228 protein-coding genes, 5 tRNA genes and 2 pseudogenes (1 of these 235 cut by a window edge) are annotated in these 230686 nt (G+C 44.8%); 47 read left to right on the forward strand and 188 right to left on the reverse strand.

All coding sequences use genetic code 11. From position 1 onward, the window contains the following. The 52 genes and pseudogenes from ACJ28U_RS10440 to ACJ28U_RS10695 form a co-directional block, all read right to left on the reverse strand. A pseudogene (locus ACJ28U_RS10440) lies at positions 1-300 on the reverse strand (bifunctional acetaldehyde-CoA/alcohol dehydrogenase); the annotation flags it as partial. Between the two features lie 608 nt (positions 301-908). Continuing rightward, positions 909-2804, reverse strand: a complete 1896-nt coding sequence (locus ACJ28U_RS10445; protein WP_407619226.1) for a M13 family metallopeptidase — start codon at positions 2802-2804, stop codon at positions 909-911. A 74-nt stretch (positions 2805-2878) separates the two neighbouring features. Continuing rightward, complete coding sequence (locus ACJ28U_RS10450) at positions 2879-3175, reverse strand: hypothetical protein (protein ID WP_407619227.1); 297 nt, start codon at positions 3173-3175, stop codon at positions 2879-2881. Then, positions 3172-3456: a hypothetical protein gene (locus tag ACJ28U_RS10455; RefSeq protein ID WP_407619228.1), complete on the reverse strand. Its 285-nt coding sequence runs from the start codon at positions 3454-3456 to the stop codon at positions 3172-3174. The genes ACJ28U_RS10450 and ACJ28U_RS10455 overlap by 4 nt, the downstream gene beginning before the upstream one ends. 126 nt (positions 3457-3582) lie before the next feature. Then, the gene (locus ACJ28U_RS10460) at positions 3583-4464 is read right to left on the reverse strand and encodes a class C sortase (protein WP_407619229.1); all 882 of its coding nucleotides are present in this window, start codon (positions 4462-4464) and stop codon (positions 3583-3585) included. Between the two features lie 17 nt (positions 4465-4481). Beyond that, positions 4482-6524, reverse strand: coding sequence for a SpaA isopeptide-forming pilin-related protein (locus ACJ28U_RS10465; protein ID WP_407619230.1), 2043 nt, complete (start codon positions 6522-6524; stop codon positions 4482-4484). A 117-nt stretch (positions 6525-6641) separates the two neighbouring features. Then, positions 6642-7049: a DUF697 domain-containing protein gene (locus ACJ28U_RS10470; RefSeq protein WP_407619231.1), complete on the reverse strand. Its 408-nt coding sequence runs from the start codon at positions 7047-7049 to the stop codon at positions 6642-6644. A 51-nt stretch (positions 7050-7100) separates the two neighbouring features. Beyond that, positions 7101-9635 carry a SpaA isopeptide-forming pilin-related protein gene (locus tag ACJ28U_RS10475; RefSeq protein WP_407619232.1) on the reverse strand — a complete coding sequence of 845 codons (2535 nt, stop codon included), beginning with the start codon at positions 9633-9635 and terminating at the stop codon, positions 7101-7103. 99 nt (positions 9636-9734) lie between these two features. After that, on the reverse strand, positions 9735-10457 hold the full coding sequence (locus ACJ28U_RS10480; RefSeq protein WP_407619233.1) for a DUF4811 domain-containing protein: 723 nt from the start codon (positions 10455-10457) through the stop codon (positions 9735-9737). 50 nt (positions 10458-10507) lie between these two features. Then, complete coding sequence (locus ACJ28U_RS10485) at positions 10508-11902, reverse strand: lipopolysaccharide biosynthesis protein (RefSeq protein WP_407619234.1); 1395 nt, start codon at positions 11900-11902, stop codon at positions 10508-10510. Between the two features lie 2 nt (positions 11903-11904). Further along, positions 11905-12957 carry a polysaccharide pyruvyl transferase family protein gene (locus tag ACJ28U_RS10490; RefSeq protein ID WP_407619235.1) on the reverse strand — a complete coding sequence of 351 codons (1053 nt, stop codon included), beginning with the start codon at positions 12955-12957 and terminating at the stop codon, positions 11905-11907. Between the two features lie 185 nt (positions 12958-13142). After that, positions 13143-16316 carry a SpaA isopeptide-forming pilin-related protein gene (locus ACJ28U_RS10495; protein ID WP_407619236.1) on the reverse strand — a complete coding sequence of 1058 codons (3174 nt, stop codon included), beginning with the start codon at positions 16314-16316 and terminating at the stop codon, positions 13143-13145. A 157-nt stretch (positions 16317-16473) separates the two neighbouring features. Beyond that, the gene (locus ACJ28U_RS10500; RefSeq protein WP_407619237.1) at positions 16474-17421 is read right to left on the reverse strand and encodes a glycosyltransferase family 2 protein; all 948 of its coding nucleotides are present in this window, start codon (positions 17419-17421) and stop codon (positions 16474-16476) included. A 160-nt stretch (positions 17422-17581) separates the two neighbouring features. Next, a complete protein-coding gene (locus ACJ28U_RS10505) occupies positions 17582-18268 on the reverse strand; it encodes a YveK family protein (RefSeq protein WP_407619238.1) in 687 nt (228 codons plus the stop codon). Further along, positions 18255-19661 carry a hypothetical protein gene (locus ACJ28U_RS10510; protein WP_407619239.1) on the reverse strand — a complete coding sequence of 469 codons (1407 nt, stop codon included), beginning with the start codon at positions 19659-19661 and terminating at the stop codon, positions 18255-18257. The genes ACJ28U_RS10505 and ACJ28U_RS10510 overlap by 14 nt, the downstream gene beginning before the upstream one ends. Before the next feature lie 428 nt (positions 19662-20089). Next, the gene (locus ACJ28U_RS10515; protein WP_407619240.1) at positions 20090-20401 is read right to left on the reverse strand and encodes a glycosyltransferase family 32 protein; all 312 of its coding nucleotides are present in this window, start codon (positions 20399-20401) and stop codon (positions 20090-20092) included. Then, on the reverse strand, positions 20398-20880 hold the full coding sequence (locus ACJ28U_RS10520; RefSeq protein WP_407619241.1) for a glycosyltransferase: 483 nt from the start codon (positions 20878-20880) through the stop codon (positions 20398-20400). Before ACJ28U_RS10520 ends, ACJ28U_RS10515 begins: the two co-directional genes overlap by 4 nt. After that, positions 20880-21332 carry a PssD/Cps14F family polysaccharide biosynthesis glycosyltransferase gene (pssD, locus tag ACJ28U_RS10525; protein WP_407619242.1) on the reverse strand — a complete coding sequence of 151 codons (453 nt, stop codon included), beginning with the start codon at positions 21330-21332 and terminating at the stop codon, positions 20880-20882. The genes ACJ28U_RS10520 and pssD overlap by 1 nt, the downstream gene beginning before the upstream one ends. Beyond that, entirely contained in the window at positions 21290-22312 is a 1023-nt protein-coding gene (locus ACJ28U_RS10530; protein ID WP_407619243.1) for a glycosyltransferase family 2 protein, read from the reverse strand. Before ACJ28U_RS10530 ends, pssD begins: the two co-directional genes overlap by 43 nt. Before the next feature lie 136 nt (positions 22313-22448). Next, complete coding sequence (locus ACJ28U_RS10535) at positions 22449-23504, reverse strand: polysaccharide pyruvyl transferase family protein (protein ID WP_407619244.1); 1056 nt, start codon at positions 23502-23504, stop codon at positions 22449-22451. A gap of 52 nt (positions 23505-23556) precedes the next feature. Beyond that, positions 23557-24471 carry a UDP-N-acetylmuramate dehydrogenase gene (gene murB, locus ACJ28U_RS10540; protein WP_407619245.1) on the reverse strand — a complete coding sequence of 305 codons (915 nt, stop codon included), beginning with the start codon at positions 24469-24471 and terminating at the stop codon, positions 23557-23559. Between the two features lie 24 nt (positions 24472-24495). After that, complete coding sequence (locus ACJ28U_RS10545; protein WP_407619246.1) at positions 24496-26010, reverse strand: lipopolysaccharide biosynthesis protein; 1515 nt, start codon at positions 26008-26010, stop codon at positions 24496-24498. Between the two features lie 257 nt (positions 26011-26267). After that, positions 26268-28727: a phosphoketolase gene (locus ACJ28U_RS10550; RefSeq protein WP_010374936.1), complete on the reverse strand. Its 2460-nt coding sequence runs from the start codon at positions 28725-28727 to the stop codon at positions 26268-26270. 209 nt (positions 28728-28936) lie between these two features. Continuing rightward, positions 28937-29668: a GntR family transcriptional regulator gene (locus tag ACJ28U_RS10555; protein WP_010374938.1), complete on the reverse strand. Its 732-nt coding sequence runs from the start codon at positions 29666-29668 to the stop codon at positions 28937-28939. Positions 29669-29753: 85 nt separating this feature from the next. Next, the gene (locus ACJ28U_RS10560; protein ID WP_407619247.1) at positions 29754-30368 is read right to left on the reverse strand and encodes a sugar transferase; all 615 of its coding nucleotides are present in this window, start codon (positions 30366-30368) and stop codon (positions 29754-29756) included. Continuing rightward, positions 30349-31179 carry a hypothetical protein gene (locus tag ACJ28U_RS10565; protein ID WP_407619248.1) on the reverse strand — a complete coding sequence of 277 codons (831 nt, stop codon included), beginning with the start codon at positions 31177-31179 and terminating at the stop codon, positions 30349-30351. The genes ACJ28U_RS10560 and ACJ28U_RS10565 overlap by 20 nt, the downstream gene beginning before the upstream one ends. Positions 31180-31367: 188 nt before the next feature. Further along, on the reverse strand, positions 31368-32753 hold the full coding sequence (locus ACJ28U_RS10570) for an MDR family MFS transporter (protein ID WP_407619249.1): 1386 nt from the start codon (positions 32751-32753) through the stop codon (positions 31368-31370). Between the two features lie 9 nt (positions 32754-32762). Then, positions 32763-33437 (reverse strand): HD domain-containing protein, encoded by a 675-nt coding sequence (locus ACJ28U_RS10575; protein WP_407619250.1) that lies wholly within the window; start codon positions 33435-33437, stop codon positions 32763-32765. A 20-nt stretch (positions 33438-33457) separates the two neighbouring features. After that, the gene (locus tag ACJ28U_RS10580; RefSeq protein WP_407619251.1) at positions 33458-34177 is read right to left on the reverse strand and encodes a hypothetical protein; all 720 of its coding nucleotides are present in this window, start codon (positions 34175-34177) and stop codon (positions 33458-33460) included. Positions 34178-34179: 2 nt separating this feature from the next. Further along, entirely contained in the window at positions 34180-34674 is a 495-nt protein-coding gene (locus ACJ28U_RS10585) for an aminoacyl-tRNA deacylase (RefSeq protein ID WP_407619252.1), read from the reverse strand. A gap of 122 nt (positions 34675-34796) precedes the next feature. Next, complete coding sequence (gene wecB, locus ACJ28U_RS10590) at positions 34797-35900, reverse strand: non-hydrolyzing UDP-N-acetylglucosamine 2-epimerase (RefSeq protein ID WP_407619253.1); 1104 nt, start codon at positions 35898-35900, stop codon at positions 34797-34799. After that, on the reverse strand, positions 35893-37020 hold the full coding sequence (locus ACJ28U_RS10595) for a glycosyl hydrolase family 8 (RefSeq protein WP_407619254.1): 1128 nt from the start codon (positions 37018-37020) through the stop codon (positions 35893-35895). Before ACJ28U_RS10595 ends, wecB begins: the two co-directional genes overlap by 8 nt. Positions 37021-37030: 10 nt before the next feature. Continuing rightward, positions 37031-38341, reverse strand: a complete 1311-nt coding sequence (locus ACJ28U_RS10600; protein WP_407619255.1) for a glycosyltransferase — start codon at positions 38339-38341, stop codon at positions 37031-37033. Next, a complete protein-coding gene (locus tag ACJ28U_RS10605; protein ID WP_010374951.1) occupies positions 38341-38487 on the reverse strand; it encodes a hypothetical protein in 147 nt (48 codons plus the stop codon). The genes ACJ28U_RS10600 and ACJ28U_RS10605 overlap by 1 nt, the downstream gene beginning before the upstream one ends. Beyond that, complete coding sequence (locus tag ACJ28U_RS10610) at positions 38480-39355, reverse strand: hypothetical protein (protein WP_407619256.1); 876 nt, start codon at positions 39353-39355, stop codon at positions 38480-38482. Before ACJ28U_RS10610 ends, ACJ28U_RS10605 begins: the two co-directional genes overlap by 8 nt. Before the next feature lie 186 nt (positions 39356-39541). Continuing rightward, the gene (locus ACJ28U_RS10615) at positions 39542-41050 is read right to left on the reverse strand and encodes a helix-turn-helix domain-containing protein (RefSeq protein ID WP_407619257.1); all 1509 of its coding nucleotides are present in this window, start codon (positions 41048-41050) and stop codon (positions 39542-39544) included. Positions 41051-41417: 367 nt separating this feature from the next. After that, the gene (locus ACJ28U_RS10620) at positions 41418-41558 is read right to left on the reverse strand and encodes a hypothetical protein (RefSeq protein WP_010374955.1); all 141 of its coding nucleotides are present in this window, start codon (positions 41556-41558) and stop codon (positions 41418-41420) included. 24 nt (positions 41559-41582) lie between these two features. Beyond that, positions 41583-42500 carry a hypothetical protein gene (locus tag ACJ28U_RS10625; protein WP_407619258.1) on the reverse strand — a complete coding sequence of 306 codons (918 nt, stop codon included), beginning with the start codon at positions 42498-42500 and terminating at the stop codon, positions 41583-41585. Between the two features lie 208 nt (positions 42501-42708). Further along, on the reverse strand, positions 42709-43689 hold the full coding sequence (locus ACJ28U_RS10630; RefSeq protein WP_407619259.1) for a GNAT family N-acetyltransferase: 981 nt from the start codon (positions 43687-43689) through the stop codon (positions 42709-42711). Between the two features lie 53 nt (positions 43690-43742). Next, positions 43743-44594: a metallophosphoesterase family protein gene (locus ACJ28U_RS10635; RefSeq protein ID WP_407619260.1), complete on the reverse strand. Its 852-nt coding sequence runs from the start codon at positions 44592-44594 to the stop codon at positions 43743-43745. Positions 44595-44703: 109 nt separating this feature from the next. Continuing rightward, positions 44704-45108, reverse strand: coding sequence for a type II toxin-antitoxin system HicB family antitoxin (locus ACJ28U_RS10640; RefSeq protein WP_099088934.1), 405 nt, complete (start codon positions 45106-45108; stop codon positions 44704-44706). A 133-nt stretch (positions 45109-45241) separates the two neighbouring features. Continuing rightward, positions 45242-45469, reverse strand: coding sequence for a type II toxin-antitoxin system HicA family toxin (locus ACJ28U_RS10645; protein WP_118122907.1), 228 nt, complete (start codon positions 45467-45469; stop codon positions 45242-45244). Positions 45470-45759: 290 nt separating this feature from the next. Continuing rightward, a complete protein-coding gene (locus tag ACJ28U_RS10650) occupies positions 45760-47223 on the reverse strand; it encodes an ABC transporter substrate-binding protein/permease (RefSeq protein WP_407619261.1) in 1464 nt (487 codons plus the stop codon). A gap of 17 nt (positions 47224-47240) precedes the next feature. Beyond that, positions 47241-47972 carry an amino acid ABC transporter ATP-binding protein gene (locus tag ACJ28U_RS10655; protein WP_043707795.1) on the reverse strand — a complete coding sequence of 244 codons (732 nt, stop codon included), beginning with the start codon at positions 47970-47972 and terminating at the stop codon, positions 47241-47243. Positions 47973-48186: 214 nt separating this feature from the next. Beyond that, entirely contained in the window at positions 48187-49590 is a 1404-nt protein-coding gene (locus ACJ28U_RS10660; RefSeq protein WP_407619262.1) for a sugar porter family MFS transporter, read from the reverse strand. Positions 49591-49771: 181 nt separating this feature from the next. Then, positions 49772-49999: a DUF2922 family protein gene (locus ACJ28U_RS10665; protein ID WP_063083922.1), complete on the reverse strand. Its 228-nt coding sequence runs from the start codon at positions 49997-49999 to the stop codon at positions 49772-49774. 23 nt (positions 50000-50022) lie between these two features. After that, the gene (locus tag ACJ28U_RS10670) at positions 50023-50238 is read right to left on the reverse strand and encodes a hypothetical protein (RefSeq protein WP_043940926.1); all 216 of its coding nucleotides are present in this window, start codon (positions 50236-50238) and stop codon (positions 50023-50025) included. Positions 50239-50724: 486 nt separating this feature from the next. Next, entirely contained in the window at positions 50725-51135 is a 411-nt protein-coding gene (locus ACJ28U_RS10675) for a serine O-acetyltransferase (RefSeq protein WP_407619263.1), read from the reverse strand. 310 nt (positions 51136-51445) lie between these two features. Continuing rightward, a complete protein-coding gene (locus ACJ28U_RS10680) occupies positions 51446-52294 on the reverse strand; it encodes an aldo/keto reductase (RefSeq protein WP_259711245.1) in 849 nt (282 codons plus the stop codon). Between the two features lie 419 nt (positions 52295-52713). Continuing rightward, a complete protein-coding gene (gene araA, locus ACJ28U_RS10685; protein WP_407619264.1) occupies positions 52714-54141 on the reverse strand; it encodes an L-arabinose isomerase in 1428 nt (475 codons plus the stop codon). A gap of 33 nt (positions 54142-54174) precedes the next feature. Further along, entirely contained in the window at positions 54175-54888 is a 714-nt protein-coding gene (locus ACJ28U_RS10690) for an L-ribulose-5-phosphate 4-epimerase (RefSeq protein WP_407619265.1), read from the reverse strand. Further along, positions 54857-56524, reverse strand: a complete 1668-nt coding sequence (locus ACJ28U_RS10695) for a xylulokinase (RefSeq protein ID WP_043940930.1) — start codon at positions 56522-56524, stop codon at positions 54857-54859. The genes ACJ28U_RS10690 and ACJ28U_RS10695 overlap by 32 nt, the downstream gene beginning before the upstream one ends. A gap of 699 nt (positions 56525-57223) precedes the next feature. Here ACJ28U_RS10695 and ACJ28U_RS10700 point away from each other — a divergent pair. Further along, positions 57224-59140, forward strand: coding sequence for a metallophosphoesterase family protein (locus ACJ28U_RS10700; protein ID WP_407619266.1), 1917 nt, complete (start codon positions 57224-57226; stop codon positions 59138-59140). Between the two features lie 357 nt (positions 59141-59497). On the opposite strand, the gene ACJ28U_RS10705 is transcribed toward ACJ28U_RS10700, so the two are convergent. Both ACJ28U_RS10705 and ACJ28U_RS10710 read right to left on the reverse strand, forming a co-directional pair. Beyond that, positions 59498-60778, reverse strand: coding sequence for an oligosaccharide MFS transporter (locus ACJ28U_RS10705; RefSeq protein ID WP_407619267.1), 1281 nt, complete (start codon positions 60776-60778; stop codon positions 59498-59500). Positions 60779-60804: 26 nt separating this feature from the next. After that, a complete protein-coding gene (locus ACJ28U_RS10710) occupies positions 60805-61779 on the reverse strand; it encodes a glycoside hydrolase family 43 protein (protein ID WP_099088926.1) in 975 nt (324 codons plus the stop codon). 410 nt (positions 61780-62189) lie between these two features. Here ACJ28U_RS10710 and ACJ28U_RS10715 point away from each other — a divergent pair, with 410 nt between their 5' ends. Then, complete coding sequence (locus ACJ28U_RS10715) at positions 62190-63275, forward strand: GntR family transcriptional regulator (protein ID WP_145528712.1); 1086 nt, start codon at positions 62190-62192, stop codon at positions 63273-63275. A gap of 146 nt (positions 63276-63421) precedes the next feature. Further along, a complete protein-coding gene (locus tag ACJ28U_RS10720) occupies positions 63422-63937 on the forward strand; it encodes a hypothetical protein (protein WP_407619268.1) in 516 nt (171 codons plus the stop codon). 308 nt (positions 63938-64245) lie between these two features. Here ACJ28U_RS10720 and ACJ28U_RS10725 read toward each other — a convergent pair whose 3' ends face one another. Together ACJ28U_RS10725 and ACJ28U_RS10730 are read right to left on the reverse strand one after the other, a co-directional pair. Then, positions 64246-65619 carry an MATE family efflux transporter gene (locus ACJ28U_RS10725; RefSeq protein WP_407619400.1) on the reverse strand — a complete coding sequence of 458 codons (1374 nt, stop codon included), beginning with the start codon at positions 65617-65619 and terminating at the stop codon, positions 64246-64248. 148 nt (positions 65620-65767) lie between these two features. Further along, entirely contained in the window at positions 65768-67399 is a 1632-nt protein-coding gene (locus ACJ28U_RS10730; protein ID WP_010374977.1) for an ABC-F family ATP-binding cassette domain-containing protein, read from the reverse strand. 238 nt (positions 67400-67637) lie between these two features. Between ACJ28U_RS10730 and ACJ28U_RS10735 the strand changes: the two genes are divergently transcribed. Beyond that, complete coding sequence (locus ACJ28U_RS10735) at positions 67638-67853, forward strand: ATP-binding protein (RefSeq protein ID WP_407619269.1); 216 nt, start codon at positions 67638-67640, stop codon at positions 67851-67853. Positions 67854-68024: 171 nt separating this feature from the next. Here the strand turns inward: ACJ28U_RS10735 and ACJ28U_RS10740 are convergent, their stop codons facing one another. The 16 genes from ACJ28U_RS10740 to ACJ28U_RS10815 all read right to left on the reverse strand — a co-directional run bounded on the left by ACJ28U_RS10740 (position 68025) and on the right by ACJ28U_RS10815 (position 81731). After that, positions 68025-68807, reverse strand: coding sequence for a metal ABC transporter permease (locus ACJ28U_RS10740; protein WP_407619270.1), 783 nt, complete (start codon positions 68805-68807; stop codon positions 68025-68027). Beyond that, entirely contained in the window at positions 68800-69495 is a 696-nt protein-coding gene (locus tag ACJ28U_RS10745; RefSeq protein ID WP_407619271.1) for a metal ABC transporter ATP-binding protein, read from the reverse strand. The genes ACJ28U_RS10740 and ACJ28U_RS10745 overlap by 8 nt, the downstream gene beginning before the upstream one ends. Continuing rightward, positions 69495-70442 carry a metal ABC transporter solute-binding protein, Zn/Mn family gene (locus ACJ28U_RS10750; RefSeq protein ID WP_407619272.1) on the reverse strand — a complete coding sequence of 316 codons (948 nt, stop codon included), beginning with the start codon at positions 70440-70442 and terminating at the stop codon, positions 69495-69497. Before ACJ28U_RS10750 ends, ACJ28U_RS10745 begins: the two co-directional genes overlap by 1 nt. A gap of 126 nt (positions 70443-70568) precedes the next feature. Beyond that, entirely contained in the window at positions 70569-71033 is a 465-nt protein-coding gene (locus ACJ28U_RS10755; protein ID WP_407619273.1) for a MarR family transcriptional regulator, read from the reverse strand. Between the two features lie 104 nt (positions 71034-71137). Continuing rightward, positions 71138-73021 (reverse strand): acyltransferase family protein, encoded by a 1884-nt coding sequence (locus tag ACJ28U_RS10760; RefSeq protein ID WP_407619274.1) that lies wholly within the window; start codon positions 73019-73021, stop codon positions 71138-71140. A 129-nt stretch (positions 73022-73150) separates the two neighbouring features. Further along, positions 73151-73624 (reverse strand): SprT family protein, encoded by a 474-nt coding sequence (locus ACJ28U_RS10765; protein ID WP_099088916.1) that lies wholly within the window; start codon positions 73622-73624, stop codon positions 73151-73153. Further along, the gene (locus ACJ28U_RS10770) at positions 73621-74502 is read right to left on the reverse strand and encodes a hypothetical protein (protein WP_407619275.1); all 882 of its coding nucleotides are present in this window, start codon (positions 74500-74502) and stop codon (positions 73621-73623) included. Before ACJ28U_RS10770 ends, ACJ28U_RS10765 begins: the two co-directional genes overlap by 4 nt. Before the next feature lie 14 nt (positions 74503-74516). After that, on the reverse strand, positions 74517-75179 hold the full coding sequence (locus tag ACJ28U_RS10775; RefSeq protein WP_407619276.1) for an endonuclease III domain-containing protein: 663 nt from the start codon (positions 75177-75179) through the stop codon (positions 74517-74519). A gap of 68 nt (positions 75180-75247) precedes the next feature. After that, the gene (locus tag ACJ28U_RS10780) at positions 75248-75994 is read right to left on the reverse strand and encodes a DUF975 family protein (RefSeq protein WP_407619277.1); all 747 of its coding nucleotides are present in this window, start codon (positions 75992-75994) and stop codon (positions 75248-75250) included. Between the two features lie 115 nt (positions 75995-76109). Next, positions 76110-76181 (reverse strand) — tRNA-Gln (locus ACJ28U_RS10785). 119 nt (positions 76182-76300) lie between these two features. Further along, a tRNA-Gln gene (locus ACJ28U_RS10790) sits at positions 76301-76372 on the reverse strand. Positions 76373-76381: 9 nt separating this feature from the next. Further along, positions 76382-76464, reverse strand: a tRNA-Tyr gene (locus tag ACJ28U_RS10795). Between the two features lie 135 nt (positions 76465-76599). Beyond that, complete coding sequence (locus ACJ28U_RS10800) at positions 76600-77478, reverse strand: ROK family protein (RefSeq protein WP_407619278.1); 879 nt, start codon at positions 77476-77478, stop codon at positions 76600-76602. A gap of 12 nt (positions 77479-77490) precedes the next feature. Next, positions 77491-78444 (reverse strand): GRP family sugar transporter, encoded by a 954-nt coding sequence (locus ACJ28U_RS10805; RefSeq protein ID WP_010374993.1) that lies wholly within the window; start codon positions 78442-78444, stop codon positions 77491-77493. A gap of 177 nt (positions 78445-78621) precedes the next feature. After that, a complete protein-coding gene (locus tag ACJ28U_RS10810) occupies positions 78622-80169 on the reverse strand; it encodes a DHA2 family efflux MFS transporter permease subunit (RefSeq protein WP_407619279.1) in 1548 nt (515 codons plus the stop codon). A gap of 116 nt (positions 80170-80285) precedes the next feature. Then, positions 80286-81731 (reverse strand): peptide MFS transporter, encoded by a 1446-nt coding sequence (locus tag ACJ28U_RS10815; protein WP_261720873.1) that lies wholly within the window; start codon positions 81729-81731, stop codon positions 80286-80288. 189 nt (positions 81732-81920) lie between these two features. On the opposite strand from ACJ28U_RS10815, the gene ACJ28U_RS10820 reads away from it, so the two are divergent. The 3 genes from ACJ28U_RS10820 to ACJ28U_RS10830 all read left to right on the forward strand — a co-directional run bounded on the left by ACJ28U_RS10820 (position 81921) and on the right by ACJ28U_RS10830 (position 82970). Beyond that, on the forward strand, positions 81921-82748 hold the full coding sequence (locus ACJ28U_RS10820) for a metallophosphoesterase (protein WP_407619280.1): 828 nt from the start codon (positions 81921-81923) through the stop codon (positions 82746-82748). Between the two features lie 59 nt (positions 82749-82807). Next, a tRNA-Tyr gene (locus tag ACJ28U_RS10825) sits at positions 82808-82890 on the forward strand. 8 nt (positions 82891-82898) lie between these two features. After that, a tRNA-Gln gene (locus tag ACJ28U_RS10830) sits at positions 82899-82970 on the forward strand. A gap of 381 nt (positions 82971-83351) precedes the next feature. Here the strand turns inward: ACJ28U_RS10830 and cas5 are convergent. Beyond that, a complete protein-coding gene (cas5, locus tag ACJ28U_RS10835) occupies positions 83352-83489 on the reverse strand; it encodes a CRISPR-associated protein Cas5 (protein ID WP_099088909.1) in 138 nt (45 codons plus the stop codon). On the opposite strand from cas5, the gene ACJ28U_RS10840 reads away from it, so the two are divergent. Beyond that, the gene (locus tag ACJ28U_RS10840) at positions 83480-83791 is read left to right on the forward strand and encodes a hypothetical protein (protein WP_407619281.1); all 312 of its coding nucleotides are present in this window, start codon (positions 83480-83482) and stop codon (positions 83789-83791) included. The two genes, cas5 and ACJ28U_RS10840, sit on opposite strands and share 10 nt — an antisense overlap. A gap of 65 nt (positions 83792-83856) precedes the next feature. Here ACJ28U_RS10840 and ACJ28U_RS10845 read toward each other — a convergent pair whose 3' ends face one another. The 4 genes from ACJ28U_RS10845 to ACJ28U_RS10860 form a co-directional block, all read right to left on the reverse strand. Continuing rightward, on the reverse strand, positions 83857-85077 hold the full coding sequence (locus tag ACJ28U_RS10845; RefSeq protein ID WP_085637232.1) for an MFS transporter: 1221 nt from the start codon (positions 85075-85077) through the stop codon (positions 83857-83859). Between the two features lie 102 nt (positions 85078-85179). Beyond that, a complete protein-coding gene (locus ACJ28U_RS10850) occupies positions 85180-85998 on the reverse strand; it encodes an RsiV family protein (protein ID WP_407619282.1) in 819 nt (272 codons plus the stop codon). Between the two features lies 1 nt (position 85999). Next, positions 86000-86479: an RNA polymerase sigma factor gene (locus tag ACJ28U_RS10855; RefSeq protein ID WP_099088906.1), complete on the reverse strand. Its 480-nt coding sequence runs from the start codon at positions 86477-86479 to the stop codon at positions 86000-86002. Positions 86480-86573: 94 nt separating this feature from the next. Then, a complete protein-coding gene (locus ACJ28U_RS10860; RefSeq protein WP_099088905.1) occupies positions 86574-86942 on the reverse strand; it encodes a hypothetical protein in 369 nt (122 codons plus the stop codon). A 74-nt stretch (positions 86943-87016) separates the two neighbouring features. Between ACJ28U_RS10860 and ACJ28U_RS10865 the strand changes: the two genes are divergently transcribed. Continuing rightward, entirely contained in the window at positions 87017-87535 is a 519-nt protein-coding gene (locus tag ACJ28U_RS10865; RefSeq protein ID WP_099088904.1) for a DUF1836 domain-containing protein, read from the forward strand. A gap of 426 nt (positions 87536-87961) precedes the next feature. Here ACJ28U_RS10865 and ACJ28U_RS10870 read toward each other — a convergent pair whose 3' ends face one another. The 11 genes from ACJ28U_RS10870 to mutY form a co-directional block, all read right to left on the reverse strand. Beyond that, on the reverse strand, positions 87962-89227 hold the full coding sequence (locus ACJ28U_RS10870; RefSeq protein ID WP_407619283.1) for a serine hydrolase: 1266 nt from the start codon (positions 89225-89227) through the stop codon (positions 87962-87964). A 5-nt stretch (positions 89228-89232) separates the two neighbouring features. Further along, a complete protein-coding gene (locus ACJ28U_RS10875; RefSeq protein ID WP_010375005.1) occupies positions 89233-90354 on the reverse strand; it encodes a cell wall metabolism sensor histidine kinase WalK in 1122 nt (373 codons plus the stop codon). Between the two features lie 42 nt (positions 90355-90396). Further along, positions 90397-91086, reverse strand: coding sequence for a response regulator transcription factor (locus ACJ28U_RS10880; protein WP_010375006.1), 690 nt, complete (start codon positions 91084-91086; stop codon positions 90397-90399). 26 nt (positions 91087-91112) lie between these two features. Beyond that, positions 91113-91838, reverse strand: a complete 726-nt coding sequence (locus ACJ28U_RS10885; RefSeq protein WP_407619284.1) for a DUF1129 family protein — start codon at positions 91836-91838, stop codon at positions 91113-91115. A 12-nt stretch (positions 91839-91850) separates the two neighbouring features. Then, the gene (gene ychF, locus ACJ28U_RS10890) at positions 91851-92954 is read right to left on the reverse strand and encodes a redox-regulated ATPase YchF (protein ID WP_407619285.1); all 1104 of its coding nucleotides are present in this window, start codon (positions 92952-92954) and stop codon (positions 91851-91853) included. A 24-nt stretch (positions 92955-92978) separates the two neighbouring features. After that, positions 92979-93173 (reverse strand): DUF951 domain-containing protein, encoded by a 195-nt coding sequence (locus ACJ28U_RS10895; RefSeq protein ID WP_010375013.1) that lies wholly within the window; start codon positions 93171-93173, stop codon positions 92979-92981. A gap of 15 nt (positions 93174-93188) precedes the next feature. Further along, positions 93189-94097, reverse strand: a complete 909-nt coding sequence (locus ACJ28U_RS10900) for a ParB/RepB/Spo0J family partition protein (protein WP_407619286.1) — start codon at positions 94095-94097, stop codon at positions 93189-93191. After that, complete coding sequence (locus ACJ28U_RS10905; protein WP_010375015.1) at positions 94084-94854, reverse strand: ParA family protein; 771 nt, start codon at positions 94852-94854, stop codon at positions 94084-94086. The genes ACJ28U_RS10900 and ACJ28U_RS10905 overlap by 14 nt, the downstream gene beginning before the upstream one ends. Before the next feature lie 13 nt (positions 94855-94867). Further along, positions 94868-95587: a 16S rRNA (guanine(527)-N(7))-methyltransferase RsmG gene (rsmG, locus tag ACJ28U_RS10910; RefSeq protein ID WP_010375016.1), complete on the reverse strand. Its 720-nt coding sequence runs from the start codon at positions 95585-95587 to the stop codon at positions 94868-94870. A gap of 147 nt (positions 95588-95734) precedes the next feature. Further along, positions 95735-96652, reverse strand: a complete 918-nt coding sequence (rihC, locus tag ACJ28U_RS10915) for a ribonucleoside hydrolase RihC (RefSeq protein ID WP_099088898.1) — start codon at positions 96650-96652, stop codon at positions 95735-95737. Between the two features lie 101 nt (positions 96653-96753). Continuing rightward, a complete protein-coding gene (mutY, locus tag ACJ28U_RS10920; RefSeq protein ID WP_407619287.1) occupies positions 96754-97851 on the reverse strand; it encodes an A/G-specific adenine glycosylase in 1098 nt (365 codons plus the stop codon). Between the two features lie 142 nt (positions 97852-97993). Here mutY and rpiA point away from each other — a divergent pair, with 142 nt between their 5' ends. Further along, the gene (rpiA, locus tag ACJ28U_RS10925) at positions 97994-98692 is read left to right on the forward strand and encodes a ribose-5-phosphate isomerase RpiA (protein ID WP_010375019.1); all 699 of its coding nucleotides are present in this window, start codon (positions 97994-97996) and stop codon (positions 98690-98692) included. A gap of 95 nt (positions 98693-98787) precedes the next feature. Beyond that, positions 98788-99357 carry a DUF805 domain-containing protein gene (locus tag ACJ28U_RS10930; RefSeq protein WP_407619288.1) on the forward strand — a complete coding sequence of 190 codons (570 nt, stop codon included), beginning with the start codon at positions 98788-98790 and terminating at the stop codon, positions 99355-99357. A 46-nt stretch (positions 99358-99403) separates the two neighbouring features. Here ACJ28U_RS10930 and ACJ28U_RS10935 read toward each other — a convergent pair whose 3' ends face one another. Together ACJ28U_RS10935 and ACJ28U_RS10940 are read right to left on the reverse strand one after the other, a co-directional pair. Beyond that, complete coding sequence (locus ACJ28U_RS10935; RefSeq protein WP_407619401.1) at positions 99404-100519, reverse strand: sensor histidine kinase; 1116 nt, start codon at positions 100517-100519, stop codon at positions 99404-99406. A 125-nt stretch (positions 100520-100644) separates the two neighbouring features. Then, positions 100645-101340: a response regulator transcription factor gene (locus ACJ28U_RS10940; RefSeq protein ID WP_043707842.1), complete on the reverse strand. Its 696-nt coding sequence runs from the start codon at positions 101338-101340 to the stop codon at positions 100645-100647. 184 nt (positions 101341-101524) lie between these two features. Between ACJ28U_RS10940 and ACJ28U_RS10945 the strand changes: the two genes are divergently transcribed. Continuing rightward, a complete protein-coding gene (locus tag ACJ28U_RS10945; protein ID WP_043707844.1) occupies positions 101525-101905 on the forward strand; it encodes a VOC family protein in 381 nt (126 codons plus the stop codon). A 249-nt stretch (positions 101906-102154) separates the two neighbouring features. Here the strand turns inward: ACJ28U_RS10945 and ACJ28U_RS10950 are convergent, their stop codons facing one another. The 3 genes from ACJ28U_RS10950 to menB form a co-directional block, all read right to left on the reverse strand. Next, positions 102155-104389 carry a MucBP domain-containing protein gene (locus tag ACJ28U_RS10950; protein WP_407619289.1) on the reverse strand — a complete coding sequence of 745 codons (2235 nt, stop codon included), beginning with the start codon at positions 104387-104389 and terminating at the stop codon, positions 102155-102157. Positions 104390-104519: 130 nt separating this feature from the next. Next, positions 104520-105971, reverse strand: a complete 1452-nt coding sequence (locus ACJ28U_RS10955) for an o-succinylbenzoate--CoA ligase (protein WP_407619290.1) — start codon at positions 105969-105971, stop codon at positions 104520-104522. 83 nt (positions 105972-106054) lie between these two features. Next, entirely contained in the window at positions 106055-106873 is an 819-nt protein-coding gene (menB, locus tag ACJ28U_RS10960) for a 1,4-dihydroxy-2-naphthoyl-CoA synthase (protein ID WP_010375035.1), read from the reverse strand. 211 nt (positions 106874-107084) lie between these two features. On the opposite strand from menB, the gene ACJ28U_RS10965 reads away from it, so the two are divergent. The 3 genes from ACJ28U_RS10965 to ACJ28U_RS10975 all read left to right on the forward strand — a co-directional run bounded on the left by ACJ28U_RS10965 (position 107085) and on the right by ACJ28U_RS10975 (position 108746). Beyond that, positions 107085-107462, forward strand: a complete 378-nt coding sequence (locus ACJ28U_RS10965; protein ID WP_407619291.1) for a PaaI family thioesterase — start codon at positions 107085-107087, stop codon at positions 107460-107462. A gap of 75 nt (positions 107463-107537) precedes the next feature. Then, positions 107538-108107, forward strand: a complete 570-nt coding sequence (locus tag ACJ28U_RS10970; RefSeq protein WP_407619292.1) for a cysteine hydrolase family protein — start codon at positions 107538-107540, stop codon at positions 108105-108107. Positions 108108-108203: 96 nt separating this feature from the next. Next, the gene (locus ACJ28U_RS10975) at positions 108204-108746 is read left to right on the forward strand and encodes an NADAR family protein (RefSeq protein ID WP_407619293.1); all 543 of its coding nucleotides are present in this window, start codon (positions 108204-108206) and stop codon (positions 108744-108746) included. 64 nt (positions 108747-108810) lie between these two features. Here the strand turns inward: ACJ28U_RS10975 and ACJ28U_RS10980 are convergent, their stop codons facing one another. From ACJ28U_RS10980 to ACJ28U_RS11000, 5 genes are all read right to left on the reverse strand, one after another. Further along, a complete protein-coding gene (locus tag ACJ28U_RS10980) occupies positions 108811-109512 on the reverse strand; it encodes a demethylmenaquinone methyltransferase (protein WP_407619294.1) in 702 nt (233 codons plus the stop codon). Between the two features lie 115 nt (positions 109513-109627). Further along, a complete protein-coding gene (locus ACJ28U_RS10985) occupies positions 109628-110320 on the reverse strand; it encodes a hypothetical protein (protein ID WP_407619295.1) in 693 nt (230 codons plus the stop codon). A 228-nt stretch (positions 110321-110548) separates the two neighbouring features. Then, complete coding sequence (locus tag ACJ28U_RS10990; protein ID WP_407619296.1) at positions 110549-110974, reverse strand: YdbC family protein; 426 nt, start codon at positions 110972-110974, stop codon at positions 110549-110551. Between the two features lie 59 nt (positions 110975-111033). Beyond that, positions 111034-112023, reverse strand: a complete 990-nt coding sequence (locus tag ACJ28U_RS10995; RefSeq protein ID WP_407619297.1) for an asparaginase — start codon at positions 112021-112023, stop codon at positions 111034-111036. 143 nt (positions 112024-112166) lie between these two features. Beyond that, positions 112167-113585 carry an APC family permease gene (locus tag ACJ28U_RS11000; RefSeq protein WP_407619298.1) on the reverse strand — a complete coding sequence of 473 codons (1419 nt, stop codon included), beginning with the start codon at positions 113583-113585 and terminating at the stop codon, positions 112167-112169. A 478-nt stretch (positions 113586-114063) separates the two neighbouring features. Between ACJ28U_RS11000 and ACJ28U_RS11005 the strand changes: the two genes are divergently transcribed. Further along, the gene (locus tag ACJ28U_RS11005; protein ID WP_099088887.1) at positions 114064-115452 is read left to right on the forward strand and encodes an amino acid permease; all 1389 of its coding nucleotides are present in this window, start codon (positions 114064-114066) and stop codon (positions 115450-115452) included. Between the two features lie 47 nt (positions 115453-115499). On the opposite strand, the gene ACJ28U_RS11010 is transcribed toward ACJ28U_RS11005, so the two are convergent. From ACJ28U_RS11010 to ACJ28U_RS11030, 5 genes are all read right to left on the reverse strand, one after another. Beyond that, the gene (locus ACJ28U_RS11010) at positions 115500-116825 is read right to left on the reverse strand and encodes an APC family permease (protein ID WP_407619299.1); all 1326 of its coding nucleotides are present in this window, start codon (positions 116823-116825) and stop codon (positions 115500-115502) included. 276 nt (positions 116826-117101) lie between these two features. Next, positions 117102-117539, reverse strand: a complete 438-nt coding sequence (locus tag ACJ28U_RS11015) for a hypothetical protein (RefSeq protein ID WP_407619300.1) — start codon at positions 117537-117539, stop codon at positions 117102-117104. Positions 117540-117661: 122 nt separating this feature from the next. Then, on the reverse strand, positions 117662-118576 hold the full coding sequence (locus ACJ28U_RS11020; protein ID WP_407619301.1) for a GRP family sugar transporter: 915 nt from the start codon (positions 118574-118576) through the stop codon (positions 117662-117664). A 144-nt stretch (positions 118577-118720) separates the two neighbouring features. Beyond that, entirely contained in the window at positions 118721-120085 is a 1365-nt protein-coding gene (locus ACJ28U_RS11025) for an MFS transporter (RefSeq protein ID WP_099088883.1), read from the reverse strand. A 125-nt stretch (positions 120086-120210) separates the two neighbouring features. After that, positions 120211-120375: a hypothetical protein gene (locus ACJ28U_RS11030; RefSeq protein WP_407619302.1), complete on the reverse strand. Its 165-nt coding sequence runs from the start codon at positions 120373-120375 to the stop codon at positions 120211-120213. Between the two features lie 214 nt (positions 120376-120589). On the opposite strand from ACJ28U_RS11030, the gene ACJ28U_RS11035 reads away from it, so the two are divergent. Next, positions 120590-121501 carry an NADP-dependent oxidoreductase gene (locus tag ACJ28U_RS11035; RefSeq protein ID WP_407619303.1) on the forward strand — a complete coding sequence of 304 codons (912 nt, stop codon included), beginning with the start codon at positions 120590-120592 and terminating at the stop codon, positions 121499-121501. Positions 121502-121601: 100 nt separating this feature from the next. Further along, the gene (locus tag ACJ28U_RS11040) at positions 121602-122087 is read left to right on the forward strand and encodes a phosphatidylglycerophosphatase A (RefSeq protein WP_010375052.1); all 486 of its coding nucleotides are present in this window, start codon (positions 121602-121604) and stop codon (positions 122085-122087) included. Positions 122088-122148: 61 nt separating this feature from the next. Here ACJ28U_RS11040 and ACJ28U_RS11045 read toward each other — a convergent pair whose 3' ends face one another. From ACJ28U_RS11045 to ACJ28U_RS11070, 6 genes and pseudogenes are all read right to left on the reverse strand, one after another. After that, positions 122149-122289 carry a hypothetical protein gene (locus ACJ28U_RS11045; RefSeq protein WP_004560182.1) on the reverse strand — a complete coding sequence of 47 codons (141 nt, stop codon included), beginning with the start codon at positions 122287-122289 and terminating at the stop codon, positions 122149-122151. A gap of 131 nt (positions 122290-122420) precedes the next feature. Next, positions 122421-122639 (reverse strand): annotated as a pseudogene (locus tag ACJ28U_RS11050) (prolyl aminopeptidase); the annotation flags it as partial. Positions 122640-122651: 12 nt separating this feature from the next. Continuing rightward, positions 122652-124271, reverse strand: coding sequence for a peptide ABC transporter substrate-binding protein (locus tag ACJ28U_RS11055; protein ID WP_407619304.1), 1620 nt, complete (start codon positions 124269-124271; stop codon positions 122652-122654). A 184-nt stretch (positions 124272-124455) separates the two neighbouring features. Beyond that, on the reverse strand, positions 124456-124584 hold the full coding sequence (locus ACJ28U_RS11060; protein WP_407619305.1) for a hypothetical protein: 129 nt from the start codon (positions 124582-124584) through the stop codon (positions 124456-124458). 116 nt (positions 124585-124700) lie between these two features. After that, a complete protein-coding gene (locus ACJ28U_RS11065; RefSeq protein WP_010375056.1) occupies positions 124701-125405 on the reverse strand; it encodes an MIP/aquaporin family protein in 705 nt (234 codons plus the stop codon). Positions 125406-125530: 125 nt separating this feature from the next. Continuing rightward, positions 125531-125869, reverse strand: a complete 339-nt coding sequence (locus ACJ28U_RS11070; protein WP_010375057.1) for a hypothetical protein — start codon at positions 125867-125869, stop codon at positions 125531-125533. A 250-nt stretch (positions 125870-126119) separates the two neighbouring features. On the opposite strand from ACJ28U_RS11070, the gene ACJ28U_RS11075 reads away from it, so the two are divergent. The 4 genes from ACJ28U_RS11075 to ACJ28U_RS11090 all read left to right on the forward strand — a co-directional run bounded on the left by ACJ28U_RS11075 (position 126120) and on the right by ACJ28U_RS11090 (position 130488). Continuing rightward, positions 126120-126785 (forward strand): NAD(P)H-hydrate epimerase, encoded by a 666-nt coding sequence (locus ACJ28U_RS11075; protein ID WP_010375058.1) that lies wholly within the window; start codon positions 126120-126122, stop codon positions 126783-126785. Next, positions 126785-128638 carry an FAD/NAD(P)-binding protein gene (locus tag ACJ28U_RS11080; RefSeq protein ID WP_407619306.1) on the forward strand — a complete coding sequence of 618 codons (1854 nt, stop codon included), beginning with the start codon at positions 126785-126787 and terminating at the stop codon, positions 128636-128638. Before ACJ28U_RS11075 ends, ACJ28U_RS11080 begins: the two co-directional genes overlap by 1 nt. A 169-nt stretch (positions 128639-128807) precedes the next feature. Further along, complete coding sequence (locus ACJ28U_RS11085; RefSeq protein ID WP_099088874.1) at positions 128808-130124, forward strand: Y-family DNA polymerase; 1317 nt, start codon at positions 128808-128810, stop codon at positions 130122-130124. After that, positions 130117-130488 carry a hypothetical protein gene (locus ACJ28U_RS11090; RefSeq protein WP_407619307.1) on the forward strand — a complete coding sequence of 124 codons (372 nt, stop codon included), beginning with the start codon at positions 130117-130119 and terminating at the stop codon, positions 130486-130488. The genes ACJ28U_RS11085 and ACJ28U_RS11090 overlap by 8 nt, the downstream gene beginning before the upstream one ends. A gap of 83 nt (positions 130489-130571) precedes the next feature. Here the strand turns inward: ACJ28U_RS11090 and ACJ28U_RS11095 are convergent, their stop codons facing one another. The 3 genes from ACJ28U_RS11095 to ACJ28U_RS11105 form a co-directional block, all read right to left on the reverse strand. Further along, positions 130572-131033: a phosphate-starvation-inducible PsiE family protein gene (locus ACJ28U_RS11095; RefSeq protein WP_099088873.1), complete on the reverse strand. Its 462-nt coding sequence runs from the start codon at positions 131031-131033 to the stop codon at positions 130572-130574. A 76-nt stretch (positions 131034-131109) separates the two neighbouring features. Beyond that, a complete protein-coding gene (locus ACJ28U_RS11100; protein WP_407619308.1) occupies positions 131110-131712 on the reverse strand; it encodes a cation transporter in 603 nt (200 codons plus the stop codon). A gap of 132 nt (positions 131713-131844) precedes the next feature. Next, complete coding sequence (locus tag ACJ28U_RS11105; protein WP_407619309.1) at positions 131845-133242, reverse strand: APC family permease; 1398 nt, start codon at positions 133240-133242, stop codon at positions 131845-131847. Between the two features lie 442 nt (positions 133243-133684). On the opposite strand from ACJ28U_RS11105, the gene ACJ28U_RS11110 reads away from it, so the two are divergent. Further along, positions 133685-134923, forward strand: a complete 1239-nt coding sequence (locus ACJ28U_RS11110; protein WP_010373131.1) for an amidohydrolase family protein — start codon at positions 133685-133687, stop codon at positions 134921-134923. Positions 134924-134982: 59 nt separating this feature from the next. On the opposite strand, the gene ACJ28U_RS11115 is transcribed toward ACJ28U_RS11110, so the two are convergent. Continuing rightward, entirely contained in the window at positions 134983-135534 is a 552-nt protein-coding gene (locus ACJ28U_RS11115) for a PolC-type DNA polymerase III (protein ID WP_407619310.1), read from the reverse strand. A gap of 126 nt (positions 135535-135660) precedes the next feature. Between ACJ28U_RS11115 and ACJ28U_RS11120 the strand changes: the two genes are divergently transcribed. After that, positions 135661-136023 carry a hypothetical protein gene (locus ACJ28U_RS11120; protein ID WP_099088868.1) on the forward strand — a complete coding sequence of 121 codons (363 nt, stop codon included), beginning with the start codon at positions 135661-135663 and terminating at the stop codon, positions 136021-136023. Positions 136024-136099: 76 nt separating this feature from the next. Here ACJ28U_RS11120 and ACJ28U_RS11125 read toward each other — a convergent pair whose 3' ends face one another. From ACJ28U_RS11125 to ACJ28U_RS11150, 6 genes are all read right to left on the reverse strand, one after another. Beyond that, entirely contained in the window at positions 136100-137035 is a 936-nt protein-coding gene (locus ACJ28U_RS11125; RefSeq protein ID WP_407619311.1) for a nitronate monooxygenase, read from the reverse strand. A 110-nt stretch (positions 137036-137145) separates the two neighbouring features. Further along, positions 137146-138156: a YeiH family protein gene (locus ACJ28U_RS11130; RefSeq protein WP_407619312.1), complete on the reverse strand. Its 1011-nt coding sequence runs from the start codon at positions 138154-138156 to the stop codon at positions 137146-137148. 152 nt (positions 138157-138308) lie between these two features. Continuing rightward, positions 138309-138803, reverse strand: a complete 495-nt coding sequence (locus tag ACJ28U_RS11135) for a hypothetical protein (RefSeq protein ID WP_010373153.1) — start codon at positions 138801-138803, stop codon at positions 138309-138311. Positions 138804-138984: 181 nt separating this feature from the next. Continuing rightward, on the reverse strand, positions 138985-139980 hold the full coding sequence (locus ACJ28U_RS11140) for a YeiH family protein (protein ID WP_099088864.1): 996 nt from the start codon (positions 139978-139980) through the stop codon (positions 138985-138987). Positions 139981-140032: 52 nt separating this feature from the next. Beyond that, entirely contained in the window at positions 140033-140212 is a 180-nt protein-coding gene (locus ACJ28U_RS11145) for a hypothetical protein (RefSeq protein ID WP_010373161.1), read from the reverse strand. 24 nt (positions 140213-140236) lie between these two features. Then, entirely contained in the window at positions 140237-140809 is a 573-nt protein-coding gene (locus ACJ28U_RS11150) for a GNAT family N-acetyltransferase (protein WP_407619313.1), read from the reverse strand. 182 nt (positions 140810-140991) lie between these two features. Between ACJ28U_RS11150 and ACJ28U_RS11155 the strand changes: the two genes are divergently transcribed. Together ACJ28U_RS11155 and ACJ28U_RS11160 are read left to right on the forward strand one after the other, a co-directional pair. After that, complete coding sequence (locus ACJ28U_RS11155) at positions 140992-142053, forward strand: tRNA-dihydrouridine synthase (RefSeq protein WP_172437078.1); 1062 nt, start codon at positions 140992-140994, stop codon at positions 142051-142053. A 62-nt stretch (positions 142054-142115) separates the two neighbouring features. After that, a complete protein-coding gene (locus ACJ28U_RS11160) occupies positions 142116-142688 on the forward strand; it encodes a YiiX/YebB-like N1pC/P60 family cysteine hydrolase (RefSeq protein ID WP_407619314.1) in 573 nt (190 codons plus the stop codon). On the opposite strand, the gene ACJ28U_RS11165 is transcribed toward ACJ28U_RS11160, so the two are convergent. The 6 genes from ACJ28U_RS11165 to ACJ28U_RS11190 form a co-directional block, all read right to left on the reverse strand. Further along, a complete protein-coding gene (locus tag ACJ28U_RS11165; RefSeq protein WP_407619315.1) occupies positions 142657-143598 on the reverse strand; it encodes a YihY/virulence factor BrkB family protein in 942 nt (313 codons plus the stop codon). The two genes, ACJ28U_RS11160 and ACJ28U_RS11165, sit on opposite strands and share 32 nt — an antisense overlap. 139 nt (positions 143599-143737) lie before the next feature. Further along, positions 143738-143944: a hypothetical protein gene (locus ACJ28U_RS11170; RefSeq protein ID WP_010373175.1), complete on the reverse strand. Its 207-nt coding sequence runs from the start codon at positions 143942-143944 to the stop codon at positions 143738-143740. 13 nt (positions 143945-143957) lie between these two features. After that, positions 143958-144851, reverse strand: coding sequence for an alpha/beta hydrolase fold domain-containing protein (locus tag ACJ28U_RS11175; RefSeq protein ID WP_407619316.1), 894 nt, complete (start codon positions 144849-144851; stop codon positions 143958-143960). A gap of 76 nt (positions 144852-144927) precedes the next feature. Continuing rightward, a complete protein-coding gene (locus ACJ28U_RS11180) occupies positions 144928-146271 on the reverse strand; it encodes an amino acid permease (protein WP_099088860.1) in 1344 nt (447 codons plus the stop codon). A gap of 396 nt (positions 146272-146667) precedes the next feature. Beyond that, a complete protein-coding gene (locus ACJ28U_RS11185; protein ID WP_043940459.1) occupies positions 146668-147078 on the reverse strand; it encodes a DUF6508 domain-containing protein in 411 nt (136 codons plus the stop codon). Between the two features lie 104 nt (positions 147079-147182). After that, a complete protein-coding gene (locus ACJ28U_RS11190) occupies positions 147183-148643 on the reverse strand; it encodes a glutamate--cysteine ligase (RefSeq protein WP_407619317.1) in 1461 nt (486 codons plus the stop codon). 151 nt (positions 148644-148794) lie between these two features. Between ACJ28U_RS11190 and ACJ28U_RS11195 the strand changes: the two genes are divergently transcribed. After that, positions 148795-149436, forward strand: a complete 642-nt coding sequence (locus tag ACJ28U_RS11195) for an NAD(P)-dependent oxidoreductase (RefSeq protein WP_145530306.1) — start codon at positions 148795-148797, stop codon at positions 149434-149436. 110 nt (positions 149437-149546) lie between these two features. Here the strand turns inward: ACJ28U_RS11195 and ACJ28U_RS11200 are convergent, their stop codons facing one another. Beyond that, positions 149547-150317: a nuclear transport factor 2 family protein gene (locus ACJ28U_RS11200; RefSeq protein ID WP_407619318.1), complete on the reverse strand. Its 771-nt coding sequence runs from the start codon at positions 150315-150317 to the stop codon at positions 149547-149549. A gap of 168 nt (positions 150318-150485) precedes the next feature. On the opposite strand from ACJ28U_RS11200, the gene ACJ28U_RS11205 reads away from it, so the two are divergent. Further along, positions 150486-150821 carry a helix-turn-helix domain-containing protein gene (locus ACJ28U_RS11205; RefSeq protein WP_010373196.1) on the forward strand — a complete coding sequence of 112 codons (336 nt, stop codon included), beginning with the start codon at positions 150486-150488 and terminating at the stop codon, positions 150819-150821. 225 nt (positions 150822-151046) lie between these two features. Here ACJ28U_RS11205 and ACJ28U_RS11210 read toward each other — a convergent pair whose 3' ends face one another. Then, positions 151047-152168, reverse strand: coding sequence for an AI-2E family transporter (locus tag ACJ28U_RS11210; RefSeq protein ID WP_099088856.1), 1122 nt, complete (start codon positions 152166-152168; stop codon positions 151047-151049). Between the two features lie 209 nt (positions 152169-152377). On the opposite strand from ACJ28U_RS11210, the gene ACJ28U_RS11215 reads away from it, so the two are divergent. Together ACJ28U_RS11215 and mprF are read left to right on the forward strand one after the other, a co-directional pair. Beyond that, positions 152378-153094, forward strand: coding sequence for an alpha/beta fold hydrolase (locus tag ACJ28U_RS11215; protein WP_010373203.1), 717 nt, complete (start codon positions 152378-152380; stop codon positions 153092-153094). Then, complete coding sequence (gene mprF, locus ACJ28U_RS11220) at positions 153091-155601, forward strand: bifunctional lysylphosphatidylglycerol flippase/synthetase MprF (protein WP_407619319.1); 2511 nt, start codon at positions 153091-153093, stop codon at positions 155599-155601. Before ACJ28U_RS11215 ends, mprF begins: the two co-directional genes overlap by 4 nt. A 53-nt stretch (positions 155602-155654) precedes the next feature. Here the strand turns inward: mprF and ACJ28U_RS11225 are convergent, their stop codons facing one another. From ACJ28U_RS11225 to ACJ28U_RS11240, 4 genes are all read right to left on the reverse strand, one after another. Next, entirely contained in the window at positions 155655-156548 is an 894-nt protein-coding gene (locus tag ACJ28U_RS11225) for a prenyltransferase (RefSeq protein ID WP_407619320.1), read from the reverse strand. Positions 156549-157166: 618 nt separating this feature from the next. After that, entirely contained in the window at positions 157167-157439 is a 273-nt protein-coding gene (locus tag ACJ28U_RS11230) for an acylphosphatase (RefSeq protein ID WP_043707900.1), read from the reverse strand. Positions 157440-157519: 80 nt separating this feature from the next. Further along, positions 157520-158317: a transporter substrate-binding domain-containing protein gene (locus ACJ28U_RS11235; protein ID WP_407619321.1), complete on the reverse strand. Its 798-nt coding sequence runs from the start codon at positions 158315-158317 to the stop codon at positions 157520-157522. A gap of 305 nt (positions 158318-158622) precedes the next feature. After that, positions 158623-159297: a transporter substrate-binding domain-containing protein gene (locus tag ACJ28U_RS11240; RefSeq protein WP_010373225.1), complete on the reverse strand. Its 675-nt coding sequence runs from the start codon at positions 159295-159297 to the stop codon at positions 158623-158625. A gap of 517 nt (positions 159298-159814) precedes the next feature. On the opposite strand from ACJ28U_RS11240, the gene ACJ28U_RS11245 reads away from it, so the two are divergent. Beyond that, positions 159815-160516, forward strand: coding sequence for an amino acid ABC transporter permease (locus ACJ28U_RS11245; protein WP_010373230.1), 702 nt, complete (start codon positions 159815-159817; stop codon positions 160514-160516). 6 nt (positions 160517-160522) lie between these two features. Then, on the forward strand, positions 160523-161263 hold the full coding sequence (locus tag ACJ28U_RS11250; protein ID WP_010373233.1) for an amino acid ABC transporter ATP-binding protein: 741 nt from the start codon (positions 160523-160525) through the stop codon (positions 161261-161263). 70 nt (positions 161264-161333) lie between these two features. Here the strand turns inward: ACJ28U_RS11250 and ACJ28U_RS11255 are convergent, their stop codons facing one another. The 6 genes from ACJ28U_RS11255 to ACJ28U_RS11280 form a co-directional block, all read right to left on the reverse strand. Next, entirely contained in the window at positions 161334-162092 is a 759-nt protein-coding gene (locus ACJ28U_RS11255; protein ID WP_407619322.1) for a hypothetical protein, read from the reverse strand. Next, a complete protein-coding gene (locus ACJ28U_RS11260) occupies positions 162089-162799 on the reverse strand; it encodes an ATP-binding cassette domain-containing protein (protein WP_407619323.1) in 711 nt (236 codons plus the stop codon). The genes ACJ28U_RS11255 and ACJ28U_RS11260 overlap by 4 nt, the downstream gene beginning before the upstream one ends. A 5-nt stretch (positions 162800-162804) precedes the next feature. Beyond that, positions 162805-163173, reverse strand: coding sequence for a GntR family transcriptional regulator (locus ACJ28U_RS11265; RefSeq protein ID WP_242440095.1), 369 nt, complete (start codon positions 163171-163173; stop codon positions 162805-162807). 95 nt (positions 163174-163268) lie between these two features. Next, the gene (locus ACJ28U_RS11270) at positions 163269-164042 is read right to left on the reverse strand and encodes an ABC transporter permease (RefSeq protein WP_407619324.1); all 774 of its coding nucleotides are present in this window, start codon (positions 164040-164042) and stop codon (positions 163269-163271) included. Continuing rightward, the gene (locus tag ACJ28U_RS11275) at positions 164026-164685 is read right to left on the reverse strand and encodes an ATP-binding cassette domain-containing protein (protein WP_099088847.1); all 660 of its coding nucleotides are present in this window, start codon (positions 164683-164685) and stop codon (positions 164026-164028) included. Before ACJ28U_RS11275 ends, ACJ28U_RS11270 begins: the two co-directional genes overlap by 17 nt. Positions 164686-164741: 56 nt before the next feature. Then, positions 164742-165323, reverse strand: coding sequence for a TetR/AcrR family transcriptional regulator (locus ACJ28U_RS11280; RefSeq protein WP_099088846.1), 582 nt, complete (start codon positions 165321-165323; stop codon positions 164742-164744). A 210-nt stretch (positions 165324-165533) separates the two neighbouring features. Between ACJ28U_RS11280 and ACJ28U_RS11285 the strand changes: the two genes are divergently transcribed. Next, positions 165534-166391 carry an aldo/keto reductase gene (locus tag ACJ28U_RS11285; protein WP_407619325.1) on the forward strand — a complete coding sequence of 286 codons (858 nt, stop codon included), beginning with the start codon at positions 165534-165536 and terminating at the stop codon, positions 166389-166391. A 131-nt stretch (positions 166392-166522) separates the two neighbouring features. Here the strand turns inward: ACJ28U_RS11285 and ACJ28U_RS11290 are convergent, their stop codons facing one another. From ACJ28U_RS11290 to rlmD, 10 genes are all read right to left on the reverse strand, one after another. Continuing rightward, entirely contained in the window at positions 166523-166717 is a 195-nt protein-coding gene (locus ACJ28U_RS11290; protein ID WP_242440105.1) for a hypothetical protein, read from the reverse strand. 197 nt (positions 166718-166914) lie between these two features. After that, positions 166915-168681 (reverse strand): ABC transporter ATP-binding protein, encoded by a 1767-nt coding sequence (locus ACJ28U_RS11295; RefSeq protein WP_407619326.1) that lies wholly within the window; start codon positions 168679-168681, stop codon positions 166915-166917. Positions 168682-168683: 2 nt separating this feature from the next. Next, positions 168684-169346, reverse strand: coding sequence for a MarR family winged helix-turn-helix transcriptional regulator (locus ACJ28U_RS11300; protein ID WP_099088843.1), 663 nt, complete (start codon positions 169344-169346; stop codon positions 168684-168686). 163 nt (positions 169347-169509) lie between these two features. Then, positions 169510-170001, reverse strand: coding sequence for an NUDIX domain-containing protein (locus ACJ28U_RS11305; RefSeq protein WP_407619327.1), 492 nt, complete (start codon positions 169999-170001; stop codon positions 169510-169512). Between the two features lie 59 nt (positions 170002-170060). Then, positions 170061-170681, reverse strand: a complete 621-nt coding sequence (locus tag ACJ28U_RS11310) for a DedA family protein (protein WP_407619328.1) — start codon at positions 170679-170681, stop codon at positions 170061-170063. After that, positions 170674-171810, reverse strand: a complete 1137-nt coding sequence (locus ACJ28U_RS11315; RefSeq protein ID WP_407619329.1) for a lipase family protein — start codon at positions 171808-171810, stop codon at positions 170674-170676. Before ACJ28U_RS11315 ends, ACJ28U_RS11310 begins: the two co-directional genes overlap by 8 nt. Positions 171811-171967: 157 nt before the next feature. Beyond that, a complete protein-coding gene (locus ACJ28U_RS11320) occupies positions 171968-173050 on the reverse strand; it encodes a BMP family protein (RefSeq protein ID WP_407619402.1) in 1083 nt (360 codons plus the stop codon). A gap of 314 nt (positions 173051-173364) precedes the next feature. Continuing rightward, a complete protein-coding gene (locus ACJ28U_RS11325; protein ID WP_407619330.1) occupies positions 173365-174249 on the reverse strand; it encodes a DMT family transporter in 885 nt (294 codons plus the stop codon). Positions 174250-174357: 108 nt separating this feature from the next. Next, a complete protein-coding gene (locus ACJ28U_RS11330; RefSeq protein WP_407619331.1) occupies positions 174358-176067 on the reverse strand; it encodes a hypothetical protein in 1710 nt (569 codons plus the stop codon). 365 nt (positions 176068-176432) lie between these two features. After that, the gene (gene rlmD, locus ACJ28U_RS11335; protein WP_010373270.1) at positions 176433-177923 is read right to left on the reverse strand and encodes a 23S rRNA (uracil(1939)-C(5))-methyltransferase RlmD; all 1491 of its coding nucleotides are present in this window, start codon (positions 177921-177923) and stop codon (positions 176433-176435) included. A 148-nt stretch (positions 177924-178071) separates the two neighbouring features. On the opposite strand from rlmD, the gene ACJ28U_RS11340 reads away from it, so the two are divergent. Then, entirely contained in the window at positions 178072-178611 is a 540-nt protein-coding gene (locus ACJ28U_RS11340) for an NADPH-dependent FMN reductase (RefSeq protein WP_407619332.1), read from the forward strand. Positions 178612-178665: 54 nt separating this feature from the next. On the opposite strand, the gene ACJ28U_RS11345 is transcribed toward ACJ28U_RS11340, so the two are convergent. The 7 genes from ACJ28U_RS11345 to ACJ28U_RS11375 form a co-directional block, all read right to left on the reverse strand. Beyond that, positions 178666-179385 carry an SDR family NAD(P)-dependent oxidoreductase gene (locus tag ACJ28U_RS11345; protein WP_407619333.1) on the reverse strand — a complete coding sequence of 240 codons (720 nt, stop codon included), beginning with the start codon at positions 179383-179385 and terminating at the stop codon, positions 178666-178668. Continuing rightward, complete coding sequence (locus ACJ28U_RS11350; RefSeq protein ID WP_099088833.1) at positions 179378-179767, reverse strand: MerR family transcriptional regulator; 390 nt, start codon at positions 179765-179767, stop codon at positions 179378-179380. Before ACJ28U_RS11350 ends, ACJ28U_RS11345 begins: the two co-directional genes overlap by 8 nt. 312 nt (positions 179768-180079) lie before the next feature. Further along, complete coding sequence (locus ACJ28U_RS11355; RefSeq protein WP_407619334.1) at positions 180080-180253, reverse strand: hypothetical protein; 174 nt, start codon at positions 180251-180253, stop codon at positions 180080-180082. Further along, entirely contained in the window at positions 180219-180671 is a 453-nt protein-coding gene (locus tag ACJ28U_RS11360; protein ID WP_407619335.1) for a type II TA system antitoxin MqsA family protein, read from the reverse strand. The genes ACJ28U_RS11355 and ACJ28U_RS11360 overlap by 35 nt, the downstream gene beginning before the upstream one ends. Positions 180672-180886: 215 nt before the next feature. Further along, positions 180887-182494 carry an ABC transporter permease gene (locus tag ACJ28U_RS11365; protein WP_407619336.1) on the reverse strand — a complete coding sequence of 536 codons (1608 nt, stop codon included), beginning with the start codon at positions 182492-182494 and terminating at the stop codon, positions 180887-180889. Next, complete coding sequence (locus ACJ28U_RS11370) at positions 182484-183377, reverse strand: ABC transporter ATP-binding protein (protein ID WP_407619337.1); 894 nt, start codon at positions 183375-183377, stop codon at positions 182484-182486. Before ACJ28U_RS11370 ends, ACJ28U_RS11365 begins: the two co-directional genes overlap by 11 nt. A 96-nt stretch (positions 183378-183473) precedes the next feature. After that, positions 183474-184751: an APC family permease gene (locus tag ACJ28U_RS11375; RefSeq protein ID WP_407619338.1), complete on the reverse strand. Its 1278-nt coding sequence runs from the start codon at positions 184749-184751 to the stop codon at positions 183474-183476. A 112-nt stretch (positions 184752-184863) separates the two neighbouring features. On the opposite strand from ACJ28U_RS11375, the gene ACJ28U_RS11380 reads away from it, so the two are divergent. Further along, the gene (locus tag ACJ28U_RS11380) at positions 184864-185247 is read left to right on the forward strand and encodes a hypothetical protein (RefSeq protein ID WP_099088828.1); all 384 of its coding nucleotides are present in this window, start codon (positions 184864-184866) and stop codon (positions 185245-185247) included. A 65-nt stretch (positions 185248-185312) separates the two neighbouring features. Further along, positions 185313-186083 carry a transglycosylase domain-containing protein gene (locus ACJ28U_RS11385; RefSeq protein WP_407619339.1) on the forward strand — a complete coding sequence of 257 codons (771 nt, stop codon included), beginning with the start codon at positions 185313-185315 and terminating at the stop codon, positions 186081-186083. A gap of 45 nt (positions 186084-186128) precedes the next feature. On the opposite strand, the gene carB is transcribed toward ACJ28U_RS11385, so the two are convergent. The 10 genes from carB to ACJ28U_RS11435 form a co-directional block, all read right to left on the reverse strand. Beyond that, positions 186129-189206, reverse strand: a complete 3078-nt coding sequence (gene carB / locus ACJ28U_RS11390; protein ID WP_407619340.1) for a carbamoyl-phosphate synthase large subunit — start codon at positions 189204-189206, stop codon at positions 186129-186131. Continuing rightward, positions 189203-190273, reverse strand: coding sequence for a carbamoyl phosphate synthase small subunit (locus tag ACJ28U_RS11395; RefSeq protein WP_407619341.1), 1071 nt, complete (start codon positions 190271-190273; stop codon positions 189203-189205). The genes carB and ACJ28U_RS11395 overlap by 4 nt, the downstream gene beginning before the upstream one ends. A 146-nt stretch (positions 190274-190419) precedes the next feature. After that, a complete protein-coding gene (gene argF / locus ACJ28U_RS11400) occupies positions 190420-191445 on the reverse strand; it encodes an ornithine carbamoyltransferase (RefSeq protein ID WP_407619342.1) in 1026 nt (341 codons plus the stop codon). Then, a complete protein-coding gene (locus tag ACJ28U_RS11405) occupies positions 191446-192576 on the reverse strand; it encodes an aminotransferase class III-fold pyridoxal phosphate-dependent enzyme (RefSeq protein WP_407619343.1) in 1131 nt (376 codons plus the stop codon). Beyond that, positions 192573-193286: an acetylglutamate kinase gene (gene argB, locus ACJ28U_RS11410; RefSeq protein ID WP_407619344.1), complete on the reverse strand. Its 714-nt coding sequence runs from the start codon at positions 193284-193286 to the stop codon at positions 192573-192575. Before argB ends, ACJ28U_RS11405 begins: the two co-directional genes overlap by 4 nt. Before the next feature lie 3 nt (positions 193287-193289). Then, the gene (gene argJ, locus ACJ28U_RS11415; protein WP_407619345.1) at positions 193290-194456 is read right to left on the reverse strand and encodes a bifunctional glutamate N-acetyltransferase/amino-acid acetyltransferase ArgJ; all 1167 of its coding nucleotides are present in this window, start codon (positions 194454-194456) and stop codon (positions 193290-193292) included. Between the two features lie 9 nt (positions 194457-194465). Next, positions 194466-195497: an N-acetyl-gamma-glutamyl-phosphate reductase gene (gene argC, locus ACJ28U_RS11420; protein ID WP_407619346.1), complete on the reverse strand. Its 1032-nt coding sequence runs from the start codon at positions 195495-195497 to the stop codon at positions 194466-194468. A 3-nt stretch (positions 195498-195500) separates the two neighbouring features. Then, complete coding sequence (gene argH, locus ACJ28U_RS11425) at positions 195501-196880, reverse strand: argininosuccinate lyase (protein ID WP_407619347.1); 1380 nt, start codon at positions 196878-196880, stop codon at positions 195501-195503. Further along, complete coding sequence (locus ACJ28U_RS11430; protein ID WP_407619348.1) at positions 196873-198096, reverse strand: argininosuccinate synthase; 1224 nt, start codon at positions 198094-198096, stop codon at positions 196873-196875. Before ACJ28U_RS11430 ends, argH begins: the two co-directional genes overlap by 8 nt. A 356-nt stretch (positions 198097-198452) precedes the next feature. Next, the gene (locus tag ACJ28U_RS11435; protein WP_407619349.1) at positions 198453-199532 is read right to left on the reverse strand and encodes a BMP family protein; all 1080 of its coding nucleotides are present in this window, start codon (positions 199530-199532) and stop codon (positions 198453-198455) included. A 362-nt stretch (positions 199533-199894) separates the two neighbouring features. Here ACJ28U_RS11435 and guaA point away from each other — a divergent pair, with 362 nt between their 5' ends. The 3 genes from guaA (at position 199895) to ACJ28U_RS11450 (ending at position 203133) form a co-directional block, all read left to right on the forward strand. Continuing rightward, the gene (gene guaA, locus ACJ28U_RS11440) at positions 199895-201448 is read left to right on the forward strand and encodes a glutamine-hydrolyzing GMP synthase (protein ID WP_407619350.1); all 1554 of its coding nucleotides are present in this window, start codon (positions 199895-199897) and stop codon (positions 201446-201448) included. 180 nt (positions 201449-201628) lie between these two features. Continuing rightward, positions 201629-202177, forward strand: a complete 549-nt coding sequence (locus ACJ28U_RS11445; protein ID WP_407619351.1) for a helix-turn-helix domain-containing protein — start codon at positions 201629-201631, stop codon at positions 202175-202177. Positions 202178-202185: 8 nt separating this feature from the next. After that, on the forward strand, positions 202186-203133 hold the full coding sequence (locus ACJ28U_RS11450; RefSeq protein ID WP_407619352.1) for a multidrug resistance efflux transporter family protein: 948 nt from the start codon (positions 202186-202188) through the stop codon (positions 203131-203133). 45 nt (positions 203134-203178) lie between these two features. Here ACJ28U_RS11450 and ACJ28U_RS11455 read toward each other — a convergent pair whose 3' ends face one another. Further along, complete coding sequence (locus ACJ28U_RS11455) at positions 203179-204309, reverse strand: YhgE/Pip domain-containing protein (RefSeq protein WP_407619353.1); 1131 nt, start codon at positions 204307-204309, stop codon at positions 203179-203181. A 174-nt stretch (positions 204310-204483) separates the two neighbouring features. Here ACJ28U_RS11455 and ACJ28U_RS11460 point away from each other — a divergent pair, with 174 nt between their 5' ends. Then, a complete protein-coding gene (locus ACJ28U_RS11460; protein WP_407619354.1) occupies positions 204484-205083 on the forward strand; it encodes a TetR/AcrR family transcriptional regulator in 600 nt (199 codons plus the stop codon). Between the two features lie 217 nt (positions 205084-205300). Here the strand turns inward: ACJ28U_RS11460 and ACJ28U_RS11465 are convergent, their stop codons facing one another. From ACJ28U_RS11465 to ACJ28U_RS11485, 5 genes are all read right to left on the reverse strand, one after another. Next, positions 205301-206203 (reverse strand): ROK family protein, encoded by a 903-nt coding sequence (locus ACJ28U_RS11465; protein WP_062358871.1) that lies wholly within the window; start codon positions 206201-206203, stop codon positions 205301-205303. Between the two features lie 11 nt (positions 206204-206214). Continuing rightward, the gene (locus ACJ28U_RS11470; RefSeq protein ID WP_407619355.1) at positions 206215-207408 is read right to left on the reverse strand and encodes an MFS transporter; all 1194 of its coding nucleotides are present in this window, start codon (positions 207406-207408) and stop codon (positions 206215-206217) included. Positions 207409-207439: 31 nt separating this feature from the next. Next, positions 207440-208219, reverse strand: coding sequence for a sulfite exporter TauE/SafE family protein (locus ACJ28U_RS11475; RefSeq protein ID WP_099087622.1), 780 nt, complete (start codon positions 208217-208219; stop codon positions 207440-207442). Positions 208220-208226: 7 nt separating this feature from the next. Next, on the reverse strand, positions 208227-209636 hold the full coding sequence (locus ACJ28U_RS11480) for a glycoside hydrolase family 1 protein (RefSeq protein ID WP_407619356.1): 1410 nt from the start codon (positions 209634-209636) through the stop codon (positions 208227-208229). Positions 209637-209838: 202 nt separating this feature from the next. Beyond that, a complete protein-coding gene (locus ACJ28U_RS11485) occupies positions 209839-210720 on the reverse strand; it encodes a MurR/RpiR family transcriptional regulator (RefSeq protein ID WP_407619357.1) in 882 nt (293 codons plus the stop codon). Between the two features lie 184 nt (positions 210721-210904). Between ACJ28U_RS11485 and ACJ28U_RS11490 the strand changes: the two genes are divergently transcribed. Continuing rightward, the gene (locus ACJ28U_RS11490; RefSeq protein ID WP_259713494.1) at positions 210905-211177 is read left to right on the forward strand and encodes a hypothetical protein; all 273 of its coding nucleotides are present in this window, start codon (positions 210905-210907) and stop codon (positions 211175-211177) included. Positions 211178-211300: 123 nt separating this feature from the next. Here ACJ28U_RS11490 and ACJ28U_RS11495 read toward each other — a convergent pair whose 3' ends face one another. Then, on the reverse strand, positions 211301-212080 hold the full coding sequence (locus ACJ28U_RS11495; RefSeq protein ID WP_407619358.1) for an ABC transporter permease: 780 nt from the start codon (positions 212078-212080) through the stop codon (positions 211301-211303). A gap of 17 nt (positions 212081-212097) precedes the next feature. Further along, positions 212098-213033, reverse strand: a complete 936-nt coding sequence (locus ACJ28U_RS11500) for an ATP-binding cassette domain-containing protein (RefSeq protein WP_407619359.1) — start codon at positions 213031-213033, stop codon at positions 212098-212100. Positions 213034-213208: 175 nt separating this feature from the next. Here ACJ28U_RS11500 and ACJ28U_RS11505 point away from each other — a divergent pair, with 175 nt between their 5' ends. From ACJ28U_RS11505 to ACJ28U_RS11515, 3 genes are all read left to right on the forward strand, one after another. After that, positions 213209-213718: a MarR family winged helix-turn-helix transcriptional regulator gene (locus ACJ28U_RS11505; RefSeq protein WP_407619360.1), complete on the forward strand. Its 510-nt coding sequence runs from the start codon at positions 213209-213211 to the stop codon at positions 213716-213718. Between the two features lie 161 nt (positions 213719-213879). Beyond that, positions 213880-214092 carry a helix-turn-helix transcriptional regulator gene (locus ACJ28U_RS11510; RefSeq protein WP_099087616.1) on the forward strand — a complete coding sequence of 71 codons (213 nt, stop codon included), beginning with the start codon at positions 213880-213882 and terminating at the stop codon, positions 214090-214092. Beyond that, positions 214076-214504: a hypothetical protein gene (locus ACJ28U_RS11515; protein ID WP_099087615.1), complete on the forward strand. Its 429-nt coding sequence runs from the start codon at positions 214076-214078 to the stop codon at positions 214502-214504. Before ACJ28U_RS11510 ends, ACJ28U_RS11515 begins: the two co-directional genes overlap by 17 nt. Before the next feature lie 83 nt (positions 214505-214587). Here ACJ28U_RS11515 and ACJ28U_RS11520 read toward each other — a convergent pair whose 3' ends face one another. From ACJ28U_RS11520 to ACJ28U_RS11545, 6 genes are all read right to left on the reverse strand, one after another. Next, entirely contained in the window at positions 214588-215178 is a 591-nt protein-coding gene (locus ACJ28U_RS11520) for an isochorismatase family protein (RefSeq protein WP_099087614.1), read from the reverse strand. A 95-nt stretch (positions 215179-215273) separates the two neighbouring features. After that, positions 215274-215690, reverse strand: a complete 417-nt coding sequence (locus ACJ28U_RS11525; RefSeq protein ID WP_407619361.1) for a hypothetical protein — start codon at positions 215688-215690, stop codon at positions 215274-215276. Between the two features lie 59 nt (positions 215691-215749). Continuing rightward, the gene (locus tag ACJ28U_RS11530; RefSeq protein ID WP_407619362.1) at positions 215750-216013 is read right to left on the reverse strand and encodes a hypothetical protein; all 264 of its coding nucleotides are present in this window, start codon (positions 216011-216013) and stop codon (positions 215750-215752) included. Between the two features lie 11 nt (positions 216014-216024). Continuing rightward, positions 216025-216294, reverse strand: coding sequence for a type II toxin-antitoxin system YoeB family toxin (locus ACJ28U_RS11535; RefSeq protein WP_010371114.1), 270 nt, complete (start codon positions 216292-216294; stop codon positions 216025-216027). Positions 216295-216303: 9 nt separating this feature from the next. Further along, positions 216304-216573 carry a hypothetical protein gene (locus tag ACJ28U_RS11540; RefSeq protein WP_407619363.1) on the reverse strand — a complete coding sequence of 90 codons (270 nt, stop codon included), beginning with the start codon at positions 216571-216573 and terminating at the stop codon, positions 216304-216306. 187 nt (positions 216574-216760) lie between these two features. Beyond that, a complete protein-coding gene (locus tag ACJ28U_RS11545) occupies positions 216761-218890 on the reverse strand; it encodes a hypothetical protein (protein ID WP_407619364.1) in 2130 nt (709 codons plus the stop codon). Positions 218891-219065: 175 nt separating this feature from the next. Between ACJ28U_RS11545 and ACJ28U_RS11550 the strand changes: the two genes are divergently transcribed. Continuing rightward, on the forward strand, positions 219066-220034 hold the full coding sequence (locus ACJ28U_RS11550; protein ID WP_407619365.1) for a helix-turn-helix transcriptional regulator: 969 nt from the start codon (positions 219066-219068) through the stop codon (positions 220032-220034). Between the two features lie 49 nt (positions 220035-220083). Here ACJ28U_RS11550 and ACJ28U_RS11555 read toward each other — a convergent pair whose 3' ends face one another. The 3 genes from ACJ28U_RS11555 to ACJ28U_RS11565 all read right to left on the reverse strand — a co-directional run bounded on the left by ACJ28U_RS11555 (position 220084) and on the right by ACJ28U_RS11565 (position 221552). Then, positions 220084-220500 carry a hypothetical protein gene (locus ACJ28U_RS11555; protein WP_407619366.1) on the reverse strand — a complete coding sequence of 139 codons (417 nt, stop codon included), beginning with the start codon at positions 220498-220500 and terminating at the stop codon, positions 220084-220086. Between the two features lie 64 nt (positions 220501-220564). Then, positions 220565-221035, reverse strand: a complete 471-nt coding sequence (locus ACJ28U_RS11560) for a hypothetical protein (RefSeq protein WP_407619367.1) — start codon at positions 221033-221035, stop codon at positions 220565-220567. A 154-nt stretch (positions 221036-221189) separates the two neighbouring features. Further along, entirely contained in the window at positions 221190-221552 is a 363-nt protein-coding gene (locus tag ACJ28U_RS11565) for a hypothetical protein (RefSeq protein ID WP_407619368.1), read from the reverse strand. Between the two features lie 272 nt (positions 221553-221824). Between ACJ28U_RS11565 and ACJ28U_RS11570 the strand changes: the two genes are divergently transcribed. Continuing rightward, positions 221825-222328 carry a YbhB/YbcL family Raf kinase inhibitor-like protein gene (locus tag ACJ28U_RS11570; RefSeq protein ID WP_106444500.1) on the forward strand — a complete coding sequence of 168 codons (504 nt, stop codon included), beginning with the start codon at positions 221825-221827 and terminating at the stop codon, positions 222326-222328. Between the two features lie 51 nt (positions 222329-222379). Here ACJ28U_RS11570 and ACJ28U_RS11575 read toward each other — a convergent pair whose 3' ends face one another. From ACJ28U_RS11575 to ACJ28U_RS11595, 5 genes are all read right to left on the reverse strand, one after another. Beyond that, positions 222380-223783, reverse strand: a complete 1404-nt coding sequence (locus tag ACJ28U_RS11575) for an MDR family MFS transporter (RefSeq protein ID WP_407619369.1) — start codon at positions 223781-223783, stop codon at positions 222380-222382. Positions 223784-223929: 146 nt separating this feature from the next. Further along, positions 223930-224391 carry a MarR family winged helix-turn-helix transcriptional regulator gene (locus ACJ28U_RS11580; RefSeq protein WP_407619370.1) on the reverse strand — a complete coding sequence of 154 codons (462 nt, stop codon included), beginning with the start codon at positions 224389-224391 and terminating at the stop codon, positions 223930-223932. Between the two features lie 92 nt (positions 224392-224483). Then, entirely contained in the window at positions 224484-225581 is a 1098-nt protein-coding gene (locus tag ACJ28U_RS11585) for an SLC13 family permease (RefSeq protein ID WP_010371141.1), read from the reverse strand. Next, entirely contained in the window at positions 225574-225756 is a 183-nt protein-coding gene (locus tag ACJ28U_RS11590) for a hypothetical protein (RefSeq protein ID WP_010371143.1), read from the reverse strand. Before ACJ28U_RS11590 ends, ACJ28U_RS11585 begins: the two co-directional genes overlap by 8 nt. Before the next feature lie 251 nt (positions 225757-226007). After that, positions 226008-226604, reverse strand: coding sequence for a TVP38/TMEM64 family protein (locus tag ACJ28U_RS11595; RefSeq protein ID WP_099087609.1), 597 nt, complete (start codon positions 226602-226604; stop codon positions 226008-226010). A 170-nt stretch (positions 226605-226774) separates the two neighbouring features. Here ACJ28U_RS11595 and ACJ28U_RS11600 point away from each other — a divergent pair, with 170 nt between their 5' ends. Then, positions 226775-227467: a triose-phosphate isomerase gene (locus ACJ28U_RS11600; RefSeq protein WP_407619371.1), complete on the forward strand. Its 693-nt coding sequence runs from the start codon at positions 226775-226777 to the stop codon at positions 227465-227467. Positions 227468-228085: 618 nt separating this feature from the next. Here ACJ28U_RS11600 and ACJ28U_RS11605 read toward each other — a convergent pair. Together ACJ28U_RS11605 and ACJ28U_RS11610 are read right to left on the reverse strand one after the other, a co-directional pair. Continuing rightward, complete coding sequence (locus ACJ28U_RS11605; protein WP_407619372.1) at positions 228086-229603, reverse strand: helix-turn-helix domain-containing protein; 1518 nt, start codon at positions 229601-229603, stop codon at positions 228086-228088. A 240-nt stretch (positions 229604-229843) separates the two neighbouring features. Next, a protein-coding gene (locus tag ACJ28U_RS11610; RefSeq protein WP_010371156.1) for an NCS2 family permease crosses the window boundary here: on the reverse strand, positions 229844-230686 show its 3' portion. 465 nt of this gene lie beyond the right edge of the window; the window shows 843 of its 1308 coding nt (coding positions 466-1308); its start codon lies off the right edge, out of view; it ends in the stop codon at positions 229844-229846.

Consider the following 230686-nt stretch of genomic DNA (forward strand, 5'->3'; position numbering starts at 1 on the left):
GTCGTTCTTGATGGCGTTGTAAACAGATTCTGAGGCGAAGCGATTCTTCGTGTCCTTGTCTTCGACAACCCCACGACCAGTTTCATCGTGCGCTTCGTGGGCCAACAACAATGAGTTTTCTGAACCAGCCAAAGCCATTGCGGCCACGATCTTATCAACTTGTGCTTGTGTGTACGTTGAGAATTCCTTCAAAGCGATTTCAGACTTGTCGACCAACTCTGACGTCATCTTCTTAGCAGCTTCGAAACGTGCTGCCTTTTCTTCTGCCGTTAAAACTTTCTTCTTAGGTGCATCAGCCATGATTTTTACCTTTAAATAATCTTTCAAATTTTCGTTTGCTCATTTATTAACATAATTAGTATATCATTTCACAAAGAGTTGTCAACACCATTTGCCAAAATTCATTATCTTTACCAAACATGCGTTAATACCAACCTTTCGAACTGATTTTTTCTACACGTGAATAATATCACATAAAACAAATTAAGCGCAACCCTTTTATGTAAATTCGTGAAAAAATGGGCAAACAATCTATTCCTTGAACGCGTTTTCATATTTTTAAGTAAGGAAAATCCGGTTTTGTGAACAATTCAACTAATCACTTTCTAAAAAACTACACTGTAATGTATAAAGAAAAACCGAATGCGATCTGCCTGGTGGCAAACACATTCGGTCTGTTATATACTAGATTTGTGGCGGAGCACCGCGAAGTCGCACTTTAATTGAACATTAAAGATTGACCACGGTTACTTTGCAGAGTGTACGTGGTTTTTCTTTTGGCCTTTTGTCATTGGTCGGCGCCTACATCGCTGTCGCCTCCCATCGACCGCTTCGAAAAAGAAAAATTCATAAAAAATAAGGTCTGCGTCGGAAAATTCCAATGCAGACCTTAATTTATTAGCCATTGATTACCAAATCATCACGCGATCTTCAGGCGCGCGGTACATCTTATCAGATGGTTGCACATCGAATGTCGTGTAGAAATCATCAAAATTAGATACCGTCACATTCACACGGAACTTTGCTGGTCCGTGTACATCTGAAGCGGCCAACAATTGCATAATCTCAGGGCGTGCCTTTTGACGCCAGATGGTTGCCCAGCTCTCAAAGAAGTCCGTTGCTGAGAAATCAGCATCGCGCTTCGCTGCTGCCAAAGCCGCAGCGACACCACCAAGATCGGCCACGTTTTCTGAGACCGTCAGCTTACCATTCACCTTAGCCCCATATGAATCCAAACCATCGAACTCATCAATCACCTTTTGAGTACGTGACTTGAAGGCGGCGTAGTCCTCTTCTGTCCACCAGTCGTTCAAACTACCATTTTCATCGAATGATGCCCCATTCGTATCAAAGGCGTGTGAAATCTCGTGAGCAATAACGGCCCCAATACCACCGTAGTTCGCAGATGATGATTGATCCAAGCTATAGAATGGCGCTTGCAAAATCGCCGCTGGGAACACAATTTGGTTTTGTTGTGGATCGTAGTAGGCATTCACCATGTGTGCTGGCATGTGCCACTCATCACGGTCAACCGGTTGATTCCACTTTGACCATTGGTAGGCCACCCCTTGGGCGCGGAACTTTTCCGCCGTCTCAAACAACGTCGCCCCATCATCAACAATCTTGTCCTTGTAGCGATCAGGCAACTTTTCGGGGTAGCCGATGTGTGGCACAATGGCGTCCAATTTAGCAATCGCCTTTTCACGCGTAGCTGGTTGCAACCAGTCAGCGGTTTGCAAGCGCTCCTTGTACACATCGATCATCGTGGCAACCTTTTGCTCCACATCGGTCTTGGCCGCTTCGGGGAACTTTTCACCGGCATACCACAAACCAAGCGCTTGTGTATATGGACCAGCTGCCAAGTAATAAGCGGCCTTACGTTGGTTCATCGCTTCCGGCGTTCCTGACAAGGCCCGGCCATAAGCCCCACCTAGCACTCGGACCTCATCTGACAAGTAACTCGTAAAGGCGTTTGCAATACCCACAATCAACGTTGCTTGCAACAAAGGCCATGCTTCTTCAGAGAAGAATTGATCAGACGCTGCCCAGAAACGTTCTTCCGGTACGACGACCATCTCGGGTGTGGTACCCGTCATGGCTGTCAAAATCTCATCCAATGGCAAAGCTGGCGTCAAAGCTGTGAAGTCAGACCACTTGTAAGGGTGGTACAACTTGGCGTATTCAGCTGATTCTTCTTGACTCAACACAACCTTAGCTATGCGGGCATCGAAAGCCAAGTACTTATCCAACAAATCCTTGATTTCATCAGCACTGAAGCCAAACTTAGGCAACAAATCTTCTTGTGCGGCCCGCCATTTCGCCAACAGTTCCTTGCCTTGCTCGTGATCAGGCGCATAGTAGGTTGTATCGGGCAAAATAATGCCTAGTGCATCGGCCCACAACACATTCGTGCGCGCATCCTTAAAGTCTGGCGCTACCCCAATTGGCAAAGCATTGGGCAAGCCCGCCTTTTCCAATTCAATGATGTGTGCCGCAAAATCAGCAAATGACGTAAATGCTTGGTAGCGCGCAATCAATGGCTTCACTGGGTCAGTACCCAACGCATCACGGGTTGCAAAATCCGCTGCCAACTTGTGGTACTTCACAAAATTAGCCAAAATGTCATCGGTTGGCACGTTTTCACCTGCTTGCCAGGCATCCGTCGTATCCAACATCAATTCTTCGATGTCATCCGCCAAGTCACTGAAACCACCCGTTCGTGATTTATCAGCTGGAATGACCGCATCTGCTTCCCACGCTTCGTTAATCGCATCATAAAAATCATCTTGCATTCGTGTTGCCATGCGTTGTACCTCGTTCTGTTTATTTCTCATCATTTTATCACTTTTGTTTGAAATAAGCCCGAACATGGTGAGTTTTAATGGCCAACGTAAACCGAAAATACAAACGATAGGATAGCAATAATCGTCCCCGTGATGACCGCAATCATCACACCTAAACTAATTGCGGTCCCCCGTGCTTCTTTGAACGCTTCGTGAATCAACACCTTCACGTCACTAGTCGTTGGTAAAACCGCCACTTCTGCTGACAACGTATTCAACTTATCATCTAAATTATCAACTTTTACTGTCAGTACGGTTAAGTCCTGCCGTACTTGCGCAAAATCCTCTGCCTTGAACTTTTCAAATGCCTCCTTGGTTACATATTCTGTCATCGTAAACCACCGCCCACGTAAACGGATAACACAAACGATAGAATCGCGATGATTGTCCCTGTGATGACCGCGATCATCACGCCGAGACTAATTGCCGTTCCCCGGGCTTCTTTGAACGCTTCGTGAATCAGCGCGTTCACGTCACTAGTCGTCGGCAGGGCAGCCACTTCTGCTGTTAAGGTGTCAACTTTCACCGTTAGCACCGTTAAGTCCTGCCGTATTTGCGCAAAGTCCTCCGCCTTAAACTTTTCAAACGCTTCCTTCGTGACATATTCCGTCATCCCCGTCACCCCTTCTTTGCTAACCCTGTTAATCATCCCCTATAAACCACAAAAGGAGCGCCAGTTACCTGGCACTCCAATCAGTAAATCAACTATAACACAATCATTTTTTCGTCACAACAAACATCACTTCTTAACCACAGCCATCATCGCGTTCTTCAACATGATACGCTTACGCAACAAGAACCCACCGAGTGATGACACCGCCACAATCAACGCGCCCAGCCACATGAACTCAGCCCGCACAACATTGGTCGGTACAGCTTCACTTGGAATCTGGCGCCCCCGGACTAGCAAACGGTGCGAGTTAATCCCTGTCGGCGTACAAGTCAGCAACGTGACGTAGTTCTTGGTTTGATCCAACTTGAAGTAGGTCTCCAGTTTTTCCGGTTTAATCACATCAATCTTATCAACTTGATACGTCAACGTCTTCCCGCCCGCAATTTCAATGTAGAACTTGTCCTTCAGCTCTAGCTTTTTCAAATCGGTAAACAACTTCGCGTTCGGCAAACCTGAGTGACTCGTGATAACTGAGTGTAAGCCTTCCTTCTTCGCCTGTGGAATTGAAGTCCCCGGAATCAAGCCGGCCCCGTTACTAATCGCCTTATCCTTGATGCTATTGAAAATTGGCAGACGTAACCCGCCCAGCCTTGGAATCGAAATGACCCCAATTGGCTTACCAACCAACTTTTTGAGCGTGTTGTTATCCCCATTTTCATAACTATCTTTCTGGTTCAGCTCCGTCATCGCAGCAATGACGTCCGCATCATTGCCAGTGTCTTTCGCCTTTTCCTTGATTTTGGCATTTTCAGCATCAATCGCCTGCTGGACCGCATTCTTTTCCTTCTTTGGCATCACCGTCGTTTCGCGCTCATAGTTCTGCACAATCCCACTCTGATGCATTGCTTCATAAGCTTGTGCCACAATCGGATACGAAAAAATTGCCAAACCAGCAATGAACAACACAGCGGTCGTTAAACTGATTTTCTTTCGTGGTTTTTTCGCCATTTCTCTTCCCTCGTTAATTAATCTTCAGCCCGTCGCTTCTTCAACAAGTGTGCCAAACCAAGCAAGCCTAGAATAGTTAAGCCAATGCCCATCACACCGGCCGTGTATGGCAAGACACCACCACCCTTAGTTGGCGTATCGTGAATCGTTGGCGTACCCGATCCCTTCACGAATGTCTTAGCCGTATCAGAGTCAGTATCTTGGTCAAACGCAGTCTTGTAGTTCAAATCGACCTTGTTGACCATCTCACCTGGTTGCGTTCCTTGGTTTGCCACCACATCTAGGTTCCATGACAACTGCCACGTCCCATCCTTGGCTGCCCCGCTGGCTAACAACTCAGCCATCTTAGTGGCCAACTGCTTACGACCAGTTTCCGTCACTGACAACATAATCGTGCCATCGGCGACTGATTGACTGGCATCCAGCTTGCCATCTTTAATCGCATAACGACTGCCAGATCCTGACAGTTCAATGCCGTCAGCCGTCATCGCATCCCCAATCGCCGCGACAGTTGGGGCCGTGGCTGCGTTATAGGTAATGCCATTCACCCCATTAGGATTCGTGGTGTAGGTTGTCCCCGCACCTGTGTTCATCCCATTCGCCGTCATTTGCAGTAGGGATGTCGTCTTCAATGCACCACTCGCATCCTGATACGTCAGGTTCAGCGTCATCGTACGCCAATCATTTTGGTACGGTAATGTATCCACCAATTCATACTGACTATACGTATCGACGTTTTGGTTCAACTCACTATTGATGTGCCACTGGAAAGTCGTCCCCTTGGCGACACCTTGTTCCGTGTCCCCGCCATCTTCAGCGCCGGCACCATACGTCTTGTCGCCAATCGTTACTGACTTATCAACCTGCAATTCATCGTAATCAATGAAATCAGCTTTTCCTTGTCCTTGAATCAAACTCTTATCAGCAGGGTTCTTTTCCATCGACAATTCGACGTCTTGAATTTGCGGTTCAACAATGTAACCAGTTGGTGCTGCCAATTCCACCACGGCATACGTATGCCCTGGCGTCATAAACCGTTCGCCAGCATTGTCACTTGAGAACGTGGCTTCGCCAGACTTGTTCGTCTTACGGATTGCATAATTACCTGCCTTTAATTCTGGTACATACTGCTCAACCAACTTGGCCGCATCTTTCGGTTGCTTCTTAATGGCTGCCAACAATTCTGGCAAGACTTTCTTCAGTTGTTCTTCATGGCTGTTATCCGTTACCAAGACTTGGGCCCCAGCCAAGGCCTTACCCGTTTCTTTATCCGTCTTCTTCACCTTCAACGTCGTGGGATCATATTGCTTGGCATACAAGTTCAAGGCGTCTTCCTGTGTGTTGTCATACCAGAAATCATCGCCACCTTGCTTGGCATCTGGCTTAATCATCGGAATATCGATAAACATGGGCACCGATGCCGTCGACTTCATGTTGGCTTCAAGATCTTCGGCAATCACCCATTGTCCCTTAGCCAATGACATTTCCGTTAGGCCCTGCGCATCAGTATTCTTGAAGGCCTTCGGATGTGGCGTACGTGGATCCAAATCCGTTAGGGCGTAGACAGCCTCACGCACGTCCATGCCACCCGCAATTTCGATGGTCCAAGGTGAAATATTACCATCCTCTTTAATCAGGTTCGTCGTAGCAGCCCCCAACTCATCAGCCCGAACCGGCTTCAGAATGTCCGTCCAGCGCCACACCTTGCCATCCACTGTGGCATGGAACGTATCGTTGATGATTGGTTTCATATCTTCACCTTCATACGTCACCGTTCCAGTTGGTAAGGCGAAGGCTTCATATGTCGCCCCAACCGTGGGCTCCCAGCTTGAGTTGTCTTCAACGATCTTATTCAAGTCCTGAATGCCACCATTGCCCCAGTAATCGTGTTGATCACGACGGTCAACCGGCGTAGCGTTCATGTCCGTCACCGCATGGATGCGAACCAGCGTCTCCTTGGGCGGATTTGCTTCGGCTGACTTGGCAGCCACACCCGACGTGCCGAGCATCATTGGTGCAATTAAGGTACTAATCAAAAGCAATGATTGTGTTTTTTTCATTTTGTTTGGCTCCTTATTCATTTCCCCGACCACAACTCCCCACGTGGTCCTCACCCTGAAATTTTCGCAAAAAAAAACGGCGTTTCCGCCGTCATTTTTTGTCTATTCTGTTAACCATTAACGCTTTTTTACCGCATTCATAATGATGCCAAAAATATCGCCCGGTTGGACTTTGTTACCTGTCTCTAGTTCATTCACAATTGCCCAGCCGATTACTTCGGTTAAGCCAACCGCCGTGGTGGCCGAAATTGTTGCCCCAGCGGCCGTCCCTAAACCAGGCACGAACTTAAAGGCATTTCCGACAACACCGCGACCAAACGAGGTTGCGGCGACTGCCCACACGGCACCACGAATGGCCCCCTGCATCATTTTTTGATCATACGCCTTAAATAACGACGTAATCATCCCCACCTGAATCGGTACTAACAAGGCCGCATCCGTAAAGGGAATTGGTGATAACGCCACACTACCCGCAGCGGCCGAAGCGCTGTGAATGATGTTCTTCGCTTTATCCTTTGGTGTCATACACGTCACCTCCTTGTCCCCATTATACAAGAAAGTCACCGTGCCATTTGGCTAATCGTTTCGTCGGTCAAATCGACGCTTGAGGTAGGCACTGGTCATCAGCACCCCACCCAGGGCAAAGACAACCAATGCCCCGATGCCACCACTGACTGGCCACATGCCCTTGGCGTAGTTCTTAATGTGCACGTAATGCCCATCCAAGTTCTCAACCAAACCGGTAATCTGTGAGTCCGTCCCCAATGACACGCCCTTGGCATCCTTCAAATCTGGGAATTCAGCCGTTGGTTGGTAAACCGAATCGGGCCCACTCGACAACGTAAACTTCACGTCCGCCATTTGCTTATACCCATCAGGCGCAATTGACTCACGAAATAAGTAACGACCATCCGCCACACCACAGTATTGGAGGTAGCCATCACGACCTGACTTGTGTGTTGTAGCCAAGGCATTATTCGTCACCCAGTAGATATCACCCATTTCCATACTTGAGGTCATGTCAGTCACAATTGGTTGCTTCGCTCCGTGAGCGGCATTGTCCAAGTGAATAAACCAAACGTAGACTTCGTACTTTGACTTCTCACTATCTGGTTGGGCATCGTATTCCGCCACGCGCTTACGCAAATCAGCCGCTTGGCCGTCCAAGTATTCCTTAATCGCGGCAATTTTAGCAGCGTCCGTCGTGTAATCAGACTTGCTGAACTCATCCACATATTCAGGACTATCCTTCAAATGCTCGAACATCTCTAAGTAGCTCGTGTCGTTAATTGGATTACCATTATTATCTTCACTCAACAACTGCGAAATCACGTTTTCGATATTCTGCGGCGTTACCAAACGTCCCATATCGAAACCAGCCCCACGCAATGGGTTGCCATACTTGTCCGTCTTGTGGAATTCCCAACCCACGGCCGTCGTGTATGACGAATCACGCAAGGCAGCTTGATTAGCAGCCGTATCTTGGTTCGTTGCGCCATTATCAAACAACATTTGGACCTTATTATCGATCTTGTTGTCGCCCGTGTTCGCTTGCGCCGCTGAATTGGTTTGCGTGTTCAACTTAAAGACGATTGAGGTGTGACCCGTCGTATCATCTTGCAACGGTGCCCAAGCAGCCAACTTATCACGGAACAATTCCTTGGTTGTAATCTGCATTTCACCTGTGTCCGCATCGATAATGGCACGGTTCGCCCCATACTGACCAGCATCTGTTGTGACGTCACCGTTGAATTGGTACGTCGCCGTGTATCCTTGCATACGCAACAAGTGCGTGGCAATATAGGCGGTTTGTTCAGCAATCGCCGTCTTGCTCTTACCTAACTCACCGGTATAACCAAACATCGTGGCAGCCGTTTTACCATTGTCACCACGGACTTCCGCAAACTTAAAGTTCACGTCGGCTTCCTTACCGTCAGGTGTCACGATTCGTTCTGAATCATAATCACCCTTAGGTTGTGACAAACCGTCACTTGAACTCTTGCTGTCGTTTCCATTCGGGTCAACGGCCTGTAGTAATGCCGTCAATTGCCCATCAATTTGGGCATACATGGTCCATGAGTTAACCGTTACTTCATATGGAATCGTGTCAACAAACCCGTATGATGAAAACTTGTCGATTGATTTTGGCAGTTGCATATCCAAGGTGTAGTTGTATGACTTACCACGCGACACCCCATACATGTTGTCATTTTCTAGGAACGTCACCGCGCTCTTCACTGCTGCGCCGTCATCAGACACCACATTACCACCATAAACTGGGTGGCCCTTGGCGTCATCCCACTTAGCCGTCAACTCATCCACACCAACATTTTGCAGTGTGTTGATCATCTTATCGATGGTTGGTTCTTCGGTACTTGGCATGAAGTCTTTAGGATACAAGTTCACATTGTAATCGCCACTGCCATCGAACCACGTGCCTTGCGCCGTATCGGCAGCCGCATTCTTCATTGGCAAGTTTAAAATCATCGGTTGCGCTAACGTTGAAACCGCGTCTGGTGCACCGGTTTCAAACACAATCCACTGGCCATTAGCCAAATCATCAAACGTGGCATCACCATCATTATTGGTCGTCACTGTTTGGCGATCACTGGATGTCTTGGCCAAGTATTGTTGCAAGTCGGCCACTTGTTGCTCCGTAACCCCACTCTTTAATTCAACAATATTGTCGCTCACATCAGTCGATGGATTCGTCGCTTCCTTATAAGCGGCTGTTTCACCAGAGCGCACCGTCAGCAAGTCTGACCATGCCAAGCCCAATTCCGGCACCCGCTCAGTAGAAATCGTCACGGTCCCATCGGTTGCCAATTTGATTACGCCATTCGCTAACTTGTAGGCGGTAAATTCATACCCCTTACCGGCCTTTGACCACTCTGAATTTTCAGCGGTAAACGGGTTGTTCAACCCCGTTGTCCCGTTACCCCAATAATAATCATTACCCGATAAAACTGTGTTTGTTGTGATGTATTTATGCAACGTGACATCCGTTTCAGCCACATCACTATTATGCTCAGCCGCGTGTGCTGTGCCACTGCCCATTACCAATGGCATTGCGATTGTACAAATCAACGCCATATTGCGCCATTTCGCCATAGTCTGCGTCCCCCTATAGTTTTATTCACTATAAAGTGTCGCAAAAAAAAGTTCCCAAACTGTCGCGGGGACGTTTAGGAACTTCTAGTATTTTATGTCTTAATTGTGCCAGCTTTGAATTTTCTCTAGCATGGCTTGATCAAGGGTTTGGTTCGCCTTGTTCGTCACGTCCGTTACAATTTGAGCTTGTAACTTGGCTTGGGCGTCCTTGTTCTTGATGAAGTTTTTATCATCCTTGGCCTTATCCGCAAATTGTTGCTTGACTTCAGCTGCCACTTCCTTAGCAATACCCGCCTTTGAATCCTTGACCATATTTTGCAAAGTCTTGGCTTGGCTCGTCGTCACAAAGTACCAATCCTTTGGCACTGACAACGTATACGTTGCAGCACCCTTTTCAAAAGTTTCTTGACCTAGCAACATGAAGCGACGCCAACCAGATGTTGCTTGGTACGTCATCACTTCTGTCTTCAACGTTGCTTGCTTGTCCGCCGTCTTAACGATTGTCTTCGCATTTTGAGTGACCGTTTGGTAGCTCTTCTTACCCAACGTGTAGGTATAACGAAGCTCACCATCACTCGCCTTTTGCGTCGTAATCAACTTAATGCCGTTAATTGTCAACGCTGGGGCAATCTTTTGCGTCTTTTCAACCGGCACCTTGGCCATCAAAAAGTGACGTTCTTGGGCGCGTTGTAAACCAAGCCCCATCAAAACAGTCAAAATTAACCCCACTACCAAAGCTGGCCAACGCACTTCATGGCGCGTGACCCCTTTAATGGCAGCGTAAGCTAATAACACAATTCCCAAAACAAATAAGACAATCATACGGCTTCTCCTTCAAATTAACGCGTTAATTCAAGTATAACAAACCGTCCCTATCTTTTGTTAGTTAGGGTGACGAATAAGCGTTGATAATACGGCCAATCGGACCAAATTAAGCCCACCATCAGTAAACTTAAGCAGGCGCCCTGCAACCAGCCAGCCGGTAGCAGACACATCAGGCCAATTTGTAGACCGATTACCAGGTGATATTTCAACATCGCCGACCAAGTCACGCGAATGCCGACGAAGCGCCGGGTTTCATACAAGCGAATCCCTAGCACCGCTGCGAAACCAACCCAACTGGCTAAACTTGCGCCGACAATCCCCAAGAACGGCACGGTGACCACGCTCAGGCCAATACTGATTACGGCACCATACACCGTCGTTAAGAATAAGCCGCGTGTTCGTTTAGCGGCTAAGTAAGTTGCCCCGACCATTGCCGACATATTGGTGTAGACGACCGTTAATAATAACCCCGGCACTGCCTGCCAGGCTTGCCAATACGTCGGCGCAATCCAGGTTGCAAAGACAAACTGCGTAACACACAGCAACGCCATGACCATCAACAACTGCAAGCGCGCGACGATATCAAACGTCTTCGTGTAATAATCACCAGCATCCTGATCGTCATACGACTTTACCGCGGCCATTTGCCAAGATTGCAAAAAGGCCCCGTACACCAAATTGATTAACGATGGTAGCTTATTGGCCACCGCGTATAATCCATTGGCCGCAACGCCTGCAAAGGTCAGCAAGACGACCCGGTTCGCACTCGCAACGCCCCACCATGACAACGCATTCGGTACCAACGGTAAGCTGTAGACCAATAATTGTTGCATGCAGGCCGGTTGTACAACGGTAGCTTGCCAGTATTGCCAAATCCGTGCTCCCAGTGCAACAACCAGTAAACTTATCGCTGCTGAGATGGCGCTCGCCAACAAATACCCGGTTAACCCCAGTTCTAATTGCAGTAAGAACACCAAATTCAACGTCATAAACACAACACTGCTAACAATGCCAGCGACCGTGAATAGTTTGACGTACCCTAAGCCACGAACTAGGCTGCTACAAATCGCACCCAGGCTCCCCAATACCACCATAAACCAAAAGTAGCCAATATGCGCCACACCCAGGGCTGCCAGGCCAACGCAGACACTTGAGAAAATCAGCATGCTACTTGCCCATACAACTAACGCATTGGAAAACGCAGTGCTGGCATCGTTTGCGTCATCTAACGCCCAGCGAAAGACCGCGTCGTAGACACTCAACGTTACCAACGGGGCTAACAGGCCGGTAAATGTGCCAATCACATCGACAGTACCATAATCAGCGGTTGATAACACCGTCGTGTACAACGGCACCATCAATAAACTCAACAGTTTCGTCGATAATGAGCCAATCGCAAAGACCCCCGTGTTACGGATTAATTCACGTGCACGTTCAGCCATCACTACTCTCCCTTACGAAAGTTCGCCAAGTAGAAATTAAGCGGCCGGAACTGGCGTGAAAAATCGACTGGTGCGACCGGTGCGCGCATCACATCCACAATCGCCACTTCGATTGGTCCATCCGTTGGTGCCCAGACTTTAATCCATGGCACAGACTGTAACCACGTTTCAAACGTCGAAATAATTTTGCCGTTGTTATTCAATAACGCGACAGTTGGTGTTTGCGTAATTAGGCCAAAAATCATGCCGTGTAGGCGGTCCGTCACGACCAATTCGTGCTTCGCCATCTGACGCCAGAAGCGAATCAAGACGTCATCGCGTTGGTCCAATGGCACACCGGTTGGCAACACGGTATCCGTCACCGTCACCCGGTCAAACAAATCACCGAGTTGCTCAATCACACCATCGCGGACATTGTCGTTATACAGCTTTTCCACATCGTGACGGAAAAGCACCATCACCCCTTCACGTTGAATTGGCAACTCTTTTAATCGGCCGCTCAACGTAAACACCATGTCTGGCACAAGCATCGACGGGCACGTAAAGGCTTGTTGCATCGCACTGTGGGCTTGTTCCTCACGAGCGACTAGTACCAAGCGGTCTGCGTCATCATAGCACTTCTTCGATAACGTATGTTCTTGCTTATCAATAAAGAATACCGATTGTGGTAGCTGAATAATTGGCCATTTTTTCAAGCGTTTCACTACTGCACGGCGGACACTTTCGGCGCCTGGCCACAAATCGCCGAGATTGCCACCACCGTGCATCACAATTAAGTGATTTGGTTGCATAATCCGCTTCAACAAGGGAACACATGGTAGCACGGCGTCATTCGGAATCCGTACAACTTGGTGCTGTGGTAACTGTTCTTGTAGATAAATTTCAGTGGCTTTGGCAATCGCCTGATCCCCTAAGTTACCGTGTTCCGGTAACCCGAGATAAAACACCGTTGGCTTAGCTGTGTTTAATTGTTCCAGTTGCACGCGCAATGTTGGGCGAATCGCCCAGCGCCATAACGTGTGACTTTTTAACCAGTCTTTTAGTTTTTCGATCATCAGTCTCTCCCTACCTAAAATGCACTTACTTTAGTGTGCCAAGTAAGCGCACCTAAACTGTGGACGAATTATGAACAAAAAGCGAGCAGTCCTGTTTCCAGAACCGCTCGCTAAGCATAAGATTATCAAATTTTAGATATGTTTATACCAGTTCCACGACCGGTATGGTTAATGTATTAATCTTATTAGTGACGACGGTGGTTGAAGATTGCTGATCCCATGACCGTCAAACCAGCGGCCAAAGCACCCAAGATACCAACACCACCCGTGATTGGGAAGATTGACTTTGATTGCTTTTGGTTTTCAACTTCCAAGTACTCACCTGACATTGACCCATCTTCGTTCGTACCCGTAATCTTGTTGTCAGAAGCATCACCATTCATCAATGGGTACTCCAACAACTTTGACGTATCTTGCAAGTACCATGAACCTTCATCACCAGCCAACGTGAACTTTTGGTCGTCCATCTTGTTGTAACCATCTGGCACGATTGACTCAGTCAACACGTAACGGCTGTCGGCCAAACCACAGTATTGGAGGTAACCATCGTCACCTGACATGTGGGTCGTCGCCAATGCTTGCTCAGTCGTCCAGTAGATGTCACCCATTTGCATGTCTGATGGCATCACATCAAAGATTGGTTGCAAGTTACCGTGTTGCGTTTCAGCAGTTGGTGCCTCCAAGTGGACGAACCAAACGAATGGTTCTTGACCAGCCGCTACGGCATCACGCAATTGTTGTGCTTGACCGTTGAAGTAAGTTGTTGCAGCAGCAACCTTATCTGCAGGCGTGCCATCTTGGGCAAGCTTCAACTTATCCGCGGCCTTAATCAATGACGTCTCATTCATCACGTTACCATTGTTGTCAGTCGTCAACAATTGTGAAATCACGTTTTCAACGTTGTTCTTGTTGACACGACGACCAAGGTCGAAGCCGGCACCAGCCAATGGGTTACCGTTTTCATCAACCTTTTGGATATCCCAACCAGCAGCGTGTGTCTTGGCCTCATCAGTCAATGGTGTTGGGTCAGGCATACGTGTTGGGTTTGGATAAGGGTTGTAGTTCAACGTCACCTTGTTGTTGATTGACTTATCCGTACCATCCAAGTCAGTATCAGCTTGCGCAGCTGAGTTTGTTTGAGCATTAATCTTGAAGACAACTGATGTGTGACCAGTTGTGTCATCCTTGATCAATTCGCCCAAGCCCTTCAACAAGTCCGTCTTGAAATCCAGGTTCATCGTACCATTCTCACCTGACTGCACTGAACGGTAATCTGAATCGAATTGGTAATTACCTGATTGCCCGTACATGTGCAACAAGTTGGCAGCAACGAATTCTGTTTGGGCTTTAAGGGCAGCTGCATCCTTACCAAAGGCGCCCGTGTAACCAAGTGACTTGGCGAAGTCTTCGGCACCTTCAGCAAACTTGTAACTCACACCTTCACCGTTATCTGAGTCGTACGAAACAGACTCGTTTGAGATACCGTCATCAGTACTGTGCTCGTTAGCGTTACCTTGCGTATCAACGGCTTGCAACAACGGTGTCACAACGCCATCAATTTGCACGTACATCGTCCATGAGTTGGCGTTCACTTGGTATGGCACTGAGTCCACCAAGTTGAACTTGCTGTATGAACCAATGTTCTTGTTCAATTCAGCATCGACCGTGTATGAGAAGGCCTTACCACGTGAAACACCCCAAAGCGTGTCATCATCGTAGTATGGGTTATTCGTCGCCTTGTCAATGTAGTTAGGGTTACCATCTTCGTCGTAACCATTTACACCCAAGTTATCAACCGTCACCGGGTTCTGCACGTTGATGTCCTTATCTAAGGCAATGCTATCATCGTTGCGAACCGTGTACGTTCCACCTTGTGCTTGCACAGTCGTATCGTCACCACCAACCGTTGGATCAACTTGCGTGTCGTTTACGCTGTTAAGAGAAACCTTTTGCAACGTTGGGTTAACCATGTAACCAGTTGGTGTTGAGATTTCCAAAGCGTAGTACGTCTTACCTGGCGTCAAGTTGCTGAACTTAACCGTTCCCTTGTTACCAGTTGTACCATAGAACAACGTCTCATCTTCAGTGCCCAACGTCTTCAAGTAAGCCTTGATGTCCGTCACTGACTTTGACAACAAACCAGCATCGATTTGCTCTTGCAAGGCCGTCAATTGTTCGTCCGTCAATTCCAGCATCGCGAATTGCACACCAGACAATGCCTTACCGGTGTCATCATCCAACTTTTCAATCGTCAAATCACCGTGAGCCGCATAGTTCTTGGCGTAGATGTGCATGGCATTCGCATCAGAGTTGTCGAACCATGTCTTATCGCCCTTGTTTGTACCATTGCCGTCAGTATCAACTTCGGCATTTGGTTGCAAGTATGGTGTGGCCAAGAAAATTGGTGCTGCGTGTTGCGTCACCATCTCAGCCAAACCTGGTGTTGAATCTTGCAAATCTTCCATGAACAACCAGTTACCGTTGGTGATGTTGTTGAATGACAACACACCATTCTCATCAGTCACGGCCTCACCCTTACCGCCAAAGACAGGATCTGTTTCATCCGTGTCCGTGTAGTTAGCGACCAACGCTTGACGGATTTGCGCTTCTGTCAAATCCTTAGCAGCCCCAAGTTGTTGGAACTCCACTTCAAAGTCAGAAGCACTGTGGTTAACTTCGTGCTTCATACCGTACTTGTCAGTACCAGTCTTTGAGTTGAAGTTGTGCTTTGGCGTCTCGTGTGATGGATTAGCTGCATCAGAGTGTTGTACGCCCAATTGCGCCTTCAGGATGTCTTGCCAGTAAATAGTCTCACCAGTCGCAGTTGTAAAGGCAACACCTGCGTTATCCTTTGCATCCTTAGCAATGATTTGTGGCTCACCGTCATCGTCGATTGTCATCACATTATCTGGCAATTGAATACCAATAAAGTGAACGCCTGGTAGGTCTGACCAAAGATCTTTCCATGTAATCTTGCTTTGTCCTGCAAAATCATCTGTCGGTGTGTAATCGACAGTGTATTCGTCCTTACCACTGGCCTTAGTATAATTAGTCCAATCAAATGGGTTATTTGAAGAAACTGTTTTACCATCACTAGTAAGTGTGTCCTTATTCGCTTCAGTACCATCACCCCAGAAGTAGTGTTGTCCATCCTCATCTGATCCGTGATTCCAAGCAAAATACTTCTCATCATCCGCCAAACCACTAATCGTGTCATCATAACGAATTTGCTTGTGAATCTTGATGGTTGTCTCGTCAGGACGAGCTTGAGATGCCATTGCGACACCCTCTCCACCAGCTGAAACCGCCAACGGCAACACAAGTGTCGTGATCAGCGCTGCGCTTTTCCATTTTGCCATAGAAAATTTCCTCCATAATGTCTAGTACCACCTACTCCTTAGGGGTACAGTTGTTACGGAGTTTATTATGCCTTGTAAAAGTGTTTGAATTTCCAACAAAGTTAGCACTGTTATGTAACTAGTTGTGATTATTAATCGTTGACATTTCTACAATCAATTACACAAATGCTTTACAGATTCGTTTTACAATTAAAAGTTCATTATTCAAAAAGCTAATAATCGTAAAAATAGACTTATATTTAACAACGTCCATATAGCGCTTTATAAATGAGTTTTTTTGATTTGAACGATAACTTTCCAAAAACTTAACGTATAATTTGGCTACGTATTGGGCTTCATCATTAAAGTGTACTAATAATCCTCTAAACTGAAAACGCCAACAGTCATAAATGTATTGATCTATAAGATTCAAATTTTCTTTATCCGTAACAACTCCTAAAAATTCACACTTAAGTTTCTCTAAATTATGTAGAACTTCTAATCTATCTCTGGGACTTGCAGACGCATGGGACGCACTATCAAAACGAACACTATAGTTGTACAATGCATCACCATCTATATATCCATTACTATCTGATAACATCAAAGCCCTCAAAGAGTATCCAACATCCTCAAATTTCGAGTTTTCCGGAAATTTTAATCCATTTTCAAGAATAAATGACCGTTTATAACATTTATTCCACACAGCTATGGTTTTCTTAGCATCAATTCCGTTGACTAGCGATACAACATCACCCTTTAATTTCTTCCAATTGAAGTACACAACGTCATGTCCATTTAAATTATTAGAAAGCCTATAAAAAATACTATTATTTAGCGTATCATCCCCGTCTAAAAACAATATGTATTCTCCATAAGCCAAATCTATCCCAGCATTTCTAGAATACCCAAGCCCATGATGTGACTGTTTAATCACACGAATTTGGTCACTGTACTGATATTTCCTACAAATTTGCAACGTCCTGTCAGTTGATCCATCATCAATGATAATCATTTCTGAATGTCTAAATCCGCAACTAATAAAGGATTGAATAGTTCTTTCTATAAAATATTCAGCATTATACACTGCCAAAATTATTGAAAATTTTAAATCATCATTTCTCATAACTCTTTCTCTCCCATTTGATAGACGCAGGAACGCATTCTTAATTTTAGACAATATCTTTGAACATCTTATGATGTAGTCATGCGCTTATTTTTAATGCAAAATAAAATCGTGCTTCCAAATGACTTGAAAACACGATTCCTTAAAACTCAATAATCAACTATTCTTTCGTTCGTAACTTACTATCCCTCATAAACACTCCGGCAATCGTTAAAATTAATCCCGCTACAAACGGAATCACAAGTGCCATCAATGTTGACATTCTTTCAGGTGCATTACCCGGTACTGCTCTAGATATAACCTTAAGCGTATCCACTCCCCAATATTGCTCTGACTTTGCAATCAATGCTTTGGACACAGTATTTGCAAGTTCCGCTGCATCTTCTCCCGTTGAACCAACGCCGGTTATCGTAAACATATACGATTCCTTTTCTTGATTAAATTTAACCTTGCTCATCAAAGATGGAACAATATTATTTCTAGTGTTTTTAGAATTCTGTTCTACCTTATAGATACTCTGGGCAACATTCGAAAGCAAAACATCACTAGTTGTTAAATCTTTCAATGTTTCTGATAATTCGACAAGAAACATTTGCTGTTCCGCTCGATCCGCTCGTATTGTTCCTGTTGGATTCGTGACATCAGACGCCTTGCTATTTAGCTTTGTCTCTTTTGACGTAATCAGCATCTGAGCTTGTGACTTATAGGTCACATTCGTATTTTCGAATTGCTTGATACAAAAAAATCCCACAATCATTACAATAATTGGAACCAAAATTAAAATTAACCAATTCTTTGTAATAACTTTAAACAAGTCTAATATTGAATATTCATTATTTTTCATCATTCTCCCCTAAATCTTTACCATATAACGCTGTTGCTAGTAAAAACAATGGCACACACCCCTGAGGGGTTAACGTATTTAATTGAAATATCGACACTCCCAGAATAGCTACTGGTATGAAGCAAGACATCATCACATATCTTTTTCCAACCAAAAGAGATCTTGACAATAATTTCATCGACATAGTTATAAATACCAAAGCAAAAGAAATCACTCCTTGCACGCCAATTTGGTACCCTACCGCCATAAGCGCTGACTCTCCACCACTCTCGGTGTACGTGTGACTATTTCCACCATTGAATCCACCCACACCCAATCCATATCCCATCGGGTTCAGTGCAATGGTCTCTGTTGTCTCGCGAATCGTGTCAAAATGTGCCTTTGCAGGTCCCGCATAATTAATACTATAAAATTCTGAAAACAAAGTAACGCCCGCCATCATTGCAGCGACGGATATCCAAAATCCCAGCTTAAAATTAATTCCTGGTAAAAAATTTAATATTAAGCACAGAATAAACGCCACAATCATGATACCCAACGTTAGCATGCCTCCTTTCCCTCCTGACAAAAGAAGCCCTATAACTAAAATTATTGTTACACTTGCACGTAAAATCCGTGAATTTGTCCATTTCACAAAAACTGCACACAGAATACATGCTGCAAAAAAATAACTAACTGTTACTGGCTCATAGTACAAAGACCCCATTCTCGTGATTGGAATATTAAATACTTCAGTTGTAAATCTAGGGGGTAATTCATACACCCCCTCATTCAATGTTCCCTTAGCAAAATAAACATTTTCAATACCGAACACCTTGTACAATGGGAATTTTCCAATTAAAAACGTTATGCCTGACACAAACATAATTAAGCCCATTGCAACCATATTTTTTGCAAAAGTGATTAACTGGCTTCTTTCTTTCAAACATGTTCTTCCAACCTCAAAAGCCAAGTATGCCGTAATCATATTTCTAGTTTGATATATCATCTCAGATAGCGTGGATCCTCGCAGGGATGACATTAATATACAGATAACTAGTAAGAGCACCATGAAAGTAACGATTGAAAATCTTATCTCCCCAATCACTAAGAACAAGCAAAACAGTAGAAACAAATATACAAACGGTATTTGCGTCAATAATGTTAATTGATCAAATTGCCCACTCATATGACCAAAAAAACCAATAATCAGGTTCTGTACCATCAACAGCAGAACTACACTAACTGGTATCCAACTCCTGTCGATATCACTAAAAACCATTAAATATGCAAAAACAGCCGTAACTATCATTGCTAATAACGGTACACCTATAAGAGCTGATAGGCAAAATGCACATAACATCAACACAAGCGATTTAATATATTCTACTGGCCATTTCATGTCTTGTATCGTCATCGCTCATACTCTCTTTCTTCACTCTTTCTTCACCCTCTATTCTCCAGCAACCGCTTAGCATATCTTTTTAAGATCAGAATCGGTTCTTCACCGAAGATCAAACTTAATCTTGTAACCAATTTATCCTTCATTAAACTTTTGTTACTCTTCCATGTCCCTGAAAAGTGATGAATTGCATATGTATCTTTTTGTATATTGCTTTTTCGAGTATTAAAATTAATGGGTGAAAAGTAATGTTCCGGTAGCACGGTAACTTCACTTGATGTATGAAAAAGATTGAAAAGTATCGTAGAATTAGGTGTCATATCCACCATGCCAGATTCTTGTTTAAATACACGACCATTATATGTATCTATCGCACTGGCACTCCATTCCAATCCTGGTTCACTACCAATGACTGCCGTACATACTGTATCTGCGGACTCTTCTCAAACAAAAGCTTTTTCTTTGAGAAGATTATCAAGTGGCCTAATAACCTCAACATCAGTATCTAAATACACACCACCGTATTTATGTAGTGCATATAACCGAACGTAATCTGATGCAAAAGCCCAAGCCCCATGGGCCAACGCTTGAATCATAAACTCAGACGATATACCTTCTTCTTTAATACGTTGATCATTCCATTCAATAAATTTCCAACCAGGCATTCTACTTTGCCATTCTGCTACTGTACGCACTACTTTCTCAGACTTATCACTCGGTCCAAGCCATACGTAGTGGATAATATTTGGAATCATACTATACCCTCAAACATCTTAGAAAATTTTGAAATGAATACAGAATTATTAGAATTTTCGCCAGTTTTTCCATTGTCAACTTCTCGTATTCCATCAATCAAATCACTGATATCATCCACTACTATAAGGTCACTTCTAACCTTCGATAACCTCGTAATAAAATCACTTTGATGATTATTCACGTGTTCACCAAACTCTACCTTACGTGGAACAATAACTGGTTGCTTCCCAAGGCGGAATGCATTCAAAAACGTAGCAGGCCCGCCATGAGTTATTACCACATCAGCTTCTGTCATCAATCTATTCATTTCGTGGTAATCCATAAAATGCCGTTCAACACAATATGTTGTCCTGAAATTTGAATACCCACTTTGGATGATTACCTCTTGCTTGATTTCTTCATTTTCTAACAGTCTTTCAATTTCTTTAATCAGACGGTTAAATGGTTGCTCATGCGTACCAACGGTCACAAATATCATTAAAAAACTCCTCCGTAGCATTCGGCTTTCGGATAAATCTCTTTCATTTCCTCCCACTGGACTATAAACCGATCAGTTACTGGGTATACAGTCTTACCCGTTATAGTTGGTTTGTCAAATCGATCATACACCTCAATATAAATAGTCTTTTTCCCTAACAATTTTCCTAGATAAAAAAAAGGAATAGCTAGGGCAGCACCTGATGAAATAATGACGTCTGGCTTTTCTTTAATGAGCACTTTAAATGCTAAAAACGTGTTTTTAATAAGGTTAGCAACATTTCTGTTTGTAGGAAAATACGCCCCAATCCAATGCTCATTTTCAAGCAAGCCTTGTGCGTCCGGTTTATCAAATGTAACCCAAACCCTCTCGTGTTTTTCCCAAAAACCTTTTAACATCCAGAGATGTGTTAGATGTCCACCACTTGAACCAACCAATGCGATTTTAGCCATTTTGTTACCTCCCCATTTTTCAAAAATACCAATCCGTTACGGATAATCATCGCCAAAGTTAAAAGCTTTAATTCACAAATCTTCCAAACTAATCGATCAAACATATGCATATCATCGAAGCCGTCATCTTCAGACTTCAATAACTCCAAAATATTTAATAAATATGTTTTTTCATTATGTATCTCGGAAATTGTCATAGAGCTGAGCATTTTCATATACGTCCTGCGTAGTCTATACATCACGCAGTTGCCTAGATATGACTCCCCAATATATCGCCCCATTAAATGTTCAACCAATTGATATGCATACTTTTTCTTTTCAATCGGCATCTCCGAGTGAACTGTTGAATTCTTTCTTTGTAAATAGTAGTAAAGAGGTTCTTCTACAACCGCAACAGAATTGACATTATCTATAAACCTATCAATAGTCCATACATCTTCTAAATAGTTAAATTTTGGAGTTTCGGACATTTTTAATAAAGGCATCATCAATGCTTTTTTGATAAACTTTGTACACAAATAGCCATTTATGTCTCTCTCTAGCACCCATTCACACAACACATCACTGCCACGTAAAATTTTGGATTTTTTATCTTGAATTTCCTTTGGCATTTCATATCCGTAAACATACTCTATCCCTACATTTACCATGTCAACATCATTTAATTCTCTAACACCTATTTCCAGCCACTTTGGACTTACCCAGTCATCAGCATCTAAAAATGTTATAAAATCTGCCGAAGCTAATCTCAATCCCGTTAATCTTGCAGCATGCTGTCCTGAATTTTCTTGAAAAACATATTGAATACGACTGTCTTGCTGAATAAATTGTTGAACTATTGGCAATGTATCATCTGTTGACCCATCATCAATAATGATCAATTCCCAATCAGTTAACGTTTGCTTTAATACCGATTTAATTGCTGTTTCAATATAATCTGAAACATTATAAGCTGGCATAATGATGGTAACATTACTCATAAATTCTCCTCGCAATTCTTCATATTCTCTTCTATTAACAAGAATAGCTAATATTGTCGCTTATATTACGAGCAATATATGAGTATTTTTTGACCAAGCAAAAAAGGGCGTGAAATTACAACGCCCTTTTCGATTTTTATACTGAAGCCATTGATAAATTACTTCGTAAAAATTCCAAAGACTTATTTTTCTTATCTTTAAGGTTTGTTTCCACGTGTGAGAAATCAACATTAAAAACAGCATCTTGATTTTCGATTTCAGAGAACCTTCTCGCCGAAATCCCTGCAGAATCCAATAACGTATCAATTCTAGATGACATTTTAATCGAATCAATCCGATCAGCAATGACAAAAGGCACCCCAAAAATAATAGAAAATACCGCCGCATGAAACGAATCGGTAACAACCACAGATGCCGACGCAATATCTTCTACAAACTGGATTGGATTATTTGAATAAATTCCGATACTGTCTTTATCCAAACTATGATACTCCAAGATTTCAAGTCCTTTTGCAGTGGCTAATTCATCAATAAAATCATCTAAGTTTTGAGAATTTTGTCCTAAAACATATTTGAAAACAGTTTGTTTGTGTTTTATATCCAAGTCCAATAAGTTTTTCCACTCTTCACTCGTCAATAACATTGTTGGATCTAAAACAACTTGTGGTTTAATCCCTACTATTTGATCAACTAATTCTGATGCCGAGTTTTCTCGAACAGAAACAGCCTTAAAATTTGGTAACTCCTGTCTCAAAATTTTTTCGTAACCTTCTGGCATGCTATTTATACCGATGCTTGCCGCATACGAAATCTTTTTTACATTTTGAAAATTTTTCAACATAAAATATTGAAATTGTTTAAGGCTCAGCCACGTTGGATTCCACACCTGATCAGAACCAACAATTACACCCTCTAAATCACTTATTTTCTTCTGCTCATTTAAATAGATCGATGAAAACTTTTTAAAGTTTCTAGTTCGTTCGCTTTTTGCAATAAATTCTGATCTATTTTTAATGAATAATATTATTTTTTTCAAACGTTGTTTATAATTCCGCTCTTCACTATGTTGCCAATGCTTAACGGTGACACACTCACATCCGAACTTTGTCTCCAAAACATGTTTTAAAGCTAGATTTTGTAATCGATTCCCGTAATTCCAGTAACCACCTAAGGTAACTATTCCTAATTTCATATGCTTTTCCCCACTCTACAGAACTAACTACATGAATGTAGCATTTCAACAATCAGTCTCTATCAAAACCAAGAAGGCGCACTTCTGGAATCAGATTCAATTCATATGCCTTTTCAACCTCACGTTGAATATGAAGCACAAGATTGCGATAATCTTCCCCAGTCATATCAGCCACACCAACAATAAATCCTGGAGACTTCGTAGAAATTTGCGCCCCACCTATGGTTAATCCAACCATATTTAGTTCTCTCATTAAACCGCCAACGTGCCATGGCGTTGGCGGAACAAAAGTTGTTCCAGCCGATGGCAATTCTAACGGTTGATTTTTTGCACGCCGCTTGTGATATTTCCTCAAGAGAGCACCTTGTTTAAAATACTGTGCCATACCTTTTATAGAGTTTGACATAGGTTTAACTAAAAATCGTCCTTCTAAAACTACTATATTCATATCCTGAAGAGCGGAATATCGATACCTAAACTTCAAATCAGTATTTTTATAAATCTCCACTTCCATAGTTTCCAGATTCAGCACTGTAACTTCAATTAAACATGCCTGTATATCCTGGTTTGCCAAAAAACCTGCATTCATAAAGATTCCTGCACCAACAGTACCCGGAATTCCTTCCATCCAAGAGAGGCCCGAGTACCTCTTACCGTGTGCCCAATATGCAAGATTTTTCATCTTATATCCAGCACCAACAACTACCTCTCTGCCGTTCTCCACGGTCGGTTCAGATATGCCAAATTCCGACATATTCACAACATCGAAATTTAAATTCCCGCCGGCAATTGCTACATTTGTCATATCTCCTAAAACTTCAAAATCTATTTTTTTATCTTTTAAATCAGCTATCAAACTTTTCAATTGATCTAAATCTTTAGGATAGTACATATTGTTAACCCACCCTCCAGTTTTAGTATTTGTATACTTTGACAAGTTAACATTTTCACGAAATTTAATCGTCATTATATTTTCTCCACTCATTACTTATTAGCCAATAAGTCTTTTTCTAAACTTCATTTTACTTATAAAGCGGCTAATCATTTCTCTTTCTTGTTCATTTGCTGCTTTTTTAACCCACAAAACCCCAAAAATGGCCGAATATAAAATTCCTACACCAACAAATGAAAGAATTTTACCCGTATCAAAAATCCTTGATGCCACAACTCCCGCCAATACAGGAATAACCGGAACCAATACTAATGGTATAACACGACACCAATATACCTTCATATTCAATCTAACAACTTTGTGATTATATACATTCATAATAATTCCATTTCCGACAACAATACTAAATATGTAACCCATCACTGAACCAAACACACCAAAATACCTAACACACAGCACTGTTATCAATATATTCATAACAGCAAGAATACCCAACGAAAAAGATCGAACTTTATGTAAATTCATAGCCCGTTGAATCTCAATACCAATATTTTGTGAAAGGGGCACAAGAACTGGAATAACCATCACAATTATCATCCAGTACGAAATGTTAAATCCTGATCCCGCCCACATAGTTATGAACGATTGTCCCAATACTATAAATCCGCCCAATACAAATAATAGAATGGATAACTGTATCCTCCCCACCGAAGCCATTAAGGATGTTAATTCATCCTCGTCTCTATTCAGAACCATTTTATTCACTTGAGGTACAAATATATTTGACATAGCTAAGGATAATTGAAAAAATAAACTTCTAATTTGAATAACAACTGCATAAATTGCTACATCAGTTGCTGTCAGATATTTCCCAACAATCATCCCAGGCACATTATTATTCACAAGATCTACAATTTGGTTAATCAAAATAAAACTAGCAAACGAGAATATTCCTTTAGCAAGTACAAACTGTTTCTTCCCAAATGAAAATCTCATCTCAATTCGCCAAATAGCATAATGAATACTCATAACAAGCAATACTATCGTTAAGAACAGTTGTATCAACGCTATAGATAATATTCCAAACTTTAAATTTAAAAGAATAAACGCCAATATTGGTTGTAATAAAGTTGCTAACAACACCCTGATTTGTTGGAAAATAAACTTCTCATTAGCTATGATATATGAATTAAACACGGACGAAATAAATCCGATCGCGACATTAACAGTCATTACAAGTATGAGCTTTTTCGCTATCATAATATCATCGCTTGTAAAACTACTACTAAACAGTGATTCCGCATTATTAGACATCAATGCGCCGATACATAGTGTAACAATACTAATCACCCCAAAAAATAATATGTACACCCCATTTAATAGGTTCACGTCATAGTTAGACTTGTTTTTTTGCAACCAATAAAACCTGACGTATGCACTGGCGAATCCCATCGAAAGAATAGTCAACGTATTTACAGCTTGACTGGTTAACTGAAACAATCCGTATGCTGACTCACCTAAAAAACGAAGAAGCAATGGTGTATACAACAGATATACACCATTTTGAACAAATACATTTATATAGGCTAACAATGCCCCTATTTTTTTTTGCATTTCTCTCTCCTTCTCTGAACCTTTCAAATATATAACAAGCATATCAAGCTCGTTTTTATTTTATTTGTGAATTATTCGAACGAACCGTGAAATTTAACTTTTCATAAAATAGGATTTAAGCACTATCGAACCTATCTTTTGAACAAAAAAGACCGCTACTAACTCTATACAGAATTAGTAGCGGTCTTTAATTACCGCAGCCGATCGAAATCAGCCTTAGTATTATTTACTTTTAGAATTAATCGTACGGCAGTAGATTACTTCTTCAAAGCAGTCCACTTCCAGTCAGTGAACTCTTCGATGTCGCGACCTTCGTTACGAGTAACTTCGAAGTGCTTTGCCAAGATGTCATCCATCTTCTTGTCAAATGCATCAGCTTCAGCAGCTTCAACAACACCGTTAGCCTTCAATACGGCAACAGCATCCTTAGCTTGGTTGAAGCGATCCAACTTTGAGTATACACGCATGTCGTAAGTCGTAGTGATGTCACCATCTTCACGGTAACCGTGTACGTGCAATCCCAAGTGTTGACGCTCGTAGAAGATTGACTCGATCAAGTCTTCGTATCCGTGGAATCCGAAGACAACTGGCGTTCCTGACTCACCGAACAAAGCGTTGAACTTGTCATCTGACAAAGCACGCTCGTGGTTCATCTCACCGCTCTTGTTTTGCAAACGGTGCAATTCAACAACGTTTACATAACGCATCTTAACGGCTGGGAATGCAGCGTTAACCAAGTTCAAAGCTGCCAAAGTTTCGATCGTTGGCTCAACACCAGCAGATGCGAAGACGATATCAGCTTCTTCACCTTCAGCAACAGTTGAAGCCCAGTCAATAGCCTTCAAACCTTCCGTTGCCAATTCTTCAGCTTCAGCAACTGAGAACCATTGTTGACGTGGTTGCTTTGATGCAACAACGTGGTTAACCTTGTGACGCTCAGTAAATGCACGACCGAATACAGCCAACAATGAGTTAGCATCGGCTGGCAAGTATTGGCGAACGAAGTCAGACTTCTTTTCAGCCAAGTGCGTCAACATACCAGGATCTTGGTGAGTGTAACCGTTGTGGTCTTGTTGGAATACAGTTGAAGTTGAGATCAAGTTCAATGATGGGTAATCGTTACGCCATGATTGCTCTGAGGCGTGACGCAACCACTTGAAGTGTTGAGTAATCATTGAATCAACTACACGTAGGAATGACTCGTATGATGCGAATACACCAACACGACCAGTCAACGTGTAAGCTTCCAACCAACCTTCAGCTTGGTGCTCTGACAATTGAGCGTCCAAGATACGTCCCTCGTGGGCTTCGTATTGGTCGTTTGGCTCCTTAACTTCTTCCATCCATTGACGGTTTGTTACTTCGAACATGTCCCATAGACGGTTTGACATCGTCTCGTCAGGTCCGAAGATACGGAATGACGTTGGGTTCATCTTTGAGATTTCAGCGAAGAATCCTGACAACACGTTCATGTCCATGTTGCGCTTTGAGTCAGCCAATTCAGTTCCACGGTTTGACTCGTTGATGTCGTTAGCGTATGACTTCCAGTCTGGCAATGCCAAATCTTCAGCCTTTTCGCCACGAGCACGTCCACCGTTAGCAAGAGGGTTTGAAGCCATACGCTTGTCACCCTTAGGTGCCATTTCAGCCAATTCAGCCTTCAATGAACCATCAGCGTTAAACAACTCTTCTGGCTTGTATGAGTTCATCCACTCTTCGAATTGTGGCAACGTAGCCAACTTCTTTTGTGCCAAAGGAAGTGGCACTTGGTGGGCACGGAATGAATCTTCGATTGGCATTCCTGATTGGTCGTGAGTAGGACCACCCCAACCCTTTGGCAAGCGAGCGATGATTACAGGCCATGCTGCGATCTCGCCGTCTGCGTAACGACCGTTCTCACGGGCGTCCTTTTGGATTGCTTGGATGTCTTCGATTGCTTGGTCCATAACCTTAGCAGTAAGCTCGTGGTATGCCATGTAATCGTGGATGTCATCGTTTTCGATGAAACGTGGTGACCATCCCAAACCTTCGAAGAACTTCGTGATCTCTTCATCGCTCATACGTGAGAAGATCGTTGGGTTTGAAATCTTAAATCCGTTCAAGTCCAAGATTGGCAAAACAGCACCGTCGTTCTTAGGGTTCAAGAACTTGATTGAGTGCCATGCAGTCATTGAAGGACCAGTTTCAACTTCACCGTCACCGATAACAGTAAATGCGATTTGGTTTGGGTTATCCAAAACGGCACCAGTTGCGTGTGACAATGAGTATCCAAGCTCTCCACCTTCGTGCAATGAACCTGGCGTTTGTGCAGTCATGTGTGATCCGATTCCACCAGGGAATGAGAAACGCTTGAACAAACGTGACATACCTTCAACATCTTGAGTGATCTCAGGGTAGTTTTCAGTGTATGAACCGTCCAAGTATGAGTTCGTAACCATAACTTGTCCACCGTGACCAGGACCACCGATGTAGAACATGTCCAAATCGTACTTGTTGATCAAACGGTTTGCGTGAGCGTAAAGGAAAGTTTGTCCTGAGATAGTACCCCAGTGACCGATAGGCTTAACCTTAACGTCGTCCGCCGTAATTGGCGTGTTAGTTACTGAGAACAATGGGTTGCTCTTCAAAAAGATCATACCTGCTGAAAGGTAGTTGGTAGCACGCCACCAAGCATCAACCTTAGCAAGGTATTCCTTTGAATCAAAATCTACTGCCATTTTGATTAAATCTCCTTATAATTTTGAGAAAGGTTCAATCGCAGAAGTTATCTTCTGGATTACAAGTACTATAATAACAGATTTCAAAATTACGTACAATAAAAAGCACAAAATTGGTGCGGTCCAATTTTGCGCTTTTCTTATTTTTCACCCACAAATGCCGGTTTCATCGCATTTGCGTCATTTTTGAACAAATTGTGAATTTCGAGCTATTCGCCGTCCAAACTGACGAAACTGTTATAACGCATGTACTTATAGTGAACACGCATTGACCCAACTTCAAACGGCGTACCGTCATCCAAGAAGTATATACCGGCCATGACACCAACTGGTTCAACCTCCGACAAGGCTAAATGGTCACGATCATCTTCACTAGATGGTTCAACGGTCACGGTCATAAATGATTTCGTAACTGCTTTTTTGGTTGTCTCTTCAGCGTAGTGGAACATTGAGTGACCTAAATCTTCCGCCGTCAACGCTGGCAACAACTTGACTGGTACCAACGCGTTCTCAATCATAAATGCTTGATCTTGCAACTTACGGAGACGCTTAATTCGGTAAACTTCTTCCCCATCTTCTAGGAATAATGCCAAGCGCGTTTCTTCGTCAGCTTGTTCCGTTTCAAACGACAACAATTCAATAGCCGGTGACTCACCGTTAAAACGATAAGAATCAGAAACACCTAGATTGTTACCAATCGAGTGAAACATCGATTGGTTCTTTAAATACAGCGGATTTACAAACGTACCTGATCCACGCTTTTTAAAAATAATACCTTGTTGGGCTAAAACGTTGAGTGCACGCTTAATTGAGCTACGCGACACTTCGTATGATGATGCCAACGATCGCTCATCTGGCAGCTTTAAATTGGGGAATTCACCGCTATAAATGCGGTCCTTCAAATCACCCAACACCTTCATATAAAGGACTTCCTCCGGCATCAATCTGCCCTCCTACTTTATTTCGGACTTTATCTTAACATAAAAAGTGGTCCAACCAAAACTTTTGGTCGGACCACTATCATTTTTAATATGCGCCTGAAGCCCCTTCATCAAGCATTACCCAAACCGTATTAAACATGATTTTGACGTCAGTTAGTAGCGACTGATTTGCAATGTATTTTTTGTCTAACTCAATCATCTCTTTAAAAGATAAATCACTTCGTCCACTGACCTGCCATAGCCCCGTTATCCCAGGCAATGTAAACAACCGGGATGCCTCTTCATGGCAATATTCAGCATATTCAACAGGTAAGGCTGGCCTTGGGCCAACTAGACTCATGTTCCCCACAATTACGTTAAAAAACTGAGGGATTTCATCAATAGAATGCTTTCGGATGAAGCGTCCAACTTTAGTCACTCTCGGATCATCCTTCATTTTAAACATTGGACCATCAAAATCGTTTTGATGAAGCAATCTCTCTCTAATTTCATCCGCATCAACTCGCATAGACCGAAATTTCCACATTCGAAAACGTTCGCCATGTAATCCGATACGCTCCTGTGAATAAAAAATAGGGCCGCCATCCTTTTTAATCAGTAACGCTAAAATCACTAATAACGGGCTCAGTAATATCAGCGCACATAAACTAGCGGTAACATCAATAACTCGTTTGATCAGTTTATACACCAGTCGATTCATGCAACTTTTCCTTTCCAGCCACAATATTTTCAATCGTCCTAAACGACATTTCACGCCAATTGCTAATCACACCACTAACGTTTGTAAAATCATATTCTAGCGCTTGATTTACTTCAGTCACATCGCCGAAACAACGATTTTTCAAACTCAAATCTTCAATCAAGGTATTTAGTTCATCACATTCACTGACAAACCGATCGTCTATCACAAAAGGCACATTAAACACCATAGCCGTAGCAACAACTGCTGCAGAATCAGTTATAACTATATCCGCCCCTGCCAATTCTTTAACAAAATCATCAAGACCACGGTTGAAGTGCTTTTTTTGACTGGCATCGTTCGAATGAAATTCAATAATTTTATCTTCCGTAACCGTTGCAATACGGTTAATAAATTCACGAACGTCATCAGATTTCTTATTTAGGAAATACGTAAAAACAACGCCATCTTTCCCTTTAGGAATCTCAACGTATTTTTGCCAATCATATTCATTCATACCACAAAGAACTTTGAGTCCATTGCAAAATTCATGCTTATTCGAAGGCAGTAACACGTCAACTTTTCCCCCGGTTGCACTTGCAAAGTGACGTTCACAGAAAGCTTCTAACCTATTCAATCGATTTCTTGCTTTTAGTCGTTGGAATTGTTCCTGTACAAATTGCCAAAACCCCAATTTATTTTCTGTACTCCTTACCACTTGAACAACTTCTGAAACTGATTCGTGCCTACGCATAGCACTATGCATTGCTGTTCTTTTTAAGTAATCACCGTAATCCAATGATTGATTATCAACAATCAGACCTGCTTTCATTCCCCTCTCCTTTACTTTTCTACTTGTTTGGTTAATCCACTTCTCACGTGTGATTATGACAAGCAACTTTGTCAATAGTACTTTTATAATCAGTACCATTTCTAGGAAAGATATCGAACAAAATAAGACTGATAAAATGCACGTATATAAAAAAAGCGACCGAAATCGGTCGCTTTTAGAAAATCCAGTTAGATGTCACGCTTTTTGAAGAGTTGTGTCAAGCCCAACGCCAACACAACTAACCCGGTCGCAATCCAGAACGCCATGTGAATACCCATCAGGTCAGCCGTAGCTTGTGCTGTCTTGGCAGGTGCTGACACGGATGTCAAGCTGTACACCGTAATCAAAGCGGCTGTTCCAAACGAAGCCGCTACCTGACGAATCGTCGTATACATTGCGGATCCATCTGGCACAATTTCCAATGGCAATGAATTAAAGGCCTCGGTTTGAATTGGCATCGTAACCATGACCAACCCAAGCTGACGCACAAATTGACCGACCGCTGGTAACCAGATTGGTGAATCTAATTGCAACGTTGCTAGGATGATGGTTCCAATCACCACAAATCCTAGACCAATTGGCGCCAAACGCTTCACACCGAATTCGTCGTACCACTTACCTGACGTTGGTGACAGGAACGCCGTAATCAACGCCCCTGGTAACAAAACCAGCCCAGAAATAAAGGCCGATTGACCACGCACCGTTTGCATGTAAAGCGGCAACATCAATGCCCCACCATACAAAGCGGCCATCAAAACCACGTTAATCAACGTTGCCATCGTAAAGTTGTGGTACTTAAACACATCAAAGTTCAACAATGGGATCTTTGAGTGGGTTTGTTGGTAAACGAACACCGTCGTTACCACAATACCAATCAACAAGAACGCCCACACATCCGGACTCAACCAGTTACCGGTTCCGGCATTTGAGAACCCGTACAGCAAACTACCTAGTCCGATACTCGAGAGTACCATCCCCAAGAAGTTAAACTTCAAGAACTTTTGCTCCCCGATATTCTTCAAGAAAATCGACGCCAAAATCAAATCCAAAATAATCAATGGGGCAATCCCCAAGAACAACCAACGCCATGAGTGGCTTGATACCACAAATCCAGATAACGTTGGTCCAATCGTTGGCGCAAAGTTCAACGCCAACCCAATAATACCCATTGCTTCACCACGACGGTCAGCCGCAAATAAGTTCATCACCACCACGTTCATCAGTGGTCCAAACACTCCGGCACCAGCCGCCTGCACCATACGACCCAAAATCAAGATTGGGTATGTTGGCGCAAGTCCCGCAATAATCGTCCCCGCTGCAAAGACTGCAACGGCACTTAAATATAACGTTCGCGTCTTTAATCGTTGAATTAAGTACGCCGTCAGTGGCACCATCACCCCGTTTACCAACATATAACCATTAGTCATCCATTGACCTAAGGCCGTTGAAATGTGGAAGTCTGCCATGACTTGTGGCAAGGCCGTGTTCATTAACGTTTGATTCAAGAAGCCCAAGAAGACCCCTGCAATCAAGATAATCAACACACCGCGCTCTTTCTTAGAAATTCCGCTCATGTATGCCTCCTAGTCTAGATAATCTGTTCCAGCCCATTCAGCCTCGAATTGGGCAACGAAATCATGCATCGCACGATCACGAATCGTCCCAATTCGCTTTCCCTCTCGTGTATTCAAATAATCTTTTAGTAAGAACAACTTCTCATAAAAATGATTCATCGTCGTTTCGTCATTTGCCGCCCGGTAATCAGCCTTGGATGTAAAAATCTGTGGCTTAATCGCTGGGTCGTACAAGGTCCGGCGCTTTACCGAACCATATTGGATGGCACGGGCTGTCGCCACTGCCCCAATTGCATCTAAGCGATCGGCATCCTGAACGATTTGTCCGGCTAATGACAACGGATCTGGCTTGCCAAAACGTTGCTTACTCCACGACATATTATCAATAATTTGGAAAATTTCAGCCTGCTGCGCCTCATTAACCCCATTATCCGCTAACATTGCGCCAACCGCTCGCTTGGCGCTTGTGACATCTTTAAATAATTTGTCATCATACGTATCATGTAGCGTTGCCGCTGCAATCGCAATAAACGCATCAGCGGTTGGTTCTGTCGCCAAAATATGCTTTGTTAACGCAACGACGCGATCGATATGGCTCGTGTCATGACCGGTGTCATCCCCACCTAACACGGCCTGCATGAACGACGTCATTGCCACTAACTGTTGTTCTTCTACTACTGTCAAAATATTACTCCCCCGCTTGGTTAACGACGACCAATTAACGCCGTTAGCAAATACAACACAAAACTACCACCCAATAGGCCACCGAAGAAGTAGGCGACTGGGCGACCAACCGTCTCCCAAATCATAAAGGCGTCTGACATCGTTAGCCCCGTAATCACCCCGACGATGGTCAAAAAAATCAAATACCAAATCACACCACTCTTGGTGTTTTGCCAGTCTGCCCCACTTAAATTCAAAGCGAGACTCAAATTCAAAATCAAATATGCCCAAACCGCAACTTGCCACCAGGCAGTATTCGTCATCACACTTTCACCCGTGTGGTAACTCAACAATAACTGGGGCCACACCAATTTGGTAACACCCCAACTCGCTGCTGCGATACCAAAGATTGGTGCAATGCCGATAAAAAAGTTACCGGCTTGCTGGTATTTATTATTAGGACTCCAGGCATGTGACACATACCCCATCCGATTTTCATTACCGTCTTTAAACGGATTCTGAAGTAACTGAATCTTATCCACATGATGGCCAAAAATTAACGCCACCACTGCGTGCGATATTTCATGCACCATGACGCCAAGCCAGCCAAAAATCAGGGGTGCATTCAGCCCAAATGCCCGCATTAGATGTTGGTTGGTTCGGGTGGTAATCACTGAAATCAATGCACTACCCACAAGTGGTAAGACAAAAAAGATGCCGACAATGAACACCCACGACTGCCAGATAATGGTCCAACTCATACTTAAGCGTCCGTGCGGATATCCGCAAATTTGGCGTGCACAAATTCTGCCAATTGCTCAGCATCAACACGAATTGAACGGCCAACTTCACCAGCTGACAAGGTAATCGTGCCAGCTTCCTTGGCGATATTATCAAAGTAAATGGGGAACTTCTTGTTTTGCCAAATCCCCACTGGGTTATTGGCACCGTGAATGTAGCCTGTCGTCTTTTGCAAATCCTTGGTTGGAATCATCGTAACTTTCTTATTACCAGATACCACCGCAAACTTCTTTTCATCTAAGTGAGCATCCATTGGCACAATCCCGATGACAGGTCCGGTGACATTACCCGTCAACGCTAACGTCTTATAAATATCATGATCCGTGAGGTCATATTTATCTAATTCCGCTTGGTCGCGATTCATACCGCCCGCAAAAACAATACTTTCATATGGAATCTTAGCTTTATCCAAGATTTGTTCGACTAAAATCTTCTTAATGCGTTCTTTCTTTGCCATTTTCAGCTCTCCAATCTATAACCGATAACTATATAATATACGCTTTATTCGCGCACACTAACAGCCTCAGCCACCAAACATACAGAAAAACCGTCCGTTCGCTGAATGGGCGGCTTTTCTGGTCATTGAATGAAGTCTTTAATAATCCGGGTGATGCGGTCAGCCGTGTGACCATCCCCATACGGATTCAAATTATCAGCCATCTCTTGATAGGCCGCTTCGTTATGTAACAGTTCTTCGACGGTCGTCTTGACAGTGCCATAATCAGTCCCCGTCAAACGCAACGTCCCAGCGTCGACCCCTTCAGGCCGTTCAGTCGTATCACGCAAGACCAACACAGGCACATTCAATGACGGCGCTTCTTCTTGCACGCCACCCGAATCCGTCATGATAAGGTAACTACGGGCAGCCAGGTTATGGAAGTCCACCACGTCAAGCGGATCAATCAAGTGTACCCGGTCAACGTCGGCCAAAATTTCACGCGCTGTTTTTTGCACCGCTGGACTCAAGTGCACCGGATACACCACTTCAACATCGGGGTTCTCCGCCACAATATCACGAACCGCGCGGAAAACATTTGCCATCGGCACGCCTTGGTTTTCACGGCGGTGCATCGTCAACAAAATCATCTTGTGATCGGGGTCAACCTGTTGCAATACCTCGTGATGATAGTCTTGTTGCAAGGTATACTGCAATGCATCAATCGCCGTATTACCCGTTGTATAGATACGGTCGGCATCGCCGCCTTCACGTGCCAAGTTATTCGCGCTCAGTGGCGTTGGCGCAAAGTAGACATCCGCAATCCGATCCGTCAGCTGGCGGTTCATTTCTTCTGGGAATGGTGAGTACTTTTGCCACGTCCGCAACCCCGCTTCAACGTGACCAACTGGAATTTGGTGGAAGAAGGCACTCATACTTGTGGCCAACGTGGTACTCGTATCACCATGGACCAACACAATATCTGGTTGCTCCGTGGTCAAAATATCATCCATCCCCATCAGCACTTTACTCGTAATCTTCGCTAAGCTCTGGTTCGGTTCCATGATAGCCAAGTCATAGTCAGGGGTCACATCGAAAATATCTAGCACCTGCTGTAGCATTTCACGGTGTTGACCTGTCACCACCGTTACCGGGGTCACCTGTTCGTCAGCTTCTAAAGCCTTCACCACGGGGGCCATCTTGATTCCCTCTGGTCGCGTCCCAAAGACAGTCATTACTTTAATCATTTTTGAATCCTCCTACAGCAACTAATGCTGTGAGCGTTGCGTCATAGTAAGGCTGTTGCGCAACTGAGCGGTTATAAATTGTCGCGCCAGTTTTATAGAGTGTGCCATAGCGGTCAGAATCTGATTTTGCCACGTAAAAAATTGGAGCGCTAAAGACATTTGATTCATACTTATGCAACGCCTTACCCGTTACGGTATAGCCTGCTAATAGTTGCGTTTGTTGCGCAAAGAAGTGCATCAGCCGGCGGTTAATTTGCACGGCACGTTGATCAGAACTATCGGCCAACATCATCGGTACGCGTGCCGCATTATAGCTATACTGACCATCTTGCTTGGTGGCAACTTCCTTGGGGTTAGCCGCCCGAACACCTTGCTTGGTGACAACCGCAAAGTCAGGGACTAAGCCCGTTTTATGTTGCTTACTTAGCGTTGCCAACTTAGTCAACATGCTGTCAGAAACTTGTCCCCACCGTTGATCATTCGTTAACTTGGCCAACGATGCGAACACACTTGGCATCACGTCCGACGTCCGCATCACCCGGTAAGCTGCCGTATCGGCTGTTGCCCAATCACCAACGGTTAACAGTTGTTGCTGGTCATTGTACTCGTAACGCAGAATATCCGCTGCGATTGCTTTGGCCAATGTGTTATAAGTTGTTGCCTGCTTTGGCCAAACTGATGCGGCCACCTGTAAGGCATACGCGATATACAAATCTCCGTCCGTGGCACTATGGGCGTCGGTTCGCCACGCATCCTTAACCTCGCGCTGACGCCAATTCATTAAGTGTGTTTGCTGATTAGCCACAACCAACCGATTTTGTTGGTAGTAGGCCAACAAATGATCGAAGTCTGTCTGACTCGCCCACCCTTTGCGACCGGCTTGCGCTGTAATCAGCATGCCCAAACCTTGGGCTTCTGACATTGCCATCTTTTTTCCGTCAACGCCTGCATTTACATACGTCGCTTGGGCTGATTGCCGCGTCACGAACGTCTTTTGCCACGTTTGATACGTATTGGCGGCGACTGATTGTTCATTATGTAAACGGGCGTACATCAAGATTGATGCGAAAGCCACAATAATAAAGCCAACGGCCACCCAAATTTTTTTATTTAAAACCATGGTCTCCTCGCTAATCGTTAAAGCGCTTTGTTTTCACCCAAACATTACCGTTACGGTGGAACAACGCATCACCCATTACCTGCAACACCGCGTGAACAGACACGGCCATAAACAGTTGGGTATAAGTGAAATACGACAGGAACGACAGCCAGATTTGTTTCGTCGTTGCCTGACCAAACTGCGTGGCCATGGCAATGTTAATCTGGAGCATATACAGCAAAATCATTAATACCCAGTTCACCAACAACACTTGCGCTAGGAGCACATTATTCGTGCCGAATGTAAAGGGAATCGTAATGGCTGGGTTAAACAGACCGGCAATATAGAACGCAACGTTTACCACAAAGAGAATATCTGATAACAAAATCGCGGCATTGAACCAGAAGAAGGTTGCGGCGTAGTAAAACGTTTCAATTTTGACGCGCCAGTTACTCCGATCAAACAAATGTTTGATGTTATTGATTACGACCTGATAGTTACCTTTTGCCCAACGCAGGCGCTGGTAATAGTAGTCCTTAATGTGTTCGGGTTCTTGTTGGAACGCCTCTGAATTGTAGGCCAAGGCAATCAACTTGCCACTTTGCATAATTTTGAATGAGATATCGGTATCTTCGGTTAACGCACCATCACGCCACCCTCCGATTTCGGTGACGTAATCTTTGCGAATGATAAAATTCGTACCTGGAATTCGCCCAATCTTGAATAGATGCCAGATCGCAATGTGTTGCACCCGTTGCGTCACGACAATTTCCTGATTAATAAAGCGGGTTAACAAGTTTTGTTCCGCATTACGGGTCTTGTTGCGACCAAAGACTGCCACGTGGCGTTCCGGATCTTCAAGGGCTTTGCGCACCAAGAAATACAAAGCATTCCGCTCGGGCATCGCATCCGCGTCATACACGGCGATATATTCACCCGTCGCAATTTCTAATGAATCATTGAGGACACCCGCCTTACCACCTTTACCCGTTCGTTCCACAATCACAATATTGCGATCACGGTACTCCGGCAATTGCTGAACACGTCGCATTTCGTCAGCGGTATGATCCTCGGAGTTATCTGAATAAAGCAGTAACTCCACTTTGTCAGCCGGGTAATTTAAGTTCAATAAGGCTGCCATCGTCTGAGCAATGACAACATCTTCGTTGTGGGCTGGCACCACAATTGAAATCGTCGGATACCGGGGCAATGGGGTAATTGCCACCTCTTTGGTACTATTCTTCAACCAAAAATGGACGGCACCGAACAACGTGACCATCGCCATTGTGAGAGATAGCCAAATTGATAACAACGTGATGATTAATAACACTTGATGCACCATTAGTTGGTACCCCGCTGCTCCCACAACTTGCACATGGTTGCTTCAACGCGTGAATAAATCGTCCACTGCATCACAAATAACACCAAAGCTAATACTAAGAAGGCGCCACTAACAAACATGGCTAACCAGTAAAATACATTAATCATCTAACGTCCCTTTCTTCATATACTCTGTCACTAAATCTGTTTCCATATCACGACGGATATGCTTAATGGCGTCATCTAGTGTTTGATAGTCCTGCATATTCTCAGTCGTTATAAATTTGTGGCCCCACTGGAACTGCGGGCGGAAATCGCCGACTCGAATCGAGGCTAAATCAATCTTCGTCACAGCCGTCAAATAGTCATACGTTTCACGCGGTAATCTAAACGACACAATCAGCAACATGTCATCATCTAAAATGTAGAGGAATTCTGATGGCAAACGGCGCTCTTTCAGGACATTGGCGGCTTGTGCTAACACATCGTTGTATTGTTCTGGATTAAACTGCTGGTACTGTTCGCTATGCGCCCATTGAATGCCGGTTACATCAAGTGACATATCGGCTAAGCCAGGTTCGCCGTTGAAGCGAGTCACGGCCTTTTCAAAAATTTTGCGCGCATTATACGAGCGTTGCAGATTTAAGCCCGGGTGGTAATTTTTCGTAAACGCGGCAATATTGTGCTGATTTTCCGTTAACCATCCAAAGCTCCCGACGATGGCCCGTAAGCTACTCGTCAAGAAAATGGCCCCCGGAAACGCGACAATCAGAAAAAGCTTGGCGGTCACATCCATCACGAAAGTGCCTAATAGCAATACCATGACGCTAATCACTAAAAAGAGCATGGCTAACCAAGTTGTGAGGAGGCTCGGCAACAGTAACCCCGTCGCAATGCCTAAAATCACGAGTAGCACAGTTGCAATTTGGACAACACCGGAGGTTAGCCCTGCCAACCAAATGAATAAAATAAGTGCGGTGGTGAAGCCAAAAATTGCCAAGCGGCTACGTGTGATTAAATTTTTTCTCGAAGTCATTCGGGAACCTCCTTTTTCGTAAACCAAAAGTAAACGAGTTCTATCCTGCCACGTTTAGATAACTTGGTTAATAAAATGCCTTTTAAAAAAACAACGAAAAAATATAAAGTCGTCCGTTTTATCAGACTGTACATGTACCAAAAAAGCCTCATGACAACATTTGCAAGCGTTGTCATGAGGCTTTTCTCATTCAGTTAGATTCACTTGTTTTCGGCGCCACGCATTGAACTTTTCCATGCCAATGCGATTAATTTCATCCAAAAGCTGGTCAATATAAGCCCGTGACTCAATACCACGCCAAATATAAACAGCCTCATGCCCCTGGCTATCACGGGGCACATCAGTCAGCAAAATATCAGTGTCCGCCGTGCGCCGATTCGAAATTTGAATGGTCGTTCGTGTGACCGCCCCAAATTGATCAAGGAGCAACCGCTCGACATTCACATGATTACCAAAATCAAGTGCAACATGCACTTTCGGCACATCGATGAAGAACGTGCTCGTTGTCGCAATGCCGGCTACCAAGTCCGTTAACAGAACCGTCTTCAATTTTTCAGCACTCACCTGTTGCTGGACCGCAAACCGCTGCACAATTTCCGTACCTAATTCGGTCGATAACGGATAGCGGTTCGAAAACTCAGCGAAATGTTGCATATCATACGTGCCATCGCCAACCCCATACGGGTACATCAAGAAGCGCATTAACCCATCGCCAACTGTGTACGTGAGCCGTCGTGACTCTATGCCATGTAGCGGCCGATAAAAGATGCACTGATAACTCGCTTGCACACTATCATCGAAATCTTGCCACCATTGCATCACATGGTCAGTCACGTCTTGATGGGTCTGCGTCGTGGCGAAAAGTCCCAAGCTGTGTAAAATTAGGACAATAACCCGGGCTTCGTTGTCTAAAGCTTCCGCTGACAGCAAACCACTGCGCCCCATCAATTGTTTAACCGCCTGGATGACACGTTGACTTTGAGGTGACATCTCAGGCGTCGGTACTAAATATTGGTCGGTATACGCTGCGGTAACAAAATGTTGGTGTGTAAATCGAACCGTCCAAATCGCCGCCATATGCCAAATGATACAACGTTGCGATTCACGCAAATCACCAAATTCGGGTGTAATAAAGCTATCAATATAATAATTTGCAACCCGTTTCACGCGGTCAGGAATTTCTTCCGTCCGTTGCCCGTTGTAAATAGTTAATAATGTAAACCGTAGAAAACGGATATTTTCTTCCTGTCCAACCAATTGATAGGTTTTATTCAAGGTAATGCCTTGTTCAGTCAGGTGTTCAACAACGATAGCACGCTCTTTATAAACGGTTGGCGTTGATACGTTCAACTCAAATGCCAGGTCTTCCCAAGAGTCAAAATCTTCAGCGACTAGGTGCATAATAATCTGCGCCCGTGTCGATTGTGAGAGGTAATAATGTTTCAATTCATCAACTGGCAAGACATTTAGTGGCGCATCAAAGATAATGACGTTACCTTTCTCAATCACTAGGATATCTGTCTCGCCCGTCAAGACGGCAATATCTTCATTCAGCTGTTCGATGATCGAAATCACCATGTAGCGTGAAAACTGAAATTCAGCCATCAAGTCCGTTAGCCTGGTGAAGCGATTGCGCACCATATATCGAAAGACTGAGATGCGATTCTGTTCCTGCGTTGTCCAGATCCATTCCATATGTATTCCCCATTTAAACCCCAAATTTTAAGACGATTATATCACCACTAACAATAATTTTGATGTCCGGTGTCGTCGCGTTGCGACGAGGCATGGCGGGTGGGGGTGTGCCTTCGACAAAGATTATAAAGGGTAAACTCCGCCGGCGCGAGCACCGGCTAGCTCCCAACTAATTGGGCTAAGGGTTAGGGTCCGTTCGCCTTATCTAACCGGCGGTCGGCCGAACTTGTGAGTTCACCCTTTATAATCGCTACGTCACACCCCACCCACCATGCCGGCAGCCGAGATATTCTCTATTTTTAGCAAAAAACAGCAATGACTCGGGCCATTGCTGTTTTAGGACTTAATATATCGATTATGTTTTCGCTTAATGCAACCAATATAACACTGCCGCAACAGCCACGAGGACACCGGCAATCGTTAGAATTGGTCGCCGAATGTCCTTACCAACCACAATTAACGATGCAGCCACAAATAGACCGACTAGACTCACAATAGTTTGCACCATGGCAAGGACTCGCTTTTCCTTAGATTAAGCTTGTACGTGTAATTCTCGAATGCCTCGTAGGATCATACGGTACTGCTCACGCTCTAGCATACCATGATTTAGCTTATCTGACGCCTTGTCCAGTTTTTCGTCCGCTTCTGCGCCGAATGACATACCCTCTTGGCGGGCTTGTTGCACACCAGCAATCACGTTGATCGTGAACTGGTGCAATGTTTCAAGTGGCGCCAATTCAACCACGCGCGACGTAATCGTTGGCTCAAAATCATTCAACATTTCAGTGATGGCCATGAATTCATCAGGGCGAATCGCACCCGCCACCACGATATCGAGTTGTTGGAAGAACGTCACGATTTCTGGGTCATTACTGAAACCAAACACTTCAGCTTCACGGTGCATTGATTGAATCAATTGTCCCAACATCATCACGTTCGACTCACGGAACTTTGGCACAAAGCGAATGAATGACTTAATCATCTTTTCATAGTCTTCAGCCGTTGGTTCTTCACTCGTTTGTTCGCGCAAGCCTTGCAAAGCCGTTTCAATCACCGGATCCTCTGACGCAACATCATATGAATCAACAATGTTTTCGGCGACCAACTTCAACATCTCACGATTGCCTTCATAGAACTTCAACGGTGCAAACATCAAGCGCATACGAAATTCCGTCAAACGCGCTGACAATTCAGCAACCGTGTCACCCAATTCTAGGCTCGTTGCTAATGCCAAGATACGGGCGCGGTCGGCTTCGTACAAGTCATTGTCACGGACATCAATTAATGCAGCCAACTCATCCATTCGCTCCAGCACTGACACCGTTTCATCAACAATTGCTTGGCGGTTAACGACGCCACAGTCCCAACCATACTTCTTGCTGACTGTTTCCTTAGGCGCGGCCATCATATCTTTTTCAAGGGCTAATCCTGTTAATAGTGGTTCCATCATGTTCACCTCAACTTAGTCTTTATTCATCGTACTGTTATCGTACCGAATAAATATTGTCCAATTGTCTTGAAAACTTGTGGATTATGCGAAAAAAGAGACCAACATCACTGTCAGCCTCTCATCTAAAACTATTCTTGATCGTATTGCCATTCATCAGGGAAACGAAGAATACCATTCGTCCGTAACAAAGCAGATGGATAAAGTTCCTTCACCATGAAGAATTCAGGCGTAATTTCAAACGCTGGCGTAACCCCAAACTCTGATGATCGGATATAGCCGAATTGGTTCCAGTAGCCCGGCAGCCAATTGCCGCCAAGACACCGTAACCGTCGTAACGCGCAGCGATTTCGGCGTTCTGCGTCAAACGCCAACCAATCCCACGGCCCCGGTACAACGGGTCGCCGACAACTGGGCCGACAACACCAATCGATGAACCCGTGCGATTATCAGACACAGTCGCACCCGAAACCATCACGTAACCCAAGACTTCATCCCCACGCTTCGCCACGATTTCAATTGGTCGCTTACCGAATGGTTGGCCTGCACGCAACCGTCGGACCAACTTTTCTTCCTCGCCGGTACTGTAATTCGCATCATCGAACGCTTTGCGAATCACCTGATCAACCTTATCAAAGTCCTTGTCCGTCAGGAACTCAAAATGCACGTCAATCAATGGGTGCGTTGCATTCATCTGGCGCATTGGGAAACGGTCAAAAATGTAACCCAATTGCTTCATGAAACGCAACTTTTGTGCATCACCATGACGTAGTTTCTCACTACGATCCGGATCACCAATCAAATGACCAAATAAATTATATAGGTCATAAGTCGTCAACACGCGGAACTCTGGTTCAGTGTGTGTAAAGATAAATTGGCCTGGTAATTTGTGGCCAATCAACGGTTCTACTGCACTTTGAGGCATATAAGCCACTGATAACGTATTATCAAAATTGCTGTACACCAATTCAGGCACATCAAGCCGTTCAAATTTGGCCGCACTCATGATGGAATCAATTAATGGTTCATCATCCAAAAAGTCATCTTCAATAATTAATGGGGCAATCTTACTATCTAAGTCGTACCCCGACAAAATTTCGAGAGCAAAGCCACCCGACACGATTGGCACGATTTCCGCGTCATTTAACATGCGGACTAATTGTTCAAAATCTGTATAGCGCGTCACATCCATTTGGCACGCCCTCCTATCGTCAATATTCAGTACTTCAATTATACCGCAGATGCCTAGTGATATACCTGTCGTAACTCGCTAAGTAAGTCTTTGGTTTCTTGCACATAACCAAAGCGACGGTTCACGTCCCCAACAGTCCCAGCATCGTGGACGTAACCCAAGCCTTCATAAACCAAGTTTTGGTACAACTCCAGATAAGGGAGGTTACGTTCCGTCGCCAATTGCATTTCAGTCGCTTGATTATACGGAATCGAACGGAAATCTGAGGCGAAGTGGGTGCCATCGACCGTCAACATCAGGTAACGGGCATCGCGGTTCTGCCGCATCTTGCGTTTCAATGAGAACGGACTACCGACTGAACCCGGGTTCAAAATGGCGCGTCCATCTGATGCCGTGCGGTAAATCATTTGGTGTGTGTGTCCATAAATCGCCACATCCGCATCACGTCCCATGAATAAGGCATCAAAATAATATTGATCGCTCATTGGTAACAATTCATGACCAGAATTCTTCTGCGGTAAATTGTGCGATAGCGTAAAGGTTAAGTCCTCTACGTTGTGGGTATCCGCAACCGGCAACGCCATGATGAAGTCATAGTCCTCACGCGGCATGTTTTGCATCACGTAAGCTGCCAAGCGTGCCGTGTAAACACGCGTTGGCTTGTTATAGTCAACCGTCCGTTCCAATGCTGCAAATAGGAAATCATCCCAATTACCACGTAGCCAGACTGTAACATTAATCTGACGCAACAGCTCGACAATATCGTGTGCGCCTGGCCCTGGCATGAACAGGTCCCCTAAGAACCAGTATTCATCTGCCCCCGCCGCTTGCGCATCTGCAATGGCTGCCTCAAGCGCCGTCACATTACCATGCACATCCGACAAAACCGCTACTTTCTTCATCATTTGTCACCTCCCGTTAATTAAGTTTCATTGTAAATCGAAAAACACCACAATTCCCTGAAAAAGGAACTGTGGTGTTTTAAGTTTTCAAGAATTGAAGAATCTAGATTTTTTAAATCAATCTATATTTTTGTTCCAATGCGTGCGCCAAAATTTCCGAAAGACTATCACCATTCTCTTTAGCTATTTCCACTAAATACCCCGGTACTGTCACATTTTTTCTAACGGCTTTAGAATTTCTTTTTTTAAATTTGGCCATATCGAATACAATCGTTGCTAAATGTTCATTCGGACCCAAGTTTCTTTCCAATTCTTCTCTTTCAACATTTTCATTAATAGACACTTCATCTGAAGTTTGTAAATAATTTTCTACAGCTTCTTGCACACTGGCTACTGCACCATAGAATCCTTCTCCTTGTGCATAAAGCCCTTGCATTGCTGGCACTTCCGCCCAAGTACCATCTTCATCCATATGAACAATTACATCGTACACACGCTCACTATTAGTACTCATCATTATCTCCTCCCATAATTACTTAATTGTATAGTTTGCAATTTTAAAACTTTAAAAAAGGTGTTGGCGTTTCTCATGGGTTCCCAGTCATTTTCACCCATTGACTGTTTAACTATGTATCACTGTATCCTTAAATTTAATATTCTACGTACTTACCGTTTACCTCCTTTAAACGAGCATCCTTCAAAATGCGAGTCAACAATCCACGTGGCACATTACCTGAATGATTTTGCAAATTAATTTTGTTTGCGAAATCATCATTCACATACATGGTATGTGATCCTTTTCCCGTACCATTCGGATCAGGATACCAGCCATGCTTCTCTAGCAATCGCTTTAGTTCTTTATGTGTGAGAACTTTCATGCAAACAACCCTTCTCAACAGCCACAAACTCTTTGTTTGATTTACGGCTAATGTTTTTATTGCGACCTATACTAAGTCCTCTCCATTGTATCACTTAATGTGTATTTTGTGTGTATATAAATTTTAAAAACCGCAGAGAAATGCCACGATGGAAACTTTAACCCGTGAACATTGTGACTAACTTCTATAGTTCAGTTTTCTTAGTACAAAGGCCATTGTGGAGCTTCGCTACATGTTAAGTATACAAAAGCACCACGCCTTCAAATCAGAAAGCTCGGTGCTTATTATTGCTAGATTAACTTACGATCTGATTGTTGCATCTTCTTCTCGAAGCGACCCAACAAACGACTAATACCAAATGTCAAAATGAAGTAAATTGCTGCTGAAATAATCAACGGAATGAATGGCTTGAATGACGCACCTTGGACGACGGACGTCTGGAATGTCAATTCACCAACACCGATAACGGAAACCACTGAACCTTCCTTGATAACCGTCACAAATTCATTACCCAAGGCTGGCAAGATATTCTTGATCGCTTGTGGTAACACCATGTAACGCATGGTTTGCAGCTTCGTGAAGCCTAGCGAACGTGCCGCTTCTGTTTGCCCAGCGGGTACAGCTTGAATTCCTGAACGAATAATTTCGGCAACATATGCGGCGGAGTTCAAGAACATTGCAATGGCACCGGCCATGAAACTTGAAACGTTCAAGCCAATAACTTGCGTACCGAAGTACACAATGAATACTTGAATCAACAATGGCACACCACGAACAGCTTCGATGTATGCGACTGCGAACCACTTTAACGGCTTAACACTTGAAAGCTTCATCAACGCCAACAAAATACCCAAAACAATTCCGAAGAACACGCCGATCACAGCCAAGCCAACCGTGTTAATCGTTCCCTTAACAAAGTAAGGGTAGTACTTTTCAAAGAATGATTCCTTGTGGTTCATCAATGCAACCGCTTCATCACGCCATTTGTCCAATGGGGCACCAATAACATGCTTTTCCAAGATGTTATTAACCTTACTTTGCAGCACCGTCGCATTCTTAGCCATCACGACTGAAGAACCATTCGTTTCACCTGGCAAAGCGGCCTTTGCAACGGCGAATTGCGTACTGTCACCCATGTAGCTAGCAGCCGTCGTGTCCGGTACAACAACACCGTCAACCTTACCTTGTGTCAATTGCGTCACGGCATCGTTAACCTTCTTTAATGACACAACCTTCTTCGCGTCCACTTGCTTAGCAGCATCTTCTTGAATTGATGACAATTGCGCAGCCAACGTGGCCTTCTTCAAGTCGTTTAAATTCTTCAACTTGTTGGCGTCCTTCTTCAGCGTCATCACCACGTTCTTATCAACGAAGTATGGTTCTGAAAACGCTGCTTCTTGCTCACGTTCAGGCGTTGCCGTCATCCCGGCCACAACCATATCAACCTTACCTGTCTTTACGGCTCCCAACAACGCATCGAAACTCATTTCTTGAATCACCAACTTCACGCCCAAACGCTTGGCGATTTCATTGGCAACCGAAATGTCGAACCCGACAATCTTATCCTTACCATTAACGGTCGTGTGGAACTCGTATGGCGCATAATCAGCTGACGTACCAACAACCAGCTTGCCACTTTTTTCAATTTTCGATAGGACAGGATCGGTTTGCGCCGCACTCGCTGGTGCGACCATGCCAACCAACATCATCATTGTCATGACCGCGGCCATGATTTTCGTTACCCATTTTTGCATATAATAACCCTCATTTTTTACAACATCTTCGCTAAGAAGCTTTGCGCCCGTTCTGAATCTGGGTGCTCAAAGAACGCCTCTGGGTCATCATATTGGGCCATGTCACCATCGGCCATAAACCAAATCTTTGATGCCACTTCACGTGCAAAGCCCATTTCGTGCGTAACGACCAACATCGTCATGCCTTCCTGTGCTAATTCACGCATCGTCTTCAATACTTCGCCAACCATTTCTGGATCCAACGCTGAGGTTGGTTCGTCAAACAACATAATCTTTGGGTTCATCGCCAACGCACGGGCAATCGCCACACGCTGTTGTTGCCCACCAGACAAGGATGCTGGATATGCTGTCGCTTTGTCAGCTAAGCCAACCTTCGCCAAAAACTTTTCAGCCGTCTGTGTTGCTTCAGCATCAGCCACACCCTTGACCTTAACCAAAGCGATTTTGACATTCTCAATTACCGACATATTTGGGAACAGATTAAAGCTCTGGAATACCATCCCCATATCCTGGCGAATCTTATCCAATTCACTTTCTGAGGCTTGCGTAATATCTTGCCCTTCAAAAATAACTTCACCAGACGTTGGTCGGTCTAACATGTTCAACCCACGTAGCAAGGTTGACTTACCTGTTCCAGAAGGTCCGAGCAAGGCAATCACATCACCTTCTTCAACCGTTGCGTTGATACTGCGCAAGATGGTTTTATCCCCATACGCTTTGTGTAAATTCTTAATCGTCATAATCGCCATCTTGCTACTCCTTTGTTTCGTACTCGATGAATAGATATTACCAAGTCGTGTAATTTTATGCAATAACTTTCTTTGTTTTTGTATATTTATCACAGACGAAAACAGGCGCAAATGCCGGTATTACAACGATTACAGGTTTCAAAAAAGTTTGTTGTATACAGAAAAAGACCCGCTAATTGAATAGCGGGCCTTAAGCTCTCTCTTTGCACAACACTTAGCGTGCAATGTGTTCTGTAATGTTTGCTTCGTCTTCACGCCACCCCTTTGCGTGGGCACGTGAACGCAAGTCAGCTTCGATTTGCTCCAACGTTTGGTTACGCGTCTCAATCGTGAAGTGCTTGACGAACCAGATGGCTGCGATACATAGCACGGCATAACCGATGAACAATGAACCCGTACCGAAGTAGTTCAACAATGGTGGGAACGTCAATGAAACAATGGCGTTGGCACCCCAGTTAACAACGGCTCCGAATGAGTTACCCAAACCACGAATGTTCAATGGGAATGACTCACCGATCACCACCCACATAACAGGTCCCCAAGTTGCTGAGAAGAACGCAATGTAAATCGTCAACGCAATTGCGCAGATGTAGGCTGCGGCTTGTGATTGACCTGAGAAGTGCATTGAGAATGACATGATGAAGAGTGAAATACCCATTCCCCAGGCACCCCAGATTAACATCTTCTTGCGGTCAACCTTGTCCATCATCTTCATGGCAACCCATGTCACGATAACGTTAAAGACACCAATTCCAATGTGGGCAATCAAAGCGGCACTGACACCAAATCCAACATCAGTAAAGATGGTTGGGGCATAGTACAAAACCGTGTTACATCCCATGACTTGTTGGAAGATTGCCAATCCCATGGCCATGACCAAGACAGGACGAGCCATCAAACCAAACAATTCCTTGAAACCACCGTTAGCCATTGAGGCTTGCAACTTAATGTCAGCCAATTCATCCTTAGCGGCTTCTGAGTTGTCTTGCAACTTTGTCAAAACAGCCAAAGCTTCGTCTTCTTGACCCTTACGAACCAAGTAACGTGGTGACTCTGGCAATGTGATACCACCAAAGAACATCAAAATTGATGGTACAGCGGCCAATCCCAACATCCAACGCCAACCAAGGTCAAAGCCTGACAATGCGTAGTTAGAAATGTAGGCCAACAAGATACCTGTCATAATCATCAATTGGAACATGGTTCCGATTCCACCACGCTTGTCAGCGGGTGCCAATTCTGACAGATAAGTTGGGATCAACGCTGATGCACCACCGACGGCGATTCCCAAAACGATACGTGAGGCAACCAACAACTCAAAGTTATGAGCGACGGCTGATCCCAACGCACCAACGATAAAGATAAGTGATGAGACCATCAACAACTTACGACGACCGTACTTATCTGATGAAGGTCCAATAATTGCTGCTCCAATGATAGCTCCCAGCAAAACCGCTGACACTACCCATCCTTGTTGCCATGAACCCAAATGCAATTGCTTCTCGATGAAAAGAATAGCTCCTGAAATAACACCTGTGTCATAACCGAAAAGCAATCCACCCAAGGCACCAAAGAAATAAATCAGACTTGTTGAAAGTGACTTTTTCTCATTTGTCATGTTTCCGTTCTCCTGAACTAATATAAAATAAATAAGTTAATTTATCGATACAACCAACCTCTACATCAACTATAATACTCATTTTGAAAGCGCTTGCAAGCGAATTCACTTATTCTGCTATATTTAGTCGCAAATGCTCAAAAAACAGTCATCCATTTCTGGATGACCGTTTGAAATTCGTCTAGAATAGCGGATTCTTAGTGGTTACGACATAGGCTGCCCCGATTGGGTCACCAAAGCGTTGCACACCCTTAGCGTCGACTAGGAAGTCAAAACTGGCCAAGTCACGCATGGCTTGCTCAACCGCGGCCGGTGCCAAATTCTCATCAACGTCCTTCAACTTCCAGTGCGCCTTAGCCCCTGGCTTGTCCGTGTTCTTAGCTGCAAATACCAAATCTAATGTCTTCATGTTAAATTCCTCCTCGTTTTGAATTACGCAACAACCGGCACGTTCTTGGCGGCGACGACCTTGATTTCCGTTACAGCTGGTTCCACACCCAAGACCTCGACAACCTTGGCGAGTTGACGCAGTTGCGCCTCCGCCGTCCCTGGCTTGACGTAGAACGTTCGAGTGATCATCTTGTCGTTGGCGGGGTGATTTCCCGTGAAACGTACCTTAACAACTTCCATTACTTGGTTTTCTGACATTTTTGCTGTCCTCCGCATTTTGATTTTGAGTACCTGTGGCCACTTCGACTCGTTCTGAGTTATCAGCGTTATTTGCTGACACCTATACTAACGAAACGAGGGGCGCAAAATGTCGCAAAGTCGTTGGATTTGTTTTTGGCGGGTCGGTTTATTGTCCATTGCAAGTCGCCGCTTCGCGCCGAGGCATGGTGGGTGGGGCGTGACTTCGCCAAAGATTATAAGGGGCAAACTCCGCCGGCACGAGCACCGGCTAGCTCCCAACCAATTGTGCTAAGGGTTAGGGTCCGCTCGCCTTATCTAACCGGCGGTCGGCCGAACTTGTGAGTTCACCCCTTATAATCACTACGTCACACCCCACCCACCACGCCGGCAGCCGAGATGTTCTCTATTTGCTTCGTTTAACTTGAAATTGAGCACGAAAAAGGCAGACCCTCAGAGAGTCTGCCTAAACCAGTTATATTTTGATTTAATCCGCAATAGATAATTTTATGACCAAACATTATTAATGTATCGACCTGGATTATTGTAATTCAAAACTTTTGCATAATTACCCGCTGCCGTCGCATTCTCTTCTAAATCTTTAACCACAACACTTCCGGCACCAACAGTGACATTATTTCCGATTGTCACGCCCTCAACCACCGACACATTCGGTCCGATGTACACATTGTCACCAATTGTTGCATAAGCATCAGAATTAGAACCAATCGATGTATATTGAGACAAATTTACGTTACTACCAATCGTTGTACCTGGATTAATAATAATTGGGCCCGCGTGACCAATATACAATCCGTGTCCAATATTTGTTTTCAATCCCAAATGAATTCCCGTCTGTCGTTGCTTGATATACGAAACAACTTTAGCAACAAAGCCAATTGGGCCTTTAACAGACATTAGCCTAAACCAAACCTGAACGTTAAAAGATCTGTTAAAGATATACTCTCTTATAAATTTACCGGCAGATACACGGCCTGTGTACCTATACAAATCGCTTTTAATGTACTCTAAAACGCTCATTATTCTTCTCCAAGTCCCACTATTTAACTTCATTTGATAATCAGATTATCAACATATGATTTTAAAAGAATGACTATTTTTTGAATAATATTCTGCAACTACTACACCATGATTCGCTCCTCCGTCTCCAATGAATCAGAAAAATCCCGTAACCATCAGGCTCGGGATTCCATCTGTCTTCAAAACTTTAGTGTGGATACTGCGCCCCACGCTCGTAGACTTGTTCTGGTTCTTGGCTGATACGCTCGAACTTGTTCAAGCCAGTAATCAGTGCCATTTCTTCGTCAGTTAGTGCGAAGTCATAAACATTACCGTTTTCAACTACACGTTCAGGACGTGATGACTTTGGAATAATACTTGTGCCACGTTGGACGTGCCAGCGCAAAACGATTTGCGCGGGTGACTTTTGGTACTTCGCTGCAATTTCAACAATCACAGGTTCTGCCAAAACCGATCCGCGGCCCAATGGCGCCCATGCTTGCGTCACAATGTGATTATCTTGGTGATACTGCAACAAGGCGTCCTGCGTCAAATGAGGGTGGTTCTCGACCTGGTTAACCACTGGCTGCTCATTGGCCTTAGTTGCCAAATATTGCAAGTGGACCATGCCGTAATTTGACGTGCCGATTGACTTCACTAACCCTTCATCCTTCAACCGTTCAAAAGCACGCCACGTCTCAAAGAAGTGTTGGTGCAATGGCCAGTGAACCAATAGCAAGTCAACGTAGTCCATATCTAGTTCGCGCAATGAGGCTTCCACAGAGGCCAACGTTGCATCGTAACCTTGATTAGCTTCTGCGACCTTTGTCGTCACAAACATCTCGTCACGTGGCAATGAGAGCTCTTTAATTGCAGCCCCCAACATCCCCTCGTTCTTGTACATCTGTGCCGTATCAAATAAACGGTAGCCGCTCTCCCAAGCTGACTGTACGACACCCGTTAGCTCCGCTTGGCTTGTGACCTTATATAATCCAAGCCCTTGCAACGGCATCTCATGGCCATCAGCAAGGGTTACCTTTGTTGTTAAATCAGACATGTTAAATCCCTCCGCTATTCATTTTACCCGATTTTGTCCGCACAAATATAACTTTTCTATGACTTATACATGGCCGCTAAACACATCTTGGCTGCCACAACTGACCGGGGTTGTAGCCGGAGCGCTCAAAACTCGGCAACATGCCGCATGGCCGGCGTCATTCAGTAAAGTCCACACAGGCCTTGAGGACTTAGGGGGAATTATTTGCCCCGCTGAATGGCGTCCGCGCCATTCGGTTGCCGATTTTGAGCTTTGCCGGAGGCTACGACCCCGGTCAGTTGGTTCCCACCTACACACAAAAGCGACGCCTTTGGGGACGTCGCTTTTGCTTTTGAGATTTTTAAGTTATTTTCGAGATGTATTTTGAGAGTGTTCGTTAATTTGTTAAGTTAAAACGTTTTAGGTTTGTGTTTAATTCATTAGTCCTTGATGTCAACGTAAGTCAACTTGAACATGTTTGACAAGTCTTGCAATTGCTCGGCTGTAATCTTGAATGACAAGACCGTGTGGTGACCACCACCAACTGACATCCAACCAACAGCACCCTTGTTCAAGCCTTGCTTAGGCGTCCACAATTGATTGGCCACTGGCAAGTGAGGCATTTCAGCTTCTGGCTTGTTACCAGTAACATCGTATGACATCAACTTGAACTCGTTACCGTAGTCAGCCATCGTGGCGTCAATACCGTCACCTTCCATACCAGTGAAGACCAAACGGGCAGGATCGTCCTTACCACCGATTCCCAATGGGTGAACTTCAACACGTGGCTTGTCTGAGGCAATCGTTGGGTCAACTTCCAACATGTGTGAACCCAAGATAGCTTCGTGACCCTTACGGAAGTCCAATGTGTAGTCTTCCATGAAGACCGTTGACTCGTTGTGAGCCATGATCTTCATCAAACGTACCAAGGCAGCCGTCTTCCAGTCACCTTCACCAGCAAATCCGTAACCTTCAGCCATCAACAATTGTGCTGCCAAACCTGGCAATTGCTCCAAACCGAATAAGTCTTCGAAGTTGGTCGTGAAGGCCGTGTAGCCGTTCTTGTCCATGAAGTGCTTGATACCGAAGTACTCACGCAATTGGTACTTCACGTTGTGCTCAAACTTTTCTGGTGTGTTGTCGCCGATAACGAAGTCGTATTCCTTTTCCAATTCAGCGTACTTAGCATCAATGTCATCAGGGTTAACGGCATTAACCGCCTCAACCAAATCACCAACAGCCCAGTAATCAACCGTCCAACCGAACTTGATTTGTGCTTCAACCTTGTCACCGTCAGTAACGGCCACGTTGCGCATCTTATCACCGAATGTCACAACCTTAATCTTGAATGATTCGTTGTAGGCAACTGCTACGTCCATCCAGTTGGCAACGGCTTCTTGCACTTCTTGGTCAGCCCAGTGACCTGAGATGATCTTGTTGTTGATACCCAAACGAGCATTGATGAAGGCATATTCGCGGTCACCGTGGGCTGATTGGTTCGTGTTCATGTAGTCGAAGTCAATCGTGTCGTAAGGCAGGTTGTTCAAGAATTGCGTTGCCAAGTGCAACAATGGCTTTTGCAACAATTGCGTACCACGGATCCAGTTCTTAGCTGGTGAGAACGTGTGCATCCACGTAATGACACCGGCAACTGAATCGTCGAAGTTAGCTTCCTTCATGGCAGCTGCAATGTTTTCTGATGTCGTTGCCACCAACTTGAATTCAACTGGGTATGGCAAGACACCTGATTCATTCAAGCCATCGACAATCTTCTTCGCGTTTGATTCAACTTCTTGCAACGTCTCAGGTCCGTACAAGAATTGTGAACCCGTGATAAACCAGAACTTGTAGTTGTTAGTGTTAAACATAATCATTATTCCCCTTAAGTAATTTCCCGAATGTTAGTTAGTAACTTCTGTCTTCTTTTGACCGTAGTAAGCGTTGGCACCGTGCTTACGCAAGTAGTGCTTGTCCAACAACGTTTGTGACATGTGCACGTTGTGTGGGTTCAACATCATGGTGTGGTAGGCCATTTGTGCAACTTCCTCCAACACAACTGAGTTATAAACCGCCTTCTCGGCATTTGGTCCCCAAACAAATGGGCCGTGATCTTGTACCAGAACCGCTGGCACTTCGTTAGGGTCGATGAAACGGTCTTCAAATGTCTTCACAATGACATTTCCCGTCTCCAACTCGTAAGCCCCATTGATTTCAGCTTCCGTCATTAATGACGTGGCTGGAATATCACCGTAGAACGTATCCGCGTGTGTTGTACCAGCTGCTGGAATATCCACGCCAGCTTGCGCAAATGAAACAGCCCATGGTGAATGCGTGTGCACAATGCCGCCGATGTCAGGGAATTCCTTATACAAGACACGGTGTGTGTCCGTATCGCTTGAAGGGTTCAACTCTCCTTCAACGACATTCCCGTCCAAATCAACGACAACCATGTCATCTGGCGTCAAATCATCATAATCAACCCCAGAAGGCTTAATCACGAACAAACCACTTTCGCGATCAATTTCTGAAACATTTCCCCAAGTAAACTTAATCAAATCGTGCTTTGGCAAAGCCATGTTTGCCTCATACACGCGCTGCTTCAAGTTCTCCAACATGAATTTCATCCTCCTCTACTGTTGCAACTACCGGTTCGTCTGAGATGGCATCAATGGCGGCCTTTTCGATCGCGATGCCGTCCTTGTAGCGGACCATAAATTCTTCAAAACCAGCGACGTCAACTGGATCAGGAGCCATCGTTGTGCTGTCTTGGTTCGCGAAGACGCGGTTTTCCAAGAAGTCCGCCAATGACTCACCAGCTTCACGCATCGTCACATATTGTGACAAGATTGCCATTCCCCAAGGGCCACCTTCACCAGCGTTCGTCATCAACGTCACCGGGGCGTCCATGACTGCGGCCAAAATCTTTTGACCAACGACTGGTGTGTTGAAAATACCACCTTGGGCAACAACTGAGTCCATCACAACGTCTTCTTGCTTCAAGATGTCCAACCCGATCTTTACGGCACCGAATGCTGAATATAGGTGCATGCGCATCAAGTTAGGCAGGTTGAATTCCGCATTTGGCGTGCGGACAAACAATGGACGACCTTCGTTAACCCCCGTGATGTTTTCACCTGAGTGGTAACCGTAGCTTAGCAAGCCACCCGCGTCTGGGCGGGCATCCAAAACGGAACGGAACAAGGCACCGTACAAGTCATTGGCGCTGAGTTCAACGCCAATAGCTTGCGCGAATTGCTTAAACATCCGAGCCCAAGCATTAATTTCTGATGAGCTGTTATTGGCGTGAACCATGGCAACTGCTGAACCATCAGGCGTCGTCACCATATCGATGTCTTCGTGGGCTTGTGACAAAGCCTTTTCCAAGACGATCATCGCAAAGGCTGATGTACCAGCTGACACGTTAGCCGTACGTTGCTTAACTGAGTTCGTGGCAACCATGCCTGTACCAGCGTCTCCTTCAGGCGCTGCGGCAACCGCACCACCAACCAGCAAACCGCTTGGATCCAGCAACTTAGCACCCTCATCCGTTAAGCGACCAGCTTCTTCACCAGCTGACTTAACCGTTGGCAAGATGTCACGTAACGTCCAGTGATATTGTTGGACTGACTTCAACTCGTTGAACTTGTTCAACATACCCTCGTCGTAATCGACCGTGTTTGAATCGATTGGGAAGACCCCTGAGGCATCCCCGACACCCAATACCTTTTCACCAGTTACTTGCCAGTGCACGTAACCAGCCAACGTGGTCATGAAGTCGATATCCTTCACGTGCGCCTCTTGGTTCAAGATGGCTTGGAACAAGTGAGCGATGCTCCAACGCTGTGGAATGTTAAAGTCGAACAACTCTGTCAATTGGCTAGCGGCCTGACCCGTGATGGCGTTACGCCAAGTTCGGAAAGGCACCAACAAGTTACCGCCCTTATCAAAGGCCATGTAACCGTGCATCATCGCTGCAAAACCAATTGATGACAAGTTACGGATAACCGTGCCATATTCGATGTTGACTTGATCCGCCATATCACGGTAAGCATCTTGGACACCTGACCAGATATCTTCTAGTGAGTAAGTCCACACGCCATTTTCAAGCTTGTTTTCCCATTCATGACTTCCAACAGCGATTGTTGAGAAGTCTGTCGCAACCAAGACAGCCTTGATACGAGTTGAGCCGAACTCAATTCCCAAAGCGGCTTGACCGTTCATAATTTCGTTTTGAATTTGTTCTTTATTCATTATTCCGTTTCCCCTCAAACGAGAATCATTTTGCGTTTTGTAATCGTTTACATGAATTATATTAAATCACTTGTCCGTACAAATCAAGAACAAATTCGAACAATTCACAATTGGGACATATAAATCACAGTTAATTCACGTTAGTTGTCCGGATAAAGTCGGTTAAAACGCCTATTCGCGGGCGTTTCTTTAATTCCGGACAAATGTAGCGGTTGTTTTAATTTTGCGTACAAATGTTGGTTGTTGGTAGTTTAAACGGTGTGTGGTTACGTTTATAGCGTGTCGTCGCGTTGCGACGAGGCATAGGGGTGCGGGATTAGCTTCGACAAAGATTGCATCTAGGCAACTCCGCCGGCGCGAGCACCGGCTAGCTCCCAAATAATTGGGTTAAGGGTCTGGTTCCGTTTCGCCTTGTCTAACCGGCGGTCGGCCGAACTTGTGAGTTACCTACCTGCAATCGCTACGCTAACCCCGCACCCCTATGCCAGCAGCCAAGTTATTCTCTGTTTGTTTGATTGTCATGGATATAATCAAACACGGCAGAGAACATCCTGATACTACACAAAATCCCCATTTCACTTAATCGTGATCTGGGGATTTTTCTTCTACGTATATATTTAAATATAGATATGTCTGCAAAACCATCTATGCACTGCTACACCTGGAAGTGGTACACTGTTTCGCAGAGAGGCTAGTGATATGACTAACGAAAACAACAACTTGCCCCGATTGATTGAGGAGCAAATAAAACAATACCCACAGAACAGACACCGACCTGTAAATAAGGTGGTATATGCGAATCGATACTTCGCATTGGAGAACAACATTAAAGAGAACACATTCAGCATCGTTGCCAATGATTTGGTGTTCTCTGCGATTCCCTATGACACGGCCCGATACTATATCGAGCGCGCCGCGCGTTACTCAATGTTGAACCCAGAGAAAACTCGACGATATTTAGAAAGCCACGAAGATAACATCAAAACATACATTGGCAAAGCTTTAATGCAGCAAGCCGGCGTTATGTATCCTTATGGACCTGACGTCGATGAGTTCGTTGCTAAACACGAAGCACACATAACTACTGAGTACCATAAAATATTCGAACATCCATTATTTGAAATTCAAGTCCTTGGGCGCCTGATGCAACATGACTCAACCGGTCCATTATCTGCTAATCTTGCTGGTAAGTTCCTGTACGACAGCAATCGGTTCACAGGTATTATGGGCTACATCTCGGAATACATGAAGTTTATCGCCCAGGTTACTGATGATCTTCAGATTTCTACCGATGGTTCGGATGTAATGTCGTTGTCTGAAGGGAGAAATCTTGAGAATTTATATGTATCTGCAGATACAGGCCTGACCCGCGTGTCAGAATTATTGCCTGCAGGAACAGCAGCTGGGTTTAACTCGCGCGCTGTATCTAATATAAACGAAGGTCAATACGACGATCCCGACACGCAAATTTTGTTAAAGTCTGTTGTTGGCGCAGAATTGTCTAAAGCACGTCAAAACTATACGGCACACTCAGTAAACCCTAAACTTATTGATCCGTACTACAAAATTGTGTTGCCAACGTCAAATAACAATAAAATCAACGTTGTATCCGACATCCACGCCGGTGTAGTAAATAAGAATCTGACTTCGTTACCATTCAGCAATGATAACTTCAACATCATTGCCGGCGACGCGTCTGATGGTCGCGTATCTGACAAAAATATCAAAGGGATATACGTTATTGGAAATCACGATATGACCGATGTGTTAGCTGGCACGATTGTGTCGAAAGACGACACGTTGGCAAAGTATCGTGACTATCAATGGTTCCAATTGTTGGTTGCGAATCTTGGAAATGACGCATGGCCACTACTTCCCGCTGGCGAAAACGACATCTATGCCTATATTGCCGATGACGTTCAGTCTAGATTTCCACAGTTAAAGGTGTTGAACAATGAAAGCATAACGTACGCCGGCGTACGTTATGCCGGTTTGACGGTCCCAATTCGTTTTTCAAATCAGGCGACTGAGCAGCAATGGATTGCAGATGAATTGATTCGTATCCTGGGAGATGACGCCACCACACCAACAGTTGTAGTTAGTCACGCCCCCATCTTCAATGAATTGAGCATGCTGTCAAAAAAGAGCAAATCGTTCAGTGATAAGTATGCTTTGTCCAACAATCAACTGGCCAAGATATTCACGAAGTACAACATCGTTGGCGTGGTCCACGGACACCATCATATTCCAGCTGCTCAAGCGAACTGGCATAAGATTGTTAAACAGTTCGGACGACCTATGTTTGTTATCGACTCAATTTATGCCAATAACAATACAGGCCAAGAATTAGAAAAAGAGTTCACTCGTCAGCGCCGCGCTGCAGAGTCAGAAAAACGGAACAACCCAAATCAACTAGCTGCACGTAAAGCCCGTATCGAAGCTAAGACCCGCGAATACACTGTAGATGATGATATTAAACAAGTCGTTGGCCTGACCTACGAGAAGCCACGCAATCGTTATACTGTTGATAAAACTATCGATGGCAAGCATATACGTAAACGCTTCTTAAATAAGGCTGAAGCAATTTCTTATCTGAACCAATTGAACGGACATTAATCAAAGCCACCGCATTGTACTAGTTTGCGGCGGCTTTTTACATACGGTCAATCCGCAACTATTTCCGTGGTTTAGTAACCACTCCTCAGAACGTGAATAAGACAACTAGGAAGAAGATTTTGAAACAAATTGACTTCACCAAAAATAACAAGTTGCTGTAGTTGCACTTTAAATTTTTGGTTTCCAAAGGCACTTTATGAGCGTTTACTATTACAAATAGGTATGTATTTCGCCATTTGGCGTAGATCCAAAATTCCGCTCAAACAAAAAATCCCAGCAAGCCTCGCGGGACTTACTGGGATAATTTTGGAATTATTAGCCTAAAAATCTCTCACAATTTTTAAGGGTTAATCGGCGTTACGCCTGGGATTCAGTTACCTGCTCCACTGGGCCACCCGCTGCCTCTTCGACTGGGTTAACCTTCTTCTCGCGTTCCAAGAAGAATACGGCTACCAACGTGATGACCATAACCACGGCTGACATCATCAAGTACGTTGATTGGTAACCAACCTTGTCGTACATTGATCCGGCAACTGTTGAGAAGATAAAGACTGAGATTTGCTTAGCAAAGTTAGATGCCAAGGCGTAAACCGTTGCGTACAAACGGATGTCGAAGGCACCTGAGATGTACTTCATGATTGAAACCAACAACAATGGCATTTCGAAACCAGCTAGCAAACGGAAGAAGACAATCCACTCCCATGATGGTGCCATAGCTGATCCGAAGATACGTACGAACGTCAAGAATCCGTAAATCAACAAACCGTTACGGGCACCAATCTTGTTGATGATGAACGGCATTGGAATCATCAAGCACAATTCAATGACTGTTTGCGCTGAGTTCATGTATGAGTACATGATTGTTCCTTGTGAGTCAGTCTCAAAGAACGTCTTGAAGAAGACGATAAATTGTTGGTCGAACACGTCGAACAAAGCTGAGGCTCCCATGTAGAACAAAGCCAAAATCCAGAAGTTACGCAACTTAAAGATTGAGAAGATATCCTTCTTCGTCAACTTTTCGTTTGAGCTACCCATTGCAGCAGCGGCATTTGAGAAGTTAATCTTCGTTGAGAACAACAACAACAACATCGTCAACAAAACCGCTGACGCCGAGCAGGCCCACCAGATAGCGTTTGGTTGCCACAAGAACAAACGACCGGCTACCAAAGCTGATACGGCTCCGGCAACTGATCCACCCATACGTGAGTGACCAAACTCGAACTTGTTCGCCAATGAGGCACGTTGTACGTACTGCTCAATAACTGACACACCACCGTTCAAGATGAAAGCCAATACAATACCCGTTACAATTGAAGCTAAAACTGGGCTAATGGCCAAAATTGGCATGAAGGCCCATTGGAAGTAAGGTCCAATGAAGATTCCGGCAACCGCAATCGTAATCAACAGTGTCTTTTTAAAGACCAACTTGTCGGAAATGATACCGAACAACGGCTGGAACAGCAAAGACATACCCGCCATCAATGAGAAGACCACCCCGGATTGTGCGCCTGATAGACCAGCTTGTTGGCCCAACCAAAGCGTCAAGAATCCATATGTAATTGCCCAAATAAAGAAGTAACTAAAGTGCGAAGCCGCAAATCCCCAGAAATGCTTGCTTTCCTTAACAACTTGACTCATGATAATCCCCCTGAGTTTTTCATTCGTTAGTTAAAAGTAAATGGTTGTGGCTTGCCAAATACCGGGAAGCCGTTATCGTCCCACTCAAATGGCTGTACCATCGTGTGGCGGTTCGGATCGTACAAAGGATCACCCTTGATATCCAAGTAGTTGCGGACGTGGTAAACCAACAAATCAGTTTCACCATCTTCAGCAACCGTAAATGAGTTGTGACCTGGACCGTACAAACCATTTTCCATATCTGATTGGAAAACAGGGTGGTCCAACTTGTGCCAGTTTGCAGCATCCAAGACATCCTTGTCATCTTCGATCCACAACATCCCCATAGCGTAGTTTTCATCAGTGGCCGAACCAGAGAACGTCAAGAATACCTTGCCGTTACGCTTCAAGATGGCTGGTCCTTCATTCACCCAGAAAATCTTAGTTTCCCAATCAAATTCTGGCTTTGACAACATAACCGGCGCCGTCTTCAACGTCCATGGGTTTTCCATTTCAGCGATGTACAAGTTTGAGTTACCCTTAATTTCAGGGTCCTTTTGCGCCCAAACGTAGTACAACTTGTCGTTTAATTCAAATGACGTTGCATCCAGGGCAAATGAATCAAGGTGCGTTTCAATTTGTCCCTTTTCAACCCAGTTGTCTTCTGTTTCCATTGGGTCTTCTGCGTCGCACTCGATGGCAAACATGCGGTGTTGGAACATGCCGTTTTCATCAAATGCCGTTGTGTGTGAAGCAGCATAGTACACATACCACTTACCATCCGTGTAGTGTAACTCTGGTGCCCAAATCAATTCGCTTTGTGCGCCGGTACCTGAATCGTGCTTACGCCAGATTGTGCGTGGCATCGCGTGAGCCAAACCATCAATCGTCTTCGCACGGCGCAACTCAATTAAGTTGTAAGCCGGAACCGAAGCAACAAAGTAGTAATAACCATCCGTGTGCTTGTAGATATATGGATCAGCACGTTGGATGATCACTGGGTTTTCGTAGCGAACTGTCATATCTGTTAAACTCCTAAAATTTCTTGAAAGCGTTTTCTTTCTTTTACGAGTATTATTAAAACACTTGTACGGACAACCTACAACCCCAAAAGCATTCAGTTCACGTTCAATTCACATTTTCTTAAACTTTGATACATTTATCACAAATTAAAAATACGGTTTTTTAGTTAGGGAAACGCCTATTTATAGGCGTTGCGTATAATTTAAGGCCTATTTTGTACCAGAATAAACCATACGCTAGTGATTGTTGTCCACTATTTCGGATACGTTTACATTTGTACGGACAATAATTGATTATTGCTTATTTATGTCTGTTTTTCATAACAATTCACGGTTTTGTCTAACACAACCGGACAATTACTTGTATAATGAATATCATAAATAAACACGACAGAGAGATTGGGTCTAATATGGATACGAAATACGATATCGTTAAGAAAGGGCTTCGAGATGATATACTTTCTGGTAAATACGCCATTGGCGACAAATTACCAACCGAAGCTAACTTAACCGAACAATATGGCGTCAGTCGTTATACCGTCCGTCGTGCAACCAGTGATTTAGAACAAGAACATTTCCTCTACCGCGTTCAAGGTGGTGGTATGTATGTTGATGATTGGAATAAAGCGCCGGCAACAACTTCTGACAATAAGGTCATCGGGGTGATTACAACCCACCTAGCCGACTATATCTTCCCTGAGATTATCAGCGGCATCGACCGCGTGATTTCAGATGAAGGCTACTCGCTCTTCATTAGTAATACGCACAATACGTATGAACGTGAGCGCCAAAGCCTGATGCGCATGATTGAAACAGGCGTAAACGGGTTGATTATCGAACCAACCATGTCCGCTTTGCCAAACGCCAATAAAGATTTATATGATCAAATTCGCGAACTTGGCATTCCGACCGTCTTTATCAATTCTACTTATGAACATTTCGACTTCCCCTACTTGGAGGTGGACGATACCAATTCAGAAGCTGATTTGATTAATCACTTAATCGCACAAGGCCACGAACGCATTTTGGGCGTGTTCAAGGTTGATGACGTCCAGGGCGCGCACCGTATGCAAGGTTTCTACAAGGCGTACCAGCAACACCCTGCGATTGCGTTGCACAGTAACATCATCATGTATCAATCAAACGACGAGGCTAGCAATGCGCAAATCTTGAATAAGATTGAAACGCACCTGGAAGCTGCTGATCGACCAACCGCCTTGGCTTTGTACAACGATGCCTTGGCCATTCAAACGATTGATTTGGTGAAATCACTTGGTTTGCGGGTACCGGAGGATATTGCGATTGTTGGATTTGACGATTATGCGATGTCTCACTACATGACGCCAAGTCTAACAACCGCGCGTCACCCACAAGGTAAGATGGGGCGTGATGCCGGGCGGATGCTCCTTGAGTTAATCAAGGGCCATCCCGTGGAAAACGTCCGCTATGATAGTGACATTATCATTCGCGATTCATCTAACTATCACGTGAATTAACACAAAAAGAGCTACTATCGGTAGCTCTTTTTGTTTCCGCTGTCAAAGCAAACGCCTTATGAGCAGATTATTTGAAACAATTCTGTAACAATAGGATAATTGATGTACATTAACGTGAGTCATTCTTATATAGGAGGGTTTCGGTTATGTACTATCTGGTTAATAAACAAGCAACAACGTTAACATTCTATTTTGAAGACGGCACACAAGACTTCGGTCTCGAACAATTATTTAACCTGAGTCGCACGGCATTTGCTGAAACGATTGCCCCCTATGGAATTGGCGATCACATCGAAGAAGCAATGGCCTTCGAACAAACCTTTTCAGCTTACGAGCGCAAGGATTTGGAAATCGCAACTAAGGATGAATTAATTGACCTGGTCATTGCGGGTCAAGAGGAACCCGTTGCCATTCGCAAGTCTAGGGAAGACACCCTAGCCATGACCCTAAGCTTAGTTGTCGCAGGGCCATTTATCTTTCTGTTGGTTTTGCTGGTTCTTGAAAGTATTGGGATGCCCAAGATGGCGGCTGAGATTTGTTCCTTGGTCTTAACCATTGGCTTAATTATCGCCTGGTTTATTCTAGTTTGGAGCAAATGGGGGCGTCGTTTAGAGACACGGTTGGAGGATTCGTTGGCCGATCATTTTAAGCGGCCTTCTTAATCATTTTGTGGAGTCGTCGCTTTGCGACGAAGCATGGTGGTGGGGAATTAACTTCGACAAAGATTCCATCTGGGCAACTCCGCCGGCGCGAGCACCGGCTAGCTCCCAAATAATTGGGATAAGGGTCGGGTTCCTGGCGCCTTATCTAACCGGCGGTCGGCCGAACTTGTGAGTTACCCAGCTGAAATCGCTACGTTAATCCCCCACCACCATGCTGGCAGCCAAGATATTCTTTGTTAGTTTGATTTTCATACGCATGAAAAAGAGGTCAGAACCGTGTAAGTTCTGACCTCTTTAATTTAGTTTGCTTAATCTAATTCTGGTATCGCTTCAGGTGCAACTTGTTCTGTTGCGATTTTTTGCTTTAATTGGCGAACAACCTTAATCCAGGCTGGGACCAAGAAAACCAGTGATCCAATCCAAGCTAACGGGTTGGCTAGGCTGGCCCCGAAGAAACCAAACCAAACGACCAATGAAAAGGCGGCGACTGAACGGACGACCATTTCACCGACACCGGCAAGGGTTGGTGTCTTAACGTCACCCAAACCTTGCAATGTGTAACGGAGGACAAATAGCGTTGCCAAGATAGCGTAGAGCGGTCCGTTTGCCCAGAAGTACAATTGCGCCAAATCCATCACTTCATGTTGGCCCTGGCCAACGAACAACGTGACCAAATCGCGACCGAAGGCGATTTCTAAGACTCCCAGAATCGTCCCGACAATCATCCCCATGGCCAACGCCACCTTCACGCCCTGCAGAATACGGCTATATTGACCAGCACCAAAGTTTTGCGCGGTATACGTGGCCATCGTCACACCAAATGACATCACCACCATGATGATGATTTGATCGACCTTAGAAGCCGCTGTATTGGCAGCAACGGCATCCGTTCCCAATGTATTCACAGCAGCTGCTAACGTGACTGACCCGATAGCAATAATTGATTGTTGGAAGCCCATTGGCACGCCGGCCAACATATGCTGACGCAATTCACCCTTTGGCAACTTGAAATCCGCCCAAGTCAGGTGCAACGTGTCAGTATAACGACTAATGTGCCAGTGCGAAGCAGCAATTGACACAAATTGCGCCATCACCGTCGCAAAGGCTGCTCCTTCGACGCCCCAGCCGAACTTCAGAATCAAAATCAATTCAACTGTGATATTGAAAATCATCCCGACAATCAAATAGTACAATGGCGCCTTACTATCACCAACCGCACGCATCGCGTTTGAGATAATATTATAGCCCATCGTCCCAATCGTACCAGCCAAGATGATTGCAATAAACACGCGCGCTTCGACAAAAATGTCGGCAGGTGTTTGCATTAAGCGCAACAACGGATTAATAAACGCCAAGCTCAAGGCCGTCAAAATAACTGACATGATAATCCCGGCAATAATACTTGTTGCATACGATTGGCGGACACCATTCATATTGTGGGCCCCAAAACGTTGGGCGGTGATAATCGACATCCCCGAACTAAACCCTTGCACAAATCCCATTACCAAAAACTGAATACTACCCGTCGCACCCACGGCGGCCAGTGACTTTACCCCCAGCGTTTGTCCAACAACCAATGTGTCGGAGATGTTGTATAACTGTTGTACCAAATACCCAATCACCAACGGAATGGTAAACATCATAATCAACTTTGCTGGGTTCCCCTTCGTCAAATCTTGCATGACTACAGACATCCCCCTCGTTCTTTTAACCTTATTAATTCATAGTATAGAGACTTTTTGTGTAAAGTGTGAAAATTCATGAAATTAGTGCAAGTTTGTAATGAAAAAGAGACGTACCGCCATAGCAGTCCGTCTCTTTTATCATCAATTACAATGTAATGTTCTTTTCGGCAAGTTGCTTTTGCACTTCTGGGTGCGCCATAAACTCGTCGTAAGTCGTCTCGGCACGATCGATGGCACCTTGATCTGAAACCACGATAATGTGATCCGCAATCGTTTGCGCAAACGTGTGGTCGTGAGACGTGAAGATGATACCACCCTTGAAGTTGATCAAACCATCGTTCAATGACGTGATTGACTCCAAGTCCAAGTGGTTCGTTGGGTCGTCCAAAACCAATACGTTTGGCTTCGTCAACATCAACTTAGACAACATAACGCGGACCTTTTCTCCTCCAGACAAAACATCCAACGTCTTTTCAGCGTCTTCACCCTTAAACAACATACGTCCCAACAATCCACGCAAGAACGTGTTGTCACTTTCTTCCTTAGAAGCAAAGTCACGCAAGTAGTCCAAGATTGGCATTTCTGGCTTAGGGAAGTTAACGTTCATGTCCTTAGCCAAGTAATCGTGAGACGTCGTGACACCCCAAGTAACCGTACCTTCATCAGGTTCGTCGTTACCGGCGATGATGTCCAACAATGCCGTTGCGGCAACGTCGTTTTCAGCCATCACAAGGGCCTTTTCGTTAGGACGCACCGTGAATGACACGTTGTCCAACAACTTCACCCCATCAACTGTCTTTGACAAGTTTTCAACGCGCAACATATCGTTTCCGATTTCACGTTGAATTTCAAAGTTGATGTATGGGTACTTACGCGTTGAAGGTTGGATATCATCAAGCGTGATCTTCTCCAATTGCTTCTTACGTGAAGTGGCTTGCTTTGACTTTGAGGCGTTTGCTGAGAAACGGGCGATAAAGTCTTGCAATTCCTTGATTTGCTCTTCCTTCTTGGCATTTGCTTGTGATTGCAAACGTTGCGCCAATTCTGAAGATTCCTTCCAGAAGTCGTAGTTACCAACGAACAACTTGATCTTACCGAAGTCAACGTCCAAAATCATCGTTGAAACGGCGTTCAAGAAGTGACGGTCGTGGGAAACCACGATCACGATGTTTTGGTAGTCAGCCAAGAAGTCTTCCAACCAAGCAATCGTCTTCGTGTCCAAACCGTTGGTAGGCTCGTCGAGGATCAAGATGTCTGGGTTACCAAACAACGCTTGGGCCAACAAGACCTTAACCTTCGTTACTTCGGGCAAGTCAGACATCATCATGTAGTGTTGATCTTCTGAAATTCCCAAGCCTTGCAACAATTGCGCCGCTTCAGTTTCGGCTGACCAACCGTCCAATTCTTCGAAACGAGCTGACAACTCACCAACCTTGATACCGTCTTCATCGGTAAATGGGTCGTGCGTGTAGATTTCGTCCATTTGGTTCTTCACGTCATACAATTCCTTGTGTCCTTGCATAACAGTGTCCAAGACCGTGAATGCGTCATAGGCAAAGTGGTCTTGCACCAATGATGACATACGTTCGTTAGCCTCCATTGAGACCGTTCCAGTCGTTGGTTGCAACTTGCCTTCCAAGACCTTCAAGAACGTTGACTTACCTGCTCCGTTGGCACCAATAACACCGTATGTGTTACCAGGCGTGAACTTCAAGTTAACGTCATCGTATAGCTTCTTACCAGTAAATGATACTGATACATTTGAAACAGTTAGCATATTTGTTTACGTTTCCTTTTCTTCAATTTAATGTCATTTTCCATTATACAGAAAATGTGAACATTTTTGGTGGTGGGTTTTCCGGATTAGAATTTTTATTGGCACATTGCAAAAAATCGATAATCTAAAGTATGTTTTAGATTATCGAGATTTTGCCCTTAATCTAAAATATACTTTAGATTACAGAAGTTTTCGCGTTAAGTTAAAGTATATTTTAGTTCACAGGAGGCCCCCAGGATTGAACGTCCAAAACGCTAGACGAAACGGTCAAGTCACATACATTCAGGTAACTTATCAAATTCCGGAAAACTCAACCTGCGAAACCGACAATCTCCTTCACATTCGAGATAATTATGAGAAACTGTTGATTACACAAAATTATTTTGGCAATCCTGATATCGACGGCATCCCCGTCATCAATATCATCGACTGGTTGGTTAACGAAAACGACTAAAAATAAAAGGGTTCAGGACAAAAAGTCTCTGTCTCAGACACAAAAGCCACCAATCTACCGATTTAAAATCGGCGGATTGGTGGCTTTTAAACGGTCTCCGACAGGCCGAATCCTTACTATAACGTCATCATGGGATTCGCCCGTCGGCTCACTATCTTTAGATATTCCGGCTTATTTCTTACCAATCAAGCTGACAAAATAAATGCCGGCTTCAATAATGGCAATGAAAAATGAGACGGGTAGGTTAAACGTGTATGACAATACCAGCGCCGCCCAGACCCCAACCACGGCAAACAAAATGGCGAGGCCAATAATTTGCCAAACGGTCCGACCCCAGCGCATTGCTGAGCTGGCCGGTAAAATCATCAAGATGAAAATCAATAATGACCCAACCACTTGGGCCGAAACCGCCACCGTTGTTGCCATCAAGGCCAAAAATGCCACTTCAATAAAGCGGATGTGCTTCAAACTAAACAGTGCCGTGCTGTAGTCGAAGGCAAAGTGGCGCAGCGGCCGAAACATTGCTAACCCGATTAACAAAACCAAGATAGCTAGCACGACCACTTCAACCACATCCGTACGGCTGATGCTGAAAATCGAACCAAACAGAATCCCCGTCGCAGCGGTGGCGTTCTTCTTTGATAAGGCCAGGAAGGCAATTCCTAGTCCAATCGCAATCGCACTCACCGCTGAAATTAGCGATTCAGAGCGACTTTCTTTGACGCCCATTTCACCAACGGTCATCGAGGCCCCAACTGAAAACAGGAGCATCCCCACTAACGGCGACCAGCTCATATAGAGCGCGAATGACGCCCCAGCAAACCCAATTTCACTCAACGTGTGGGTTAAAAATGACATCCGGCGCGCAACCACAAACGACCCAACAAAGCCACTGACAATGGCAATCAACGTCCCCGCCACAAAGGCGTTTTGCATAAATGGATAATTAAGCATGATCTTGATTACCTACTTTCAATTTTGTCATATCCAGTTGGTCAATCGGACCAAACTCACTTCCATTTGGCGTCAACAACAGATAGTCATCCGCATATTTACTGATAATATCCAAGTCGTGACTGACCATGATGGTCGTCAAATCGTGATGGTCACGATAATCACGCACCACATTCATCAATTCATACTTCGCCACATTATCCAAATTGGCCGTGGCTTCGTCCAAGATGAGCACATTTGGGTTTTGTACCAACGCTTGTGCTAAATACGCACGTTGGCGTTCGCCACCCGATGCCGTGTCAATCCGCGCATTCGCGATTTTTGTTAAGTGCGTATCGGCTAGCACATGCTGGAGACGTTCTTTTTCAGTTGTCTTCAACCAGGGCAAAATCCCTTTGTCGAAACTCAACGACACAAAATCAGTTACTTTTAGCGGAAACGCCTGCATATCTGGGCGATACTGCGGTACGTAGCTAATCATGCGGGTTTTGGCGTCAATTTGCCAGTCTAATTCACCGGCGGTTAGCTCTAACTGGCCTAAGATGGCACGTAGTAACGTCGTTTTACCCACACCATTATCCCCAATCAGTGCGAGCACGCGACCTTTTTCAAGTTTAAATGCGACATCTTGGTATAACCACCGCTCCCCAAACTGAATGCCTACACCCAAACCAGTTAAAATTGTCATTACTTTAATGCCTCGTACAATGCTTTCAATTGCTTATATTGCCACTCTGCATACGTATCACCCTTTGGTCGTGTTTCAGTCGCTTGCACAACCGGCACGTCATGATCCTTAGCATACTGCATAGCTTGTTTGGCTAACTTGCCCGTTGATTGTGGATTGTAAATCACCACCGCCACCTTGCCATCATCAATCGCACTATTCCAAGCGCGAATGTCTGCTGGCGTCGGATCTTGGTGCTCATCAACCGCCTTTGAGAATGATTGGTTCAAGACCGTGGCCCCCAAATCAATCAACGTATTATCAAACACTGGCTCAGTTGCCATCACGGCCTTGCCTTTTAAATCAGCCTTTACTTGCTTTTGCATGGCTTGCAAGTCAGTTAAGCTGGCCATGTATTTATCCGCGTTGGCTTGGAAGTAAGCTTTTTTACTTGGCTCCAACTGCGCGTATGTCTTAACCAACTGCTTTGACAGCCGCTCAGCCGCATCCGTCTTATACCAGAAGTGTTCGTTACCAATTGCGTCGTCATCATGTTCGTGATCCGTTTCATAGTCATGACCACCATCGGTATAGTGATACAACTTAGCTAATGACACAGCTTTGGCATCTTTATTTTGCTTAGCAAAGTTCAGACTCCAATTATCAAAGCCACCACCATTCGAGATGATGACGTTGGCTTGTTGATAGAGCTTAGTATCTGATGTTGTCGGCTCAAATTCGTGTGGATCCATATCTGGATCATCCATCACACTGGTCACAGAACCTTGGTTACCTAAAACCGCTTTTGCGATTTCACCATAACTATCTAAACTTGCGACAACTTTGATTTTGCCGGACTGACGATCAGTGGCATTCTTCGTAGCGGCTTGATAAATCACGCCACCAATCATCGCAACAACGGCAACGGCCGGGATTGCCAATACCCAGCGACGGTTCTGTTTCTTCATGTCTATTTCCTCCGTGAAGTCGGTTATCCATCAACCAACTCACTTCCTCTCAAGTCAATTAACTCGCCATTTCACCATAATGACGTAAGCTTGAAGTTACCTTAACGGCCTCCATCCCAGTAATTATTAGTTGTCTGTGTCCCCATGCAACCGATCAGCGACCAGCGTCAAAAAATGGCTAATCGCAGTTTGATCAGATTCAGTAAAGACCGCAAAGACATTTTGATATTCTGCTAATGTCTCACGGTGGCGTTGTGCGTGGGCCGAAGCCATCGAGATGCCGAGTCCCGTTAATGACCAGCGACTCACACGCCCATCATCGGGGTCCGGGATTGCATTCACCATTGGTTCTTCTTCACCAATCAGGCCTTTCATCGCCTTCGTAATCGCTGCGCCAGATACACCCAACGCACGGGCTAACTCTGAATTCGTTTGTGGGCCATTCTGAGCAAGCAGCATCAAGACGTGACCTTGCGTTGTTGTAATTGCCGAATTTGACTCACCCAACAAGATTTCACGTTGGTTTTCTGCCATTACTCGGACATCATTTAAAAACTGATCTAACTGTTCTGCATATTCCTCTGTTGCCATGTCACCACATTCCTTTACCGGTTAATTAACCAGTTAAGAATAACATGGACTTACTTTTTTGACAACAGCAAAAAACGCCTGTATCGCTACAGACGTTTTCTTGATTATTTCTTACTATCAGCCATTGCCTTAGCAATCTCAGCTGCGTATTGTACCGAACCATTTGGATTTGGGTGGACATGATCGTCGCCCAGCCAATCGCCGTGGTCCTTAACAGCATCATACCAATCCACAATGTGCAGATTTGGATACTGACTTGCTTGGCTAGTTAGGAATTGGTTGTTTGTCGCAATCCATGAACGATCTGCATAACCGTTAACCCAGTAAACTTGGCGGTCACCGACTGTATTCATGATTTGCTTAAAGACATCTTCACCAATCGTACCGTTCGTACCAATCGAAATGACGACGTTCGGCGCCAAGACCCCACGACCAGCATATGATTGCAAGATACCCGGTACCGAGTAGGCCTGACGACCAACTGCGGCATCTGCGACCGTGTTCGGCATTAATTCTTGCAAGTCTGGCGCGACGTCAACCATGACTGAGTCACCAACTGCCGTGACCGCGTTACCGCTAATCTTGCCAAGTTGATCCTTAGTTAGACCGTACTTACTTAACAAGGCCGGGTCAACCGCCTTAGCTGCCGCTGAACTCTTCTTAGCTGACTTCTTCTTCGCATTTGATGCCTTTGCAGCCTCAAGTGCACGCTTATTTTTCGCACTAATCTCCGATGCATTGGCGTGGAGACGCTTTTGCAATTGCGTTTCAGGGCGTGGCTTGGCTGATTGCTTGGCAGCCACTGCATTAACCGTTCCCAATAAGAACACTGCTGCGACAGTCGCCATAATTTTGGCTTGGCGACTCGCAAAGAAACGCGCCTTCAGCGTTACGCCTGGTTGCATAGCTGGCTTCTTGAAACGACGGAAAACATTTTCGACGTAGCGATAACTCAATTCCGCAATTCCCAAGACGACCGCAATCTTCAATAAGTTCACGATGAATGAATCATTATGATGCGTAAACTTGTCGAAGAATACAAAGACTGGTAACTGATACAAATAGATACTATATGAACGCGTTCCTAGATAATTCAGCACCTTGTTATCCAAGGCGTGGCTCAGGAAGGATGCCGGGTGCGACGTAATCGCAATCAAGCCCGCAATGACTGCCGTAAAGACAAACATCAAGCCCATGTAAGTTGCTGACCACTGACCATTAAGCCAAAAGAACCCAATAATCGTTAGTACCAAACTACCAATCCCCAACATATCCAAGTTGCGTTTTACACGTGGTGACAACGTCATTTTCATCCGATTTGAGGGCCACGTAAACGCTAAGGCCGTTCCAAACAGTACCGCGAAAATACGCGTGTCCGTCCCGTAATAAGCGCGATTAATATTAGCAGGGTCATACATAATCCCCATCCAAATCGCTGATAGCGTTGCAACAACCAAAATTGCAATCGATACCTTCGTTCGCTTAATACGCAATGCCAACACGATAAAGACGATAATTGGCCAAATGAAGTAGAATTGCCCTTCAATTGATAATGACCATAAGTGGGTAAATGGCGAAGCACCACCCCATGAGTCAAAATATGACTCACCGTGCTTCGTCGCCCAAATATTATATATGTACAGCATATTGCTGCTAATAATTGCGCGTAAATTATAAAGTAAATCGCGTGCGAATAGCCCAATCATCGTTGCCGTGGCAAATAACATTACCACCAATGCTGGGTATAGTCGTTTGATTCGGCGTCGATAAAACCCAATCAAGTCAATTCGCCCGTTGCGATCATATTCTTGGATTAACAAATCCGTAATTAGATATCCGGATAACACAAAAAACAACGGCACCCCTAACCAACCGCCCGTTAGGCGGTTCGGCCAAAGGTGAAATACGATAACCCCGATTACAGCGATGGCGCGTAAGCCGTCAAAACCTGTAATATACCGTCGCTTTCCTGCAGAATTTTGCCCCATTTTTCTTCTCTTCCTACATTCAGTTCACTTATTAAAACTAAATTCTATAATAACGTTACTATCTAGCTACAAGCAAGCGATATTGCTGGCTTTTAGGGTTTCCTTTAGGCTTGAAACTTTTTGCAGCAGTTAGACGTCACGTTTTAGTTCACCAGTGAGTCGAATTGGGGCGCCGCAAATCCCGCAGACATACCGAAATTCGTTAATCCGGCGTTGGCGGTAAATTTCATGACCATTTTTGCAGGTATACACCCATAAATGTTTCGGTTGTTGGCGTACTTTGGCTTTCGACGTAGCCGGCGCATATTTCAAACCAGCAATCCGTTGTAACTCACTTTGAAAATAACGATCCTTATGTTGATAAGGTAGCCCTTGGATGTGGTTATGGTAGTGCACTAACTCATGCTTAATGACACCAATCAACGTTGCTTCGTTAAACTCTTCAATCATCAAGGGGTTAATTTCCAAATTGTGCGTTTGTAGCACATAGCGACCACCGGTTGTCCGCAGACGCCGGTTAAAGGTCGCTTGGTGTTGGAACGGCCGGCCAAAATCAGCCAACGACAATTTTTCAACGAGTTGTTGTAGTTCAGCGTTTGTCATCCCCAACGATCCCCACGATAATCTTTCGGTATGCGATTCGGAATCTTCACCGCCTGACGCTTTTTCACCTTGGCAGTACTAAACTGTCCTAAAGTGTCCGCTGAGGCTGACTCAAGCAGCGTACCAGCTTGCCAAACGCTATCAGCGCCGTACGCCTTCGCAAACTGCGCTTCATAGTAACGGGCAAAGTAATTCATCACCGCAATCCCCGTGTCGCTAACAACCATTTGTGCGCCACGTGGTACTAATAGCGCACCGTGCTGTAACTGCAACGCGACATTAACTTGTTCAGCCGATACACCGTCGTGCTGATCCCCCTTGGCAACAAGCCAATGCTTACCGTGTTTTTCGAGGGTTTGTGTCAGACCAGGTTGCGACCACCAACGTAACCAAGTGTACATTTCAAACGTAAACGGCACGAATGATTGACCCGCCACCACTTTGCGTACCCAATCACCAACTTCAGTCGCTTGTTGCAAGAATCGTGTTTGAATAACGGGCAGTTTTTGCCAATTTGGCCCTAAATGGTGCGCAATACGGAGGGTCTGGTAGGCTGGCTTTTCATGTTGCACAAAACTCACATACACACTCCCCGACTGTCGGGCAGATTGCACGCTCACCAAATCAACATCCGGTTCCGTTACCCGGGCCGCATTTTGCTGGATAAATTGTTGCCAAATCCGCCGACTGGCCACTTCTTGATGGTCGAGAAAGTCGATTTGAACCTTTTGATCCGCTTTCGGGTGAGTGTAAGGCTGATAAATGTCTGCCCGTGTATCCGTCACATCGACCCGAATGGCATAACCAGCATCATTATTACGACCAACCCGCACACGCGGTGGTCGGATTTTCTTATAGGCAGCGACTTTCTTAGCCATCAAGAGCTCCTTTACTAAAATTGATTCAAAATATGTTCATTAAAATTGGCATCCCGAAGCCAACTCGTTAAGAATTGGTCGCGATTACGCAGGTATAACTTACCGAATTCGTCAATCAACGCATGAAACTCACGCGCTTCATCTGGTGTGAAATCAGAATTATTCATCACGACTTTTTGGACCTTTTCATAAGTCAACTTCTCAGGGCCACCCAAGAAATTCATTAATCGGCGTGAATAGGAATCCGCAATAAATTGGGCTCGACCAAATATGTATACCAACCACACATCCGCTGTCTCATTACCAATCCCATTCACAGCACGAATGCGTTTGCGTAGTTCAGCAGTTTCCAACGCTTGCAATGGCGCCAAGTCAAAATCATATTGACCAAAGAATTCTAATGACGCTCGCAAATACTTTGCCTTGCTACGATAAAGGCCCGCTTCAAAAATGAGTTGTTCCAGCCCTTCTTGCGATAAGCCAATCAGGACTTGTGGATCAAAGCCCGTTTCACGTCCAACCTTCTCAATGACTGGATCGACAGTCTTGGCTGACGCATTTTGAATTAAAATACTGCCGACAATTGTTTCCATCCAGCGTTCAGCCGGCCACCAGCGTTGGGGCCCCATTTGATTATAGAGTTGCTCATACAACCCTCGTACATCTAACGTCTTCATTGTCTCAATCTCGCTTTAATCTCAATAATAAAAGGCTAGAGTAAACCCTAACCTTTCGTTGCTATCTATTATAGTTCATCATTCTCGTCAGCTGGCATTTCGGTGTCACCGGCTGGGCGACGCGCACCATAACGACGTTCGCGAACCACCTCTATGTAGAATTCCGCCATCGTTGCATTGTAATACGGAATTACGTAGATTGCGGCAATCCCAAAGGTCAGCGCAACCAAAATCCACCAACCGATAAAGCTCAATTGTAGCCAGAAAAAGCGTCCCTTGTAGCCTTGCATCAAGTCTTGTGAGCGTGTCAAATATTCTGACAAGCTCGTGATTTTAGCACCATTTTTAACGTCTTCTGCGAAAATCAAGCCCGCTTGCGAGTATGCAAATGACTTAATAATTCCCGGCACAATCAACAAGAAGGTCCACAATACTGTGAACAAGAAACGTAGGCCATACAATACAACGACGTCAACCAACGTCTCACGGCCCCAGAACTTCAAACTCGCTTGTACGGGGTTCGCTGGCGCTTCTTGCGACCGACGCCATTCAACAAAGGCCCACACCGTGCCTAGCCCAAAGACACCAAAGATAATTTCACTCACCATGCTTGTTGTGAACATCCCGAACAAATACTGAACCGACTCACCAAAGCCCAAAGAACTTGGATTTGGTGTTCGTTGGCCGTCCCAGAACGTTGAGACAATTTGCCATAAAATCAAAATCAATGATATTTTCAGCGAAATGCCAAAGGCCGGTCCTTTAACACGCGACCGTGCGCGCATCTTCAAATCATAATTGCTTAGCATACCCATATCCTTATCTATATCCCTTTACTCTAGCTATTAGTTTAACATACTCGACTTAGCGGGGATTTACGGTTATTTAACAAAAAAGGCGGCGTGCATTGCTGCACACCGCCCTCAGTAGCTGGGATAGCTGGATTCGAACCAGCGATACACGGTACCAAAAACCGATGCCTTACCACTTGGCCATATCCCAATCATTTTTCAACGAATATTATAATAACGCTGCTTACTTTTTGTGTCAACAATTTTTGACAGTCGTTTTAAAAGCAACAAAAAAGCCGGCAAGCGTATTCGCTCACCGACTTTCATCAGCTGGGATAGCTGGATTCGAACCAGCGATACACGGTACCAAAAACCGATGCCTTACCACTTGGCCATATCCCAATGATGCGATGGGGGCTATAGGATTCGAACCTATGAACCCGAAGGAATGGATTTACAGTCCACCGCGTTTGACCAGACTTCGCTAAACCCCCGCAACAACAAGATATATATTACCAAGTATCCCACAAGTTGGCAACCCCTTTTTTGAAATTAAATCATTATTATTGCAAAATATATGATGCAAATAGAAAAAGACCAGGTTACCCTAGTCTTTTTTCTGCTATTTATTATGCTGCTAGCAAACTCTTAGCCAAGTAGAAGCAACCAAGAACTCCCGCATTGTCACCGTTTCCCACGGTAACAATGTACTTATCCAAATCATCAACTGGCAAGTAATCAGCTAATTGTTCTGCAAACGCCTTGCGCACCATTGGCAACAAGACTTCACGGTGTGGCACACCACCACCGAAAACAATGCGGTCTGGGCGCAACGTGACGGTGTATGTCACAGCCGCTTGGGCCAAGTAGTAGGCCTCGATTTCCCAGGCCAAGTGATCATCTGGCAATGACTTAGCTGATTCGTGCCAACGATCTTCAATCGCTGGGCCGGCAGCCAAACCTTCTAAGCACGCATCCCCGTGGAATGGGCAATGCCCTGCATAGTTATCTTGTGGGTGCTTGCGCATCATAATGTGCCCAGCTTCAGGGTGTGAGTTACCACTCAACAAGTGACCGTGTTGGATAATACCAGCACCTACCCCAGTTCCAACTGTCAGATATACCACGTTTTCAACATCTGAAGCCGCCCCAGAAACGTATTCTGACCAGCCTGCACCGTTCACATCTGTCGTCCAGAAGTAAGGGATGTCACGCCAAGCCTTCATAGCACCCAAGAAATCATAACCTGACCAACCACGCTTAGGCGTATCCAACACATAACCATAAGTACGACTGTCTGGGTTAATATCAATTGGTCCAAAGGCCGCAATCCCGATTGCCGCAATATCCTCGTATTGATCAAAGAATGCGATGACTTGTGCAAGCGTTCCCGCACCATCTAAGGTTGGAAAACTCTCACGTGCAATGACCGTATCCGGGTCATTAACGTCCGCAACCGCAACAACAAACTTCGTACCACCTGCTTCAATAGCCCCCAAAAGTGACATGATTTATTCCTCCTATAACACTGACAACTTTGAAATCAAAATTGCACCAACAATTACCAACACCGTTCCAAGCAAAATGTACCCCATTTGACGCTTTGTCTTATGCTCACCAAGAATAAAGATGGCGCCAAAGGTTCCAACAATAATACCGGTTTGTGACAATGTCGTCGCCGTTGCTTGCCCAACGTCTGGATTTCCAGTTGAGATGAACATAAAGACATTTCCCAATGCCCATACCAAACCAGTAATGACTTGACGTGCCGTTCCAGACTTCATGATGTTGTTCGTTTCCTTAAAGTAGAACGCTACAATCAACAAAGCACCTAGAATTTGACCAACTGATTGTGGTGCCACAATCGCTGTCATATAGTCCAATCCATTATTTTGGTTGTGAACGGCATCTGAGATGTAGCCCCACTTGTTAAGCAAGTTAGGCAACACAAAGTACATCATAAAGGCTAGTGTTGACACGATAACCGCTGAAACACCACCCTTGAAGTCACGCTCTGGGTTCGTTTCCGCTGGCGCGTTCTTATCGCGAACGGTCGTCAACAAAGCACCACCTGTTACCAGCGCAATTGACAAGACCCCGAAGAACCACATCCGACCCGTGTGCCATTCACCAAGCACTGCCGCGGCCATCAAAGCGTTCCCAACGATTTGCCCGGATGTCGAAAGCGGATTTCCAATCGACACCCCTAGTTTCTTAAAGCCAATCAGTTGGCCAACCTGGCCAACCGCCCAAATCAAACCTGAAATAAATCCAACAATCCAAATCCGTGAATTAAATGCATAATCCATCCCGGCATTCGGAATAACGAAGAAGGCCAAGGTACCAAAACCAAGTATGATGGCCCCAATGGTCATCCCCATAATTCCTTGCGCCGCAGTTCCACCGGCTTTAGTCGTAACGATTCCAACAGAACCCCACGCTAATGCCGGCACTAATGCGATTAAAATTGACATAATAGCTCCCCTAATCAAAAAATTTGCCACTCAACACCTACTACGCTACCCGTTTGAAACCGCTTACACAATTAACATTTTTTAATTTCCCGTCATTTTTTAGATAATTTAGTCAAAAAACACCCGATTTCTGTAAGCAAACAGACAATCGGGTGTTTAAAAATTAATTGTATTTAATTAAGCATTTTTACGGTCACGCATAAAGAGCGCGGCACCAATTGCACCAATAAAGACCGTAATTGCAGCGGTAATCCCCACTGCAATCATGCCCTTATCATAACCATGTAGTACGACTTGTTGGAAGTCATACGCGAACGGTGCCTTAGTCAGGCGATCGCTAAAGGCAACCGCGTGGCCAGAAAATGGCCCAGCTTCAACCAAGGCCTTGTGCAAGCCAGTCGCTGCCGCTTCAGGCATCTTGACCGTTCCAAGGTGCGCATTCAAGTAGTCTTCATAGTGATTCGTCTGGGTCAAACCAAGCATCACGACACCGAACGATACACCGAATTGGCGGAAAACATTAAGCAACCCAGCTGCCATCCCCATTTCATATGGGGCAACACCTTCAAGCCCAGCCGTATTCAACATCGGGTTAACGATCGCATTCGTCAATCCCATCAAGACCATTGCTGGTACCAATTGGCTAAACGTTAGCTTCGTCGTCATGGCGTTGGCCAGCAACAAGAAGCCAATTCCACCAAGCAACAAAGCGCCTGAAATCATCCACTTCTTTGAGAACTTGTTACCCAAGATACCGGTTACCGGTCCCAAAATCAGTGACCAAATTGAAATCACTAGCTGACGCAAACCAGTTTGGAATGCCGTGTAGCCCATGTAATTTTGCATCAACCCCGTTAGATAGGCGTTGATGGCATACACACCAGCTCCCAACGTAAAGGCAACGATTACAGCACCCACAAAGTTAACGCTCTTAAACATCTTCAAGTTCATCATTGGCGTCTTCACACGCAACTCAACCAACACGAAGATAACTGCCAAGACGATACCTGCAATCAACCAACCGGCGATACGGGCGTCAGTCCACGCCCAGTGCACGTGGCTTTCCTTTTGAATCAAACCATACACAGCTGAGAACAAGGCTGCCGCTGACAAGAGCATACCTACGAAATCAATCTTTTGACCCTTACCATAGCTTGGCGTTTCTTTAACGTTAATCCACGTCATGATAACCGCGATGATACCGACGGGCACATTAATATAGAAGATTGATGGCCAACCAAAGGCTTCAACTAGGTAACCACCCACCAAGGGGCCTGACGCCGTCGACAAACCAATGACAGAACCTAGGATTCCTAGCGCTGTACCGCGCTCGCGACCTTCAAAGTTTGAAGCAACCAATGCCATTGCCAATGACATCAAGCCTGAGCCTCCAATCGCTTGGACCCCGCGCCCAATGTCGAGCACTGTTAGTGACGTTGCCATCCCGTTAACCGCTGAGGCAATGACGAAAACGAACATGCTGGCGATAAATATCTTCTTACGACCAAACATATCACCAAGCTTCGACACAATCAGCAACATGACCGCAAACACGATTGTGTACGCATTTAGGACCCATTGCAGATTATTAAACGTTGTCTTAAAATCAACCGCCATCGTTGGCAATGCCACATTCACAACCGTAACGTCCAACAAGGCCATAAAGACGCCCAAAGACATGGCTGCCAAGGCTAACCACTTCTTGTATGACTTCTCTTCTGTCATTCTCTTCCACCTAATTCTTATTTTTTTCGACAAGAATTGATTATAGGCGCTTTTACTTACTTTTCCAACAGAAAAAGAGCAGCTGATGGAAAATCATCAACTGCTCTTTTCATTTACTATTTAACACCGGCCATCAAGCGCTTGATGCGTGGTACCAAGAATACCAAGACTACACCAAGTACAACTGAGGCGATTCCGAACCAAGCGAAGTAAGCTACTTCGTTCTTAGGGTTGTACAACGTTACCAACTGGGCGTTCAACGCTGAACCAGCTGATGAAGCCAAGAACCACATTGACATCATTTGTGACATGAATGCCTTAGGCGCTAGCTTCGTTGTAACTGACAAACCAACTGGTGAAATCAACATTTCACCGATGATAACCAAGGCCCATGAGCCAACCAACCAAAGTGGTGACACCTTACCAGCCGTACCAAACATTGCACCAGGCAAGGCCATCAACAAGAATGACGCACCGGCGAACATCAAACCAATCGCAAACTTCATTGGTGAAGATGGTTGGTTCTTTTGCCACTTAACCCACAACCAGGCAAAGAATGGCGTGTATAGCATGATGAACAATGGGTTCAATGATTGGAACCATGACGCTGGGAACCATGACGTATCAACACGTTCGGCAGCAAAAGTTGCCAAAACGATTGATCCTTGTTCTTCAATGGCCCAGAACAACACAGCCGCCAAGAACAATGGAATGTATGAGACAACGCGTGAACGCTCTTCCTTGTTAACCTTAGCTGACGTAATCATCAACGTGAAGTAACCGATTGGCAACAAAATAGCGACAATCGTCAACAGGTTAACGAAGTTCTGCAAGCTCGTCCAGCCCATCAAAACCATCAACAAGACAACCAACGCAAAGGCGATGACACCAAGGACAATCTTCGTGACCAAAGGCTTCACTTCTTGCGGTTGCAATGGATCTGGGGCGTACATTGAATCTTCGTGCAAGTGCTTGCCACCAAAGTGGAATTGCAACAATCCGAAGAACATACCAATAGCAGCCAATGAGAAGGCGATGTGGAAGCCGGCTTGCTCTTGCGTCCAACCAACTAGCAATGGGGCGATAAATGAACCCAAGTTGATTCCGAAGACGAAGATTGAGAACCCAGCATCACGGGCTGAATCACCATCTTTATAAAGTGACCCAACCAATGATGAAACGTTAGGCTTCAACAAACCAGTTCCCAACACAATCAAAATCATTGATGCGAACATGGCTGGGGCGCCGAATGGCAATGACAAGGCGATGTGACCAAACATGATCAACACACCACCCCAGAAGACCGTGCGACGTTGCCCTAGCAAACGGTCAGCGATGAAACCACCGACAACACCTGATAGGTAAACCATTGACGCATAGATGGCCATGATTGAAGCTGCCGTTGCCTTTGTGACGTTCAAATCACCTGTCGCAATCAAATGCCACATGTAGTAAAGCAAGATGGCCTTCATACCATAGTAACTGAAACGCTCCCACATTTCGGTCATAAACAATGTTTGTAGACCACGTGGTTGTCCCAGGAATTTCTTTTCTGATTCCATAGAAAAGCTCCTTACGAATTTATATTTATTTGTTTTAACATAACTAATTCATTAGAAAATACTTATTAAGTTTACTTGAATTTCTTCATTTCCACAAGAAGGTATCAGAAATTGATTTTACTTTTTCCTACAAGGATAGTTTCGCGTTTGGTACAATGAATTGATATATCAGGAAAGAAAGGCGATATCATGGTTAAAATCGCTGTTACAAGTGACAATCACTTGGACATAAATAAGCAAGAGCCCGCCGAAATTTTAGCGAAACAAACACAAAAAATTCTAGAAATGAACGTTAATTATTACCTAATTGCTGGTGACCTATTTAACGATTTTAAGAAATCAATGGCATATGTGAGTGATTTACAAGAAAACCTGGGCGACCAGACCAAAGTCTTGTTTATTGCTGGTAATCACGACATGGGTCGCGGCACGGATTTTGCCGAGCTCGAATCACCCGTTAATGATTTTTACCTTCATAATAAGTACGTCGACATCCCTGGCACGGATTGGCGGATTATCGGCCACAATGGTTGGTATGATTACTTATTTGCTCGAGGCATTGACCCGGCAGATGTTGCTGCCTTCCGCCGTGGTTTTTACTACGACCGGATTATTGAACAACCAATGACTGATCCGGAGCGCATGGATTTAGGGTTAGCCCAAATGAAGGTACTCCTCGATGACGCGCAGGCCGCCGGTAAGCAAGTCATTTTCATGACCCACTTTGCACCAATTGGTGATGAATTAATTTTCCCAATCGGCGATCGACGCTGGGCAACTGTGAACGGCGTCTTAGGGTCTCCACGCACTGGCGAACTACTCGAAAGTTATGACAATGTGCGTCATGTCTTTTACGGTCACATTCACGTCACCGTGCCACCACGTGAAAAAAATGGGGTTATTTACTACAACCCCAGCGTTGGTTATAACCGCCGACGCTTGCAAGAATGGACCGCTGATAACTTCTTTGATGCTTGGCAAAACAAAGTTCAAGAAATAGTGTTGACATCTAAATAAATATTCTGTATAGTATATATTCGTTGAGGCGATACATATCGCTAAAGCGTTTATATGATGGGGGTTTAGCGAAGTCTGGTCAAACGCGGTGGACTGTAAATCCATTCCTTCGGGTTCATAGGTTCGAATCCTATAGCCCCCATTTATTATTGGGATATGGCCAAGTGGTAAGGCATCGGTTTTTGGTACCGTGTATCGCTGGTTCGAATCCAGCTATCCCAGCTAACGAAGTCGATGAGCATTTGCTTGTCGGCTTTTTTGTTATATTTTTTAGTTTACAGCCTGATTAATGCGGTTAATTTCATGTTTGTCCTGTTTTTCGCACTATTTTTCCTGTACAATGGTAAGCGTTCTATCTTTAAGGAGGTCACATGAAACTTAAGTGGACTGTCATCACCCTAATCGCCCTCGCTGCAACTGCAGCCGGGATCTACTGGGGTGTTGATGCATTCAATGAAAACAAAAGCTATCAAGGCAATATGCGTAATGCGCGTAATGCCGTCGCGGCCCACAACTGGTCAGATGCTGCTATCTACTATTCTGCAGCGCGCAGTGTTCGCGTTTCCGTCGAAAACCGCACCGCCCTTGAGCAACTTAACTACCTTAAGCGAGCGGACAAAGAAATTCGCCACAACAATTGGCAATCAGCTTTAAACCTGTATAGCCTGGTATTGGCAACGAACGGCGGCGTTGATCTGTTAAACAAAGCCGCCAAAAGTGGCGAAGATTACGTGACGGCACTTAAGAACGCCGATGAGTCAGCGGACAAAGCCTCTTCGCTACAAGTTGCGCTTGATAAGAAGTCTTCCGAACTCACCAAGGCACGTTCTTCTGCAGAAGCTGCTGTTAAAACAGCAAATGATGCAGCCAAGGCCGCACAAGACTCTGCTAAGAGCGCCGTAGATGCAGCGAATGATAACGCAACCGATCTGTCGAAGGCCCTATCCTCACAACAGGCTGCGGACAAAGCTGAAGCTAAAAGTGAAGCTGCCGATACTAAGACATCAAAAGTCGATAATCATAAGAAAGACAAAGCCAACTAACAAATTAAATAGCCGCAGGATCATGTAACATCATGATCCTGCGGCTATTCTCATATAATCAACTATTAAAATGACGCTTTCATTTTGGCAGCAGTGGCAACTGAATAAATCGCAATTAGCACCCCAACCATCAACATGACAGCAGCACCGATATTGCCAACAAAGTGTGAGGCTGACACCATCACACCGGCGACAATATTTCCCAGCGGCCGCGTCGCAGCAAAGGCGCCTGAGTAAGCCCCGAGCTTCTCAGGGTTCATCATATCCGCACGCAACGTCTGACTTGATGGCACATTAATCATTTCACCAACTGTGAAGACAACCGCCGTAAAGGCCAGTGGCCAAAAGTCACGGAGCAAGAAGGCCATGGCAAACCCGAGGCCTTGCAAGAATGTTCCAATCATATAACCACGGATTAGCGGCCAGCGATTTGTCATATGATTAAATGCTGACATCGTTAAGACGATTAAGACCGTATTAATCACCAGCATAAACGACAGCATCCGTTGACCATAGAAATGAATGCCAAACAGCGTGTAGTCGCGGAACGATTCTGCCAAGTGCGCTGCCAAATAGAAATCTGGTTGTGAATAAACCACGACCGAGAAAATCGTTCCGAACATGAATAGCAAGTAACGCTTATCCGTCAGCACATGCCCGTATGACTTGATAGCACTCCAGACTGACGAATTCGTCTTAACGGTGGTCATATCCAGCGTTTCCGACATCCCCCACTTGATAATCGCTGCATTAATAATGCCGACAATCATTGATCCCATTAACAATTCAAAGAGGTAATCGCGGAAGAACCAACCCCCAACGGCTGCCCCAATCATCACACCAATGTTAATGATCCAATAAATCAACGCAAAGACAAACTTACGATTTTTCAATGTTGACGAGTCAATCATCATCGCTTGCTCAGCCGGGTCAGCGAACGACGCCCCAACCGAAGCAGTCAGGAACCCAACAAAGGTGATGTACGGATTGGTATACCACGGCGAATTCATCAGCATAGCTAGCGCATAGCCACCAATAATCATGGCCGAGCCAATCAAGATGGTCTTTTTTCGCCCCAAAACGTCGGCTAAGTGACCGCCGTACAGCCCGGCAATAAAACCAGCTACCGAAACAGCAATCAGCAAAAAACCGGTAATGAAGGCCCCAAAATATTCAACGTAATAAACCGTTACGTTTGGCCCAATTGAGCTACCCAGTAAGACTGTTAGAAAAACAGTTAATGATCGCAGCTTCAAATTACGATCCAACTGCATGAAATCTTGCAACTTTCCGCCCTCCTTTTTCTGTCATAATCTAATTAGCATAACACAAAGAAACCGCTGTTCATACACAAAACAGCGGTTATATTATAATTCAATTAGATTTAATTACTTCACGTAAGCATGTGATATCAATTGGCTATCAATCTCATCAGTTGGAATGGTCATCGCAACTGCACCAACATACATCGGCGCAATTTCACCACGCTGGAAAACCAACACGAGTTCACCCTTGTTATTAATATAGAACGTCTGCTTAGGTCCAATCGCTGCGACCGGTGTGTCATACTGCTTCGACGCTGCGATTTGTTCATTGACATAATTTTTCAAAATTGCCTGATAGGCGTTCGCCTTAAATAGCATCGGCAGTGTTACGACCAGCCCATTTTGCTTATCAATTGTTGTGTAACGCAGCTTCGTAGCGGTATCGGCCGACGAGATATCCTGACGACGTTCCAGCACAAGCAGCTGCTCATTGTTCACCTTTTCAGCATAGGTTTGTGTCATCGACTTGGGCGTATCATTGGTCTTATTCATGAACGACTCGTATAATGCGCGACCCTCTTCTGCATAGGCCGTATTTAACTTATCAGATAATTGCCGGTCACGTAGGTTCGTCAACAAGGGTACCTTAATATCCGCATACGACGTCTTGTCGACATGCTTGTACTCGCGGAACAATAAAACTTTCACGGCATCACGCACAACTGGCACCCGTTCTGATGCATTCGCGAATGAATACGATGTGTTAAGCGCCAGCGTAAAAACTGCTGCTACAGCACCGACACCAATCACTGATGATTGCCACCAGTTCAAGCGCTTGCGCTTTGGTTCAGTTGCTACAATCGCTTGGTTGATAACAGCCGTCAACTTTTCAGTTGGAATGTCCTGTTGTGTATACTGCATCTTCAAATCTGCTAAAGTCATGTTAAATTCCCCCGTCCATCAAGGCTTCCAATTTCTTCAGACTGCGATAATACGTTGTTTTGACCGTATTTTCAGACAACTGCAATGTCAGCGCAATTTCCCCAAAGGTTTGATCTTCAAAAAAATGCAACCGAATAATCGCCTGTTCTTTATCAGACAAATCACTCACCGCTTGTTCAAGTGCTAAGCGGGTTTCTGGTGCAACTCCCGCCAAAGCTGGCATAAACGTTAAGACCTCGTCACCAATTTCATGACGGCGAGCTTGTTTACGTTGTGCATCGATGGCTGTATTAATCAAAATTCGAAACAGCCAGGTCTTGAGATATTGTTTCTCCTTCACCTGTCTAACTTGACGTAACGCTTTTTCAGCACTGATTTGCACGATATCCAGCGCCTCTGCTTCCGTGTGAACGTAGCCTAACGCAACGCGGTACAACGCCGTTTGATTTTCTTTCAGCGTTGCGATTAATTCTTCACGCATGTTACGTTCCCCCTAACTTTCAACACTTATTAGACGCTGTGATGCATGGAATAGTTTCAAAATTAAAAAAACACGCCGTTAAGCGTGTTTTTTATTACTCGGCGTCGCTGTTAGCTTCTTCTTCCGCAACAGCTGCTTCGTATGCCAAGACGCGTGCTGACACGTCCATGACGATATTATCTTCATCACGGATTGAGACAATCAATCCTTTGCCCAACCATGAGTGGTCACCAGAGTAAGGCATTTCCATCTCTTGTTGGAAATCACCATCGTGTTGGACGAACATCACACCCACGATACTATCTGTGTAGTCATCCGCAAACCAAATCTCAACTTCAGGGAACATGATGGCCTTGTAGTTCATCATCGTATCAAACATTCCCCAAACTGCAGTCTGCGCTTCCTCAGGTAGTCGCTTAGCAAGTTCTTCAGTAACAACGCGTGACTTAGTAGATTCAAACATTATATATAGTTCCTCACTCTAGATGTGGTAAAATTAATTCATATAAAGTATACCACGGAAGGACAATCTGCCAAATGAACGAATATCTATCATGGCGCGAAGGCCTAAAGGAAGTCGAATTCCCACACTGGGAGGACTTGCCAACATTTGACTTGTACATGGATCAGGTCGTTGAATATGTAAATGAAGTCTTGGCACCTTTAAACATGCCGGCTGTCACGTCAACGATGATTAACAATTATGTTAAGCAAAAGGTCATCTTGGCACCCGTTAAAAAGAAGTACCAAACGATGCAAATTGCGGATATCTTGATTATTTCATTGATGAAGCCCGTCTTCTCACTGGAAGAAATCCGTGCAGCCATCGATCAAGTGACGATTGGTGATTACCCTAAGAAGGCGTACAACGCGTTCGTTGATGCGTTGATGGCGCGTTTACAAGGGCCTGTGCCAGTTGAATTTGATCCTGACAACATTGATCTTCAGCTAATGCGCGACGCTGCCAACGTCGTCTTCCACAAAATGGAAGCTGAGAAGTTACTGGCCCTCATGCGTGAACGCAACCCAATCAAGGAAGTGCCTACTAAGAAGTAGTCTTCTGGTTTTGCGAGTTGGGTTGTGGGGTCGTCGCGTTGCGACGAGGCATGGGGGTGGGGAAGCGCCTCCGACAAAGATTGCATCCGGGCAACTCCGCCGGCGCGAGCACCGGCTAGCACCCAAATAATTATGCTAAGGGTCAGGGGCCGTATCGCCTTATCTAACCGGCGGTCGGCCGAACTTGTGAGTTACCCTGCTACAATCGCTACGTCACTTCCCCACCCCCATGCCAGCAGCCAAGATAGTCTCTATTTGTTTGATTATCATTGAATAGGGTTACACGTCCATTCATGTTTCCCCTTCTCAGCACTTTGATAGGCAAAACCAACAGAGAACAACCTGTTGCTCGTGCAGCAGCACGACATATGTTAACCAAATTCAAAAAGCACAACACCTGCATTAGGCGTTGTGCTTTTTTGGTATTTATTCAAATAGGCTCATAATGACGCGCTTCGCATCGCGGTACCATTGTACAACTTGTGATGCTTGTGCAACATCACGGGTCATGATCAAATCTACCTTAGGCGGACTTGCTAAATAGTCATTCGCTGCGTTACGTTCGGCTGTTGTGCCCCCATCAACGAAAACCGTTTCTTGGTGATCAACAACATGCCCCTTCGCAATTGGCGCAATCATATCGTTATTTGACCGAATCGTCATGTTGAGTTTGCCGTCACGTAATGCGGTTGGCACGAACATTGAGACTGCCGTCTTCGTAACGATTGGGAAACGCTCTTCCCCATCGCGAGCTTCTTCAACTTGCACACGTTGAATAACCGTTCCCTTAGCCAAGGTCTTAACTGTCATCGCTGACTTCACCGCATTCAACATCGCCACCGTTTGTGAGAATGTGTGGTCACTACCAAGCACTACCGTCACCACTTGGCGACCTTCCAAGGTTGTTAACCCAATAAACGTGCTGTGAACCGACAAGGCATAGCCTGTTTTAAGACCGGTAAACTTATATCCTTGGCCATCAGCTAACAATTTATCTGAGTTTTCAATTGTTTCAGTTCCGGTATCCCCACTTGGAACCTCCGCCGTTTGCATACTCGTAATCTGTTGGATTTCAGGGTAATCAGTCACCAAATGACGACCAACAATCGCCAATTCACGGGCCGACAGTTCGTTCTCAACATCTGCCCCCAGCTTAGGATTCGTTAACGCACCCATATCACCATTCGTCAAACCGGCACCAGATACAATGGTTGTATCCTTGATGCCCCATCTGGTTAGCAAATCTTGAATTTGTTGGTTAACACCCGTATCCGTACCAGACACGGCATAGCCCAACGCTAACGCCGCTGCATTCGCTGATTTAATCAACGCCATTTCCATCAACTCTTGAATCGTATAGGTACGGTCCGTGCTAAGAGGCACATTAGCCAAAGCTGGCTCGTTACTAATAGCGACAATCGAAGCTGGCACTTTAATTTGTGACTGCATCGACAGACGCCCCTCTTTAATGGCTTGTTCAACCAAATAAACCGTCAATAATTTTGAAATTGAGGCAATCGGCATCCGCTCATTACCATTTTTATCTGCTAACACCTGGCCAGTCTGCACATCGGCCACCACTGCACTTTGCGCGTCCACTTTGGGCGTCACCGTTGCAGCTGATGCCGACGTAGCAATCCCTGTCACTAATAGAATTCCCGCCAGCAAGCCTGCCCACACACGCTTTGTCATATCTCTTAGGCCTCGTTTCCTAGTTCTGGTTGTAAAGGCAATTGGACAATGAAACTTGTCAAATCATCATCTGACTCAACTCGCACCGTCCCCCCATGTGCCTCGACAACGCCATTCACGATTGCTAACCCAAGGCCGGTCCCACCCGTCTTGGTATTCCGTGAACTTTCCACCCGATAAAAGCGATCAAACAACCGCTTGATTGAATCGGCTGGAATTTTTTCACCGTTATTTTGCACGCGAACTTCTACATAATTTTCGCTTTTGTTAGTCTTGGCTGTCAACCGCACAAATGTTGCGCCATCGCCATACTTCAAAGCGTTATTAATCAAATTCATAAAGACACGTGCCAAACGGTCAGGATCCCCAACCATTTCAATCGTATCCGGATTGGTAACCGCTGAGACAACAACGTGCTTATTCTTAGCTTCTAACTCGTAGTTAACTGCCAATTGTTGCAACATGGCCGCTAAATCCAACGGCGCCCAACGCAACTTGAAATCAACCTGGTGGACCTGTGTGTAATCAAACAGATCTTCAACCAAAGACTTCATTTGGCCCGCCTTCGAAAAGGCCGTGTTAGCATATTTCACCAAATCCTTGCGTGCTAACTTTTCATCTTCATCATTAATAATCAGGCCTAAGTACCCCAAAATTGATGTTAATGGTGTCCGCAAATCGTGCGACACATTCGTAATCATTTCGTCCTTTGAACGCTCAATCTCACGTTCTTCAGCCATTGCAGCTTGTGCGGCATCAAAAACGCCATTCACATTCGTTACGAGGGGCCGCAACCGACGTCCCCAACGCTTTTCCGGCAATCCTTCACTTTCTGTATCACGAACACGTGGTGCCAAATCACTCACCGCTTCGATTAAGCGGTTAAGCAATACTGCTTCGTAGAAATGGCGAATCAACAACAGCCACAACACAACGACCACTAAGCCAACGATAATGACAAGTGGTTGTTGCTGTGCCCAAGCCGCTTGTAATTCAAGCAACCAGTTGGCACTTGTCCAGGCTGAACGGGTGACTAAGATGCCCCCAATGCCCATAAATACAAAAAGCAGGGCCGAAACGACTGCCTTGACCACCCACAGGAGCCAATCCAGTACACTAAGTTTCATCCCTACTTCTCACTTTCTATTGCATAGATGCAAATCTATACCTTACAAAACTTCAATCTTGTAACCAACACCCCAAACGGTTTGAACCACTTGGTTACCACCAGTTGCCGCTTCCAACTTATCGCGCAAGTGTGAAACGTGCACCATAACTGTCTTAGCAGACACAACTGATTCTTGTTGCCAAACACGTTCGAAAATGTCGTCAGCGCTGAACACACGATTTGGGTGTGAGGCCAACAAATACAAGATACCGAACTCCAACGCCGTCAAGTTAACCTCAACACCGTCAGCCGTCTTAACTTCATGGCTATCCTTGTTAATCGTCAAAGGTCCAATGTCCAAGACTTCTGGCGTTGCTTGTGCCATACCGTTTTGGGCACGACGCAACAATGCACGAACACGGGCCATTACTTCAAGTGGGTTGAATGGCTTCGTTACGTAGTCATCCGCTCCCGTAATCAACCCTTGAATCTTGTCCATCGCACCTGACTTAGCAGACAACATCAAGATTGGCACGGGGTTGTCCTTACGAACTTCCTTCAACACTTCCGTACCGTTCATATCAGGCATCATGATATCCAAAATAATCAAACCAATATCAGGGTTCGTGCGAATCTTTGTCATCGCTTCCCTACCATCACTGGCAATCACTGGCTCGTAACCTTCGTTCTTCACGTAGATTTCAAGCAATTCAGCAATTTCGTGATCATCGTCAACAATCAAAATCTTCATGGCTAATCCCTCACTGATTTCTGTGCTTACTTCGTGTCTTGACGTGGACGTGTTGCACTACCCAAGAACCCACCTTGAATACCCGTCTTAACGCGCCAGAAGCGGAAGCCGATAAAGGCTAATACCGCAAGGATCAAGTAGACCCAACCTGGCAACAATGGGTTGATGATTGATGGCAAGTAGGCGAAGCCCATGTATGCCAAGAACCAAAGGACAAACGCACCAACAGAAACCACAATCTTCTTCCAAAGTGGTGTCTGTACGCCATCCTTGCTTGGTGCAAGGGTCATCGTTACGGCAGCGAAGAAGACACCACCCAACAATGACGTCAAAACAAGTGATGTGATACCTGCTGCCCCAGCGCTACCGGCTTGGTTAGCCTTGCTGAACATCAACGTCAAGCCAAACATAAAGCTAAACATCATAAAGAAGGCAATGGCATTGTCAACCATCAATGGCCAGAAGCCGTACGTGGCATAACCACGGGCTGGCGTCTCGGCCGCTTGCTTCGCCTTGAAGCCCAATGATTCAGCTGGCGTGTTAAACAATTGCTTCGCTGTGGCACCCGTCTTTTGACCGTCCAACAACTTTGCCCCAACTTCGGCAATCAAACCGGCCTTTGATGCATCCCCATCAACGAGTTGCACCATTTGCCAAATAAATTCTTGATTACGCTTCGTCAAACCAGATGTTGCCAAATCGGCACGCGTTGGCAACGCTGGTTGAGCTTGCGTTTCTTGTGATTCTGTCATGTAGTCCCCCAATTAAACGTTGAACAAGAATTCGATGATATCACCGTCTTGTACAACGTATTCCTTACCTTCTGAACGGCGACGGCCAGCTTCCTTAACAGCCTTCATTGAACCATATTCGTCCAAATCAGCAAAAGCGACCGTTTCAGCACGGATAAAGCCACGCTCGAAGTCAGAGTGAATAACTCCGGCAACTTGTGGTGCCTTCATACCGGCACGGAACGTCCAAGCACGCGTCTCCTTACCACCAGCGGTAAAGAACGTCCGCAAGTCCAACAAGTGGTAGGCTGAACGAATCAAACGGTTCAAACCTGGTTCCGTAATGCCTTGCAATTCCATCAATTCGGCCTTGTCTTCATCATCCATACCGGCCAACTCTTCTTCAGCACGGGCTGAAATACCGATGACATCAGCATTTTCAGCAGCCGCAAATTCCTTGATTTGTTGGAAGTACTTTGATGCTTCTGGATCAGCCATATCGTCTTCCGCCACGTTTGCCACGTACAAGACGGGCTTTGACGTCAACAAGAACAACCCACGCACAATCTTTTGCTCGTCTTCGTTCCAGTCAATTGAACGGGCTGGCTTACCCTCTTCCAAAACAGGCTTCAACTTAGCCAAGACCTCAAATTCTGCCGCAGCGTCCTTATCCTTAGCTTGCTTGGCCTTCTTTTCAACCGTCGCATAACGCTTATCAACAGATTCCAAATCGGCCAAAATCAATTCCAAATTAATGGTGTTGATATCGTCGATTGGGTCAACCTTACCGCTAACGTGAGTAATGTCATCATCATCGAACGCACGAACCACGTGAACAATGGCGTTCACTTGACGGATGTTCTCCAAGAACTTGTTACCCAAACCTTCACCCTTTGAGGCACCCTTAACGATTCCGGCAATGTCAGTAAATTCAAAGGTCGTTGGTACGATCTTGTCAGCTGGCACCAATTCTTGAATACGAGCCAAACGATCATCAGGCACTTCGACCATTCCCACGTTTGGTTCAATCGTGGCGAATGGGTAGTTAGCCATTTCGGCACCTGCCTTGGTGATTGCGTTAAACAAAGTTGACTTACCAACGTTTGGCAAACCAACGATTCCTGCTGTAAGAGCCATTTTTTATATACCTATCTCTCTAAATTAATCTTGTTGTTCTGACGCCTTGCGCAAAATACGCTTCAAGCGCTTATCAAAATCGTGGCGTGTCATCATGACTTGGTGACCGCAACCTTGGCACGTCAACTTAATGTCCGCACCAACGCGCATAATTTCCCACTCATTTGCGCCACACGCGTGTGGCTTCTTCATTTCAACGATATCATGCAAGTTGTACATTTATCCAACCCCCACTTAGTCCTCATCGAATGAAATGCCCAATACATCAAAGATGCGGTTCAAATCATCATCTGACAAGTATGCAATTTCAATTTTACCAGCGCCCTTGCGATTACGCGTCACATTGACCTTGGTACCAAACTTATCTTCCAGAGCAGCGGTCGTCGCCTTCAAGTATGCTGATGGTTCCTCAGCGCCCTTGCTGGTTGGATCTGACTGTTCATTCAACTTATTAACCAGTTGCTCCAATTGACGCACGGTCATGCCTTCAGCGATGGCGCGCTTGGCCACTGGCACAATGCGACGCTTGTTACGCAAACCAAGTAGCGTCCGAGCTTGCCCCATTGAAAGCTCGCCTGCATTCAGGAGGTCCTTCACTTCATCAGGCAAGTTCAACAAGCGTAGGAAATTAGCCACGGCTGACCGGGCCTTTCCCAAGCGCTTGGCCACTTGTTCTTGCGTTAACTTCAACGCATCCATCATATCGCGGTACGCTTGGGCCTCTTCAAGGGGCGTCAAGTCTTCACGTTGCAAGTTTTCCAAAATGGCCGCTTGCAACATCTGATCGTCATCTAACTTACGTACAATCGCTGGTACTTCAGTCATACCGGCCAATTGTGACGCACGCCAACGACGCTCACCCGCCAACAATTCATATTGCGCATTGTCTTTTGGATTGTGGCGGACAATTACCGGTTGCAACACACCATTTTCCTTGATTGAAGCCGCTAAATCTTGCAAAGCGTCTTGATCAAAAACATGTCGCGGTTGGAACGGATTTGCCACAATCTTATCGATAGCTAGGTCACGAACAGAGTCGTTCGTGGCGATGGTTGTATCAAGACCTTGTGAATCAAACAGGGCGCCTAGACCGCCACCGTTACCACCAAGGCCTCCCAAACCTGACTTCTTAGCGTTCGCCATGAGCAGCCAAGACCTCCTTTGCCAAGTCCATGTATACTTCAGAACCCTTTGACTTAGGGTCGTAATCAATAATAGCCAACCCGCGTGATGGCGCCTCTGACAGACGGACATTACGTGGAATCACGGTATCGTACACATCACTGCCAAAGTACTCACGCACATTCGCAATAACGTCGGCCGACAAATTCGTTCGTGGGTCAACCATGGTCATCAGCACCCCTTCAACTTCCAAATCCGGGTTGAAGTGTTGCTTGACCAACTTCATATTGTTCATCAACTGGCCAAGTCCTTCGAGCGCATAATACTCAGCTTGCACAGGAATCAAAATTGAATCCGCTGCTGAGAATGTGTTGATTGTTACCAATCCAAGTGAAGGTGGATTATCAATCAGCACGTAGTCATACTTTTCACGAACACCTGACAGTGCGTTTTTCAAACGTAATTCACGAGCCATCGCCGGAGCCAATTCTAGTTCGGCACCAGCCAAACGAATCGTTGCTGGCACGATGTCCATGCCTTCGTGCGAAGTTGACAAAATAACATCAGCCAATGGCACATCGTGAACCAAGACATCATAGACATCTTGCTCAATGCTTGACTTTTGGACGCCTGATCCAGACGTTGCGTTTCCTTGGGCATCCGTGTCGATAATCAGCACCGATTTACCCAAACTCGCCAAGGCCGCTCCCAAATTGACCGTGGTCGTTGTTTTACCAACACCACCTTTTTGGTTAGCTAATGCAATAACGTGTCCCATTGATTTCCCCTTCCTACAACGGCTTACGCACCGGATCACCCGGCTTGCGTGGATACTTCTTTGGTGTATTTTTCACCTTTTCAATCACAATAACTGAACGTGGGTCGCCGTTTGGCAAGCTCACATCGATTTGATCACCAATTTTGGCACCCAATGTCGTGATGGCCTTCTTAGCCTCTTGCAACTCTTCATCAGCGGCACTACCCTTCATGGCCAGCAGAACCCCACCAACTTTAACGAATGGCAATGTCAATTCGCCCAAAATATTTAGGCGCGCCAACGCACGGGCCGTCGCCACATCATATTGCTCACGAGCTGGTGCGTTCTTGTTACCAAACTCTTCTGCACGGGCGTGTTCTACCGTGACACCTTCCAAGCCCAATTCCTTAACCAAATCACGCAAGAAATTAATCCGCTTGTTCAACGCATCAATAATCGTGATTTGCAATTGTGGAAACGCAATCTTCAATGGCAATGATGGGAAGCCCGCACCAGCACCAACGTCAATCATGTGCAATTCTTCAGTTTGCAAGGCTGGGTATGCCCAGGCCAGTGTTAATGAGTCATAAAAGTGCTTCATGTAGACTTCATCGCGTTCCGTGATAGCCGTCAAGTTCATGTGCTCATTCACCGCAACTAAACGCTCGTAGTATTGCTGATATTGCGCTAGTTGTTGTGCATTCAGTTCAACATTGTGCTCGCGTAATGCCGCCGCAAATTCTTCGGGATTCATTATCATTCTCCAAACTGATTCCAATAATAAAAGAATACCGCAAAATGCCCGTCTATTCAATAGTTGCACGGGTTTTAACGGTGTAATTGTTTCACGTGAAACAGGATGTTAAAAAGGTCACCGCACGGTTAGCGATGACCTTTTGGATTACTTCATAAACGTTGCGACCTCTGACATAAACCAGGCGTTAAAGGCTGGTACATCAATATCCGTCGCTACCGCCACATTGGTTGTGTCATGGTGTGACCCCAACACATCGGCAACCGTTGCGCCCAAGGCCGGACCCTCAGTGATGACATCAACCCAATAGTCCGTTAGCGTAAAGGCTTCTGGGTGAGCTAGATAGAACAACGTATTCACGTCGTGCATTGGCTTACCAGTAGCTTCGTTGTCTGCATAATGTTGCAACAACGCTTGCAGCATCGCCCCGGATTCATTCACGTCTGACAGCTTGGCGATGTTGTCATATGACAGCAACGCCTTCATCGTCACATCAAGGCCAATCATCACAATTGGCAAGCCAGCCTCAAAGACAATTTTCGCAGCGTGCGGATCTGTATAAATATTAAATTCTGCCACGCTGGACATATTGCCACCAGTGAGCGAACCACCCATCACAACTAAGCGATCAATCTTCGCTTTAACCTCTGGGTACATGCGGAATAACAAGGCAACGTTCGTGAAAGCCCCTGTGATAACCAACGTCAACTGGTCGGTGCTTTGCATCAAGGTTTCGCGCATCGCCTCAACGGCATGTTGGGCTACCGGTTGGGTCGTCACCGCTGGGAAATCCCAACCAGGCATGCCCGATTCACCGTGCACATATGATGCGTCCTCGTACGGCTTCAGCAGTGGCATTTTCGCACCAGCCGCCACTGGCACCTGCTTTTGCACACCGAAAAATTCAACAAGTTTCAACGCATTTAATGCTGTCTTCTCTACGCCGACGTTACCGGCCACTGTCGACAACAATTGAACATCAAACTGCGGATCAGTTAAAGCGATCGCAATCGCAGCTGCATCATCAATTCCTGGATCCATATCAAGCATAATTTTTTGTGCCATGGTTATTTCCTTTCAAACGTCAGGTTATTCCTCACGCGCCCCGTCTAAATTGTATAACCATATTACCACATTTTGCTTGTGTATATTTTTGCAATATTTACTTATATTTTTGCCCAAATCTTCTCTTGGATTTTTGGTTGTGGATCAGCAGCTAAGACTGTCTTTGGACGCCAAGTTCCCCGCGTCAAATCTTGTTCAGTTACTTCCGCCGTCAGCACAGTGACCGTCCATTTTTGGTGGGTATACACGTGCGTTACTGGTCGGCCAGCCAACTTCGTGAGCGTTGCTTTAACGCCGTAATCCGTCAACAAACGTTGTTCAGTAGCCGCAATCATTTCTTCGATGGTCCAGTCAGCATCTGGATCGTTAACGAAATCGGTCAACGCATAGAGGGGCATCGTCCAGAAATTCGCCAGCAACCCATCGGCTGGTCGTTGTTCCCACAAATAGCCAGCTGGCGACTTAACTGCCAGCGCAAAATACGTAATCGGCTTAGGCTTGGGCGCCTTTGTTTTGACCGGATAAAACTCTTCCGTCCCATCAGCATATGCGGCGTTAAATTTCTTGACTGGCGAATGTTCCGAATCAAAATTTTTCGCACTCATATATGATGACCCCAAATCCATAATTGCTTGATTAAAATCACCTGGCCGTGCCGGATCAATCAGTTGCAATCCTAGTTCAAAGAACACTTTGCGCGTCTTAGGTTGGGCGATGTCCGCATCAATTTTGAATAAACGCGCAAACACACGGAACGCATTCCCATCAATAGCGGGCACCGCTTCATTAAACGCGATACTAGCAATCGCTGCCGCTGTGTACGGCCCAATCCCTGTCAGTTTTTCCAAAGTGGCCATATTATCTGGCCACACGCCTTGGTAATCATCACGCACTTGGATAGCGGCTTTTTGCATATTGCGTACGCGTGAGTAATACCCCAACCCTTCCCAAGCCTTTAGCAATGCCTGTTCCGGTGCGCTAGCTAAGTCGTTAAGTGTCGGGAACATTGACATAAAGCGATTGAAATATGGAATAACCGTCTGCACTTGCGTTTGTTGCAGCATAATTTCTGACACCCACACCCGGTATGGATCATGGTTTTCACGCCATGGCAAATCTGCCCGGCCCGCTTCATCGTACCAATTCAAGAGTGTCATTCTAAAATCATGAATTTTATCTTCGTCCCACATGTCAATCATGATGTATCCCACTTTCTTTTTTCATCGTCATTCCAGTTTACCAGATTGCACTTACCATTTTTCAACGAGAACTCATTTGCCTTCTGCCGCCTAAATAAGCGATAATAGAAGTAACAATTCTAATGAAATGGAAGTTGGCCCCATGAAAGACACAAACGAACTTAAGAAAATGGCTGGTTACCGGGCGGCAGAATTTGTCGAGGATGGCATGGTCGTCGGTATCGGATCTGGTTCAACCATTGCATACGTCATCGAAGCACTTGGCAAGCGCGTTTCAGAAGAAGGTTTGAACATCATCGGTGTCCCAACTTCTGACAAGACACGTCGTACTGCCGCAAAGCTTGGTATCTCGATGCACAACATCGATGACGTTGACCACATTGATTTAACAATCGACGGGGCTGACGAAATCGACCCTGATTTTGCTGCCATTAAGGGTGGCGGAGCGGCCCTGCTGTGGGAAAAAATTGTCGCCGTTAATTCAACGCGTAACATTTGGGTCGTCGACGAAGGTAAGTTAGCCCCAAAACTAACCCACTACCTACCTGTCGAAGTCATCCCATACGGATCAGACCAACTATTCAAGCGTTTGGATGCTAAGGGCTACAAGCCTTCATGGCGTTTGGATCAAAATGGCAATCCCGTCCGGACTGACTCAGCTAACTTCTTGATTGATTTACACCCCGCTGACATTACGGACCCCTTCACATTAGGGCGCGAATTAACAAGCATGGTTGGTGTCGTGGAACACGGTTTGTTCCTAAACATTGTTGACACCGTCGTTGTTGGTCGCCAAGATGACGTTGAAATTTTCGACGCCCACCCACAACCACTTATCTAAAATCATTAAGGCACCGTTAAATCGGTGCTTTTTTATATGAATTGTTTCATTTTTATGACAAAATGAACCTACAAAGTATGAGGAGGTATTTTGAGATGGTGACAATGTGGCAAGCATTTAAAAATTTCTGGCGTGGGTACGTCAACTTTACGGGGCAATCAACCCGCGCTGAATACTGGTGGATGGCGCTCTGGCAATTCATCATTTGGACGGTTTGGGTAATCTTGTTGGTCGCTTCCCTAGTGGCTGATGCATCTTTGCACGACATTGATGACAAGGTGATCGATCATGCTAATTTTGGTGACGCGGTGCACTTCATGTTCACCAGCACACCCATTTTGACAGCCGTTCTAATTCTTGGCGTTATCTTGTATTTGGCCATGATTTTGCCAAATATCGCGCTATTAATCCGCCGTTACCGTGACGCCGGTACGGCCACTTGGTTGGCCTGGGTCATTTGGATTTTGAGTGCTGTGGGTGGCGTTGTGTCTAACGTCAACTCAGATCAACATTTTGCAATCGCCTTTAGTTTCACTGGCCTATTCGGGATCATCAGTTTCATCTTGACCGTTTTGCCAACTGATTCACTAGCTGGTATCACTGGGATTGGGCGTCCACAAACTGAGACACCCTCATCATTCAACGATGATGATAATGAACTTTAATCACTAAAAAACACGCGTCAGACTAAAGCCTGATGCGTGTTTTTGGTTACTTCACTTTTTGGTTTTTCGGCATCGTCATACTAAAGATTGTCCCATGCGGTTGATTATCAAGCACTTCAATCGAACCACGGTGTCCCTGCACGACCCATTTGGCAATCGCTAGACCAAGACCGTGCCCACCCGTTGAGCGGGAACGCGCTTTATCAACACGATAAAAACGATCAAACAAATGTTGCTTATCGGCATCCGGCACACCTTTACCAGTATCGGAAACTTGCAATTTAATATTATTACCAGCCGCACTCGCGCTGATTACAACATTGGCGCCTTCACCAGCATACTTTTGCGCATTATCAGTCAAAATCACCAATAATTGGCGCAACCGTTGGGCATCCCCGACCATCGGCAACGTGTCTGGCACATCAACCGACAACTTTTGCCCCTTTTCTTCTGCATTAAATTCATAAATATCGCCGACCTCACGCGCAATAGCGGCTAAATCAACATCGGCAAACGCAAACAACGGCACATCAGCGTCAGCTTGTGACAGTGTCAGCAAGTCACCGGTCAAATTATTCAAATGCCGGACCTCAGTTAACGCATTCGCGACGTTTTCCACTTGATCCATCACCGTGTCATTTGGCCGTTCAAGCATCCGTTCCAAGTTATTCTGAATAACCGTCATCGGCGTTTTAAATTCGTGGGCGGCATCAGCCACGAACGTCCGTTGTTGCGACCACGAGCGCATAATTGGTCGCATATTGGCCCGAGTTAACGCAATCGCCATCAATAACAACGCAATTTCAGACAGTGCGAAAATCCATACCAGTCGGTTCTGGAACGAATCAACCATCTCATGTTCGGTATTAACATTGACATAGGCCATTTGATCGCCAACTCTGTAGAAGAAGAACCATTGTCCTCGATAAGCTTTCAAATAAACCTTGTTTTCTTTCAAAGCCAACGCATCTTTAAACATATCAGCATAGTCTACAATTTGCGCATTCTGCATAATTTGACCAGATCGCGTCATTTGGGGGGTAAACGCCTTTTCGACACGGTCCTGCGCATTGCCGTACATCACGACCCGGAACTGGCTAATGGTAAACGTCCCAATTAACGAGAACACCATCGTAAAACCAACAACCATCAAAATAGTCATCTTCACCTGTTGTGGTAGCGAAGCGCGGATTCTTTGCAACCACTTGGGTAGTTTTATTTTCGCGAAAAACGCCCTGATTTTTTCAAGCATCACGGCGATTTTCGACTGTTTTTCAGTTGGCACCATTAAGCTTCCGTCGCTGCATTTAGGGTGTAACCCACGTTACGCAACGTCTTAATGTTTACTTGGGCATCCGCGTTGCGCAAGTTCTTACGAAGGTTTGACATGTAAACTTCAACAACCGTCAATGACGTATCTGAGTCAAAGCCCCACAAACGATCAAAAATTTGATCCTTTGTCACAATCTGGCCAACGTGTTGCATGAGGTAAACCAGCAGACCAAATTCACGACCTTGCAGACTAATTTCTTCATTATTAACTAGGACACGGTGTTGATCGATGAAGACTTGCACATTCCCAACTTCCAAAGCACCGTCTTGACCCAAAACACCCGCGTGACGCAATAACGTCTTCAAACGCGCCAATAATTCTTCCTTATAGAAAGGCTTCGTAATGTATTCGTCGGCACCTAAGTTAAACCCTTGCATCTTATCAGACAATTCGCCCTTTGCCGTCAACATCAAAATCGGCAACGTTGGGTAAAGATCCTTGGCTTTCTTCAAAATGGTAAAGCCGTCTTGACCTGGTAACATGACATCTAAGACAACGGCATCATAAACACCAGATTCAATCTCGTACCAGCCTTCATCACCATCATGCACTTGCGTCACTTCACCAAGATCTGAAATCGTTTCACGAACCGTATCGTTCAATGCATAATCGTCTTCAACTACCAATAATTTAATCGTATTTCCTGCCATCTCAATAACCTCGCTACACCCAAAGATTTTTTCATTTCGTATTTAATGACTTAAATATAGTGGCTGAACCTTAAAATCGGCATAGTGGCAACTTTGCCGAACCTTAAATATTTAAGGTTTCTCCTTCATTATAATCATTTCCATTCCGTAAGTCTTGGTAGAATAATTAACAGGAGGAACAACTATGTTATTTGATACCATTCACCACATTGCCATCAACGCATCAAACTACGATGCCACTAAAAACTTCTATGTTAATAAACTTGGCTTTCAAGTGATCCGCGAAAACGCGCGACCAGAGAAAAACGATATCAAGTTGGATCTGCGCCTTGGCACACAAGAACTCGAGATTTTTATCAGTGATAAATTTCCAACTCGACCATCATTCCCAGAGGCACGCGGTTTGCGTCACTTGGCTTTTAAAGTTGCCAGTGTCCCTGACACGGTCGCCTATTTAGCTACCCAAGGCATTCAAAGCGAGCCCATTCGTACCGACGATTACACTGGTGAAAAAATGACCTTCTTTTTTGATCCTGACGGGTTACCACTTGAAATTCATGAATAGGTTTTGAAACCAAAGGAAAAAGGCACCAGGTTCGCCACCTGGTGCCTTTCCGACCATACTTCTTAAATTGCAATCCGCATGGCCGTCCGGTAGTTGCCTACCGGGCTAAATACAATTACGTATCGCCCTTGTTTCCTATACAAGGGCGATACGAATCGTTTGATTGCTATAATCTGACAAAACGTATCACCCCCTTTCCTAGATTGACTATAATTATAGACCCTAATTTTGGAAATTCAAGTATGAAAGTCATTCTTTTTTCTGTCGAATAACCCCCACGGTAGCTACCGTGGTTAACAGCCCCAAACCAGCCAAAGTTAGCCATGGCGTCGCCGTAAAATCTGTTGCTGGCAGCTCTGGTGTTGGCGCCTGCGCTACCATTTCCGGCAGAGGTGCTTCAGACTTTGGCGACGAGTTTGGCTGCTGATTGACTAGGTTGTTGGGACGATGCGCATCCTGCACCACTAGTTTCGCAGGTCGTGATATTACTTCACGCGGGATTGACTTGGCAGGCACGGCTAATCGTGATACTGGTTGAGATTTCTTCACTAACTGGCGTTTCCCCACCTCTTGTTTTGGTGGCGTTACACGAACGGACGGCGGTGTCACTTGTCGACGTGGCACCTGTTCGACTGGCATATCTGACATCGGCGTTTCAACCGGACCAATTATTTTCGGTTGTTTATCCTCATTGTCAATTTCAACTGCAGGTGTCATCGTGACATCATCATCAAGCGGAATGCCGTGTTCTGTGCGATCACCGTCACCATCGTCATCCCCCGCAATTATTTCAGCAGGCGTTTCTTCGACGTGCGAATCGTACACATACACAACCGCGATAGTTTCATTCGCTTTGCCGTAATGTCCGTGGGCATTATCTGTCACCCGAACCATCTGATAAGCCGGCAAGGATTTAGCGGTCGTCGCATAGGCCGTTCCTGGATTAGCAATGGTTGTTTCCGTCGGCGCGACTTCATGGCCAAATTCATCAACGTGAAACACCTTCAAACGAGCTTGGCCATTAATATCAACCACATCTGGCGTGGTTTGGGCATACACCGGCGCTGCGACCGCCAACAAGTCACCATTACCATCATACGTTTTTAGGATACTAACAGCCGCATTAACTGTCGTATTATCAGCAAACCGGAGATAGAACTGGTGTCCGTGTGAACCCGTCCCCTCTGATGGATGGTCACCACCAGCCCGGCTAATATTCGCATCAAGCTGCTGGAGGTCGGCTAACGTCAACGCTCCCGTTGCCTGATGTTGCTGTAAAAATGTCGAGAATGAACCATCATGAAAATTCTCAATGCCCCACTCGGTGTATGGATTCCCCATATTATAAGCCAAGGTATACGAGCCATCATCGTTTAGTCGCGTCGTATATGCCCCGCGACCATTTCGCGCCAACTCACGCGCAATCATTGCGTCTGGCGCGGCCGCATCAACGGCCACAAACGTTTGCGCGTAAGTCGGTTCGGTATTCATTTGACGGGTGGTCGCTGAAATGACCGTTGCTTGGTAGTGGCCATTTTTATTTTTATCGACCACATAGTACGTCGAGTAACCCGATGACGAATTTACTGACAACACCGTACCTGATGCAATTTTCACCTGTTGAATTTGCACCAAATCGCTTGTCGCAAACTGGCCATTTTCGCGAATTTGGGCCGCCTTGGTGGCATCCCCACGTAATAAGGCATTCATATATCCATCATCTTGGTAATAACTACCGACCCCCATCTGGTCACTTTTGGTAAAAATATGTTGCGTTGCGACGCCTGGTGCGTCGGTCTGAAACCGTGATGTAAACGCAAAATGCCCCACAGCTTCAGTCTGGCCAAAAACGATGCGAGCGGACCCGGTTTTCGCTGCCCAAATCGGTGCTTCCGGTAGCGGTGCCGCGGTCGATCCTGCAATCGTTAAATGTGACGCTACCCGCCCAATCGGGGTTGTTTGTAATGTCAGCCGTAACGCTTGACCCACAACTTCATACGTCCCGATTATCTGTTGATCATGTTGCAACTCACCACGCGCGCGCACCAAATCATACCGCTGACGATTAACTGCATTATCCGAAATCATCTCACCGTACAACGGTATCGTAATCGTGTCCCCGGCCTGATATTGACCATTGGCATTGTCAATCGTTAGTCCCACCGCAAATCCATTCGTAATTCGCGCATCAGCCTCTTGCACAAAACTTGTGCCAGCTGGCAAAACCGCCCCAGCAGCATTAACGGCACCGCTAACCGTAGTCACCACAGTTTGCGCTACTAGATTTTCAGTAGACCAATCCCAATTTTTAGGATCACGAGTTGCCACATCAGGCGACGATATCATTGTGATCTTGTCTTGTTCTGCCGCTCGAACCACCGGCATCATCCCCAATACCACCATCGTCACACCCAACATCACTACCGGCTCTTTACGCCTTAATTTAGGCATTTGTCCCATCGGCCATTCATTCATCAACTTCATTCGCACTCCCATACCCCCTGTTTGTCGGACGAAAATCAACTTCGGTCATTATACGTAAGTCCGTTACGAACAGTCTAGCGAACAAAAAAGAAGCGACATAGACCAATTCGCTACATCGCTTCTGCTTTAGTTATTTAATTTCACGCGCTGTGGTTAATTGATCACGCAATTTATGGCGTTGAATCTTGCCACTAGCCGTTCGGGGGAAAGTTTCCGTCGCAAAGAATCGCACCGGCACTTTATAGTGAGCCAATCGATCACGACCAAAGTTACGCAACGTCTCAAAATCCATCGTTTGTTCGTCTTTAAACATCACAAAAGCGACTGGGACAGCGCCCCAACGATCATCTGGAATGCCGACGACCGATATCTGGGCAATCGCGTCAGCTTCGCCATAGACCGATTCAATTTCATCAGGGAACACATTTTCACCCCCCGACGAAATCATATCGCCTTCACGCCCTTCAACGTACAAAAATCCGTCGTCATCCAACCAGCCCATGTCACCGGTATCAAACCAGCCATCAACAAATGCCTCGGCATACTTATCGGGGCGATTAAGATATCCCACTGCCAAGGTTGGCGACTTGATTTGAATACGACCAACTTTGTCAGCATCGTTAACCTTTTGGATACGAACTTCAACTGGGAACAGCGGTTTCCCTGCTGATCCCAGCTTGCGCGTTGCACTGCTTGCATCCAGCGCAATCACTTGCGACGCCGTTTCAGTCATCCCATATGATTGCACAATCTCAATGCCGGCAGCTGTCGCTTTTTCCAAAGTCGTTAAATCAGTCGGTCCGCCCCCCAGCAACATTGTCCGGAAGCGTTCATGGTAAACAGATCCTGCCGGTAACTGGGCCAGTAACTGTTTCAACATGACTGGTACCACTGAGATGGTCGTTACTTGACCCGTTAACAATTCATGGTTAATCCGTTCGACATCAAAGCGTTCATATAGCACAACACCCATCCCATAAATCAATGAGCGCATCATAATTGACAGCCCACTAATATGGAAGATTGGGACCGCTGCAAGCCAGACATCATTTGGCGTCAGCCCCAAATTGAGCGCTGAACCAACTGCTGAATAGAAGTGATTGCCAAACGTTTGCATGACACCCTTAGGATTACCGGTGGTACCAGAGGTATACATAATTGACGTTACTTTATCTAAGTCGAACGTCGCAACCGGCACGGTAGGTTCCGCTTCAGTTGCTAAAATTTCTGAAAAGTTAAGCTGGTGAACATTCGCCAACTCGCCAACAAAGGCATCATCTTGCAAAACCGTTGTGATCGCAGCATCAGCTAGTTGAAAGGCCATTTCGCGGGGTGACAAACGCCGATTCAACAGCACAACCGTCTTATCAAGTTGTTGAATCGCTAAAATCATGAGGTAACCCGTTAAATTATTGGGCGTAATTAAGGCAATTCGCTCATTATCATCCACATGTTTCGCGATTTGTCCTGCAATCTGCAACACCCGCTTGCGCATTTCAGCAAAGGTGAGCGTTGCATCACCAAACCGAATCGCCATCCGGTCAGGCGTTAAATTCGCGCGCTTGGTTAGCCAATTTTCCATTGTGCTTCCTTTCAATAGAAAGCCCCACATCACAAAGTCATTGATGCGGGGCGTCTGTTCTTTTGTCTTTATAAAAATGCCGCTTATGGGAACTTAGGGAACTGCGTAAAGTCTGGCTCACGCTTCTCAAGGAAGGCATTCTTACCTTCCTTACCTTCATCCGTCGTGTAGTACAACATCGTGGCATCACCCGCGAATTGTTGCAAACCAGCCAAGCCATCCGTATCAGCATTCATCGCTGCCTTAATGAAACGAATAGCAGTTGGTGACTTCTTCAAAATTTCGTTTGCCCATTCCATCGTCGCATCTTCAACTTCAGCCAAAGGCACAACGCGGTTAATCCAGTTCATGCTGTATGCTTCATCAGCTGTGTAGAACTTCGTCAAGAACCATACTTCCTTCGCACGCTTGTGACCGATAACACGGGCCAAGTAACCTGAACCATAACCCGCGTCAAACGAGCCAACCTTTGGCCCAGTTTGACCAAACATGGCATTGTCAGCTGCAATCGTTAGGTCGGCAACCAATTGCAAGATGTTTCCACCACCAACGGCCCAACCCTTAACCATCGCAATGACTGGCTTTGGAATAATACGAATCAAGTGTTGCAAATCCAACACGTTCAAACGGGCAATGTGGTCTGGTCCCACGTAACCACCGTTGCCACGTACTGATTGATCACCACCAGATGAAAATGCCTTATCACCGGCTCCCGTCAAAATGATGACACCAATTGACGCGTCATCACGTGCCATTGAAAATGCATCGATCATCTCTTGCACCATTACCGGTGTAAAGGCGTTGTGACGGGCTGGATTGTTCATCGTAACCTTCGCCACCGCATCTGAACGCTCAAACAAAATTTCTGAGTATTCTTTGATGGTTGTCCATTCTACAGTCATTTATATATCTCACTTTCTGAATTTCGAGTTTCAATTCCCTTGGTCTCAAAATACGCTTCTTAAATTATAGCTTTTTTCTACCCATTTTTCCAAAAACTCGTTAAACTTATATTTACCACTTTAACCATTTGTGTGACTTTTTGTTCGTGTTCGCTTTATTTTGGTACACATACAAAATGCATACATTTAAATTGAAAGGTTGATTATCACAATGAATGCAATTGAATATTTAAACATTTCTACTGAAAAACTAACAGCGGAAGAAGTCATTTTGACCATGCCAATCCGCGATGAAGTTAAGCAACCATATGGCATTGTTCATGGCGGTATCAATGCGCTGCTTGCCGAAACAGCTGGTAGCTTCGGCGCCAACTACGGCCTTGATAACACCAAGCAAGTACCTGTCGGCTTGGACATTCACACGCACCACATCGCACAAGCGACAGAAGGCACATCGCGCGCCATCGCCAAGCCAATTCACGCTGGTCGTCAAATCCAAACTTGGCAAATCGATACATTCGTTGTCGAAACCGGTAAGCACACTTCCTCATCAACTTTAACGGCGATGATTATTCCCGTTCGACGCTAGGTGATTTGCTAATTGCGACGTATAATAGTCAACAAACAGAAACGTCATTTTTCAGTTCAACTAGAGGAGATTGCCATGAAGGCTTTGTTGATTATTGATTACACAAATGATTTCGTCGCACCAGAGGGACCATTAACTGCCGGGGAGACAGCTCAAGCACTCGCACCACGTTTGGTCGAGCTTGCTGATGAATTTTTAGCTAACGGTGATGCTGTCATTTTGCCAACTGATTTACACGTGCCAAATGACCCCTATCACCCTGAGACAAAATTGTATCCTGCTCACAACGTCGCTAACACACCAGGTCGCGACTATTATGGCGTCCTGGCCGATTGGGTCGCTACGCACAAGGACGATGCTAACGTGTGGATTTATCCTAAGAATCGTTACAGCAGTTTCGCCAATTCTGATTTGGATAATTATTTGCGATCACGCGATATTAAGGATATTCATTTGACGGGTGTTGACACCGATATTTGCATTTTGCACACAGCGGTCGACGCCTACAACTTGAACTATGACATTACCGTCCATGCCGATGGTGTCGCTAGCTTCACCCAAGAAGGTCACCGTTGGGCACTTTGGCACTTCAAGAACGTGCTCGGTGCAACCGTGACGCCAGATATTAATTACAATCTAGACTAAATCCAAAAGGGCGCAATCAACACAAGATTGCGTCCCTTATTTTATACTGATAATAATTCAAGACAGTCTTAACCATCACCCTCGGAGGGAACAGCCATGTCATTTTCATTCGCTGACTATCAAAACTTACGCAACAACCCAACCACACAAAACGGAATCACTACCTTTTGGCACGAAACAGATCCCGACACAGGAATCTTTTCGAACTGGGCGGCAACACCCTTATATTTCGATAATCGTCGTTTTTCAAGTTCAGAACATTTGTTCATGTACACAAAAGCAAAGTTATTTAATGATCAGAACATCATACACAAGTTACAATCTCCTGGATTATCACAGTTAGAAATCAAGCAACTCGGTCGCCAAGTTCAAAATTTTAAACAAGACACATGGGATAGGCACAAATATCACTTTATGTACGTCGCCACGCTTGCCAAAGCACATCAGAATCCGCTTTTCAGATCATCCCTATCAGGAACAAACAACACCTTAATAATCGAAGCATCCCCACGCGATAATATTTGGGGCGCCGGCATAAAAGCTTCCGACCCACGCATTAGCAATCCTAGCGATTGGCCCGGCGAAAATGCGCTCGGCACAATCCTCATGATGGTTCGATCTGAAATCAACGCAGAATAACTAATCCACCGCACATTAGAAAAGCCACTTTGGACAAATTTTCCAAAGTGGCTTTTTCTCATTGTTATTTAATCCCAAAATGCGCTGCAGCCGCTCCAAAATTAAAGCGTTGGTAGGCAACCGTCTTGAAGCCAGTCTCACGCATCAAGTCAGCCAAAGCTGTAAATGACATGAATTCTTCCGTCGTCTTTTCCAAGTAGTCATATGAATCCTTATCATGAGCAAACACCTTACCCATCATCGGCATCACACCCTTGAAGTACATCTTCCAGAATGGCTTGATAACCGGATTGTCAGGTTGTGATGTTTCCAAGACAACCAACTGACCTCCCGGCTTCAACACGCGATACAATTCTTGCATCCCCTTTTCAGTATCTGGCAAGTTACGCAAACCAAATCCAATCGTTACCAAATCGAAGGTGTCATCTTCATATGGTAGTTCCATGGCATTTCCTTGCGTTAGGGTTACCCAAAAACTCACGCCAGCTTCGCGAACTTTTTCGCGGGCGACAGCCAACATTTCTGGACTCAAATCAAACCCAGTCACATGACCCTTATCACCTAATTCTTTAGCCAATGCAATCGTCCAGTCACCCGTTCCAGCAGCAACATCTAAAATTTGGCCATTCTTTGGAATATCGATTGACGCCATCGTCTTGGCACGCCAACTGCGGTGTGTCCCCAAACTGATAATATCGTTCATCTTGTCATAGTCTTTTGCCAAACCATCAAAGATGCCTTGGACACGTTGTGGCGCTTTGTTCATGTCATATCCCTCAATCATTTTTAGTGTACTTACATTATACAACGATTACCCAGGCGACGCATTGCGACATCTCAAATCCATTGTCACGTTATTTGTATATAGCAATAAGCGTTAATTAAGCAATTGAAACAAACACCCCAGCATTATTTGTATCACCTGATAGGCGCCAACGCTTTAACATCAATACATCACAGTCATAATCAATGACGATTGGTCGTAACTCAGCTACATCCGCTTCTTTTTGTTGCGCAAGTACGTCGCATCCCACCCAACCGCGTAATCGCAATCGCGGCATCCACTCTAACGGCGGCAACATCATCATCGGTTTAATTTGACCATGGAGATAATCTTGTAGTTGCTTCACCTCTTCTTGCACCTGCGGTTTACGTGTCTGTGACACATGCGGAATCACTAGCACCGTCGCACCTAAATCAAAAATGTGCGCTTCACTCCCCTCCCCCACTGCACGATGCCAAACTGCATCAATTTTCCCTAAATGTATGATGCCAACACCTCTTTCAACATCACGCAATCGCGTCGTCGCTGACCAAGACCATACTGGTCGCTCCCCAAATTCACGAAATGCCGCCTCTAAACTCACTAGCGGATTGTCTGCGCGCAATTGCGATACGCCATCACGCGGTAAAATACCGTCGCCAATTTGCTGTGGCAAGCCGGCCGACACATGCTGACTAGCATCTGGCATCACAACCATTGTCACACCCTGCGATAACATTCCCGCCACCATGCGCCCCCAATCCACACTATCTACGGCTAAACGATCCATTTCCAACACTACTAAACGCATATTTCCATCCCCCGAAGTCGCTAATATAGCCCAGTCTAGCGGACTACAAGCCCCGGAACAAGGGCATTTTTGCACAACTATCATGCAAAAAATGTACCGTCACCATTAACAATAAACGGGTTAAACAAAAACGTGATTAGCCAGCAACACCGGTCTAATCACGTTTCATTTTTTATACTTTGATGATTAATCTGCATAATAGTCAGCATAATCAACAAAAATTTAATTTCATAAATCGCCTAAGCGTCCCCACTTAGGTCGTGCGTCGGCTTCCGCCTCTGCTTCGGATTCAGCCGCTACTTTATCGGCATAATACATATCCGCTAGATAATCATGTGCAGCCGGTTGTGACGTTGGAGCCCGTTTAGGAGTCGGCGTGGCAACCGCTGGTTCTGAGTCAACTGCCTCAGGCATCTCAAATTGTCCATCACTTGTCGCAAGTGCTTGTCCCAATAATTCATGCAACTTTTCAATCTCTTCGCGGGTTAGCGTTAGTCCCTTCCCCATCTTGTCATGATCCGGTGACCACGTGCGCAAATCATACTTTGGCTTATTGGCGCCCCACTGCACAACATTTAATTGCATTTCCCAACCAGACTTACTCGTTGAGAGCGTCCCCAATTCTTCTAAAATTTCATACTTCAAATCAGCCATTTCAACCTCATTTCTGCTTGTAACGCCTGTAACAGGCAAATTTTGTCTCACTAATTGTATTATACAAAATCTAAGTCGTGCGCGATCGGTGTTTGCATAAGCGTTCGAACTGTCTCAAGCTGTCGCGTCTGACCTAGCACCCACATTAGTTTTGCCACAATTGCTTCAGTGTTCATATCACCAGCTGTAATACCACCAGCATCCGCAACTCGTTTGCCCACCTCATAGAGATAAATATCTTGTCCCTCTTCTAAAATCTGGGTCGTAATAATAACTGGAATACCAGCTGCCGTCAATTTTTCAACACCCGGTATAAGATTACGACGTTCGAATGGTAGGCCACCATTGCCAAAACTTTCAATAATGACACCATGCATATTAGCGGTCAGATAATCAAAAATATCGACCGTTAGCCCTGGAAATGCCTTAAGCACAAATACCTTCGTATCCAAATTAATGCTAGGTGTCAGGACTGGCGTTTCAGGTTCGGGTTGATACAATGGCACCATGTTACCTTCGGATACGCTAGCAATGTACGGGTAATTAATACTTTCGAACGCATCATAACTCTTTGATTTCGTCTTCACCGCCCGTGTCCCTGCCATAACAAGACCATTAAAGACTAAATACACACCTTGCAGGTCCGTTTGGCTTGCAAACGTTAACGAATCATGCAGATTACGCACCGCGTCTGTTTCGGCCATACCAAGCGGCACTTGCGATCCCGTCAAAACAACCGGCTTATCAAAGCCATACAGCAAATATGACAGAGCAGCAGCCGAGTAGCCCATGGTATCCGTACCATGCGTCACAATGAAGGCGTCGTACGCCTGGTGATGCGCTTGAATTCGTTCCGCAATTTCAACCCAGTCTTCCGGTTGCATATTGGTTGAATCCTTACTCATCACGTTTTCAACGGACAAATTCACCCCTGGTCGACGTTCAAAATAACTGACTAACACTTCTGCCGCCAAACCAGGCGCCAACCCGTTCTCCGTCTTTGTTGAGGCAATCGTGCCTCCCGTTGTCAGTACTAGCACTTCTTTCACGCTACTACCCTCCCCTACACTTCTTTCTAGATATCCTTACATTATCGCACAGACCGCATTGTCTATTGCGATTAATTTCAGCATACCCGCAAATAAAAACGGGTTTAACAACCAACGTTGCTAAACCCGTTTACTTCATAACATTAATCTTTGGTACTGTGCTTTGCGCCATAGGCCACGTATACCAACGCACCTACAACGACCCAAACAAGGGTCAAAATCAAGGCATCCTTGTTCAAAGAAACGAACAAACCGATTGAAGCCAATGCTGAAATAATTGGCAACACTGGGTACCATGGCATCTTGTAACCTGAGTGGTCAATATCTTGACGCTTACGCAACTTCAAAACACCCACTGAGGCGACGATAAAGGCGATCAACGTTCCGGCTGAAACCAAGTTTGCCAACATCCCAACTGGGAAAACGGCACCCAGCACGACGGCCAAAATCGTCAAAACCAATGTACCATTCTTTGGCAAACCATTCTTATCCAACTTGGCAAAAGCCTTTGGCATCAAACCGTCACGTCCAAATGAGTAAACCAAACGTGAACCACCAATCATCAAGGCAATCAAACCAGAGAACATACCAACCAATGCCACAACTGACAACAAGTTCGCTGTAAACAAGTGACCTGATTGACGCAATGCCCAAGCAGCTGGCTCAGCATTACCCGCAAACTTCGTGTAGTGGAACATACCCGTCAAGACGGCTGCAACACCAACGAACAAAACCGTTGCAATCAACAACGTGCCAACGATTGCACGTGGCATCGTCTTTTGTGCATTTTTAACTTCGGCTGAGTTGGCAGCAATTGTGTCGAAACCAATGTATGCGAAGAAGACTTGCGCAGCTCCCATCATGACACCATGCATCCCACCGAAGTTTGTTCCAGGCACGTGCTTCGGTACAAATGGCACCCAATTTTGCAATTGGATGGCAGTGGCTCCCACTACGATGAACAAAACGATAACCGCAATCTTACCAATAACCAACCAGTTTTCAACCTTGGCGGCACCCTTCACACCACGTGAAACCAGGTGACCAACAACTAACAAAGCTAAGGCGCCAAACAAGTCGAACCACGTCCCGTTACCTAGCGAAAACGATGTCGTCAACGCCTTTGGCAACGCAATACCAAAGCTTGATAGGAAACCTTGGAAGTACGATGACCACGATGCTGAAATCAATGCCAAGGCAATCAAGTACTCTGCTAGGACCGCCCAACCGGCCAGCCAACCAACAAATTCACCATAGATGACGTTAGCCCATGAATAAATTGATCCCGCATATGGCATCGCTGATGCAAACTCTGAATAAGCCAAGGCTGATAAACCAGCAATAATTGCTGCAATAATAAATGAAATAACAACCGCTGGTCCTGCGTAATCAGCCGCCACGATACCTGGCATCGTAAAGATACCAGCACCCACAACCGTTCCGACTCCCATTGCGATCATTTCACGCAATCCGAGCACAGGCTTCAGATGGCCGTCCTTATCCGCATAATTTTGCGGATCTTCTTTGCGCGCCATGCGCGCGAACAAACCCTTTTGTTCCATAAACGTTTCCTCGTTTCAACTACTCATCTAGCTACTAGATTTACTCATTCAATCATTAGAAAATAATGTGATAATTCTACATTCAAAACCGGTTACTGTCAACTGAATTTACCACCACAAATGCCCAGTTTTCGGAACTTAACGCATTATTATTAAATACTTTTCATAAATGATTATCGACTATGCAAAATATAATGAATGCCTTTTTAACTTGCGTACCTTTCCTAATAATGATAAACTTCTAATCATTAAGTACTAACAAGAAAGAAATGGAGGTCATCATTATGATTAAGCAATACCGTCACAACAGCATTATTGACATCACGACGACCACCACCTCAACCACCATTTTGGCTGGTTGGGCTCTTTAAAGTACTGTTAAATAAAGATTGTTAACAGGCCGTCCAATCAGTTCTACACCCCATTGCGGTGCATGGCTAGTTGGACGGTCTTTTTGTATGCTTAGGAGAAAAAGAATATGGCAAAGAACAAAGATAAATTACCTGACGGCCAGTTACAACGGTCGCTAACGTCAAATCAAATGCAGATGATTGCCTTGGGCGGTACCATCGGGGTTGGCCTATTTATGGGTTCAACTTCAACAATTAAATGGACCGGCCCTTCCGTCCTATTAGCCTACGCTTTCGTCGGCTTGCTCCTGTACTTAGTGATGCGAGCTTTGGGTGAGATGATTTTCATCAATCCCACAACCGGATCATTTGCTGATTATGCAACCAATTACATTCACCCGCTCGCTGGGTACCTTACAAAATGGAGTAACGTTTTCCAATATATTGTCGTTGGTATCAGTGAAGTTATCGCGGTTAGCCAATATCTCAATTACTGGTGGCCGAACTTACCTGGTTGGATTTCCGGCGTGGTCGTTATCGCGACTTTGACACTAGCGAACCTCGCTTCAGCCAAGGCATACGGCACGATGGAATTCTACTTTGCTATGATTAAAGTTGTCACGATCATTTTGATGATTGTCTTGGGTGTGATGGTCATCTTCTTAGGATTAGGTAATCACTGGCACGCACTAGGCCTATCAAACCTGTGGTCACATGGCGGCTTCTTCACTGGTGGTGTGAAGGGATTCATCTTCTCACTATCAATTATTGTTGGGTCATACCAAGGAATCGAAGTGTTGGGTATCACAGCTGGTGAAGCTGCTAACCCACGTCACGCTATCGTCTCATCAGTTAAGTCAGTTGTTTGGCGTATTTTGATTTTCTACATCGGGGCTATTTTCGTTATCGTAACGATTTACCCTTGGAACCAACTGGCAGCCGTTGGCTCACCATTCGTTGAAACGTTCTCAAAGGTCGGAATTGCCGGCGCCGCTGGAATCATTAATTTCGTGGTCTTGACGGCCGCCATGTCAGGCGCCAACTCAGGCATTTACAGTTCAAGTCGTATGCTATTCAAGTTGTCACGCGACAAGGAGACGTCTGGTGTTTTCCAAAAGTTATCTTCACACCACGTCCCATACGTTTCAATTTTGGCCATTTCAGGTGGTATCTTACTTGGTTTGATTTTGAACACGTTACTATCACTTTATAGTAAGTCAACGGCAAACATCTTTGTCCTGGTTTATAGTTCAAGTGTGTTACCTGGTATGGTACCTTGGTTCGTTATTCTTTGGTCAGAACTTAGCTTCCGCCGTTCAAACAAGGAATTACTTAAGGATCACCCTTTCAAAATGCCACTCTACCCATTGACGAACTATTTCGCAATCTTCGCTTTGGTCTTGATTGTCATCTTTATGTTCATCAATCCTGAAACACGTATTTCAGTTTCAATCGGTGCCGGCTTCCTCGTGTTGCTGTCACTATTCTTCTTCGCAACGAACAAGCACAAGCAATAAATCAAAAAAAGCGTCCTCGCAGCAGATGCGGGGACGCTTTTTTTGATTTATTGCTTATTTTTATAGTATAGATAAACCGGAATACCAACAGCCACAAACACAAACGAAATGAGGACCATTGTAAAACTAGAAATCAACGTATTAATCAAGATGAACAACGCACCTAAGATAGCCACCAAAGGCACAAACGGGAATAGCGGTACGCTAAACACTTCCGGATCACGTGCCAAACCGGCCCGTTTGTTACGAATACGTAAGATGAAAATACCAAAGAATGTTGCCGTATAGAACAGCCAAATGACGAACACAGCCATATCTGATAGCCAATCTGCCTTTGACGTAAACATCAACGCACCGGCCAAAACAGCTGTGGTCCACAAAGCACCAACCGGGGCCTGCGCTTTATTCAAACGGGCTAAGAACTTTGGCAACATGCCATCTTCAGCCATCGCATACACCATACGTGGGAAAGCTAACATCTTACCATTCAAAGTCCCCGCCATTGAAATCAAAATACCAATCGATAGTAGACGACCGCCTAGCTCACCGAAGGCCGACTTTGCCACTTCATAGGTCACATTATTGCCAAGTTTAACAATTTGATCGGCAGGCATCGCACGGTACACACCATATGAAACACCAACATACGCCAACATAACAATCAAGATTCCCCAAATAATTGAACGGGGAATATTACGCCGTGGGTTCTTTAATTCACCCCCCAAGTTTGTCAACGTTGCCCACCCATCGTAAGCAAACAACGTTGCCAAAACAGCCATACCAAAGTTCCCCGTTGCTGTTGATGACAGTTGAGTAACCGTCTGGCCCAACGCGTCAGCCTTACCGAAAAACAAACCAAATACCATCAAGACTGCAATGGGAATCAACTTAATACTGGTCGTAGCGACTTGGAACATCGAAGCAATCCGATTGTCTAACGAATTCATCAACGTGATAAGGACTAACGTTCCCAAACCAACCCAAATCACAGCGCTATCTGGTAAGCCAAAAAAATTAGCAAACAGATACGCAAAATATGCAGCAATAGAGGCCACAATTGCCGGCGCATAAACCACAACTTGCGTCCAGCCGGTCAAAAATCCCCAAAACTTGCCGTACAACTTATCCATATAAATATAGATACCACCGGTCTGGGGAATGTGTGCGCCAATTTCTGAAATCGTCAACCCGGCCGCCAAAGTGATGACCCCACCAGCAACCCAAGCGAGTAACCCAAGCGTTGTGCTACCAGCCGTTTCTAACACTTGACCCTGTTTGAAAAAAATTCCCGATCCGATAACGGTTCCGATTACAATCGAGATACCCGTCCAAACACCCATCGTCCGTTTCAAATGATGTTCTTGCCCTGCCATATCCTATACCCTCTACTTTCAAAATAACCCAATCTCACACAAAAACACGCAATCGTCACGACGAAAATTTCGTCAGTTAACGATTGCGTGTTCGATTAAGCGCTTAATAATTTTTGTACGCTAAAATCCTCAACCGTTAAACTGGACGGTTGAGTCAGAGGACGTCGTCATGATGATAGCTGTGCTAATTCGATTATTCATAAGTCTGCCCTCCTTTTGGCGTTTTTGTATGATTAGAACTTTATCATCATCTCATCGTTTATGCAATAGATTTTCTCATTCTATTTTTAATATCTTTAATGCATCACCAGACTGATTTAGGATGCGAATCTCTAATCCTGGTTGCGTTACCCCACCAGCCCGCATGGCGCCCAGCACCTTATCCGTTAACTTCTGAACCTTTGCTTGCTCATGCTTCAAGCCAAAATTAATGAGTTCCGTCGACACATTAGTTGTCCGGATGGTGTATATAATGCGATTCTGATCATCGGTTGCATTAGCCGACGTAACCATCCCCTGCGACAGTTTTAATACGCGACGTTGGTAGGTATTTAATTGTGACGCAACCGCATGCGCGGATCCTGGTTGCAAGTTAACCTGCAAATCCGCTTTTGATGCCACCGGTAACTTAGGTTGCGTCTGCGACCAAACCACCAATCCAATCATGACACTTAAAAAGAGGAGACCACTGATTATCCACGCTAATTTTTTCATGATTAACCTCGTCTAATATGTACTAGCAACCATTATACCGCAGTCAGCATTGCTAATAATAAAGAGCGTAAAAAAGCCTTAACCACATTTCTGACAGTTGAGGCTTTTACCATTAATTCAATTTAACCAGCAAGCGTTACTAGAATACCACCCAACATAACGAAGAGGGCGCCAATTGCAATGCCAATGATTTGCGACTTTGTTTTACGTTCCTTCAAGATCAAAATCGCACCCAACGTTGAGACGATAATGCCCATCTGTGACAACGTTGAGGCCTTCGCTTGACCAACTGCAGGGTTCAAGACAGCAAGACGAATCATCACCTCACCAGTTCCCCACATAATACCAGCCAAACCATTCTTTGCCGTTTCCTTCGTCAATAATGGCAACTTGAAGTTTCCACCATTGAAGATGAAAATACCAAAAATCAAAGCCCCGATTGTTTGACCGATGGCGATGGGCAATGACAAGGCCATCGTGTTGTGCAACGTACCTGTATCAACGTGGACCAAGTGCAACAAGGCAACCGTCTTTGGAATCATGAAATAAATCATGTAAGCAAAAACAGAAATGATTGTTAATCGTACCCCATCCCTATTCAAGTGTGATGGCTTACCTGAAATCAAGAAAACACCAATAATGACGGAAACAATGGCTAACAATCCAATTGTCCACTGGTGAGCACCTTGCCACTCACTAAAGACTGCTGCACCAACCAACGCGTTCACAGCAATTTGGCCGGCAGTATTCAAACCAGACGCTTGCGAAACGCCCATCTTCTTAAAGGCCGCTAATTGGAAACTCGTTCCGGCAGACCAAGCAATTCCTGATAAGACGTACGTCAAACCAGCCATACTGAAGACAACGGGCCAAGTTGGTCCCTCAAACAAGGCGTACACGCCAACTACAATCGAGAAGACCAGCGAACCAAGTGCGCCACCCAAAATTTGGTTTGCGACACGACCACCAGCCCATCCATTTACAATTCCCATTGCTCCCCACAATACAGCGGGAATCAAAGCATACATAATTGACATGTACCATTTCTCTCTTTCAACTCTTTTTTATCAACGTTAATCACTATAGCACCAGGTTTTATGCCGTTAAATTAAAAAGGGAATAAAATAGACCAATCCAAGAATTGGCGTATACCATTTCTCAAATTGGTCTAGTTATGACACTTAATTAATTGCCGCTTCACCAGCATTTTTAGGCAGCAACATCACTTCAATCATTGGTACAATGGCAAAAATCCCCAGCACGACAAAGCCCCATGCATAGGCGCCTTGCAGTGTCATACCATGACGGAAGATGTGGATAATCACCGTAATCAATGAAATCCCCAAACCTTGGCCAAGACTCTGCGTCACAGCCGTTAAGGTATTAGCCCCATTTCGATGAATTGGGGCAACATCCGTGAATTGGAGCCCATTATATGACGTAAAGGCCAACGACCGCCCCACACCCGAAACAAGCGCCAGGAACATAATCGCAATCGCCGTCGTATGTGGCCGAACCAGCGCCAATCCAAATGAACTCAATATCAACATCAAAAATGACGCAATTAACGCCCCACGGAAGCCAAGGCGACGAATAATTGGATTCGTAAATGGCTTAATGCCAATGTTACCAATGAAAATAAAGATGACATACCATCCTGCGCGGGCCGCTGACCAACCAAAGACCGTTTGCAACAGCACCGTTAAGACGTATGGCAAACTAGCAATAGTCACTTGGAATAGCGTCCCACCAGTTTGCGACACCCGGAATGTCGGTACCTTCATCGTTGCTACCGAGAATAATGGGTGTTCAGCTCGGCGCAAGTGCTGGTAAACATTTACGCCCAACACAATACCGACAATCACCATAATCAAACCGTACCAAACAACGACACCCGTGCGTGCTAACATTTCAGCGCCGGTCAGCAAAGCCATTGATGCCAACGCTAATTCAACAAACCCGCGCACGTCAAATGGCCGTGGTTGTTGCTGATCATCGTGTGGCAATAACCGTACGCCGATCAAGAAAGCGAGCAAGCCAATTGGCAGATTAATCAAGAAAATCCAGTGCCAAGTAAAGTATGTCACGAACATACCACCAATAACTGGCGCTACAGCTGGCGCCATCAATGACGGCCAGACCAAATAACTAATCATCTTTAATAGTTGATCTGCCGGCGTCTTTTCCAACACCATTAGCCGGGCCGTTGGTGTCATCATGGCTCCCGCAATTCCTTGCACGATTCGCATCATCAATAACACAGTAAAGTTGGGCGCTACTGCACTACCAAAGGAACTTAGCGTAAAGAGCACAACCGCCCACAACCAAATGTTCTTTTTACCATAGCGTTGCGCCAACCAACCACTCAATGGAATGAAAACGGCCACGGCAATCATATATGTACTAACCAACAAACTCGCCGTCGCCGCACTAACATTAAACGTTTGGGCCATTTTCGGCAGAGCCGTAGTTACAATCGTGCCATCCATGACATCCATAAACAAACTTGCTGCCATCAATAACGCGATTTTAATTTCTTTCGACACGCTACTTACCTTCCTTTTCTAAAACTCACGAAGAATAAGTGTATGCCTTTTTAAAAACCGTTGCAAATCAAAACGCGACACCACAACCGATCTTATGACCGTCTTGTGATATCGCGTCTCATTAACTAATGTTGTACTGCCACCTTGGTAGCTACGGTTGAATCAACTTGTTCAATGTCAGAGTCCAAATCTTCCTTATCCTCTAAACGTAAACGGAACGTGATGATGTAAGCAATACCTGCAGCGACTGCAGCTCCCAAACTCATTGCGCTCATAAATAATGTCATCATCGTTTCCCCCTTTACGTTCCTTTTGTATGTATTAATAATAAGGCCTGCGCATAGCCATTGTAAACGATTTCAGCTGTATTAATTTTGTCAGAACGTCAAAAAAATTAATGGTCTATACCAGCAAATTCATCACCTTATTTTGTACATCCCCAACAAAACAAGCTACAATGAAGTCATTAAATCAAGATTGGTCAAACGAGGAGGTATTCGTATCATGAAGGCAGTTCAAATTAAAGAGTTTGGTGACGTTGATGTACTTGAAGAAATTGACGCCCCAACACCAAAGATTTTGAAGAAGCAGGTGCTAGTTAAGAACCACGCGGTTGCAATTGATCCTTACGATGTAAAGTTTATCCAAGGACTCGCTGGGGAAGCTGATAAACTCCCATTGATTCCCGGATCAAGCGTGGTCGGCGAAGTTATCGCTGTCGGCGAAGAAGTCACGGATTTCCAAGTCGGTGACCGTGTCGCTGCAACGCGCCACCACCAAACCTACGCCGAAGAAGTTCCCGTTGGCCAATCTGCAGTTGCTAAGGTACCAGCCGAATTAGATGACGAGCACGCGGTCGCTGCTGTACTCGGGGCCGCCACCGGCTACCAAATGGTTACTGATGATTTGGATGTTCAAGCTGGCCAAAAGGTTTTGATTCAAGGAGGCGCCGGTTCCGTTGGTTCCGTTGCCATTCAAGCAGCTTTAAACCGTGGTGCGGTTGTTTATGCAACGGCTAAGCCTGCCGATTTCGACTACTTGAAGTCACTAGGTGATGTGACACCCGTTGATTACCACACGGCTTATGAAAACGAATTATCAGATTTCGACGCCGTTTTGGACACAATTGGCGGGGCCGTTGCCATTCAATCTGCTAAGATTTTGAAGCAAGGTGGTAAGTTGCGCAACCTAACAAGTTACGATGACGAAGCTATGAGCGCATTCGATATTGATGCTGAGCACACCTACCTTAAGGGTAAGCGTCCTAACTTGGTAGCTTTATTTGCCGATATGGCCGCTGGTAAGATTGATGTTAAAGTTGGTGAAGTGATGCCATTTACCTTGGATAACTTGCGTGACGCACACGCTGCCGCTCGTCAAGGCTCAGCCGCTGGTAAGGTTGTCTTAACCTTTTAATTAAACGTAAAATTTAAGCGAACGAATGTTTCATGTGAAACACCGTTCGCTTTTGTTATTAACTATAATGGAACTATCACTTTTTCCGGGAGAAATTACTATGCTATTCACAGAACGTGACTATTACGAAGACGTCGTGGCAATGCTAAATGCACGCGGGGTAAACTTAGAAGATATCGGCGAATTGGTTTTGTTCGGTCAAAAAGCCATCATTCCTAACCTCACAATGGCAGATGCCGTTGACTCAGTGCAACACGTCCTACACAAAACTGAAGTACAAGATGCAGTGATGACTGGTCTGGCAATTGACGACTTGGCGGAAGCCCGGCAATTGCCACAACCATTGCAAGGCCGCATCGACCGTGATCATGGTACGTATGGCATTGATGAGCAATTGGTGATGTCAATCCTTGGCGTTTACGGCACCATTTCATGGACAAACTTCGGCTACCTCGATCGATTGAAGCCTGGTATCGTTGGTCGTTTAAACGATGAACAACACGCCGGTGGCCGCGTGAATACCTTTATTGACGATATCGTATCAGCGATTGCCGCAGCCGCTCAAGCTCGAATTGCGCACGATTAAAAATGAACAAAAATAAAGCCAGGCACATGTGTGTCTGGCTTTATTTTTGTTCAATTATCAATTACATAATGCCGTTTGCCTTGGCAGCTTCGATCAAATCGAGCTCCTTAGCACTTTGAACAGGTGTTGGTGTTCCGTCAACGTTAATTGACTCAATCCCCTTCTTTTCCAACAACTTCTTCAACTTATTCTTCTGTGACATAAATCCATACCTCCAGCACATTTTTAATTTGCGCGTCAGGTGATTGGCCCGGCGTGTATGTCTACTCTTATAGTGTAGTCCTTTTTTACCGGTTTGTTAAATCAAGTTCACGAACAAGCTAGCTGTCATTAATCTGGTTGATCTGAATACCACGCCCCCAGCTGATCATATTGTGTAACTTCAACACCATCAGGATTTAAAAATTCTGGAAAACGCTCATATGGTTCATGCCCAGCACCTGGTCCACCGTGCAACGTCAATAATTTAATTGGCTTGCCCGTACCATCTGTACGCGACCATAAATGATAGCCATTCTCAAGCGATAAAATGTGCGTGCCATCTTTTGTCATCCAATCATCCCCCTATTTCTTTTCAGCGTGCTTCCAATCAAAGGTTCCCCCGACTGGATTGACATAAACACCCTTAACATCCGGATTCTGTAACGCCGTGATCTTTGAGTATGTCAGTGGCGCAACCGCACCCTGCTTTTCAGCATATTGTTCGGCAGCAACCAAATCCTTGTAACGTGCCGCCTTATCATTAGCATCCGTGACCGTTGCCTTGCGATATAGCTCGTCATACTTGGGATCAGACCAACCCGTCAAATTCCATGAAGCCCCCGTAACCAATGTTTGTAGCATGTCGACTGGGTCCGTGTAATCCGCGTTCCAAGTCGAGAGGCCCAAATCGAATTTCCCTGCCTTAGTCAACGCACTAGTCTGCTTTGCTGGCACTGACTTCACACTCACTTGCAAGCCCTTCAAATTTGTTTCCAATTGTGACTGTAGATATTGGCCTGTTTGCTTAGCCGCATCCGTATCACCTGTTAACAAGGTCAACTTCACGGTCTTCTTACCCGTTTCCTTCAAACCCGCAGCCCATAACTTAGCTGCTTCCGCTTTATTATAGCTAACGTACTTCGTGTGGGCCGTGTCGACAAAATCCTTACCCGTATTTGGATCCTTGGTTAATCCCTTTGCCACAAAGGTTTTGGCTGGTTCAGCAGCCCCCGTCAGCACGTTTTTCGCCAACTTTTCACGATTTACTGCATAAGACATCGCTTGACGCAACTTCACATTTTTCAACACTGGATTCTTTTGGTTCATCGTCATATAAGTTGTCGCTGCGGTATGAACCGTTGTAAACCCATGCTTGTGCTTAGAGTTACGCGCTTGGGTAGCATTTAACTGCGCAAAATCAGCTTTACCGGCATTATACAAATTGAAACTTGTCGTCGCATCTGCCGTTGTGGTGACATTTACTGCTGGCGTCTTAACAGCATCGGCATCCCAGTAATAAGGATTTTTAACATATTGGTATGTTGAACTTGAGCCATCCCACTTCTTCAAGACATATGGACCACTTGCTAATGAATCCTTCGCCGTCGTTCCGAACGCCTTACCAGTCGCTGTGACAAAACTTTCCTTTTCTGGGAAGAAGTACATCATCGCCAACTCAGCTTTCAATTGTGGCAACGGCCGATCCAACGTGACTTGCAACATTGTGTCATCAAGAGCCTTCACGCCCAATTGGTTCATATCAGTAACTTTCCCTGATTGGATAGCATCCGCATTCTTGATACCACTAAAGAACATCGACCCGATTGCCGCCGTCTTAGGATTGTTTGTGCGTTGCCAACTATAAACAAAATCATGCGCCGTTAATTGCGATCCATCGGACCACTTCAAATTATCACGTAACTTAAACGTCCACGTTAACCCGTCATCTGAGACATCTACTGACTGCGCGGCCGCCAATTCTGGTTGTCCGCTTGTACCAACACGATACAATCCTTCACCAGTGACTTGCACCGCATTTTGTGATGGGATATCCGCTACGTTTGAAGGATCTGTTGTCTTCAAGTCCCCCGTCAACGTCCAATTCAATTCCTTACCGGCCGCATGTGCCACTTGTGTGCTAGCACCTGCAACCGCAACCAAAGCAACTGACATCAATACTGAATTCTTAACAAACTTATTCATAACCTACACGCTCCTATAATTTGGGTGGGACGAGTAATAGTTTGAGCTCAAAAATATATAAAAAAACGGCTAGTATTCTGCGCAAAATACTAGCCGTTACTCGTTTACAAAGTAATTAAATTTGGCTAGCCATGTTAACTGTGTAGCAGTTTCATGGCTAGCAAGCATCTCAAAAAGCCAACCATCACTGCGAAATAATAATAATAATCGCAATAATAATTGGGGCAACCAACGTCATAACATTCAATTTTTCAACAGACACGTTCTTCATGACGTCGTCCTCCCTTTTCTTGATGTTTCTAAGTATACGCATTTTATGATAAGTGTCAACACTTATTTCTAATCTTTTTCTAATTAAATTAAGCGCCACCGTATACAAAAACCGCCCATGACCAGTTCACGTGTCATGGGCGGTTTATTATTTAACAATTAGTCTTCTTCTGAACCAAGACCAAACTTAGCAATTACGGCTGCAACCGCACCACCAAGCAAAGGACCTACGATGTAGGCACCGATGTGAGTCAATGCAGTTGATGAACCGAACATTGCAAAGAATGCGGCTGGGGCCAATGAACGAGCTGGGTTCAATGAACCACCCGTTGCTTGCAAACCAAGCATGATCAATGCACCCAACGTCAAACCAATGATCATTGGTGCCAAGGCTGAGTTCTCAGCGTTCTTCTTTGACGTAACCATCAAGATTACCAAAACAAAGACAAACGTCAAGAATGCTTCAATCAACGTCGCTGACAAGAATGAAACTGGTGTGTTGTAGTCTGTTTGACCAAAACCAACTTGCTTGATTGTTGCAGCAGTTGCACCAAAGGCCTTCATGAAGCCAAAGATAACAGCTGAACCAGCAAAAGCACCAATGATTTGGGCAACGACGTAACCAATAAATTCAACCCATGAGATACGACCGTTGATGGCTTGTGCCAAAGAAACGGCTGGGTTAAAGTGACCACCTGAGATTGGGCCGAAAGCGTATGCTCCGGCAGCAACAGCGATGGCGAATGCCAAAGCAACTGGCAATGGACCAGCTTGAGTACCGACGAAGATAACAACTCCAGTACCCATGGCAACCAACATCAAAGTTCCGAAGAACTCGGCAAGATACTTGCGCATGTTTTCCATGATTAAAAACTCCTTCGAGATATACTTTGTACGACTGTACAAAATTAAAAATTTCTGACCCTACTATATAACAAAAACCGGCTTAAATTCAGCTTTAAAGTTCCGCCGTTAACGTAATTTTAATATTAACGACCAATAATCTTGCTGGCTGCACGATCCAACGCTAACCAAGCATTCATTGAATTTGCCTTAAATTGTTCAATAAACGATGGCTTGCCTTCTTCTGGCTTTGCCTCACCTTCGAATGAATTTTCAATACCAAAGACTTGCAAGGCATTAAATTCCTCATCCCAACGAACTGTATAGTAGTTACCTTCCATGCGTTCATCAACAATATCTTGGAAACCAAGCTTCAAGGCTTCCTTAATGACATCATCCTCGCTGACTGGAAAGCCACGTGCGGCCATCAACGCGACACGATCCGCAACCTGTGTCATATCCTCAGGAATTGAATGCTCGTTCATACTCTTTACTCCTTCTTTCAGTGACTTACTTTGTGTTCAGAATTAAACACGTTACTAAACACATTTTAGCAGTGAGTTGCGATATAATAAAGCAGACTGGTCATGTTAGAGATTTTAGACCCCTGACCAGGCCCAGTCGCCGTTATCTGGCAGTGTTAGCAGCCTATATGCTAACACTGCCAGATAACCCGATAATGTCCAAAACAGCGTTATCGATAACATTTAATCTACTATAAGGAGGTTACTTTTCATGGTTGAAGCAGTAACCGCACAAGAGATGCAACGATTTGACCGTTACACAATGGAAGAAATCGGTGTACCCGCCTTGGTTTTAATGGAGCGCGCCGCAATGGCCACCATTGAAGTTTTGGCAGCTGGTACCTTTGATTTAGCTAACGTGCTTGTTATCGCCGGACTTGGTAATAACGGTGGTGACGGTGTCGCCATTGCACGCATGTTGATTCAAAAAGGCGTTAACGTCGACCTATTGATTCTTGGTGATGAAAATCGTGCGACCGCTAACACAGCTACGCAACTTAAGATTGCCCGTGGCTATGGCATTCACACCCAAAACCGTGTCCGTGATTTTCGCAATTACACGGTCATCGTGGATGCGCTATTTGGAATAGGCCTTTCTAAGCCCGTTCCAAGCAAACTTGGTGATATTATTAAACGAGTAAATGCCGCTAATATTCCGGTTGTCTCTGTTGATGTCCCATCTGGTTTGCACGCAACTACTGGAGAAATCCTTGGCTCTGCTATTCGTGCCACCGCAACTGTTACTTTCGCCTATCCTAAGCAAGGGTTGTTACAAAACGAAGGCCTAAAACGCGCCGGCAATATTTATGTAAAAGACATTGGCATTTATTCACCGGAAGAATTAGCAGAATTTAAACAGGAAGAGAGCGAGAACTAATGAATATCGTATTAGTCGGGGCTGGTCCACGTAACTTGTCTTTGGTTGAGCGTCTAATGGCGCACGCCAAGTCAACGACCGAGCCTGTTGACATCACCCTATACGACCCATTTCCTATCGGTGGTCGTGTTTGGAACCCAGATCAAGACCCAACTTTCTTGATGAACACTGTTACACAACAATTGACGTTGTTCACTGACCCTTCAGTACCTAACCACGCTTCTACCGCGTTGTACGGTCCTAACTTTTATGAATGGTCAGTCACGTTCGGTAAGGAGTACGTGAAGATTCACGACTTCAAGAACGAAGCGTACTTCTTGGACGAGTTGACGCGTATCAACCCTAACCGCTTCACGTCACGTGCCTTGTTCGGTGTATATGCCCAATGGTTCTTTGAACACCTCGGTGCACACGTTCCTGCAAACGTGACGTTGTCATATGAGCGTCGCAGTGTCACAGATGTTGTCAAGCAAGACGACCAATATACGGTCACGATTGACGGCACTGATACCATCATTGCTGATCAAGTGGTGATGGCATTGGGGCACGTAGACAACAGCTTGAACGATGAAGAGCAAGCCTTCGCCGATGCTGCCGCGGGCAATGACAACATGTTGTACGTTGCCCCAACGCACCCTTCAGAAGCCGACCTCGATGCCGTTCCAGCCCGTGAAAAAGTTGTTTTGCGTGGCTTGGGATTGAGCTTCTTCGACTACATCGCTAAGTTAACGATTAGCCGTGGTGGTCGCTTCGCTCGCGATAACAACGGTGTGATGTACTACCTACCATCTGGTAAGGAACCTCACATGATTGCGGGTTCTCGCAAGGGCTTGCCTATGCACGCGCGTGGTGTTAACCAAAAGGTCGCAGCTGAAGGTTATCAACCACTATTCTTTACGTCAGAGAATTTGGATAAGTTGGCTGAAAAGTCAAACGGTCAAGTTACCTATGACGAATTCTTTACGTTGTTGCGTAAGGAATTGGAATACAAGCACTATCAAAACACAATTAACGACTTTGGTGTCACATGGCCATTCAACGCTGCCGAATTCATGGATGCTTTGGCAGCCAGCGATGATTTGAATGAAACTGCTCGTAAGTACGGCATTTCTGAAGAATACATCATGGATTGGGATCGTATCTTGAACCCCGTTGATGATGTGCCAGCTGAAGTTGAATACAGCGACTTCATGATGAACTACCTAACTTGGGACATTAACGATGCTAACCAAGGTAACAACGACGCACCATATGCTGGTGCCTTCGATATGTTGCGTGACGTTCGTGGTATCATTCGTCACTACTTGGATGCTGGTTACTTGTCATCTGACGAATATGCCAAGTTCCTATCAAAGTTCAACCCATTTAACTCATTGATTTCCGTTGGACCTCCTGTCCTACGTGTTGAGCAAATGCGCGCTTTGATTGAAGCTGGCGTCTTGGAAGTTGCTGGCCCTGGCTTGGCAGTTTCTGTTCGTGATGACCACTACGTTGCAACGGATAACCGTGGCAACACTTGGACGGTCAACAAATTGGTAGAAGCTCGTTTGTTCCCCGTATCATTAGCTGCATCAACTAATCCTTTGGTTGCCAACTTGCGCGATCGTGGTTTGTTGAGTGCCGCTGAGTACACAAAGGCTGACGGTTCAACTTATGTTGTTGGTGGTACTCGCATGAACAAGGACGATTTGACTGTTATCGATGCTAACGATAACGAAGTTGATGGTTTGTTCATTTGGGGTGTCCCAACGGAAGGTTGGTCATGGTTCACGACGTTTGCTCCTCGTTCAGGTGTTAACGACAAGAACTTGCGCGATGCTGAAAACATTGCCCGCCGTATCTTTGGTAAGTAATTAAGAATCTTTAAAACGCCCGTTATGGCTAAGACAGTAATGTCAGTCATAACGGGCGTTTTTGTTGTCATACAGGCACTCTTACAATTGCAAAGATTTTCTAAAGGGTGTATATTAGGTTTATCCTAACGTTAGGATAAACCTAATATATCGTTTTGAGGCCTTGCTTATGAGTCATAATGTATATGCTAACGAACCACGGCGCGCTGTCATGGTCATCGATTCCAAAAGTTTTTACGCCAGTGTGGAAAGTGTTGATTTAGGATTAAATCCCCTCAAATCCTTGTTAGTCGTCATGAGCCAACAAGAAAACACGAATGGTGGCCTTGTCCTGGCTGCGTCACCACAGGCTAAAAAAATCCTTGGCGTATCCAATGTAATGCGTCAGCGCGACGTCCCTCGTGATCCACGTCTGGCCATCGTCCAACCACGCATGAATTATTACATTCAAAAAAATAAACAAATCAACGACATCTATCGGCAATTTGTCGCTGATGAAGATTTACATATCTATTCAATTGATGAATCCATTCTCGATTTAACGGACAGTTGGCGCTATATCGAATCAAAATTTGGGCGCAAGTTAACACTTCGCAACATGGCCCGCCTCATTCAGCAAACCGTTCACGATGCAACCGGCATTTATTTGACAGTTGGTATTGGTGATAATCCCGCGATGGCTAAGATGGCCCTCGATATTTCAGCTAAACATAACAAGGATTTAATTGGGGAATGGCACTATGAAACAATTCCCGAGCATTTATGGCCGATTACCAAGCTCGATGACGTTTGGAGTATTGGTAGCCGTACTGCCAAAACCTTACGCCGCTTAGGTATTTTATCGATGCGTGATTTAGCTGCTTTTAATCCTTATCGACTACAGGAATTGCTCGGGGTCAAAGGGGTTGAACTATATGCGCTAGCTTGGGGTGTCGATCGTAGCCGTCTCAGCAATAAATATCACGTCAAAGAAAGTTCCTTTAGCAACGGCCAAGTTTTGCCCCGTGACTACGATAACCCCGCTGAAATCGAAGTTGTCATTCGCGAAATTGGTGAACAAGTAGCCAGTCGGTTGCGTGCAAAACATGTCGTGGCTAGCCAAATCAGTTTAGGAATCGGCTTTGGCTATCGTACGACCGGCCCGAATCACGGTTTTAGTGGCCAGGTAACGATTGATGCCACCAATCTAAGCTTGCCAATCACTAACGCCCTGCGCGAAATTTTTCGCACGCACTATGATGGTGAGGTTGTTCGTAACATTTACGTCAGCGCTGGTCGTTTAGCTCCTGACGGCGTTGAGCAAATCGACCTCTTCACCCCTGTGACGATTAACATGAAACAACGCCAAATTGACAACGTCATCGACACAATTCGACAAAAATTTGGTGTCGGAGCCGTCTTTAAAAGTTCTAGCGTTGCTGGCGGAACAATGCTAAATCGCATCGGGTTAGTTGGTGGCCACAATGGTGGTAACGCTTATGGATGATGATATCGATATTTTTGCCCAAGCTGCCCGCTTCTTCGCGCATGACTATCATGAAAGAGGCATGGTGAAATGGCAAGGCTACTACCTATCTGACCACACTGAAGATGTTCATAAAAACCAATTGGCCGCGGCGCAGGCGGCCACCCGACAACGAATGCCAGAAATGGATTTAGCGGCCATTGCCACGTTACTTTTTGATGCGTACGGCCGGCATGAAATTGTCCATGTGCAACAAAATTACAGCGCTACCGATGGTGTGGTGCCTGAAATCATTACCGGCTTAGTCACAGGTTACACTGAGGAAGCCGTGATTATCGGCAACACCCACATTCCACTCGACCAACTATGGTGGGCTAGCAAATGACGATTTTGTGGGCCTTCAAGCTTGATGAGCGCAAAAAAATCCCAGTTCGTGTAAAAAAACGAACCGGGATTTTTTCATATTATTTAACCTTCCAATTGATCAGGATGATTCTCAGCAAATTCCACTTCTTTACGTTCTTCTTCATGCGCCAAATCAGCTAAATGACGGCGTGACCAACGATAGGCAATCAACACAACAATCAATAACGCGATGGCCGCGGCTTGAATCAAAACGCCAATCGTATCGGCATGATATACCAATAAATTACGTAATAAAGCCGTAATTCCGATATACATAAAATTCTGTAATGAAATACGATCTTGCACGAAATACTCTTTTGTTAAGACCACGAACTCGAAAAACAAAAACGTTTCCAAAATCGTTTCAGTCACTGCGTAAAAATCAACTTCTAAATCGGTGTGCAACACCATCGTACCTAAATTCCAAAGATCCTTAAAAAAGAATCCGACCATGGTAATCCCCAAAATAAGCATCGCCACGTCTAGTACAATGCCATAACCCTTCTCGATAAATTTTCGATTCATATGGCTGCCCTCCAGGAGTTCTTACTTCTAATCATAACAAACCCCACCTGAAAAGTACCGCATAACTTGTCTCAAACTATTTTTCAAACAATTCTAAGCCTTCACGACCAATGTAAATTGCAAAGATAATGGCCGCAACCGCATCAGCCCACCACAAACCAAACAATGCCGTTAACAACATGCCCATCAAAACCAAGGCCGCTAACACGGCACACGCCACGTTACACATCGCATCTTCGCGCAGAGCCTCCGAGCCAATTTGAGCACCTAATCGTCGCTTCATCGTTGTCATCACCGGCATCAAAACCACTGACGCAATCGCCACAATCAAACCAACACCACTTTCACCTGGCACTTCATGCTGCACTAAATTGATAACTGATGTGACGATGACGTAGGTTGCCAATAATAATAAAATTGCCTTCACGATCTTTGAAGCACGTCGTTCAACAACCAATACCCGCTCATTATCAGCGCCATCATATTCTGCCCGCAGTCGCCAAATCAACACGCCCCCCGCGATGACTTCCAAAAGCGCATCCAAGCCAAAAGCAATCAATAGAATCGAACCAGCTTGCAAACCGGCTGAAACACCCAATACAAATTCAAGGGCCATCCAAGCGATTGAAATCACTTCCAATTGAATGCCTTTCGCTAATAATTTTTGTTTCGCTATCATTTCCCAATCCCCCAAAAACAATATATGTTATTTTCTTCATATATTATAGCATAACTTTGAGAAAACATGCACAAACAAAAAGTAAGCGTGGTAAATAAAAACGGTTGTTCCACGTGGAACAACCGCATTCTATTAATTCATCCGTGAGTGTTTAATACCATATGTTACGTACAAAATCAGTCCTAACACAAACCAAATAGCCGCTGCAATTAATGTTTCAACGTGTAATTGCGTAATCAAGAAGAACGTAAATACGGCTGACAAAATGGGTAACACTGGATAACCAGGCATCTTGTAACCATCTTGTTTCACATCAGCGCGCTTACGTAATGGCAAAATACCTAGCGACACAACCATAAAGGCCAGTAACGTTCCCATATTAACCAAATCAACCAATTTATCCAGCGGTACCATACCACCAAAGAATGCTACCACAATCGTTGCAATCCCCAACGCTCGGTTTGGTTCACCCTTTTGGTTTAACTTCCCTAAATTACCGGGCAATAGTCCATCACGGCCAACAGCATAGATCAATCGTGATGATGCATAAAGCATTGTTGTCATCATAGTGAACATCCCAATCAGTGCGCCGATTGTAATAATTAAGGCAGCCCAATTTTGCCCCACTTGTTGTAACGCAAACGCGGCCGGATCAGCCACATTTAGTTTGGTGTAGTGCACCATTCCCGTCAGCACGAACGCGACTAACCCATACAATACGGCCGCAATAATTAACGTGCCAATAATTCCGATTGGCATGTCGCGCTTCGGATTTTTCACTTCAGCTGCTGAAGCCGATAAGGCATCAAATCCAAGAAAGGCAAAGAAGACCATCGACGTGCCGGCCAAGACACCTTGTACACCAAATGCGCCATGCATCCGCGCTGGAATCATCGGCATCAAATTACTGCTCTTAATAAAGAAGAACCCCACCACAAGAAAAATGATGATAATCGCGACTTTCAACAAAACCATGGCATTTTGAATCCGCTTTGATTCCTTCATACCGCCACGCAACATTAACCCAATCAACAATACAATGATTACCGCGACTAGATTCACGTACGTACCTTGCGCTGGATTGTAGGCTCCCGACAAGGCCGTTGGTAATTTGAAGACCGGCGCCATCAAATTGGCAAAATAGGCTGACCAACCGGTTGAAACTGCCGCGACCCCTAATGCATATTCCAAAATCAGTGCCCATCCCAGCACCCATCCAACAACTTCACCAAAAATAACGTTACCATACGAATATGCTGAGCCGGCAACTGGCATCGCTGAAGCAGTTTCCGAATAGGCCATGGCTACTAGGCCCGAAACAATTGCAGCAATAATAAAACTAAAGACAACGCCTGGGCCCGCAGTTGTCGCAGCAACCGTTCCTGGCAAAATAAAGATTCCGGTACCAATAACGGCACCAATTCCCAAGCCAATCAAATCTTTCGCGGTCAGCGTTTTGGCAAAGTGTTCATCACTTTTTAAATACGCCGTCAACGATTCCTTCTTAAACATCCGTTGCCACAACTGCATCCTACTACCTCCTATGAAACCAATAAAAAAACACGTATCGGATAACACCAAAGTATCCGATACGTGTTTAAATGAGTTTCATGGTCTGCCCGCAGCAGTTAGCATGTCTCACACACTCGGATACTTTACCGTCATCCGAGTGTCCAACGCAAAATAACTTTACGATTGTTTCGGATGACTAACCGAAGAAAAACGTAAAGTTGAAAAACGCTTGCGTTGTTGACAGGTGCATTTGCATGAATTTCATTTCCTTTTCTAATTGTTTAGGTTTTAACTCCCTAATCATAAGTGAGGAATTAAATTTCGTCAACCATTTCTCAGCAAATACTCATACTGACTATTTGTAACCGCCTCGGAACACCTTAGAAATCGGATAATGGCGCGAACAGTTGGAAAAAGCATATAATATTAAGTAAGTATTCTAAATAACTGAGGTGGTTTCATGTCGATCCGCACATATCATAATGCGCAAGTCTACGATGTTGCGCAAGCGAAATTCATTCCTAATTCATGGTTCTCAGTTGATTTAACAACCGGACGTATTACAGCTACCGGTACTGGCGCTACGCCTGCCGATGCTCAAGAACTTGTCGATTTAAATAACAAGTTCATTACCCCCGGTATGATCAACACCCATGTTCACATCATTAATAAAGTCTTCCCATACGGTCCAAAAGCTTCACGCGAGCCCTTCGAAATTGCGATGCAAGCCCAAGCTAACTTAAATGAAATGTTGGCGTCAGGTGTGACATACACTCGTGTTCTGGCAACCGCGCAAAGCTTCGACATCGGGATGCAAAAAATGACGCTGAACGGTCAATGGCGCGGTACCGGGGTTGTCGCATCTGGTCGTGCTTTCTCAACCATTGGTGGCCACGCTTCAAAGATTGGTGAAGCCTTGTCTGGTCCAGAAGAATTCCGAGCCGGTGTCCGCCGTCGCATTGAACAAGGCGCCCATGCGATCAAGTACATGGCGTCGGGTGGTATTGCGTTCGATCAATTCGAGCAACCTGATATGCCACAAATGACGGAAGCTGAAATGGCTGCTGGTGTTGACGTGGCACACCGTCGCGGCATCAAGGTTGCGGCGCACGCGGAAGCTTTGCAAACCGTTAAAGAAGCCTTGCGCGCCGGCGTTGATTCGGTTGAGCACGCTTTTGTTATTGACGATGAGGCACTCGAATTATTCCAATCAACGGGTACATATTTAACGCCAACATTAGTGGCTCCTTATGTCATCATCAAGCGCGGTGATGGGTTGTTGCCACAATGGATGGTCGACAAAGCTTACAAGTGGGTTGATTCACACTTTGCAGCCTTTGGTAAAGCAGCAAAGAATGGCGTTAATTTGGCACTGGGTACTGATGCTGGCTCACCATTGAACGGTTATGCTGACACTGCCCTTGAAGCCGAGCTTTGGTCAATTGCCGGCGCAACTAACGCCCAAATCTTGCAGGCACTCTTCACGAATGCGGCTGATTTATTGCAAATTAGTGCCGATTACGGTGAATTGGTTCCTGGCAAAATGGCTGATTTCGTCGTCTTTGATGCTAGCCCACTGGCTGACATTAAAGTACTCCAAGAGCCAAAGCGTGTGGCTAAGTTTGGTGAGTTTGTTGACACAACCGGCTTCCAAAATCCTTATATCTTGCCTTTAGATAAAGGGCATTTAGCTTATTAATAGTAGATTCTAAAAGGTCCCAAATCCTCCGCGTTTGTTCGGAAGATTTGGGACCTTTTTTATCGCCATGTTCGTTGCATTGCTGAGAAGACAGCTAAAGTGGCCTTGGCATCCGCCAAAGCACGATGCTTCTGTTTGCCAATCTCGACATCATACGTCTCAGCCAAACCCGATAGTGAAATATCGTTAGGATTACCATTTAAAGCCCCGTGCAGCTGTTGCGTATCAAAAATCTTACCACTCGTGCGCCACTTGCCTAAATCATGATAGCGGAGCCCCTCTTTGACTAATTGCACATCCCCATCAACAATTGCGTGACCAACAACCGGATATTCGCCAACAAACTTCATAAACCGACTCAATGCCCGTTCTTCCGACAAGCCGTTATGAATCATATCCAACGTAATCCAGCCGTGTTCACCACCCATTGATTGTGTAATAAATTTAAATGACGCCATCCCACTACCCTTGGGCGGGTTATTAACAATCACGGAAAATTTTTCAATATCTTTGCCAGTGGTAATTTTCAAAGCCCCAATTTCAATAATTTGATTACTACCGTTCATCTCTAAATCGAAAACGACATAATCCTTCAATTCTGTAAATAGCATTAACAATACTCCCCGCTCGTTTGTTTCTCTCAAGTATACGCTTCACTGACGAACTCTTCACTTGCATTTACTTCAAGTCAGCGTAAAGTTAAGGTTGTCAATTATACAGAACAGGAGATTTTCCCCATGAAATCACTCGCAAAGTACAATAAGTTGCGTCGAAACTTCAACATGGAAAGCCACCGTGGTCTACAGCTCGACGAACACGGTAACACCGATGTTTTTGAGGGTGTCCAAGTCACGGTTTTAGTTAAGGATGATCAAGCAACGATGATTTTCATCGATTCAGAAGATGCTGATAGCGACGAAGCTGGTCGTGCATTCGTTGCCTTTGAGCACGGCATGAGCTGGTCATCGCAGGATTTCTTCAACGCCTACATGGCCGTTCACGAAAACCCCGACGAACCAGCTGTTGCAACAGCAAACGGTATCCAAGTGACCCACAAAATCGATGCAAACGGGTTGCACATCAAAATTGTGCCAGCTTAATTTGCGCAAATAAAATGACCGCCAGGCTTAAATTCCTGGCGGTCATTTTTATTTATCACAACAACTAGTAGTCTTATTAATACGTAATCTTCAAATTCTTCACAACGGCTTCGGCTTCATTGAACAAACCTTCAATGATGTCCTTAACAGGACGCTTGCTGTTAACCATACCAGCAATTTCGCCGGCCATGACTGAACCGTTTTCAACATCACCATCAAAGACAGCCTTTGAAAGTGATGCCATCGTCAACGATTCTAATTCCGCAAATGAAGCACCGGCGTTTTCAAGTTCAATATACTTGGCAATCATGGCATTCTTAATTGTTCGCACCGGTGCGCCGATACGTTGTCCGGTTACCGCTGTTGCCGTGTCATCCGCAGCCAAAATTGCTTGTTTGAACGCATCCGCTACCGGCGTTTCATCAGCTGCCAAGAAGATTGTCCCTGCTTGAATACCTTGCGCACCTAACGCGTATGCAGCAACCACACCACGTCCGTCACCGATACCACCAGCTGCAATCACCGGAATATCTATTGCGCTGGCTACTTGTGGTACCAACGCCATTGTCGTCGTCCCACCGATATGACCACCTGATTCCATCCCCTCAGCAACAACTGCAACGGCCCCTAAATCAGCCATTTTCTTTGCTACCTTGACAGACGGAATGACTGGAATCACTTTAACGCCAGCTGCCTTGAAAGCTGGCATATAAGGTTTTGGCGTGCCAGCCCCAGTCGTCACTACTGGCACCTGTTCCTCAATAATGACATCAACCAAATCTGGAATATTATCCATCATTAACATCAAGTTAACGGCAAACGGTTTATCCGTGCCGGCCTTAACGCGCCTAATTTCCGCGCGCAATTCTTCCTTATCAAAACCGGCAGATGTTAACACGCCTAATCCGCCAGCATTTGAAACAGCAATAACCAACTCATGCCGTGAAATACGTGCCATCGATCCCTGAATCAACGGATACTTCGTTCCTAGAATTTCTGCAACAGTTGCCATCTTATATGCCCCTTTTTAAGTGATTATTGTTTAATGTATCACATAAATTAAAACAACCCCAAATTATCTGAATAACAATCAGATAATCTGAGGCTTCATCTTACTACTTTTTACATCATTAACAGGTGAATCAAGCCAAGCGCTAGCAACACCTGAATCACACCAATGACCAAACCAAAACTCAGGAAGCGAATACCCGAATTCTTGATAATTGACCATTTCAAACTCAACCCAATGCCGGCCAAATTAATGACCCCGAAGAAACTTGCCAATTCCTTGGCGACAGCAACTACCGGCGCTGGTAAGCCAAGCATCGTATTCACCAACATAAAGATGACAAAGGCCGTAACGAACCATGGCATCATGCGCCAAAACGGCTTCGCTGGTGCCGTCGCAGCAACATCTTGTCGCGCCTGTCCAGGTCGACTCATCTTCGTAAAGGCCATGACCACAAAGGCCAATAACACCACGCGTAGCATCTTAAACAATGTTGCGTACGTGCCAGTTGCATCATTGACCATCAAACCAGCGCCAACCGCTTGACCAACCGATTGCAACGTGCCACCGATCAAAGCACCCGATAATAAATCATTGTGCCCTAGAATAGCCGGTCCGATGGTTGGCAAGACCAGCAACAATGCCACACCAGTCAACGACACTGTCGCAGCAGCAGTCCGGCGTTGCGTATCATTAGCGCCAATTACCGGCGAAACGGCAGCAATCGCACTCGTGCCACACACTGCATTCCCTGCACCCATCAACATCGCTGACTCAGGTGATACCTTAAAGAAGCGCCCACCGAGCCACATCACAATTAAAATTGTGGCCGTCATCTGTAACACAATAAACAAAATCCCTTGCCAGCCTAACTGCTCAACCGTCCTAAGCGTGACCGTTAAACCGAGAAAAGCAATGCCAAACTGAATAAAGTACTTTTCTGACCAATCAACCCCGGGGTTCCAGATTTGCTGACGAAAGGCAGTGTTCCCAATTACAATTCCTAACAACATGGCGATGCCTTCCGCACCCAAAAACGGTAGTAATGGGGTTAACCACTTTGCAACGACTGCGAGGGCAACCGTCAGGCCAATACCTGGCAACATCTCTCTAGTAATTCGCATCGCAATTACCTCCTTTATTTACAACCAGTTGTTAACCTAGTTCCTTTTTCCACGTATATTTTATCACAGCAGCTATTGGTCTACTTTATCAAAATAAAAAAATACGGTCCAACCAAACATTTTGATTGGACCGTACCAATTAGTTACGCTGATTAATATAATGAAACACCATTATGCTCCGAATCAATGGGTGCCACATTATCCATTAGATAATGTTCTACGGCGCGCTTATATGATTGATGACTGCGCATCGCAATGCCCGTCAACTTGCTAAACTCAGTCGCATTTAGCGCCCAGACTTGCGCCACCGACTGCTTCAACAAGTGATCATGGAGCGTTTGCGTCAAACTGATAAATCGTTGGAATTCAGCATGACCGATGCCGTAGATACGCTTTAAATTGCCTGTTCGCTTTTCGATGTTTGCTAGCATTACTAACCCTTGCGCAAACGTTGCCGCCGTTTGCCCACCAAAGTTATACATCGTTGGTGTTGGGTATGGGTGACCATTTGGATAGGCCCCTGATTCAGCCTCGTAAGCATGCAACTTGGCTACCACTTGGCCTGCCACATCAGGTCGAATCCCTGACTTCACCAAAATATTACCAAATTCCAGCATGAACGCCTGCGTATGAACTGTCATCGTCATTATCTAAATCCCTCTCTTTGTACTCTTCTCTTAGTCGCCGAATACTAGTGTATGGCGAACCCAATTAGTGTACGCAAAAAGTTCACAGAATAGTACAAAAAAGTGTTGTTTTTGTGGTTAACTCATCTTTAGTTAGCGACAAAAAACGCCTAGCAACTGCCTGCTAGACGTTCTTAATTGCTTATTTCATCAATACTGTAATGAGGACAATAGCCAACACAACCTGGAAAATAATTGTTACTAAACCATAACCCAAGAACTTCATGCCTGACTGCTTAATGGTCTGCCACTTCAAATTCAAGCCAATCCCCGCCAAGTTGACAATACCGAAGAAGCTTGTAATTTCATGGGCCGTGCCGGTCAGGACGTGAGGCAAACTGATAAATGAATTCACCAGCATCAAAACCACGAACACCATCACAAACCATGGAATTTTGACACTTGTTTTGGGCGCAGTCGCTTCAAGCGGCGTCAACTTCGAGGCATGTCGCGCCATCAAGATCACGACAACTGACAACATAATGACACGCAACATTTTAAAAATTGGCGCATATGTCACCACGTCGCCACCAACCAACGAGGCCGTTCCCGATACCTGACCAACCGATTGCACAGTCCCACCAATTAAAGCACTCACTAGCAAGTCATTATGCGGAAAGACCGCTGGACCAATAATTGGCAAAACGAATAAGAGCACCACGCCGGCTAGCGAAACTGTCGCAACAGACGTACGCCGTTGATCATCAGTTGCGCCGACTGCTGGTGCAACTGATGCGATCGCACTTGAACCGCACACCGCATTTCCCGCACCCATTAACATCGCTGTTTGTGGTGCGACCTTAAAGACGCGACCACCCAGCCACATCACCACTAAAATCGTAGCCAACATTTGCAACAAAATAAAGATGATGCCAGTCCAGCCTAATGATTCAATGTTCTGTAACGTGACATTTAGCCCCAAGGCAGCGATACCAATTTCAATGGGATATTTTTCAGCCCACTTCACACCGGCACCCCACCGTTGCTGGGCAAACACAGTATTTCCTAATATAATCCCTAGCACCATCGCCAAGGCTTCAGCGCCCAACGTTGGTAACCAAGGTGAAACGAATTTTGCAACAAGCGCGACAGCTAGTGTCAACAAGATACCAGCAATCATTTGTCGTTTTATAGCCATAATCAATGACGTCTCCCACTAAATAAACTCTGCTATCCAGTGTACGCTTCTTTTATCGTTTGTGCTGATAGATTTTCTTCACAACGAATCGAATAATAGCTGTTAATACCGCTGCCACAATTAGTGACTTAATAGCGCCTGGCCAAAATGAATCCGTGCGAAACACAATCGCATCCGACACAGCATAAATCAGCATGAATAATAAGCTGACCCAATCTACATATTTTGTCATACCTTTCACCCCTAAAGCGTTAACTTAGTTCAAGTCACGCTGCATATGTGTGTAGTGGTGCGCACCAATCATTAGTTCGCCCACTGCGACAAACCCTTCACGTTCATACAACGCGCGCGCTTTTGGATTACCATCATCAACATTTAAGCCAATGACCGTTTCACCTTGTGCTGCCACCACTTCTGGCAAAGCCGCCAGTAATTGCGTGCCGACACCTTTACCGCGTGCTGATTCAGCGACTGAAATTGAGTCGAGATACCACTCATCGGGCAACGTCTCAACATCTGGGAACAGTTCTGCCAACTCACCAAACCGTTCCGCTAGCAATCGTTGCATCGTTAAATCCAAATGTGGCTCGCTAGCTGACGGATAGCCAAATGCCACCCCAACAATCGCCCCACCTAATTCAGCGACCGTTGCGTGCGTATGCGAATAGCGGGCCGTGTCATCAGCCAAGGCACTATCATGCAATAATTGTTCAATATTATCGCGTCCTAACTTGGCTACCATCGGAATTTCCATTTGGTCAATAATCGTCATTTCTAAGTGCACAATGGTTGCTGTATCAGCCACTGTTGCTGGTCTAATTGTAATCATGCTTAAATCCTCCCCCATCTTTGTTACTAGTCTACTGGCTTTAAGGGGGAATTACCACTTTCATTTGGTAAACAGCTTGAAAGGCAACTCAAAACCCTTTAATATGTTATTGTCCCAGTTTGGATTTGCGGAAGATCGAGCCGCACGAATGAAAATATAAGGTTAAAGAAAGGAATTTTGACATGGTTAAAGCAAAGTCAGCTTACTGGCAAGGCGTTGTCGACGACGCACAACAGCACCCTAAGGCAGCCGGAATTGAGAAGACCCCATTCTTCTCACTTGCCCCAATGGAAGCCGTAACGGATACTGTTTTCCGTCGCGTTGTTGATAAAGCCGCTGCCCCTGATGTTTACTACACGGAGTTTACTAACGCCCGTAGTATTACACACCCTAAAGCTAAGTTTACTGTACAAGGTCGCCTACACGTTGATAAGAGCGAAAAGGTGCCAGTTGTGCAAATCTGGGGAAACCGTGGTGAAGACTTCGAAAAGTCATCCCTTGAATTGCGTGATCGTGGATACAATGCCATTGATTTGAACATGGGTTGTCCGGATTCAACAGTTATTAAAAATGGAGGCGGATCAGATTTGATTCGTCACTACGAGTCAGCTCAAGAAGTGATTCAAGCAGCCAAGACGGCCGGCTTGCCCGTTTCTGTTAAGACGCGTTTGGGCTTCAATGATTTGGAAACATTCCGCGAATGGATTCCATTCCTTTTGAAGCAAGATATTCAAGTTTTGACGGTTCACTTGCGTACACGTAAGGAAATGTCAAAGGTGCCTGCTCACTACGAGTACATCGACGAAATCGTTAAGATGCGTGATGAAATTGCACCAGACACATTATTGCAAATTAACGGTGACGTTAAGACACGTCAAGAAGGGTTGGAATTGGTTCGCCAACACCCTGGTGTCGATGGCGTCATGATTGGTCGTGGTGTTTTCGAAAACCCATTTGCCTTTGAAATCATGCCTGCTGAGCACACGTTGGACCAAACTCTTGAATTGCTTCGTTTGCAATTGGATTTGTACGATGAGTTCACGGCTGAATTTGGGCCAATGAACTTCCAAAAGTTGAAGCGCTTCTTCAAAATTTACGTCCGTAACTTTGCGTACGCTTCAGATTTGCGTGTTGCCCTAATGGATACCAACACGACTGACGAAGTTCGCGCACTTTTGGCCGAATTCGACAAGCAATGGGCAGCTAAGAAAGCTGCCGACGCTGTTGCGATTGAAGCTAATTAATTAATAAATCCCCCAGCGCATGCACTGGGGGATTTATTGTATCTTCAGAAAGGTCATCACTTATGCAATTACAAACCGGCGATTTAATTTTTATTGGTGTCACAGACACCGACGACTTCTCCCAACGCATCGCAGCGAGCACACATCGCCACGCTGCTATTGACTACACCCATATCGGGCTTGTCGAGAAAACGACGGCCACACTATTCGTGCTCCACGCGTCACCCGAAACTGGCAGTATCCGCGAACCTTTGGCGACGTTTTTAAACCGCCAAACTGGCGTCGCCGATGTTTACCGACCAACAATCAGCAACGCACCTTGGCCAGCAATTTTACAAAATGCCAAAGCAATGCTTGGCCAGCCCTATAACTGGTCATTTATTAAATCCCGGCCTGGCTACTACTGCTCTGAATATATTATGAACGCCTTTCAACCTGCCCAAATTTTCACCGAAGCACCAATGACATTTGGCCCCAACAATAGTATCTTACCCGGGTGGCTGGATTACTACGCTGACTTAGGGTTAGCCGTGCCAAATGGTGAACCCGGCACCAATCCAAATGGTCTTGCTAATTCATCTCACCTTAACTATCTCGGTCGTCTTAACGACGTGAACGCGGCTGATGCTTGGTAATTTGACGCTGGCTAACCGGTGAACGGCGCTTAGCCGCCACCCCTTTCGCCTGCTCCGGTACATAGGCATATCGGGTACCGTGCGCAGCAAATAAATCTGCAAACCAAGCAATCAAAATTTGCGCGACGACCATAATGGTCCCAACCAAATTAAGATACACCATCAAGACCAACAACGACCCAAGCGATTGATAAAAGCCTACGCTCTTAACTGCAAATTGGGCATAAAAGCTAAAACCAGCATTCAACGCTAATAGTAGCAAAACTTCAATCCCTGAACCGGCCACAAGTGCTTTCCAAGGCAAACGTTTAGCCGGCAAAGCGAAATTGAACACACACATCAATACCCATAGTCCAAATAGCGCGAACAGCCAACTCTGCTTGGCCAATGTATCTAACCATGGCATGTCAAACGGCAATGCCGCAATAATTGCTGGCATCATCGCGCTTGCACCCATCAGCACACCGGCCGTTAGCAAGATGACCATCAACCACAGAAAACTAAAGACCCGAGTCAGCATACCGCTAACCCGTTCTGGCACATCATGAACCGCATTAAACGCTTTACGAATAACCGCCAACACCGAACTAGCACCCCAAATCGTAATCACAATCGAGAATGACAAAATTCCTACACCACCACTTAGGACCGACGTAATAATCGGACCAAGAATCGACATGATGTTTTTAGGCAATTGTTCCCGCAACATAACGTTTAGCTCATGGGCATTGATTCCGACCAATCCGGCAATGGCACCCACACTCATTAGAACCGGCACCAATGATAGTAATGTATAGTATGTGATTGTCGGCCCAACCATATTGAGGTTCGCTCGGCTTAAATATGTCTGGAGCGCTGGCACCTGAAATTGTTTCTTCAGCAACGCGAGATCAACCAAAAATCTACGCATAAACATCCCCCTAACTGTCCTTTTGATTAAGTATCGCAAGGTTATCCTACGTGGGTCAATGATTATGTATTTTGGTTTGCCAAGTTGGTTACACAGAAAAACGGTCTGAATGTTTCACATGAAACATTCAGACCGTTTTTCATTGTTGTCGATTATCTTTGACGTAATTCCAAAAGCTCCCCAAAGCTGAAATTAAATCAATGCCGGGCAAAATTGCGATAAAGACCCACTTTGAAAATGGATCTGTTGGTCGAAAAATAATAAACCAAACAATATCAATTAGCAATTGCACCAGTAATTGTTTTGGTGTTGCTCGAAAAAACGACTTACCAAAAGCCCCTATCATAGTATCCCCTTAATCAGAGCCACTTCGCCAAAAACGCTGCCTTTTCATCGGTAAATTCTGGCGACATGTAGTCTGCCGGTCCGTGTCCTGTGCCCTCAACTAAATGCAACACTGCCTTGTCTTCAGAAACAAACTCACGGGCTCCGTTAATCATATTTACTGTCTGTTGATAAGGTACCACAGCATCAGCCGTTCCTGCAAATGCCAAAATAGGTGGCATCTCTGCGTTGAAGTACATCTTAGGACTGTACATCTTCACACGTTGCGGTACGTCTTTGGGTGCTTGTTGATTAAACATTTGTCCCTCGAACGACTCAGCCGTACCCGTTTCAGCATACTTAGGCGTAACACCACTCTCGTTGAATTGGTCAACAAATTGATCAAATTCGTATGGCCCATACATCGCAATAATGGCGTTAACCGTCTCTGGTTGATTATTATTATCGCCCATAAATGGGTTTTGCAATGCATCAACTGACGCCGTTACGCCAGTCATCACGGCCAAGTGGGCACCTGAAGATTCACCCATCAACGCAACACGATTCATGTCCAATTGATACTCATCTGCATGCGCACGCAAGAAGCGCAAGGCTGCCTTAATTTCATAAATTTGGAATGGGAAATCCTTTTGATGAATTAACGAATAGTCCACACTAACAACGGCATAACCCTTATCCAGCAAACGCAAAGCGGGTTCCAATTTATGTGAACTCTTGTCACCGAAAATCAAACCGCCACCATAAATATCAACAATTACTGGGAAAGCCCCTTGTCCTTCATTAGGCAAGTACACATCAAGCGTGTGGCGCTCACCATCCATATAAGCAATGTCGTGCCATTGTTGCTTAATGTAAGCCGTCTCAGCTTCAATTTTCTTATAATCGCGATCAATAAACTTGTCTGTCATATCAGTCCACTCATTTCTCTAGGCATAATAAAAAAGGTAGCTGCATATCTGCATCTACCTTTTATCATACACTATTTTAATCTTTAACCCGGCGACTAAGGGCAATCATAATGACAAACCAAGCTAGTGCCAGAAGCGTTGTGGGCATCGTTGATTTCGTGAACAACAAAATCATAAAGATGCCAAACAAGAATGCTAACGTTAGGTAATCCGTAAATGGTGCACCAGGCATTAGGAAGCGCTTCTCACCATTCTTAAAATCAGCTGATTGACGGTAACGCAAGTGCGCAAACACCAACACGCCGTAGATAACCACGAATGCGGCTGAGGCCACTGATGTCACCAAATCGAAAGCATTTGATGGGAAGAATACATTCACCAAGACAGCCAAGGCAATCAAGATAGCTGACACGTTGATGGCGTTACGTGGAATGTAACGGCGGTTCAACTTACCAACATAGCCCTTACCATTTGATAATGAGAACAACATACGACCCGTCGTAAACAATGAACTATTCAATGACGAGGCCGCCGCAGTCAACACGACGAAGTTAATAATGCCGGCCGCCGCCGTAATCCCGATACCTGAGAACACTTGCACGAATGGTGATTCACTCGCGCTGTAGTTCGTCCAAGGTTGGATACTCATAATTGCAACTAAGGCACCCACGTAGAAAATCAAGATTCGAATAATAATTGAATTGATTGACTTTGGAATCGTTGTCAACGGATCCTTTGCTTCAGCAGCTGTCATACCAACGAACTCAATTCCCAAAAAGGCAAAGAACACCATTTGGAAGGCTGCCAGCAACTTGTGCCCATGATGTGCAACGACACCGTGTTGCCACAAGTTCGACAAGCTTGTTACGCCGGCTGACGTTTTTGCATGCGTCACAATCATAATAATTCCAGCAACAATCATTGCCACAATCGCAACGATTTTAATCATCGAGAACCAGAACTCGGTCTCACCAAACGCCGAAACTGCGATGACATTGATACCGTAAAGTGCAACTAGGAAGATGATTTCCCAAATCCAAACCGGAATACTTGGGAACCAGAACTTCATATACGTTCCCACGGCCGTTAACTCAGCCATGGCAATCGTAATCCACCCGATCCAATACGTCCAACCAATGACGAATCCTGCTTTTTTACCAAGATACTTTTCCACGAACCCGACAAAGGTTGGCTTGTCCGGATCAGTCAAAAGCAACTCTCCTAGCGCACGCATCATCCAGAACATAAAGAGTCCTGTAATGATGTATACAAGCAAAATGGCAGGCCCTGCTGTGCTAATTGAATGTCCTGCTCCCAAGAACAATCCAGTTCCGATTGTTCCACCAAGCGCGATCATTTCAACGTGACGACTAGATAGGCCTCGCTCTAGCTTCTGCTGTGAAGCTTCTTGCTGTGCCATAATAACACTCGCTTTCTATATTTATTTCTAATTTACAATCTCAGCCCCTACTGGGATGTTTTTTACAACACTTAATCTAGTATATAAGAATTCCCCCATTTTTCAATATTCCTTACCATTTGCATGAGTGAAATTTAATCATTCTCATGTACGTCAGCCACAAAAAAGAGAGTGAGACGAAAGGGGCTTTGGAACCGATGATAACGTCGCTTGACCCGCTTACGCCTTGGAGCGTAGCGTAGAGGCATAAGTGGGTCAAATGGCGTTATATTAAGGGTTCAGCCTTTCGGAACACGTTTAAAAAGCCGCCAATCCTCCGATTTTAAATCGGGAGATTGGCGGCTTTTTTGAGGCTGAGACAGAGACTTCTGTCCCAGCTTCTTGATTCATAATTGTTTAGTAATTTGGTCCTGGGAAATCGTCTGGTGTCAATGAATCCAAACGTTGCAACAAACGACGCAAAATACCCTTCTCAGTCATCGCTGCCCACATACCTTCCAAACGACGCTCACCGTAAATGACAACTGATGCCACGGCGCGCACATCACGGAAGTCTGAACCAGTACGTGAAATTTCATCCACTTCTTCTTCAGGCAACTCTTGGTGACCCTTTTGCTTCAACGTGCGATCAAAATTCTTGTCGAAGAAATCTGACCACTCAAACGCCTTTGCCAACTCGATCATACGAGGGTCGTATTGTGGGTGGCCATCTGCGACAGCACCCATTACCCAAGGAATTTCCTTGCCTTCAATTTCTGCCAAAAAGGCATCCCACTTCTTAAAATCAAAAGGGTGTTCCTTTGCCATTTGTTGCCTCCTTCTTTTGACGAGCGTGTTCGACAACTAGGTCGACCTCTCGATATCACGAAAGCTATTGTAACACTTTACTTCCTTTTAGTCAGTAAATAAGACTAGTCTGCGTAACGTTCTGGGAAAAGTGTCGCTAACGGAACCGGCACTTGAATCGTTTCTTCGTGGTCATCTACCGCCAACGTTAAGTCAGTCCGGGTCCAATTTTTAACCCGAATACCCACAACCATCGCTTCGGCAACAAGTTCTGCAAACTGACCAGTACCAAACAATTCTGCAAATTGCGCATCATGTTCAGTTCGGAACAACTCATAACGCTGATTACCTAATTCAGTTGCCCATGCTTGGAGCGCTTCCGGTGTACCAGCAGTCGCAATAATCCGAGCAGCCGGCGTCTTAGCAGGTGTCAAAATACGCTCAGCCACCAAGGAAAGCCCATCATTAAACCGCATGCCGAAGTGATCTGCTAGTTGCGAAATCTCACTCATAATCGTCATGGCGTCTTCCTTGTTAGGCAATGGACTTGCGGGGCTTTGCAGGGCAATTTGATTGGCCAATGAATCGCTTTGGATTAACGCCGTTGCTGAGTACTCACGGTCGCTCATGACAAAATGCAACAATAGTAAATGAATCAAATTCAGGGCGTTTTCAGAAATACCAGCCGGATCAAACGGATCAGCATCTAAAATTCGCAACTCCAAATAGTCAACCCCATGTTGCAACATATCATCGTAGTCTTCACGCCCCTTAAAGCGCACCGTGCCATAGAATTCATGATTTGAGAATAATTCACCCCGCGCAATATGCGTTTTAATTTGATTAAAGTGATCCGCCAAGTTCGTGGCATAATCAACCCGAATATTACCATCGTTAGCAAACCCAAATTGACTAGTTCGAATTGAACGGACTGGCTGATCCATGCGAGGTACCCGTGAATCGGTATCATTCATACTGAACGGCGCAGCCCCGAATAGATAAATAAATAACCACCGGTGGGCCGCAATTTGTTGTGCCAATTTAAAGTAGACGGCATTTTTAAACGGCACATAATCCGCTTCATCGCTCAACGCAAACAACTTTTCCAACAACGTTTCTGGCAAAGAATAATTCAAATGCAATCCCGTAATAATTTCATGCGTTGACCCATATTTTTGGGCCAGCCAATCCCGGTAATCTTGCATCCAAGGTCGATCGAATGTTTCATCAACCCATTGCAAATCATCCGCCGTTAACTTAGGTGGCATACTTAACGGCCAGATTGTCTCGGACCCCGACATATGATCACGCATCACCCACTGTAACTGCAACAAAAAATCCCGAGCTGCTTCAAACGAGCCAACCGGTTCCGTTACCAATTCAGATTGCGTCTCACTATAGTCGGTCTGTAAATAAGGGTGCGTTGTTCGCGATCCCAAACTTGCGGGATATGTCCGCCGACTCAACCGCCCCTCGGCAGTCACCCGGTGTTGTTCAATTTCTATGCCAAACTGGCCACCACTCAACTCACGATATAAGTTATTTTCAGCAATTAATTTGCCAATTTCCAAATGGTTTTCTGCCATTTCACACGTCTAACTTTCATTTAGTATTTAAAAACTATTATAAACAAATGAGACAATTTTAACAGCCTTTTTGTCGTGTCCCTTTTTATTTGTCCCAATCCGGAAAAGCGCTTATGATAAGCCTTGAAATTAGACGAATGGAGTCAGCACTATGAAGATTGGAATCATCGGCGCAACCGGAATGGCCGGTTCAGCGTTCGTTATTGAAGGTTACCAACGCGGGCACCAAGTAACGGCAATTACCCGTTCAGCTAGCAAGGTAACACGTATGTTTGGAAACGAAATTCCAGCCCTAGAACGCCAAAACTTTGAATTGACTCGTGAAGACTTGACGCAATTCGACGTAATCGTCGTTGCATCAACGTTCTCACGTGCCAGCGATCACCCTCGCTTTGCTGAGTACCTACACGACCAATTGGCCGGCACAGATGCCCCAATCGTGGTCTTTGTGGTTGGTTCATCAACATTGCAAATGCCTGACGGTTCAGTCATGGCTGACCGTTTGGGTCTAATGCGTGGTCAAGCACCTTGGATTGAAGTTGCCATTGAGCAAGCTGCCGAGTTTAACTACTTGAAGACGGTTGATGATTTTGCCTGGATGGCAATTTCACCACAACAAGCCTTCATGCCAGGCCCTGCAACACCAACGTACTTGAAGTCAGATGATGCATTGATTTTTAACAACCGTCAAGAATCACGTGTGACGACTGGTACTTTGGCCAAGGCCTTGTACGATGAGTTGGCAAACCCAACCCACGTTCACGGTCGCTTCACTGCCGCCGATAAGTTTTAACAATTAACACGAAATTACTGTTCAAAAATCATATAAATCCTAATATAATCCAAATCCATACAAGAACAGTAAAAAGGCGTCGAGCAATGCTCGACGCCTTTTCGTTATGCTTAAAACTTTCCGTTGGTGTTTGCCCACTCTGATTCAGCGGGAATTTCTTCGATAATATCCCAGTGTTCAGCAATCTTACCATCAGCAACCCGGAACAAATCATAGAACGCGACTGACTTACCGCCAAATTCGCCATCCCCCAAAACCAATACAAAGTTACCTTGACCAAGAACCTTAAAGACCTTGTCGTAAACCATTGCAACGCCTTGTTCGGCCATCGCAGCAAAGGCTGTCGTTAAACCAGTCAAACCGTCAGCGATATCGACATTATGTTGGATGTAATCTTCACCCGCGATATATTCTGGTAGCTTATCAGGATTTTCACCGCGCAACACGTCGCGAACAAAGTCAGCAACCAGAGCCTTATTGGCATCTGTCTTGTCCAAATCGGTCACCTCAGTCGCCCCGTCTGTTTGCGTGTGTCCTGATGGATTTGGTGCCACAACATTGGCCACGTTGTCCCAGTGTTCAGCAATCTGATCACCTTCAAAACGGAAGACATCTAGCGCAACTTGCTCACCACTACCGGCAAAATTAACGATACTGTGCAAAACAACATACTCGCCATCTTCAAATGAACGAACCGTCGCCAACGTCGTCTTAACTGGCGCTTCTTGCAAACCCTTAACTGCCGCAACGAATGCATCACGACCATCCCCAAAATTCAAATTGTGTTGCTTGTATGAAGGCAAGGCACTTGCCTCAGCCACTGCAATATCACCACTTACGAACGTCCCAACCAATGCCTTTGCAATATCTGTATGTGTCATCTGTTTTCCCTCCCAGGTATGGGTATTCAATAATTGTTTTTTATCTATGCCAATAATATAACGCAACGCCGACAATTGCATAAGTAGGCACTTCAAAGTGGTATAGTTTCGCAAAGGAAACTTTTGTACGATAATAGGGTTAATACGAAATCATTTTAGGAGAAGCACATGGGCTTTACTGTTGAAATGACCCCTGCCATTGCCGAAAAGCTCGTCACACTGAATGAGTTGCACCGCAATCGTTGGCGGCCAGACATCGTTAATTTATTATTGGAAACCGACACGTTACGGTTTGGTGAATTAAAAAAACAACTCGGCATCACGCAAAAAGTACTAACCGAAAACTTAAAGTGGCTCGAAGAAAATCAAATCGTCATCCGAACGGTTTACCCCGAAGTGCCACCCCGAGTTGAATATTCTTTAACTGAAATCGGCAAAGAACTCCGCGACGTACACGAAGCGATGCGGATTTGGGCCGACTACTACGTCACCCATGCCAAATGAAAAGAGAGTGAGACGAAAGGCGCTTTGGACCCGATGATAACGTTGTTTGATCCACTTATGCCTTGGAGCGTAGCGTAGAGGCATGAGTGGGTCAAATGGCGTTATATTAAGGGTTCAGTCTTTCGGAACACGTTTAAAAGCCGCCAATCCTCCGACTTTAAATCGGGAGATTGGCGGCTTTTGAGGCTGAGACAGAGCCTTCTGTCCCAGCCTCTTTTTGACACTTTAATTTTCTTCAGTAACCGTTGGCTTTTCAATTTGCCAAAGTTGCCAAGCATAAACAACAATCGTCCGTACAACGGCGTAAAATGGCACTGCCAAAATCATCCCTGGAATCCCCGCAATATTTCCGGCCGCCAACAACAACACAATAATTGTTAGTGGGTGAATATTCAACGAAGCCCCCATAATCCGTGGGTAAATCAAATTACTATCAACTTGTTGCACAATCAAGACCACAACAATCACCCACACCGCCTGCATCGGACTTTGCGTAAAGGCCACGAATAATGCGGGTACTAAACCGATGTACGGCCCAACGTACGGAATCAAGTTGGTCAAACCAGCAAAAACACCTAGTAGCAAGGCGTAATTTTGTCCAATGATGAAATAACCAATCGTCGTGAAGACACCGACGAAAATCATTTCAATCGCCTGACCGCTGATGTATTGCGCAATCGTGCCATTCAAACGACCTAAAATTTCGGCAACCCGGCCACGTGAGCGGTCTGGGAAAATTTTCTGCAGAAATGGCACTAACTTTTGACCATCATTCAACATATAAATCGTCATAACTGGTACAGTAATCGCAGTGATTGTGACACTCGTGACCGTCCCAATCAGCGTGCTCAAACTATTTGCAGTCCCTGAAATGAACGTTTCACCGAAATTCTCAATTTGGGTTTGAATTTTAGCAAAATCTACTTTGACGCCAATTTCTTTAACCCAACTCACTTGGCTCATATGCTTAACCCATTGTTGCATCGTTTCGACCAACGCTGGTGCATTTTTCACTAGCTTACCGACTTGTTCAGCCAAGGCTGGCACCAACGACAGCACTGCGGCCACGATTAAGGCCAGCAATAAAATCATCACAATGCCAATGGCTACCGGTCGGTTAACATGGTGGCGCTTACCCACTGGTATTTTTTGCAACGCTTCAACGACTGGGTTCAATAAGTAATATAAAAATCCCGATACAATCAAAGGCACAAACACCGCCCCAATGAATTTTCCAATCGGTTCTAGAATAAAACTAAGCTGCGTTATGACTAAAATCAACAACGCAACCGCGAGTAATTCAACGGTCCAAAAAAGAATTTTAGACTGTTTCAATTGTTGTAACATACCGCTACCTCGTATTTCTATTTGCCTTTCATTATATCAGAACATGCGACAAACGCCCATTTACGGGCGTAGTGAAAAACTTCACTATAAGATTAAGTTTAACCTAATGTGTTTGTGCACGTGACAGTTGTCATGCGAACAAACTTTCCACAAGTTATCCACAGGCAAACTGTGTACAATATAAGTATTAATATCTCGAGGCATGCATTATGGCATTTTTTAACTTTAACGGTAGTCAACTCAGCTACCAAACATTCGGCAATCCAAGCAATCCCGCCCTCTTGCTACTGCATGGCAACAACGGTTCGCAGCATGATTTTAAGCGCCATGTCACTTATTTGGTCCCGGATTTTTATGTGATTACGCAAGACGCTCGTGGCCATGGACAATCAACATCAAACACTGATCATCTGACGTATAGCCTCTTAGCCCAAGATGTTGAAGCCCTGCGCCAAGAACTTCATATCACGCATTGGCACATCGTCGGCTATAGCGACGGCGCTAACCTAGCGTTGCGCTACACCTTAGATTTTCCCGGTCACACTGATACCATGGTCTTAAACGCCCCTAATTTGACGTTATCGGGCGTCCAAGCGCCAGTCATGGCACTCGCAACCGGTATTGATTGGTTGCTTCGTCGCACGCGCTATCTGAGTAAATTTCTCCACGCCCGTTGGTTGCAGACGCAATTAATGTTCGAATCACCCCACATTAGCAAAGCCGATTTGCGGCTGGTGCCCAACCGGACATTAGTTTTAGTTGGTCAGTTCGACTTCATCAAGCGACAACACTCTGAAAACATCGCAAATTCACTTCCAAATGGTCAGCTGATGGTGGTAAAATTCCGGAGTCATTTATTCATTCAGGTTTCCCCACACGCATTCACAAAAATCGTGCGTCAGTTTATTAAGGAGTTATTCATATGAATCAGAAATGGCATAACATTCGGCGGATTATGATTATCGCCGTCGCGTTTGTCGCGCTATTTGAATTAGGCGCTGTCATCAAACGCATGCCGTTAAAACTATTGTTAGCAATTTTCGCTGAAATCCCGATTGGCCTATTACTTGGGATTTTCGTTATCGGTATCCTAACTGCCAGCGTCGGGGTTAGTTACAATTGGGCCTATAAACGTCTGTTAACCCCTACAGATCCCAAGCATTATTGGCTATCGAGTTGGCTGATTAATGCCTTCGATAACGCCTTTGGGGTGGCAGATTTCGTCGTGATGTGGTTCCAAAATCGGCTCTTCGATGATAACCGTACTGAACGTAGTGCAACGTTACATCGCAGTTGGTGGTTATCGACCAGCGGTTTGGCCGTTGTCAGCTTACTAAGCCTTATCGTAACTGGCATCTACTGGTCACACACTGCCATTGTCAATTACGCACCTTGGCTGGTTGTTGCCGTCGCATTACCCTTCATCGGGTTAATCGTCAGTCACTTCCGTCATCGTGACAGCTTGCTATTTAGTGCTAGCGATTACGCCCGAATCTTTGCCGCGTCGCTAGCTACCTGGGTGGCTAACACAGCCGGCTTTCTATTAATCGGCGCCTTATTCCAAATGCCAATCGCAATCTGGTCAGTCATGCCATTATTCATCGCTGCCCGGACCTTTGGTATTGTGACACTCGTTCCTGGTGGCTGGGGAACATTTGATATTTTCGCCTTTATCGGCCTGCAAACACTTGGGATGGACCCCGCCGTTATTTTCTTATGGATTCTGTTCTATCGTGTTGCCTACACAATTGTGCCATTTATCATCGCGGTTATTATCGCCGCCACACGCGCACTCCGCGAAACCAACCGTAAATTCCGGGGCGTCCCAAGCGTCATTGTACGATCGATGTTACAAAAAGCTGTGACCGGCTTACTCTACTTTTCGGGCATCACATTGATTATCGCCGGGGCCTTGCCGGGAACCCTACAATCGTTCCATCTATTGCGCCATCTAAGCCCCTGGACCTCTGGCTTTTTGCTGCAAGTACCCAATATTTTCATTGGGTTCATGCTGATTATTGCCGGTCGTGGGATTGCCAATAAAGTTAAGCGCGCTTACTGGCCAACATTAATTTTGTTGGCAATTAGCTTTGGCTATGTTGCTATTTCTCACGAACACGTACAGCCCCTCGTCTTACTTGGTGCATTGTTCATTGGGACGTTATTCATCAAGCCAACGTTAACCCGGGTGCAATTCATTTACAGCTGGGAAAATCGACTGGTTGATGGTGTCATCTACGGCGGGTTGTTTATCGCTTACCTCACCATTGGGGTCGCTAATCTGCCTGCCGTCTCACACCGTTTCCACGTGCGAACATCTGGGTTCTTCTTGGTCCCATCGTTGCACTGGTGGTTAATTGGATTCATCGCAATTGCGATTGTGAGCCTTGGTGTGCTTGGTTTTATCGCTTACATGCAAGGCCGCACGCAATTACTCGGTGAAGCCCTTGATGAGGAACGCGTCAATCAGGTATTGGCACGTGGTGATAATCACTACACCAACCTGATTTTCCTTGGCGATAAGCGCTTGTTCTACTACCGGCCCGACCAAAGCGAGACCGATACGGTGGCTATCCAATTCCGTTTGGTTAACAACAAGGCCGCCGTCATGAGTGATCCATTTGGTGATAGCGCTGACTTCCAAGCCGCCTTGGCCGCCTTTATTAGCGAGGCCGATCGCTTAGGTTACACGCCGATTTTCTATGAGGTTTCCGAAAAGATTGCCATGATGGTGCACGAATTCGGTTATAACTTTATGAAACTTGGGGAAGAAGCGTGGGTTGATACACCATCATTCAAGACAGCTGGTAAAAAATTCGCGAATATCCGTAGTGAAATTAATCAAGCAACTGCCGCCGGCTTCACATATGAAGTCTTGCAGCCACCATTTTCAGACGCCTTGTTGCAAGAATTACGCCAAATTTCTGACGAATGGTTGCACGGTCGTGAAGAAAAAGGTTACTCACTTGGATTCTTCGACAACCACTACTTGCAACGTGGCGGTATCGGCGTCTTAAAGGCACCTGATGGCCACATCGTCGCCTTTGCAACCCTGGTTACGTCTGAAACTGAAAATCAAATGACCGTTGATTTGATGCGTTTCACGAGCGAATCACCCAACGGAACGATGGATGTGCTGTTCGTAAAGACGTTCGAGTATGCGCGTGACGCTGGTTACAACACGTTTAATTTGGGGATGTCTCCTCTATCAAACGTGGGACTCCACGAACAAAGTTTCATCCGTGAGCGCGTTGCTAATTTGATTTATCAATTCGGTTCAAAGATTTATTCATTCGAAGGTCTCCGTCATTACAAGCACAAATTTGCGAGTGATTGGCAGCCTTACTACATCGGTTATTCAAACCATTCAAACATCGCCTTTGTCATGATTGCGTTGTTGTTGATTGATAACCCGGGTGTTGATTTAGATTAAAAAAATGCGTCCTCCTACAGCTAGGGGGACGCATTTTTTCGTCTATATCATTATTAAATAAATAAACCAATCACCAACCCAATGGCCAATGTTACTGAGATGACAACAGCGTTCTTAATGGCTTGTGGGAAATTAGGCTTAATTGGGTTCGCTTGAAAGGCCCGGGTGTTTTTGCGCACAATCGGGAATGATACCAACGCCAACAAAGCCGGCCATGGCAAAATCCCCAATACAACTGACAAAATCAACATGAGATAACCCGCTAAATAAATCCAACCAAACAACTTAACCGCGCGCTCTTTACCCAAATACCAAACCAATGTGTGGCGATTTTCAGCAAGGTCTTCTTCGTAGTCACCGATGTTGTTTGCCAACATAATGTCACCAATTGCGAACCATGAAATTGCTGACGCTACGATAGCGTGTAACAGCAATTCACCGTTAAAGACTGGCGCTACATTGACGTATGTTGCACTCAAGAAAATCAAGTACCCCATCGTCAAACCAGAGGCCAATTCACCGAATGGCGTTCGCGATAATGGTAGTGGCGTACCAGCATACCAGTACGCAACCGCAAAACCAATCAGCCCCATAATCAACAATGATATACCTGTCTGCGTAACCAACCAGAGGCCACCGACTACTACAATTAAGACAAGACCGATTAACGTCGTCCAACCTTCGCGGGGAGTAATCCCACCTGATCCAACGATATTGTTCACACCGTTCTTCCACTCGTCACTAGTTGCTGATTTAAAGTCCTGCAAATTATTCCAAACATTCACCCCCATCTGCAATGCAAAGGCGACAATCACAAAGACAATTGCTGGCACTGCATTCATGTGGTGATACGTATTTGCCGCGTACAAATTACCCAGGATTAAGGGTAAAGCGCTAGCGACTAATGATTGAATTTCAACGAACTTCAACCATGTTTTCAAAGTCATGCTCAAAACCTCCAAAAAGTTTTTCCGATAGTTCAGCTTACCCGAAGAACGGCATTGTCGCAAGAATTATACCGCTAAATAATAAGTAGGGTAGGGGTGTGTTGGGGCACATCGCGAAAATTGTATATAGCAAGAAGTTGCTATATAGGCAAAACAGGCACACTTTACACGTGTTACATGTTACAGATCGATAAACGGGGCATTCACCTAAATTTGTAAAAAATTTTCATGTTTTCAACTTCCGGCAGCCCCAGAATGACCGCCCGTACCGTCTGTATGCTTATACATTTTTATGCATATCGCCAATTGGCTATTTATGCATTGCGGACTAAACACGCGAAAATCGCGCGGCAAAATTTAGTCCAACACCCTTACTGTTTGTTAATTGCCACATTCCAACTGACGATTCTTTGGCTACTATTTTTCTAAACATCTGCTCGACAAATCAACACTAAAAAACCAACACAATCAATCAGCAAGTTGCGTAATTGATTGTGTTGGTTTGATGGCATCTATTTGGCAGTGTCGGTTAGCATCTGTGCAAACACCCCAATTTCAATTCATCGCCTTCTCAGTCATCCCCATCCCGCCAGCAAAGCAGCAAAATGGTATACCTGACTAAATGGCTTTAAATACACGACGCGACTCATCAACTGGAATGATTTCTGACTCAACTGAATCGACGCGTCCATATGGGGACGGTGATACTTTAACCCCGTTAACAAAATCTGTCATCACCGTTTCATCAGCCTGCGCTTCGATTCGCACTGATCCATCTGACGCATTCCAGACGACCCCTGTCACACCCAATTTATCCGCCAATTGCTTCGTAAAGTAGCGAAAGCCAACCCCTTGAACGCGGCCTCGCACAATCACTTTTTTCGCTATCATCGTCCCTTACCTCACCTGAAAAACGACACAAAAAATCCCACGGGATACATGTATCTTGTGGGATTAATTATAGCCTTTAATTACTTCTTAGTCGTCAAATCTGTATCGAAATACTTCTCAGACAACTTTTTCATCGTGCCGTCCTTCAACAAAGCCTTTTCCGCCTTGGTGATGGCCTTGGCCAACTTCTTGTCCTTCTTGTTCAACATTGGTGCAGCCGTCGTCTCGCCCAAAGCCTTGGTTACCTTAGCTCGCAAATCTGTCTTTGGGTGGGCCTTCTTGTAAACGCCCCATGAATCTTGTGAGTTCAACGTCACATCAGCCTTACCTGAATCAACCAAGTCCAAAGCTTCCGCAAAACCAGGGGCTGAAACAATCTTTGCCCCCTTCTTTTGGGCTGTTTGACCAAAGTCTGATGACGCCGTTTGTGCAGCCTTCTTACCCTTCAAATCTGAAGCATTCTTGATGTCTGACCCCTTCTTTGTGATCATGACAGAATCTGTGTACAAGTATGCTTGCGCAAACGTGTACGCCTTCTTACGTTCTGGGTTAATTGACATGTTATTAAAGACCACATCATACTTCTTGGCATTCAAACCAGCCACCAATGAATCGAATTTCGTTTGCACAAAGACTGGCTTAAGTTTCATTTCCTTAGCCACAGCCTTAACCAACTCCACTTCAAACCCCGTTAACTTACCAGACTTATTACGGTATGAGAAAGGTGCGTACGTACCTTCCAAACCAACCGTCAACTTGCCCTTCGTGTGCACGCTGCCCTTATATGTAGCTGCAGACGCTGTCAGTGTTGGTACGGCAACGCCACCGATAACCCCAGCTGCGACAAGCGCAACGGTCGTCTTCATCATCTTATTCATGTCTATAATCTCCTAATGCTATCCCGCTGCCCCAATTAACAGCGTCGATCCCAAACTTATTGTTACGACTGAAACGCTGACTGCGACATTTAGTCGCATCCACCAAAATCGTCTTGCATAACGCACCTGTGATACCCGCATCATTTTCTTCTCTTTCTACTAGCTGAAACAGAATGATACGCGTATCCCATTTTTCATACAAACAAAAAAGGAGTTGTTTCGGTCATTTACAAATAATAACCAAAACAACTCCTAAATTGCAAATCAGCGAACCGATATGCTCACGGTCATATCTTTAATTCGTCTTACTTTGTTGGCTTGTGGCTGTAGTCAGCTTCCAAGTACTTAACTGAGATCTTCTTCATCTCGCCGTCCTTGCGCATCTTTGCCTCAGCCTTTGTGACAGCCTTATCCAAAGCCGTCGCCTTCTTATTCATCATTGGTGCAGCACCCGTTACAGGCATGTACTTAGCTGGTGACTTAATGGCAACCAACTTCGTCTCTGGGTGTTCCTTCTTGTAAACACTCCATGCCGCAGCATCGTTCAACGTTGCATCAGCCTTACCGTTCTCAACTGTCGCAACCGCTTCAGCAAATCCAGGTACGGCAACGTTGGTTGAACCCAACTTTTCAGCGTACTTCACATAGTTTCCAACTGCTGATTGGGCAGTCTTCTTGCCCTTGATATCCGTCACAGACTTGATACCAGAGTCCTTCTTCGTGACAACCACACCACCAGTGTAAATGTACTTAGAACCGTAACGGAACAACTTCATACGTTCCTTATTAGGCGCCATGTCATTCAAAATGATGTCGTACTTGTTAGCACGAAGCCCCTCAACCAATGAGTCCCACTTTGTTGGTACAAAGACCACCTTAAGCCCCATCTTCTTACCAATTGCCTTGGCCATATCAACGTCGATACCTTCCAAATTACCGTTCTTAGCACGGTATGAGTAAGGTGCGTACGTACCTTCCAAACCAACAGTTAGTTGATCCTTGTGAACGAGGCCAAGGTCTTTTGTTGTATCCGCATTAGCGATTACACACCCCGGCGCTCAACATTGTTCCTGCTGCAAATACTGCAGCGGCTAGCTTAATCCCATTAAAGCTGTGCTTGTGCATAATATCTTACGCCACCTTTCAAAGTATGAGCAAAATCATAACCCGTTCTCAAATCGTTGTCAAACTGTTTTGTCATAGAATTTTAATTGCCGGGGAAATTTCATCCTAAAACGCTTGCAATAAGTCAGCGAAATCTCTACAATGGACACATATTAAAGTCGTAAAAAAACGAAAGGACCGTTCCCATCATGATGTCAGTTAACACACAAATCACTGTTGCTTGCATCAGCCTAGCGCGCTTATCGCGGTAGGTCGTTTTGGTGAACTAATCATTTCGATGAACCAGTGAGAGCGTGCTAGGCATTCCTGTCGAAACAGAAATTAGCCTGCGCGCTCTTTTTTTGCGCCCAAACATCCAGAAAGGGAATCATCATGTTTGAATTTATCGCTACTTATGCCCCACAATTAATTGTGGCTGGAATTAAGTACACCGTGCCACTTGCACTTATTTCATTTGTTTTTGCCGTTATCATCGCCGCCCTGGTTGCCGTGTTACGTTCATACGTGCCACACGCAACAGGCATCAAGTCAATTGGTTGGCGCATCCTCAAGTTTATCTTGTGGTTCTACGTCTGGCTTTTCCGTTCAACACCAATGCTAGTCCAACTGTTCGTGGTCTTCTATGGTTTGCCAAAGCTTGGTATTAGCTGGTTATCACCTTCAGGCTGGGCGGCAGCCGTGTGGGTATTGTCATTGAATACGGCTGCCTACGCATCTGAAGCCATTCGTGCGGCAATCACCTCAATTCCAGATACACAACGCGAAGCTGGGGCGGCACTCGGTATGACGGATGCCCAAATTTTCATTCGCATCATCTTGCCACAAGCTGCGCGTATTTCAATTCCAACCTTGGCCAACTCATTCATTTCATTGGTTAAGGACACGTCTTTGGCATCTGTCGTGACCATTGTCGAGATGTTCTACCTCTCACAACAATTGGCCGCAACCAACTTCGAGCCGTTGCAAATGTACTTGCTCGTCGCTGCCATCTACGCAATTTTCGTTTCAATCTTGTCGATCCCACAACACTACATCCAACGTTGGGCCGACCGTTTCGTAAAGGTACAGGGGTAATTCATTATGTTGAAGTTAGAACACATTGATAAGCAATATGCAGAACACCACGCCTTGAAGGACATCAACGTCACGTTCAATCCACATGAGACGACCGTTATCGTTGGGCCATCAGGTTCAGGAAAGTCAACCTTGTTGCGTTCTTTGAACTTGTTGGAGCACCCCGACTCAGGTTTGTATACGATTGACGACCGCACAATTGATTTGAGCCAACCGGTTACGACGGATACGTTGTTATGGGTACGACGCAAGACGGGGATGGTTTTCCAACAACCGCGTATGTTCGATCACCTAACGATCCTTGGCAACATCATCGAAGCACCTGTTCACGTGCTAAAGCAAAAGAAAGCTGATGCCACTAAGAAGGCGCATGAGTTGTTACAAGCTGTCGATTTGGATAACACGGCTGACCGTTACCCTTACCAACTTTCTGGTGGGCAAACACAGCGTGTCGCCATCGCCCGTGCTTTGGCCATGGAACCCGATTATTTGTTGTTGGATGAACCAACATCAGCTTTGGATCCTGAATTAGAAGCCCAAGTTTTGCGTGTATTGAACGGATTGGCCAAGGAAGACCAATCAATGATTATCGTGACGCACAACATGGAATTCGCCCGTGAAGCGGCTGACCGGATGTTGTTCCTGGAAGACGGTGAAATCGTTTTCGACGGTACACCAGCTGAATTCTTCAGCGAACCAACCGATCGTATTAAGCACTTCTTGAACGCGTTCAAGTTCGAAAATTAAGTTTACTAAAAAGAGCACTCGCTACCGCGAGTGCTCTTTTTGTCGTTAACGTGTCAGTCTATACGGCTAACTATTTTGCGTCATTAAACTTGGCAAATAAGCCGTAAATACCGGCAATCATCAGCACATAAAGCACAATGGCAACAACTGTATCTAACCATTCCGCGTCACCTAACATTGGTGACAAGAAATCGACGGACGCTGACATCACAAAAGAAAATACAGCTAAGCCAATAAACAAAACCATCGCTGTAATTGCCACATTGGCCCAGTGTGATGATACTGATAGGAACCGGCTCATCCCCAGATTGGCAGCCAGGCCAATAATATTAACCAATAGAAACAAACCAATCATGACAAACACTGTGCCAAGAACAACTTTCCCAATAATTGGCATCACTTCTGACACATTTTGCGGATTAAATCCGACAAATTTTGCATTTACGAACGGTTTAACAATCGCCATGTACACAAGCAACATTGCAAAATAAAGAATAGCATTCACCATCGGCACCAAAAAACGAACCAACAAATTTGTCGTAAAAAAACGGCGTTTCGAGACTGGCAGCAGGACAAAATGGGCGTCTTGCCAAGATAAAACGGCCTGCTTTAACGCCAGCAACCCATAGACAAAATAGAAGAATCCCAGAATTATCAGACCCTGTGTCACAATCGTCCAAACCATGTGGCCAACGGATTGGCCCCACTGTGCATGAATAATTGCCACAGCTACCAACACCATAATACCGGCATAGATTTTCAACACCTGCCACAACGGCCGGTAACTATCTGCAATTATTAATTTCACTAATTGTTTTGTTGATGTCATAACTCAATTCCCCCATTGTCTTCTACATATCGTTGCACATAATATTGTTCCAACGTCATATGCTCATTATCACGAATATCGTCGATCGTCTGATCAACAATGATATGTGCATCTTTTAGAATGAGAACACGATCGACAACCGGTTCAATTTCTGCGATTTCATGTGTCGACATCAAAATCGTCGCATCATCCGGCACCCATTGAATCAGCGTTTGTAGCAACTTACGCCGTGTCAGGACATCGACACCACTAAACGGCTCATCCAGCATGAACACCTTAGCATCTCGGGATACCGTCAATGCAAAAATCAACCGTTCTAGCATTCCCTTTGATAAGGCAGATACTTGATCTTGCTCGTTGAGCCGAAGCGTTTTATTTACTTCAGTCCAGCGTTCCTGATTAAAATCCGGATAACCCGCACGATAAAAAGCCAATACATCTGCAATCGTATCGCGCTTGCGAACCCAATTAAGGCTTGGGATAAAAGCCACGGCGGATTTAAGCGCATCGCCCGTTAGACCATCCAATGTGATATTGGCCCCTTTCTTCGGCAACACAGCCCCCGCAATCAAGCGCATCAATGTTGTTTTCCCGACGCCATTTTCACCCAGTACCCCAATGATTTCTGGTGCGTCACTCTCAAAGTTGATGTCTTGCAACACTGAGCGTCGACCACGCGCGTAATTTAATCCCGCTACTTTAAACATGCCCCTTACTCCTTCTGTACTGACTCTAAAGTTTCCGCAATAATGTGCCGTAACTCATCTTCCGAAACAAAGGTCAAACTATTTTTAATAAACGTTTCCGCCATCACTCTAATTTTTTTCGTTCGAATCATTTCAAACGTCTTTTCATTCGATGTTACAAAATTTCCCAGGCCACGCCGCGTTTCAACTAAACCGCTCTCAACCAAACGGTTCACCGCATTTTGCACAGTACGGCCGTTAATCACTAATGTAGCCGCTAGTTCACGAACGCCAGGAATCTTTGTATTCATTGGATACTTACCATCTAAGATTTCCCGCTCTAGAAAATCGGCGACTTGAATATATAATGGTTCACTATCATTGAATTCCATCATTCGCCCTCCTGATATAGTGTAGTATAACACTACTACACTAAGTTGCAAGCGCTACTAAAAAAGCCAGGCTAAAATTGCCTGACTTTATTTCATACTTATTTTTTAGGTAACTGTAACTGCCAACGCTCATTAAAGAACTTGCGGTAGGCCATAAAACTAGCAAAAACCGATGAAATACCAGTTGCTGACAACAACATGAACACCACCATGATTTGATATTTAATCGCATGAATTGGATCAACGCCCGCCATAATCAAACCGGACATCATCCCTGGCAATGAGACCAAGCCATATGTCCGCACTGAATCAATTGTCGGTTGCATCCCTGTTCGGATTGCTTCGCGGACAATTTCACCGGCTGCTAATTTTGGCGATGCGCCCAAAGCCAACCGTTCAAACACTTGACCTTGTTGGTCACGGAATTGTTGATTCAGACTGCGATAGACAAGTCCCACCGCCGTCATCGAGTTTCCTGCGACCATACCAGTCACTGGAATCATTTGGTATGGTTCAAACTTCAGTACACCGGTTAAGACCAGAATGCTCATCGTGATGGTTGTTGATAGTAATAAGCCCCACCATGAAATCACAAACGCCCCCGGAATACCTTGACTCCGCTTCTTTCCATTGCGAGCTGCGTTATAAATAATGAATAGTTGCATAATCAATGTTAGCAACCAATTATCCACGTTGAAAATAAACTTCAATAGGTATCCAACAATAATTAATTGCACAATCGCGCGGGCAACTGAAATAATTGTCTCTTTCTCTAACCGCAACTTTTGTCGGTAGCTAATGACCAAGGAAATGACAACTAAGATAAACGCTAATGCTAACGACCAGTTACTAACATTAATTTGACTGTTCATGACGTCGTGCCCCCTCTCCGTTTTGAATCGTTAAGATATCTTGGGCATCGGCAATTTCACCTTCATCGTGCGTCACTGATAACACAATTAACCGTTCGCGCGCATGCAACGCACGAATCGCACGCCAAATAACCTGCTTTGTCTCTGCATCTAAGCCGGTTGATATTTCATCAAGTAGCAGAACCTTGGGTGGAAATAGTAGATTGCGCAACACCCCGACGCGCTGACGCTCACCACCCGACAACTCTGTCACAGCTTTATCTAAATAATCCGCCGGCAAATCCATCTGTTCCAACCCCGCAATTTGTTGCTGATCATTTGGTGTTTGTTGGCGCACCAGATATGGTAAATCTAGATTATCACGCACTGTTTCCCCAAATAATTGGGCAGATTGTGTGGCATACGACACTTGTTGACGATAGTCGCCAATCGGCAAGCGCATGACGTCTTCATCATTCAAAAAAATATGCCCCTCTGTAATATCCTGCAACCCAGCAATGGCTTTTAGTAGGGTACTTTTTCCGCCACCCGACGGACCAACCACGGTTACCCAATCACCATCATGCAACTCAAAACTAATATCATGCCAAATTTGACGACCTTCAACCTGATAGCCCGCCTGATCAACCACTAGCTTCGTCATAAAAACCTCCCCAAATAAAAAATGATACACACCATCCTGTATATCATTTTACACAATTATTCTTCTGTGGTTGCCGAAATCTCTTGCGTCACGACTGGCAGCATCTCTAACCAAGTCGTTTCAAATAACGCTTTAAACAAATTATCGTCCCATTTATCCGCAAAAAATGGGTGATAAAAATACGTGAAGGTTTGCATGATGGTCATACCACGTTGATGACGAAATGTATCCCATGCCATGATATTTTCAACTGCAGCCGCAAAGTCCTGCAGCCGTGGGTCAATCAAAACACTGCGATCGGCAAGTTGTTCCTCATAGAACGCCATCATTTCCGGTTCGCGGCCAAACCCTTCCCGCCGACGTGAGGCCAATAGCCACAGCCAATCATGCAACGCGGTTTCTCGTTCCTCTTCAGGCGCTCGGACATTTGCTGCCCACACTGGACCATCCACTTGTTCAAGCCAATCGGTATTCATCGACTCAAACAACGCTTCCTTATTGGCAAAATGCTTGTACAACGCCGCTGGTGTAATCTCTAGTCGGCGGGCCACATCCGCCAATCGTGATTTTTCAAAGCCTTTTTCAGCTAAAACTTGTCGTGCAGCGTCAAAGATAGATTCTGTTGTAACCTTTGCCATGGCGCTCCGCCTCCTTTGTTTTGGCAACAATTAACTGCCTTGCTTTCTACATTATAATCGAACCTTAAAAAAGTGCCTAATCTTTTCAACTTATTAATATTTTTGGTATAGTGGACAAGTAGTTATTTGCTTATTTTTAGCAAGTAACAGAGAGAGTCGCATGGTTGTTTATTATTTAAACAACACTAATTTAATAGGAGTGTGAACAAAATGGCAATTTCATCATTGACTGACACATACACGCTTTCAAACGGTGTTAAAATTCCTGTCGTAGGATTTGGAACTTGGCAAACGCCCGATGGTGACGTGGCTTACCAAAGCACGATTGATGCTTTAGCCGCTGGCTACCGTCACATCGATACGGCTGCTGCTTACGGTAACGAAGAATCAATCGGTCGCGCCTTGAAGGATTCAGGCATCGCCCGCGAAGAAATCTTCGTAACGTCAAAGTTGTGGAACGACATGCACGGTTACGAATCTGCTAAGCAAGCCTTGGATGACACGTTGAAGCGCTTGGATTTGGACTACTTGGACCTTTACTTGATCCACTGGCCAAACCCAAAGGATAACCGTGACAACTGGGCCGAAGCAAATGCTGAAACATGGCGTGCTATGGAAGAAGCATACGAAGCTGGCAAGGTTCGTGCCATCGGAATTTCAAACTTCCAAGTTCACCACTTCGAAGAGTTGTTGAAGACGGCTAAGGTAACGCCTATGGTTAACCAATTGTTTGTTAACCCTTCTGACATGGAAGACGAAATCGTGGCTTTCAACAACGAGCACAACGTTTTGACGGAAGCTTACTCACCATTGGGAACGGGTAAGATGTTGACGGTTGCCGCAATTCAAGAAATTGCTGACAAGTACAACAAGTCAGTTGCGCAAATCGCATTGCGTTGGTCATTGCAACACGGCTTCTTGCCATTGCCAAAGTCAACGCACAAGGAGCGTATTATCGAAAACGGTCAACTCTTTGACTTTGAGTTGACGGCTGATGATATGGCTGCCTTGGACAAGCTTGAAGGCGTAGCTGGTTCACACAACGACGCTGACAAAACAAACTTCTAATTTACTAGACAAAAACACCCTGGCTGAACGACTCGGCCAGGGTGTTTTTGTGTTAAGGAACGATTCAATCTCGGAATCATTCACGTGACATAAAGCAGATCTCTCACCAACTACTTCATATCGTTCAGTATTTATTTCTTAGTGCGTAGCGCAACTGAGATGCCACCTACAACAAGCAAAACAACAGTTGCCAATACGATATCCAAGCTAACTTGGACCATTGATGCGTTACCCTCAAGGCTCAACAAGTACATCAAGCCAATTACAAGAGCGACCGTTACAACACCAAAAATTGCTGATGCCTTCAAAGACATCGCGTACTTCATATCTTGCACGATAAAAACCTCTCTCAACATATATCTCACACGAATATTTATTATAACCGTTACTTACTATTATTCAAGAGGAAACGGCAAAACCCGTCCACAAAAATGGATAACATTGTTAACTAATTATAAGTGTCACCTATATGTTCCACGTGAAACAAAAGGTGACGCACCACCTTAGCAATGCGTCACCTTAATTAATCTTGTTTAAATTGTGTTGCGACATATTCCTGATACAACTTATGTGTTGCAACAAGTTCTTGGTGTGTCCCTGATCCGCTCACATGCCCTTGCTCAATAAAATAAATATTGTCCGCGTCGACAATGGTACTTAATCGGTGAGCAATTACTAATGTTGTCCGGCCCTTCATCAAAGACTCCAGTGCCTTTTGAACCATCGCTTCAGACTCTGAATCAAGGCTAGCCGTCGCCTCATCAAGCATCAAAATCTTAGGGTCGCGCAAGAATGCCCGTGCAATTGCCAAACGCTGACGTTGCCCACCAGATACTTTGACACCTCGTTCGCCAACTTCAGTATCAAGCCCCGCTGGCATATCACGGACAAACTTCTCCGCAAACGCCAAACCAAGTACCCGCCACAAATCATCATCGGTATAGTCACCTGCCAACCCATAGGTTAAATTATGCCGAATCGTCCCTGCCATAATCGCAGAATCTTGACTAACGAAACCAATTTGGGCACGCCAATCTGCCAATTGTACATCCTGCACATTCGTCGTACCAATACTGATTTGTCCGGCCGTTGGCTCATAGTACCGTTCCAGCAAACCGAAAAGCGTTGATTTTCCACCCCCGGAAGGGCCAGCAAAAGCGACTACCGTGTTAGGTTTTGCTTCAAATGAAACATCCGTCAAAATTTGCTTAGTGTCGTCATAGGCAAAGTCAACATGCTTCATAGCCAACGTCTGTCCTTCAACATCGATAACCGCACCCTGACTAAATTCTTCTTCAGGTTCTGCCAATAGCGTTTGCACACGTTCAGTCGAACCGCTGGCCTTAGCTAAATCTGAGAAGAATTGGCCCAGCGTCGCAGCGGGGCCCAACAGTTGGAAAAGATACATTAAGAATGAAAACATCGTGCCCATCGTCATGCTACCTTGCGCGACACGGTGGGCACCATAACCAAGCACACCCACAAACAAGCCCATCATCACGGCGGTCATAAGCGGACCAGCAATTGAATCATAGACGGCCTCGCGGAGACCAATCTGATACAACTTTTTGATCGTCGTGTGACCCTTGGTCGTCTCAAACGATTCTGCATTTGATGACTTAACTAGCCGAATTTCGCTGAGTGTTTCACCGGCCTCACCATTAAAATCAGCTAACGCATTTTGGCGATCACGACCAATCTTATGAGACTGACGCATCACTGGCATCATGACGAGCATAACCAATGGAATTGCTAACGCCATAATTGCTGTCATCCGCCAATCCTTAATAACCATCAACGTGAGTGCACCCACAACCGTTAACAATGATGTCATCATACGTGGAAATGAATTAGCCAATAAATCTTTAATTTGGGTAGAATCATTAATCAAGCGTGACGTCATTTCTCCCGCTTTCGTGTCATCAAAATAACTGACCCGCAAACGAATGAGTTTATCCCATAAATTATTACGCAACCGGCTGACGACATTTTCACCAAAAATACCGAGTACTGTGCCTGACACCGCACTAATAACTGCACTCAAGATAAACATGCCGATAACACTTATCAACAAGGTCTTGTTGATTGCCTTACCAAAGCCATTAATCAAATCACCCGCCAAATGCGGTACGGCCAATTGAATGCCCGTTGCAATTACACCCAAACCCAAGCCCAGCGCTAACTGCCAATAAGCCGGTTTTGTCTGGCGCACCAACGCCATAAATGCTTTCATGTTAAACTTCGCTGGTCGCGTATAGGGTGTATCACGACCGATTTCACGATTATCCATGCTTAAATATCCTCATCCTCACCTTTGGTTGTCTTATTGTTGCGATTAAACCAGCCAGCAAACGGAAAATCACCATGCCCGTCATGGCGCATTTGATGCATTTGGCGATGCATATCACGACCCATACGATGCATGTCCCGCATTGACTGATGGTCCATCCCCTTAAACTGATCACCAAATGCGCCAAAAGCTTCGCGCATTTCTTCGGGCGTCACTTGAATGTCTTCTACATTAGCCGCTACTCGGCGCAACAATGACTGCAACTGTTCTTGCTCAGCACCAGTTAAGACGTTAAAGGCACGTTCACTCAATGAATCGTTGCCATTATGCAAACCAGCTAACGTTTCTTCACCAAGCGTTGTAATAAAAATTAACGATACCCGACCGTCGGTTTCTGAGGCCCGTCGTTCTGCCATCCCGGCGTCGACCAATGCTTTCACTTGCAAGCTAACCGAACTTGGCCGAATATCCAATTTTTCAGCAATTTCAGCATTCGTGATACCGTCTTGCTTCCCCAACAATGACAATAGCCGCAAACGACCACGACCCAAATTTTCATCACTGTTGCGCTTTGTGCGATTGTTAAGTGCCATCGCCGTCATAAAATAGCGAGATTGTAGCAAACGGCCAAACGTTGCCATTAAATCCTGTGTCTCATCTGTCATAATTTAATTTGCCTCTTTTTGTTTTCAATAAATATATCGTTAGGTTTCATTTGGTTAACCTAACGAAAAAGAAGTATAAACCGTTAGTTAGGTTTCGTCAACACAAACCTAACAATCAATCAAAAAAAATGCGACTAACGCCGAAACGTCAGTCGCATTTTTTCTAATCTTCACGCAACCAAACCGCGTCTGATTGCTCATTATCATTAATCACTTGATGCACCGTTTTTTGTGCTTGAGGCACAAACATCAACGGTTCTGGGTTAACCGGCACATACTGCACATGCAAGGTTTCGTTCCCGTCTTCCTGCAAATCTCCAGCCGCTAAGGTCACTTCAAACCCCATTGCCAACGTTTCTTGGGCATCACCCCATCGATTTTCAGCAACAATTTCAGAAGAAACACCAATCAAGCGTTTCACTTGCACCGTTAGTCCTGTCTCTTCCTTGAATTCACGCACAATGGCCTGTTGCGGTGTCTCGCCATACTCCACGTAACCACCTGGGAAGCCCCAGCCTTTTTGAATATCAGACCGCTTTTCTAATAAGATAGCGCTCCGATCTGCAGACCACAATACACCAAAAACAGTGTTGAAAATCATGCCTTCATGACCAACTTTTGCCCGCATGCGCGCAATATAATTCTGTTCTGCCATAATCAATCATCCCCCTTATTACTAGTTATTTAACCACGACCTGGCAAAATAACAAGTCCTTAACGACGAAGATGATGAAACAAGCTATTCAAATAAGTGCCGGCGTAATAAATACCTGCCGGCACAACAATAATCCCCGCAATTAGGACACTAAAATGCTGCTGGAAAAATGGCATTGACCCCAGATAATACCCAATTAGCGTTGATCCAAGCACCCAAATTAAGGCACCAATCATATTTTCACGTTGAAAAGTTGCTTGATCATATCGACTTTCACCCGCAATTATTGGAATAAAAATACCCAGGACCGGAATATATCGCCCAAATAACATGGCTAATTTGGCATGCTGATTAAAAAAATCAACTGTATCATCCATACGTCGATTGCGTGTATTATGAGCTAATCCACGTCGGAATTTAAAACGCCAGCCCAGATAGACCACTGGCAAATAGCCTAACCATAACCACCATAATTGGATTGGAATTTCTTGATGAGCCGCCAAACTCCCCGCCAAAAACATGGTCGTTTCTGCAGGGAGCCATGCAAACAGGACAAAGTAACTTTCAAAACCAACAATTGCCCATAAAACGGGGTAGACCAACCAAGGGTTCATCATAATCGGCTTTATAAAGAGCACTGGATTACGAATAATCGCGATCACATCTGTTAGCTCAATCATCCGTTACAGTCCAATCATCTGGCAACACGGTCATAAAGCTAATGTATGTTGTGATGGTGTGCTCATACCCATTATTGCCATCATTCGCCATGTGTTGGAACAACTTTGCATACACAGGATGTGTCTTGACATAGGCCATAACATTCGCCGTCCGGGCTGGGATTTCTAACCCTTGGGCGCCTAGCATCAAATCTTGCACCCATTGATAAGGCGTCATTGTACCACCGTCCCACCATGGCGTCTCGGCGTGATAAAAATCGTGGACACTTGGCGCCAAAGCATAATACAACTGTTGGCCCCGTTCCAACTTCGCCTCATCTTCAACTAAGTCGCCACCAAATGGCCGCCCATTAATGCGCTCGAATTCTGTTCGAACCGCGTCATAAGCCGACAGTGGCAAGATATGTTGTTGCCCAATATGGGTAAAGCCCCACGCTTCCAATGGAAAAGTTGGTGCGACATCAAGTGGATTAATAATGGCATGCACCTGTGGGTACGCGTCCGCATAATCCTCATTTGCGACCTGTTTGTAAGTTGTCGTTGGCGCAAACGCGTATGCATATACCGCCGTTTCGCCCGCATCAACCAACAATTTACCGACAACCTCTGTCGCACTGCCGCCACGCGAATGCCCCGTTACCCAGAACACATTTTGCTGTTCCGGATTGCCTTCTGTTAGCATAAAGTCACGTAATTGGGCTGCTACTTTTTGGCCGATGAAAATCATGTTATTCATGCCTGGTGCATCATCATCACCAATCATGAAATCACCAGACCATTCTGCACTTTGCGGCGTCCCTCGAATAGTCGCAGCGAACAGATTCATATCGGGCAATCGCTTAACGCCTAACGTGAAGGCCACGTTATTCGGATCATCTGCAATGCCATAGTTAAAGTCACTCGTCGTAAAGCCTAACTTTTGTAGATTTGCCGCTGCATAGCCGGTTCCTACCGGTTGACTGTCCTTGGTATACGTTGAACCAGCCATCACGACACTAACCCGCGCTAAATCATGTTGATATTGTTTACTATCTTGTCGAAACAAGTCATCAGTATACGGAACATCTAGCTCACGCGCGCTAGGCGTCGCGTTACCGTTATGACTTGTTGTAAATGTTAATGCCACCATGCCATCTCACCTCCGAATTTTTGTCTCTCTGTGGTCATTATACATTAAGGACGTTAAACGTCACCGCCATTAACTATGTTGTCAGTATAAAAAAAGGCTAAGACAGAAATCTCTGTCTTAGCCCCAAAACGCCTTTTGTATCACGCTTCTTTAATAATTACTTTGCCGGTGCCGTTGGTACCTCAACATCACCAGCCACGATTGCCGCTTTAGCTGCCGCAACGGCATCCTTTTCTTGCGTATTCAAGTTCTTGGTCACGATTGAAACACCATTTTGCTTCAATCCCAAGACAATATGCTTACCACCTGGGAAGTTGCCGGCCTTGGCCTTGTCTGCAATCATTGCCAAGCCAGTTCCAACACCCTTAACGGATGACGTCAAGGTGAAGTTACTCTTCTCACCATCCTTGGCCGTATAATCACCCATATCAGATTGGTCCATATCAACACCGATTACCCAAACTTTTTGCTTGGCATCAGCATCAACCGTCACATTGTTATCCTTGGCTGCCGTAAAGACGCCGTTACCAGCTGGTCCAGCCGCGTGGAAAATTACTTGCTCACCCTTTGTAATCATGGCATTCGCAATTGTCTTTCCCTTCGCCGCATCAGTAAATGAGTTTGCGTATTGTACATCAACCGTCATCTTTGGATCCACCGACTTAACACCCGCCACATAGCCGGCCTCAAAGGCATCAATCACGGCGCCACGTTGACCACCAACAAAGCCAACTGCCTTGTCGCCTAGCTCTTGTGCCTTAGTTGCCGCTGCAACGCCAACCAAGTAAGATGATTCCTCTGACTTGAACGTAATCGAAGCAACGTTCTTATACTTACTGTCGACCACATCATCAATCTGTAGGAACTTCGTGTTTTCATGCTGCTTAGCTGCGTTGGTCAATGCATCCTTCGTTGCATAACCAACGCCGGCAACTAGGTTGTAGCCACCTTCAACGGCCTGTGAAAAGTTTGGGGCAAAATCGGCGGCTGTCTTTGACTCAAAGTACGTGTAACCACCCTTGCCTTCAGCCAACTTATTTTCCTTACCCCACTTTTGCAAACCTTCCCATGCACTTTGGTTAAATGACTTATCATCTACGCCACCAACGTCTGTCACCATCGCAACTGAGAATTGCTTTTCCGTATCGGCATCGCCGACAATCCCTGATTGATAAACGCCAACACCAACCGCTGCAATCGCCAATACGGCACCAAACAACTTAACACGACCTGAAACCATTTTAAATTCCTCCATAGATGCCTACCCTCACTGTGATAGGACTTGAATAGTTCCGGGTTTCCCAAAACGACTCGTGGTTTTTGACACGTCCCTTTCGAATAACCGCATATAATCGTATATTAAACAGACCGCCACCGCAATTTGTTCGTGTTGAACAAATTGTGAAGAATATGAACATTTGAGGAAATCCCCACCGAGACTGACTTGGCGCATGCTTTTTTTAGCAATCAACAAAACCCGAAGGACACTTATTTTTCGTGTACTTCGGGTTTTAATCGTTTTTATTACCGTGCGATTAACTGTCGTTCGCAGAATTATTGCCGTTTCGTCACATTCATAATCATTATCGCACCCAACGTTAACACAATCCCCACGACTTGGAATGCCTGAAACTGCACACCTAATATCAACGCCGACAAGACCGTTGCACTGAGTGGTTCCAACATGCCAAGCATCCCCACTGTTTCTGGTGCCACTTTGCGCAAACTAGCGATGTACCATACAAACGCCACAATTGATCCAAAGACAACGATAAAGAATAATAGCGTTAAATCGATTGCATCAAAATGATAAGCCGGATGGTACAGCGGTGCATAGAAATTAGCCGCCAGACCACCAATGAACATCCCCCAACCAACTACCAAAATTGCATCATGTTGTTGCAATAGTCTGCCAGGAATCAATGTATAAGCAACCAAGCCAATTGCAGACAGAATACCGAACAGCAATGTTTGGTCATTAATTTCTAGACGGGTTAAATTACCATTCGTTACCAGTAAGAAAATGCCGACTAGCGAAAGTACGACCGCAATCACTTCTTGCCGACGTGGCCACGTTTGCCGAAAAATTGCCAGAAAAATAACAATCAATGCCGGCGCCATATACTGCAACACGGTCGCCACCGCCGCATTACCATAATAGAGCGTCCGAACAAAATTAGATTGCGCAAAATAAATACCAATTAAACTAAACGCCAACAAGATACCGGCATCCTTGGGACTCCGCCAAATTTTAAAAATATTCTGACGTCGTAGCAATGAATAAATTAATAACACAATACCTGAAATAAATAGCCGTGCCGTCGTTAGCCAATCTGGTGATACGTTGATTCTTTCAAACAGGATATTTGAAAGAATCCCGTTAATCCCCCAAAATAGGGCCCCACCAGCAGCCATGCCGACATACCACTTCTTACTCACAACCCCACCACCTAACTTATTAAAATAAAGTCTAATGAAGCCAGTATAGCACTAAAAAAGACAGGTCAATTAGCAAATTAAAGCTGCCAACTAATCTGTCTTTTTCATCTATCGTTTAAATGACCTGCCAACAATGACAACAACGATACTCAACCACCCACCGATGCTCAACCAAATGAGCGGCCAAACATAACCAGCCGGCCGATAACTAACCTGGATTTCATTCTGACCCAGGCGTGGCACAACACGTAGTGCGCCGATTCGCGATTGCGTTGGCTGCGTTAATCTTCGGCCATTCAGCGTGACTTGTGAATGTTTGTAAATAATCACCGGCAACGTCGCCTTATGTGTGGTGGTTGCCCGCCACGTCAACGTCATCTGATCCGACGCCTGTTTGACCTTTGCGTTAATCGGATTATTGATAATTTCCTGCATATAGCGATCATATGCATTATCACTGGCACGAAGCCCGTGATTAACAACATAGTCCGGCGTTGCTTTTTGAATATCTTGCAAGCCAGCCACCAACGGTCCATAGCGCCAATCAGTCGCAATTTGCGTTGGTGTTTTGTCTGCATCGAATTGGGTATGCTTCGTATTTTTAACTAGTTGCGTGGTATGCAAGCGATGCGCACTCTTAGCAAGCATGTTGCTTGCGATTGCAACGGGAACAACGACCACAACAATCGCAATCCCGATTTTTGCGACGCGCCGAATGCGACTCGTAATCACGACCATTGATAATAATCGTGCCAACAGAACCACCAACGCCAAATTACTAATAACTGCTAAGCGTGACGGAAATTGCATTGTATTTACAATAGTAGGCATTAATTGCTGAACGGCATGCCAGGGGAATTCTGCTAATGATAAGACAAAAAATAATGCCGCCAGTACTAGCATCACGCGATATTCACGTTGTAATTTTTGATAAACTAACGCGCTTCCAATAAAAATAACCACCACCCACACAGCCAGCACACTGTAATTACGTAGACTTGGCAAGCGATCAAAGGCAACATGCATTCCCTTTTGACCGATATCCGCCGGCGTAAACGGTGTCAAAATTTTGTTCGTTCCCATCACATCAAGCATGCCAACCATTACATTGGCACTCAAGATTGCATATAACCCAATTGCGCATGCCAAGCGACCTAGCAGTCGCCGAATAATCAACCACGGTTGTTTCATAATGCTAATCACGAAAAAAATTGCCAAGACCAACGCGGCTAATAAAGATGTAAATAAATGTGATTGGGTTATCACCGCTAACGATACGGCCAACCCAATCCATGAAAACGTTGTTGGTTGTTTCATGAATGCGATGCCGTAATAGATAACGTACGGTAAGAGTGCCGCCCCAATTGCTGAGAACGCTTGGCTGTTTTGCCACTCCGTTGTTAACGGTAATGCCATATAAACAATTGCACTTAGCAAGCTGGCGTAGCGGGTCGCATCCAAATACCGAACCAGCCGATAAATGCCGAACCCCGCAATGACTAACACCACCACATCCGTCACAACTTCAAACCAAAACCAATTGGGTAATAGAACCAACAATGCCCCCATGAGATAGGATAGCCACGGTCCATACAACGGGGTCACAATTCTGCCGGACTGTTGATACCCATACTCGGCCATAAAATAACTAAACTGACCATGTTTTAATTGCTCAGCAACATCATAGAAGCGATTAAAGTGAAATAACGCATCAATGCCAACGACCGGTCGATTAGATAACAACAATGGCAAAACTAATCCCAATGCCACTAAGAATATGATCATCCCCGCAAAATACTGCAATCGAAAACGTTGCATTATGCACCTCCAGTCATTTTTAATAATTTACCTTGCTTTATATATACCAAATTATTCCGACAAATATGCGAATATATCATAGTGTCTTTTTTTATCGCAAACAAAAAGCCCGTCAGATGGGCTTCTGACGGGCTTCTCGGATCAAGTCGTTTGGGCAAACGACGATCTTATAGGAGTTAGGTTGCTCGAATTAATTATTCGAGCGGAATATGAGTAGTTGTTTGTATGGGTGCTGTTGATTAGGAGTTATCCTCCCTTTCAACATAATTAATCATACGGCGCGAACCTTAAAGAAGTAATAACACTAACTTTACGTTAACTTAAAGAGAGACCAGGACAGCGATTCTTGTCCTGGTCTCTCTAAATTACTTCGTCTTCTTTGTAAACTTCACAATACCTTCCCAACGAGCAGTTTGTGGGAACATATCAATTGATTGAATGTATTCAACGTTATAAACGCGCGTCAAGTCGACCAAATCGCGGGCCAACGTTGAAGCATTACATGACACATACACAAACTTATCTGGTTGCGTGTCCAAAATCGTCAAGCGCAATTCTTCATCCAAGCCGGTACGTGGTGGGTCGACAACCAATGCATCTGCGACCCAGCCTTCGTTTGCCCAGCGTGGAATCAAATCTTCCGCCGCACCCGTGTAATATGCTGCATTCTTAACGCCATTATCCAAAGCATTCTCATTGGCATCATCGATGGCTTCTGGCACTGTGTCCATCCCACGAACTTCACCAGCGTGATCGGCTAGTGTGATACCAATCGTGCCGACACCTGAATAGGCGTCGATCAACTTATCGGCTTGCGTTAAGTCCAAGGCTGAAATTGCTTCGTTATACAAACGTTGCGTTTGGCGTGGGTTCAATTGCAAAAACGCACGGGGTGACAACTTAAACGTCTTACCGTTAATCGTCTCCGTAATGTATTCACTCCCCCACAACAACTTCGTATCCTCGCCCCAAACAAGAGACGTCTTATCCGAATTGATGTTTTGGTGAACAGATACCACCTCTGGCAACTCTTGATTAATACGGGCAATCAATTCATCAGCACTTGGCAAATACTTGCCATTCGTGACGATCGTCAACTGGACATCACCAGTTGTCTCAGATACACGGGCAATCAACGTTTTAACAATGCCTGAATTCTTGCGTTCGTTGTAAATTGGCATCTCCATATCAGCCAAAATATCACGCACCTTACGTACAACCTTAAGTGTCGCTGGGTGTTGCGTTGATACCTTGGGCAAGTCCACTAAGTCGTGTGAGTTGCGCTTATACATACCGACCGCCAACTGGCCATTTACTTCACGAACCGGGAACTGGGCTTTATTCCGGTACCCGTCCGGCTCATCCATCCCAATGGTTGGGCGTAAATCAAATTGCTCGTATCCTTCAGGCTTGTACTTTTCCAATGCCTGACGAATGACATCCCGCTTAAATTCGAGTTGACCATCGTAAGCCAAGTGCTCTAATTCAAAACCACCAACTTCTTGATTATCAACAGGTTCAACACGTTGTGGTGAGCGTTGCTTAATTTTACGAATGCGCGCTTCGATAAACTTTTCCGTCACATTCGTCACAACCACATCGACCACTTCATCAGGTAAAGCACCTGGAATAAAGGTAATCTTACGCTTATAATATCCGATTCCTTCACCATTGATTCCCAAACGCTTAATGGTAATCAATAGCTTGTCACCAACATTTACTTCAACGTTTTGTTGGTTGCGATTATCGCGACGTGGCCCACGTGTTCCACGTGGAACAAACTTGCCACGATTTTGATTGTTGCCACCCTTACCAGGCTTACCTTGATAAGGACGGCGCTTCTTTTCTTCAGCCATTTCGTTCTACAAAGACTTACCGTCTACTCTTTCTATATGATAAGTACTATTCTAACATGTCGGAAGTGAATTGACCCGTCTCCACCATTGACCAACGGTAAGCTTTAGGTCTACTGTTAATAGGTGATTTTTTAGGAGGATTTAGACTATGCATTACGTTGCCATTGTTGGTTCGAACAGCAAGACATCTTTAAACCGCCGTTTAGCTGCAGCCATCGCCAAACGTTACGGTACCAATGACGTCACAATTGACGTCTTAACACTTAATGATTTACCCATGTACAACGTGGACGATGAACTCACCCCAGCACAAGTGGTAATCGACTTTAAGCAAGCCGTCAAAGCAGCTGACGGGGTTATTTGGGTCACACCAGAATACAACCATTCAATTCCTGGCGTATTGAAGAATGCCATTGACTGGCTGTCACGTGTTGATAAGGTCATGATTGGCAAGCCATCAATGATTATGGGCACCACCCCTGGCTTCTTAGGGACCATCCATGCCCAATTACACCTACGTGATATCTTATTTGCGATGCAATCACCTGTCTTGATGGGGAATGACGTCATGGTCGGCGGTGGCCACGCAAAGCTTGATGCAGATAACAACATTACCGACGCCAGCACCAATGACTGGCTTGATACTGTAATGCCAAACTTCAAAGCATTTGTTGCTGCACATCAATAATAGACAAAAAAGTCGTCAGCAAATTTGTGCCGACGACTTTTTAATATCTTTTAATTAAACATTTGAACCGGCCGAATAATCAGCGACAGCCCCATCGAAGTTGATGACCTGCCCATTATGATTTTCACCATCGGTCGCAAAGCCGGCAATCAATTCACCCGCTTCATCGGGCGTCTTAACAAAATCGCCTTGAATATGATTATTCAAATCCGTTGAAACCGCCCCTGGCATAACAGCCATAATTTCAACCGGCAGTTCTTGTTGGGTAAATTCCAAACCAAAATCCTTGGTCATCACGTTCAACGGGGCCTTTGCTGCTTGATATGCAAGTGGGTGCCACCAAGCATTTGGCTCAATTGGTACTGAAACGTTCACAATTTTACCAGCGTTTTTAATCAAGACTGGTAATAGACCCTTGGTTAACTCATATGGTCCAATGAAATCCACCATATACGTCTCGATTAATTCTTGGGCCTCAAATTCCCAAGCCGTCCGGCCCATGTCACCAGAAATACCCGCGTTGTTCACTAATAAACTAAAATCTGCTTCTTGCTTTGTAATGTCAGCAACCGCATGTTGAATACTATTCAAATCAGAAACATCAATCAATTGTAATTGGGCATCTCCATATGCGCGTAATGCCTCAACCGCAGCTGAACCACGTTGTTCATCTCGTGCGCCTACCAACACGCGATAACCTTGTTGCAAAAGGGTCTTCGCAATACCAAACCCGATGCCTTTATTAGCTCCGGTAACCAATGCTGTTTTAGTCATTCTCTTTCTCCCGTTGTTCATTCACATACTTTTCATAATGCGCAATCTTAAAATTAACCCCATCTAGGCTCGCTTCTCGCATTGCAATTTGATCATAAATATCTTGACGATGCGCTACTAACATAGCCAATCTTTTGGGAATCGTTGCATCTCCTTCAACAATCCAATCGACATACTGCTTAATTTGGCCAATGGTCATGTCTGTATTCTTCAAATGTTGAATCGTCTTCAGCAATGAGATTTGCATTTCCGTAAAGACACGACGATCTGCCTCGTCACGTTCAATAAACGGCAAAAGCCCCCGTTTATCGTAAAAACGCAACGTCGATTCCGGCACGCCAAACATTTCAGCCGTCTCACCAATTGTATAAGTTTTCGCCATTGATTCACCTCACTAACTTTGTGTACACTACTATATCAGTTAAACCTCAGTTTAAGTCAAACGTTTCTTCTCCATTAAACAAAACGGCCGTCAGTTGGGAGTCTGACGGCCGTTTCGGATCAAGTCGCATGGGCTTGCGACGATCTATATCGTTTAAGGAGTATTCAGGTTGTCACCTGAAAAAAGTAGAAAGAATTATGAATAGGGTTATTTCTATGGGTTTGTTGATTAGGTGGGTTCCCTTTCAACACAATTAATCATATGACGATTAGCTTAAGGCAAAACTAACGGCAACTAAAAGCTAGCTTAACTTCACTGAATCGGCCGTAAAATAATTTGATTCCCATCTGTTTTAACTTCAAATGTTGTCTCGGCACCATGCGGTAACATCGACGCTGGCATTTCAAAATCAAAGTCAATCTTATCTGCATGTCGTACTGGCCGAACCCGTTCAACAGCCAGCTGCACTTGATTGTGCCATTGCATCAGAAACCGCAAATAGCTGATCGATAATAAACGCATTGACATTCCGCAACGTTGCAATCCGACGACTCGCTGAAGTTGTCGGCAAACTACCGGTTTCATATTGTTCAATACTAGCCCGCGAAAGTCCTAATAACGTCGCGAACCCACGTTGTGAAATTCCAATCTTGTGTCGAATTAATTTAATTTCATCTTGATATACCAGATGATGCACTTTGGCGTATGCCCTATACACGGCTGCTAACCGTTCATCATCTAATTTTTGATCAAAAACCACTTCTCCCGTTTTCTGATAACGACGTTCAGCAACATTAGTAACTGTCACTTGTTCCCCACGTACTTTCGTCGTTACATCAACTAACACAACTTCTGTATCAGATTCTGGTACCACAGTATCTAAGCTCTCAATATAGTACGTCATTTGTTCTCCTTAGATTCATGTATTGAAATGATGAATAACATCTCTAACCTGATTTGTAACTTGAAATATAAGCCTCGTTGCCGTGATGAGCTATTGAATAACCCCATGTATCCCTCATTTCCTAAATCATATCATTGCCCTAAATTTAGGGCAATGAGATTAGTTATTTTTCCAAAACAAAAAAGACTGGGACAGCAGTCACTGTCTCAGTCTCCTTATACCAAGTCACGTTTTTTAAAACCAATATAACCGACAATCAGCAACACGACGGCTAATCCGCACAACCAACTGCCACGAACAACCGACAAGCTAACAACCGGCACATTGTAGGTCCAGCCATACGGCGACAGTTTTAATGCCCACATTGGCAAATCCATGAGATTCTTCATGTAGGTCATTAAAAACATCACGCCCGCGTAGCCGTAAATCAAACCAAACCAACGCGGTGCCCATCCCAGTAACACAGCCGCAATTGCTATAAACACTGCGATACTTGGCACATAACCCACCAAAGCTTGTTGCATCATGGTCACATCCAGCGGCGCTGTCAAAACCATATTGGCAGTGAACCAAACAATTACAAAGGACAGTCCCCATAAGCAAAGCGCTACAATCATTGCACCACTCACATACGTTGCATAGAGTTTGAGCCGTGTTAATCGCATGCCACCGAGTAAGTCGTATGCCCCACGGACGGTGTCTGTATGAAACCGTTGCATCACATTTAGTCCGGCCAAAATGGCCAAGAAGCTAATAAACATGCTAACCATCACCAAAAAGTGACGGTAGATGGCATGCTGCATACTTGCTTCAAGTTGCGCACCAATAATATTAGTTAGCTGCGGGTTATTAATCATCATTGTGCCCACCTCATGAAACAAGCTACCAAACATAGCACCAAAAAATACCAGACCAACCAACCACGTCAACACCAGCCGGGCTTGCAAACGAACAAATAAACTCGTAAACCCACGCAACCAAATGGCCGCCCGTTGCCGACCGCGCCCTGCAAATTGTATTAGCCCGGCATTAATGTCCCGTCCGTTAACTAACGCTAACGCAATCAAACCCAACACAATTGCAAACCAGCCTTGCGTTAAAATTGCCCCCGCTCGGTTATCCGCGAAAACGCGTGCACTTTCAAGCCAATTTAATGGTGACAACCAGCGCCATTCCGCGGCCCGACGAACATCAATCACCGCACGTAGCACATACATGACTGCAATGACACCATATCCAATGGCATTAACTGAGCGGGACTCTGCGAATAGTTGGCTTAATACCAAAGTGATACCGGCAACCATTAGGCCAAACGTTCCCAATAATGTCGCAAAAAGTACCGCGCCACCATTGGTTGCACCATGCATGGGAATTAACACCACCCCAATTCCCATCGTAATGGTCATGAGAGCATTCACACCCAACACTTCAAAAATCGTTGCGATGACCGGTGTCGTCGCCGTTGTGACACCGCCTCGAATCAGCTCTGTTTCACCAGACTCTTCCATTTGACGAGTACCGCGAACCACTAGTTGCACGTTCATCAATCCCATTAATACCGCCATAATCGGCAGCATGATTGCGGCATATACGATTGCAACAGTATACTGCGATAATTCTGGCATCCGCGCGAACATGGCCGTCATCATGGGTGTGCGTAACATGGTTAGCAATTGGTCTAATGTTTCCGGTGAATTATACAAATCCGCTAATTTTAGCGCACCAGACACAATCAGGCTAAAATTCACCAATAGCCAAACGATGATGACGCGATAATCACTTTTTAAATTAGCCCCTAACAACCACCACATATTACGATTCATGCGCCACAGCCCCCGTATCATAATATTGCATGAATAAATCTTCTAGTGTTGGTGGCGTGACCTTCAAATCCGCTACGCCTGCCGTCACTAAGGCCGTCATTGTTTTAGGTAATAACGCGCGGGCTACCGTAAAGGAAATTTCGCCATTTAATTCTTGATGAAACTTTGGATAATCCTGAAACGGTGTCCAATCCTGGACTTGCGCATTAATACGCAGGGCCGCGTGCTCTTGCAAATCAGTCAAGGAACCGACTTCAACAATCCGTCCTTGCCGAATCACTGCCACACAGTCCACGACCTTTTCAACCTCCGATAAAATGTGTGAACTCAGTAGCACTGTTTTCCCCGCCTGCTTTAACGCTAATATCTGATCTTGAAAATTGCGCGCCTGGAGGGGGTCGAGACCACTCGTTGGCTCATCAAAGATATACAAGTCAACATTTGCACTAAACGCTGCAATTAACGCGACCTTTTGTCGGTTACCTTTTGAGTACGTGCGGTTCTTCTTACGCGGATCTAATTCGAATAATTTAATCAAATCATCAACTCGTTTTGTCCGGGCATGACCACCCATCCGTAACAGCAAATCAATCGTTTCGCCCCCTGTTAAATTGGGCCATAGATAAACATCCCCTGGCACATAAGCAATATGTTTGTGGGTATCCAATACATTGCCCGTTGCGTCTTCACCCATCAATTTAATCGTGCCACTGTCACGCTTCAACAAGCCAAGTACTGAGCGAATTGTTGTTGTTTTACCAGCCCCGTTCGGTCCTAAAAAGCCAAACACTTGGCCTTGGTTAACTGTAAATGAGACATCCGACAAGGCTTGGAACTTGCCGAACGTCTTATTTAGATGTGATATTTCCAATACTTTCGTCATATTTCATCTCATTTCTTTTGAATATACCTACTGTATCGAAAAAATATTGTCGAACCGCAATCAAAAAGCGAGATTCGCATGAATCTCGCCTATCATTTAATGTCGTCGTTGTTCAAAACTGTAAATTGCGGTGCCCAAGATCGCAAAGCCAATCCCGACCAAAACGGTCGTAAAGGCAAAAGTTGTAAATAAATACGCAACAACCAAGCATGTTAAGTAGGTTAACCACCTACCACCTGGTAGTTCAAAGCCAGTCGGCAATGTTTTGTCGTTGCGCAACTTCAGTGAAGCAAAAATTGTGCCGAGGTACTGGACAAAATCACTCAACACAATGAGCTTAATCAAAAACAGATAACTGCCGCTTAAGATCAAACCACCCGCAATCAACATCGTTAATAACACCGCGCCGACGGGAGCCCCATAACGATTCGTCCGTGATAACTCACGCGGTAAGAAGCCACGTTCACGCGCCATCGAGGCCAGTTCAATTGGTGAGTTGAACGAGGTTGCAATCGCTACCCCAATAATTGAAAGCATCATACCAGTAATGATAACCGTCCGGCCAATGCGACCCAAAATGGTATTGAAAATATCAGCAACAGGTAGTGACGAGCCAGCCAATCCGGGACCCAAAACTGACATCGCCACCAACTGCATCAATACGAAAATAGCTGTTGTGGCAAGCATGACCGTTAAGATGGCGCGTGGCAACATTTTGCCAGGGTTCTTCATCTCTTTCGCTGCAATTGGGATTAAAGAAAAACCGGTAAACATGTAAAAGGCGTTCCCAAAGGCTCCTGAAAAATCCGCCACTGGCTTGGCTTGTGCTACCGCAAAATGATCAACATGTCCGAGAACAAACCAGACTCCCGTCGCGATAAAGACCGCCACAATCACCCCAATTTTAATTAAACTCGACATATCATCAATGCGACTCGAAATTCCCGTTCCAAACAGGTTCATAATAATCAGCAACGTCATAATCGCTAAGGCCAAGCCGTTATACACCACTGGTGTGCCAACGGCCGGCACCAACCCGGTCAATGTTTTTAAAAACGCTGCCGATTCGGCACTGATGGTAATTACCCCAAATAACCAACCAAACCAGCCGACTAAGAAACCTGGATAATGGCCAAACGCTTTTAGGGTATACACCCATGCGCCACCATCTTCATCAATTCTCGATGACATCACCGCATAATGCATGGCGATTAATGTCGCCGCAATACCTGCTAATGCAATCGCCAGCAAAACGAGTTGCCCACCTTGCTTATACATCGTACTTGGCAACAAAAACAAGCCACCACCAATGACCCCATTTACGCCTAAGAGCACCACGCTGGGGAACCCGATGCCCGCTTTCATCTTTTTCATATGTCTGCATCCCCCTTATGTCGCCATTTTACCTTTATTTCATGCCTTTTTCATTTACAACCTGGTAAGACAGGACGATAATAATCGCAACAAAGCAAAGGAGGCCACGAACATGACCACATTAGGAACATACGAGACGTTGGCACACGCCTACAACAACACAAGCACGATTACTTACCCAATCGAAGAAACGCTCTCAGTGGGCACTTATAAGGTTATCGATCAAGACGGCCTTCAAATGCACATTACGAATGCGATTGATGGTGTGACTGAAATCCGCTTTGATGCCGATGCGGATGACCGCCGTTACCCTGGCACCTTCCAAGGATTTGAATTTGGAATGAACTGGACACACCCATCATTTATTGGGGCCTTTTTGAAGGCAAAGCGCACCCCCGGCCAGCACTTCCTTGGTGATAATGGCACAGCTGCGTACGATGCCATCGTCGATGAAAATAACCATTTGACGGTAATCTTGACCCCATCTGCTAACTAAAGTACATTGCAATTTTCGCCCAGTCCCCGTATGCTAACTGAAACAACACTTATCGGAGGGACGTTATGGCAAGCCGGACACAACGTCGACAAAAACGACACCCACTACGTAAACTGGGGCAACTACTATTAGGCGGGCTATTGATTTTGCTATTGGCGGGTGCAGGTTATGCAACTTATGTTATCCACCAAGCACCAACTATTACGCAGGCCAAATTGCAAGCCAACCCTGGCGATGAAAACAATCAAATCTATGTGCGCTATGACAGTATTCCGGAAAACTATCGCAATGCCGTCATCGCGACCGAGGATCGCTCGTTTGAATCAAATAACGGCGTCAATATGGGGGGGCTATTTAACCTCATTACATCAAATGTGCTAGCGCAGTTTGGTGATGGGACTGCTCGCGGTGGCTCATCTATTACGCAACAGTTGGTCAAATTAACCGCTTTTTCAACTTCAAAAGCGGATCAAACACCCCGTCGTAAAATTCAAGAAATCTATCTGGCCTTACAGTTGACGAAAAACTTCAGCAAGCCACAGATTTTTGAGTATTACGCCAATAAGATCTATGAAGGTCATGAATTATATGGCGCGCAAACCATTGCATATTATTACTTTGGCGAGCCGTTAAGCAGTTTGACGCTTTCTCAAACCGCGATAATCGCCGGCTTAGGCCAAAGTCCAACCAACTTTAATCTGTATACCAATCCAGATTTAGTGGCACGGCGTCGTAATATCGTATTGGCTGCGATGCTCGATGATAACAAAATTAACCATCATGAATACGAAGAGGCCAAAGCAACCAGCGTTACTGACGGACTTTTGCCTCGTTAACGAAAAAATCCGCGAATCACACTTCGCGGATTTTTTATTTGTCAGTCATTCATTTTGTGATTGATACGCTTGTAAGAACGCGTAGGCTGTAGCTGCCGACGTGAAGATCGGCAGTTGTTTATTCATCGCGTCATGCCAAAGAGTCATCTGTTGATCTGCTTGCAGTGATGCCGCCGGTGTCTTGCGGGTATCAATCAGCACATCACCTTGTGCAACCCGTTCACACTGGCGCTGAGTCTTAAAACCGGCGTTAACAAAAGCCAACTCAAGCGCAACGGCTTCTTGGTCATCGTCTGTTAACAAGACCGCCACGCCTGGCTTCGCTGGCACCTTTATACCGGCGCTGGTGAAGGCTTTGTAGAGCGCCACGTCGAACGTCTCGGCACGCCCCATCGCTTCACCTGTTGATTTCATCTCCGGACCCAATAATTGGGTAACGCCTGGTAATTTACTGAATGAAAAAACAGGCGCTTTAACCGCCACCGTGGTTGGCACTTGCTGCACACCATCCTGATAGCCTAAGTCTGCTAATTTCGTCCCGAGCATCACTTGCGTCGCCAATTGTGCTAATGGTACGTCAGTCACTTTTGAAATAAATGGCACTGTACGCGATGCCCGTGGATTCACTTCGATAACATAAGCTGTGTCGTCTTGAATCACAAATTGCACATTTAACAAACCAACAATCTGCAATTCGCGGGCTAGTGCTGTCGCAGCTGCAATCATCTTTGCTTGTAGTGATTCTGAAAGCACCTGTGGTGGGTAGACACTCATCGAATCGCCCGAATGAATACCAGCTGGTTCAATGTGCTCCATAACCCCTGGCGTCACAACGGTTTCACCGTCACTTAAGACATCTAGTTCTGCCTCCATACCAACCACGTATTGGTCAATTAATACGGGGTGATCATGTGACACCGCCACGGCCCGACTCATATAATCGGCCAAAGCTACCTCGTTAGTGACAATTTCCATTGCGCGACCACCCAATACATAGCTTGGTCGAACTAATACCGGATAACCAATTGATTTAGCAATCTTCACCGCTTCCTTGACCGTCGTCGCCGTTTGGCCAATTGGTTGTGGCAACTGTAGCTTTTCAATAACTTGGTTAAACGATTCCCGATCTTCCGCGCGATTCAAGTCTGCCACTGAAGTTCCCAGTATATTAATCCCGTGCTTTTCTAAATCAGCAGCTAAATTAATGGCCGTTTGACCACCAAATTGCACGATAACGCCCACCGGCTGTTCTAGCGCCACCACTTCACGCACATCCTCAAACGTTAACGGCTCAAAATACAACTTATCCGAAATTGAAAAATCAGTTGAGACAGTTTCCGGATTTGAATTCATCACAATCGCTTCGTACCCCGCTGATTGTATCGCCTTGACCGCATGCACAGTCGCATAATCGAACTCAACCCCCTGCCCAATTCGAATCGGACCAGAACCAATTACTAATACCGATGGCCGTTGGGTTACCCGGGCTTCATTCTCTTTACCATACGTTGCATAATAGTACGGCGTCACCGCGTCAAATTCGCCTGCTACCGTATCAACCATTTTATAGACTGGTTTGATGTCATGGTCGATTCGCAACTGCCAAACGTCATCGCTTGTCCACTGCCAAAGTTTAGCAATTGTGGCATCCGCAAAACCGCGCCGCTTTGCCAACGCAAGCATCGTGCTATCACCTGGCGTTTGTTGTAGTTGTTGCGTAAGCGTCACAATATTCACGAGCTTATCTAGAAAATAATGATCAATTTGGGTAGCGTCGTGTAATTCAGTTGCTGTCACACCACGACGCAATAGTTCGGCCAACATAAACAACCGATCATCCCGGGCCGGCCATAAATGGGCCAACAATTCTGAGGTTGCCCACTCCTCGTACTGCACATCGTTTAATCCTGTCACCCCAATTTCCAACGATCGGATTGCTTTCAAAAGCGCCTCTTCTAAATTCCGCCCGATTGCCATAACTTCGCCGGTCGCCTTCATCTGTGTGCCCAACTGTCGATTAGCTGTTTTAAATTTATCAAATGGCCATCGTGGAATTTTGACAATCACATAATCCAAGGCTGGCTCAAAATCCGCCAAAGTCGTCTTTGTCACCGGATTTTTGATTTCGTCCAAGGATAATCCAACGGCAATTTTGGCTGCCATCTTCGCAATCGGGTACCCCGTCGCTTTCGACGCCAGTGCAGACGAGCGACTAACCCGTGGATTCACTTCAATGATGGCGTATTTGTCACTATCAGGGGCCAACGCCATTTGAATATTTACCCCACCGGCGATATCCAATGCACGAATAATTTTTAATGCCGCATCACGCAACATCTGATAATCCACATCCGATAATGTTTGAACCGGCGCAACGACAATTGAATCGCCCGTGTGAATCCCAACCGGGTCAAAATTTTCCATCGACGCCACAATCAAGGCATTATCCTTAGTGTCACGCATGACCTCAAACTCGATTTCTTTATAGCCCGCAATGGATTCCTCAATCAGCACCTGTGTAACCGGTGAAAGATCCAACCCATGTTGGGTAATTTGAACCAATTCCGCTTCGTTCTGGGCGATTCCCCCACCGGACCCCCCCAACGTGTAGGCAGGACGTACAATAACCGGATACCCTTGCGCATCAGCAAACTGAACGGCCTCCGCTACCGTAACGGCGATGGCCGATGCAGGAACCGGTTCGCCCAATTCAGTCATTAAATCACGAAACTGTTCGCGATCTTCAGCCGCTTCAATTGCTGATAACTTTGTACCAATCAATTCCACATTGTATTCATCCAATACACCGCTCTCTGACAATTCCTTCGCCATGTTCAATCCAGTTTGGCCACCTAGCGTGGGTAATAGGGCATCTGGTTTTTCCTGCTGGATAATTGTCTGTAATGATGATAGTGTCAGTGGCTCAATATAAACCTTATCTGCCGTTTCTTTATCGGTCATAATCGTTGCTGGATTCGAATTTACCAAGACAACTTCATAACCTTCCTCTTTCAAAGCAATCGCTGCCTGCGAACCGGAATAATCAAATTCCGCCGCCTGTCCAACCACAATCGGTCCCGACCCAATCACCAATATTTTGTGAATATCACACCGCTTTGTCATTGCATAACCCCCGCTTTTTCTTGCCGCATTAACGTCACAAACTCATCGAATAGATAAGTGGCATCATGTGGTCCTGGTGCCGCATCTGGATGAAATTGCACTGAAAATGCTGCATGATCACGTAACCGCACGCCTTCTATGGTCCCATCATTGATGTCCTCATGGGTCACAATAAGGTTAGTGTCTTGCAAACTGTCCTTTGAAACTGCATAGCCGTGATTTTGCGATGTAAAATCAGTCCGTTGACTCGTCAGGTCACGTACAGCGTGATTGAAGCCGCGATGACCAAATTTCATCTTATACGTGTTAGCCCCGTTCGCCATTGCAAATAATTGGTGCCCTAAGCAAATACCAAATAATGGTTTAACTTCTTGTAATTGTTGAATTTTCGGAATAATATCCACAAATGCACTCGGATCCCCTGGACCATTTGATAGTAGAATGCCATCCGGATTACCAGCCAAAATATCTGTCACCGCTGTATCAGGCGATAACACAGTCACGGTCACACCGCGATCGTTCAATGCCCGTATAATTGAATTTTTCAAACCAAAATCAATCAATGCGACCTGCACATCACTCGCGTCTGATTTATAAACCGTTGTTGGCTGATATGCGTCAGCAACTGGCAAACTTGCCGGTGAGTTCGCTACCACGGCATTCGGATCATCTACCAAGATGCCGGTCATCGTCCCAAATTCACGTAGCTCTTTAGTTAAAGCGCGTGTATCCACTCCTGTAATCCCGGGCAACGCCATTAATTCAGCCCATTCACGTAATGACATTTTAGCCCGCCAATTACTTGGATGCTCCGCAATATCCGCCGTGATAATGGCGCTTGCCGCAGGTTTATCCGATTCATAATCAACATCATTAATCCCATAATTACCGATTAACGGATACGTAAACACAATCATTTGACCCAAATAGGACTTATCGGTAATCGCCTCTTGGTAACCCGTCATGCCGGTTGTGAATACCAATTCGCCCGCAACACTTTGCGTGGCGCCAAAGCCTTCGCCCTCATAAATTGAGCCATTCTCCAATACTAAATATCGTTTATTCATTCTTATTCCTCATTGTAAAAATCCCCCGTAATGTGCCAAGCATCACGGGGGATTTGTCGCTATTCGTTTACTTAATGACGATATCCGCAATTGAACCATGCAAGCCTCGCTGAACTTAGTTAAATCATTCAATTGTTTCTAATCATCTAGTCAATCGCCAACGGCTGTGGCAAAAATAATTCACCTAACGTCGCAGCCATTACCGCCTTGATTGTATGCAACCGATTTTCGGCCTGTTGAAATTGCTTAGCATTGTCCGCATGAAATACTTCATTCGTGATTTCCATCTCAGTCAGACCAAATCGCTTGTAAATGTCTTGGGCCATTGTCGTTTCTAAATCATGAAACGCTGGTAGATCATGCAACACAATCGTATCGGCACGTCCTGTTTGGGCAACCACCTCAGCATTAATTTGATATCGCTGCAATAGTTGAATACGTTCTGCCCAAGAATCTTCCTCTCCCATCGAAGCCCACACATCGGTATACAAAACATGCGCCCCCTGTACACCAAGGGAAACATCTTCAGTCAGCATGATTTTGGCCCCACTCTTCTCGGCAAATTTGTGAGCAATCTGTTGCACCTCTGTTGTTGGTTGTAATGACTCCGGTGCAACCAATGTTATATCAACCCCCAGTAGTGCCCCGGTGACAAGTAATGAATTGGCCACATTATTACGAGCGTCCCCCAAATACGCTAATTTCAATCCTTTCAAATGCCCAAACACTTCATCTACGGTCATAAAATCAGCTAACATCTGTGTCGGATGCCAGTCATCAGTCAACCCGTTCCAAACCGGCACGTGACTTTCATCGGCCAACGTTTCAACTACTTGTTGTGAATACCCCCGATATTCAATCGCGTCATACATCGACCCCAATACACGTGCTGTATCTGACAGGGATTCTTTCTTACCAAATTGAATATCTTTTGCGCCTAGAAATTCTGCATGAGCCCCTAAGTCAGTTGCCGCAACCGTAAATGATGAACGTGTCCGTGTGGATGTTTTCTCAAATAATAGTGCAATATTCCGGCCTTTGAGGTATTCATGCGGCACACGCTGTTGCTTTAAAAACTTTAAATGTTCTGCCAATTTAATTAACGTATAGAGTTCTTCTCCTGAAAAATTCTTTTCGGCTAAATATGACCGCCCATAAAATATATTTTGCATTTAAGCCTCTCCAATCGTTGTCAGAATTGTCATGACACCCGCATGCATCTCTTGTTCATTCATCGTCAGCACCGGCAGTAATCGCAATGTATTACCTTGCGCAGATAAAGCTAAGATGCCTCGTTCACGTAATTTAGTCAGCACCGGTTGCACATCTGTTGTTAACTCAATGCCGATCATCAAACCTAACCCGCGTACTGCTTTCACTTGTTGCAAAGCCTGGCTACCTTGTACCAAATCTTGCATGATAGCGATTCCCTTTTGTTGCACGTCTGCCAAAAATTCAGGCGTTAATGACTGAAGAACCGCATACGCACTCGCCATAACAACTGGATTACCGCCAAAGGTTGTCCCGTGTGACCCTGGTTGAAAGACTGTGCCTAATTTTGCTTGACCAATCATTGCCCCTACAGGTAATCCATTGGCCAAAGCTTTGGCCACCGTGACAATATCAGGCACAATATCAAACTGTTCGTAGGCATATAGTGACCCCGTACGCCCCATCCCCGACTGCACTTCATCCACAATAACCAGTACGCCTAAGCGCTGCGCCTTATTAACCAAGCGCTGTACCCACGAACGGTCAGCCACGTGAATGCCGCCTTCGCCTTGCACAACTTCCAAAATAACAGCTGCAAAGGTATCATCCAGTTGGTCAATCGCCGCTTGTTGATTAAACGGCACCGTGACCACGTCCTGATCAACCCCGTAGCCAGCTTGATAGGCCGTGACCGGTGTCAATGACAAGGCACCATACGTCCGGCCGTGGAACGCTTGCGCGAAATTCATAATTTTATGTTTGCCTGTGTAACGGCGTGCCAATTTTAAAGCGGCTTCGTTTGCCTCGGCCCCTGAATTAGCAAAAAACACTAACCGATCCGTTCCTTGTGTTAACACCCCCGCGACTCGTTCTTGCAGGGTACTTTTGTACAAATTTGACGTATGCCAGATGGCTTTAATTTGCTTTTCAACCGCTGATTGCACCGCCCGTGGATGATAACCAAGATTCATTACACCGATGCCCGCTCCAAAATCTAAATATTCATTTCCTAGCGCATCAACGACATAGGCATCATGCCCATCAACCAGTTCTATATCTGAACGGGCATAGGTTTCAAATAAATGACTCATTCTAGGTCCCCCAATACTAATTTTGTACCAACTTGAAAATCACGGCCCATTTGAATCTTTTGCACCCCTACCTGCATCGCCATAAATGCGGCCTGTAATTTAATAAACATTCCCCCAGTCACAACTTCTTGTGACATTAATGATGCCGCCACTGTAGGTGAAAGTTCGGTCATAACTTGCTGATTTTGATCAAGTACACCGGCCACATCCGTCAGAAAATACAATGTGTCCGCCTTGAAATGGCGTGCGACCGCCAATGCAATTTCGTCGGCATTCACATTCAGTAACTCACCTTGATCCGATGATACCAGTGGTCCAATCACATATAACTGCCCCGCCATTAGCGTCGTCGTAATGCTGTCGATTTCACCAACTGCCCCAAATTTTCCGGCGTCCTTTATCCTTGCAACAACACCATCGGTTAACAGAGTTGGACTTAAATGCGCTTGTCCCAAGACATGGTGTAGCATTGGCCAAACCTGTGTTTGCACAACATTCACCATGACTTTTAACGTCGCCTCATCGGTGTAGCGTAAGCCGGCTACTTTTTTAACTGGTAATTTTGCGACCGCCAATGCTTCATCAACCATCGGACCGGCACCGTGTACCAACACAACCGTTTCATTCTCAGCCAGCCACGTTTGCAACTGCTTTAAAACGTTAATATCTATATTTTTTAAGGCATTTCCGCCAATTTTAACTACCTTCATATTTTATGTGTGATAAGCTGCATTGATATGCACATACTCATAGGTCAAATCACTTCCCCACGCCTGACCTTGTTCTGTTCCAAGACCTAAATCTACTGTAATCACAATGGTATCCCGTTGCATCGCTTGCGTTGCTGCGCCTTCATCAGCAACTACATTACCCCCAGCGATAATCGGCACCTGATTAATCGCAATCGACAGTTGATCAGCCTCGAACACTTCACCAACATTACCAATGGCATCAATAATGCGCCCCCAATTTGGATCCGCGCCAAATACGGCCGTTTTCACCAAGTTAGAACCCACAATACTTTTAGCAACTCGTTGGGCACTTGCTGAATGACGTGCACCAATGACGCGGACATCAATTAACCGTGTCGCACCTTCACCATCGCTGGCAATTGCGATGGCTAATGTCTTGAGCACTTGATGCAAGTCTGCTTTAAATGCCTCATATTTGGCCGTGCCAGCTTTAATTTCGGCCTGCCAATCATCGCCGTTGGCCAACACTAGTACTGTGTCATTCGTTGACGTATCGCCATCAATGGTAATTTGATTAAAAGTGACATCCACTAATTCACGTAACAATTGCTGTAGCAAACCTTGCTTAATCGTGACATCGGTTGCGATAAACCCAAGCATCGTCCCCATATTCGGATGAATCATACCCGAGCCTTTCGCCACACCACTAATTTGATAGTCTGCTTGCGTAACTTGCGCCGTTTTTGTTGTGGTATCGGTCGTTAACATCGCCTTCGCGAGATTCAAAGGGTCACTTGCTTGGAGCTGTTCAACACCACGACGGATTTTCTCCATCGGCAACTGCTCACCGATAATCCCCGTTGATACAACTAGTACCTCTGCCGGTGTTGTGTGTAATTTATTCGCCACTAGCTTTTGCGTTTCATACGCATTTGCCAAACCGGTCGCTCCCGTAAAGGCATTCGCGTTCGCAGAATTAACAAAAATTGCATGGACCGGTTGATTACGCCGAAGGACTTGTTGATCGATTTGAACCGGGGCTGCTGGGAATGTATTTCGCGTAAATACCCCTGCTACCTGAGCCGGCTTCGTCGAAACTAGCCAGCCAAGATCTGGTTTGGTGGGATTACGACGTAACTGACCATGAATCCCATCACTATAAAAATTTTTAGGCCAACTAAATACCATAACTACCTCCTAAATCATGAGCGGTAATTGGACCAACCCCGCCGTTTCAGCAAAGCCAAAGTATTGATTGAAATTTTGAACCGCTTGCCCAGCGGCCCCTTTCATCAAATTGTCAATCACGCTCACAATTGTCACGATATGTGTCACCGGATTGTACGACCAACCGATGGCGGTCATATTGCTACCCACAACTAGCCGTAAATCCGGCATATTATTCGCCAAGATTTTTACAAACGGTTTGTCCATATAAGTCGCTTGAAATGCGGAAGCGATAATTGCATCTACATCCGCACTGTCAGCTGTAACCTTCGCATATATGGTTGCCATCAATCCTCGCTTAACTGGCAAAAGCCCCGTTGAAAATTGGATAGGGCCCATATCCGGTGCCCATTGCTTAAGTTGTTGCATAATTTCCGGAATATGCTGATGTTGATTAAGCTTGTATAGCGAAAAATTCTCATCCACATCAACATAGTGGGTGGCTTGACTCAATTTTTTACCCGCTCCGGTCACACCAGACTTGGCATCGACAATAACCGAATCTAAATCAATCAGGCGTTCTTGCACCAGTGGCGCTAATCCCATTAAAGTAGCCGTGGCATAGCAACCAGGGTTGGCAATATAATCTGTTGTCGTTGCCGTAAATTCAGATAATCCATACGTTGCATGAGATAATGTTTCACGTGAAACTTCAGCATCTCGGTGATACCATTTTTGATACGTCTTTGGATCCTGCAGTCGCAAATCCCCGGACAGATCAATAATCGGGAAATGATTTGCTATAAACGTTTCTGCCAGTTCACCCGTAACGCCTGCGGGTGTCGCAAAAAACGCAGCGTCGTTATCTGCCATAATTTGCTCTACATCAAAAGACATCACCCGCACTGGCTGTTTAGTCTGCCAATCAAATTGTTGCGCCACGGCTTCTAAATCCGCCTGTGTTGTATAAATATTAATTTCCGTGACATTCGGATGCTGACTAAGCAACTGCCACAAAACAGTCCCGCTGTATCCTGTCACACCAACAATTGCTACCTTCATTACTCATTCCCCTAATTGCTCTTGATAAAATTTAATTTGGTTACTAACCTCCGTAACGGCTGTCCCACCAACCGATGTCCGGCGTTCAACAGCCGTCATCGGTTGCAAGATTTGGTACACATCATCTGTAATCAACTCACTCGCTTTTTGCAACTCCGTCAACGGCATATCCTGCAAATTAACCTGTGTTTTAATGCCTTGGAGTACCAACTGGCCAACGATAGCGTGTGCTTCACGAAACGCTAATCCTTTATTAGCCAGATAGTCGGCTAATTCAGTTGCATTCGAAAAATCATTATGCGTGCTCTCTGACATCACATCACGATTAACCTGAAGGGTTGCAAACATACCGTCAAATACAAATAACGCATCCATAATCGTGGTATAGGTCTCAAATACGCCCTGCTTATCTTCTTGCATATCTTTGTTATAGGCTAACGGCAAGCCCTTCATGACTGTCATCAACCCCATTAAATCGCCGTAAACACGACCTGTCTTTCCACGTGTTAATTCTGCAAAGTCAGCATTTTTCTTCTGCGGCATAATTGATGAACCAGTCGCATAGGCATCACTTAACGTGACAAATCCAAATTCGTAGCTCGACCATAAAATCAATTCTTCGCTTAATCGGGATAGGTGCATCATCAAAATGGCGGCTGACTGCAAAAATTCAATTGCAAAATCACGATCACTGACCGCATCCATCGCATTGTGGTAGACATCATCAAACCCCAGTAGGTCAGCCGTCATCGTTCGATCGATTGCAAACGTTGTACCTGCTAAAGCAGCAGCACCTAATGGCGATACTTTAGTGTGCTTCATATTAAACTCAAACCGCTCAACATCTCGTGTTAGCATCCCAACATAAGCTAATAAGTGGAAGCCAAACGTCACCGGTTGCGCATGTTGCAAGTGCGTGTAACCCGGCATGAGCGTTGCTTGGTTATCCGTGGCCACTTGCAATAATGTTTTTTGAAACTGCTTAATCGCTTCGATGATATTAGGTAGTCGATTGGCAACCCAGAGATGAAAATCAGTCGCTACCTGATCATTTCGTGATCTCGCCGTATGCAGTTTCCCCGCAACGGGCCCAATTTTTTCAGTTAACAACACCTCAACATTCATATGTACGTCTTCCTGCGCAACCTGCAGTGTTGCCGCACCTGACTCAAAGTCGGCACGCACCGCTTGCAACCCGGCCACGATTTCGGCGGATTCCTCCGGTGTAATAATTGCCTGCTGTCCCAGCATTTGTGCGTGCGCAATCGATGCTTGAATATCCTCAGCAATCATGTATTGATCTGCCGCAATTGAAGCACCATACGCTTGTACCCGGTCGGATCCAGTTTCCGTAAATCGACCGCCCCATAATTTATCAGTCATGTTGCTCACCCTGTTCAGAATGAACATGATTAACCTGTTCAAACACGGTGTTACCAAGGGTCCACAATTTGATAAATCCAACTGCGGCAGCTTGATCGAATGATGAACTTGCCGTATACGTCGCCAAATTTTCATCATAGAGTGAATTTTTAGCTGACTGACGCGCCACAGCAATTGCAGCACCCTTGAATAACTTCATCTTCACGTCACCGTTTACAACTTGCTGCGTCACCTTGATAAACGCTTGCAGCGCATCAAACAAAGGCGACACCCACTTGGCATCGTAGACTAAGTTCGCTAAGTGTTCGGCCACAATTGGCTTAAAATGTGCAACATCTCGCTCCAACGTCAAGTCTTCCAAATCCTTGTGGGCCGTCATCAAAACAGTGGCGGCTGGCACCTCATAAATTTCACGTGACTTAATACCGACTAATCGATTTTCAATATGATCAACACGGCCAATCCCGTGCGCGCCAGCCAACACGTTTAACTTTTCAATGATGGTTGTTAATGACATTGATTCACCATCCAAGGCAACCGGCAAACCGGCTTCGAAACTAATCGTGACAAAATCAGCAACGTCCGGTGTATCTGCAATTGCGGTGGTCAACTCATACGCCTCTTCAGGCGCCTCATGCCACGGATTTTCTAGAATCCCTGCTTCAATTGCGCGCCCCCAAATATTTTCATCAATTGAGTATGGTGACTCCTCACCTACTGGGATTGGTACATGATGCGCATCCGCATAGGCAATCTCTTCTTCACGTGACCATTGAAAGTCTCGAATTGGTGCTTCAATTTTCAAATCAGGGTCAAAGGCATGAATTGCAGCCTCAAAACGAACTTGATCATTACCGTGACCCGTCGAACCATGCGCAATTGTTGTCGCACCAATCTTATGTGCAATTTCGACTAACTTCTTAATAATCAACGGCCGCGACAATGCCGAAACTAATGGATACTCACCCTCATATAACAAATTCCCTTGAATAACTGGCGCCACATAATCTGTCGCAAATTCTTCTTTAGCATCCAACAAGATCGACGCTTCGGCACCCACTTGTAATGCCTTAGCTTTGATGAAATCCAAGTCTTTACCATGTTGACCAACATCCAACACAACTGCCGTTACGGCATATCCTTTTTCCTTAAGCCATGGAATGGCCACCGAAGTATCTAACCCGCCTGAATAAGCTAAAACCAACTTTTCTTGCATATTTATTCCCCTTTTTGAATATTTGACTATTCGTCAATTGTAACTATTTATTCAAAAATAGCAAGATTAATTGTATTTTTATTCTAAATAAATTCAATAAATCATGATAAAAGTCACATTTAATCGGTCGTTTTATTGCTTTAATAAATACAAAATCAATATTAATCAGATTTAAAAACATTCAGATTGGTCATTTTTATGCTTTTATTCAATTTTTTACATATTTTTCAAACTCACCATTCATTTTTGTATATTCCAGAAAACCAGTCCTGTGCATAAATGAATTAAACATCTGTTTTTAACAAAAAAATCCGCGGAGTCATCTCCGCGGATTTTGATTTTTAAATTGTCATTAATTAGTTTTCAGGCGTTGTCGGCACCTTGATATCGCCAGAAATAATCTTTTCCTTAGCAGTCTCAACAGCCTTCTTCTCGTCTGCATTCAAGTTCTTCGTGACAACACCGACGCCGCCTTCCTTCAAGCCGTAGTAAACAGTCTTGCCACCAGGGAACTTATCCTTTTGCGCTGATTCCGTGATCAATTGCACACCACGACCAACACCCGTCAATGATGATGTCAACGTCAAGTTAGCTGACTTGCCATCCTTTGACTTGTAGTCACCCATGTTTGTTTGGTCCATGTCGACACCGATGACCCAAACCTTATCCTTTGAATCCGCAGCCAACGTTGCGTCTTGGTCCTTCGCAGCTTGGAAGACACCATTTCCAACACCACCAGCGGCTTGGAAAATAATGTGCTCACCTTGCGCCATCTTGGCCTTAGCAATTGTTTGTCCCTTGGCTGGGTCTGAGAACGTACCTGCATACGTTGCATCGACCTTCATATTAGGATCAACTGACTTCACACCGGCTTGGTAACCAGCCAAGAATGATTCAATCACTTGGTTCTTCATACCACCAACGAACCCAACCGTATCGTCACCGATTTCCTTGGCCTTTGTCGCAGCGGCGATACCAACCAAGTATGATGATTGCTCTGAGTGGAACATGACTGATGCAACGTTCTTGTACTTCTTATCCGCAATTTCATCAACCAACACGAACTTCGTGTCAGGATACTTCTTAGAAACGGTTTGGACTGAATCCTTAAACGTGTTTCCAATAGCTGAAACGACATTGTACTTAGCAGTAGCAGCTTGCGTCAATTGCGTATCGTAATCAGCGACCGTCTTAGGTTGGAAGTAGTTGTAACCATTTTGTCCCTTAGACAAGTTGTTAGCCTTACCCCACTTCTCCAAGCCTTCCCAAGCGCTTTGGTTGAAGCCCTTGTCATTTACACCGTTTGTGTCTGAAACAACCGCTGCGGTGAATTTATCGTTTGATCCGCCCTTGCTACCTGACGTTGCGGCATACGCAATCCCTGCAACGACAACAACCGCTGCACCACCAATAATCAATGTCCGACGTGAAACCATTTTTCCTAATACCTCCAAAGTATAAAATCCCTCGACCCGACCACTCTTTTTGCCTTGAAAATTACCAGCTCAGAGTCCAAATAAAAATGTAATTTTTACTACTATAAGGTTCTATTTAAGATAATGCAAGGGGTCAGTTCATTACATTTTTCATGGTTTTCGAATTATTAAAAACGATTAACCTAATAACAACTGTATTCAAGGCCCCAAAATAAGTATATTTCGTAAATGTCTTATTTTTAGTAACTATATTTATGAGAGAAATGTAATATGTGAACAAATTACGAACATTTTTAAAACCCACCATTGATTATTATCGTGAAGTACGTATAATTAGAAACAACAATTTTATGGGGGATATCATGGCAAACACAGAAACGCACGATAGCATTTTGGTGTTGGACTTCGGTTCACAATATAACCAGCTCATTTCACGACGCATTCGCGAATTGGGTGTTTATTCTGAATTAAAGCCACACACAATGACGGCCGCTGAAATTAAGGCACTTAATCCAAAGGGACTCATCTTTTCAGGTGGGCCTAACTCGGTCTATGAAGACGGTGCGTTCACGATTGATCCAGAAGTGTTCAATTTGGACATTCCAATCCTTGGCGTTTGCTACGGTATGCAATTGATGGCACATGTATTGCCTGGCGGAAAAGTTGCGCCGGCAAATGATTCATCAGAATACGGCGAGACTGAAATGGATGTGACAGCTGACAACACCGTTTTGTTCGGTGGCACACCAGAAACGCAAACCGTTTTGATGTCACACGGTGATTACGTCGAGCAAGTTCCTGACGGCTTTAAGGCGGTTGCAACCTCTGACAGCACACCAATCGCGGCCATGGAAGATACGTACCACAACTTCTATGGGGTGCAATTCCACGCCGAAGTGCAACACACTGAATACGGCATGCAAATCTTGGAAAACTTCGTTGATAAGGCGGTTCGTGCAGAACGCAACTGGTCAATGGATGATTTCATTGACGAGCAAATCACGAAGATTCGCGAAACCGTTGGTGATAAGAAGGTCTTGCTTGGTCTGTCTGGTGGGGTGGATTCATCAGTTGTCGGCGTTTTGTTGCAACGTGCCATCGGTGATCAATTGACGTCAATTTTCGTTGATCATGGTTTGCTACGTAAAAATGAAGCAGATGAAGTGATGGCTGCTTTGGGTGGCAAGTTCGGCCTGAACATCATCAAGGTCGATGCGCAAGAGCGTTTCTTGACGAAGTTGGCCGGGGTCACTGATCCTGAGCAAAAGCGTAAGATTATCGGAAACGAATTCATTCGCGTCTTTGACGAAGAAGCCGCTAAGCTTGATGGCATCGATTTCTTGGCACAAGGCACGTTGTACACTGACGTGATTGAATCAGGAACTGATACCGCGCAAACAATCAAGTCACACCACAACGTCGGCGGTTTGCCAGAAGACATGCAATTCCAATTGATTGAACCCCTTAACACACTCTTCAAGGATGAAGTGCGTGCATTGGGTGAAAAGTTGGGTATGCCCCACGAACTTGTTTGGCGCCAACCTTTCCCTGGTCCCGGCTTAGGGATTCGTGTTTTGGGCGACATTACTGAAGCAAAGCTCGAAATTGTGCGCGAATCTGATGCAATCTTGCGTGAAGAAATCGCTAAGCATGGTTTGGATAGCGAAGTTTGGCAATACTTCACTGTCTTGACGGGAGTCCGTTCAGTTGGTGTCATGGGTGACGGTCGTACGTACGACTATACGATTGCCATTCGTGCCATCACGTCTGTTGATGGGATGACAGCCGACTTTGCTAAGTTGCCATGGGATATCTTGGAAGAGATTTCTCGTCGCATCGTCAATGAAGTCGACCACATTAACCGCGTCGTGTACGATATCACGGCTAAGCCACCTGCAACTGTTGAGTGGGAATAATATTTAATATCTAAACGAATAAACCGCCCTGGAATAAGCAAATTCCAGGGCGGTTTTTGTGTCTCTATTCAAAACTTTATTCCCAAATAAAAAATCACATCACTGAGCACACTTACTTTTATGATACGTTTATCTAGTATTGTAAATAAAATACACAATAATATAGAAAAGAGAGCCATTATGATCACTGAAATCGTCGGCACCCGGTTATTGACGTTACGCCAACAACGCCAATTAACCCTGCAGGAAGTTAGTACACTAACGGGTGTCAGCACCGCTTCTCTGAATAACATAGAGCGCCACACCACTTCGCCTTCCATCGATACACTCTGGAAGATTTCTAGTGGTCTAGCTGTGCCCATTAACTACTTTTTTGCGACCGATCCAGTCGACTTTGAACTAGCTAAGCCCGCGGATTTCCACAATATTGCTAGTGATGATGCGGGTGTCGTGGTCCAATCGGTCTTTAACACGATTGCCTCGAATAACTTTGAAGTCTTTGATTTGTCACTGGCCAGCCAGTCGGCGCGACAATCTGCCGCCCACGTACCAGGGACGGTGGAAGTATTAATTGTAAAAACCGGCACCTTAACAATGCGGGTCAATGGACAAAACTTTCAAATTCCAGCTGGCACCATGGCCAAGTTTAACGGCGCGTTTGCGCATGAATATCGGAATGACACCATGACAGACACCAGTTTTGTCAGTCTCATGATTTATAATCGCTAGGAGTATTTATGGCCATAAAATCTGTTTTACTCGGCATTCTTGCCGCTTTATTTTTCTCGTTGACCTTTCTCTTAAATGAAATCAATTTGCATGCGGCTGGTGACTGGGTCTGGGTGTCCACCCTCCGTTACCTATGGATGTTACCGATGATTGCCATGTTAGCTTATGTCCCCCAGATGAAGGCAAATTTCCGCAAAGTGTGGCGGGCCATCAAAGACGCGCCGTTCTATTGGTTACTCTGGAGTAACGTGTGTTTCGTCTTGTTTTACGTTCCGCTCACCTGGGCTGCCCAATTCCTCCCCGGTTGGCTAGTGTCTAGCTTATGGCAACTCACCATCATCTTCGGTGTGCTCACAACACCATTAATGAAGGTCACTGATAGTTCTGGTGTGTCACATCGTTTGCAGATACCGCGAACCAAACTGAAATGGATGATTATTATCGTCGTTGGAATTGCCATGACCACGATTCAAACAACCGGATTTGCTGGCTTTAATCATAAATTTTGGTTTGCCGTCATCGCAATTCTAATCGCAGCCATCTGTTATCCACTGGGGAACCGCCAAATCGGCGTTCGTTACCCCGATTTCAACGGGTTGGAAAAAGTTTTTGGGATGTTGATTGCGACATACCCAACTTTCATTTTGTTGGCAATCATTGGTTATTTGCGATCAGGATTACCAAACCATACAACGCTCTTAAGCACATTCACAGTTGCTCTGTCTTCCGGCGTTATTGCGACGGTGCTATTCTTCCACGCAACCGCCATGGCAGCTCGGAACATGGAAGTGTTGGCAACTGTTGAAGCCACCCAATCATTTGAGGTGATTTTCACGGTATTGCTGGGCGTCCTATTTTTAAACCATGCGTTACCGACACATATTCAATTGTTGGGTTTGCTCGTTATGATTTTTGGCATTGTTGGGATTAACCTGACTCGTAAAAGACGTTATTAATCGTGAAAAGGCCACCGCGCAGTGCGATGGCCTTTTTAACTATATTTAAGCGGCTGTTTGTTTAGCTGGCTTGTAAATTGATGTCACCATCAAAACCACGCCAATAATGCCCAACCACACCAAACTTTGGGTGTTGCCATTCCAAAATGACGTATTGTAGTACACAATTCCCCGCATACCGTCTAACAAGAAACGCATTGGCAACCATGGCATAACATACGCTGAATAAAAATGGGTCAGCATCTCAGGCGCTAATGTCATCAAAGGTGCCGCGAACAACATAAGCAGGGCAAACAACGGCACTGCTACAAGACCTAACCATGACATCACCCCTAACATCAACAATTGGAAGGCAAACGATGCAACTGCTGCATACAATGCAACCGTCGTGAAATTATCGTAGTTATAATCCAAAATAACATGTGCAAATTCAGTTGTTGCGAATCCCGCAGCCAATGCAACAACCCCCATCACAACTAGTTCAATTCCTTTATTCAACCATGCCTGCTTCTTGGTAACGTGCGCTAATCCCTTTTGGGCATACGTCAACATAACAGCCCCCAACAAGGCACCCATCCAAATTGGTTGGAAGAACGCCATACTAGCAGTAGCCTTGTTCGTTGTCGTGTGTACAATTTTTGTCGTTACAGTGACAGGTTGCAACAAATTTTGTGCCACATTAGCTGAAACTGGTAAATTCAAAATCTGCATCTTGCGCAATGCTTGATCGCCCATTGCTACACCAACTTTACTGGTCATCAGCGTTAGTGCATTCTGAACGCCCGCTGCAGCTGTCGCGTTTTTTGCCTGATTAATAATTACCTGCATTTCAGGATGCGTTGGGTTTGTTGTCGTTAAAGACATTGTGTCTTGCGCAAATCCTGCCTTAATAACCAAGGCACCATAATACTTTTGCTTATCCATCGCCCGCATCACGGCCGTTTTATTTTTTTCAACTGACCACTTAATTGTCGTTGGATTTTTTCCACCAGTTGATGTGACGCTAGTTAGTTGTTTAACGATTGCTTGACTAGCATCTGATTGATCAGCATCTACAATTGCAATTGGTAAATCTTTAGGTGCGGTGTGCGTGCTCGGAATTTGAGCAACAATGAGCAGTAATCCCATCACCAATGCAACAATCAATGATATAACATGAAATTTATTCTTGAACATATCTCTCACCCTCGGTTTATAATTTCAAATAATGCATTCAAAATGCAACACGTTGTTGCTTAAGAACACTGAGTAGTATATGCTTACTATCAATCATTAAACAGAGACAACAATCAACGTTACGTTGCATTTGCGACACCGTGTTCAAAATTGTTGCAAATTGGAGCTGCTATCATGTACGAGCATAAAATTAATCAGACCCGCCAACAGATTTTGGACGCATTTGTGACCTTGGTTAAGGAAAAAGATGTCTCCAAAATCACAATTAACGATATTACAACAATCGCCAAAATAAACCGTGGTACTTTTTATCGTCATTTTGACGATAAGTTTGATTTAATCGAAAAAACGGAAACAACCATTTTTAATGCCGTCGAAAAATCACTTCAAGACAATATTCTAAATGGCCAAATTAAATCTATCACTCAGGCTGAATTTGGTAACTATCGCCTCGAACTTTTAGGCATTTTAAAAGACAATGCTGACTTTATCAGCGCCATGCTGAGCAAGAACGGTGATTTAACCTTTGAATCAAAACTCATTGCCCAAATGCGCGACTTTTCAATGATTGGCTTATCCGCCCTCGGCATCGATTTTAACAGCATGCCCGCTAGTCGTGAACTTACCATGCAATTTATGGCTAACGGTTTGATTGGTGTTGTCCGACATTGGTTAGCTAACGATGATATCTCAATTGAAACCGTCGCCCAAACAATGGATGCCATCATGTCGAACGGCATTATTGCATCCTTTGGTTTTGAAGCCAAAGGATAATTTGTATAAAACCTAGGCCACGCAAATGCGATGGCCTTTTTCATTACAAACAAAAACACGCCATAAACATGGCGTGTTTCATACTATGAAATCTGAGAAGATAGTATCTGCGTTTTTGAGATTGTTGAGATTGTGAAGTATTAAGTCGTACTACCTTCTCATTTGCGGTTGCCCGCAATGATGTTAAACGGGTTCGCACCGTTTAACACCGACAAGCTTAAGCCTCCTGATTTAGCTCAAGTAACAAACGATAAATCGCACCATACAGATTAGCATCATTACCAAATTTACCGGGCACGATATCGACATGACTAATCATGCGATTAATATATGGATTTCCTTGATAAAACGCCTCGTACGCTTCACGAATGGTTGCCGTCACAATCGGTTGGGCTGAAATACCACCACCGATCACGACCCGTTCAATATCAACCGTTGCTTGCAAATTTTGAATCTGTAGCGCGATTGTTCGCGCGTATTGATTAAAAATGCGCTTAGCTTGCGGATAACCAGCATTGATGAACTCAAATACTTTTTCTCCATCATGGACATCCGGCAATTCCAATTCGGTCGCAATTTCCTTAATCATCTCAACCGCCGACCCTGTAAAACCAAACCGCGATTCACGATCCGTCGTAATTTTATGGTAAATAAATGATAATTCACCAGCTTCATAATGAGCACCATAGTGTAACTGACCGTCAATTACAAAACCACCGCCAACACCCGTGCCAAGGACCAGCGCTAAACCATTCGCGACCCCTTTTAACTCACCTACCCAAAGTTCAGCAAGTGCAGCGGCTTTCCCATCATTTTCAATAGCTAACGGTAAATCTAATTGCAACGCCGTCTTTAAGTCGACGCCGTCTAAAAACGACCACATCACCCCGGCATGAATGGTACCCGTGTCATGATTAACACGCACCGGCAAGCTAATGCCAACACCCCGAATATCGTCATGATACAATGCAATAATCGCCTGCAATTGCGCAACAAAAGTCTTTAGATCTCGACGATTTGTTGGTTGATTACCACGTTCAACCAATTCTCCACTATGATTAACTAAACCATATTTAACTTTGGTACCACCAACATCGATGGCCAAATAATGATTTTCCATTTTTATCCCTTTCATTCATGAGCTGTCTCACCCAATTTATTGGCATGACGCCCAGGGCGAATTGTGGCCTTCATAAAGGCCACAATGGCTAATAGCAATAACATAAAGCTAATAATCACATAATTAGCAATTTCACTTGTTTGATTAAACCAACCGTTCAGTGTCTTAAGCACATATGGGCTTGCCGACACACCAACATTGATTCCCACCAACATCATTGTTGATCCTAATGTCTGTGAGACCGCATTTGTCTCAGCTGCTAAATTACTAAAGATTCCTGGCATAACCATACCAAACGCAAATCCGTAACCTGCAACGGCTACCGCTGACAAGATGAGCGACTGACTCTGTATCAAGATGAACACCATCGTCATCGCTAATGTTGCGCCAATCGCAATCGAGTAGCGCCCTAACAAACGCTTAATCTTTCCAAACAACAATGATGACAAAAATTGGAATGCTGTCACAAGTCCCGTGACAAAACTGGCATCAGCAGCTGTTCCGTAACCGCGTTCGGCAAATACCGGCGCCATTTTAACCGTGATGCCAAAATATGCCGTAAACCAAAAGAATGCAAATACTGCTGAAAAAATCATCGCCCCATTTATGCGGACATGACCACTCGCAGTAACATGTTCTTCCTCAACCACTGGCGTATTATCAGGTACTAACAAGCCAAACAAGACCAATGGAATTGCCCCAAGCGCGTACACACCAAACGCAGCGTGCCAACCACCGCCCATTAGGAATCCCACGACCCACGTCAGCAAAGTTGTCACCATTGCAGCCGACGCATCTCGATAACCAATCAAAGCGTCACGCTCATGGCCCGTGTAATACATCGAAATCAATGAGAACGATAACGAATTAAATAATCCGACCCCGGCGCCAAATAGGAACCGACTAGCTAGCATAATCGTATAATTCTCGGTAACCATCGGTGTAATACCCGCAATTACCGAAACCAATAACCCTAGAACAACGGTGCGCTTATTTCCCATTAATCTTGTTACAAGCGGTGACAACAAAACAAATATCAAAATACCCAAGCTCGACACAGACATCAATAATTCAATGTCCGTTTGCGAGTGACCAGCCAAAGTTTGATGAATCAGTGGCACGGTTACCTGGACGGCCGCTGCCGCATTCGTTAGCGTTGCAATCGATAGCAACGCTACCTTAAACCAAAAACTATGTTTATTCATATAATCATCACTCCCCAAATTAATCCCTATTCTACATATGTCGACCAACACTAACCAACGTCAGCACGGCCAACATAATCATGAAAACGTTATATAAAATGGCCAACATTTTACTAGAAAGCCGTTGACTCAACGTTGTACCAATATAACCACCGATAATCGCCACAATCGCAAGCCATGGCACAAGGCCTAAGTCATACCGACTATAATCATTCGCAATCACAATGGTGTATATTTTTGAAATCTGTGAGAAAAAGATACTTGCAATTGAATAAATTGCTGCATCACGTAATGTGAAGCCAAAACAAATTACCAGTAGCGAGACGTTCAGCGGACCTCCACCGATGGCCAAAAAGATTGATATTGCACCTAAAAACAGCCCTAAGCCAAACGATGCCAACCAGTGTGGCTTTTCTACCCGCTGACGTTGTGGCATCGCGCGCGTATAGATAATCAAAAAGATTAACGTTAGAAATAATATAATCGACTGGGTTAACTGCACTTTATTTTCAGGAAAATAGCGTAGTAACACCGTCAACAAGCTATTCCCTATATAGCCACCGACTAATGATCCCACTGAGATTTCAAGCAACATTGGCAAGTCATACTTAAAGCCCGATTTAATTTGCTTAGCAATCGATACTAAACACATCGTAAATACGACAACGGTTGTATAAAAGCTAATAACTTGTACCGAATCTGGCGAGAACAAATCCGTCATTGCTTTTAATACAATGCCCCCACCAATCCCGGCCAACGCCCCAATGACCGTTGCAATAAATGTCGCAATAACATACAAAATATTCAGCATAAATGCCTCATTCTTCCGTCAAACTACGGCCGTTCGTTGCAATAACGCGTTGATACCAACCAAAAGAATCCTTCTTTTCACGCCGATAAGTGCCGTTACCGTGATTATCCACGTCAACATAGATGAAGCCATAACGCTTGTCCATCGAACCACTACTTGCCGCAATCAAATCAATTGGCCCCCAAGCGGTATATCCCATTACATCAACGCCATCCAATTCGATTGCCTTTTCGACTTCAAGCAAATGTTGTTTGAGATAATCGATGCGATAATCGTCATGAATCTGTCCATTGGCATCCTTTTCGTCATAAGCACCTAATCCATTTTCAACAATCATAACCGGCTTCTCATAGCGGTAATACAATGTATTCAAAGCGAAACGCAGCCCCTGCGGATTGATGCCCCAACCCCAGTCTGACTTTTTCAAATACGGATTGGTATAACCGGTCTCTAACCCATTCAACCCCTTTAAGATTCCTTGTGTCTTCTGACCAGTCACGTGGGTCAAGTAATAGCTAAACGACACAAAATCTACGGTTCCCGCCGCCAAAATCTCTTTATCACCGGGGTGTTCTGGCAGCACAATATGCTTACGTTCAAATTCTTTTAACTTGTAATTTGGGTATTTACCACGAACCTGGACATCCGCATAAAACATCATGAGTTTTTGAAAATCCTCAGTTCCTTGTACGTCTGCCGGATCAGGGCTATTAGGGTATGAAAAATGCCCGTTATACATCATGCCGACTTTATTCTCGGCATTTAATTCATGCGCTAACTTAACAACTTTCGCGCTCGCCAAAAATTGATGATATGCCGCTTGCATCTTATCGTTCTCACTGGCATCTAAGCTAATACCACCAGCGTTCCAAGGCATCGTCGACATATTATTAATTTCGTTAAACGTTAGCCAGTACCGCACACGCCCATCGAAATGACGCAATATCGTCTCCGCATAACGGACAAACAAATCAACCACTTCACGCCCTTGCCAAAATCCGTATTTTTCTAATCCCATCGGGGTATCAAAATGTTGAATCGTAACCAGGGGTTCAATACCATACGACAAACACAAGTCCACAATTTTATCGTAAAAGTCCAATCCTTTCTGATTTGGTTTGGCATCATCCCCATTCGGAAAGACACGCGTCCAAGCCATTGAAAACCGGTAGACTTTAAAGCCCAGTTCAGCAAACAGGGCAATATCTTCTGCATAATGTTCATAATGTTTAATCGCATCGTGTGTTGGATAAAACTTATCTGAATCAATTGCATCAGTAATCTCACGAGGCGCGCTATTTTCAGCTAACGTCATCATGTCAGCTGTGCTAAGCCCTTTACCATCAACATCGTAAGCACCTTCAATCTGTTCAGCTGAAGTTGCACCACCCCAGAGGAAACCTGCTGGAAAAGCCATATGTATTTAATCTCCTTTTCTTGCTACTTCTAAGCAAGAAACAGTATAGCTAGCTAACCAAGCGCAATAATAGCTTTTCAAATCGACTTGTCAGACCGTTGCACACTCAAGTAAGAAAACGCTTACATACCATGCAACGCTATTGCGCAAAATAACACTTTCACATGAAAAAACGGGCCTACCAATTGCAGCCCGTTCCACTTTAAGATTGATCCTTGATAATTGGGTTTTCCGTAAACCGATAACGTTGGTACTCCCTCTCTATCTGCATTTTCGTTTCGTTTGCCTCAACATGCCGCGATAAATAACTGGCATACAAAATATCCAGCAGGTACGAAACAGACACATCGGTACTAAAATTACCAAAGTTTTGAATTAGGCGCTCACGTGTACTCATTGGCAACAAGATATCCGCATGCTCAGACAATGTGTTTTTCCCATAGGCCGTTAACGCAATCACCTGTAATTTCCGATTACCAATAATCGTCATTAATCGATGGATATCTTGTGTTTCTCCCGAGTAAGAAATCAATACAACAACATCATTTGCTACCGATTCTTGCAAATAAAAATCTACTAAATCCGTTCGTGATAATTGCGTAATTGGTCGACCTATCCGCAACATCTTATTCGCAAATATTTCTGCCAAGTGACGATGATCCCCAGCAGAATAGACATAAATATGTTGCGCATCACTTAGCTTTTTCGTTGCACTCTCAAGTTGTTGGTAATCTTGCAAAGAAAGCGTATCTGCTACGACTTCGGTATACAGTTGGCGAATATTATTAGCTACTGACCAAATACTATCGCTCGGCAAAAATGGCTGATTAACATCAATGTCTTGCACATTATGAGCTAGATACAAGCGTTCTGTTATCAATGCCTCTTTAAATTCAGGAAAGCCTGAAAATCCCAATCGCTGACAGAAACGTGTCACCGTCGAAGGGGACACGTAAAGATCATTCGCTAGCTGACGGGCCGTTAATTCTTTTATTTCCGATGTATCATTCAAAAAATAGTCAGATAACTGCTTTTCAACACTACTCATTGCTTCTTGGTTTTCCAACGACTCTTTAATTAACATGACCTTCTCCTGAAAACGCTTACTTTTAATACGACTTTACCACATTTCCTGAAAGTCGGAAATTGTGGTCCTTTCTTAATCAATCATTTTGGCAAGTGATTTTAGCATGAAACAAAATAATGAACAGACTGGTCTTTATTTTGTTTCGCTCTATAATTAGAACCATCAAGTAAAGGAGCATAACATGAACGAAAATAACTACACGCAACTCGTCACAGCATTTGCTGAGGCTAACGGCTTTACCTTCTATCAAGGCGCGCAAGCTAGTCCAGCCTTGATTCGTAATTGGGTAAATGGCACCCGCAAGATTCACTTCGTTTCTTACGGTAACGACAGTCAAACGGCTAGCTGGCATTTCATCAACGAGGGCTTTGAACACCCTGTTTCGCACCTTGGTACCGGCATTAATGAATTAACCGATTGGCTAAACAACGTCATCGCGCCGCAACTTCCTTAAACATATCAAAGTGATCTAACCGGTCACTTTCTGAAAAAATGTGATAAAATCACCTGACGTTTTAAATAACGATACATATTCAAAAACGGCTTCCGACAGATAATCGTCGGAAGCCGTTTTTACTTAGTTTTTGTGATTGTAAACATAAACGGTCAATGGTGCAAAGATTGCGACCACCAGCACGCCAGCCCCTAAGACAATCCAGGCTTGCATTGGCCAAGTTCCGTAGTTAAGCATCATGCGTGAAGCTTGAATAACATATGACACGGGATTGATGTTTACCAAAATTTGCATCGCATGTGGCAACGTCTTAACTGGCACAAACGCACTTGATAGGAACGTCAACAACAGCATCGTAATCAATGACACACTTTCCACCATCGTTGAACTCTTAGCTAACATGCCGTATAGCGCGAAAATCCAGCTCAACGCCCACCCTAAGAAGACATCTAGCACCACGACAACAATAACCCAGCCAAAACCAGCAGCAGGTCGCCACCCCATCAAGAAACCAGTCGTTAATGATGCAACGGCCGCAATGAACAAGCGCAAAATATCAGCGAATAGTTGTCCAGCTAATGGTGCGATATGTGCAATTGGTAATGACTTCAAGCGGTCATAAATACCTGAATTCAAATCATCGCTAATCTGGGTGCCTGATCCCGCTGCCGCTGAAATCAACGCCTGCATGAGAATACCAGGTACAATTGTTGGCAAATAAGCGTGCACGTTACCGGCAATCGCCCCACCAAATAAGAAACCAAACATCAGCATAAACATCACCGGTTGCACGATGACGTCCAAAAATTTATCTGGGTTGTGGAGCGTCTTCAATAAGTTACGATATGCCATCGTCGCAATATTTGCGAATACATTCGTCTTGTGTGGTTGTACATCCATCATGATTTTTGCCTCTTCTCTTAATTCTTGCCAACCGTCAATGCAAAGAACACGTCATCCATTGATGGCTGTTCAACTGACATGTTTGTCATCGTTACGCCCGCTGCCGTAATGGCTTGGAGGACCCCCGCAACGGTATTAATATCATCAACTGCCACTTCGACAATATTACGGGTTACTTGTGGCGTTGCCGGCAATGTTGCCGCCATCACACCACGCGCTTGTTCTGCTTGTGCGTCGTCTGCCACCTCAACGCGTAACTTAGCACCACCAACTTGCGCCTTCAATTCAGCCGGGGTCCCGATACTAACCAGCTTACCGTGGTCAATCACCGCAATGCGATCAGCCAACTCGTCCGCCTCTTCCAGGTATTGCGTCGTCAACACAATGGTTGAACCAGCCGCAACTAATTGTCGAATGGTATCCCACATCTGCGTACGCGTACGTGGGTCCAATCCAGTCGTTGGTTCATCTAGGAAAATTAAAGCGGGGCGTGTAATTAAACTAACTGCCAAATCCAAACGGCGACGCATCCCACCCGAAAAGTTTGAAATTGCTTTGTCAGCTGAATTTACTAGTGAAAATTCTTCCAGCAATTCAGCCGTCCGAGCTTTCGCTTCCTGGCGTGACAAGCCATTCAAGCGTGAGAAGATCATCAGGTTCTCACGAGCAGAAATATCTTCATCAACCGATGCATACTGGCCGGTTAAGCCAAATAATGAGCGTACCGTTTGTGATTCTGTCTTCACATCGTGACCAAAAATTTTAATGTCACCACTTGTTGGTTGAAGCAACGTTGTCATCATGCGCAACGTTGTCGTCTTACCGGCTCCGTTAGGTCCTAACAAGCCAAATACTTCCCCGCGCTTGATGTTAAATGATACGTCATCAACTGCCGTTTGTTGGCCAAACATCTTCGTTAATCCGTTAATTTCAACTGCATATTCTTCAGTCATGATAATGCCTTCTTGTTTTTAAAATTAATTATCAGGGTACCTGACGAAAATAATGATAAGGGTACCTGATTAAATTGTCAACAACTTTGTTCAGGTACCCTGACTATTTATCGTTTATTAAGCATTGAAAGCCTGTTATACTGGCTATAACAGAAAATAAAGGACGGCGAACATCATGGCTGATTTAATTGAAAAACACCAATTGGCGGCAAAATTATTTGAATTTACTTCATTGCAGCACTTAGCTGATGAACAAGTGGAGCGTCACTCGCCTGTTTTTCGTGGCCAAAACAAAGTCCTTGTCGCATTAAGCGAAGGTGATAATATTTCGCAAAAAGAGCTTGCGGAACGCCTTGAAATGAGCGTTCAATCAACCGCCGAATTTGTTACCAAGTTAGTTAAAAAGGATTTTGTCACGAAAACAAAATCACCAACTGATGGTCGCATTCAATTAATTAAATTAACTGAAAAAGGCCGGCGTGAAGCTGAAAAAAGCTTATTTTACATTCCTGAATACTTAGACTATCTTGACCCTGAGGATTGGACACAATTGGCAGCGATACTAGATAAAATGAACGATGGTATTCGTGATCATTTGAAGATTGATGGTATCCAAAACTTGGGTACTCGGATTATGTTGAGCCAGTTGGATCGTAAGACTGAAATTGATAATAATGAAAAATAGCAAAAACCGCGTTGGAAAATTATCCAACGCGGTTTTCTGTTTATAACTATATCTTATTAACTAATGGCCGAACTCTCGACAAAATGTCATATATACATTACATAAAGCAAACTATATGTTACACTTTTGTTAGTTATAAACGTAACGGAAGAGGAATGACCATGAATAACTCTGTACGTAAATACAGAACATTGAAGGGATTAACCCAAAAAGAGCTTGCCAACGCAATTGGCATAACGCGCCAAACAATCGCTCTGATTGAAAAAGGGACCTATAACCCTACTATGAAACTCGCAATCGCGATAGCAACCCAACTAGATACAGACTTAAATTCACTTTTTTGGAGGCAAGATACAGATGAAACCAACTACTGATGAGAGAATTATCCAGAAAGACAATGAAGTTGTTACGCGATCATTTGTATTTTTAGTTCTACTCCTTATGTTATTTCTATTGTCCGCTCATTTTTTTAAATCCGTACATGACAATCCTGAAATAACAATATTCACAATATTGATTGCGACATTGTTCTATGCATTAATTGACTTCTTTATTTCAAAAACCTTATTTGCTGATGTACAAGACACAAAGGATTTAAAAGCGAAGTTAAAATCACTGACATTCGATATCATCGTCTTCAATATTGTTTTAATCGGTCTATCTATGTCTCATGCAATCGATTTGAAGTTTAGTGGACTATTCCTTATCACACTTCTCGTAATGGATATCGTACTTTTTATATTAGGGTTTATCATTCTAAAACTATGGCTTGTTTTTACTGAGTAAACCACCACAAAATAAGGCGCAATTCTGTCACTTTGGAAAGAATTGCGCCTTTTTGACTACATTCAAAAAATTATTGTTTAATCTTACTTAGCATTTTCAATAGCCGCCAACACTTCTGCTATCGTACGTACCTTACCCAAACGAGGGAAAATAACTTCGACGGATGCATTGTGGCCTTGAGCTGTACGATCGGTCATTGCTTCTGGCACAAGGACCAAGTTATACCCATGTTGTGCCGCCTCACGGGCTGTTGTATCCACCCCGATTGACGTTGCAATTCCCGTCAAGATAATTGTATCGATACCCCGTCGACGCAACTGCACATCTAAATCTGTGCCATAAAATGCGCCCCAATTATGCTTGTTTACGACCGTTACATTAGTCGCCGTCTCATCAGCTGCAATATCCATTGCTAACCGTGTCGCTGCATCTGGTAATGGCGTTGCGACCTGATGTGGTGCATCTGTCACTGGATTCATACCTTCAGTACCATCATTCTTTACTCGCACAAGAACAATTTGGGCGGGCGTATTTTTCAACGCTGCCGCTAATTCATTGTTCCGTGCAATCACTGTTTCACCGTCATTAGGCGTCGTGACCCCGTTACGAATAATGCCATCTTGCACGTCAATTACGACCAATGCCGTACGCGCTAGATCAAAATCTAAAGCCATCTCACATACCTCTTCGTTCTTCGTATTAGTAATTTTCAGTGTATCACTTTACGAAGCGACATCACAAATGAAGATATTGTTTCACGTGAAACACACTAATAAGCAAACCAAACATAGCCTGGTTTCAAGATATGCTGATCACTTATTAATGTCTGGCCTTCATTCGGCACTTCAGAAATTACCAGATGATAAGCTACTGCTGGTTTATTCGTTGCGTACAGCGTTGGTAACATTAACTTAAATGTCCCCGACTTAATCTTAGCAACCATTTCGTCAAAATCATTATCTAACTCCCAGTCCGGCAACGTATGCTGCTGGCGCCCATCCGAGAATCGTAGGCCTTCTTCCAATAGAACAATGTCATTAATATCATCGATTGAAATATCCATTTCTAAGTCAGCTTGTAGCATTTGTTCAAGTTCTGATTTATTAGCTACAAAAACTTCAACTTCACTCGCCAACTGTTCATAATTTGAGTGACCCTTTAACGTTAATTTAGTTACAGCATCCATTGCTTAAATCTCCTTCTCTATTTCAACTAGTATCAAAATTATAAAATTCCACCGCGACATTATTTGTCGTTATTATCCTGACTATTTAAATCGGATTCCGTTAGCCTTTCATACGCCTCCAGTATGAAACCAAACGACATCATTAATACAAACATGAATGCCATCCCCAAAATGAACGTCTTTAACTCATGAGACTGGCCTAACAACGCCGCTTGCCGCATGAATCGCCAAATATAAGCACCAAAAAGCAGATTCAACAACAGCACGATGCTTGCTTTTTGATAGAAAACAACGCTATCTTGCCAACTAATATTCTTAAACATAGTCCTCCCCTTTACGCACCAACATAATGACCCCAAACTGATAACACTTCAATCATATGATCGGCTGGAAACACCTGATATACCACCCGATGTTGAACGTTCAAGCGTCGTGAGAAAACTCTACTTTTACGGCCCGCAAATACCTTCAATTTTTCTGCGTCAGCCATTGGTTCTTCCTTAATATCGTCCAGTACGTTATTTAATTTTTCTGAAAAACCTGCTTTTTGCAATTGTTTCAAAGATTTCTTAGCCAACGTTGTGCCTAGTTTAATTGTGTACATTTTCCATCCTCACTTTCGCATCTCAGCTTCGATCTGGAGTAGTTTTACCCGATATTGAAATCTCAGGATGACAACTACGCCTGCAGCAAATCCTGTCAGGCCGAAGAATTTCCAAGCAAGTATCAGAACTATCCGCAGCACTTGTTCATGCGGATACATCTCCATCCAGCGAAACATTAATAACACCAAAAATGTCGTTCCGTATATCACAATTAACTCTCTTAAAATCATGGTTACCGAAAGTTGCAACCAACGTTGTTTATATTCTTGTCGCGTCATTTTATTGATTCTCCGTCATATCTCATTCGATATGCTTATCATAATCAAATGACGCGACATTATTTGTCACAAAAATATTGCATTTACCTTAGAAACATTGCATTTCTCTCTTGTATAAAAAAATCATCCGAATTTGAATATCAAATTCGGATGATTTTTTGACTTTACTTTTCATTACTGCCGGTTACTAATCTGCAATTCCAAATTCGTTTTCTGCTATTTGATAAGCATCAATAATTTCTGAATTAGAAATAGAAGATCGTTCCTGCAAAATAGACGTAACTGCAGAGGATACTATCTCATCCCGAGCATACAACCGAGCATCCCCAGATGCAAACATATCTTTAAGCCAACCACTCATTTTTTTATTTTGAAATGTCAGTTCAATAACTTGACCAAATTCTTTTTCCGAAAAACCAGTCGCCATAACAATGTCAATAAATTCCTCTTTGAATATTTGAAACATCTCTTTTGCATCATCTTCAATGAAATTATCCATGACTTTCTTAGCTACCGTACTTGCTGCAATTCCACCGATGGCTCCGCCAATTAGCGTACCGACTACTGGAACTACACTACCTACAGCCGCTCCCGCAGCGACACCTCCAGCAATAGACGCTGCCCCCACAACCGAGTTCTTGACTAGCTGTCCTACAGATATTCTTCCCCGTAAAGAATCAACAATTGATGGTCCAAAAGTAATTGCTACCACCGCAAATCCTCCCGCATATTTACCAATAGTTTTGGGGTCTGCTATAAATCCTAATTGTTTTCCCAAAGACGTCGCTGCAAACTTGGTTGCATATTTTTGTACTACTTGCGTCTTAGCAGTTTGTGAAGCAAATAATATAATACCAGTAGAAATAGCTCCGGTTCTCAAAGCCGCATATCCTGCCTGCTTAACCGCTATCTGTTGATCTTGCCCGTTCCATCTAGCAACAGCATATTGCATAACAAATGTTAACCCTGCGGCTGGCAATGACAACTGCACAGCATTTAATGTATCAACATACACTGATTCAATCGTCCCTGCCTTAGCAACGTTTCTATAAAAATTAGTACTATACGGCCCTTTTTTTACCAATAATCTCGCATCTGCTGGGTTAGTGTGCCCGGGTACATCACCCGAGGCAATTTTGTTATGCATGTACTCTAGCGACTTTGCATATTGATCTTTAGGTACCTCAGTAGGCATATTTCCATACTGATATTTACCCTCGCCGAATGATAGCTTAATACTTGAATTTCCACCATTAAGAGATGTCTTAACCTGTACCTTATTTCCAAAGCTCAAACGGTCTGCCCCGTGCTTTGCATTATCTTGCCCCGTAAGAATTGACTTAGTTAAGTAGCCACCATCGTGTACACTATTAGCGTATTCAGCTGCAACACCATGTCCTTGCGCACCATTTACCATTTGATTAATCTGGATGTTTTGCAAATTATTATTTGATACAATTCCAGAAAAAGTGGCTAATCCTTGAGATATCCTTTTCCCCTCTTCATTGATGTGTAAATCAACATTAGAATCATGAGATGCTTTATTAATATAATTAATTTTTTTATCTACGTTCAACTGAATATTTGATAGCTCTTGTAGTTCATGTTTCTCAGCAAATTGATCAAACACACCTGTATATAAATCGCGAGTAAAACCTGATTCAATTACTTTATTTAAATCATTAACAAGCCCTTCGAAGTCCACATTAGGAAAATCTTCTATTGACGTTGAAAAAACAAGACTTTGATAATTCACTGAGAATTTATCATTATTTTGCACCCGCCACATTCCTGAATAAGGAATCCACACGGATTCAACAACATCTTCCCCTGTTTTCTGATCCAAAGACACTTGCTTAGCAAACCCAATTCCGCGTGTAGTCATCACTACTCCATATTCTCGCAGCTGTGAATCAATAAGACTTCTAATCGGGCTATAAGCTAATACCTCTCCGTCTGAACCGTCAAATGAATTAACAAAAAACTCCGCTCTGCCAAACGGAACTGCATCTCCACTATATTTCAAATTACCAGATAATTGTTCAAACGAATCGTCAATTGATTCCACCGTATAAGTTGACCGATTATCCTTGGCTAGCCAAGCTTTAAATTCTTTTTTTCTTTTTGCTTCACCATCATTCATACCAATGATAATTAATACCACAAAAACAGCTGTAATAATTCCAAACAGCATCGGATGAATTGTAAACCCCTTGACAAAAGCCACTAAGGATATAATGTAAAACGCACCCGAAACATAACCCTTTTGTTTATTCCCAATATATAAAAACAATATCATCATGAATAAATATGCCATAAAAACCTCTCCCATCATCAAAAGATAACTACACAATTCATTACAAAGTCAATATACTATTATACAAGCATTACGCGCACGCCCCATAAACAGCCAGTTCTATTTACGGTGTGCATATCGTCTAAAATAAAGCATGCTATACAAATATAAATCCAATAAAAAGGATAGTCATTCGATGAGTAAAAATAACATCAGTCGCCCCCTTCATCTCGCCCTCAAATTAATGTCCGGTGAACATGTAATCCCCGAACAATGGGCAATTGAAAATGACGTCAGCATCCGATCAGTGCAACGCGATATCAGTAACATTCGAGAAGCACTTGGCACTATGCATTACCCGGCCGAATTAGTCGCCGATCAGAAACTAAAATCCATCGCAATTGCCCGCAAAAACACTTTCGACAGCCCCGCAGCGCTCACGCTAGCAAAGCTTGTTCTAGCCAGTCGCGCATTCAATAAGGATGAAATGGAACAACTCATAGCCAGCATTCTCGGCATGATGAGCACTGACGAAGCCGATCAAATCCGTACCACATTACGTAATGAACAGATTGCGTACACGCCGGTCACCCATCATAAAGATTTAATCAAATTAATCTGGGCCATTAGCGGTTATATTGATGCTAAGCAAACAATTGCGTTCACCTATACCAATGCACAAGGTAGGAAGAAGAAATTATTCGGACTCCCCACTGGTTTGCTGTTTGATACGTACTATTTCTATGTCATCATCCACTTTCAAGCAACGGAGCACCACGCCGAACGCGACGCTTACTATCGTCTCGATCGCTTTGATAGCCTTGAGCCAGAAAGTCGACATATTGCTTATCCGTATGGCGAACGTCTCGAAGAAGGCACTATTCGGCAAACGAACAACCTCATGCAAATCGGTAAGACGATACAAGTCGAGTTCGACTACACCGGGTTAATCTCGGCTGCTCTAGATAAGTTCCCAAACGCCAAAATTAAACACGAAGGAACCGCAGATATCCCCACTCGAATTCGCATTCCTGCAGTGACTGATGCTGGCTTTAAAATGTGGGCTCTCAGCCAAGGCGCCCGTGTAACAGTGGTCTCACCACCATCGTTACGTGACGTGATGATGCAAGAAATCAATCAAATGCTCACCCAATATCAAAACTAGCGAAACACCCGTCATTCTTGGCGGGTGTTTTTGCTTAGACATTGTGCCTTTAAATCGTTAACTCCATACGTTGCTTCATGACGCTCGCCAATTTATCCAAAATTTCTTGCACATCTTCGTCATCTTCATAATCATCACGTGCGACAATGTATTCATTACGCAACTCAAACTCTCGACTGACCAATTCTTCAATGCGCACCAACCGGTCTAAAACATTCACCGGTACATCCCCAACCACTTGGCGAATTGCCTTTTCGCGAGCACCAAAAATACCCGCTTCCTTCTGCTCATTCAACTGCTGAACGGTTGGCGTTTCATCAGCAATTAATTCATTGAACATTGGCAACTTGCGTAGTGCAGCCATTTGATCATTACCAAACAACGACCACCCAAGCCCCTGTACCAAGGGTTCCGCCTCATATTCACCTAACTTAACCAACTTTTCGACTGCATTATTCTTTGCCATCTTATCTGACCTCTTTCCTCTTGTATAACCACATACTACAAAAATCACGCGACACTATTTGTCGTTAAAAGCGATGTAACCACCATTCTTCAACATCCAGTAACACGCTAACCGGCGTTTGATATGCCGACAGCATCATTTCAGTATCAGCTGTTTTGTCTTGCCATTGTTGTGCCCGTTGGAACGTTTTATCTAAGCTGAAGAAAGACAGCACAATTGTTAATGCTGCTGAATTCCCGGTCATAAAAGTCCTTTCATCGTTAAACAACGCACTGTCTGAATCATCAACAATCTGGACAGTCGCACCCGCTGCTTTCAAAACAGATGCGTACGCTGGCATGAATTGTTGTTGGTAACCAACCAACACAATATCCAAACCAGCTAGCGTCTCCTTGGGATGATCAACCATCAGTCGTGCCTGGGTTGCCATTGCATCCGTTAAAAATGACGCATAGTCTGTTACCTCAAATCGTTCGTCATCACCAAACGACCCCGTTATTAAATTGCCAACAAATGCTACTGCTTCGGTATCCATAATTATCACCTCGCTTTACTTGATGACATCAGTATAAGCAAGGTACACGACACTATTTGTCGTTGAAACAAAAAATCAGACCTATATCTAACAGTCTGATCTTTCTAAAAACTAATCGGCATCGTCTCAGGCAACCAGACTAGTCAAATCATCTTTAATTGTTAGTTAGCGCTTGTTGTAACTCCTCGACACCAAACGTCTCCTCCAAATAGCACCGTTGTGCATCAACCTTTCCCTGCAACTCAGCCAATTCCTTTAAAGAAACTGTTAACTCATGTGCTGCCTGTTCAAGTGCCGATACTTGTGGTGCTTCATCAAACCGGTCAAATGTCTGCCCGTGTGTCGCCACATAATGACTAGCCAATTGGTCACCACGGTGGGCACGTTCCCATAGCTCATTCACCCATCGACTGCGACTAACGTTACCGTATAGTCCATGCTTGCCTGTCCCCATCTGGTCAATCGCCATCATCAACTTCACCGTCGTCACTTCACGTACATCGCCATTAACTTGCATCTTTTCGATACCATCCAATAAAAATTTGCATAAAAAAACGACACCCAAAATCAGTAGGTGCCGTTATCATTAGCACCTATCCGTTACCAGTGGAGCACCTTGCATCGCTGTAGGTTGCTGTCGGGTCATCGTGTGGTATCACTCACCGAACTCTTGATAGGTTATCGTATTAATATGTGACTTTAGCTTAATTGAAAATATAATCGGCGTCAACCCGCAATTAACAATTCGTGTGCTACACTTACATCAAAAGACTCTGGAGGACAATGATTATGAACATCTCTGTTTCCTTTGATGACAACGGTCTGTTGCCAGATAAGTATGCTAAGTTTGCACCCGCTGAATATCGTAAAGAAGACATGCCGGTCGTTAACTTTCCAATTGCGATTACCGATATTCCTGCCGGTGCCCAATCACTAGCAGTGGCTGTTATCGATTATGACGCCATTCCAGTTGGTGGTTTCCCATGGATTCATTGGGTTGCTGCGAACCTTCCGATTAGCGATGTGCCAGAAGATTTAGCAAACGCCGACATCACGTACGTACCAGGTACAAATTCAATGTACAGTGTGATGAAAGATGGTAATCCTGAAATCACACAGTCATATGTTGGCCCTATGCCTCCCGACCAGACTCACGATTATACATTGACGGTCTATGCCGTGGATACAACATTTGACTTACAACCTGGCTTTTTCTATAACGAACTCCGCAAAGATCTAGTTGGTCATGTACTAGCTGAAGCGTCTCTCGAACTGCCAGCCAGAAGCGAATAAATTCCAAAACTAACAGCCCCAAATCTGATGAATGCAGATTTGGGGCTGTTTTTAATGCTTTGCCACGCGATTCGTTAGCATCATGGCTGGCAAAATAATTAATAGCGCAAAGATAGTCGCATAGAAAAAGCCTTCGTGATAAGCACCAACCAGTTGTGCCGTTTGGGTTACATGATGTGCCGTTACATAACTCGCAATCACCGTTGCTAAAACAGCTGAACCAAAGGCCGAACCAACTTGCTCAAACAGCTTCGATCCCAATGATGCTTGTGATGAATCAGCACGATCAATGCCAACATAAGCATCAGCTTGAATGGCTGATTTAACAGCAGCACCACCGATACCGCGTACAAATACTACGACAGCGATTAACCAATAAGCTGAACGGGCCGTGAAATAGACGAACGGCAATGTGCTAGCCACTGATATTGCGACACCAATGAGCACCACCCAACGGGCACCCAACGCGTCAATCAAGCGACCGATTGTTCCACGTGAAACGAGCATGCCAACACTTTGTGGAATCAACGCAACAGCTGCCAGGACAACACTTTCACCACGAACGTCTTGGAAATACAGTGGCAGTAAAATCATTGGGCCACTCGTAATGAAACCTACTAAAACATTAGCAATCATCGCGCCTGTGAAATTGCGGTGCTTAAATAAACGAAGTGGCATCACTGCAGTATCTGGCTTACGCAACGCATAAACAACATACGCACCTGCCAAGAGTAGGCCAATCCCAACCAACTCCATCGTTGTATTATTCATAAACGTACCAGCTTCACTCGCTTGCACAATGCCGTACACAATCGTTGCCGATGCCGCGATTAATAGCGTGACGCCGACACCGTCGAACTTAGCTGCTGGATTCTTAGGTGCAATCACCGGTACCAACTTATGCAACGCCCAGGCCGCAAGCAATACAATTGGCACATTGATAAAGAACATCCAACGCCATGACACATACTGGACAATCAAACCACCAATGATTGGCCCGGCCATCGGTCCCAGTGTCATCGGCAACCCCACAATTGACATCACGCGACCCATCTTATCACCACCGAAGATATCAACAAGCAGTGTGAACATGACGGGCATTAACAGCCCAGCCGCAAAGCCTTGGACCAGCCGAATGCCAATCAGGACCGAAATTGACCAGGCACTACCGGCTAACAAAGACGCTAAGCCAAAGACAATTTCGGCCCAGAAATAAACCGACTTACCTGAAAAACGATCAAGTAACCAACTTGAAAAAGGAACTGCGGCGCCCATGGCCAAGATAAATCCAGTCACCGTCCATTGCACCATATCTAGCGTCGTATGTAGACTTTGACCGAGTTGATTCACTGCAATATTAACCATTGTTGAATCAAGCATTGGTGCCATTGCACCAAGTACTAGGACCCACGCTATTCGGACAGCCGTGCGGGGGAGTTCTGTTGCATTTGTCATGTATAAAACCTCATTATAATTAATTCTTAAGTCGTCGACCGGTTTTTGTTTCCTTGTCAACAAAATACAAGTTTACGCCTTTTTGTTTCCTTGTCAACAAAAAGAGAACAAAAAATAAGCCACGATCCTCATTAGAACCGTGACTCTTAATCCTTATCTTGTTGTAATCGTTCATCGAAGTGGGCCGTTAGCGTTTGCGCAAAGGCCAGCATTTGGTTTAATTCAGCGTCAGAAAGTGTTGCAAAAACAGCTTCATCCCGCGCATAAATATCATTGTGCAAGGCTTCGTGACGCCGGTTGAGTTCCTCACCGGATTCCGTTAAGCGGAAATAGCGCTCTTTCTTATTAGCTGGCTTTTGAAATGCCACCACCAAGTCCTTCTCAACTAACTTGTTCATTAATTTTGTCACGCCACCTCGTGTCATCCCCGTCGCTTCCGCTAATTCCGTTACATTCGGCTGATCCAATTGTCCAACCAACGCCACAGTTTCAACCTCAGCATGCTTGTAATCTTGAAACTGCGTCGTCACCGCACGTCGATTCAATTGCATAAATTTTTCAACAACGTCCATATAGGCCGTCATAAATAACTCTTCTCGATTTGTCATCCCGATTACCTCAATTCCATTATACAAAATTGTTTCCGTCTAAACAAAAACTGCTCATCGCAATCATGCAATGAGCAGTTTCAATTTTTTTATTACAATCCGAAGATGACCAACAAGATGGCGGCCATGACGAAGTTAACAACCATGAACAACTTCATAAACGTTGCTGATGAATCTGGTTCGATTTGACGGAAGACGCGATAACCAATCAAGTTGGCCATTGACGCAACAACCGTTCCCAATCCACCGATATTAGAACCGATGAACAATTCACGCGCATGATCAGTAAATGTTGAAATCAAAATCGTTGATGGCACGTTTGAGATAAATTGACTCAAGAAGAATGTGCCAAACAGTACGTGACTCTTCGTGTTAAACAATGTCCCGATTAAGTTACGTACCGCTTCGATATGTGCCAAGTTATTTGTGGCAATAAAGAAGAATAAGAACGTTGCAAGTAGACCATAGTCGACCAACTTCAACATATCATGACGGTAAATCAGAAAAGCGATCAGAATAAGCGGAATCACAACATTGAAGGGGGTCCAACCAAAGATGGTGGCAACCAAAATCAATCCCGTAATGCCCAAGAAAACTAACCGACCGTTATCGACCTTATTCGCTGGTCGCAAATTGATATCCAATGGCGTAGCACGAACAAACCGTGTGATGATAAACATCAAAATCAATGACACGACCGTCAAACTAGCCGACCACTTGAAGAATTCACCCACGGAAACGTGGTAGAACCCATACATGTACAAATTCTGTGACTTTCCAAATGGGAATAGGATGGCACCCGAGTTAGCTGCCATGATGATCAATGTTGATCCAATGACTTTCAATCTTGCTGATAAATCCTTGGCCAAACGTAGATAAATTGGCATCAACGTTAGAATCGCAATGTCGTTTGACAAAATCATCGCCCCGAAGAATGACAAGAATGTCACACTGGTCATCAACGTGCGGGCATGGTGGCTACGACTAACCAGCCAAACTGACACAGCGTGCAAAACGCCAGCCCGTTCCAACAATCCAACCCAAATCATCATCGTTGCCAAACTGAAAATGGTATGCCAATTAACAGCCCCAAAATCAGGTGTGTTAAAGAATGACGTGACGACCGCTAGCACCAGACTAGCCGTAAACATCACGTCCCCTTTCAAGTACGTAAAGATACGATTAATCATGCTTGCGGCTCTCTTCCTCTAAAACCCGTCCATTAGCGTTTGCTAGTCGAATAATTTCATAAGCTTTTGCAGCCATTAATGACGTCAGACCAGCGGAAAGAATCATCGCTGGAACGAGTGCAACTGCCATGCGTCCTGTCGTTAGTTGACTATCTGCATGTTCGTGATGTGTCATGACACAATCTCCTCCAAGTAAAAAACTCAACTTATCTATTATCAAGAAATTTTAACCATTTAGCAAACATTGAAATGTAACATAACCCCCCGTAAAACAACCGTTTTACGGGGGTAATAGTTTAAACTCGTACAAGTTCTTATTTAATTGGGGCTTCGTACCCACATGAACGAACGTAAAAAGCTTTAACAGCTTGAAACGTTCAGGGTTTAAGCGTAACATTCTTTACAATTTAAATCGTTTTACTACTCTTAATTGCCAATTAGTCGCATCAACCAATCCGCACCATAGAGCATCGCTAAGCTATACGCAAAAATCGATAATGGCTTACCCAGCACAATAATCAAGGTAAATTCTCGCCACGTCATTTTCGTTAAACTCGTTAACAAAACTAGCGTATCGTCTGGCGCAATCGGTGAAAAAATCAATAACGCGAAAGTGATATGCCAACCTTTCGAATCTAATTTATGCATGTATTTTTGCAAGGTCTGTTCACTAACAAAAACATCAATAATCCGATGACCAAAGCGACGTCCGAGCCAGAATAACGCGAGTGATCCGAGCACAATCCCAATGTAGTTGTACAAGAACCCCCACCATGGGCCAAACATCACCACCCCAGCGGCCAGCGAAACGCCACCTGGTAAAATCGGAATAACCACTTGGATAATTTGAATTAAGATAAAGATTAACGGCGCCCATATGCCATATCCCTTTAACAAATTAATCAAGACTTTTGAATCACTAAAAGCCCCCATTTGATAAAGTTTGAATACCGCCCATATCGTTAGTAATATCCCCAAAATTGAGACGCCTTTTAAAATCAGTTTGACATGATACAATTTCATTTCTGATTCCCCCAGACTTAAATTAAACCATGTTTTGGCGCATTTTTCACGGATTTACTAAAGCATTCGCCAATCACAAGATGTTTTCACATTATTTAATTTGAAATATGCGGTATACTGCTCACAAAGCTATTAATTACTATATGAAATGAAGCTTAATGGGGGAATAAATGATGTTAGCCGTCCTAAATTTTAAAAACTTAGTTGACTTTGAAGAACAGTTGCAATTTCTCGACGATTTGAGCCATGCTGACGTCCAAGTCGATCTTAAAATTTCACCAACGTTGCCTGTACCCAATGATTTTGAGAATTTTGAAATCATTAGCCAAAACTTGACCATTAAAGAGCGCACGGTCGGCGAAATATCGCCTAGCGTTCTCCACCACCTGCACATTTCAACCAGTTTCATCGGCCACTTGGAACGTCGTAAGTCTTTGAACGAAGGACTCCTAATTGTGCGCAAGCGTTTGGAAAATGCGTTGGAAAATGATATCAAGCCAATCATTTCAGTTGGTCAATACAGTAATTTAGAATTGGTTACTGAAGAGCTTGATATCTTGTTGAAAGATCAACCAATTACGAAGCCAATTATTATTGCTTACGAATCACTTGCATCAACCGAAATGGGTCGTGCACTATACTCAATTGATGAAATTCGCGACGTTCACAATAAAATTCGTGAATTCATGACGACGCATTACCCAGCCATTGATTACCAATTAATTTTGGGTGGCCACATGGACGAAGTTGGTTCACCAATTGCCAACGCGATTGGCTACGATGGGGTTTTGATTGGTGATCGTTACCACACACTCGATTCGTTCCAACCCGTTTTGAACGTGCTTAACAACTTAAGTCGGTGAACAAAATAAAAACAGGATGCCGCAGCATCCTGTTTTTATTTTTAGAGAGAGTATTGAGTGAGAAAGAATTGTCTGATGTCCATAATCCAAACTTGGTCTCTACCTCCTTGTTTGGATTAACACGTCCAGAACAAAACTTAAGTAATGAAATGATCAGTGAAAGAATCCCTAATGATTCAGCATAATCGTCTATCGCAGATAACGACCGCAAATCGTCAAACACCTGCCTTGAGCATGTTACCCCAGATGATAACCATAGTTATCAAAAACACCCCAAGTCGTTTTGGTTCCCTATAAAGTGAAACGCGTTTGTGTTTAACGTTTTCCCGTCGTCAGACAACCACGCCGCTTCTCTTTCTCTTGCACGTATTATTTCTATTACATTTATTATCATAAGCGCTAGTTACTTTTCGTGCATGCAATTTTTTTACCCTTTTTAAAAAACAAACAAATGCTAACCAACGGCCTTCATAACGGTTAAACGTTTTAACATCACGCCATTTTATAATCATTTACTCATGCGCAGTACTGAACTAGCCACCACTTTTACTCGTTAAAATAGACTAAAAATGCGGTACGACAACCTCGTCGCACCGCATTTTATTTTCTAATTTTTGACTATCGCGCTTCGTATCTTAATTTAATACCGTGCATCTTTTCAAACTTATCGGCTTTCACGATATTCATACGACGTCGTAATTGCTCAAATTCTAATGACGTGGGCATTGACGTCCAAATAAAGGTGTTTTCAGCCGGAATATTTGAATTATTAATATCCGAAATCAAAATATCCGTATCATCATCAATGTATTCTGATATTTCGATATTCATCGCTCGCATTCCTAGAATCATATCCGTCAAAATCGACTCCAACCCAATCTGATAGTTGATATCCAAGGCCACCTTAATCTTTGGAAATACCTGATGCATATCAAAAATTGACGCAAAACCGGTATACAATACTTCAAAGAATGCGCCACGGGCTAACGTAATATCAAGATGACGCCGTTCTGCAACATCATCAATAACATCCAACGCCAATTCTGCCATTAGTGGGAACTGCTCATACGCCGCATCCAATCGCACACGATTGCGACTTTCATCCGGTGTTGGGCTTGTTACCGCCGCCACCATTAATTCAAAGAACACTTCAAAAAAAGAATCCTGTTCAAATGTGGTTAAGTGCGTATTGAATAATTTATTGTAATGCGTATCAACAATTTGAATAAACGCTGCCAGCATACTCATAAACAGCGGCGTCATGTTTTCACGTCGCTTCATTTCAACACCGACACCAATACTGAAAAAGCCCATCACAACATAGCGTCCCTCACGACGGGCATCTTCAGCCGTTAACGCTGGGAAAAGTTGCTTCACCAGTTGTTCAACATACTGGGTCAACTGACGCGTTTGCTCATTCAATTGATCATTTGGCAACAAAAAGGCATCTACATCATCATTCGAAATAACATGACCATGTTGCAATCGACCTAACCAAATCGCAATCGTAAACCGAATCGCAATGCGCTTGGTCTCACGTAAGCGTTCGTCATCAGGCTTAATATAATGAATCACTTCATCCAAGATTTGATTAATCAGTTGCTCATCACTGTTCTCAAACGGAAACGCGCGGTCTGCAAAATATAGTTGAAAAATGCGGAAATACATTGCGCGTACTTCTGATTCATTACCAGCCAACTTATAGTCAGGCGTAATCACAACACCATGTCCTGCGAAATAGTCGTCTAATTCAAGCTTGGCATTACGCGTTGTCGATACAGTTGTGAGATTCCGCACCGCAAAATCATCATATGAGTGCATGGTTTCATCAAACAATTCTTTCATTAACAACCACGGAATTGACTCGCGCAAATAATTAAGGCGGAACATCGTGGCATCATAATTACGTTCACGGTTTAACATCAACGTCTTTTCATCATCAGACAATGTCACGAATGGTTCAAAATCCGGATAAAAAGTTGCTAAATCCGCCACCAAATCGTGAATCGTCGTTAACGCGATATATTTTGACCAATCAAACGCCTCTTGGACCATCTTAATCGATAACCGTAACTCTGGGCGCTGAATTAAATATTCTAACAACGCAACTTTTTGTCGGTCTTTTTTCTCAATCATCCACTGCATGTCACAACACTCACTTTCTCACTATGAGACTCCCCACTATCTCATACTCAATTCTCATTACCATCATATAACTGATTTCCCAAAAAATCACGTTGTCGTAACATGAAATTCGCAAGCATCCATTATATCGGCCAATAATAAAATTATACCGTGGGGTCAACGTAAAATTGCAAAGAAAAGCCTCCACCGCAATCTGCGATGAAGGCTATCTTTGTTTCACGTGAAACCTTATTAATGATTTGTTTGTAAGACGTAAACGAACCCAATGAATATTACTGCCAAGGCATACATAATTGGGTGGACCTTCTTACCACGGCCAGTTACCAACATCAAGAATGGGTAAACAATAAAGCCAATGGCGATTCCATCAGAAATTGAGTAAGCCAATGGCATCCCAATCACCGTCAAGAAGGCTGATGCTGCAATTGGGAAATCTTCCCAGTTAACAGCAGCAAGGTTAGCTGCCATCAACACACCAACGACGATCAATGCTGGTGCTGTCACGTGTGACGTCACCACGACTAGCAATGGTGAGAAGAACAACGCCAATAAGAAGAAAATTCCGGTAAAGACTGACGTCAAACCACTGCGACCACCAACTGCGATTCCAGTTGACGATTCAACGAAAGCAGTTGTTGGTGATGTACCAAGCAAGGCACCACCCAACATACCAATTGAATCAGCCATCAGTGCCTTACCAGCACGTGGCAATTCGTTGTTCACCAAGAATCCACCTGAGCGGGCAATTCCGACCAATGAACCGGCTGTATCAAAGAACGCAACCAACAAGAACGTTAGAATAACTGGCACCATTTGGAACGTAAAGACATCCTGCAAGCCAAAGATAGCTTGACCAAATGTTGGCTTCAAACTTGGCACGCCGGCCACCAACGCTGATGGCGCATGAATCAAGCCCGTTAACAAGCCCGCAACTGACGTGATAGCAATACCAATGAAAATTGCGCCCGGAATCTTACGAGCAAACAAAGCAAAACTGACCAAGACACCAAAAATCGTCAACATTACTTGCGGATTACTCCAATCACCCCAGCCGATGATCGTTGACTTGTTAGC

This window comes from Weissella sp. MSCH1 (assembly GCF_045799135.1).
Classification (GTDB): domain Bacteria; phylum Bacillota; class Bacilli; order Lactobacillales; family Lactobacillaceae; genus Weissella.

Bases quoted from the DNA above. Each gene is read 5' to 3' on its own strand.
- ACJ28U_RS10895 (WP_010375013.1), bottom strand. From the start codon at position 93,173: ATGTACAACTTGCATGATATCGTTGAAATGAAGAAGCCACACGCGTGT.
- ACJ28U_RS10675 (WP_407619263.1), bottom strand. From the start codon at position 51,135: ATGTCTGTTAAAGGCCCAATTGGCTTTGTTGCTAAAGTTGTTTCGTAT.
- pssD (WP_407619242.1), bottom strand. From the start codon at position 21,332: ATGGCTAAAATCGCATTGGTTGGTTCAAGTGGTGGACATCTAACACAT.
- ACJ28U_RS10970 (WP_407619292.1), top strand. From the start codon at position 107,538: ATGAAGGCTTTGTTGATTATTGATTACACAAATGATTTCGTCGCACCA.
- ACJ28U_RS11180 (WP_099088860.1), bottom strand. From the start codon at position 146,271: ATGGCACAGCAAGAAGCTTCACAGCAGAAGCTAGAGCGAGGCCTATCT.
- ACJ28U_RS11345 (WP_407619333.1), bottom strand. From the start codon at position 179,385: ATGACTAAAACAGCATTGGTTACCGGAGCTAATAAAGGCATCGGGTTT.
- ACJ28U_RS10715 (WP_145528712.1), top strand. From the start codon at position 62,190: ATGGATACGAAATACGATATCGTTAAGAAAGGGCTTCGAGATGATATA.
- carB (WP_407619340.1), bottom strand. From the start codon at position 189,206: ATGACAAAGCGGTGTGATATTCACAAAATATTGGTGATTGGGTCGGGA.
- ACJ28U_RS11045 (WP_004560182.1), bottom strand. From the start codon at position 122,289: ATGTCACAGAAGAATAAGTTGAAGAAGTTGTTGGAAAAGAAGGGGATT.
- ACJ28U_RS10650 (WP_407619261.1), bottom strand. From the start codon at position 47,223: ATGCAAAAATGGGTAACGAAAATCATGGCCGCGGTCATGACAATGATG.
- ACJ28U_RS11175 (WP_407619316.1), bottom strand. From the start codon at position 144,851: ATGACAGACAAGTTTATTGATCGCGATTATAAGAAAATTGAAGCTGAG.
- ACJ28U_RS10805 (WP_010374993.1), bottom strand. From the start codon at position 78,444: ATGTCAATTTTAATCGCATTAGTGCCGGCATTAGCGTGGGGTTCTGTT.
- ACJ28U_RS10485 (WP_407619234.1), bottom strand. From the start codon at position 11,902: ATGGCTGAACGTGCACGTGAATTAATCCGTAACACGGGGGTCTTTGCG.
- ACJ28U_RS10950 (WP_407619289.1), bottom strand. From the start codon at position 104,389: ATGAAGTTGATGAATGAATGGCCGATGGGACAAATGCCTAAATTAAGG.
- ACJ28U_RS11495 (WP_407619358.1), bottom strand. From the start codon at position 212,080: ATGATGGATGTACAACCACACAAGACGAATGTATTCGCAAATATTGCG.
- ACJ28U_RS11040 (WP_010375052.1), top strand. From the start codon at position 121,602: ATGCTATTCACAGAACGTGACTATTACGAAGACGTCGTGGCAATGCTA.
- ACJ28U_RS10450 (WP_407619227.1), bottom strand. From the start codon at position 3,175: ATGACAGAATATGTAACCAAGGAGGCATTTGAAAAGTTCAAGGCAGAG.
- ACJ28U_RS10955 (WP_407619290.1), bottom strand. From the start codon at position 105,971: ATGGAAAATTGGCTAACCAAGCGCGCGAATTTAACGCCTGACCGGATG.
- ACJ28U_RS11475 (WP_099087622.1), bottom strand. From the start codon at position 208,219: ATGCTGAATATTTTGTATGTTATTGCGACATTTATTGCAACGGTCATT.
- ACJ28U_RS11150 (WP_407619313.1), bottom strand. From the start codon at position 140,809: ATGATTACAATTAGACCAGCAACAGTGGCTGATACAGCAACCATTGTG.
- ACJ28U_RS10480 (WP_407619233.1), bottom strand. From the start codon at position 10,457: ATGATTGTCTTATTTGTTTTGGGAATTGTGTTATTAGCTTACGCTGCC.
- ACJ28U_RS11200 (WP_407619318.1), bottom strand. From the start codon at position 150,317: ATGACACATACAGATATTGCAAAGGCATTGGTTGGGACGTTCGTAAGT.
- ACJ28U_RS11275 (WP_099088847.1), bottom strand. From the start codon at position 164,685: ATGACGAAGCTAGTGGTTGATCAGGCGGGCTATCAGGTTGAAGGTCGT.
- ACJ28U_RS11035 (WP_407619303.1), top strand. From the start codon at position 120,590: ATGAAGGCAGTTCAAATTAAAGAGTTTGGTGACGTTGATGTACTTGAA.
- ACJ28U_RS10820 (WP_407619280.1), top strand. From the start codon at position 81,921: ATGGTTAAAATCGCTGTTACAAGTGACAATCACTTGGACATAAATAAG.
- ACJ28U_RS10580 (WP_407619251.1), bottom strand. From the start codon at position 34,177: ATGAGTTGGACCATTATCTGGCAGTCGTGGGTGTTCATTGTCGGCATC.
- ACJ28U_RS10570 (WP_407619249.1), bottom strand. From the start codon at position 32,753: ATGAGCGGAATTTCTAAGAAAGAGCGCGGTGTGTTGATTATCTTGATT.
- ACJ28U_RS11225 (WP_407619320.1), bottom strand. From the start codon at position 156,548: ATGACTTTGAAAACATGGTTGAAGTTCGTTGAAATTCAATCATTAGTC.
- argC (WP_407619346.1), bottom strand. From the start codon at position 195,497: ATGAAGGTAGCAATTGTTGGTGTGACAGGATACAGCGGGACTGTTTTG.
- ACJ28U_RS11195 (WP_145530306.1), top strand. From the start codon at position 148,795: ATGAAGATTGGAATCATCGGCGCAACCGGAATGGCCGGTTCAGCGTTC.
- ACJ28U_RS10500 (WP_407619237.1), bottom strand. From the start codon at position 17,421: ATGAGAAATGATGATTTAAAATTTTCAATAATTTTGGCAGTGTATAAT.
- ACJ28U_RS11550 (WP_407619365.1), top strand. From the start codon at position 219,066: ATGAGTAAAAATAACATCAGTCGCCCCCTTCATCTCGCCCTCAAATTA.
- ACJ28U_RS10900 (WP_407619286.1), bottom strand. From the start codon at position 94,097: ATGGCGAACGCTAAGAAGTCAGGTTTGGGAGGCCTTGGTGGTAACGGT.
- ACJ28U_RS11445 (WP_407619351.1), top strand. From the start codon at position 201,629: ATGATCACTGAAATCGTCGGCACCCGGTTATTGACGTTACGCCAACAA.
- ACJ28U_RS10565 (WP_407619248.1), bottom strand. From the start codon at position 31,179: ATGAAAGCAGGTCTGATTGTTGATAATCAATCATTGGATTACGGTGAT.
- ACJ28U_RS10470 (WP_407619231.1), bottom strand. From the start codon at position 7,049: ATGACACCAAAGGATAAAGCGAAGAACATCATTCACAGCGCTTCGGCC.
- wecB (WP_407619253.1), bottom strand. From the start codon at position 35,900: ATGATTAAAGTAATGACTGTCTTTGGGACGCGACCAGAGGGAATCAAG.
- ACJ28U_RS10445 (WP_407619226.1), bottom strand. From the start codon at position 2,804: ATGGCAACACGAATGCAAGATGATTTTTATGATGCGATTAACGAAGCG.
- ACJ28U_RS11100 (WP_407619308.1), bottom strand. From the start codon at position 131,712: ATGATAGCGAAACAAAAATTATTAGCGAAAGGCATTCAATTGGAAGTG.
- ACJ28U_RS11340 (WP_407619332.1), top strand. From the start codon at position 178,072: ATGCATTACGTTGCCATTGTTGGTTCGAACAGCAAGACATCTTTAAAC.
- ACJ28U_RS11395 (WP_407619341.1), bottom strand. From the start codon at position 190,273: ATGAATAAACGATATTTAGTATTGGAGAATGGCTCAATTTATGAGGGC.
- ACJ28U_RS10495 (WP_407619236.1), bottom strand. From the start codon at position 16,316: ATGGCAAAATGGAAAAGCGCAGCGCTGATCACGACACTTGTGTTGCCG.
- ACJ28U_RS11365 (WP_407619336.1), bottom strand. From the start codon at position 182,494: ATGAATCGTAATATGTGGTGGTTGTTAGGGGCTAATTTAAAAAGTGAT.
- ACJ28U_RS11510 (WP_099087616.1), top strand. From the start codon at position 213,880: ATGAATAACTCTGTACGTAAATACAGAACATTGAAGGGATTAACCCAA.
- ACJ28U_RS11485 (WP_407619357.1), bottom strand. From the start codon at position 210,720: ATGTTAATTAAAGAGTCGTTGGAAAACCAAGAAGCAATGAGTAGTGTT.
- ACJ28U_RS10990 (WP_407619296.1), bottom strand. From the start codon at position 110,974: ATGGCTGATTTGAAGTATGAAATTTTAGAAGAATTGGGGACGCTCTCA.
- ACJ28U_RS11555 (WP_407619366.1), bottom strand. From the start codon at position 220,500: ATGGCAAAGAATAATGCAGTCGAAAAGTTGGTTAAGTTAGGTGAATAT.
- ACJ28U_RS10475 (WP_407619232.1), bottom strand. From the start codon at position 9,635: ATGGCGAAATGGCGCAATATGGCGTTGATTTGTACAATCGCAATGCCA.
- ACJ28U_RS10815 (WP_261720873.1), bottom strand. From the start codon at position 81,731: ATGGAATCAGAAAAGAAATTCCTGGGACAACCACGTGGTCTACAAACA.
- ACJ28U_RS11360 (WP_407619335.1), bottom strand. From the start codon at position 180,671: ATGACGTACTATATTGAGAGCTTAGATACTGTGGTACCAGAATCTGAT.
- ACJ28U_RS11330 (WP_407619331.1), bottom strand. From the start codon at position 176,067: ATGCAACGTTTTCGATTGCAGTATTTTGCGGGGATGATCATATTCTTA.
- argB (WP_407619344.1), bottom strand. From the start codon at position 193,286: ATGAAGGTAGTTAAAATTGGCGGAAATGCCTTAAAAAATATAGATATT.
- ACJ28U_RS11170 (WP_010373175.1), bottom strand. From the start codon at position 143,944: ATGATAGGGGCTTTTGGTAAGTCGTTTTTTCGAGCAACACCAAAACAA.
- ACJ28U_RS11480 (WP_407619356.1), bottom strand. From the start codon at position 209,636: ATGGCTTTTCCAGCAGGTTTCCTCTGGGGTGGTGCAACTTCAGCTGAA.
- mprF (WP_407619319.1), top strand. From the start codon at position 153,091: ATGAATCAGAAATGGCATAACATTCGGCGGATTATGATTATCGCCGTC.
- ACJ28U_RS10665 (WP_063083922.1), bottom strand. From the start codon at position 49,999: ATGAAGACATTAGATTTGGTATTTGCAGCTAAGAACACGGACAAGCCA.
- ACJ28U_RS11165 (WP_407619315.1), bottom strand. From the start codon at position 143,598: ATGCGTAGATTTTTGGTTGATCTCGCGTTGCTGAAGAAACAATTTCAG.
- ACJ28U_RS10740 (WP_407619270.1), bottom strand. From the start codon at position 68,807: ATGCTTAATTATCCATTTATGCAAAACGCCTTTGTGGCGGGGACGTTG.
- ACJ28U_RS11115 (WP_407619310.1), bottom strand. From the start codon at position 135,534: ATGCTATTTACAGAATTGAAGGATTATGTCGTTTTCGATTTAGAGATG.
- ACJ28U_RS10855 (WP_099088906.1), bottom strand. From the start codon at position 86,479: ATGCGTGAAGAATTAATCGCAACGCTGAAAGAAAATCAAACGGCGTTG.
- ACJ28U_RS11070 (WP_010375057.1), bottom strand. From the start codon at position 125,869: ATGAACGAGCATTCAATTCCTGAGGATATGACACAGGTTGCGGATCGT.
- ACJ28U_RS11135 (WP_010373153.1), bottom strand. From the start codon at position 138,803: ATGACGATGACAGTTCATACGCAGGCGTTCATGCTGGAATTTGGTAAT.
- ACJ28U_RS10615 (WP_407619257.1), bottom strand. From the start codon at position 41,050: ATGGAATGGATCTGGACAACGCAGGAACAGAATCGCATCTCAGTCTTT.
- ACJ28U_RS10885 (WP_407619284.1), bottom strand. From the start codon at position 91,838: ATGACAGAATCACAAGAAACGCAAGCTCAACCAGCGTTGCCAACGCGT.
- ACJ28U_RS10730 (WP_010374977.1), bottom strand. From the start codon at position 67,399: ATGCTAACTGTTTCAAATGTATCAGTATCATTTACTGGTAAGAAGCTA.
- ACJ28U_RS11095 (WP_099088873.1), bottom strand. From the start codon at position 131,033: ATGAATCGAAAATTTATCGAGAAGGGTTATGGCATTGTACTAGACGTG.
- ACJ28U_RS11080 (WP_407619306.1), top strand. From the start codon at position 126,785: ATGAATATCGTATTAGTCGGGGCTGGTCCACGTAACTTGTCTTTGGTT.
- ACJ28U_RS10810 (WP_407619279.1), bottom strand. From the start codon at position 80,169: ATGACAGAAGAGAAGTCATACAAGAAGTGGTTAGCCTTGGCAGCCATG.
- ACJ28U_RS10520 (WP_407619241.1), bottom strand. From the start codon at position 20,880: ATGATATTTGTGACCGTTGGTACGCATGAGCAACCATTTAACCGTCTG.
- ACJ28U_RS11105 (WP_407619309.1), bottom strand. From the start codon at position 133,242: ATGCAGTTGTGGCAACGGATGTTTAAGAAGGAATCGTTGACGGCGTAT.
- rpiA (WP_010375019.1), top strand. From the start codon at position 97,994: ATGAAAGACACAAACGAACTTAAGAAAATGGCTGGTTACCGGGCGGCA.
- ACJ28U_RS10945 (WP_043707844.1), top strand. From the start codon at position 101,525: ATGTTATTTGATACCATTCACCACATTGCCATCAACGCATCAAACTAC.
- ACJ28U_RS10935 (WP_407619401.1), bottom strand. From the start codon at position 100,519: ATGACTATTTTGATGGTTGTTGGTTTTACGATGGTGTTCTCGTTAATT.
- ACJ28U_RS10515 (WP_407619240.1), bottom strand. From the start codon at position 20,401: ATGATTCCAAATATTATCCACTACGTATGGCTTGGACCGAGTGATAAG.
- ACJ28U_RS11450 (WP_407619352.1), top strand. From the start codon at position 202,186: ATGGCCATAAAATCTGTTTTACTCGGCATTCTTGCCGCTTTATTTTTC.
- rihC (WP_099088898.1), bottom strand. From the start codon at position 96,652: ATGGCACAAAAAATTATGCTTGATATGGATCCAGGAATTGATGATGCA.
- ACJ28U_RS11515 (WP_099087615.1), top strand. From the start codon at position 214,076: ATGAAACCAACTACTGATGAGAGAATTATCCAGAAAGACAATGAAGTT.
- ACJ28U_RS11000 (WP_407619298.1), bottom strand. From the start codon at position 113,585: ATGGAACAAAAGGGTTTGTTCGCGCGCATGGCGCGCAAAGAAGATCCG.
- ACJ28U_RS10870 (WP_407619283.1), bottom strand. From the start codon at position 89,227: ATGACAAAGCGTGTGTGGGCAGGCTTGCTGGCGGGAATTCTATTAGTG.
- ACJ28U_RS11315 (WP_407619329.1), bottom strand. From the start codon at position 171,810: ATGGTGGCATTAACATTTACAACAAGTCATAACGGTAACGCGACGCCT.
- ACJ28U_RS11310 (WP_407619328.1), bottom strand. From the start codon at position 170,681: ATGATTGAGCTAACAGATGTGATCGCGATTATTCGTAATCCAGTGCTC.
- ACJ28U_RS10710 (WP_099088926.1), bottom strand. From the start codon at position 61,779: ATGACAGTTCGCTACGAAAACCCAGTGATCATCCAACGTGCTGATCCA.
- ACJ28U_RS10455 (WP_407619228.1), bottom strand. From the start codon at position 3,456: ATGACGGAATATGTCACGAAGGAAGCGTTTGAAAAGTTTAAGGCGGAG.
- ACJ28U_RS11145 (WP_010373161.1), bottom strand. From the start codon at position 140,212: ATGACAAAATATGTAGATTGGGTCAGCTTATTATTCATGCTGATTTAT.
- ACJ28U_RS10985 (WP_407619295.1), bottom strand. From the start codon at position 110,320: ATGCGTTTAGTAGTGTTGGAAATGGATCGTTTAGCCGTAGATAGTGTG.
- ACJ28U_RS11280 (WP_099088846.1), bottom strand. From the start codon at position 165,323: ATGGCAAAGGTTACAACAGAATCTATCTTTGACGCTGCACGACAAGTT.
- ACJ28U_RS10640 (WP_099088934.1), bottom strand. From the start codon at position 45,108: ATGATGAGTACTAATAGTGAGCGTGTGTACGATGTAATTGTTCATATG.
- ACJ28U_RS11500 (WP_407619359.1), bottom strand. From the start codon at position 213,033: ATGACTGAAGAATATGCAGTTGAAATTAACGGATTAACGAAGATGTTT.
- ACJ28U_RS10560 (WP_407619247.1), bottom strand. From the start codon at position 30,368: ATGAATCGACTGGTGTATAAACTGATCAAACGAGTTATTGATGTTACC.
- ACJ28U_RS10530 (WP_407619243.1), bottom strand. From the start codon at position 22,312: ATGAGTAATGTTACCATCATTATGCCAGCTTATAATGTTTCAGATTAT.
- ACJ28U_RS10745 (WP_407619271.1), bottom strand. From the start codon at position 69,495: ATGACAATTTTAACTGGTTTGGGTGTAGGCATTCAGTTTGGGGAGCGG.
- ACJ28U_RS11540 (WP_407619363.1), bottom strand. From the start codon at position 216,573: ATGACGCGACAAGAATATAAACAACGTTGGTTGCAACTTTCGGTAACC.
- ACJ28U_RS11580 (WP_407619370.1), bottom strand. From the start codon at position 224,391: ATGACAAATCGAGAAGAGTTATTTATGACGGCCTATATGGACGTTGTT.
- ACJ28U_RS10865 (WP_099088904.1), top strand. From the start codon at position 87,017: ATGAACGAATATCTATCATGGCGCGAAGGCCTAAAGGAAGTCGAATTC.
- ACJ28U_RS11160 (WP_407619314.1), top strand. From the start codon at position 142,116: ATGCAATTACAAACCGGCGATTTAATTTTTATTGGTGTCACAGACACC.
- ACJ28U_RS11370 (WP_407619337.1), bottom strand. From the start codon at position 183,377: ATGACGAAAGTATTGGAAATATCACATCTAAATAAGACGTTCGGCAAG.
- ACJ28U_RS11285 (WP_407619325.1), top strand. From the start codon at position 165,534: ATGGCAATTTCATCATTGACTGACACATACACGCTTTCAAACGGTGTT.
- ACJ28U_RS10490 (WP_407619235.1), bottom strand. From the start codon at position 12,957: ATGATCGAAAAACTAAAAGACTGGTTAAAAAGTCACACGTTATGGCGC.
- ACJ28U_RS11525 (WP_407619361.1), bottom strand. From the start codon at position 215,690: ATGGATGCTGTAACTAAATTAACGTTAAAGGGTCACTCAAATTATGAA.
- murB (WP_407619245.1), bottom strand. From the start codon at position 24,471: ATGACGATTAAATTTCGTGAAAATGTTAACTTGTCAAAGTATACAAAT.
- ACJ28U_RS10850 (WP_407619282.1), bottom strand. From the start codon at position 85,998: ATGACTTTAGCAGATTTGAAGATGCAGTATACACAACAGGACATTCCA.
- ACJ28U_RS11245 (WP_010373230.1), top strand. From the start codon at position 159,815: ATGTTTGAATTTATCGCTACTTATGCCCCACAATTAATTGTGGCTGGA.
- ACJ28U_RS10670 (WP_043940926.1), bottom strand. From the start codon at position 50,238: ATGTCAGAAAACCAAGTAATGGAAGTTGTTAAGGTACGTTTCACGGGA.
- ACJ28U_RS11065 (WP_010375056.1), bottom strand. From the start codon at position 125,405: ATGGAAAACATGCGCAAGTATCTTGCCGAGTTCTTCGGAACTTTGATG.
- ACJ28U_RS10610 (WP_407619256.1), bottom strand. From the start codon at position 39,355: ATGACTTCGAGAAAAAATTTAATCACACGTAGCCGCTTGGCAATTTTT.
- ACJ28U_RS11075 (WP_010375058.1), top strand. From the start codon at position 126,120: ATGGTTGAAGCAGTAACCGCACAAGAGATGCAACGATTTGACCGTTAC.
- ACJ28U_RS10635 (WP_407619260.1), bottom strand. From the start codon at position 44,594: ATGATGAAGAAAGTAGCGGTTTTGTCGGATGTGCATGGTAATGTGACG.
- ACJ28U_RS11020 (WP_407619301.1), bottom strand. From the start codon at position 118,576: ATGTCAATTATGTATGCTTTGATTCCCGCTGTATTGTGGGGAGCAATG.
- ACJ28U_RS11455 (WP_407619353.1), bottom strand. From the start codon at position 204,309: ATGTTCAAGAATAAATTTCATGTTATATCATTGATTGTTGCATTGGTG.
- ACJ28U_RS10975 (WP_407619293.1), top strand. From the start codon at position 108,204: ATGTCATTTTCATTCGCTGACTATCAAAACTTACGCAACAACCCAACC.
- ACJ28U_RS10535 (WP_407619244.1), bottom strand. From the start codon at position 23,504: ATGAAATTAGGAATAGTTACCTTAGGTGGTTACTGGAATTACGGGAAT.
- ACJ28U_RS11405 (WP_407619343.1), bottom strand. From the start codon at position 192,576: ATGAGTCATTTATTTGAAACCTATGCCCGTTCAGATATAGAACTGGTT.
- ACJ28U_RS10930 (WP_407619288.1), top strand. From the start codon at position 98,788: ATGGTGACAATGTGGCAAGCATTTAAAAATTTCTGGCGTGGGTACGTC.
- ACJ28U_RS11545 (WP_407619364.1), bottom strand. From the start codon at position 218,890: ATGGCATATTTATTCATGATGATATTGTTTTTATATATTGGGAATAAA.
- ACJ28U_RS11490 (WP_259713494.1), top strand. From the start codon at position 210,905: ATGAACGAAAATAACTACACGCAACTCGTCACAGCATTTGCTGAGGCT.
- ACJ28U_RS11290 (WP_242440105.1), bottom strand. From the start codon at position 166,717: ATGAAGTACGCGATGTCTTTGAAGGCATCAGCAATTTTTGGTGTTGTA.
- ACJ28U_RS11030 (WP_407619302.1), bottom strand. From the start codon at position 120,375: ATGATGACATTATTTATGAGCGCAATGAGTTTGGGAGCTGCAGTCGCT.
- ACJ28U_RS11380 (WP_099088828.1), top strand. From the start codon at position 184,864: ATGACCACATTAGGAACATACGAGACGTTGGCACACGCCTACAACAAC.
- ACJ28U_RS10630 (WP_407619259.1), bottom strand. From the start codon at position 43,689: ATGGATGTGACGCGCTATACAGATTTTGAACAATTAGTCCGCATGTTA.
- ACJ28U_RS10720 (WP_407619268.1), top strand. From the start codon at position 63,422: ATGTACTATCTGGTTAATAAACAAGCAACAACGTTAACATTCTATTTT.
- ACJ28U_RS11250 (WP_010373233.1), top strand. From the start codon at position 160,523: ATGTTGAAGTTAGAACACATTGATAAGCAATATGCAGAACACCACGCC.
- ACJ28U_RS10620 (WP_010374955.1), bottom strand. From the start codon at position 41,558: ATGGTGCAAACTATTGTGAGTCTAGTCGGTCTATTTGTGGCTGCATCG.
- ACJ28U_RS11125 (WP_407619311.1), bottom strand. From the start codon at position 137,035: ATGGCAACTGTTGCAGAAATTCTAGGAACGAAGTATCCGTTGATTCAG.
- ACJ28U_RS11570 (WP_106444500.1), top strand. From the start codon at position 221,825: ATGAACATCTCTGTTTCCTTTGATGACAACGGTCTGTTGCCAGATAAG.
- ACJ28U_RS10595 (WP_407619254.1), bottom strand. From the start codon at position 37,020: ATGGTTTTAAATAAAAAAATTTGGGTGGCCGTTGGCTTTATTATTGTG.
- ACJ28U_RS11460 (WP_407619354.1), top strand. From the start codon at position 204,484: ATGTACGAGCATAAAATTAATCAGACCCGCCAACAGATTTTGGACGCA.
- ACJ28U_RS10700 (WP_407619266.1), top strand. From the start codon at position 57,224: ATGACTAACGAAAACAACAACTTGCCCCGATTGATTGAGGAGCAAATA.
- ACJ28U_RS11435 (WP_407619349.1), bottom strand. From the start codon at position 199,532: ATGGTTTCACGTCGGACATTGATTATTGGTGGTGCAGCGGTTGTTGTC.
- ACJ28U_RS11535 (WP_010371114.1), bottom strand. From the start codon at position 216,294: ATGTACACAATTAAACTAGGCACAACGTTGGCTAAGAAATCTTTGAAA.
- ACJ28U_RS11185 (WP_043940459.1), bottom strand. From the start codon at position 147,078: ATGGCAAAGGAACACCCTTTTGATTTTAAGAAGTGGGATGCCTTTTTG.
- ychF (WP_407619285.1), bottom strand. From the start codon at position 92,954: ATGGCTCTTACAGCAGGAATCGTTGGTTTGCCAAACGTTGGTAAGTCA.
- ACJ28U_RS11215 (WP_010373203.1), top strand. From the start codon at position 152,378: ATGGCATTTTTTAACTTTAACGGTAGTCAACTCAGCTACCAAACATTC.
- mutY (WP_407619287.1), bottom strand. From the start codon at position 97,851: ATGATTGACATGTGGGACGAAGATAAAATTCATGATTTTAGAATGACA.
- ACJ28U_RS11470 (WP_407619355.1), bottom strand. From the start codon at position 207,408: ATGAATAAACATAGTTTTTGGTTTAAGGTAGCGTTGCTATCGATTGCA.
- ACJ28U_RS10585 (WP_407619252.1), bottom strand. From the start codon at position 34,674: ATGGCAAAGAAAGAACGCATTAAGAAGATTTTAGTCGAACAAATCTTG.
- ACJ28U_RS11565 (WP_407619368.1), bottom strand. From the start codon at position 221,552: ATGCAAGTTAATGGCGATGTACGTGAAGTGACGACGGTGAAGTTGATG.
- ACJ28U_RS11590 (WP_010371143.1), bottom strand. From the start codon at position 225,756: ATGACACATCACGAACATGCAGATAGTCAACTAACGACAGGACGCATG.
- ACJ28U_RS10680 (WP_259711245.1), bottom strand. From the start codon at position 52,294: ATGTCTGATTTAACAACAAAGGTAACCCTTGCTGATGGCCATGAGATG.
- ACJ28U_RS11530 (WP_407619362.1), bottom strand. From the start codon at position 216,013: ATGTTTAAGAATATTAGTTGGCAAGATAGCGTTGTTTTCTATCAAAAA.
- ACJ28U_RS10750 (WP_407619272.1), bottom strand. From the start codon at position 70,442: ATGAAGAAACAGAACCGTCGCTGGGTATTGGCAATCCCGGCCGTTGCC.
- ACJ28U_RS10780 (WP_407619277.1), bottom strand. From the start codon at position 75,994: ATGGGTATGCTAAGCAATTATGATTTGAAGATGCGCGCACGGTCGCGT.
- ACJ28U_RS10555 (WP_010374938.1), bottom strand. From the start codon at position 29,668: ATGCCGGAGGAAGTCCTTTATATGAAGGTGTTGGGTGATTTGAAGGAC.
- ACJ28U_RS11190 (WP_407619317.1), bottom strand. From the start codon at position 148,643: ATGGCAGAAAACCATTTGGAAATTGGCAAATTAATTGCTGAAAATAAC.
- ACJ28U_RS10875 (WP_010375005.1), bottom strand. From the start codon at position 90,354: ATGAAACTTAGTGTACTGGATTGGCTCCTGTGGGTGGTCAAGGCAGTC.
- ACJ28U_RS10980 (WP_407619294.1), bottom strand. From the start codon at position 109,512: ATGAACAAAGCGCCACAACGTGTCCAAGGCATCTTTGATGGTTTGGCA.
- ACJ28U_RS11560 (WP_407619367.1), bottom strand. From the start codon at position 221,035: ATGGATACCGAAGCAGTAGCATTTGTTGGCAATTTAATAACGGGGTCG.
- ACJ28U_RS11110 (WP_010373131.1), top strand. From the start codon at position 133,685: ATGTCGATCCGCACATATCATAATGCGCAAGTCTACGATGTTGCGCAA.
- ACJ28U_RS10705 (WP_407619267.1), bottom strand. From the start codon at position 60,778: ATGAGTCAAGTTGTTAAGGAAAGCAAGCATTTCTGGGGATTTGCGGCT.
- ACJ28U_RS11505 (WP_407619360.1), top strand. From the start codon at position 213,209: ATGGCTGATTTAATTGAAAAACACCAATTGGCGGCAAAATTATTTGAA.
- ACJ28U_RS11255 (WP_407619322.1), bottom strand. From the start codon at position 162,092: ATGACATCAACAAAACAATTAGTGAAATTAATAATTGCAGATAGTTAC.
- ACJ28U_RS10690 (WP_407619265.1), bottom strand. From the start codon at position 54,888: ATGTTGGAGAACTTGAAGCAGCGCGTGTATGAGGCAAACATGGCTTTG.
- ACJ28U_RS11090 (WP_407619307.1), top strand. From the start codon at position 130,117: ATGGATGATGATATCGATATTTTTGCCCAAGCTGCCCGCTTCTTCGCG.
- ACJ28U_RS11320 (WP_407619402.1), bottom strand. From the start codon at position 173,050: ATGGTTTCAGGTCGTGTTAAGTTGTTTGGTGCCGTATTGGCGATTGCA.
- ACJ28U_RS10725 (WP_407619400.1), bottom strand. From the start codon at position 65,619: ATGCAAGATTTGACGAAGGGGAACCCAGCAAAGTTGATTATGATGTTT.
- rlmD (WP_010373270.1), bottom strand. From the start codon at position 177,923: ATGGCTGAAGAAAAGAAGCGCCGTCCTTATCAAGGTAAGCCTGGTAAG.
- ACJ28U_RS11155 (WP_172437078.1), top strand. From the start codon at position 140,992: ATGGTTAAAGCAAAGTCAGCTTACTGGCAAGGCGTTGTCGACGACGCA.
- ACJ28U_RS11430 (WP_407619348.1), bottom strand. From the start codon at position 198,096: ATGCAAGAAAAGTTGGTTTTAGCTTATTCAGGCGGGTTAGATACTTCG.
- ACJ28U_RS11585 (WP_010371141.1), bottom strand. From the start codon at position 225,581: ATGATTAATCGTATCTTTACGTACTTGAAAGGGGACGTGATGTTTACG.
- ACJ28U_RS11595 (WP_099087609.1), bottom strand. From the start codon at position 226,604: ATGAAATTGTATCATGTCAAACTGATTTTAAAAGGCGTCTCAATTTTG.
- ACJ28U_RS10760 (WP_407619274.1), bottom strand. From the start codon at position 73,021: ATGGGGCAAAATTCTGCAGGAAAGCGACGGTATATTACAGGTTTTGAC.
- ACJ28U_RS11265 (WP_242440095.1), bottom strand. From the start codon at position 163,173: ATGATGGAATTCAATGATAGTGAACCATTATATATTCAAGTCGCCGAT.
- ACJ28U_RS11465 (WP_062358871.1), bottom strand. From the start codon at position 206,203: ATGGAAAATCATTATTTGGCCATCGATGTTGGTGGTACCAAAGTTAAA.
- argH (WP_407619347.1), bottom strand. From the start codon at position 196,880: ATGACTGATAAATTATGGGGCGGTCGATTTACGGAAACTGGATCCGAC.
- argF (WP_407619342.1), bottom strand. From the start codon at position 191,445: ATGCAAAATATATTTTATGGGCGGTCATATTTAGCCGAAAAGAATTTT.
- ACJ28U_RS10600 (WP_407619255.1), bottom strand. From the start codon at position 38,341: ATGGTGCATCAAGTGTTATTAATCATCACGTTGTTATCAATTTGGCTA.
- ACJ28U_RS10545 (WP_407619246.1), bottom strand. From the start codon at position 26,010: ATGCAAAAAAAAATAGGGGCATTGTTAGCCTATATAAATGTATTTGTT.
- menB (WP_010375035.1), bottom strand. From the start codon at position 106,873: ATGACTGTAGAATGGACAACCATCAAAGAATACTCAGAAATTTTGTTT.
- ACJ28U_RS11120 (WP_099088868.1), top strand. From the start codon at position 135,661: ATGAAATCACTCGCAAAGTACAATAAGTTGCGTCGAAACTTCAACATG.
- ACJ28U_RS11375 (WP_407619338.1), bottom strand. From the start codon at position 184,751: ATGAAAAAGATGAAAGCGGGCATCGGGTTCCCCAGCGTGGTGCTCTTA.
- ACJ28U_RS11140 (WP_099088864.1), bottom strand. From the start codon at position 139,980: ATGGCTATAAAACGACAAATGATTGCTGGTATCTTGTTGACACTAGCT.
- ACJ28U_RS11520 (WP_099087614.1), bottom strand. From the start codon at position 215,178: ATGGCTTTAGATTTTGATCTAGCGCGTACGGCATTGGTCGTAATTGAC.
- ACJ28U_RS11355 (WP_407619334.1), bottom strand. From the start codon at position 180,253: ATGCAATGGCACAATCAAGTGCAGCTGGCTGTTGAACGGGTTCGGCCA.
- ACJ28U_RS10655 (WP_043707795.1), bottom strand. From the start codon at position 47,972: ATGGCGATTATGACGATTAAGAATTTACACAAAGCGTATGGGGATAAA.
- argJ (WP_407619345.1), bottom strand. From the start codon at position 194,456: ATGGTATTTAGTTGGCCTAAAAATTTTTATAGTGATGGGATTCATGGT.
- ACJ28U_RS11305 (WP_407619327.1), bottom strand. From the start codon at position 170,001: ATGGCAGAACAGAATTATATTGCGCGCATGCGGGCAAAAGTTGGTCAT.
- ACJ28U_RS11235 (WP_407619321.1), bottom strand. From the start codon at position 158,317: ATGAATAAGATGATGAAGACGACCGTTGCGCTTGTCGCAGCTGGGGTT.
- ACJ28U_RS11010 (WP_407619299.1), bottom strand. From the start codon at position 116,825: ATGGCAGGGCAAGAACATCATTTGAAACGGACGATGGGTGTTTGGACG.
- ACJ28U_RS10550 (WP_010374936.1), bottom strand. From the start codon at position 28,727: ATGGCAGTAGATTTTGATTCAAAGGAATACCTTGCTAAGGTTGATGCT.
- ACJ28U_RS10860 (WP_099088905.1), bottom strand. From the start codon at position 86,942: ATGTTTGAATCTACTAAGTCACGCGTTGTTACTGAAGAACTTGCTAAG.
- ACJ28U_RS10940 (WP_043707842.1), bottom strand. From the start codon at position 101,340: ATGGCAGGAAATACGATTAAATTATTGGTAGTTGAAGACGATTATGCA.
- ACJ28U_RS10765 (WP_099088916.1), bottom strand. From the start codon at position 73,624: ATGACAAACGCTGAACTACAACAACTCGTTGAAAAATTGTCGTTGGCT.
- guaA (WP_407619350.1), top strand. From the start codon at position 199,895: ATGGCAAACACAGAAACGCACGATAGCATTTTGGTGTTGGACTTCGGT.
- ACJ28U_RS10800 (WP_407619278.1), bottom strand. From the start codon at position 77,478: ATGTCACTTTTGGGGGCTATTGAAGCAGGTGGTACGAAGTTTGTTGTT.
- ACJ28U_RS11205 (WP_010373196.1), top strand. From the start codon at position 150,486: ATGGGCTTTACTGTTGAAATGACCCCTGCCATTGCCGAAAAGCTCGTC.
- ACJ28U_RS11060 (WP_407619305.1), bottom strand. From the start codon at position 124,584: ATGCGTATACTTAGAAACATCAAGAAAAGGGAGGACGACGTCATGAAG.
- ACJ28U_RS11295 (WP_407619326.1), bottom strand. From the start codon at position 168,681: ATGGATAATCGTGAAATCGGTCGTGATACACCCTATACGCGACCAGCG.
- ACJ28U_RS11350 (WP_099088833.1), bottom strand. From the start codon at position 179,767: ATGGCGAAAACTTATACAATTGGTGAGACGGCTGAAATGTTTGGCGTG.
- ACJ28U_RS11600 (WP_407619371.1), top strand. From the start codon at position 226,775: ATGATGTTAGCCGTCCTAAATTTTAAAAACTTAGTTGACTTTGAAGAA.
- ACJ28U_RS11575 (WP_407619369.1), bottom strand. From the start codon at position 223,783: ATGACAAATGCAACAGAACTCCCCCGCACGGCTGTCCGAATAGCGTGG.
- ACJ28U_RS11230 (WP_043707900.1), bottom strand. From the start codon at position 157,439: ATGATAGCGAAAAAAGTGATTGTGCGAGGCCGCGTTCAAGGGGTTGGC.
- ACJ28U_RS10510 (WP_407619239.1), bottom strand. From the start codon at position 19,661: ATGACGATACAAGACATGAAATGGCCAGTAGAATATATTAAATCGCTT.
- ACJ28U_RS11210 (WP_099088856.1), bottom strand. From the start codon at position 152,168: ATGTTACAACAATTGAAACAGTCTAAAATTCTTTTTTGGACCGTTGAA.
- ACJ28U_RS11130 (WP_407619312.1), bottom strand. From the start codon at position 138,156: ATGCGAATTACTAGAGAGATGTTGCCAGGTATTGGCCTGACGGTTGCC.
- ACJ28U_RS11385 (WP_407619339.1), top strand. From the start codon at position 185,313: ATGGCAAGCCGGACACAACGTCGACAAAAACGACACCCACTACGTAAA.
- ACJ28U_RS11605 (WP_407619372.1), bottom strand. From the start codon at position 229,603: ATGATTGAGAAAAAAGACCGACAAAAAGTTGCGTTGTTAGAATATTTA.
- ACJ28U_RS11015 (WP_407619300.1), bottom strand. From the start codon at position 117,539: ATGAAAAAATTAGCGTGGATAATCAGTGGTCTCCTCTTTTTAAGTGTC.
- ACJ28U_RS10695 (WP_043940930.1), bottom strand. From the start codon at position 56,524: ATGAATAAAGAACAAATTCAAAACGAAATTATGAACGGTCAAGCCGCT.
- ACJ28U_RS11005 (WP_099088887.1), top strand. From the start codon at position 114,064: ATGGCAAAGAACAAAGATAAATTACCTGACGGCCAGTTACAACGGTCG.
- ACJ28U_RS11085 (WP_099088874.1), top strand. From the start codon at position 128,808: ATGAGTCATAATGTATATGCTAACGAACCACGGCGCGCTGTCATGGTC.
- ACJ28U_RS10465 (WP_407619230.1), bottom strand. From the start codon at position 6,524: ATGAAAAAAACACAATCATTGCTTTTGATTAGTACCTTAATTGCACCA.
- ACJ28U_RS11260 (WP_407619323.1), bottom strand. From the start codon at position 162,799: ATGTTTAAAGTAGCGGGATTAAATTACGCGCGTGGTCGACGCTCAGTG.
- ACJ28U_RS11055 (WP_407619304.1), bottom strand. From the start codon at position 124,271: ATGAATAAGTTTGTTAAGAATTCAGTATTGATGTCAGTTGCTTTGGTT.
- ACJ28U_RS10905 (WP_010375015.1), bottom strand. From the start codon at position 94,854: ATGGGACACGTTATTGCATTAGCTAACCAAAAAGGTGGTGTTGGTAAA.
- ACJ28U_RS11270 (WP_407619324.1), bottom strand. From the start codon at position 164,042: ATGAACAGTCAAATTAATGTTAGTAACTGGTCGTTAGCATTAGCGTTT.
- ACJ28U_RS10460 (WP_407619229.1), bottom strand. From the start codon at position 4,464: ATGGCGAAAAAACCACGAAAGAAAATCAGTTTAACGACCGCTGTGTTG.
- rsmG (WP_010375016.1), bottom strand. From the start codon at position 95,587: ATGAATCCCGAAGAATTTGCGGCGGCATTACGCGAGCACAATGTTGAA.
- ACJ28U_RS10775 (WP_407619276.1), bottom strand. From the start codon at position 75,179: ATGAAGACGTTAGATGTACGAGGGTTGTATGAGCAACTCTATAATCAA.
- araA (WP_407619264.1), bottom strand. From the start codon at position 54,141: ATGTTTAACACTAACAACTACAAGTTCTGGTTTATCACGGGTTCACAA.
- ACJ28U_RS10660 (WP_407619262.1), bottom strand. From the start codon at position 49,590: ATGACAAATGAGAAAAAGTCACTTTCAACAAGTCTGATTTATTTCTTT.
- ACJ28U_RS10755 (WP_407619273.1), bottom strand. From the start codon at position 71,033: ATGGCAACAGAGGAATATGCAGAACAGTTAGATCAGTTTTTAAATGAT.
- ACJ28U_RS10880 (WP_010375006.1), bottom strand. From the start codon at position 91,086: ATGAAGATTTTGATTGTTGACGATGATCACGAAATTGCTGAATTGCTT.
- ACJ28U_RS10770 (WP_407619275.1), bottom strand. From the start codon at position 74,502: ATGGCTAAGAAAGTCGCTGCCTATAAGAAAATCCGACCACCGCGTGTG.
- ACJ28U_RS10645 (WP_118122907.1), bottom strand. From the start codon at position 45,469: ATGAAAGTTCTCACACATAAAGAACTAAAGCGATTGCTAGAGAAGCAT.
- ACJ28U_RS10605 (WP_010374951.1), bottom strand. From the start codon at position 38,487: ATGATTAATGTATTTTACTGGTTAGCCATGTTTGTTAGTGGCGCCTTC.
- ACJ28U_RS11300 (WP_099088843.1), bottom strand. From the start codon at position 169,346: ATGACAGATGAGACACAGGATTTAATGGCAACGTTTGGCCGTTTGCTA.
- ACJ28U_RS10965 (WP_407619291.1), top strand. From the start codon at position 107,085: ATGAATGCAATTGAATATTTAAACATTTCTACTGAAAAACTAACAGCG.
- ACJ28U_RS10625 (WP_407619258.1), bottom strand. From the start codon at position 42,500: ATGATGGAACCACTATTAACAGGATTAGCCCTTGAAAAAGATATGATG.
- ACJ28U_RS10505 (WP_407619238.1), bottom strand. From the start codon at position 18,268: ATGATGAAAAATAATGAATATTCAATATTAGACTTGTTTAAAGTTATT.